We start from the raw sequence: 225,796 nt of genomic DNA, 5'->3' as shown, positions 1-225,796 counted from the left end.
TCGAACTGCGCGCCCAGCGCTTTCGCCTTGGCGACGTCCCGACCCCAGACGCCCACCAGCTCCGCCGACGGGTGGTCGGCGAGCGCGGTCGCGTGCACGGCCTGCGCCCAGTGGCCGGTGCCGAGCACCCCGAAGCGCACGGTCAGACCGCGCCGAACTGGCGGTCGCCGGCGTCGCCCAGCCCGGGGACGATGTAGGCCTTGTCGTTCAGCCCCTCGTCGATGCTGGCGGTGAACACCCGCAGCGGCAGCCCGCTCTCCTCCAGCCGGCGGATTCCGTCGGGCGCGGCCAGGGCGCAGAGCACGGTGATCGAGGTGGTGCCCCGGGCGGTGAGCAGCTCGCAGCAGTGCACCAGCGAGCCGCCGGTGGCCAGCATGGGGTCGAGCACGAAGACGTCGCGCCCGACCAGCGACTCGGGCAGCGAGGCCATGTAGGCCTCGGGCTGGAAGGTCTCCTCGTTGCGGGCCAGCCCGACGAAGCCCATCTGCGACTCAGGCAGCATCCCGTGCGCGGTGTCGGCCATGCCGAGCCCCGCCCGCAGCACCGGCACGATCAGCGGCGGCGCGGCAAGCCGGTAGCCCGTGGTCGCCGTGACCGGGGTGGTGATCGGCTCCTCGGCGACCTGCAGGTCACGGGTCGCCTCGTACACCAGCATCTGCGTGAGCTCGCGCAGGGCGGCCCGGAACATGGCGTTGTCCGTGCGCTCGTCCCGCATGCGGGACAGGCGGGCGCGGGCGAGCGGGTGGTCGACGACGGTGAGCTGCACGCCGGACACCGTATCGGCCGGGTGCACCCAGCCTACCGACGATGGCACGATGCCCGGCATGACGACGTGCTCGGGGTGGCGCCGCCCGTAGGTGGCTGCCCTGCTCGTCGTCCGGCCCACCTGTCCGCGTGGGCCCGGGCGCGACCGGTCCACCCTCCCCGAGGAGACCGTCCGTGCATCTCCGCATCGCTCCACTGCCGGCGACCGCCGTCGGTGAACTGCTCACCCTGCAACGCGCCGCGTACGTCACCGAGGCGCAGCTCTACGAGGACGTCCGGCTCCCGGCGCTCGTCCAGACCCTGGACGATCTGGTCGAGGAGCTCGGGAGGAGCCGCTGCCTGGCCGCGTGGCTAGGTCGACGGCTGGTCGGCGCCGTCCGCACCAATGAGGTCCACGACGTGCTGCACGTCGGACGGCTGGTCGTCGCGCCGGACCTGCAGGGTCGCGGGATCGGCACCCGCCTGCTGCTCGCCGCGGAGGCCGGCAGCCGGATGACCCGGGCGACCCTCTTCACCGGTTCCCGGAGCGAGGCCAACCTGCGGCTCTACCGGCGGCACGGCTATGCCGAGAGCCACCGGGAGCAGCTGCATGCCGGAGTCGAGCTGGTGCACCTCGACAAGGAGCTGCGGTGAGGCAGCCGCCCGTTCCTCCTGTCCCCCTTCCCGATCAGCCGGCGCGGGAGCGGGCGGGCTGCTCAGTGATGTGTGGGAGGACGAGGATCTCGGTGCCGTCGGGCCGGTAGGTGTGCCATCGGCCCTGGTGATCTCGTTCGATGCGGAAGCCGTGGTGGACCTTGGTGTGGTGCCGTTCGCACAGCAGAGCTGAGTTGCCCAGGGAGGTCTCGCCGCCGTCTGCCCAGTGCAGGACGTGGTGGACGTCGCACCAGTGGGCGGGGGCGTCACAACCCGCGAACACGCAGCCGCCGTCCCGTGCCTCGACGGCCCGCCGCAGGCGGGCGGGCACGACCCGGTGGGTGCGGCCGAGGTCCAGGGGCTGGCCGTCGGGGCCGATGACGATGCGGGTGACGTTGCCGTCACACGCCAGCCAGCGGGCCCGGGCGGCGGAGATCGTCGCCCCGAAGCCCAGCCGGGCCGCGCCGGGACCCGTGGACGGGTCGACCAGGTCCTCGAGGTCGATGCGCACCACCACGTGCGGCTTCACCGTCCGCAGCGTCGGCAGGCCGCCGGAGGCGAGCTGGTTGTCGCACAGCTGCACCAGCGCATCCGCCGACTGCTGGGCGCGGGTCCGGGTGTCCCCGGCGGGGCGGGAGGCCTGCACGATCGACTCCACCGCCGCCTGCAACTTCTCCCCACCCACGGCATCGAGCTCGAACCGGCCACTGATGCTGCCGTCGGCGTGCTTGGCGAAGGTCAACGACCGGCCCTCGGTCGGGTCGGGCTCGGTGCCGTCGGGGTCCAGTCGGGACAGATAGTGCTCCACCACCTGCCGCAGCTCCGCGTGCGGCCGAGCCGCGGCGACCTCGGCCAGGGCGGCGTCCACGCCGGCCAGATCGACGCCCTGCTCGGCCGCCGCCTCGAGGTTGGCCGGCGCCGCGACCGGCGCGATCGCCGCCACCGCCTCCGCGGTCACCGCACCCGATGCCGCCGCTGCGGCCACCGCGGGCAGCTCGGCCAGCGCCCGACCCGAGCGCACCACCCGCGCGGCCGCAGCCGGTGAGAACCGGGCGTGCCCGCGCAGCCACGAGGCCATCGTCTTCTGCCCGTCGTGCTCCGCGGCGCCGGTGATCTCGCACTCGCGCACCGTCCGCGAGACCCGGGCAGCCAGCCGGTTCTGCGCCACCAGCAGCACCCGCAGTTCCTCGAGCAGCTGCGGCCCGAACTTCCCACTCAGGTCCTCGGCGGCCAGCTCGTCCAGCGCAGCCGACAACCGGCTGATCGCGGGGGAACCGTTCGAACGCACGTACGAATGATATCGGCCGCAACGGGCGTCGACAACACGAATCCCCAGCTCAGCGACCTGTCCACAGATCATCGGTACGCCTTGACCACCACCGCGGACACCGGGATGCCCGAGTGACCGGCGCCCACCCCGACGGCCCGACCCGCGGCCGCCCGGCGCGACGCCGGGGCAGCCGGCGCACCGGGCGGCACGATCGCGGGTGCGCCTTCCTGCTCCCGGCGGGTGAGCGGGGTCGGGAGTCGTCGGCCCCCGGTGGAGAATGGGTGCCATGACCCACGTGCTCGACCCCGACGCGCTGCCCGGGGCGACCCCCGCGGTGCACGCGCCGTTGCCGCCCTACGACGATGTCACCCGCTCCGACTCGGCGTTCCGGGGCTTCCTGCACGGCCTGCCCGGCGTCGACCAGGTGGGCGCCGAGGCCCGGGTCGCCCAACTGGGCACCCGGTCGATCAAGACGACGTCGAAGGCGTGGGCGATCGACACCGCCATCTCGATGGTCGACCTGACCACCCTCGAGGGCGCCGACACCCCGGGCAAGGTCCGCAGCCTCGCCGCCAAGGCCAGGCAGCCCGACCCGTCGGACCCGGCCTGCCCGAAGGTCGCGGCGGTCTGCGTGTACGGCGACCTCGCCGGCGTGGCCCGCGACGCGCTGGCCGGCACCGGTATCCACGTGGCCGCCGTCGCCACCGCCTTCCCGAGCGGGCGCGCCAGCCGCGCGGTGAAGATCGCCGACGTCCGCGATGCCGTGGAGAACGGCGCGGACGAGATCGACATGGTCATCGACCGGGGCGCCTTCCTGACCGGCCGCTACCTCGACGTCTTCGAGGAGATCGTGGCGGTCAAGGAGGCCTGCGGCGACGCGCACCTCAAGGTCATCCTCGAGACCGGCGAGCTGAAGACCCTGGACAACGTGCGCCGGGCCAGCTGGATCGCGATGCTCGCCGGCGGCGACTTCATCAAGACCTCCACCGGCAAGGTGACCCCCGCCGCGACCCTGCCGGTCGGCCTGGTGATGCTCGAGGCGGTCCGCGACTTCCGCATCGCCACCGGCCGCCAGGTCGGCTTCAAGCCGGCCGGCGGCATCAAGACGACGAAGGACGCGGTCAAGCACCTGGTGCTGATCAACGAGACCGCGGGCCCGGACTGGCTGGACCCCGACTGGTTCCGGTTCGGCGCCTCCAGCCTGCTCAACGACCTCCTGCTGCAGCGGCAGAAGCTGCGCACCGGCCACTACTCCGGCCCCGACTACGTGAGCGTGGACTGATGACCAGCCTCTTCGAGTACGCACCCGCCCCCGAGTCGCGGTCCATCGTCGACATCGCCCCCTCCTACGGCCTGTTCATCGACGGCGAGTTCGTCGACGGCACCGGCGAGCCGTTCAAGACGGTGAACCCGGCCACCGAGGAGGTGCTCACCGAGGTCTCCGCCGCGAGCGAGGCCGACGTCGACCGGGCCGTCCGGGCGGCCCGCCGCGCCTTCGAGAAGACCTGGGGCCCGATGCGCCCCGCCGACCGCGGCAAGTACCTCTTCCGCATCGCCCGGCTGCTGCAGGAGCGGGCGCGGGAGTTCGCCGTCCTGGAGTCGCTGGACAACGGCAAGCCGATCCGGGAATCTCGCGACGTCGACATCCCCCTCGCGGCGGCGCACTTCTTCTACCACGCCGGCTGGGCCGACAAGCTCGAGCACGCGGGCCTCGGCCCCGCCCCCAAGCCGCTCGGCGTCGCCGGTCAGGTCATCCCGTGGAACTTCCCGCTGCTCATGCTGGCGTGGAAGGTCGCCCCGGCGCTGGCCACCGGCAACACCGTCGTCCTCAAGCCGGCCGAGACGACCCCGCTCACCGCGCTGCTGTTCGCCGAGGTCTGCCGGCAGGCCGACCTGCCCCCGGGCGTGGTCAACATCGTCACCGGCGCCGGCGGCACCGGCCGGGCGGTGGTCGAGCACGACGACGTGGACAAGGTGGCGTTCACCGGCTCGACGGAGGTCGGCCGCTCGATCGCCCGGGCCGTCGCGGGCACCCGCAAGAAGCTGACCCTGGAGCTCGGTGGCAAGGCAGCGAACATCGTCTTCGACGACGCCCCGATCGACCAGGCCGTCGAGGGCATCGTGCAGGGCATCTTCTTCAACCAGGGCCACGTCTGCTGCGCGGGCTCCCGGCTGCTGGTCCAGGAGTCGATCCACGACGAGGTGATCGCGAGCCTGCAGCGGCGCATCGGCACGCTGCGCGTCGGCGACCCGCTGGACAAGAACACCGACATCGGCGCCATCAACAGCGCCGAGCAGCTCGCCCGCATCCGCGAGCTGTCGGACATCGGCGAGGCCGAGGGCGCGCAGCGCTGGCAGCCGGCCTGCGAGCTGCCCGACCGCGGCTACTGGTTCCCGCCCACGGTGTTCACCGACGTCTCCCCCGCCCACCGCATCGCCCGCGACGAGGTGTTCGGCCCGGTCCTCAGCGTGCTGACGTTCCGCACCCCCGACGAGGCCGTCGCCAAGGCGAACAACTCCACCTACGGGCTCTCGGCCGGCATCTGGAGCGAGAAGGGGTCGCGGATCCTGAAGATCGCCGACCAGCTGCGCGCCGGGGTCGTGTGGGCCAACACGTTCAACAAGTTCGACCCGACGTCGCCCTTCGGCGGCTACAAGCAGTCCGGGTACGGGCGCGAGGGCGGCCGGCACGGCCTGGCCGCCTACCTGAAGGGTGCTGACCAGTGATCGGGAACGACCGGCTCGCCGTCCGGAAGACCTACAAGCTCTACGTGAACGGCGCCTTCCCGCGCTCGGAGTCCGGCCGCACCTACGAGGCCACCGACGCCAAGGGGCACTTCCTCGCCAACGTCGCGCAGGCCAGCCGCAAGGACGCCCGGGACGCCGTCGTGGCTGCCCGGGGCGCCTTCCCGAAGTGGTCGGCCGCGACCGCCTACAACCGCGGCCAGGTGCTGTACCGCGTCGCCGAGGTGATGGAGGGCCGGCACCTCCAGTTCTGCGAGGAGGTGGCGCACGGCGAGGGGCTCTCCGCCTCGAAGGCGCGCGCCGCCGTCGACGCCGCCATCGACCGCTGGGTCTGGTACGCCGGGTGGACCGACAAGCTGGCCGCCGTTCTCGGCAGCGCGAACCCCGTCGCCGGGCCCTACTTCGACTTCAGCCTGCCCGAGCCCACCGGCGTCGTCGCCGTGCTGGCCCCGCAGCAGTCGAGCCTCCTCGGCCTGGTCAGCGTGCTGGCGCCGGTGCTGGCGACCGGCAGCACCGCCGTCGTCGTCACCTCGAAGGACCGGCCGATCCCGGCCGTCACCCTCGCCGAGGTGCTCGCCACCAGCGACGTCCCCGGCGGAGTGGTCAACCTCCTCACCGGGGACGCCGGCGAGCTGGGCCCGTGGCTGGCCGAGCACGCCGACGTCGACGCCATCGACCTCACCGGCGCCCCCGCCGGGCGGGCGATGGAGCTCGAGCGGGAGGCCGCCGGAACGATCAAGCGGGTCATCCGGCCGCCGGCCACCGAGCCGGACTGGACCGCCGACCCGGGCCTGTCGCGCATGACCCCGTTCCTGGAGACCAAGACGGTCTGGCACCCGATGGGGGTTTGACCGCCTCGCGAGCCCCGAACTCCTGAGGGCGCGGGGGGCCACGCCGGGAACCGGGCAGCGCGCTCCCAGGGTGATCGGGCAGGATCGCGTCGTGGCCAGGCCCAGCATCGTCCCCATCGCACTCACCCTCGACGACCGCACCGGATACACCCTGTGGGCTCCGCCGTGGGAGGAGGACGGCGAGGAGTGGCAGGCGTTCCTCGGCACCACCGAGGGTGACACCGCGACCGTCCACCTCTTCCCGACGCCGGCCAAGCTCGCGGCCTTCTGCCGCACCAGCACCGACCACGACCTGTCCGACCACCCGGTGTGGCCGGTGGTCGCCGGGCTCGGCGCCGACGAGCTGACCCCCGACGACGACCACCGCTACGACCTGGACGGCGTCTACGACATCGCCGCCGAGGACCCCGACCGGTGGGCCGTGGAGGAGCTGGCCGCGACGGTGGACATCGTCAGCCGGCTCGCCGAGTGCCTGGATACCAGCGACGAGGACGACGACGACGAGTTCGAGGCCGTCGCCGAGCTGGCCGGCAAGCCGGAGATCGGCTCCCTGGGCCTCGGCCCCGAGGCCTTCGTCGGGCGCTCCGGCGAGGACGCCTGGATCGGTGTCGGCACCGTCCTCGACGACCTGTGGGAGGACGTCGTCGAGGAGCTCAACGAGCACTTCGACTGGACCGGGGCCGGCAGCGCGACGCTCGCGGAGTACCCGTCGACGTCGGAGTCCGACGACGACCCGGCCGCGCTGGACGACGACCGGGCCGACGAGGCCCCCGCGCCCGTCGCCGGCGGGGCGACCGCCGCCTCGGCCACCTCCGCCGGGGTGCGCACCATCGGCCGCAGCGGCCGGGTCACCGCCTCCCCCGCGGACGTCGCCGCCGCCGCGGAGTTCTGGGAGGCCGTCGGCATCCTGCCGGTGGAGATCGTCGTGCCCGAGGGCGCCGGGGTGACGCTGCGCTGCTACGTCGAGGACGTCGCCCGCTTCCTCGGCCGGGACGGCGAGGTGTTCGTGTTCGACACCCCCGCGGCCCTGTCCCGCTTCTGCTCGGGCAGCGAGCCGCACGACCTCACCGAGATCGCCTCCTGGCCGGAGGTGGCCGACACCGACACCCCGCCGCTGCCCGCCGAGCAGGACCGCTACGACCTCACCGAGGTCTCCGAGGTGCTCGGCGAGGTCGCCGACGGCGCCGCCGGCCTGGTGCCGCACCGGGCGCTGCTGCAGCCGGTGGAGGGGGTGCGGGACCTCGCCGAGTACGCCGGGCTGCGCCGGGCCGAGGAGCTGCTGGCGCCAACGGCGCCGCTGGGCCGGACGGTGGCGCGCGCCGACCACGAGCCGGACGCCGCGCTCCCCGCCGCCGAGGCCGCGCAGCTCCGCCCGGCCTGGGACGAGGTCGTGTCCCAGGTCAGCGGGGCACTGGTCTTCCGCGACTAGGCCGTCCGGAGACAGGCCCTCCGGAGACCAGGCCCCCTCGAACGACGAAGCGGCCGGCCCCGGGAGTTCCCGGGACCGGCCGCTTCGTCGAACAGGTGGGTCGATCAGCTGCCGTAGCGCGACGGGCGGCCGGGCCGCCCGCCGGAGCGGCTGCGGTCGCCGTACGAGCCGCCGGAGGACCGCTCGCCGTAGGAGGACCCCGACGAGCGCTCACCGGCCGGCCGCGGCTTGTCGCCGAACGAGCGGCGCGGGCCACCGCGGGAGCCACCGGTCGGGCGGTCACCGTCCCGACGGGGACGGCCACCGAAGCCACCGCCACCACGCCGCATGTCGCGCTGGGTGCGCTCCTTGGGCTCCACCGCCACACCGGAGGCGACCAGCTCGATGATCGGCTTGTCGCCGGGCCGGGTGCGGTCCAGCGGCGGGTCGACCTTCGCGGTGCGGAACCGGCGCTTGGCCTGCCCCACCTGGTCGGGCAGCAGGAGCGAGACCACGACGCCGGCGGCGCCGGCGCGGGCGGTGCGGCCCGAACGGTGCAGGTAGGTCTTGGCGTCCGTCGGCGGGTCGTAGTGCAGGACCAGCGAGACGTCGTCGACGTGGATGCCGCGCGCGGCGACGTCCGTGGCGACGAGCACCGGCGACCGGGCGTCGGTGAACTCCTCCAGCGCGCGCTTGCGCGCGGACTGGGGCAGACCGCCGTGGATGGCCTCGGCCTTGATGCCGGCGGCCTGCAGGTTCTCGGCCAGCCGGTCCACGCCCAGCTGGGTGCGGGCGAAGATGATCGTCCGCCCCGGGCGGGCGGCCAGCTCGGTGGCCACCTGCAGCTTGTCGCGGAAGGCGAGGGTGAAGGCCAGGTGCTCGGCCGGCGGGGCGTCATCGCCGGCCCGCTTGACCTCGTGCCGGGCCGGGTCCTTGAGGTAGCGGCGGACCAGCGAGTCGACCTCGCCGTCCAGCGTCGCCGAGAACAGCAGGCGCTGGGCCTTGCGGTCGGTCTGGTCGAGCAGCTCCTTGACGACCGGGAGGAAGCCCAGGTCGGCCATGAAATCGGCCTCGTCGAGGACGGTGACGACAACCTCGGCCAGGGTGCACTCACCCTGGCTGATCAGGTCCTGCAGCCGGCCCGGGGTGGCGATGACGACGTCGACGCCACGGCGCAGCTGCTGGATCTGGCGGTACATGGGCGCACCGCCGTACACGGTGGCCAGCTGCACGCCGGTCGCCTGCCCGAGCGGGGCGAGGTTGTCGTGCACCTGCTGGGCGAGCTCACGGGTGGGCACGAGCACCAGGCCGCGGGGGGCCCGCCGGCCGTGCTTGACCTCGGCGCCGATGCGGGCGAGCAGCGGCAGGCCGAAGGCGAGGGTCTTGCCCGAGCCCGTGGCGGCCTTGCCGAGCACGTCGCGCCCGGCGAGCGCGTCGGGCAGGGCGGAGGTCTGGATGGCGAAGGGGCGGTGGATGCCGCGCCGCTCGAGCGCGGTCACCAGCTGCTGGGGCAGGCCCAGCTGGCCGAAGGTGGGGCCGGCCGGCGCCTCGGCGGCGTCCGCCGCCGCAGGAGCCTCGACCGTGTTTCGGTTGATGTTTTCAGTGGTGTTCTCGACAGCGTTCTCGGTCGCGGAGGACTCGAACGCGGCAGGGTGGACCAAAGACATGCGGGGTGGGGCTCCGATACTGCTCGGAGCGCGTCCCGTGAAAGAGGAGGAGCACCGTCACGTACCGGCGTCCTCACTTGGCGATCGTGGCGCCCAGGGATGGAACGCGGGATCTGCACGGATGCGCTCGTGCCCGGACAAACCGTCCGGGAGGATGACCGGCCTTGTGCCGGTACGCCCAGGTTAGCAGCGAAGATCGCGATGCTGTTCCCGCGTCCGGGGGTGACGGCGCCCACCCGGCCCCGCCGCGGGCTTGCTCAGTCGGCCTCTTCGTCGGGGTCACCGGCGGTGACGGCCAGCACGCCGTCCAGGTCGGCGAGCCAGGCCGCGAGCCCGGTCACCGGGCCGGCGCCCTCCACCGAGAGCCGCACGGTCGCCTGCCGGGCGGCAGTGCCGTCCCCGCCGTCCCCGGCGGCGGTGGCCAGGTCGCGCACGGTGAACCCGCGCTCGGTGCACTCCGCGAGCGCCCGGCGCAGCACCCCTTCGCCGTCCCGGTAGGTCAGCGTCAGGGAGTGCACCCGGGTCGTCCGGCCGGACAGCCGGTGGGCGAGCGGGGTGAACCCGTAGGCGACGAGGAAGTGCGCCGCCGTCGCGGCGATCGCGAACAGCCACAGCCCCGCCCCCGCCGCCATGCCGACGGCGGCGGTCAGCCAGACGACGGCGGCCGTGGTCAGCCCGCGGACGGCGTCGCGGCGCACGAAGATCAGGCCGCCGCCGATGAAGCCCAGCCCGGAGACCACCTGGGCCGCCACGCGGGAGTCGCCGAACTCCGCCTGGCTGATCACCATGAACAGCGCCGCGGCGAAGCCCACGACAGTGAGGGTCCGCAGCCCCGCCGCCTTCTGCCGCAGCTCCCGCTCGAAGCCGATCAGCGCCGACAGGACGAAGGCCAGCCCGAGGTGGCCCAGCTGCGCCCAGCTCTGGCCGGCCGGAGCGTCGAGCAGCAGCAGCACCGTGTCAGCTCCCGAGCGCCGCGTACCCCGGCCAGACGACGTCGTCGAGCAGCCGCTGCCGCTCCCCCTCGTCCAGGAACGCCGCGGCGAGGGCGCGCTCGGTCACCGTCTGCACGTCCTGCCAGCTCCAGCCGAACGTCGTCGCGACGTCGGTGACCTCGCTGGTCACCGAGACCCCGCTCATCAGCCGGTTGTCGGTGTTCAGGGTGACGGTGAAGCCGAGGCGGTGCAGCCGGTCCACCGGGTGGGCGGCCAGCGACGGGTAGGCGCCGGTCTGCACGTTCGACGACGGGGCGATCTCGAGCGGCACCCGCTCGTCGCGCACCCGCTGCGCCACCGGACCCAGTGCCCCGTCCTCCCCGACCTCGTCGGCGATCCGCACGCCGTGGCCGAGCCGCTCGGCCCCGGCACCCTCCAGGGCCGCGGCGATGCTGTCGATGCCCGCGGCCTCACCGGCGTGGATCGTCCGGTGGGCGTGCCCGCGGTCGAGGATCGCCAGCGCCGAGGGGAGGCGGTCCGGCGGGAAGCCGATCTCCGGCCCGGCCAGGTCGAAGCCGACCACGCCGGCGTCGCGGTAGCGCACCACCAGCTCCGCGATCTCGTCCCAGCGGTCGGCCTGGCGCATGGCGCACAGGAGCGTGCCGACGCGGATCGGGGTGCCCGCCGCGGCGGCCTCCCGGGTGCCCTGGGCGTACCCGTCGAGCATCGCCTCGACGGCCGTCTCCAGCGGCATCCCGGCCAGCAGCTCGGGGGCCATGCGCACCTCGGCGTACACGACGCCGTCGGCGGCGAGGTCCAGCGCGCACTCGCGGGCCACCCGCTGCACCGCGTCGGGGGTCTGCATGACCCCGACGGTGTGCGCGAACGTCTCCAGGTACTGCACCAGCGACCCGGAGTCCGCGGCCTCCCGGAACCAGCGGCCCAGGCTCTCGGCGTCGGACGCGGGGAGCTCGCGGTAACCGATCTCGTCGGCCAGCTCGAGCACGGTCTGCGGCCGCAGCCCGCCGTCCAGGTGGTCGTGCAGAAGCACCTTGGGGGCGCGACGGACGTTGGCGGAGTTCAGCGGAGCAGGCACACGGGAAAGCTACCGACCCGCCGATCCGTGTCGTCCCGAGTGGGGGCCGGAGGCCTCCGCGCAGGGACGACGAAGGGGCTCATCGCAGCCGGGACGGCACCTGGCCGCGGTGCGGTCCGGAGGACCGCGGTGTCACCGTCATCGGTCCTGCCAGCGGAAGGTGGCCGCGCAGAGGAAGAGGCCCGCGACGCACCAGACGGACAGGACGACGGCGACGGTGCCCAGCTCCCAGGAGCCGGCCGGCTCGCTCGCGGCGAGGGAGTCGGGCAGGAACACCGACCGCAGGCCCTGCGCCAGCCACTTGACCGGGAAGACCGCGGCGACGTCCTGCAGCCAGCCGGGCACCTGGTCGAAGGGCATGAAGACGCCGGAGATGAACTCCAGCACGAGGGCGATCGGCGTGATCGTGGCCGACGCGGAGCGCGCGTTGCGGGCGAGCGAGGAGACCGCGATGCCGAGCAGCGTGCAGGCGGCCGCGCCCAGGACGGTGACCCAGGCGAAGGTCAGCCAGTCCGTGCCCGACGGGAGGTCGATGCCGAAGACCAGCACGCCCACCAGCAGCAGGATCGCGATCGTGGCGGCGGTGACCGCGACGACCTGCACCACCTTGCCCACGAAGTAGGCGGTCTTGGGCATGGGGCTGCCGGCCAGGGCCTTGAGCGTGCCGTCGGAGCGCTCGCCGGCGATGTGGATGGCCATGTTCTGCAGGCTGGCCCCGACGATGCCGGCGGCGATCACCCCGGCCATGAAGTACTGCGGGAAGTCGACGCCGGAGCCGAGGTCGTAGTCGAGCACCGCGCCCAGGCCCAGCAGCAGGATGACCGGGAACAGCAGGGTGAACACGACCGACTCCCGCTGCCGGAAGAACTCCTTGAGCTCGACGCCGGCCCGGGTGCGGGAGACCCGGCCCAGCGACGGCAGCGCGGTGGTCACGACCCGTCCCCGATCATCGTGAGGTAGACGTCCTCCAGGCTGGGCCGGCTCACCGCGAGGTCGGGCACCTCACCGGGGAAGTGCGCGGCGAGCTCGGCGACGAAGGCCGTGGGGGTGGCGGTCTCGGCGTGCCGCCGGACGCCGTCCTCGGTCCAGCTGACCACCGCCGGGGCGGTGCCCCGCCCACCCAGCGCCGTCGGGACGGCGACCTCGGCCAGCTGCCCGCGCGCGATGACGCCCACCCGGTCGGCCAGCTCCTCGGCCTCGTCCAGGTAGTGGGTGGTCAGCAGCATCGTGGTGCCGAGCTCCCGCAGCGAGCGGATCAGCGCCCAGAACTGGCGGCGCGCCTCCGGGTCGAACCCGGTGGTCGGCTCGTCGAGGAACAGCAGCCGGGGCCGGCCGACGATGCCCAGCGCCACGTCCAGCCGGCGGCGCTGCCCGCCCGAGAGCGTGCGCCCGCGGGCACCGGCCTTGTCGGTCAGCCCGACCAGTTCGAGCACCTCGTCGGGGTCGCGCGGGTCGGCGAAGTAGGACGCCTGCGCGGTCAGCAGCTCGCGCACCGACAGCTGGCTGTCGCCGGCGCCGGACTGGAGCACGATGCCCAGATCGGCCTTCCAGCTCCGCCCGCCCTTCGCCGGGTCCACCCCGAGCACGCGCACCTCGCCGCCGTCCCGGTCGCGGTAGCCCTCGCAGATCTCCACGGTGGTGGTCTTGCCGGCCCCGTTGGGGCCGAGCAGCGCGAAGATCTCGCCCCGGTGGATGTCCAGGTCCAGACCGTCGACGACGGCGCGGTCGCCGTATCGCTTGACCAGGCCGCGGATGGAGATGGCGGCCTCGGGATCGGGCGGGGAGGAGTGCTGCGGGGACGCCGCCGCCGTCGATCGGATCACGAGAAGACAGTCTCCCTGCCCTGTCGCGCCGAGTGGGCCCCGGAGGGGTCCGCGCAGGGGTGACGCAGCGGCTCCGCGGCGGTGGGGGACGGCTCCTGGTGGCGGTGCGGCCCGGAGGGTCGCGGTGTCATTCGATGCGGTCGAGGACCAGGGGCAGGGGCTGCTCGCCGGTGTCGATGCCGATGGCGCCCTCGAGCGCCTCCAGCGCCCGCGGGATGCGGCCGGCGTCGTCGGTCTGCAGCTCCAGCAGCGGCTGACCCGCGGTCACCCGCTCCCCCACACCGGCGGTCCAGGTGACGCCGGCGGCGGCCTGCACCGGGTCCTCCTTGCGGGCGCGCCCGGCGCCGAGGCGCCAGGCGGCCACCCCGAGGGCGTAGGAGTCCAGCCGGGTCAGGGTGCCGGTGGCCGGTGCGGTCACGACGTGCCGCTCGGCCGGCTGCGGCAGCGGCGCGTCCGGGTCGCCGCCCTGGGCGGCGATCATCCGGCGCCAGACGTCCATCGCCCGGCCGTCGCGGAGCGCGTCGGCGGGGTCGACGTCGCCCCGGCCGGCGCCGGCCAGCATCTCCCGGGCCAGCGCGAGGGTCAGCTCCACGACGTCGGCGGGGCCACCGCCGGCGAGCACCTCCACCGACTCGGCGACCTCGACGGCGTTGCCCGCGGTGCGGCCCAGCGGCCGGTCCATGGCCGTCACCAGCGCGACGGTGCGCACGCCGGCGGCCTCGCCCAGCCCGACCATCGTGCGGGCCAGGGTCCGGGCGTCGTCGGCGTTCTTCATGAACGCCCCCGAGCCGGTCTTCACGTCGAGAACCAGCGCGTCGGCGCCCTCGGCGATCTTCTTGCTCATGATCGAGCTGGCGATCAGCGGGATGGACTCCACCGTGCCGGTGACGTCGCGCAGCGCGTAGAGGAGCTTGTCGGCCGGCGCGAGGTCGTGACCGGCTGCGCAGATGACCGCCCCGACCTCGCGCAGCTGGCGGAGGTAGGCATCCTCGTGCACGTCGGCCTGCCAGCCGGGGATCGACTCGAGCTTGTCCAGCGTGCCCCCGGTGTGCCCGAGCCCCCGGCCCGACAGCTGCGGCACGGCCACCCCGCAGGCGGCGACCAGCGGCGCCAGCGGAAGGGTGATCTTGTCGCCCACTCCCCCCGTGGAGTGCTTGTCGGCGGTCGGCCGGCCCAGCGCGGAGAGGTCCTTGCGCTCGCCGGAGTCGATCATCGCCTGCGTCCAGGCGGCGAGCTCGTCCGGTGACATGCCCCGGAAGAAGATCGCCATGAGCAGGGCGCTCATCTGCTCGTCGGGGACCGCACCACCGGTGTAGGCGCCGATGACCCAGCCGATCTGGTCGGCCGTGAGCTCGGACCCGTCCCGCTTGGCCCGGATGACGTCGATCGCGTCGTGCCCGGCCATCAGCCCTGCCCCCGCTCGGCGGCAGCCGTGCCACCGGCCGACCGCGTGGCGGCAGCCGTGAGGTCGTCGGGGCCGAAGGCGTCCGGCAGCACCTCGCGCATCGGCACGATGCCGAGCGAGACCGTCTCGATGAGCATGTCCGCACCCCCGTGCTCCCACAGCAGCTGGCGGCACCGGCCGCACGGCATCAGCGGCTGCCCGTCGCCACCGACGCAGGCCACCGCGACCAGCCGGCCGCCGCCGGTGCGGGCCAGGTCGCTGACCATCCCGCACTCGGCGCACAGGCCCAGCCCGTAGGAGGCGTTCTCCACGTTGCAGCCGGTGACGACGCGGCCGTCGTCCACCAGCCCGGCGACGCCCACCGGGAACCGCGAGTAGGGCGCATAGGCGTGGGTCATCGCCTCGCGGGCCGCGGTGCGCAGGCCCTCCCAGTCGGGCTCGGGCACAGCGGTCACTAGTGCTCTCCTCGTCGGTACACCAGGCCGTCGGCCTTGGGCATGCGCAATCGCTGGGAGGCCAGCGAGAGCACCAGCAGGGTGGTCAGGTGCGGGGTGAAGGAGACCAGGCCCGGCGCCAGCTCGTCGATCGTCAGGAAGCCCGTCAACGTGATGCCGGCGAACACCGCGGCCGTCACCGCCTGGAGCAGCTTGCGCCGGGTGGCCTGCCACACGGCCACCGCCGCCAGCACGACCGCCAGCAGCAGGAACAGCGCCACCACCGCGCTGCGGCTGCGCAGCTGCAGCGCGTCGGCGAAGCCGAACAGCCCGGCGCCGGCGGCCAGGCCACCCGGGCGCCAGTTGCCGAAGATGAGCGCCGCGAGGCCGATGAAGCCGCGGCCGTTGGTCTGGCCCTCCCGGTAGATGCCGGCGATGAAGACCAGGAAGACACCGCCGAGCCCGGCCAGCGAGCCGGAGATGATCACCGCGATGTACTTCATCCGGTAGACCGCGACGCCCAGGGAGTCCGCGGCGGCCGGGTTCTCACCGCACGCGCGCAGCCGGAGGCCGAACGCCGTCCGCCACAGGATCAGGTAGGAGATCGGGATCAGCAGCACGGCCAGGATGGTCGTGGGGCCGACCCCGCTGGTGAGGCCGCGGAGCACGCCGGCGACGTCGCTGAGCAGGAACCAGTTCAGCCGCTCGAGGTCGCCGAGCAGGTCCGGCCCCGAGGAGAGCACCGGGAGCGAGACCTCCGGTGGCCGGCTGGTCAGCGCGGGCGACTGGGTGACGCCACCGCCGGCCGGGTTGTCGCTGTACAGCAGCTCGGAGAGGAAGCGCACCAGCCCGGCAGCGAGGATGTTGATCGCCACACCGGAGACGACGTGGTCCACGCCGAAGGTCACGGTGGCCACGGCGTGCAGCAGCCCGCCGAGGGCGCCGAAGAGCATGCCGCCGACGATGGCGGCCTGCCAGCCCCACTGGTAGCCGCAGAAACCGGCCCCCCAGGTGCCGAGGGTCATCATCCCGTCGAGGCCGATGTTGACCACGCCGGCCCGCTCGGCGAACAGGCCGCCGAGGGCGGCCAGGCCGATGGGGACGGCGAGCAGCAGCGCCGCGGCGATCGTGGAGGAGGCGGTGAGCGACTCCTCCCCGCTGATCACCCGCACGGCGGAGACCAGGACGAAGGCCCCGACCAGCAGCAGCGTGATCCGGCGGGCGCGGCTGCCGCCCAGGAAGAACTCGGTCAGCGGCCCACGGCCGGCCGGGGTGGCGCGCGTCGAGGCGGTGGTGCTCATGCTCCGGCTCCCCGGGTGTCGTCGGCCTGCCCGGCGCCGGCGGTGCGGCTGACCCCGGCTCCCGTGCCCTGCACGTCCGTGCCGCCCGGTCCGCCGACGTCCCCCGCCGACTGCCCGGTGCTCGTGCTCCCGTCCCCGGGGGCGGCGGCGTCGGCCGCCGCCCCGCCGCGCTCGGCGGAGCGCCGGGCGATCCGCCGGGCCACCTCGTTGGCGATGACGACCGCGAGCACGATCGTGCCCTGGATGATCGTGATGACCGACGCCGGCAGCCCCTCGATCTGCAGGGGCACCAGCGCGCGGTCGAGGAAGGAGAACAGCAGCGCGGCGAACGCGATGCCGAGCGGGTTGTTCCGGCCGAGCAGCGCCACGGCGATGCCGAGGAAGCCCAGGCCGGCGGTGAAGTCGGTGGTGTACGAGCGGGTGTCCCCGAGCAGGTCGGGCAGGCCGATGAGCCCGGCGACGGCGCCGGAGAGCAGCATCGTCTTCAGCACCATCGCCCGGGCGTTGACCCCGCTCGCGCTGGCCGCCGACGGCGAGAGCCCGCTGGCCCGCAGGTCGTAGCCGAACCGGGTGCGGTTCAGCAGCACCGCGAGCGCGACGCCGACGACGACCGCCACCAGGAGGAAGCCGTAGAGCTGGCGCGGCGGGTCCGCCAGCCCGAGTGCGCCGAAGATCCCGTTGAGGCTCGGCATCCAGCCGGACTCGGGGATGTCGGCGGTGCTGATGATCGAGGCGCCCGGCTCGCTGCCCCGGAACGGGCCGGTGAGCAGGAAGGAGGCGATCCCCAGCGCGATGAAGTTCAGCATGATCGAGCTGATCACCTCGCTCACGCCGCGGGTGACCTTGAGGACGGCGACGATGCCCGCCCAGAAGGCGCCCACCACCACCGCCACCGCCATGATCAGCAGCACGTGCAGCGGCCCGGGCAGCGCCACGGCGGCCCCGACGGCGGCGGCGACGATGGTGGCCAGCCGGTACTGACCCTCGACGCCGATGTTGAACAGGCCCATCCGGAAGGCGATCGCGACGGCGAGCCCGGCGAGGAAGAGCGGGACGGCGCGGTTGAGCACCACCACGACCGCGGTCATCTGCTGCGACGGGGTGTCGCCCAGGTCGAACATCACCCGGAAGACCTCGAACGGGTTCACCTGCAGCGCGGCCATGACCAGGCCGGAGATGACGACCGCCACCAGGACGGCGAACACCGGGACACCGACGGTGGGCCCGAGCCGTCGGAGCGCGCTCACGCCGCGCCTCCCGCGCGGGCGCCGGTCATGTGACCACCGAGCGCCTCGGGCGTGACGTCCGAAGGGTCGAGGGTGGCGACCAGCCGGCCGCGGAGCATGACCTGGAGCGTGTCGGAGAGGCCGATCAGCTCGTCGAGGTCGGCCGAGATCAGCAGGATCCCCATCCCTTCCGCGCGGGCGTCCTTGAGCAGTTCCCAGATGACCGCCTGGGCGCCGACGTCGACGCCGCGGGTCGGGTGGGCGGCCACGAGCAGCCGCGGCGCGGCGCTCATCTCGCGGCCGACGATCAGCTTCTGCTGGTTGCCGCCGGACAGGGCGACGGCGAGGGTGTCCGGGCCGGGGGCGCGGACGTCGTACTCGCGCATGATCCGCGCGGTGTCCGTGCGGGCCCCGCGGCGGTCGATGAACGGCCCCTTCACCGCCGGCGGCCGGGTCTGGTGACCGAGGATCCGGTTCTCCCAGAGCGTCGCGTCCAGGAGCATGCCCTGGCGGTGGCGGTCCTCGGGGATGAACCCGATGCCGGCCTCGCGGCGGGCCCGGGTGGTCCAGCCGGTGACGTCGTCGTCGCCGAGCAGCAGGGTGCCCCCGGCCGGCGAGCGCAGGCCCATGATCGCGTCGACGAGCTCGGCCTGGCCGTTGCCCTCGACGCCGGCGATGCCGACGACCTCGCCCTCCCGGACGGTCAGGGTGACGCCGTCGACGACCGGGCGCCCGGCGGACGAGGCGACGGTGAGGTCGCGCACCTGCAGCACCGGGCGCTCGCGCACCGTGGAGGCGCGCGTCTCCGGGGAGGGCAGCTCTGAGCCGACCATGAGCTCGGCCAGCTGGTGGCTGGTGGTGGTCTTGGGGTCGGCCTCCCCGACCGTGGTGCCCCGGCGGATCACCGTGATGGCGTCGGCGACCTTGCGGACCTCGTCCAGCTTGTGCGAGATGAAGATGACGGTGAGGCCCTCGCGGGTGAGCTCGGCGAGGTTGCCGAACAGCTCGTCGACCTCCTGCGGCACCAGGACGGCGGTCGGCTCGTCGAGGATCAGCGTGGTCGCGCCCCGGTAGAGCACCTTGGCGATCTCCACCCGCTGCCGGTCGCCGACCCCGAGCGCCTCGACGAGCACGTCGGGCTCCAGGTTGAGCGCGTAGCGCGAGGAGATCTCCCGGATCCGGCGGCGGGCCTCGGCCCGGTCCAGCCGGCCGGCCTTGGTCGGCTCGCTGCCCAGGACGATGTTCTCGAGCACGGTGAAGTTGTCGGCCAGCATGAAGTGCTGGTGCACCATGCCGATCCCGGCCTCGATGGCGTCGGCCGGGCTGCGGAAGCGGACCTCCCGCCCGCCCAGCAGGATCTGGCCCTCGTCCGGGCGGTGCATGCCGTAGAGGGTCTTCATCAGCGTGGACTTGCCGGCGCCGTTCTCGCCCACGATGGCGTGCACCTCGCCGCGGCGGACCCGGAGCTCGATGTCCTTGTTGGCGACCACGCCGGGGAAGCGCTTGGTGATGCCGCGCAGCTCCACCGCGTACGGGGCGTCCCCGGGCCCCGCGCCCGCGCCCGGCGCGGTCGCGCCGGGCGCTCCTGTTGCGGCCATGGTGGGCCTCTCCCTCGTGTGCGGCCGCGGGTGCGCGGCGCACGTCTGCTCAGTCCTCGCGGGAACGGTCGGCCCCCGCGGATCGGCGTCGTCCCCGGTGCGGCCGGTCGGAGGGCTCGCTGCGGACGACGTGCCGCATGATCTCGCACTCCCCGGCCGCCGGGGAGACCGGCCCCGCGCTCCCGGGTCCGGCACCCCCGGCGCGACGACGGCGGGCCCGGGTGGGGACCCGGACCCGCCGTCGGGGCCCACCATCGGTGCGGGTCCGCCGGAGCGGACCCGCACCGGGCGTCACGGGGTCGTCGGGACCTCGATGTCGCCGCTGATGATCTGCTCGCGGTAGGTGTCCAGGTCGTCCTGGATGTCGTCGATGAAGCCACCGCTGGTGGACAGGCCGACGCCCTCGCTCTCCAGGTCGAACCGCTGGTTCTCGCCGCCGGCGACGTCACCCTCGACGTAGTTGCCGATGAACTGCTCCACGGCGTTGTCGACGCGCTTGAGCATCGACGTCATGATCACGGCCTGGAGCGCCGGGTCGTCGACCGTCTGGTACTGGTCGGAGTCGACGCCGATGGCCCGGCCACCGGACTCGGCCGCGGCCTGGAAGACGCCGATGCCCGAGCCGCCGGCGGCGTGGTAGACGATGTCGGCGCCGGCGTCGTACATGCCCTGCGCGACGATCTTGCCGCGGGCCGGGTCGTTGAACCCGGAGAAGTCACCGGCCGGCGAGATGTACTGCGAGTCCACCTGGATGTCCGGGTTGACCGCCTCGACACCCGCCTCGAAGCCCGCCTGGAACTTCTGGATCAGCGGGGTCTCCACACCGCCGACGAAACCGACGTGGTCGGCCTCGGTCTTCGTCGCCGCGGCGACGCCGGCGAGGAAGGAGCCCTCCTCCTCGGCGAAGAGCAGACCGGTCAGGTTCTCCGGGCTGCCCGCGTCCTCCACCGCGCCGTCGACCTGGGCGAAGGTGACGTCCGGGTACTGCTCGGCGATGTCACCGATCACATCGCTGTAGGCGAAGCCCACGGCGATGATCGGGTCGTAGCCCTGGTCGGCCAGCTGGGTCAGCAGGTCGGCGCGGTTGGAGCCGTCGTCGTTGGGGCTCAGCTTGGCGACGGTGCCGCCGTTGGCCTCGATCGCCGCCTCGACACCGGCCACGGCCGAGTCGTTGAACGAGCGGTCGCCCTCGCCGCCGGTGTCGAACGCCAGGCCGATCTTCGGCGCGTCCGCCGCGGCACCGCCGCCGGTGTCGCCACCGTCAGCGGCGGGCTCCTCGTCGCTGGCACAGGCCGTGAGGGCCAGGCCGCCGGCCAGCAGCAGTGCCGCAGCCTTCGTCATCCGCGCTCGGCGCAAGACGATCTCCTCTCTGGGGGGAGAACGCGCCACACGGCGGCGCCTCCCGGGGGTGATTTCCGCGTGCCCGGGGTCCCGCGGCGAGCGGGTCGACGGTGCACGACCCCCGGACGCTAACCGCGCGCATCACGGGGGCAGCAACGTCTGCGGCGGACTGAGACCCGATCGTTGCGAAGGGTCCTCCGATCGGGGTCGCCCGCACCCGCGGGCGGTGGCGGTCGTCACTGGCCGCCTAGCCTCGGCGGCATGGGACGACCACGGCGGGCGGCGACCGCCGCGGCCGTGGCGGTGGCGCTCGCGCTCCCCGCGACGGGTGCGGCGCGGGCCGAACCGGCGGGCGCGACACCCACCGCGGCTCCCACCGCACCGGCCACCGCACCCACGCGCCCGACCGTCGACCTCGCCGCTCCGACGCCGACCGCCCCGCGCACCGGCCTGCCGCCCCGGGGCAGCGCACCCGACGGCAGCACGGTGGGCGGGGACCGGCTGCGCACCCGGGGCGTGGTCGTCGCCGAGGCCGCCCCGCCGCTGCCCGACGGCCTCGCCGCGTCCTCCTGGCTGGTCGCCGACGCCGGCACCGGCGCGGTGCTGGGCGGCCGCGATCCGCACGGCCGCCACTACCCGGCCAGCACGCTGAAGACGCTGACCTTCCTCACGCTGGTCGACCGGCTGGACCCGGCGGAGGTCGTGGTGGGCACGGTGGCCGACGAGCAGGTGGAGGGCAGCCGGGTCGGGCTGGTCGACGGCGGCCGCTACCCGGTACCGCTGCTGTTCACCGCGCTGATGCTCCAGTCGGGCAACGACGCCGCCTCCGCGCTGGCGCGGGCGGCCGGGGGTGACGCGGCCACCCTCGCCGAGATGAACCGGACCGCGGCCGACCTCGGCGCGTTCGACACCGTCGCCGGCACGCCGTCCGGGCTCGACGTCGCCGGTCAGTCGTCGTCGGCCTACGACCTGGCGCTGATCTTCCGGGCGCTGCTGGAGCACCCCGTCGCCGCCGGTGTGCTGGCCACGCCCACGGCCGACATGCCGCCGGTGGAGGGCCGCTCCCTCGGCTACCAGATCCAGAACCAGAACCCGCTGCTGCGCGCCTACCCCGGCAACCTGGGCGGCAAGACCGGGTTCACCGACGCGGCCAGGCATACCTTCGTCACCGCCGCCGAGCGCGACGGGCGGCGGCTGGTCGTCAGCGTGCTCGACACCGAGAACGTGCCGCTGCGCGCCGCCGACCAGGCCGCCCTGCTGCTGGACTGGGGCTTCGCCGTCCCCGCGGGCACCCCGGGGGTGGGCCGGCTGGTCCGCCCGGCCGACCTCGTCCGGACGCCGGCCACTCCCAGCCCGGTCCGGACGCCGGCCGCCGGGCCGGTGGCCGCCGGGCCGATGGCCGCCCCGCCGGTGGCGGCCGGACCGGCCGACGACGCGGCCCCGGGCACGGCGGTGGGCCTCGCGGGGCTGGCCGCGGCCGCCGCGGTCGGGGCGGTGGTCAGCCGGTGGCTGGTCCGGCGCCGGCGTCCTCGTCCGACCGGGCCGGCGGCTCCGCCGGGGCGGCGTCCTGCGCCGCGGCCGAGCTGGCGGTCCAGGCGGCGGTGAAGAAGGCGAACCGGAAGACGACGTTGATCCACACCAGGATGCCGACCGCGCCGCCGAAGGCCGAGGCGGTCACGCTGCCGGAGATCAGCGTCAGGTAGAGGTTCCCGATCAGCTTGAGCACCTCGAACCCGGCCGCACCGAACAGCGCCCCGGGCAGCAGCCGGCGCACCGGCAGCGACGTGGAGGGCACCACCCTGAGCAGCCAGAGGAAGACCACGACGTCGCCGGCGAAGGCCAGCGCGAGGCTGAGGACCGCCGTGACCACGGCGAGGCCGGGGGCGTCCTGCAGGCCCAGCAGGTCCAGCAGCCAGGCGGTGGCCCAGGTGGCCACCGCGGTGAGACCCAGGCTGAGCAGGCCGACCGCCCCGAGCACGATCAGCGCGACGACGTCCTGCAGGTTGTCGCGGAGGAACTCCGGCTCGTCGGCGTGGCCCTTCCAGATCCGCTCCATGCCGACGCGCAGCTTGTCGATCGCCCGGAGGCCGGCGTAGAGGAAGCCGACCAGGCCGATGACGCCGACGACCCCCGCGGAGCCGACCGCCGACCGCAGGTCGGCGACGATGTCCCGGCCGGTGGACCCGGGGAACGCCTCCCGGATGGCCGCGTAGAGCTCCTGCTGGAGCAGCTCGTTGCCCGCCAGGACCAGCGCGATGACGGAGGCGACCAGCATCAGCACCGGGAACAGGCCCAGGAAGGCGAAGTAGGTGACGCCCGCGGCCATGAGGTCGCCCTGCGTCCGCTGGTAGCGGCCGCCGGCGCGGGCCAGGTGGTCCAGCCACGGCGACCGCCGGCGGGCGGCGTCGGCGGTCGCGCCGACGCGGTCCCACATCCGGGCCGGCCAGCCCTTGGCGTCGCTCAGCGCGGCGGACCGGTCAGCGGGTACTCCCGGGCCACCGTCCACGCCCCCTCGGGGGTCTGCTCGAACTCGGTGAAGTGCTCGACGCGGAACTCCGCGGAGAGCTCCTGCAGACCGCTGTAGGCCAGCTGGAGCATGTCCGGCTCGACGTCGTGGGCCACCGTGACGTGCGGGTGGTACGGGAAGGACAGCGACCGCTCGAGCGGCCCCCGGCGGACGTCGTTGGCCAGCAGCTCGCAGTGGCCGATGCCGCGGGCCACCGCCACGAACACCACCTCGGACACCGGCGTGAACGTGCCGGTGCCGGCCAGGTGCATGTCGAACGGCGGGTGGCAAGCGGCGACCGACCGCAGGTGGGCGCTGATCGCGGCGCGGTCGCTGCACGCCACCTCGGTCGGCGGCAGCAGCGTCACGTGCGGCGGCACGATCCGCGCCTGCGGATCACCGACCTTGGCCCGCCACTCGACCAGCAGCTGCGCCCACGGCTCCGGGATCGGCACGATGACGCCGAGCACCGCGGTCTCCGGCGGCGCGGGGCGCCGGGCGACGAAGGTGTCGTCGTTCATGCCCGCGACCCGGCCGGTGGCAGGAACCCGACCCGGTCGTAGGCCTGGGCCAGCGTCGCGGCCGCGACCTCCCGGGCGCGCGTGGCACCGGCGGCGAGGATCCGTTCCAGCTCCGCCTGGTCGTCGAGCAGCTCCCGGGTCCGCTCCTGGACCGGCGTCACGAAGTCCGTGACCACCTCGGCGAGCTCCTTCTTCAGGTCGCCGTACCCCCGCCCCGCGAAGTCCTGCTCCAGCTGGGCCACGGTCCGCCCGGACAGCGCGCTGTGGATGGTCAGCAGGTTGGTGACGCCGGGCTTGCCCGCGGGGTCGGCGACGATCTCCCGGCCGGTGTCGGTGACCGCCGAGCGGATCTTCTTCGCGGTCACCTTCGGCTCGTCCAGCAGGAACACGCAGCCCGCCCCCGGGAGGCTCTTGCTCATCTGCTTCTCGGGGGTCTGCAGGTCCAGGATCTTCGCCGCGCCGGGCGGGATGAAGGCCTCGGGCACGGTGAACGTGTCGCCGAACCGGCTGTTGAACCGGACGGCGAGGTCGCGGGTCAGCTCCAGGTGCTGGCGCTGGTCCTCCCCGACCGGCACGCGCGCGGCCTGGTACAGCAGGATGTCGGCCACCTGGAGAACCGGGTAGGTGAACAGCCCGACGGTGGTGTTGGCCGAGCCCTGCCGCTGGCTCTTGTCCTTGAACTGGGTCATCCGGCTGGCCTCGCCGAAGCCGGTGAGGCACTGCATCACCCAGCCGAGCTGGGCGTGCTCGGGCACGTGGCTCTGCACGAACAGCGCGCTGCGCGACGGGTCGACGCCGAGCGCGAGCAGCTGGGCGGCCGAGGTCAGGGTGTTGCGCCGCAGCTCCGCGGGGTCCTGCGCCACCGTGATCGCGTGCAGGTCGACGACGCAGTAGAACGCCTCGGCGGAGTCCTGGAGGTCGACCCACTGCCGCAGCGCACCCAGATAGTTGCCGAGGTGGAAGGAGCCGGCCGTCGGCTGGATGCCGGACAGCACACGGGGAAGAGCCACGTCGGCCATCAAACCAGCCGCGGCGGAGGTCCGTTCCGACCTCCCCCGTCCGCTTCCCCCGTCCGGGGAAGGGGCGCCCGGTCGGGGCTGGTCACGGCGCCGCGGCGGCCAGGGCGTCGTCCAGGGCGGCGAGGAAGACGTCGTCCTCCTCGGGCGTGCCGACCGTCACCCGGATGCCCTCGCCCGCGAACGGGCGGGTGATGACCGCGCGGGCCTCCAGCGCCGCGGCCAGCTCCGCCGTCCGCTCCCCCACCGGCAGCCACACGAAGTTGGCCTGGCTGTCGGCGATCGGCAGGCCCCGGTCGCGCAGGGCGGCGGTCAGCCGGTCGCGCTCGGCGACCACCGCGGCGCACCGGACCCGCACCTCGTCCTCGCTGCCCAGCGCGGCGACCGCGGCCGCCTGCGCGACCATGCCCACGCTGAAGGGCAGGTGCGTCTTGCGGACGGCGGCGGCCACCGCCGGGTCCTCGGCCAGCAGGTAGCCCACCCGCAGGCCCGCCAGCCCCCAGGCCTTGGAGAACGTGCGCAGGACCGCGACGTTCGGCCGACCGCGCATCAGCTCCACGCCGTCGGGGACGTCGGGGTCGGTGACGAACTCGCGGTAGGCCTCGTCGAGCACCACCAGCGTCTCCGCCGGCACCGCGTCGAGGAAGCGCTCCATCTCGCGGCGGCGCACCGCCGTCCCGGTGGGGTTGTTCGGGTTGCAGACGAAGACCAGCCGGGTGGTGCCGTCGACCGCGGCGGCCAGCGCGTCGAGGTCGTGGGTGTCGGGGGCCCCGCCGTCGCGGCCCGGCACCAGCGGTACCTGCACCGCCCGCGCCCCGGCGACCCGGGCCAGCAGCGGGTACATCTCGAACGACCGCCAGGCGAAGGCGAGGCCGGTGCCCGGGTCGTTGTAGGCCTGGGCGAGCTGCTGGCAGATGGCGACCGCGCCGCACCCGGTGGCCACCTGCTCCGGCTGCACGCCGTACCGGTCGGCCAGCGCCCGGGTGAGGACGACCGCCCCGTTGTCCGGATAGCGGTTGCACTCCGTCATGGCCGAGGCGACCGCCTGCACGACGGCGGGCAGCGGCGGGAACGCCACCTCGTTGCTGGCCAGCTTGACCGCCCGTGGCACGCCGATCTCGCGCGCCAGGTCGGCCGGGTTGCGCCCGGGCCGGTAGGCCGGGAGCGACTGCACCGCAGGTCGGGCACTGACCACGAGATCCTCCACCACTCCGGCCGCCCTCATAGGGTGGGCCCATGCGCGTACTCGTCGCCGGCGGAGCCGGCTACATCGGCAGCGTAGTGACGGCGGCGCTGCTGGCCGACGGTCACGAGGTCACCGTCCTCGACGACCTCTCCACCGGGCACGCCGACGCGGTGCCCGAGGGCGCCACGCTGGCGCAGGTCGGGCTGCACGACTCGGCGCCGGTGCTCGCCGACGTCCGGCCCGAGGCGGTGCTGCACTTCGCCGCCAAGAGCCTCGTCGGGGTCTCGCAGCAGCAGCCGGAGGACTACTGGCACACCAACGTGGGCGGCAGCCTGGCCCTGCTCGAGGCGATGCGGGCGGTCGACTGCCGGCGGATCGTCTTCTCCTCCACCGCGGCCACCTACGGCGAGCCCGACGCGGTGCCGATCCGCGAGGACGCCCCGACCCGGCCGACGAACACCTACGGCGCCTCGAAGCTCGCGGTCGACCACATGCTCACGTCCTACGCCGTCGCGCACGGCTTCGCGGCGGTCAGCCTGCGGTACTTCAACGTCGCCGGGGCGGCCTACGGCCTGGGCGAGCGGCACGCCACCGAGACCCACCTCATCCCGATCGCGCTCCAGGTGGCGGCGGGGCAGCGCGAGTCGCTGACCGTCTACGGGCAGGACTACCCCACCCCCGACGGCACCTGCATCCGCGACTACGTGCACGTCGAGGACCTCTCCGACGCCCACCTGCTGGCCCTGCCGGCCCCGGCCGCCGGCGAGCACCGGATCTACAACCTGGGCAACGGCACCGGCTTCTCCGTGCAGCAGGTCGTCGAGGCCGCCCGCGAGGTCACCGGGCACCCGATCCCGGTCACCGTCGGCGAGCGGCGGGCCGGCGACCCCGCCCAGCTCGTGGCCGCCAGCGACCGGATCCGCACCGACCTGGGCTGGACGCCGAAGCACACCGACCTGGTCGGCATCGTCCGCGACGCCTGGGACGCGGCGAACGCCCGCCGCTAGACCCGCTCAGCCCGCCGTCCGGCCGTCCGGTTCGCCCTCCGGGGCCTCCGCCGGCGGCGGGCTGACCACCAGCCGGGCGATCCGCCGTCCGTCCAGCTCCAGCACCGACAGGGTGCGGCCCTGGGTCTCCACCGCGTCCCCGACCTCCGGCAGCCGGCCGAGCTCGGCCAGGACGTACCCGGCGACGGTCTCGTACGGCCCGTCGGGCAGCTCCAGGCCGGTCGCCTCGGTGAAGTCGTCCAGGTTGAGCAGGCCGTCCACCTCGCGCGGGGAGTCCGGGGACTGCCGCGCCTCCGGGGCGACCTCCTCGTCGTACTCGTCGTAGATCTCCCCGATGACCTCCTCGATGAGGTCCTCCAGGGTCACGATGCCGTCGGTGCCGCCGTACTCGTCGACGACGATGGCCAGGTGCTGGTTCTCCCGGCGCATCTCGCTCAGCACCGTGAGGACCCCGGCGGTGCCGGGCAGCCGGGTGACCTCGCGGGCGAGGTCCCCCACGGTCGCCGCCCGCCCGGCCGGGTGGTTGGGCAGGAACAGGTCGCGGACGTGCACGAAACCGACGACGTCGTCCTGGTCGCGCCCGGCGACCGGGAACCGGGACCAGTTGGACTCCGCGACCAGCTTGGCCGCCCGGCTGGCGGTCGTCGACGCCTCGAGGAACTGCACCTCGGTGCGCGGTGTCATGACCTCGCGCACCTCGCGCTCCCCCGCCCGGAACACCTCGTCGATCAGCCGGCGCTCGTCGCTGCTGAGCGACTCGTGCGCCGCCACCAGGTCGCGCAGCTCCTCCTGGCTGATCGACTCGCCGCTTGCCTTGGGGTCACCACCGAGCAGCCGGACCATGCCGTTCGTCGACTTCGACAGCAGCCAGATGACCGGGCGGGAGAGCCGGGCGATCGCGTTGAGCGGCGCGGCGACGAGCAGGGAGAAGCCCTCCGCCCGCTGCAGCGCCAGCCGCTTGGGGGTCAGCTCACCGACGACGAGGGAGACGTAGCTGATCGCGATGGTGACCAGCACCAGCGCGAGCGTGCCGGCCAGCCCCTCGCTCGTCCCGCGGGACTCCAGCCAGTCGGCCAGCGGCGCCGACAGCGTGCTGGCACCGAAGGCGGCCGAGAAGAAGCCGGCCAGGGTGACCCCGACCTGCACGGCGGCCAGGAACTGGTTCGGGTCCTTGAGCAGCTTCTGCACCGCCTGACCCCGGCGGCCGCCCTGCTCCCCCATGGCGCGCACCTGGGACTCCCGCAGGGAGACCAGGGCGATCTCGGCGCCCGCGAAGGCACCACCGATCATGATGAAGACGACGACCATGACGATGTTGAGCCAGACGTCGCTCACCGGCGGCGTGCTCCTCGGGGTTGGCGGTGCGGGCGGACGCATCCATGGTGCCCGGTCCACGCTGCCCACTGGGGCCCCGGGTTGCGGCACGGCGTCCCGCCCCGGCCCGCACGTGCGGGGAACCTGCTCCCCGGACGCCGGATCAGCGTGCACCTTCCCCGATCGTGCAGCGCCGGTACGCGGCCCGGATCCGGGCCACCAGCGCCACCGGGTCCCGGAGGTCCGCGGCGGTGACGTGGAGGACCGTCCAGCCGATGGCGACCAGCCGGTCGAGCCGGCGGCGGTCCTTCGCGAACTGCCCTGGCTCGGCGTGCCACGCCCCGTCGTACTCGACGGCCAGCCGGGCGTCGGGGAAGGCGAGGTCGACTCGTGCCACGAAGCCGCCTGCCGCGTCGCGCACGACGAACTGCGGAACGGGCGCGAGCCCGCCGAGGGCGAGGAGGACGCGCACCCGGGACTCCGGTGGCGACTCGGCCCGCAGGTCGGCCAGCTCCACCGCCCGCCCCGCGCGCCGGGAGCCTCGTGCGCCGCCGAGGTCCGCGGCCGCCTGCCGCAGCTCGGGGTGCGCCACGACCCCATCGGCGAGGAGCACGTCGAGCGCCGGCACCGCGTCGAGCAGTGGCTCGGTCCGGGCGATGTCGAGGGCGGTGCGGACGGGCGAGGTGCACCGCCGACTCCCGACGCGCACGACGTCACCGGGTGCGAGCGCGGCCTGGCGGATGCGCAGGCCGGTCACCGGCCCGAACCGCCCGGCCGGGTCGACCGTGACCTCCACCGGCATGCCGACGTCGGCCAGCGCGGTCGCGCCGAGGAGGTGCGCCGCGGTACGGCCGCTGAACACCGCCCCGGGTGGGCACAGCAGCGCGGCGCCGGTGACCCGCAGACCCACGGTCAGCGGCAGCGCCGCGTCGGCGTACACCCCGCGGAAGAGCCGCCGCCAGGCCGAGCTGCGCAGCTCCCCCGCCGTCAGCAGTCCCCGGGACAGGACGTCCCGCTTCCGGAACACCCGCCCGCGCAGCTGCTCCGGGCGGCGGGGCGGGGGCATGGCCTCAGCGTGCCCGGGAGGTGGTGCCGCGCGCGGGCGCCATCCACAGGCCGCCAGTTCCGGGAACGTGCTGCCCGGACGCCGGATCGGCGTGCACCTTCCCCGAACTCGTCGGGTACCGGGGACGGACGCACGACGGCCCCCTCACCCGGGTGGGCGAGGGGGCCGGCGCGAGGTGCTCAGGCCGGTGTCAGGCCAAGCGTCAGGCCAAGCGTCAGGCCAAGCGTCAGGCCATGGCCTTCTGCAGGTTGCTGTCGATGGCCGCCAGGAAGTCCTGGGTGTTCAGCCACGGCTGGTCCTTGGAGATGAGCAGCGCGAGGTCCTTGGTCATCTGGCCGCTCTCGACGGTCTGGACGCAGACCCGCTCCAGCGTCTCGGCGAACCGGGTCACCTCGGGGGTGCCGTCCAGCTTGCCGCGGTGGGCCAGGCCCCGGGTCCAGGCGAAGATCGAGGCGATCGGGTTGGTCGAGGTCTCCTTGCCCTGCTGGTGCTGGCGGTAGTGCCGGGTCACCGTGCCGTGGGCGGCCTCGGCCTCGACCGTGCGGCCGTCCGGGGTGGCGAGCACCGACGTCATGAGGCCGAGCGAGCCGAAGCCCTGCGCGACGGTGTCGGACTGCACGTCACCGTCGTAGTTCTTGCAGGCCCAGACGTAGCCGCCCTCCCACTTGAGCGAGGCGGCGACCATGTCGTCGATCAGCCGGTGCTCGTAGGTGATGCCGGCCTCGGCGAACTTGTCCTTGAACTCGGCCTGGAAGGTCTCCTCGAAGATGTCCTTGAACCGGCCGTCGTAGGCCTTGAGGATCGTGTTCTTCGTGGACAGGTAGACCGGGTACTTGCGGGCCAGCCCGTAGTTCAGCGAGGCGCGGGCGAAGTCGCGGATCGAGTCGTCGAGGTTGTACATCGACAGCGAGACACCGGCGCCGGGCGCCTGGAACACCTCGTGCTCGATCGGCTCCGAGCCGTCGTCCGGGGTGAAGGTGACGGTCAGCCGGCCCGCCGACGGGAACTTGAAGTCGGTGGCGCGGTACTGGTCGCCGTAGGCGTGCCGGCCGACGATGATCGGCTTGGTCCAGCCCGGCACCAGCCGCGGCACGTTCTGCATGATGATCGGCTCGCGGAAGATGACGCCGCCGAGGATGTTGCGGATCGTCCCGTTCGGGGACCGCCACATCTTCTTCAGCCCGAACTCCTCGACCCGCGCCTCGTCGGGGGTGATGGTGGCGCACTTGACGCCGACGCCGTGCTTCTTGATGGCGTTGGCGGAGTCGATCGTCACCTGGTCGTCGGTGGCGTCGCGGTGCTCCATGCCGAGGTCGTAGTACTCGAGGTTGACGTCGAGGTACGGGAGGATCAGCTGGTCCTTGATGAACTGCCAGATGATCCGGGTCATCTCGTCGCCGTCGAGTTCGACGACGGTGCCCTCGACCTTGATCTTGCTCACAGGTTCTCCTTGTGCAGTCATGGCCCCGCTGCAGGGCCCCGCCGCGGACGTGCGAACGGTGAGGGGCAGTGGGGTCCTTCTTCAGAGGTCGGCTACGTCGGCCTGCTTGGCCCGCACCGCTTCGGCCGCCTCGCGCAGGCCCGCGAGTTCGTCCTCCGAGAGGTCGCTCTCGACGACGCGCCGCACGCCTCCGCGCCCGATCTCGGCCTCCACCCCCAGGTACACCCCGGAGATGCCGTACTCGCCGTCGACCCAGGTGCACACCGGCATGACGGCGCCGGAGTCGTCGATGACCGCGCGGGCCATGCGGGCCGCCGCGGCGGACGGTGCGTAGTAGGCCGACCCGGTCTTGAGCAGCGCGACCACCTCGGCGCCGCCGTTCCGGGTGCGGGTGACCAGGTGCTCGATGCGGTCGGCGGCCAGCACGTCGGCCAGCGGCTTGCCGTCGACGGTGCAGCGCGAGGGCACCGGCACCATGGTGTCGCCGTGCGAGCCCAGCGTCAGCGTCCGCACCGAGGCGACGGGGACGCCGAGCTCCTCGGCGACGTTGTTGGTGAAGCGCGCGGTGTCGAGCATCCCGGCCTGGCCCATGACCCGCTGGTGCGGGAAGCCGGTGGCCAGCTGCGCCAGCGCGGTCATCTCGTCGAGCGGGTTGGACACGACGATGACGACGGCGTCTGGCGAGGTGCGCGCGACGTTCTCCGCGACCTGGCGGACGATGCCGGCGTTGGTCTCGATGAGGTCCATGCGGCTCATGCCCGGCTTGCGGGGGAGGCCGGCGGTGATCACGACGACGTCGGACCCCTCGGTGCCCTCGTAGGAGCCGCCGCCGACCCCGATCACCTCGGTCTCGAACCCCTCGATGGGCCGCGACTGGTTGATGTCCAGCGCGAGCCCCTCGGGCTTGCCCTCCACGATGTCGGTGAGCACGACGGTCTCGAACACGTCGTACTCCGCCAGCCGGAGCGCGGTGGTGGAGCCGTAGAAACCGGCACCGACCACGGTGACCTTGCCGTTCCTGGGCTGCTTCGCCATGGCCGTCAACCTAGCGCTGGTCGCCGGACCGCGCTGCCGGGGGTCCGCTCACCCACCGGGGATGGCCAGCGCGACGGCGGTCAGCACGACGCCGACCACGGCGAGGAGGACGACGTCGACCGGCCGGCTGCGGACGGCGAGGAAACCCACCCGCCGCACCGGCAGGAGCAGCCGCAGCAGGGCCGCGCCGACCAGCGCCAGGCCGACGACGACCAGCCCCCACCGCCAGTGCTCGAAGGTGACCAGCAGCAGCCCGACGCCGACGACCAGCAGCACGGCGAGCAGCGGCAGCTGCCGCACCAGCCCGGCGAGGAACGGGCGGCGGACGTAGAGCGGCGGACGCGTCACGCGTCCTCCTCGCCGGCGCTCGTCGGCCACGTGCCGTTGCGTGCTCTGCTCATGCGTGACCTCGCAAGCTCGGTCCCGTTCAGGCCGAGAGCGCCTCGAGCGCCGCCGCCTGCTCGGCGGCGAGCACCACGTTCTGCAGCAGCATGGCCCGGGTCATCGGCCCCACGCCGCCGGGGTTCGGCGCCACGTACCCCGCGACGTCCACGACGTCGCGGGCGACGTCCCCGGCGATCTTCCCGTCGACCCGGCTGACGCCCACGTCCAGGACGGCGGCCCCGGGCTTGACCATGTCCGCGTTGATCAGCCCGGGCACCCCGGCCGCTGCGACGACGACGTCGGCGGAACGGACGTGCGCGGCGAGGTCCCGCGTGCCGGTGTGGCAGAGGGTGACCGTGGCGTTCTCCGTCCGGCGGGTGAGCAGCAGGCCGAGCGGGCGCCCGACGGTGATCCCGCGGCCGACGACCACGACCTCCGCCCCGGCGATCGGCACGTCGAAGCGGCGGAGCAGCTCCACGATCCCCACCGGCGTGCACGGCAGCGGCCCGGGGACGTTCAGCACCAGGCGGCCGAGGTTGACCGGGTGCAGCCCGTCGGCGTCCTTGGCCGGGTCCATCGCCTCCAGGACGGCGCTCTCCTCGATGCCCGCCGGCAGCGGGAGCTGGACGATGTACCCGGTGCACGCCGGGTCGGCGTTGAGCTCGGCGACCACGGCGAGCACGTCGGCCCCGGTGGCCGTGGCCGGCAGCTCGCGCTGGATGCTCGCGATGCCGACCTGGGCGCAGTCGGAGTGCTTGGCGCCGACGTACCAGCGGCTGCCCGGGTCGTCGCCGACCAGCAGCGTGCCCAGGCCCGGGCGGTGGCCGGCCGCGGCCAGGGCGGCCACCCGCCCGGCGAGCTCGGTGCGGATCGCCGCCGCGGTGGCCTTGCCGTCCAGGATCGTCGCGGGCACGTCGACAGTGTGCCGGAGGGGATGCCGCCGGGGCTGGTGCGGCCCTAGGGTCGTGGTGGCGGGTGCCCCGACCCGGCCCGTGCGAGAGGTGCGGCATGACGCAGCGCGAACAGCCCCCGACCGGCGCCACGGCGCCGGTCTACTCCGACCGGCCGGTGGCCTTCCGCGGCCCGGAGAGCCTGGGCGGGTTGCTGCTCATCCTCGCCGGGATCGCCGCCGCCATCAGCCTGCTGCCGGAGTGGCTGCGCGACCGCGACGCCAGCGGCTGGACGCTGGTGCGCGACGAGTTCGAGGACTTCGGCAGCATGTTCGAGGCCGGCGGCTGGCGCCCGCTCGCCGTCGTCCTCGGCGGCGGCGTGCTGCTGGTGCTGGGCATCCTGCTGTGGCTGCCCGCGCGCACCCACCGCTTCCTGGGGCTCGTCGCGCTGGTGGTCAGCGGGATCGTCACCGCCGCCGTGCTGGCCCTGCTGGCCGACGCCGGCTGGGACGTCGCGGGCGTCGCGCCCGGGTTCTGGTGCGCCGTCGCCGTCGCCGCCCTCGGGCTGCTCGGCTCGCTCAAGGCGCTGCTCACCGGGCCGCGGTACCCGCGCTAGTCGCCGACCAGGGCGCCGTGGGAGCGGGTGAACTGCACGGCCTGCGCCAGGTCCAGGCGGACGCCGGTGAGGTCGAACGCCCGCCAGTTGACCTCGTCGGTCGAGGCGCCGCGCAGGTCGGTGCCCCGCAGCTTGGCGCCCTGCAGCCGCGCGCGGTCCAGGTCGGCGCCGGTGAGGTCGCACTCGCGCAGGTCGGCGTCGGTGAGGTCGGCGTCGCGGAACCGCTGCCCGGACAGGTCGAGCCCGGACAGGTCCGCCCCCCGCAGCGCGGCGTAGCTCCAGTCGCAGTCCGTCGCCGTCATCGGCCGCAGCTGCGCGCCCGGGAACTGCGAGCCGGTGAGCTTGCAGCCCGCCCAGGTGACGTCGATGAGCCGGGCCCGGTCGAAGCGGCAGGAGAGGAACGCCGAGCCCAGGTGCCGGGCGCCGGCCATCCGCACGCCGGTGAGCACGCACTGGTCGAACACGCAGCGCCGGGTGACCAGCTCCTCCAGCCCAGCGTCGTCGAACCGGCAGCGGGTGAAGGTGACCCCGTCGAGCTCGGCCCCCCACCAGTCGACCCGCGCGAAGTCCTCGTCCTCCACCACGGCGCCGGCCTCCGGCGGCCCGACGTGCGGCCGGGTGCTGATCACCGTGCCGCCGCTCAGTGGGCGAAGTGGCGGGTGCCGGTCAGGTACAGCGGCACGCCGGCCGCCGCGGCCGCGGCGACGACCTCCTCGTCGCGCACCGATCCCCCGGGCTGCACGACCGCACGCACCCCGGCGTCGAGGAGCACCTGCAGCCCGTCGGCGAACGGGAAGAACGCGTCGGAGGCGGCGACCGCCCCGGCGGCCCGCTCGCCCGCCCGGGCCACGGCCAGGCGCGCGGAGTCGACCCGGTTGACCTGGCCCATGCCGACGCCGACGGTGGCCCGGTCGTGCGCCAGCAGGATCGCGTTGCTCTTCACCGCGCGCACCGCCCGCCAGGCGAAGACGAGGTCGTCGAGGCCGGCGGCGTCCAGCGGCTCACCGGTGGCCAGCCGCCAGGTGGTCGGGTCGTCGCCCGCGGCGTCGATGCGGTCGCGGGTCTGCAGCAGCAGCCCGCCGCTGATCGGGCGGAGCTCGGGGCCGGCGTCGGGCAGGTGCGGCAGCCGGAGCAGCCGGATGTTCTTCTTGCCGGTCAGCACCCGCACCGCGTCGTCGGTGAACGACGGGGCGACCAGCACCTCGGTGAAGACCTCCGCCACCTGCTCGGCCATCGTGAGGTCGACCTCGCGGTTGGCGGCGATGACCCCGCCGAACGCCGACACCGGGTCGCAGGCGTGCGCCTTGCGGTGCGCCGCGGCGATGTCGGCGCCGACGGCGATGCCGCAGGGGTTGGCGTGCTTGATGATCGCCACGCACGCCTCGTCGTGGTCGTGGGCGGCCCGCCAGGCGGCGTCGGTGTCGACGTAGTTGTTGTAGGACATCTCCTTGCCGTGCAGCTGCTCGGCGTGCGCGAGCCCGGGCCGCTCGGCGCGGTACAGCGCCGCCGCCTGGTGCGGGTTCTCGCCGTAGCGCAGCACGTCCGCGCGCTCCCAGCTGCCGCCCACCCACGCCGGGAAGTCCGTCGTCCCCTCGGGGGCGAGCACGCTGCCCATCCACGACGCGACGGCGATGTCGTAGCTCGCGGTGTGCCGGAAGGCGGCGGCCGCGAGCCCCTGCCGCTCGGCGAGGGTGAACCCGCCGGCGGTCACCGCGGCGAGGACGTCGCCGTAGCGCGCCGGGTCGACGACGACGGCGACCGACGGGTGGTTCTTCGCCGCCGCCCGCACCATCGCCGGCCCGCCGATGTCGATCTGCTCGACGCACTCGTCGGTGCTGGCCCCGGAGGCCACCGTCTCGGTGAACGGGTACAGGTTGACGACCACGAGGTCGAAGGCCGCGATGCCGAGCTCCTCGAGCTGGGCGACGTGCGCAGGGAGGCGCCGGTCGGCGAGGATGCCGGCGTGCACGGCCGGGTGCAGCGTCTTGACCCGCCCGTCCAGGCACTCGGGGAACCCGGTGACCTGCTCGACCGGCGTGACGGGGATCCCGGCGTCGGCGATGCGGCGGGCGGTGGCGCCGGTGCTCACCAGCTCGACCCCGGCGGCGGCCAGCCCACGGGCCAGCTCCTCGATCCCGGTCTTGTCGTAGACCCCCAGCAGGGCACGGCGGATGGGGCTGCGGTCGCTCATCAGGGGCTCTTCCTGCTCTGGGACGGGCTGGTCGGGGGGTCGGTGACGAGCTGCGCCACCGTCCCCACCAGGAGCTCGCGCTCCACGGTCTTGATGCGTTCGTGCAGGCTCGTCTCGTCGTCCCCGGGGCGGACGGGCACCTCGCGCTGGGCCAGGACCGGCCCGGTGTCGACCCCGGCGTCGACCAGGTGCACGGTGGACCCGGTGACCTGCGCGCCGGCGGCGAGCGCGTCGCGCACCGCGTGGGCACCGGGGAACGCCGGCAGCAGCGCCGGGTGGGTGTTGATCAGCCGGCCCCCGAACGCCGCGAGGACGGCGGGGCCGACGATCTTCATGAAACCGGCCGAGACGACCAGATCGGGCGCGAAGCCGGCGATCCGGGCGGCGAGCGCACGGTCCCACGCGGCCCGGTCCGGGGAGTCGCCGAGGGCGCAGACGAAGGTCGGCACCCCGCGCCGGCGGGCGTGCTCGAGGCCGGCGGCGTCCCGGTCGGCGCCCACGGCCACCACGGTGGCCGGGTAGGCCGGGTCGTCGGTCGCGTCGAGGAGGGCGGCGCACAGCGATCCGGTGCCGGAGAGGAGGACGACGAGCCTGGCCCGGTGCGAGGGCTCGTCGGCTGGCACGCCCCCGACCCTATAAGGACCCCGTCGCCCGCCCGCCCCGCAGGCTCGGCGCGGACCTCTCGACGGGACCGTGGTCAGCCCCGGGCCCGCCAGCGGGTCACCGCCGCCGCCAGGGCCGCGGCGATGCCGGCCTGCGCGGCGAACGCGATGCCGGTGGCCACCGGTGGCGCGCCGACCTGCGCGAGCGCACCGTCGCCCAGCGAGCCGCCGGCGGTCCACGCCAGCACGCCCGCGGCCAGCCCGAGGAGGGAGCCGGCGAGCAGCCCGGCGAGGCCGGCCACCACCGATCCGCCGGAGCCCGGCGCGAGGCGGCGGGCCAGTGTCGTCCCGGCCACGAGCCCGGCCACGGCGGGGACCGCCTGGGAGACGAACGCGACCAGCGGCACCGCCTGGGTGTCCGGCAGCCCGGCCAGCAGCGGCAGGGCCGGCACGGATCCGAGGGTCACGCCGTGGACGGAGACGAGCGTGCCGCTGCCCACGGAGAAGCCGGGGCCGGCCGCCAGCCCCAGGACGGCGGCGGCCGCGTTCGGCAGGAGGAGGACGCCGAGGCCCAGCAGCCCGACCGCGCCCGCGCCGGCGCCGCCGAGCGACCCCGACAGCGCCGCGTAGCCGGCGGCGTCGCTGGCCACCGCGACGGCGACGACGACGAACGCCAGGGCGAGCGCGGCGAGGAGGCCGGCGAGCACACCGAGGGACACCGGTCGGACGACCTCCGGCAGCCGGTCCAGGGCGGTGTCCACCAGCCCCGACTCACGGCCCGCTCCCCAGGCCACCGCGAGCAGCGCCAGGCCGCTCGGGACCAGCACCGTGCGCAGCCAGCCGATCCCGGCCGCCTCGTCGCCGACGGCCAGCGCGAGCAGCCAGGTGAGCGCCAGGTGCGTGGCGACGACCGCCCCGGCCGCGCGGAGCACGCGCCCCCCTCCGGCGTCGTCGTCGAGCACCCGGACGGCCACCCGGCCGGCCCAGACCAGGCCGCGGGCCACCAGCAGCGTCAGCAGCAGCGGCGCGAGCACCAGCGGGCCGGACGGCAACCGCAGCTCGGCGCCCTGCGCGAGCAACCACAGCTGCCCGGCGAGCCGGCCGGACGCGCCGACCGACATGCCGCCGCCGGGGTCCAGCGTCTGGACGACGACGAGCGCGAGGCCCAGCCCGACCAGCCCGGCGACGGTGACGGCGGCCGCCGCTCCGACCGCGACGGGAGCGGACCGCACGGCTGCCCCGGCGTCCCGCCGGAGGGGCAGGCGTGCGAGCAGGGAGGCCACCCCTCCACTCTCGCAAGCGGCTCCGGCCCGTGGGCGCGCACCCGCCGGAGCCGCCCCCGGCGTGTCGGGCGCACCCGGCCGGGGTCAGGTGTCCGTGCGGGGACGCTCGCTCTCCGTAGCGCCCGGCGGGTCGGCCGGGGCGCCACCCCGACCCGCGGGCCCGCCCGGGCCGGGCCACCCCTGACCCTGCTGGCCGGCACCGTGCTGACCGGCACCGTGCTGACCGGCACCGTGCTGACCGGCACCGTGCTGACCGGCACCGTGCTGACCGGGGTGGGGCTGCCCGGGGTGAGGCTGCCCGTAGGCCGGCGGAGGCTGCGGTGACCACGGTGCAGCTCCCGGGGCTCCGTAGGGCTGCTGGCCCGGGTAGCCGTAGGGCTGTCCCGGCCCCGCCGCGCCCGGCCAGTAACCGGGCGGGGGCGGGCTGGGCCGCGCGGGACGGTCCCGGAGCTCCCGGCGCAGGGTGACGACGGCGATCGCGGTGATGCCCACCGCCGTCAGGAAGGCCAGCAGTGCCCAGAAGGAGAACGCGTAGCGCAGCGTGTCCAGCCAGGCGAACAGCGTCAGGACCAGCCCCAGGCCGGCGAGGCCCGTGGTCACCGACGAGCGCGGGAAGCTGGGGGTCGTCCGCACGAACGCGGGCAGCAGCGCCCACCCGGTGGCGAGCAGGAACAGGACGAACGCCGACACCACCGTGCCGTCGTCCAGGCCCTGGAAGGTCACGCCGAAGGTCGCGTCACCGAACCGCCACCACGGCAGCAGGCCCAGGAGCAGGAAGAGCAGGGTGCCCCCGGCCACGCCGAAGTCGCTGCGGGTGAGCCGCTTGGGGTCGAAGGAGAACTCGGCGCCACCGCCGGCCGGCCGCGGACGCGGCGGGCCGTAGGGCCCGCCGTACCCCGGGGGGCCGTAGGGCGGCTGGCCGTACTGCTGCCCGTACGGAGCCTGGCCGTACGGGGGCTGCCCGTACTGCGGCTGCCCGTACTGCGGCTGCCCGTACTGCGGCTGCCCGTACCCGGGCTGGCCGTAGGGCGGCTGGCCGTACTGCTGCCCGTAGGGCGGCTGGCCGTAGGCGCCCGGCCCGTACTGCGGCTGCCCGTACCCAGGCTGGCCGTAGGGCGGCTGGCCGTACTGCGGCGGCCCGTAGCCAGGGGGCGCGGTGTTCCCCGGCCGGCCGGCGCCCGGCTGCTGCGGCGACCCGGGTGGCTGCGACGCCCCGGCTGGCTGCGACGCCCCTGCGGATGGCTCCGGACCACCCTCGGGCGGCTGCGGGGGCTGGCTGGCGGTCACGGGGATCTCCTCGGAGAACGGGGCGGGTGCCCGACGATCGTCGCGGGTGGGGCTCCCGGGCCGCAACGGCGGGTCCTGCCCGGAGAGCACGACTGCCCGGTGACCACAGGCGTGGTCACCGGGCAGTGCGGAGGTGCGGGGAAGGAGAGCCCCTGCTCAGCCGCCGACGATCTCGCGCATGAGCTTCGCCGTCTCCGACGGGGTCTTGCCCACGCGCACACCGGCGGCCTCCAGGGCCTCCTTCTTCGCCTGGGCGGTGCCGGCCGAGCCGGACACGATCGCGCCGGCGTGGCCCATCGTCTTGCCCTCGGGGGCGGTGAAACCCGCGACGTAGCCGACGACCGGCTTGGTGACGTTGGCCTTGATGAAGTCGGCGGCGCGCTCCTCGGCGTCGCCACCGATCTCACCGATCATCACGATGGCCTCGGTCTCCGGGTCGTCCTGGAACGCCTGGAGCGCGTCGATGTGCGTGGTGCCGACGACCGGGTCGCCACCGATGCCGATCGCGGTGGAGAAACCGATGTCCCGCAGCTCGTACATCATCTGGTAGGTCAGCGTGCCCGACTTGCTGACCAGGCCGATCTTGCCCTGCTTCGTGATGGTGGCCGGGATGATGCCGACGTTGCTGCGCCCGGGGCTGATCAGGCCGGGGCAGTTCGGGCCGATCAGGCGCGTCGAGCCACCCTGGGCGTGCGCCCAGACGTAGGTCGAGTCGTGCACCGGGATGCCCTCGGTGATGGTGACGGCGAGCCCGATCTGGGCGTCGACGGCCTCGATCATGGCCGCCTTGGCGAACGGCGGCGGCACGAAGATCACGCTGACGTCGGCGCCGGTCTCCTTCATGGCGTCGGCGACGCTGCCGAAGACGGGCACGCTGGTGCCGTCGAAGTCGACGCTGGTGCCGGCCTTGCGGGGGTTGACGCCGCCGACGATCGCGGTGCCGGAGGCGAGCATGCGGGAGGTGTGCTTGCTGCCCTCGGAGCCGGTCATGCCCTGGACGATGACCTTGCTGTTCTCGTTGAGGAAGATCGACATTCTGGTGTCCTGTCGGGAGTCGGGGCGGCGATCAGGCGGCGAGTTCGGCGGCCCGGCGCGCGGCGCCGTCCATCGTGTCCTCGACGGTGACCAGCGGGTGGTTGGCGTCGGCGAGGATCTGCCGGCCCTCCTCCACGTTGTTGCCGTCGAGGCGGACCACCAGCGGCTTGGTGGCCTGGTCGCCGAGCTGCTTCAGGGCGGCGACGATGCCGTTGGCGACGGCGTCGCAGGAGGTGATCCCGCCGAAGACGTTGACGAAGACGCTCTTCACCGCAGGGTCGGAGAGGATGATCTCCAGGCCGTTGGCCATGATCTCGGCGGAGGCGCCGCCACCGATGTCGAGGAAGTTCGCCGGGCGCACGCCGCCGAACTCCTCGCCGGCGTAGGCGACGACGTCCAGGGTGCTCATGACCAGGCCGGCACCGTTGCCGATGATCCCGACCTCGCCCTCGAGCTTGACGTAGTTGAGGTCCTTCTCCTTGGCGCGCGCCTCGAGCGGGTCGGCCGCGGCGGCGTCCTCGAGGGCGGTGTGCTCGGCGTGCCGGAAGCCGGCGTTCTCGTCGAGGGTCACCTTGGCGTCGAGGGCCAGGACGGTGCCGTCCGGAGCCTTGGCCAGCGGGTTGACCTCCACCAGCGTGGCGTCCTCCTTGGCGAAGACGTCCCAGAGCTGGACGGCGATGGCGATGACCTGGTCGCGGACCTCGGGGGCGAACCCGGCGGCGTCCACGATCTCGGCGGCCTTCGCCGTGTCCACGCCGACGCTGGCGTCGATCGGGATGCGCGCCAGCGCCTCGGGGCGCTCGACGGCGAGCTGCTCGATCTCCACGCCGCCCTCGACGCTGGCCATGGCCAGGAAGGTGCGGTTGGAGCGGTCCAGCAGGTAGGAGAAGTAGTACTCCTCGGCGATGTCGCTGGCCTGGGCGACCATCACGCGCTGCGTGATGTGGCCCTTGATGTCCAGCCCGAGGATGTCCTGGGCGCGCGCCTTGGCGTCGTCGGGGTTGTCGGCGAGCTTCACACCGCCCGCCTTGCCGCGGCCGCCGGTCTTCACCTGGGCCTTGACGACGACGGTCTGCCCGATCTCGCGGGCGATCGCCTCCGCCTGCTCGGGCGTCTCGGCGACGCCACCGGGGAGCACGGGGACACCGTGCGAGGCCAACAGGTCACGGGCCTGGTACTCGAAGAGATCCACGAAAAGGCACCGTAGCCCGCTCGTCGGCACACCGCTGCCCCGGGCGCTCACCGCAGGCGTCGGTCGTGGGCCGCATCACAGCCCGACTCACCCCTCGGCGGCAGGAACCGGGGGCTACGCCTCCGCCGACTCGCCCACGTGCGCGCGCACCCAGTCGACGATGTCGGTCGTCGTGGCGCCGGGGGTGAAGACGCCGGCGACGCCGATCCGCCGGAGCTCCGGTACGTCCTCCTCGGGAATGATCCCGCCGCCGAAGACCACGACGTCGTCGACGCCCCGCTCGCGCAGCAGCTCGGTGAGGCGGGTGAACAGCGTCATGTGCGCCCCGGAGAGCACCGACAGCCCGACGGCGTCGGCATCCTCCTGCACCACCGTCTCGACGATCTGCTCCGGCGTCTGGTGGAGGCCGGTGTAGACGACCTCCATACCGGCGTCCCGCAGCGCCCGCGCGACCACCTTCGCCCCGCGGTCGTGCCCGTCGAGCCCCGGCTTGGCGATGACCACCCTGATGCGTTCGTCCACCACGGACCGAAGCTTAGGAGTGCGGCGGCCCGGAAGTGGCACCGGTCACGTCGCCGACCTCCGCGCCCGCCAGGCGGCGGCGGTCAGACCGAGCAGCGCCAGGCCCACGAGGACCAGCCCCATGCCCGGCACGGTCCAGTCCAGGTCGTCGGAGACGACGGCGTCCCGCAGGCCGCCCAGCCCGGCGCCGAACACGGTCACGGCGACCGCCAGGAGCCCGCCCACCGCGCCGAGCCGCGGCCGCAGGGACGGCGCGACGACCGAGCACAGCAGCAGCGCGCCGGCCAGCAGGAGGCCGCCCAGGAGCGCCAGCCCGGGCCGCTCCAGGAGCGCCTGCGGCCCCTCCCGCGTCACCACGGTCTGCAGCCCCGTCGCCGGGTCGGTCCGGAGCTCGTCGGGGACGTCGGCGGCGGGGAGCGCGAGGCACAGCGCGGCGGCCACCCCGAGCAGGACGGCGGTGCCGGCCAGCAGCGAGCGCACCGGGTCGAGCGCGCCGCGGTCCTCCATCACCGTCCGGCCCCAGGCGGCCATCCCCACTCCGCCGGCCAGCACCGCAAGACCGAGCGCGACGACGCCGAGCACCCAGCCGGCGCCGATCTGCACGCCGCTGGTCAGCACCCGCTCACCGGCCAGCACCTCCACGCCCGGCCGGGAGGTCGAGCTGCTCCCCCGGTAGATCTCGATGAGCAGCTGGCCGACGGCGAGCGCGCCGGTCACGGCGGCGTAGGCCAGCCCGAACTTGGGCACCGCCCGGCGCAGCAGGGTGGCGCCCACGGCCACGTGGACGGCCGGCACCAGCAGGGCCACCAGCGCGCTCCAGACGCCACGCGCCAGGCGCAGCTCCTCCCCGCCGACGACGAGGTAGGTCGGCACGACCGCCGCGGCGCCGAACACGCCGGCCAGGACCAGCAGCGCGCCGCAGACGGGCACCAGGGCCGGCACGGTACCGATGACCACGCGGTCGCTCCCGACCTCCGGCGTCGGCCGCGGAGCCGCCGGGACGGTGGTGCGGCGGGCGGTGGCCCGGGCTCGGTCGGTCCCGGCTCGGACGTCGCGGGCTGGCACCGCTCTCCCTTCGGCAGCGTGGTCACGAACAGGACTCGATCAGCGGCGGATCGGTGACGTTTCTGTGACGACCAACACACCTCGGCATTACCGTCGGGTTAACGGAGCACACACCGGACCAACGCACCGGCGGATCGACCCGAACCCGAGGTCCCGCTGGACGGATCCAGACGGGGAGACGGCCATGCGCCGATCGAGCGAGCTCGACTCTGCTCCAGGGTTGCACACCGACGCCCGGCCCGAGGCCACGCCACGAGGGCTGCGCGCGCTCTGCTCCCCCGCCACCCTCACCGGCAGCCTGACCGAGCTGGCATGGGTCGGGGCCCACGCCCTGCTGTACCCGCTGGGCACCCGCACGGAGGCGCTGCGCCCGGACGCCGGCTCCCGCCGCGGCGCGCAGCCCGCCGCCGTCCGCGCCCTCTTCGCCGCCGACCCGCTGGCCGCCCAGGTGCCGGTCGTGCTCGTGCACGGACTGATCGACAACCGCTCCGTCTTCGCGGTGATGCGCCGCAGCCTGCGCCGCCGGGGCTTCGCCTCCGTCTGCTCGTGGAACTACAGCCCGTTCCTGCGCGACGTCGCCCAGGGCGCGGCCGACCTGGGCCGGCACCTGGACCGGGTCCGCGAGCAGACCGGGCACGACCGGGTGCACGTCGTGGGGCACAGCCTGGGTGGCCTGCTCGCCCGCTACCACGTGCAGCGGCAGGGGGGCGACCGGCGGGTGGACTCGCTGGTCACCCTCGGCACACCGCACCGGGGGTCGCTCCTCGCCCACATCGGGCCCACGCCGCTCATCCGCCAGCTGCGCCCCGGGTCGCCGGTGCTGCGGGAGCTGGACGAGCCGGCGCGGAACTGCCGGACCCGCATCACCGCGGTGTACAGCGACCTGGACCAGGTGGTCCTGCCGACGACGGCCGGACGCTGCGACCACCCCGACCTCGCGGCCCGGAACGTGCTCGTGCGCGGGGTGGGGCACATGTCCCTGCCGATCCACCGGGGCGTCCTCGACGAGGTGGCCACCACCCTGGCCGGGGTGCGGGACGGCACGGCCGCACGGCACCTGGCCGCCGTCGCCTGAGGGCGCGCCCCGCGGCCGGCCGGGTCGACACGTCGCCGTGACGACGTGCCGCCATCGCGACACGCACGGTTCGGTGCTTGGTCGAGTCCTGACGCATCGTTACGGTCCGATCACGGCGCCGGTGCACACCGGCGGGCATCGCTCCGGAGCTGCCCCCGCCGTCGTCGCTCCCCCGACGGACGCCTCCCGGCGCTCGCCGGCCAGGTTTCTCGGGAAGGCTCGCCGTGTCTCTCAGCAATGCGCAGGTGCTGGAGAAGCCGGCGCCGCGCGTCGCCCGCGTGCCCCGCCCCCGGAACCCCGTCGAGGCCACCGCGGCCCCGGCGCCCGACGCCGGCCCGGCGCCCGACGCACCGGCGTCCGCGCGGCGCCTGCCGCACCCCCCCGGCCGGCGTGCGCACCTCTGGCTCGCCGCGCTCGTCGCCGGCGCCGTCCTCGCCGGCATCCCCGCCGTCACCGGCGAGAAGCCGGTCATCTCCGCTACCGCCTCCGACTACGGCCTCGGGGAGAGCACCGAGGTGAGCTTCGCCGGTGGCCTCGAGGACGCCGACGCCCGCCGGGGCATCAGCGAGGCCGAGGCGCAGGCCCGGCTCAACGAGCTCGCCGCCTCCCGCGCCGCCCGCCAGCCCAAGACCGTCGTGCCCACGCAGGGCACGCTGACCACCTGCTTCTGCCGGCGCTGGGGAACCATGCACTACGGCCTGGACCTCGCCGCCCCGCTCGGGACGCCCATCGTCGCCGCCGCGGACGGCGTGGTCGTGCGCGCCGGCCGGGCATCCGGCTACGGCAACGCCGTCTACATCCAGGACGCCGACGGCAACGTGCACATCTACGGGCACATGCGCTACTTCAGCGTCTCCGAGGGCGATCTCGTGACCGCCGGCGACCAGATCGCCAAGGTCGGCAACGAGGGCCAGTCCACCGGCCCGCACCTGCACTACGAGATCCACCGCGGCGGCATGGACGGCCGGCCGATCGACCCGGCCAAGTGGCTGGCGGAGCGCGGCGCCAGTATTTGATTGATCGGGCTCCGCCCAATCGATCGCGGCCACGTGCCGTGCCCCACTGGCATTGAGCTCTTCCCGCCCACTCGTCGGGGACCCCTCCGGGGCCCCGCTCCTCACGGGGCGCCTCGCAGGGCGTGACCGCGTTGCGATACGCGGCTTCCAGCCGTCCCCCACGCCCCTGCCGCGGCATCCTGACCTGCGGGGAGGGACCCTCCGGGCCCCGTCCCCGCAGGTCAGAGCTTGACCAGGGGGGCGTAGCGGAGGACGAGGCGCTTGGTGCCGCCGGAGCCGAAGTCGACCGTCGCCTGGGCCTTGTCGCCCACGCCGGTCAGCTCCACGACCGTGCCCAGGCCGAAGGCGTCGTGGCTCACCCGGTCACCGATCTCCACGGAGATCACCTGCCGGTTGCCGGCGCCGCCGCGCAGGCCGCCGGTGGCCAGCCCGGTGGCGGCGACCCGCGACTGCGCCGACGAGTACCCGGTGGACGGGGCCGGGGCCGGGTCGGTGCGCTCCCAGTGGATGGTCTCCGCCGGGATCTCGTCGAGGAACCGCGACGGTGGGTTGTACGCCGGCTGCCCCCAGCTGGTGCGCACCGTGGCGCGGGAGATGAACAGCCGCTGCCGGGCGCGGGTGATGCCGACGTAGGCCAGCCGGCGCTCCTCCTCCAGCTCGCGCGGATCGCCCAGCGCGCGCAGGTGGGGGAAGACGCCGTCCTCCAGCCCGGTGAGGAAGACGACCGGGAACTCCAGGCCCTTGGCGGTGTGCAGGGTCATCAGCGTGACCACCCCGGCGTCGTCGCCGGTGACCGGGATCTGGTCGGCGTCGGCCACCAGCGACACCTGCTCGAGGAAGTCGGTCACCGAGCCGCCGGGGTTGGCCGCCTCGAACTCCGCGGCCACCGAGATGAGCTCGTTGAGGTTGTCGACCCGCCCCTCGTCCTGCGGATCGGTGCTGGCCTGCAGCTCGGCCAGATACCCGGTGCGGTCGAGGATGCTCTCCAGCAGCGCCGCCGGACCCGAACCGGTCTCGACCAGCTGCTCGAACTCCTCCAGGAGGGCCACGAACTCCTGCAGCGCCTTCAGCGACCGGGTCGCGAGCTCGCCGATCTCGGCGCACCGGCGCAGCGCGCTGCCGAACGCGATCCGCTCCCGGTCGGCGAACCGCTCGACGCACGACTCGGCCTTGTCACCGATGCCGCGCTTGGGGACGTTGATGATCCGGCGCAGGCTCACCACGTCGGCCGGGTTGGCCACGAGCTTCAGGTAGGCCAGCGCGTCGCGGACCTCCTTGCGCTCGTAGAAGCGGACGCCGCCGACGACCTTGTACGGCATGCCGACGCGGATGAAGACCTCTTCGAAGACCCGCGAGGCGTTGTTGGTGCGGTAGAAGACCGCGATGTCCGCAGGTCTGACCGCGCCCTCGTCGACCAGCGCGTCGATCTGCTCGGCGACCCAGGCCGCCTCGTCGTGCTCGTTGTCGGCGACGTAGCCCTCGATCAGCTCGCCGTCGCCGGAGTCGGTCCACAGGTTCTTGGGACGGCGGCCGGTGTTCCGCTCGATCACCTGGTTGGCAGCCCGGAGGATCCGCTGCGTCGAGCGGTAGTTCTGCTCGAGCAGGATCGTGGTGGCCTGCGGGTAGTCGCGCTCGAACTCGTCGATGTTGCGGATCGTCGCGCCGCGGAAGGCGTAGATCGACTGGTCGGCGTCACCGACGACGCACAGCTCCGCCTGGGGCACCGGGCCCGCGCCGGTGCCGGTCAGCTCGCGCACCAGCATGTACTGGGCGTGGTTGGTGTCCTGGTACTCGTCGACGAGCACGTGCCGGAACCGGCGGCGGTAGTGCTCGGCGACGTCGGGGAACGCCTGCAGCAGGTGGACCGTCGTCATGATCAGATCGTCGAAGTCCATGGCGTGCGCCTCGCGCAGCCGCCGCTGGTAGAGCGTGTACGCCTCCTTGAGCACCTTCTCCGGCGGCGTCTGCGGCGTGAACGCCTCCTCGTCGACCAGTTCGTTCTTGAGGTTCGACACCTGGTTGGCCAGGCTGCGCCCGGGAAAGCGCTTGGCGTCCAGGTCGAGGTCGCGGGCGACCATGGTCATCAGCCGGATCGAGTCGCCCTGGTCGTAGATGGTGAACGACGACTTCATGCCGAGCTTGGCCGCCTCGGCCCGCAGGATGCGCACGCACATCGAGTGGAACGTCGACACCCACATCGCCCGCGCGCGCGGCCCCACGAGGGCGGCCACCCGCTCCTTCATCTCGCCGGCGGCCTTGTTCGTGAAGGTGATCGCCAGGATCTCCCCCGGCTGCACGCCACGGGCGCCCAGCAGGTAGGCGATCCGGTGGGTGAGCACCCGCGTCTTGCCCGACCCGGCGCCGGCGACGATGAGCAGCGGGCTGCCCTCGTGGACGACGGCGTCCCGCTGGGGGCCGTTCAGCCCGGCGAGCATCCGGTCCAGCTCCCGGCCGACCGAGCCGGGAGCGGAGCGCGGCAGGGCGGCGGTACCGGGGAGGGACTGCTGGAGGCTGCTGCTCATGAGGACATCACTGTAAGCCGGACGGGTGACGCTCCCGGCGGCCCCGGGACCGGCCGGACGACCCGCCGGGAGGCGCGGAACCGACCCGCTGTGGCAGACTTCTCCCGTGCTCGCCACGGTCAGCTTTTTCTACGGTCACCGGGATCCGGTGTCCGTCACCGCTGGCTGAGCACACGCCGCAACAGACGCCCCGGGCCCGAGCAGCCCGGGGCGTTTTCCGTTTCGGGGGTCTCGGACCGGACACCCCGGAAGGACTCCGATGAGCACCCTCACCACCTCCCCCGCCGGCCCGGTCGCGCCCGAGGACCCTGCCGCCCGGATCGGCGAGCTGCGCGGCGCGATCGACGCCTGCGACGCCGAGATCATCGAGCTCGTGCGGCGCCGGCTGCAGATCTCCCAGGAGATCGGCGCCCTGCGCTCGGCCTCCGGCGGCACCCGCCTCTCGCTCTCCCGGGAGCAGCAGGTGCTCGCCCGCTTCCGGACCGAGCTCGGCCCCGACGGGGCCGCGCTCGGGATGATGCTGCTGCGCCAGGGCCGCGGCCGGCTCTAGCGGCCGGCGGGACCGTCAGGGACCGGCGCGCCAGACCTGCGAGTCCTCGTCCCCCATCGCCGCCACCTCGAACACCCGGCCCGGGCAGGCCGCGTTCGCCTCGTCGGCCAGCGTCATCCCCAGGTCGAGGGCCGCGTCGAGGTCCGGCGCGGTGCACTCGGTGGCCACCCGCAGCACCGCGCGGTCGGGCTCGCGCCAGACCCGCAGCTCGGGGTCGTCGGGCCGGAGCACCGCACGGAGTGAGTCGATCGCGGCGTCGTCCAGGGGCGCCGACGAGCGCAGCGCCAGGGAGAGGGTGAAGGCGGGCACCTCCCGAGTCTGCGCGACTCCTCTCCAGGGTCCACGGCCGGCCCGTGTCACACCTGCGGGGGCTGCGTCGTCCCCATGGTCGAACTCCGACCACCGAGAGGAACCGACCATGGCCCGCATCCCGCTCGACCCGCCCCGCTCCACCTTCGTCCGGCTCGCCGAGTGGTACTCCCGCCGTCGCTTCGGCGCCGTCCTGGACCCGGGCGCCGCGATGCTCCACAACGGACGGGTGCTGCGCAGCTACGTACGGCACGAGACGTCGCTGGCCCGGTGGAACCGGCTCGACCCGACGCTGAAGTCGCTGGCCGTGATGGCGTCGGCCGCCACGATCGGCTGCTCCTGGTGCCTGGACTTCGGCTACTGGGAGTCCGCCGGGCGCGGGATCGACCCCCGGAAGCTGCGCGAGGTGCCCCGGTGGCGCGAGAGCGACGCGTACTCCGACCTCGAGCGGCAGGTGATGGCCTACGCCGAGGCGATGACGACGACCCCCCTGCAGGTCACCGACGAGATGGTGGCCGGGCTGCGCCGGCACCTCGACGACGCGCAGCTCGTCGAGCTGACGATGATGATCTCCGTGGAGAACTCGCGGTCCCGCTTCAACAGCGCGCTCGGCCTGACCAGCCAGGGCTTCCGGGACCGCTGCGAGCTCCCGGCGTGACCGGTGCCCTCGCCCCGTTCGACCACCACCGCGGGCTGCTGTTCTCCGTGGCCTACCAGATGCTGGGCAGCGTCGCCGACGCCGAGGACGTCGTGCAGGACACCTGGCTGCGCTGGTCGGCGGCCGACCGGGGCGAGGTCGCCGACGCGCGCGCCTACCTGGTGCGGATCGCCACCCACCTCGCCCTGGACCGGCTCGGCTCGGCCCGGGCGCGCCGGGAGAGCTACGTCGGGCCGTGGCTGCCCGAGCCACTGCTGACCGGCACCGACCCGGTGGCCACGGCGCCCCCGCCGGCGGACCCGGTCGCGGCGGCCGAGGTGGGTGAGCAGGTCTCGCTGGCCGTGCTCGTGGTGCTGGAGACGCTCTCCCCCGCCGAGCGGGCCGTGTTCGTGCTCCGCGAGGTCTTCGGGCTCCCGCTGGCCGAGGTGGCCACCACGCTGGGGCGCACCGAGCCGGCCGTTCGGCAGATGGCCCACCGGGCGCGCGAGCACGTGCAGGCCCGCCGGCCCCGCTTCGACACCGACCGGCGGGCCCAGCGGGAGGTCACCGATCGGTTCTTCGCCGCGTGCGCCGGGGGCGACGTCGCGGAGCTGCTGGCCGTGCTCGCCCCGGACGTCGTCCTCGTGAGCGACGGCGGCGGCAAGGCGAGGGCGGCGCTGCGGCCGATCGCCGGCGCGGACAAGGTCGCGAGGTTCGTGGTGGCGGTCGCCGCCCAGGGCCTGGAGCTCGCGGACCTGCGCATCGAGGTGGCCGAGGTCAACGGCGGGCCGGGGATCGTGGCCTGGACCGGCGGAGAGCCGCTGCTGGCCATGTCGCTCGTCGTCGTCGACGGGCGCATCGAGCAGGTGCTCCTCGTGCGCAACCCGGAGAAGCTCGCCGGTCTCCGGCACACCTCCTAGGCTCCGGCGCGTGATGCCGCTCCCCACTACCCCCGCCGCGCACGTCGAGCGGGCGCTGTGCGTCCTCGCCCACCCCGACGACGTCGACTTCGGCAGCGCCGGCACGGTCGCCACCTGGACCGACGCCGGCACCGAGGTCACCTACCTGATCGTCACCGACGGGGACGCCGGCGGGTTCGACGAGACCCCGCGCGAGCAGATGGGGCCCATGCGCCGCGCCGAGCAGACGGCGGCGGCGAAGGCGGTGGGCGTGACCGACGTCCGCTTCCTCGGCTACCCCGACGGCCGGCTCGAGCTCACCCTGGACCTGCGCCGGGACATCAGCCGGGTGATCCGGCAGGTGCGCCCGCAGCGGGTGCTCACCAGCTCCCCCGAGCGGTTCTGGGAGCGGATCGGCGCGAGCCACCCCGACCACATAACCGTCGGCGAGTCGACGCTGCGCGCGGTGTACCCCGACGCCCGGAACCCGTTCGCCTTCCCGGAGCTGCTGGCCGACGAGGGGCTGGACGCCTGGACGGTGGCGGAGGTGTGGCTGGGCGCCAGCCCGCGGGCCGACCACGCCGTCGACGTCACCGACGTGGTGGAGCGCAAGTTCGCCGCACTCCTGAGCCACGTGACCCAGGTGAGCCACCAGCCGGAGGACCGGCTCCGGGAGTTCGTCACCGCCTGGATGCGGCAGAACGCCCGCACGCACGGCCTGCCCGAGGGCCGGCTGGCCGAGACCTTCCACGTGGTGCACACCGCCTGAGGCGACGACGTCCGCGGAGGCGATGAGTTCCGCGCCGCCGGCCGGTCAGGTCCCCGTGGACGATGGCAGGGAGCGGGCGGAGCGGATCGCGGCCGCGGTGACCGGGGCGGTCGCCGCCGGGCAGGTCCCGGGCGCCGCGTGGTGGGTCGGCGTGCACGGCGAGGTGGTCTCCCGGGGCGCGGCGGGCGGGCACGTGCCCGGCACCGACGACGCCGTGCGGCCGGACACCGTCTTCCGCATCGCCTCCACCACCAAGCCGGTCGTCGCGGCGGCGGCCATGGCTCTGGTGGACGAGGGCGCCCTCGCCCTCGACGAGCCCGTCGACGCGCTCCTCCCCGAGCTCGCCGACCCACGGGTGCTCGCCGACCCCGCCGATCCGGAGGCGGGCACGGTGCCGGCCGAGCGGCCGATCACCGTCCGCGACGTCCTCACCTTCCGGCTGGGGACCGGCCTGGACTTCACCGCCCCCTGGCCGTCCCCGACGCTGGCCGCGCTCGCCGCGGCCGGGCTGCCCGTGGGCCCCCCGGCGCCCCAGGCCGCACCCGGGCCGGACGAGTGGATGCGCCGGCTGGGCACGGTGCCGCTGGCCGCCCAGCCCGGCAGCCGCTGGCTCTACCACGTGGGGGCGAGCGTGCTCGGCGTCCTGGTGTCGCGCGCCGCCGGGCGGCCGCTGCCCGCGGTCCTCGCCGAACGGGTCCTCCGGCCGGCGGGGATGGGCAGCACCGGCTTCGGGGTGCCGGCGTCGGCACGGGACCGGCTCGGCCCGCACTGGACACCGCCGGGGCCCGACGGCGCCCGCGAGGTCTACGACCCGGCCGACGGCCAGTGGGCGTCGGCGCCCGCCTTCCCCGACGCCGGTGACGGCCTGGTCTCCACGGTCGACGATCTCGCCGCGTTCGCCCGCGTGCTGCGGTCCGGCGGGTGCGCGGCGGACGGCACCCGGGTGCTGGGCGAGGCGGCCGTACGCGCCATGACGACCGAGCAGGTCGGCCCGGTCGACGACGAGGGGGGCGGCTGGGGCCTGGGCCTCGGCGTCCGCCGCACCGACGAGCCGGGTGGCCGGCACGCCGGCTCCTACGGCTGGGACGGCGGGCTGGGCAGCACCTGGTGGACCGATCCGGTCACCGGCACGACGGCCGTCCTGCTGACCAACCAGATGTGGGCCTCCCCGGAACCACCACCGCTGTTCGCCGCCTTCCGGCGCGCCGCCTTCGGCCAGGAGGAGGCGACGGCCGGCGGAACCAGTTCGTAACACGGAGTCCCGCCGGCGCCACGCGGACGCAACACCCGGCCCGTAGAACTCCCCCGACGCCCACCGACGGCACCGGGAGACCACCGTGACCACGACCGCGCACGACCAGACCACCCCCGACCCGCAGGAGGCCGCCGAGCGCCTCGAGCGCGGGATCGGCCGCCGCGGGTTCGTGCAGGCCGCCCTGGCCACCGGAGCGCTCCTCGCCGCGGGGGCGGCGACGGCGGGCCCGGCGGTCGCCGCGCCGAAGACCCGGCTGCCCCGCGAGGTGCTCCAGCCCGGCAAGGGCCCGATCGACGGCCAGGTGTACCTGCCCTCCCGGCCCGACGAGGTGCTGTGGGGCTACCTGCCCCGCACCGGCGACGCCCCGGTGGCGCGGGTGCGCTCGGGCGGCACGATCACCATCGACACCGTCAGCCACGAGGGGATCCTCGAGGACCAGGGGCGCGACCCGGCGGCCTGGTTCGGCAGCTTGGGGGTGCCCCGGGAGCAGGTGCTCGACGACGCCGTCGCCATCGCGGCGGAGTACGCCCGCCACCCGCGCAGCTTCGACGCCGACGGACCGCACGTGGTCACCGGCCCGGTGCACGTGGAGGGCGCGCGCCCCGGCGACGTCCTCAAGATCGAGCTGCTGACGGCGCTGCCGCGGGTGCCGTACGGCGTCGTCTCCAGCCGGCACGGCAAGGGCGCGCTGGCGGCCGGGTTCGCCGGCGCACCCGGCGACATCACCGCCGCCGAGGTCATGCCCACCACGCCCGACGGGCGCAGCACCGGCGACCCGCTCAAGTACGGCAACGTCTCCCTCTTCACCCCGCTGGCGGTCCGCGGCGGTGCGGTGCGGGCGTCCCTGCCCCGCGGGTCCAGGGGCACGGTCTCCTGGCCGGTGGACCCCTTCGCCGGCCTCATGGCGGTCGCGACCGTCGGCGACGCGCCGGCCCTGAACGACCCGCTGGTCAACTCGATCCCGCCCACGGTGGGCGGCGGCAACATCGACGTGAACCTGCTGGGTGTCGGGTCGGCGTTCTACGTGCCGGTCGTGGCTCCAGGCGCGCTGTTCTCGGTCGGCGACCCGCACATGTCGATGGGCAGCGGCGAGGTCGCGCTCACCGCGCTGGAGGGGTCGCTGCGGCTCACCTTCCGGCTGAGCGTCTGCCGCAAGGGCAGCTCCGACGCCCCCTCGGTGGCGTTCCGCTACCCGTTCGGCGAGACGCCGGAGTCGTGGCTGCCGATCGGGATGTCCGACCCCGACGGTGCCCGGAACGGCCAGCTCAGCGACCTCGACATCGCCAACCGGCGCGCCGTCGTCAACGCCCTGGACTTCCTCCAGAACGACCTGGGCATGGACCGCGCCGTCGCCTACGCCTACCTGTCGGCCGCCGTCGACTTCGAGGTCTCCCAGGTCGTCGACCGCACCGTCGGCGTCCACGGGGTCATCCCGAAGAGCCACTTCCGCTGACGGTGCGGGCCCGGCCGGTGCCCGCACCGGCCGGGCTCACCCGGCGCCCAGCACCAGCAGGGTGCCGCCGAAGACGAGGCCGGTGATCAGGCAGGTGATCGCGGTGAACCCGAAGATGTCGCGGACGCCGAGGCCGGCCACTGCCAGCAGCGGCAGGGCCCAGAACGGCTGGATCATGTTCGTCCACTGGTCGCCGTAGGCGATCGCCATGGTGATGACGGCGGGATCGACGCCGAGGGAGTCGGCGGCGTCGAGGAAGATCGGCGCCTGGACGGCGAACTGGCCGCCGCCGCTGGGCACGAACAGGTTGAGCAGGCCGGCCGAGAGGAAGGCGAGCAACCCGAGGGTCCCGGGGCTGGCGACGTCGGAGAACCACCCGCTGAGCTGCGCCGCCAGCCCGGAGGCGGTCATCATCCCGATGATCCCGGCGTAGAGCGGGTACTGGAGCAGCACCTCGCCGACCGTGCGGACCGCACCGCCGACGAGCTCGGCCAGCTCCGCCGGGCTGCGCACGATCAGCAGGATGGCGGCGAGGAACGACCAGTTGACGATGTCGAGGGTCAGGTCGAAGCCCTCCTGCGCGAAGTAGACCGCGAGGTAGACCAGCAGGGCGACGCCGGGGACGAGGGTGACCAGGCGCGAGGCCTCCATCCGCTCGGCCGGGGTGCCCGGGGTGGTCAGCGCGATGTCGGGCTCCTCGGTCCCCATCCGCTCGGGCAGCTCGACGATGCGGTCCGTGCCCTTGGGTGCCAGCAGCACCACCGTGCCGACGATCGCCGCGACGGCGACGAGGATCGCGATGAGGTTCCACGGCGAGTAGACCGTCTCGCTGATCGGGATGGTGCGGCCGATCGCCTCCTCCACGAAGCTGCCCGGGGTCGCCGCGGCCAGCGGCCCGGTGGCGCTGTAGCCCATGTGCCAGACGGCGAAGCCGGAGTAGGCGCTGGCGACCAGCAGCGGGTAGTGCAGCTGCGTGCCGCGGCGACGGGCCGCCCGGCCCACCTCCAGGGCGATGACCCCGCCGACCACCAGCCCGAGGCCGAAGCTGATCAGGGAGGCGACGGCGGACACGAAGGCGACGAACGCGTAGGCCGCCCGGGGGCTCTTGGGCACGTCGGCGATCCGGGTCAGCCCCGCCTTGACCGGCTTGGTCAGCGCCAGCGTGTAGCCGAGCAGGAGAACCAGGGCCACCTGCGTCATGAAGGCCAGCAGCCCGGCCAGGCCGTCGCCCCAGGCGCGCACCAGCTCGACCGGGCCGATGTCCCCGAACACCAGCGCCAGGACGGCGACGATGACGGTCAGGACGACCGCGAAGACGAATGCTCCCGGCAGGTACCTCTCCACGCCGGCGACCAGCGGACGCGCGAGCGTGCGCAGCATGGCGGGCTCCTTCCCCCGGGCCCGGCGGACGGGCTCCCCGTGGTCCCGCCCACATGCTCATACCGGGGGGCCGGAGGGGCCACTCGTCAGAGCAGCCGGTTGGTCGCCGCCCAGCGGGTGAGCTCGTTGCGGTTGGACAGCTGCAGCTTGCGCAGCACGTTCGACGCGTGCGACTCCACCGTCTTCACCGAGATGAACAGCCGGGAGCCGATCTCCCGGTAGGTGTAGCCGCGGGCCAGGAGCTGCATGACCTCGCGCTCGCGGGCGCTGAGCAGGTCCAGCCCGGGGTCGGTGGCCTGCTCCTCGGGCTGGGGGGCGGCCGCTCCCCCGGAGGCTCCCCCGGCGGCGAACGCGTCGAGCACGAAGCCGGCCAGCCGGGGGCTGAAGACGACGTCGCCGTCGGCCACCCGCCGGACGGCGTCGAGCAGGTCGGGGCCGGAGATGGTTTTGGTGACGTAGCCGCGGGCGCCGGCGCGGATGACGGCGATGACGTCCTCGGCGGCGTCCGACACCGACAGCGCCAGCCACCGCACGTCGGGCAGCTCACCGCGCAGCGCCTCGAGCACCGCCCGCCCGTCACCGCCGGGCAGGTGCACGTCGAGCAGGACGACGTCGGGCCGCGCCGCGCGAATCCCCTCGATGGCGGTGGGGACGTCGGCCGCCTCCCCGACGAAGGTGACCGCATCCCCCAGCTCCGCGCGCACCCCGGTGCGCACCATGGCGTGGTCGTCGACCACGAACACCCGCGGACTCATGCCGTGCTCCTCGGTTCGCTCCCGCGGGGCGCTCCGCTCCTCGCTCGTTCCTCGCTGCGATGCTCACGCCCCTGTCCGCTCACGGCGCCCCCCGCATCGCTCACGCGCTCGCGCCGCTGCCCGCCCACGGCCTTCATGGGCAGGCACAGCTCCACCTCGGTGCCCTCACCCGGCGTCGACCGGACGCCCGCGGTGCCCCCCAGCCGGACGAGCCGGCCGCGCACCGAGTCCCGCAGCCCGCGGCGGTCGTCGGGCACCGCGTCCAAATCGAACCCGTTCCCCCGGTCGCGGACGAAGACCGACACCTGCTCCGGGGTCACCTCGGTGTACAGGTCGGCGCTGCCCACGCCCGAGTGCTTCGCGGCGTTCACCAGCGCCTCGCGCGTGGCCGCCCCGAGGGCGGCGAGCGCGTCGTCGACCGGGGCGTCCCCGACGACGACCGGGTCGACGGTGAACGCGTGGTCGGCCTCCACCTCGGCGACCATGCCGGCCACCAGCCCCGCCCAGGTGCCGCCCTCGCGCACCGCGACCGGGTCGTAGAGCCAGGCCCGCAGTTCCCGCTCCTGACCGCGGGCGAGCCGGCTGACCGCCTGGGGCTCGTCGGCGTTGCGCTGGATGAGGGCCAGGGTCTGCAGCACCGAGTCGTGCAGGTGCGCCGCGACGGCGGCCCGCTCCTCGGAGCGGATCCGGGCCGCGCGCTCCTCGGCCCGGGAGTCCAGCAGCCGGCGCCACAGCGGCGCGGTCGCGAGCACCACCCCGGTGAGGATGAGCAGCGTGGCCGCGAAACCGTTGCGGGCGTTGGCCAGCTGCCCGGTGGTGGCCAGCAGCAGGAACAGCCCGGCGCCCACGACCAGGACGCCCCCGGCCAGGACCCAGCGCGCGGCGGGCACGGCGAGGGTGCGGTCGGTGTCCAGCTGGCGCCAGATGACGGTGAGCCCACCGGCCAGCAGGACCAGCGGCAGGACGACGTCGCTGCTGGTCCACTGCGTGAGCTGGCCGATCAGGCTGACGGCGATGCCGCCGAGCACGACCAGTGCGATCCACTGCACGGCACCGGTGGGCCGCCAGCCGCGGCTGACCGGCGCTTCTTCGCCCGGTGCGGCGACCGGCATGGTCATCCAGAGCAGGGCGTAGGCGATGATCCCCAGCCCGGTGGTGGCGAGCAGGACGACCGCCACCCGGACGACCAGCGGGTCCTGCCGCAGGTGCGCCGCCGTGCCGGCGGCCACCCCGGCGATGACCCGGCCCTCGCGCGGGCGCGCCAGCGGGGGCCGCGGCGTCGCTCCGGAGGTCGTGGTCACGGGATGATCGTCGCACCGGCGGGCCGCCGGCCGACACGGGGAATCACCCCGGAAGAGGAACCAGGGTCGGCTCCGGGGGTTCCCTGATGGTCACCGGGCCCGGCGGTCGGCAGGCTCCATGGCATGACGTCCCCCCTCCCCCCGACCACCCCCGCGGCCGAGCCGCCCGGGTGGCAGCCGCCACCGGCCCGCCCGCAGCTGCGGCGCAGCCGCACCGACAAGGTCATCGGCGGTGTCAACGGCGGCCTCGCCGAGTACACCGGCATCGACGCCCTCCTCTGGCGCGTCGGCTTCGTCGCCCTGACCATCGCCGCGGGCACCGGCCTGCTGGTGTACCTGCTGCTGTGGCTGCTCATGCCGGCCGGACCCGAGGGCGCCGCGCCGGCTCCCGGGCAGCCGGCGCCCGCCGCCCGGCGGCGCGAGCCCACCGGTCCGCGCTCCCCCATCCCCGGCCTGACGGTCGCCGGGCTGCTCATCGCGGTGGGCTTCCTCGCGCTGGTCAGCCGGCTCACCGGCTGGGACGTCGAAGCCACCGGCTACCTCGGCACCGCCGTCCTGGTGGTCGGCGCCGGGCTGGTCGCGGCGGCGTTCCTGCCGGGCCGCACCGCGCGCGGCGGCCTGGTCGCCCTGGGCGTCGTCCTGTCCCTGGCACTGGCGATCGCCTCGGCGACGCCGTCGGTCGACGGCGGCGTGGGCGACCGGACCTTCTCCCCGCGCACGGTCGCCGCCGTGCAGGAGGTCTACGAGGGCGGCGTCGGTGACCTCACCGTCGACCTCTCCGACGTGCCCATGGCGGACCTCACCGACGCGCTGGACGTCCGGATCGAGCACGGGATCGGCGACGTCGAGGTGATCCTGCCGCGCTCCGCCGACGCGCAGATCCAGGTGGACCAGGGCGTGGGCGAGACGGAGGTCTTCGGGGCGACCGGGTCCGGCTCCGACTTCCACCCGGGCAGCGGGTCGGCCGCGTGGACCGACGACGGTGAGCCCGAGTTCGAGCTCGAGATCAACAGCGGCATCGGAGACGTGGAGGTGTCCCGTGGCTGACTACAGCGAGTTCCCGACCACGCCGACGGCCTGGCAGGAGCAGCAGTGGCAGATGGTCGCGCCGCTGGAGACCGAGGACCTGCCCCGGCCGGAGCCGCGGCGGAAGGTCGACCTGGTGGCGCTGGTGCCCGGGCTGCTCTTCATCGCCCTGGCGCTGGCGACGATGACCGGCCTCGACCTCTCGCTGGGCCTGCTGGACGACGGCGGCGTGCTGTGGGTGGTGCTGATCGGCGCGGGCGTCGCCCTGCTGGTGAAGGAGCTGCGGAAGACACGTAACCGCGCCTGACCGATCACGAGGGACGGACGGCCGAGGGCCCGGGAGCAGCCGCTCCCGGGCCCTCGTCGCGTCACCCCACCACGGCGAGGGCGACGGTGCCCACGTAGACCAGCGGGATGGAGACCCCCTCGAAGCCGATCCACTTCCGGTCCCGCATGAGCAGCCCGGCGGCGAGCACCGCGGTCATGACGAGCGTGCCACCGACGAGGACCAGGCTGGTCGGGCCGGCGTCCCGGTAGATCGGCCCCTCCAGGTAGCTGACGTCGGCCACCGCGATCATCAGGATGTCGTAGACGTTCCCGCCCACGATGTTGCCGACGCCGAGGGTCAGCTGACCCATCCGCACCGCGGTCAGCAGCACGACCAGCTCGGGCAGCGAGCTGATCGCCGTGGTCAGGGTGAAGCCCACGACGCCGCTCTCCAGCCCGGTCTGCTGGATCACGCTCAGCCCGGCCCGGCCCACGACCCAGCCGGCGGCGCCGGTGACCAGCCCGAGCACCGCGAGCAGGCCCCACAACCGGGCGGTGGAGCGGTCGTCGCCGTCCCCGTCCCCGTCGCCGTCCCCGTCCCCGTCGCCGTTCCCGTTGCCGTCGCCGTCGCCGTCGCCGTCGCCGTCGCCGTTCCCGTTGCCGTTGCCGTTGCCGTCGTCGTCCGCCGTCTGGTCGGTGCGGACCGGCTGCCACATCGGCTGGCGCTGCATCCGCCGGAGCAGCGTCAGCCCGTAGGCGTAGAGCAACGGGATCAGCAGCGTCATGGGGTGGATCCAGCCGAGCCGGAGGTCCGGCGTGGCGTACGCGACCACCGGCACCGCGAGCATCGCGATGAGCAGCACCGACTGCAGCACGTTCTGCAGCGACGCCGCCGCGTGCTCCAGGTTGACCCGGCGGTAGAGCAGGTCGGCGATCGCCAGCCACACCGTCTGGAGCGCGATCCCCCCGACCGGGTTGGAGAGGGCGAACCCGGCGTCGCCCTCCAGGGCGCCGGTGAGCACGGTGACGTTCCCCGGCAGCGAGGTCACCGCCCCGAGCAGCAGCGCGCCGCCGATCGCGTCACCGAGACCGGTGCGCTCGGCGAGGGTGTCGGCGACCCTGGTCAGCCGGACCCCGGCCAGCACGATGACGACGGCCATCGCGACCAGCGCGAGCACGCTCGGCAGGAACGGCCATGCCGCGCTGGTCACTCGTTCTCCCGGGTCGTCGACGGCATGGCCGTCGTCGACCTCATCATGATCACCGGCATTCCGCGCGGCGAGCCCGGTGCCGCGCCGGTCACCCCGGAACGGTCAGTCGGACACGCGGGCGCAGAACCCGAGCACCCGCTCCCAGAGCAGCTCGGTGGCCGCCGGGTCGTGCTCCGCGGGCAGGCTCGGGTCGGTGAACAGGTGGCCGGTGCCCGGGTAGTCGTGGACCTCGATCTCGACGCCCGCGCGCCGGGCGTCCGCAACCACCGAGTCCACCCACTGCTGCTGCCGGAGCGGATCGCCCACGGTGTGGTGGAGCTGGGCGGGGACGCCGTCCGGCCAGCGCTCCACCCCCAGCACCGACAGCGGCAGCGCACCGGAGAACAGCAGCAGCCCGCCGCAGCGCCGCTGCGTCGCCACGTGCTCGGCCATGCCGGCGCCGTTGGAGAAGCCCGCGGCGAGGAAGCCGTCGGGCAGGTCGCGGACCCCCTCGACCGCGCGGGCCATGAGCGCGGGAAAGCCGACGCGCTCCACGTGCGCACCCGCCTCGCCGTAGTCGTCGAAGACCCGCCCGTCGTACTGGTCGACGACGAGCACCTCGTGCCCGGCCGCGCGCAGCCGGTCCGCGGCGTCGGTGATGCCCGGCCGCACGCCGAGCACGGAGTGGAAGATCGCGATGGAAGCCATGGGGTCACCGTGCCGGGCACCTGGTGACACCGTCCTGTCACCGTTGCTGCGACGATCTCCGGCATGAACCGGACCGACCGGATGCACGCCGTCTCGGAGGAGCTGCGCCGGGCCGGAGCGCGGGGGCGGACGGCCCAGCGGCTGGCCGACTGGCTGGAGGTCTCCCCCCGCACGATCAAGCGAGACGTGGCCGCGCTGCAGCAGGCGGGTCTGCCGATCTGGGCGACGGCCGGGCCCGGGGGTGGCTACGTGCTCGACGCCGCGGCGACCCTGCCGCCGGTCAACCTGACGCCCGGGCAGGCGGTGGCGCTGGCCGTCGCTCTCGCCGGTGCGACGGAGGCCCCGTTCGCCGCGGACGGGCGGGCCGCGCTGGAGAAGCTCCTCGACGTCATGGGGCCCGGCGCCCGGGCGACGGCCCGGGACCTCGGTGGCCGGGTCTGGGTGCGCGGCGGCGCACAGCGGCCGGGTCCGGCGTCCGTCGTCGAGGAAGCGCTGCTCCGGCAGCGCGTGGTCGCCCTCCGCTACCGGGACGACAGCGGGACCGTGTCCCGCCGGCGCGTGGAGCCGCACCTGCTGGCCCGCACCGGCGACCGCTGGTACCTGGTCGGCTGGTGCCGGCTGCGCGACGCCCCGCGGTGGTTCCGCTGGGACCGCATCGAGGCGGCGGACCTCACGACCGAGGCGGCCCCCGGGCGCCCTCCCGAGGCGTTCGGCACGCCGCCGGCCGACGCGCACGCGGTGGCCGTGCCCATGACGAGACGTGCGGGCGCTGCTGGCGTCCCAGGGCCCCCGGGAGTCAGCGAGGGCTGAGCGGCGACGGTGCCCTCATTCCCATTCGATGGTGCCCGGCGGCTTGCTCGTGACGTCGAGGGTGACCCGGTTGATCTCCTCGACCTCGTTGGTGATCCGGGTGGAGATCCTCGCCAGGACGTCGTACGGCAGCCGGGTCCAGTCGGCGGTCATGGCGTCCTCGCTGGACACCGGGCGCAGCACGACCGGGTGGCCGTAGGTGCGCCCGTCGCCCTGGACGCCGACCGAGCGGACGTCGGCCAGCAGCACGACCGGGCACTGCCAGATCTCGCGGTCGAGCTTCGCCGCGGTGAGCTCGGCCCGGACGATCGCGTCGGCCTTGCGGAGGACGTACAGCCGCTCCTGGGTCACCTCGCCGACGATGCGGATGCCGAGCCCCGGGCCCGGGAACGGCTGCCGCCAGACCATGGCCTCGGGTAGCCCGAGCTGCAGGCCGACCTCGCGGACCTCGTCCTTGAACAGGGTCCGCAGCGGCTCGACCAGGGTGAACTGCAGGTCCTCCGGCAGCCCGCCGACGTTGTGGTGGCTCTTGATGTTCGCCGTCCCGCTGCCGCCGCCGGACTCGACGACGTCGGGGTAGAGCGTGCCCTGCACGAGGAAGTCGACGGTGTCGCCGTGCTCCTTGGCATCGCCCACGACGTCGAGCGCGGCCTGCTCGAAGACGCGGATGAACTCGCGGCCGATGATCTTCCGCTTCTCCTCGGGGTCGGCGACCCCGGCCAGCGCACCGAGGAACTGGTCGCGGGCGTCGACCACCCGGAGGTCCACCCCGGTGACGGCGACGAAGTCCCGCTCGATCTGCTCGGTCTCGCCCTCGCGCATCAGCCCGTGGTCGACGTAGACGCAGGTGAGCCGGTCGCCGATCGCCCGCTGCACCAGCGCCGCGGCGACCGCGGAGTCCACGCCGCCGGACAGCGCGCACAGCGCGCGGCCCTCGCCGACCTGCTCGCGGATCCGCTCGACCTGCTCCTCGACGACGTTGGCCATCGTCCAGGTGGGCTCGAGCCCGGCGATGTCGAACAGGAAGTGCTCGAGCACCGTCTGCCCGTGCGCGGTGTGCCGCACCTCGGGGTGGAACTGGACGCCGGCCAGCCTGCGGTCCACGTCCTCGAAGGCGGCCACGGGGGCGCCGATGGAGGTGGCCGTGACGGTGAACCCGGGAGGTGCGGCGCTGACGGCGTCCCCGTGGCTCATCCAGACGTCCTGCTGGATCGGCAGGTCGCCGAACAGCCGACCCTCGGTGGTGACGGTCAGCGGGGTGCCGCCGTACTCCCGGTCACCGGTCCGGGCGACCGTGCCGCCGAGGGAGGCGGCCATTGCCTGGAAGCCGTAGCAGATGCCGAAGGCGGGGACCCCGGACTCGAACAGGGTCGGGTCGACCTTCGGGGCCTCCGGGGCGTACACGCTGGACGGGCCGCCGGACAGGACGATCGCGGCCGGCCGGCGGGCGACGATCTCCTCCGCGGGCACCTCGGAGGAGACGATCTCCGAGTACACCCCCGCCTCGCGGATGCGCCGGGCGATCAGCTGCGCGTACTGGGCACCGAAGTCGACGACGAGGACGGTCGGGAAGTCCACTCCTCAGCCCGCCCGGCCGTCGGTCGAGGGATCGCTGCTCACGGGGTGGTAGCCGCCGATGACCAGGTCGACCCGCTGGAACTCCTTGAGGTCCCGGTACCCGGTCTTGGCCATGGTGCGGGCCAGGGCGCCGAAGAGGTTGGTGCGCCCGTCGGCGGAGCGCGCCTCGCCGTGCAGGACGTCGGCCAGCGAGCCGGTCGGCTCCACGGCCGCCGAGGTGCCGCCGCGGGGCAGTCGCGGGTGCGCGGCCACCGAGTCCCACCACACCCCGCCGCCGGGCGCCTCCGCCGCCGCGCGCAGCGGCTCCCCCAGCTGCACGGCGTCGGCGCCGCAGGCCAGCGCCCGGGCGATCGCGCCGCTGGTCTCGATCCGGCCGTTGGCGATGACGTGCACGTACCGGCCGCCGGTCTCGTCGAGGTAGTCGCGGCGGGCCGCGGCGGCGTCGGCGATCGCGCTGGCCAGCGGGACCCGGATGCCCATGACCGAGTCCGTCGTCGAGTAGGTGTCCGCGCCCACGCCGACGATGACGCCGGCGGCGCCGGTGCGCATGAGGTGCAGCGCGGTGGTGTAGTTCGCCGCGCCGCCCACGATCACCGGGACGTCGAGGTCGGCGATGAACTCCTTGAGGTTGAGCGCGTCGCCCTGGGTGGTCACGTGCTCGGCGGAGACGATCGTGCCCTGGATGACCAGCAGGTCGACCCCGGCCGCCAGGGCCGCGGGGGCCAGCTGCTCGGTGTGCTGCGGGGAGATCCGGATCGCGGTGGTGACCCCGCCGCTGCTCATCTCCTTGATCCGCGCGGCGATCAGGTCGGTCTTCACCGGCTCGGCGTAGACCTCCTGCAGCACCGCCACCGGCGGGGCGCCGGCCGCGGCCGCCTCGGCGATCCGGCGGTACTGCGGTGCCGGGTCGTCGTAGCGGGTCCACAGCCCCTCGCCGTTGAGCACCCCCAGACCACCGGCCTGCCCGACGGCGATCGCCGTCGCCGGGCTGACGACGGCGTCGCTGGCGCTGGTGATCAGCGGGATGTCGAACCGGAAGGCGTCGATCTGCCAGGCGGTGGAGACGTCGTCGACGTCGCGGGTCCGGCGGGACGGGACGATCGAGATCTCGTCCAGGTCGTACCCCCGCCGCGCGAAGCGGTTGAGGCCGATCTCGACGGTGTCGCGTGCGCTCATCGGTGTCAGCGACCTCGGTAGTTGGGGGCTTCGACGGTCATCTGGATGTCGTGCGGGTGGCTCTCGACCAAGCCCGCCGAGGTGATGCGGGTGAGCTGGCCGCGCTCCTTGAGGTCGGAGATCGTCGCCGCACCGGCGTAGCCCATGGAGGCGCGCAGGCCGCCGACCAGCTGGTGGGCGACCCCGGACAGCGCCCCGCGGTAGGGCACCTGGCCCTCGATGCCCTCGGGGACGAGCTTGTCGTCGGAGAGCACGTCGTCGGCGAAGTACCGGTCGCGGCTGAACGACTGGTTGCCACGCTTCTGCATGGCGCCCAGCGAGCCCATCCCGCGGTAGGTCTTGTACTGCTTGCCGTTCATGAACACCAGCTCGCCCGGGGCCTCCTCGACCCCGGCGAACAGCCCGCCGATCATCACCGTGTCGGCGCCCGCGACCATGGCCTTGGCGATGTCACCGGAGTACTGCAGACCGCCGTCGGCGATGACCGGCACGCCGGCCGGGCCGGCCGCGAGCCAGGCCTCGTAGATGGCGCTGACCTGGGGCACGCCCACGCCCGCCACCACCCGCGTGGTGCAGATCGAGCCCGGGCCGACGCCGACCTTCACCGCGTCGACCCCGGCGTCCACGAGCGCCTGCGCGCCGTCGCGGGTGGCGACGTTGCCGCCGACCACCTCCACGCCCTGCTCCCCGCCGAAGTCCTTCTTGACGCGGGCGACCATCTCCAGCACCGCGCGCTGGTGGCCGTGCGCGGTGTCGACGACGAGCACGTCGACCCCGGCGTCGACCAGCAGCCCGGCCCGCTTGTAGGCGTCCTCGCCGACACCGAGCGCGGCGCCGACCACGAGCCGGCCGTCGGCGTCCTTGGTGGAGAGCGGGAACTGGTCGCGCTTGACGAAGTCCTTGACCGTGATCAGCCCGCGCAGCCGCCCGGCCGCGTCGACCAGCGGCAGCTTCTCGACCTTGTGCTTGGAGAGCAGCTGCAGGGCGGTGTCCGCGTCCACGCCCACGGGGGCGGTGATCAGCGGCATCGGCGTCATGACGTCGCGCACCAGCCGGTTCATGTCGGTCTCGAACCGCATGTCCCGGTTGGTGACGATGCCCAGCAGGACGCCCTCGGCGTCGACGACCGGGGCGCCGGAGATCCGGTACCGCGCCGAGAGCGCGTCGACCTCCGCGAGGGTGTTGTCCGGGGAGCAGGTGACCGGGTTGGTGACCATGCCGGCCTCCGACCGCTTCACCAGGTCGGCCTGGCCGGCCTGCTCCTCGGCGGAGAGGTTGCGGTGCAGCACCCCCATGCCACCGACCCGCGCCATGGCGATCGCCATGCGGGCCTCGGTCACGGTGTCCATCGCGCTGGACAGCAGCGGCACGGCCAGCGTGATCCGCCGGGTCACCCGGCTGCTCGTGTCGACCTCGGCCGGGACGACGTCGGACGCCCCCGGGACGAGCAGGACGTCGTCGTAGGTGAGCCCGAGGCGGGCGAACTTCGCCGGCAGCTCGGGCACGGAGTCGGGCTGCATGTGCGCGGCCACCCTTCGGGGCGAATCGGGTCGGACACCGGCCTGCGCGCACCTCGCGGACGCGCGGGACCAGCCCCGATCGTAGGCGGCGGTGCCGAGGGCTCGGTGTTCCGCCCGTCCGGCGGCTACCGTGGGCCCGTGTCTCCGTTCGACGACGCCTTCGGACCGGACTTCGGCTCGGCCGATTCCCCCGGCCCCCCACCGCTCACCATGGAGGAGCGGGCGGGGGTCCTCGACGACCTCGCCGAGCTCGAGGTCTTCCGCACGCTGCTCGAGCCCGCCGGCATCAAGGGCATCGTCGTCGACTGCCCCGACTGCGAGGAGGAGCACCACGTCGACTGGGCGCTGATGCAGGCCAACCTCCGGCAGCTGCTCGACGAGGGCCAGACCGGCCGGCACGAGCCGCCCTTCGAGCCCGACCCCGACGACTACGTCAGCTGGGACTACGCCAGCGGCTACGCCGACGGCGTCGCCGCCCTCGCGGAGCAGGACGAGCCCAGCGGCCGGCGCACCGGCCGGCACGCCCGCGACGACTGAGCTGTGCACATCGTCGTCCTCCGGACGACACCGCGGCCACGTGCCGTACCCCTCAGAGCCGAGCGCGTCCGTCGTGCCTGCGCGGACCCTCCGGGCCCACTCGGCCCGACCAGACCCCCGCAGCCACGCGCCGTACCCCTCAGAGCCGAGCGCGTCCGTCGTGCCTGCGCGGACCCTCCGGGCCCACTCGGCCCGACCAGACCCCCGCAGCCACGCGCCGTCCCCCAGGTGAGCTGAGCCCCACCGTCGTCCCTGCACGAACCCCTCCGGGGCCCACTCGGCCCGACCAGGCGGGCGGTGGGCCGCCCATATGCGCATGGTGGCGGTTATCCGGATCGGATAACCGCCACCATGCGCATCTCAGTGCCGAGTGCCAGCCTGGTCAGGCCGAGGGGGGCCCAAAGGCTCCCGCGCAGGCATGACGGACGCGCTCGCCGCCGCCGGGGAACGGCTCCTGGCCGCGGTGCGATCCGGAGGATCGCAATGTCACGGTGTCAGGTCATGATGCCGCGGCGGAAGCCGGTGGCCACCGCCTCGGCGCGGTCCTTGGCGCCCAGCTTGCGGAACAGCCGCCGGGCGTGGGTCTTGATGGTGTCCTCGGACAGGTAGAGCTCACGGCCGATCTGGGCGTTGCTCTTGCCCTGGCTCATGCCGGTGAGGACCTGCATCTCGCGCATCGACAGCGCGGGCGCCGGAGGGGCGTCGCGGACGGTCGAGCGCACCGTGGTGGGCGCCGAGCCGGCCAGCGGGGCGGCGCCGCTCCACGCGGGGGCCGGCGCGGCCGCCGCCTGCACCGGGATCCGGCCGTCGGCCCGCAGGCCCGCCCGGGACAGCCCGAGCCCCATCTCGATCGCCGTGGCGTCCCACCGCAGGTACCCGCGGGCGCCGAAGGCGACGGCGGCGCGCACGCTCTCCGCGTCGTCGGGGGCACCGAGCACCAGGACCGGCAGGCCCGGGTGGGCCCGCAGCGCCTGGGTGGCGGCCGTCAGGCCGGTGTCCACCGCCCGCTGGGTCCCGACGACGAGCACGTCGGGAGTGCGGGTCGCCAGGCGGGACAGCAGCGACTGGCCGTCCCCGATGACCTCCACCCGGCCGACGAAGGGCAGGGCGACCAACCGCGAGGCGACGTCGTCACGGACCCGTCGCCGCTCGTCGTACACCCACACGGTCGCGCCGTGCACGGGTGCACGCATCCTGTCGTCGATCACACCTGCTCCTCGCTGTTCCCGGCCGACGCCGGTCCCCCCACCGGCCGGGAGTGCCCGACCGGGTGCCGCTCGGGCGGGGAGCCCTGGTCGGGCTCCCCACCTCTGCGCAGGTCAGGCGGTGCATCCGGAGTTCTCCCCCTGCCGGACGACAGCGCGACCTGGAGCCACAGTGATCGACTGCGGAGCGGTCCGACAGACGCCCTCACCCCGGGGGGTGAGCGCCTCCGGGCGGGAGTGACCGAGTGCACAGCGGTAAAAAGTTGCGAATCGGCCGGGTTTGACCTTGGGACGGCGAGGGCACCGGCCCCTTGCAGCCGGACAGCCCCCTCCGGCTCGATCGAGTCCTGGAGGAGACATGGCCGACATCCGCAGACTCCCGACGCCCGTCGCCGAGGTCTGGGACTGGCAGCTCCACGGCGCCTGCCGTGGCGAGAACACGTCCCTCTTCTTCCACCCCGACGGCGAGCGCGGTCCGGCCCGGGCGCGGCGGCAGACCGCGGCCAAGGCCGTCTGCGCGCGTTGCCCGGTCGTCGAGGCGTGCCTGAAGCACGCGCTGGCGGTCCGTGAGCCGTACGGCGTCTGGGGCGGGATGAGCGAGGAGGAGCGGGCCCGGCTGATCGCCGCCGAGCCGGCTGCCGTCGCCGCTGGGGTCTGACCCCGAGCAACGCCGAGAGGGCCCGGTCCAGGATCTCCTGGACCGGGCCCTCTCGTCGTGCGCGGTGCGGCGTCCTGGCTCACCGTGCGGGGTCCTGGCTCACCGTCGACAGTGAGCCAGGACCCGTGATGATCAGGTCACCTGATCATCAGTGGCTGTGGCCGTGGCCGTGCGAGTGGCCGTGGGTGTGGTGCCCACCCCCGGCGTGCTCGTCGTCCTCCTCCGGCGCCTCGACGATGGCCGAGTCGGTGGTGAGCACCATCGCGGCGATCGAGACGGCGTTGCCGAGCGCGGCCTTGGTCACCTTGACCGGGTCGATGACGCCCTGCGCGGCGAGGTCACCGTACTCGCCGGTCGCGGCGTTGAAACCGTGGCCGGGGCCCAGGTCGCGCACCTTGCTGACCACGACGCGACCCTCGAAGCCGGCGTTCTCGGCGATCTGCACCGCCGGGGCGTCCAGCGCCGTGCGCACCGCGCGGGCACCGGTGAGCTCGTCGCCCTCCAGCGAGAGCGCGTCGACGGCCGCAGCGGCGTGCACCAGGGCGGCGCCGCCGCCGGGGATCACGCCCTCCTCCACCGCGGCGCGGGTGGCGGCGATGGCGTCCTCGATGCGGTGCTTGCGCTCCTTCAGCTCCACCTCGGTGGCGGCGCCGACCCGGATGACGCCGATGCCACCAGCGAGCTTCGCGAGGCGCTCCTGGAGCTTCTCGCGGTCCCAGTCGGAGTCGGTCGCCTCGATCTCGCGGCGGATCTGCGCGACGCGGTCGCCGATGCCCTCGGAGGTGCCGCCGCCGTCGACGATCGTGGTGGCGTCCTTGGTGACGGTGACCCGGCGGGCGGTGCCGAGCACCTCGGGGCCGACCTGGTCGAGCTTGAGGCCGACGTCCTCGCTGACCACCTGGCCGCCGGTGACCACGGCGAGGTCGGTCATGAAGGCGGTGCGCCGGTCACCGAAGAACGGCGACTTCACCGCGACGACCTTGATGGTCTTGCGGATGGAGTTCACGACGAGGGTGGACAGCGCCTCGCCCTCGACGTCCTCGGCGACGATCAGCAGCGGCCGGGCGCCGGTGGACAGCACCTTCTCCAGCAGCGGGAGCAGGTCGGCCAGCGCGCTGACCTTGCCGCTGACCAGCAGCACGAGGGCGTCGTCGAGGACGGCCTCCATCGCCTCCTGGTCGGTGACGAAGTACGGCGAGAGGTAGCCCTTGTCGAACTGGACCCCCTCGGTGACGTCGAGGTCGGTGCTGAGGGTGTTGCTCTCCTCGACGGTGATGACGCCGTCCTTGCCGACGCGCTCCATCGCCTCGCCGATCAGCTGACCGACCTCCGCGTCCTGCGCGGAGATCGTGGCGACCTCGGCGATGGCCTCCTGCTTCTCCACCGGGATGGCGGCCGCGTCCAGCGCCGCGTGCACGGCGTCGACGGCGGCCCGCATGCCGCGGCCCAGGGCCATCGGGTTGGCCCCGGCGGCGACGTTGCGCATGCCCTCGTGCACGAGGGCCTGGGCGAGCACCGTGGCGGTGGTGGTGCCGTCACCGGCGACGTCGTTGGTCTTGGTGGCGACGCTCTTCGCCAGCTGGGCGCCGAGGTTCTCGTACGGGTCCTGGAGGTCGACCTCGCGGGCGATGGTGACACCGTCGTTGGTGATCGTCGGCGCACCGAACTTCTTGTCGAGGACGACGTTGCGGCCACGCGGGCCGATCGTCACCTTGACCGCGTCGGCGAGCTTGTCGACGCCGCGCTCGAGGGCCCGGCGGGCGTCCTCGTTGAACTTGATGATCTTGGCCATGGGCTCTTCCGATCAGTCAGTGCAGGGCAAAAGGCGACCGCCCCGGAACCCGAGTTCGGGTCGCCCGGGGCGGTCGGTGGAGCTGCGTGGAGCTAGTGGCCCAGCAGGGTCACTTGCTCACGACGGCGAGCAGGTCGCGGGCGGAGAGCACGAGGTACTCCTCGCCGGCGTACTTGACCTCGGTGCCGCCGTACTTCGAGTAGATGACCACGTCGCCGACGTTGACGTCGAGCGGGACGCGGTTGCCGTTGTCGTCGATGCGGCCGGGGCCGACGGCGACGACGGTGCCCTCCTGGGGCTTCTCCTTGGCGGTGTCCGGGATGACCAGACCGGATGCGGTGGTGGTCTCGGCCTCGTTGGCCTGGACCACGACGCGGTCCTCCAGCGGCTTGATGCTGACCTTGGTAGCGGTCGTCACGTCGTGACGCCCCCTTCGGTGTCGGACGGGCTGTGGCAGGAACGTGCTGGTGGTGCTGATGCTGTGGCACGGGATCCGGGCACCCGCCGTCGCGGGGGTCGGGCGCCAGCCCGTGTCGCTTTGGCACTCTACCTATGAGAGTGCCAGCCGCTCAACCTGGTCCCCGGGTGGGTGACCGGAGGCCGGACCGCCCCGTGCGCCACGCTGTGCGGGTGGACGCAGAACCCGGGGAGCAGACCGCCGAGACGGTGCGCCAGCTGCGCGCGCTGGCCACCCCCGACGGAACGGCGGCGCTGTCCCGCGCGGCGGCGCTGCTGGCCGACGGGGTCGACGCGGTCGCCGCGCTGACCCGCCTGCGGGCCGAGGTCGGCACGGACCTGGCCGGGCCGGCGTGGGGCATCGCCCGCCAGCGGGAGAAGGCGCGGCCGGCCTTCGGCGCCGACGCCGACCGGCTGCTGTTCACCTCCGACGCGCTCGAGCAGGCCGGCCGCCCGGAGCTCGCCGCCCGCCGCGCGGCCCGCCTGCTGGCCGGCGGTGCCGACTCCGTCGCCGACCTCGGCTGCGCGGCGGGCACCGACACGATCGCCCTCGCCCGCGCCGGGGCCCGGGTGCTGGCGGTGGACGTCGACCCGGTGGCCCGCGAGCTCACCGCCCTGAACGTCGAGGCGCTCGGCGTCGCCGACGACGTCTGGGTGGTGGCCGGCGACGCCGTCGAGCTCGTGGCGGCCGCGCGGGGCGGCGAGGTGGCCGGGTGCGGCGCCGCCGTCCTCGACCCGGCCCGCCGCGCCGGGGGCCGCCGTCAGCTGGACCCCGACCGCTGGTCCCCGCCGTGGTCGACGGTGGTGACGCTGCTCGACCGGGTGCCGACGTCGGTGGTCAAGGTGGCGCCCGGGCTGGACCACGACCGGGTGCCCGAGGGCGTCGAGGCCGAGTGGGTCTCGGTCGGCGGCTCGATCGTCGAGGCGCTGCTGTGGGGGCCGGCGGTGGCCACCACCTGGCGGCGGGCCACGGTGGTCACCGGCGGGCAGGTGCACGAGCTGACCGCGGACGCCGATCCCGGCCCGGCCCCGGCCGGCCCGGTGCGCGCCTGGCTGCACGAGCCCGACCCCGCGGTCATCCGCTCCGGCCTGATCTCGCTGGTGGCCGCCGAGCTCGGCGCGACGCTGGTCGACCCCACCATCGCCTACCTCACCTCCGACGCCCGCGCCGACGTCCCCTGGGTCCGCTCCTACCGGGTCGACGAGGTGCTGCCGTTCAACCTCAAGAAGCTCCGGGCGCTGCTGCGCGAGCGCGGCATCGGCCGGGTCGTGGTGAAGAAGCGCGGCTCGGCGATCGAGCCGGAGACCCTCGCGCGCCAGCTCCGCACCGACGCCTCCGGGACGGCGACCGTCGTCGTCACCCGCGTCGCGGGCGCCCCCACCGCGCTGGTCTGCGACGTCACCGGCTGACGGCGGTCCAGGTCAGGTCCCGGCGCATGCACACCCGCGGCCACCGGTCCAGGCCGTGCGCCGCTTCGCGCTCGCGGATCGCCCGCAGACCCGGCGTCCAGTCCCGCTCGTCCAGGACGCGGAACCCGTAGCGGCGGTAGTAGGGCGCGTTCCACGGCACGTCCTCGAAGGTGGTCAGGGTGAGCGCCGCGAGGCCGGCCGACGCGGCGTGCGTGGCGGCGTGCTCGAGCAGCGCCCGGCCCACGCCCCGGCCGGCAGCCGCAGGGTGCACCGACACCTGCTCGACGTGCAGCGCGCCGTCCACCGGCTCGGCGAGGAGGTAGGCCACCGGCCCGCTCCCCGCGTCGACCACCACCCAGGCCAGCCCGGCCCGCCGGTAGCGGTCGAGCTCGCCGACCGGCAGCGGGTCGTCCGCGGCGATCTCCGGCATCCCGACATCGGCGAAGGCCTGCCCCGCGGCCCGCTCGATCTCCTGCGCCGCCGTCAGCTCCCCCGGCGCCAGGGGTCGGATTCCCGGAGGCGGGGGCACGTCACCGGCTGACGACGTCGATCGGCAGCGAGCTGTCCGCGCCCAGGTCCGGGGCCGAGGGTGCGACCCCGGCGGCGACCAGCCGGGAACCGAGTGCGGCGACCATCGCGCCGTTGTCGGTGCACAGCCGCGGGCTGGGCACCCGCAGCACGATGCCGGCCGCCGCGCACCGCTCCTCGGCGAGCGCCCGCAGCCGGGAGTTGGCCGCCACCCCCCCGCCGAGCACCAGGTGGTCCACGCCGTGGTCCCGGCAGGCGCGCACGGCCTTCGCGGTCAGCACGTCGGCGACCGCCTCCTGGAACGAGGCCGCCACGTCGGCCACCGGCACCGGCTCGCCGGCCCGCTCCCGGGCCTCGACCCACCGCGCGACGGCGGTCTTCAGGCCCGAGAACGAGAAGTCGTAGGCCGCGTCGCGGGGGCCGGTCAGCCCGCGTGGGAACGCGATCGCGCGGGCGTCGCCCTCGCGGGCGGCGCGGTCGACCGGTGGCCCGCCGGGGAACGGCAGGCCGAGCACCCGCGCCACCTTGTCGAACGCCTCCCCCGCCGCGTCGTCGATCGTGCGGCCGAGCGACTGCACCTCCTGCGCGAGGTCGGGCACCAGCAGCAGCGAGCTGTGGCCCCCGGAGACGAGCATCGCGATCGACGGCTCGGCCAGCGGCCCGTGCTGCAGCTCGTCGACGGCGACGTGCGCGGCCAGGTGGTTCACCCCGTACAGCGGCTTGCCCAGCGCCAGCGCGTAGGCCTTGGCCGCCGCGACGCCGACCAGGAGGGCGCCGGTGAGCCCGGGGCCGGAGGTGACGGCGACCGCGTCGACGTCGGAGGCGGCGATGCCGGCGTCGGCGAGCGCCCGGTGCACGGTCGGCACCATGGCCTCCAGGTGCGCCCGCGACGCGATCTCCGGCACCACCCCGCCGAAGCGCTCGTGCTCCGCCATGGAGGTGGCCAGGGCGTCGGCGAGCAGCGTGTGCCCCCGGACGATGCCCACGCCCGTCTCGTCGCACGACGTCTCGAACCCCAGCACGATCGGCTCGTTCACGGCCGCCCCCTCTTCATGACCACCGCATCGGTGCCGCTGGGCTGGTAGTACCTCGGCCGGCGGCCGACCTCGGCGAACCCGCGCCGCCGGTACAGCCCCTGCGCGACCTCGTTGTCCGCGCGCACCTCCAGCAGCACCACCGGGCTGCGCCGCCGGTCTGCCTCGGCCAGCAGCGCGTCGAGCAGCGCCGCCCCGACGCCCTCGCCCTGCCGCGCGGCCGCCACCCCGATGGTGGCCACGTGCGCCTCGTCGTCGTAGGCGATCAGCCCGGCGTACCCGACGACGGCGCCGCCGTCGTCGGCCACCAGGTAGTGCCGGGTGGCGGTCTGCGCCAGCTCGTCGCGGTACATCGCGGCCGTCCAGGTGTCGGGGGCGAAGAGCTCCTCCTCGAGCTCCATCACCCGCGGCAGGTCGGCCAGGACCATCGGGCGCAGCCGCGTCGCCGGGCGCGGCCGGGTCATCGCGTCACCGGCTTGATCGACGTCGGCGGGACGGCGTCGGGGCGGCGCAGGTACAGCGGCACCAGCGGTGCGGCCGAACCCGGGTCGGCCAGCTGCGGCGCGGCGGCGCGGAGCAGCCCGGCGGTGGTGACGTCGGCCGGGGTGACCGGCGCGCCGAGCCGCTCGGCGAAGGCCGGGTCGCCGGTGAACGGGCCGGGCAGCCCCAGCTCCTCCGGCCGGGCGACCGCCGGACCCTCGACCCGGGTCCCGTCGGTGGCGTAGGCGGCCCAGTAGGTCTCCTTGCGGCGCGCGTCGGTGACCACCGTTCGTGCGCCGGTGCCCACGGCATCCAGCGAGCAGACGCCGACGGCCGGGATGCCGCGGGCGTCGGCGAGCGCCGCCGCGGTGACGACGCCGACCCGCAGCCCGGTGAACGGCCCCGGCCCGAGGCCGGTGACCACCGCCTCGACCGCGCCGATCGCGAGGCCGGCGTCGGCGAGCACGCCCTCGATCGCGGGGGTGAGCAGCTCGGCGTGCTTCGTGCCCGACGGCACGGCCCGCTCGGCGAGCACGGTGACGCCGTCGCCGGCCGACCAGCGGGCCAGCCCGGCGACGAGCGTCGGGGTAGCGGTGTCGAGCGCGAGGACCAGCACGACCGGTCAGCGTAGGCGAGCGCCCGCCGGCACCTCGTGGACGATCTCCAGGCCGTCCTCCTCGTCGATCTGCTCGCCCACGACGACGAAGCCCGCACCGAGCACGAGATCCCGGGAGGCGACGTTCGCCGGGGCGACCGAGGCGCGCACGGTCGTGACCGCCGGCTCGTCGGCCGCCCACGCCAGGAGCGCCCGCAGGGCGGCCCGCGCGTACCCCTGCCGCCGGTGCGCCGGATCGATCGAGTAGCCGACCTCGACCATCCCCGAGGCGTCCGGAGGCCCGTGGAACCCGGCCCGGCCGACCGTCAGCTCCCGCTCCGGGTCGCGGACCACCCGGGTGACCCAGCGGGCGCTGGCCGGATCGGCCACGACCTGCTCGGCCCGGATGCGCCAGACCCAGCGGCACTCCGCACCGGCGAGGTAGGGGGTCAGCGGCACCGGCGCCGCCGCCTGCGCCGCGGCCAGGTCGCCGTCGGCCAGCGCCCGCAGCGCCGCCGGCGACAGCTCGACCAGCTCCACCCGTCGCTCCACGGGCGGCAGGCTAGCGGCGGCCCGTTGCTCCCGGCCCCACCGGGCGCTAGCGTCGCCGCCGTGACTGCCGGGTCGGCCTCGAGCCACGAGCGAGTCAGGGTCCCGGCTCTCCGGTGACCTCCGGGCGGCCGAGAGGGCCGCCCGTCCGAGCACCGCGCTGCCGTGCTCCCCCGCCGCGCCGCCGCGCGGCCTGCTCCCGTGCCCGCGCCCGAGCGCGATCGGCCCGCCCCTGCAGTCCCCTCTCCGGAAGGATCCCCATGCCCAGCCCCACCGCCCTGCACCACATGATCGTCCTGGTCGAGCACCGCGACGCCGCCGCCGCCTGGTTCGTCGAGCTGCTCGACCTGCGCCCCCCGTGGGAGAACGGCTTCTTCCAGTCGGTCCAGCTCGACGACGAGCTGGTGCTGAACTTCGCCGCCGCCCCGGCGCCGGTCGAGCCCCAGCACTACGCCTTCCTCGTCGCCGACGAGCGGTTCGACGCCATCCAGGCCCGCTTCGACGCCGACGGGACGCCGTACCAGGCCGATCCGCCGGGGCGCCGTCCCGGCGAGGTGGGTGCGGTCAACCCCGACGGCTCCGGCCGGCGGATGTACTTCCGCGGACCGAGCGGGCACCTGCTGGAGGTGCTGACGGCCCGGTACACCGACGTCCCCGCCGGGTCGGCGGCCGGCTGAGCCGCGGCGTCAGCCGACGTCGAGCCGGGCGGTCCAACCGGGGCCGTGCGGCACCAGCAGGGCGGTGCGGACGTCGTCGTCCCGCCGGTCCAGGCGCACCTCGAGGTGCTCCTCGGCCAGCTGCTCGACCAGCCCCTGCCCCCACTCGACCACGGTCACCGACTCCTCCGTCGAGGCGTCGAGGTCCAGGTCGTCGACGTCAGCGGCGCCGCCCAGCCGGTAGGCGTCGACGTGCACCAGCGGGATCCGCCCGCCCCGGTGCACCCGCGCGATCACGAACGTGGGCGAGGTGACCGGCTCCCGGACGCCGAGCCCCGCGCCGATCCCCTGGGTGAGGGCGGTCTTGCCCGCACCCAGGGGCCCGACGAGCACCAGGAGGTCGCCGGGGCGGGCCGCGGCGGCCAGCTCCCGGCCGAGGGCGTGCGTGTCGGCGAGCGTGGGCAGCAGGTGCTCGCGCTTCACGCCGCCGCCCCGAGCGAGGCGGCGACCGCGGTCAGGTCGGCCAGCAGCCCGGCGCGGGGGGCGCCGTTCGGGCCGAAGCGGATGGCCGCCGACGGGTGGTAGGTGGCCCAGACAGCCCGGCCGCCGACCTCGTGCGCGCGGCCCCGGACGCCGGCCAGCACGGTGCGCGGGCCGAGGAACCACTTGGCCGACGACAGGCCCAGGGCGACGACGACCGGGGCGTCGAGCAGCTCCAGCTGCCGGCGCAGCCACCCGCTGCAGCGGGCCACCTCCGGCGCCTTCGGCGTCCGGTTGGCCGGCGGGCGGCACTTGACCACGTTCAGCACGGCCGCCTCCCCGCGGTCGAGCCCGGCCTCGGCCAGCAGCTGGTCCAGCAGGGCGCCGGACCTCCCGACGAAGGGCCGGCCGGTCTCGTCCTCCGTGGCGCCCGGCGCCTCGCCGACCAGCACGAAGCGGGGGCGGCCGGTGGCCGGCACGTCGCCGACCACGACGTGCTGCCGGGCCGCCGCGAGCTCCGGGCAGGCGACGCACGGCCGCGCGGCCGCGGCGAGGGCCGGCCAGTCCGGGGCGGCCGCGGCGGCGCGGGCCACCTCCTCGGCGGCGGCGTCGAACCGGGGCGGACGGGGGGCGGCCACCCGGGCACCCTAACCGCGTCCCGCCGACGGCCGCCGGGGCCGGTCAGCCGGGCGTGCCCGCCGACCGCGCCGCGACGACCCGGCGCAGCAGCCGGCTGAGCGCGCCGCTGACCTCCTCCGGCGCCTCCAGGAGCACCATGTGCCCCGAGCCCGGGACCACGACGTACTCGACGGCGTTCTCCCCGGTCGACGGCAGCCGCTCGACGATCAGGTCGCTGTGCTCCTTGGGGATCATCGTGTCCCGGTCGCCGGTGAGGACGAGCGTGGGCACCCGGCCCAGCGGCTCCAGCCGCCCGGTCTCGTCGAGCCCGGCCAGCGCCGGGTAGAACTCGGCGATGACGTCGACCGGGGTGCCGGCGATCATCGCGTCGACGTAGCGGACGAGCGCGGGGTCGACGTCGGCCGAGCCGAACGACAGCGCCTTGGTCACCGCGGACACCAGCTCGGCGGCGACCCGCCGGGTGCGCTCGGCGAACCCCGGCCGGTGCCGCATGGTCCAGGCGGCGACGGGCAGGACCGCGGCCCGCACGCGGGTCAGCATCTCGGGCAGGCCGAAGGTCAGCTCCGCGAGGTTGCCGCTGGACGTCGACAGCAGCGCGGCGCCCACGACCCGGCCGCCGAACAGGTCCGGGTTCGTCGCGGCCAGGCCCATGATCGTCATGCCGCCCATGGAGTGGCCGACCAGGACGACCGGCCCGCGCGGCGCCCGCGCGGCGACGACGGCCGCCAGGTCCGCGGCCAGCTGCTCGATGGTGGAGTTCGCGGCCGCTCCCCGGCCCGAGGACCCGTGGCCGCGCTGGTCGTAGAAGACCAGCCGCACCTGCGGCCGGTGCCCGTTCTCCGTCGCCAGCTCCGCGGCCAGCGACCGCCGCTGGAAGGCCCACGAGGCCATCGACAGGGTGTAGCCGTGGACGAAGACGACGGTGAGCGGGGCGTCGCGCGGGCCGATCTCCTCCACCGACAGCAGCACGCCGTCGTCGGCCCGGACGAGGGCGGTCCGGTCGGCGGGCCGCCCCTCGCCGCCGAGCGGATCGGTCTGGCGCAGCTGACCGGCCGACACGGTCTCGTCGTGCTGCGCGGCCGGCCCCAGCTCGGCCGCGCGCACCCGCCGGGCGGCGATCCGGCTGACGGCCACCCCGGCGGCGGTACCGGCCGCGGCCAGCCCGACGACGGCGCCGAGCACACCGGCGGTGCGCCCGCGGGAGTGCTTGCCCGCGGCTGGGCGCTCGCGCCGCATCAGACCGCCCCCGCCGAGCCGACGTAGCGGCGGGCGAAGCGGCCGCCGATCCGGGTGACCAGCTCGTAGTGGATGGTGCCGACGGCGTCGGCCCAGTCCTGGGCGGTGGGCTCCCCGTGCTCGCCCGGGCCCCAGAGGACGACCGGGTCGCCGGGTGCCACCAGGTCGTCGCCGACGTCGAGGACGAACTGGTCCATGCACACCCGCCCGGCGATGGTCCGCACGGCTCCGGCGGCGAGCACCGGGGCGTGGTTGCCCCCGGCCCGGGGCACCCCGTCGGCGTACCCCACCGGCACCAGCGCCAGCGAAGTCTCCGCGGACGTCGCGTACGTGTGCCCGTAGGACACCCCCGCCCCCGCCGGCACCCGCTTGACCAGGGCGACGTCGGCCCGGACCGTCATCGCCGGCCGGAGGCCGTGGTCGGCGGCGTTCCCCCCGAGCGGGTCCAGCCCGTAGACGGCGACGCCCGGGCGGACCATGTCGTACCAGGTGTCCGGCAGCGCGATCGTGGCCGCCGAGTTGGCCAGGTGCCGGCGCGCGTCGGTGAGGCCGGCGGCGCGGGCCAGCGCCACCCCCTCCTCGAACACCCGGACCTGCGCGCCGATCGTGGGGTGCATCGGGGCATCGGCGTAGGCCAGGTGGCTCCACAGCCCCACGACCGTGACGTCACCGTCGGCCTGGGCCTGGGCAGCGGCGGCCACGAGGGCCGGCCACTCGGTCACCGGCGCCCCCTCGCGCGAGAGCCCGGTGTCCAGGAACAGGTGCAGCCGGGCCGGGCGGCCGGTGGCCCGCGCGGCGGCGACCACCTCGGCCAGCGCCCAGCCGGCGTTGACCGACACCTCCACGTCGGCGGCCAGCGCCCCGGCGTAGTCGGCCCCCGGCCCGTGCAGCCAGGCGAGCACCGGCGAGGTGATCCCGGCGGCGCGCAGCGCCAGCGCCTCGTGCAGGACGGCGACGCCGAGCTGGTCGGCCCCGCCCGCGAGCGCCGCGCGGGCGGCCGGCACCAGCCCGTGGCCGTAGCCGTCCGCCTTCACCACCGCGATCAGCGGCCGGCCGACCCGCCCCCGCAGCACCGCGGTGTTCGCCGCGATGGCGTCCAGGTCGACGACCACCTCGGCTCCGGTCCCGTTCGTCACGGTCCCGAGTCTGGCAGGCCGCCGGGCCGCTGCCCCCGCACCCGGCTGATCGCCTCGGGGAGGTGCCGCACCAGGTCGCCGGCGAGCAGCGGGCCCGCGGCCGCCGCGGCCTGGCCGGCGCGGCCGTGCACGTGCGCGGCCACCGCGGCGGCCTCCCCCGCCGGCAGCCCGCCGGCCAGCAGCGCGCCGGCGATGCCGGACAGCACGTCGCCGGTGCCGGCGGTGGCCAGCCACGGGGTGCCGGTGCCGTTGACGAAGGCGGTGCCCGCCGGGTCGGCGACCACGGTCGCCTCCCCCTTGAGCAGGACGACGGCGCCCAGGTCGGCCGCGAGGGCGCGCGCGGCACCGAGGCGGTCGGCCCCCACCTCGCTCCCGAACCGGGCGAACTCCCGCTCGTGCGGGGTCAGGACGGTCGGCGCGGCGCGGCGGCGGACCAGCTGCGGCTCGCGGGCGAGCATGGTCAGCGCGTCGGCGTCCACGAGCACCGGCAGGTCGGTCGCCAGGACCTCGGCGAGGACGCTGCGGGCGTCGTCGTCGGTGCCCATGCCCGGGCCCACCACCCAGGCCTGCACCCGCCCGGCGTCCCCGGGCCGGCCGTCGGTCACGATCGCCTCGGGCCAGGCCGAGCGGACGCCGTCGGCCGCCGTCCCGGCGTAGCGCACGAGCCCGGGACGGGTGCGCAGGGCCGCACCGGTGCAGAGGACGCCGGCCCCCGGGTAGATCGCCGATCCGGCGACGACGCCCACCACGCCCTGGGAGTACTTGTCGTCGTCGGCGTCGGGCAGCGGCAGGCGGGCGGCGGCGTCGGCGTCGGTGAGCTGGGAGGTCGAGGCCGCCGGGAGGTGCTCCGCGAGGCCGATGTCGACCAGGTGCAGCTCGCCGGTGTACCCCCGCCCGGCACCCACGACCAGGCCGGGCTTCACCGCGCCGAACGTGACGGTCTGGGTCGCCGGGAAGGCCGCACCCTCCACCGCCCCGGTGTCGGCGTCGACCCCGCTCGGCACGTCCACGGCCACCATGAGCGCCGGGCCGGCTGCGGCCCGCTGGACCAGCGCGGCAGCGGGCGCCCGGAGGCTCCCGGACCCGCCGATGCCCACGATCCCGTCGAGCACCAGGTCGGCCCGGTCCAGCGCCGGGCCGGCCGCCTCCGGGGCGAGGGTGCGGCCACCCGCGCGCCGGAACGCGGCGAGCCCGGCCGGGTGCGCCCGCTCCGGGTCGAGCAGGACGGCGGTGACGCGGGCCCCGCGGGACGCCAGCCGCGCGCCCGCGTGCAGGGCGTCGCCCCCGTTGCCCCCGGCGCCGACCAGCAGCACCACCCGGCTGCCGTAGGCCTGCCCGAGCAGGCGCAGGCACACGGTGGCCAGCCCGGTGGCGGCCCGCTGCATCAGGGCGCCCTCGGGGAGCGCCGCCAGGAGCGGCGCCTCAGCCGCGCGGACCTCCGCGACGGTGTGCAGCCCGATCACGATGCCCTCCTCCTGCCGGACCTCGCCGGCCCGGTCACGTGGCCTCCCGCGCCAGGCCCTCGGCGACCACGACCGCCGAGGCGATGCCGCCGTCGTGGCTCAGCGAGACGTGCCACCCGGTGACCCCCAGCTGGGCCGCCCGCCCGGCCACCGAGCCCCGCACCTCCAGGTGCGGCCGGCCGTGCTCCCCCACGGTCACCTCGGCGTCGTGCCAGTGCAGGTCACCGGGTGCGCCCAGCGCCTTGGCCAGCGCCTCCTTGGCCGCGAACCGGGCGGCCAGCGACTCGCCGGTGCGCGGGGACCCCGACGGGGTGCGCTGCTCACCGGAGGTGAACAGCCGGTCCCGCAGCCCCGGCGTCCGGTCCAGCGAGGCCGCGAAGCGGTCCACCGGCACCACGTCGATCCCGACTCCGATGATCACGGAGCCAGTTTGCCGCCCCACCGTCGTCCTGGCTCACCGTGCAGGGTCCTGGCTCACCGTCGACGGTGAGCCAGGACCCGGGATGATCAGGTCACCTGATCATCGACGGGGCTACTCGACGGTGACGGACTTCGCCAGGTTCCGCGGCTGGTCGACGTCGTACCCGCGGGTGTCGGCGATCTCGCAGGCCAGGATCTGCAGCGGCACGGTGGTGACCACCGGGGCGAGCAGCGTGGGGGTGCGCGGCACCCGGACGAGGTGGTCGGCGTAGGGCACGACGTCGTCGTCGCCCTCCTCGGCGATCACGATCGTGCGCGCGCCGCGGGCCCGGACCTCCTGGATGTTGGAGACCACCTTGCCGTGCACCGAGTTCCGGCTGCGCGGGGACGGGACCACCACGATGACCGGCGTGCCCTCCTCGATGACCGCGATGGGCCCGTGCTTGAGCTCGCCGGCCGCGAACCCCTCGGCGTGGATGTAGGCCAGCTCCTTGAGCTTCAGCGCACCTTCCAGCGCCACGGGGAAGCCGACGTGGCGGCCCAGGAACAGGATCGTGTCGGCGTCGGCCAGCGACCGGGCCAGCTCGCGCACCGGCTCCATGGTCTCCAGCACCTGCGCCACCGCGTCCGGCAGCTGCCGCAGGTCGTCGACGATCGCGGCGATCTCGTCCTCGTACTTCACGCCGCGGACCTGGGCGAGGAAGAGGCCGACCAGGTAGCAGGCCACGATCTGCGCCAGGAACGCCTTGGTCGAGGCGACCGCGATCTCCGGGCCGGCGTGGGTGTAGAGGACGGCGTCGGACTCGCGGGGGATCGTCGAGCCGTTGGCGTTGCAGATCGCCAGGACGCGGGCCTTCTGGTCCTTGGCGTGCCGGAGCGCCATCAGGGTGTCCATGGTCTCCCCGGACTGGCTGATGACCACGACGAGGGTCGAGCGGTCGAGCACCGGGTCGCGGTAGCGGAACTCGCTGGCGACCTCGACCTCGACGGGGATCCGCGTCCAGTGCTCGATCGCGTACTTGGCGATCAGCCCCGCGTGGTAGCTGGTGCCACAGGAGACGACGAAGATCTTGTCGATGTCGCGCAGCTCCTGGTCGGACAGCCGCACCTCGTCGAGGACCAGCTCGCCATCCTCGCCGAGCCGGCCCAGGAGGGTGTCGGCGATGGCCTGCGGCTGCTCGGCGATCTCCTTGAGCATGAACCAGTCGTAGCCGCCCTTCTCGGCGGCGGCGGCGTCCCAGTCGACCGTGTAGGCGGTGGGCTCGGCGGGCGCGCCGTCGAAGCCGGTCACGGTCAGGCCCCGGGTGCGGTCGAGCTCGACCACCTGGTCCTGCCCGAGCTCGCGGGCCTGGCGGGTGTGCCCGATGAAGGCCGCGACGTCGGAGCCCAGGAAGTACTCGGCCGTGCCGTCGGCGGTCTCGCCGACGCCCACGACCAGGGGGCTGCTGCGCCGGGCGGCGACCAGCGTGTCGGGCTCGGCGGTGTGCGTGGCGACGAGGGTGTAGGCGCCCTCCAGCCGCCGGCAGACCGTCCGCATCGCCTCGGCCAGTCGGCCCGGCCCCTCCGGCGTGGTCCCGTAGACGGCGGCCAGCAGGTGCGCGACCACCTCGGTGTCGGTCTCCGAGGTGAACTCGATCCCGTCGGCCTCGCACTCGGCGCGCAGGGCGGCGAAGTTCTCGATGATCCCGTTGTGGATCACCGCGACCGAGCCGTCGGCGGAGACGTGCGGGTGGGCGTTGCGATCGGTCGGGCCCCCGTGGGTGGCCCACCGGGTGTGCCCGATGCCGATGGTGGCGGGGGGCAGCGGGGAGTCGGCCAGCACCTTCTCCAGGTTGGCCAGCTTGCCGGCCTTCTTGGCCGAGCTCAGCTCCCCAGCGGCGACGACGGCGATGCCCGCCGAGTCGTAACCGCGGTACTCGAGCCGGCGGAGCCCTTCGAGGACGACGCCCACGGCGTCCTGAGGACCGACGTAACCCACGATGCCGCACATTGCACCGAGAGTACCGGGAGCCGGGCCCCGGACATGTCCGCTCGGGGCTCCGGCGGCCCCGACGAGTGAGGTCGGTCGGGGCGGGTCAGCCCACGGCCGCGACGACGGCGACCAGCCGCCGGGCGACGGTGTCGGCCTGCTCCTGCGTCGGCGCCTCGACCATCACGCGCACCAGCTGCTCGGTGCCGGAGGGACGCAGCAGCACCCGGCCGGAGTCGCCGAGCTCGGCCTCCACCTGGTTCACCGCGGCGGCCACCTCGTCGCTCGCGGCGACGGCGAGCCGGTCGGTGACGGGCACGTTGATCAGCACCTGGGGCAGCCGCTGCACGACCGCGGCCAGCTCGGCCAGCGACCTGCCGGTCTCGGCCATGCGGGACAGCAGTGCGAGCCCGGTCAGCAGGCCGTCACCGGTGGTCGCGTGCTCGAGGAACACGAGGTGGCCGCTCTGCTCGCCACCGAGGCTCAGGTCCTGGGCCCGCAGCGCCTCGAGGACGTACCGGTCGCCGACCGCCGTGGTGCGCACCGCGATGCCGGCGTCGCGCATGGTGTGGTGGAACCCGAGGTTGCTCATCACCGTCGCGACGACCGTGTCGGCCTTGAGCGCCCCGCGCTCGTGCAGCGCCAGCGCGCACACGGCGAGGATGGCGTCGCCGTCGACGACGTCCCCGGCGGCGGTCACGGCCAGGCAGCGGTCGGCGTCGCCGTCGTGCGCGATGCCGATGTCGGCCCCGCGCTCCCGGACCGCCGCGATCAGGGGCTCCAGGTGCGTGGAGCCGATCCCGTCGTTGATGTTCCACCCGTCGGGGGCGCAGCCGATGGCGTGCACGGTGGCCCCGGCGCGGCGGTAGACCTCCGGCGCCGCGACCGCGGCCGCGCCGTGGGCCGCGTCGACGACGACGGACAGGCCGGTGAGCGGCCGGTCGACGGTCGAGAGCAGGTGCCCGACGTAGCTGTCGGTGCCGTCGGCCAGCGCCCGCACCCGCCCGACCGCCGCGCCGGTGGGCCGGTGCCCGTCGGAGGAGCCGGTGGTGACGGTGTGCTCGATGGCGGCCTCGACCGCGTCGGGCAGCTTGTGGCCGCCCCGGCTGAAGAGCTTGATGCCGTTGTCGGGCATCGGGTTGTGGCTGGCCGAGATCATGATGCCGAGATCGGCATCGCTGCGGCCGGTCAGCCAGGCCAGCGCCGGCGTCGGGACCACCCCGGCGAGGAGCACCTCGGCCCCCGCGCTCGCGAGGCCTGCGACGACCGCGGCCTCGAGCATCTCCCCGCTCGCGCGGGGATCGCGGCCGACGACCGCGACGGGACGCGAGGTCCCGTCGCGGTCGGCGAGCACGCCTGCGGCGGCACGGGCCACCGAGAGGGCCAGCTCCGGCGTGAGGTCGGCGTTGGCCCGCCCCCGGACACCGTCGGTCCCGAAGAGTCTCCCCCCCATGGCCGGCGCAGCCGTGCCGGTCAGCGCTTGGAGTACTGAGGCGCCTTGCGGGCCTTCTTGAGCCCGTACTTCTTCCGCTCCTTGACCCGCGGGTCGCGGGTGAGGAAGCCGGCCTTCTTCAGCGCCGGGCGGTCCTCTGCCTCGACCTCGATGAGGGCGCGGGCGATGGCCAGGCGCAGCGCGCCGGCCTGGCCGGTCACGCCGCCACCCTTGAGCAGGCCGACGACGTCGTACTGCTCGGCCTTCTCGAGGGTCACGAACGGCTCACGGATGAGCTGCTGGTGCACCTTGTTCGGGAAGTACTCCTCGAGGGTGCGGCCGTTGAGCTTGAACTGGCCGGTGCCGGGCAGCAGCCGCACGCGGACGACGGCTTCCTTGCGCCGGCCGACGGTCTGGACCGGACGCCCCTCGGCGTCGGTCACGGTCAGTGCACTCGTCACTGGGCCACCTGCTTGATCTCGTAGGACTGGGGCTGCTGCGCAGCGTGCGGGTGCTCGGGGCCGGCGTAGACCTTGAGCTTCTTGAGCATCTGCCGACCGAGGCTGTTGTGCGGCAGCATGCCCTTGATCGCGCGCTCGATGACGCGGTCGGGGTGCGTGCGCAGCTGGTCGCCGACGTTGATGGTCTTGAGGCCACCCGGGTGACCGGAGTGGCGGTAGGCGACCTTGTCGTCCCGCTTCGACCCGGTGAGGGCGACCTTGCCGGCGTTGACGATGACGACGAAGTCGCCGACGTCCACGTGCGGGGCGTACTGGGGCTTGTGCTTGCCGCGCAGGAGCTGCGCGGTCTGGCTGGCCAGTCGACCGAGCACCACATCGGTGGCGTCGATGACGAGCCAGGCCCGGTCGACCTGACCGGGCTTGGGGGTGTACGTGCGCACGGCGCTCGTGTCCTCCGTCGTCGTCGGGATGGCTGGTGGGATCGCCTCGCCGAGCACGGGAGACGGATCTGCACGCGCGGCACCAGCCGGCACACGCGCCAACCGGACACGATACCAGCGCCCGTCAGACGACCTCGCGCAGCCGCCCGGTCCCGACGTCGTAGACGGTGCCGCGCACCTCGCGCGAGAGCAGGTACGGGCAGTCGCGGATCAGCCGCATGGACTCCCGCACGTCGGCGTCGACGTCGGTGAAGGTCCGCGCCGCCCACGGCGGCCGCCGGCCGGTGGCCTGCTCGACCGCGTCCGCGAAGCTGACGTCGTCGGTGGACTGCAGACCGCACTCGGTGTGGTGCACCAGCACGATCTCGCGGGTGCCGAGCGCGTGCTGCGACAGGGTCAGCGACCGGATGACGTCCTCGGTGATGACGCCGCCGGCGTTGCGGATGACGTGCGCGTCACCGACCTCCAGCCCCAGGACGCCGAACAGCGGGATGCGCGAGTCCATGCACGCCACGACGGCGACCTTGCGGGCCGGCCGCACCGGCCTGCTCCCCGGGAAGCGCTCCGCCCACTGCTCGTTCGCCTCGAGCATCCGGTCGATCTCGGCCATTCCGCCCTCCGTGTCCTCGTCGTGCCGGGGGGACAGTAACCGGTGGCCGGGGACGTGGCCCGGCGGCCGATCGGCCAGGATGGGCGGGTGCGCACGGTCGAGGAACACCAGGCGGTGGTGAACGCCCTGCTGCCCGCGTCGCCCGAGGAGCAGGTCCCGCTCGCGGCGGCCCACGGCCGGGTGCTGGCCCGGGACGTGGTGGCGCGGGTTCCGCTGCCCGGCTTCGACAACTCGGCGATGGACGGCTACGCCGCCCGCTGGTCGGAGGTCGGCGGGGCGGCCGGCGCGCCGGTCCGCCTGCCGGTGGCCGAGGACATCCCCGCCGGGCGCACCGACGTCGTCCCCCTCGAGGCGGGCACGGTGCACCGCATCATGACCGGCGCCCCGCTCCCACCGGGCGCCGACGTCGTCGTCCCCGTGGAGCTGACCGACGGCGGCACCGACGTGGTGGAGCTGCGCGACAGCCCGCCGGCCGGCAGCCACCTGCGGCGGGCCGGGGAGGACATCGCCGCGGGCACCGTCGCGCTCGCCGCCGGCCGGCCGCTGGGCGCCGCCCAGCTCGGCCTGGCCGCCGCCGTCGGGGTGACCGAGCTGCCGGTGCGGCGCCGTCCCCGGGTCCTGGTCCTCTCCACCGGCAGCGAGCTGGTCGCCCCCGGTGAGGAGCTGCAGCCGGGGCAGATCTACGAGTCCAACTCGGCCCTCCTCGCCGCGGCCGTCGACGAGGCCGGGGGCATCCCCCGCCGGCTGCACTTCGTCCCGGACGACGTCGACCAGTTCCTGGCCACCGTGCGCGCCGAGCTCGCGACGGCCGACCTGCTGATCACCAGCGGCGGCGTGAGCGCCGGCGCCTACGAGGTGGTGAAGGACGCCTTCCGGACGCTGGGCACCGTGGAGTTCGGCAAGGTGGCGATGCAGCCCGGCGGGCCGCAGGGCGCCGGCACGGTCGACGGCGTCCCCGTCGTCACCCTGCCCGGGAACCCGGTGAGCGCCTTCGTGTCCTTCGAGGTGTTCGTCCGGCCGGCGCTGCGCCGGGCGCTGGGGCACGCCTCCCCCGACCGGCTGCGGGTACCCGCCCGGCTCGCGGGGTCGCTGCGCTCGCCCGCCGGACGCCGCCAGTTCCTGCGCGGCCGCTACGAGAGCGGGGTGGTGTCGCAGGTCGGCGGCCCCGGCTCGCACCTGGTGGCGCACCTGGCCCGCGCCAACTGCCTGGTCGTCGTCCCGGAGGACGTCACCGAACTTCCCGCCGGCGCCGAGGTCGACGTCGTCCTGATCGAAGGAGCGCTCCAGTGAGCGAAGCCCGGCTCACCCACGTCGACGAGAGCGGCGCCGCCCGCATGGTCGACGTCAGCGCCAAGGCGGTCACCGCCCGGGAGGCCACCGCGGCCGGCCGGGTGCTGGTGAGCGCCGAGGTGGTCGACCTGCTGCGGGGGAAGGGCGTGCCCAAGGGCGACGCGGTCGCCGTGGCCCGCATCGCCGGGATCGCCGGGGCGAAGCGGACGCCGGACCTCGTGCCGCTGTGCCACCCCATCGCGCTGCACGGCGTCACCGTCGACATCGAGGTCACCGACGACGCCGTCGAGATCACCGCCACCGCACGCACCGCCGACCGCACCGGCGTGGAGATGGAGGCGCTGACCTCGGTCGCCGTCGCCGGGCTGACGATGATCGACATGGTCAAGGCCGTCGACCCGCGGGCGTCGATCACCGACGTGCGGCTGCTCCGCAAGAGCGGCGGCAAGAGCGGGGAGTGGACCCGGTGAGCGAGCTGCCTCCCGACGCCCGGGCGCTGGTGCTGACGGCCTCCAACCGGGCCTACGCCGGCGTCTACGAGGACCGCAGCGGGCAGGCGCTCGCCGCCGGCCTGCGCGACCTGGGCTTCGCCGTCGAGGGGCCGCACGTGCGCCCCGACGACGAGGCCGAGCTGGCGGCCGTCCTCCGGGCGGCGGTCGACCTCGGCGTCGACCTGGTGGTCACCACCGGCGGCACCGGCCTCTCCCCCACCGACGTCACCCCGGAGGCCACCCGCGCCGTCCTCGAGCGGGAGGCGCCCGGCCTCGCCGAGGCCGTCCGCCGCTACGGCGCCGACAACGGAGTGCCCACCGCGGTCCTCTCCCGCGGCCTCGCCGGCACCGCGGCGCGCACGCTCATCGTCAACCTGCCCGGCTCCACCGGCGGGGTGAAGGACGGGCTCGCCGTCCTGGGCCCGCTGCTCCCCCACGTGGTCAGCCAGCTGCGCGGCGGCGACCACTGACCTACTCGGGCAGGACGATCCGCTCGGTGTGCGTGTAGACGTTGCAGCCGTCGCCGCGCAGGAAGCCGACCAGCGTGATGCCGACCTCGCGCGCCAGCTCCACCGCCAGCGACGACGGCGCCGACACCGCTGCCAGCACCGGGATGCCGGCCATGGCCGCCTTCTGGGTGAGCTCGAAGCTGGCCCGGCCGCTCACCATGAGCACCTGCCCGGCGAGCGGGAGCCGGCCCTCCCGGACGCCGGCCCCCACGACCTTGTCCACGGCGTTGTGCCGGCCGACGTCCTCCCGCAGCGTGCGCAGCTCGCCGCCGGCCGAGAACAGGCCCGCCGCGTGCAGGCCCCCGGTCTTGTCGAACACCTGCTGCTCGGCCCGCAGCCGGTCGGGGAGGGCCAGCAGGACCTCCAGCGGCAGCCGGACGGCGTCGGCGGCGACGTCGTAGGCGGTCTTGGTGCGGATCGCGTCGATGCTCGCCTTGCCGCAGACCCCGCAGGAGCTGGACGTGTAGAAGTTCCGCTCCAGGCCGGTGTCGGGCACCGGCACACCCGGGGCCAGGTCGACGTCGACGACGTTGTAGGTGTTGCGCCCCTCGGCGTCCACCGAGTCGCAGTAGCGCAGCCCGGCGATGTCGTCCGGCCCCCCGATGACGCCCTCGGTGGCGAGGAACCCGTGGACCAGGTCGAAGTCGTCGCCCGGCGTCCGCATGGTGACCGCCAGGGGGGTGCCGTCCAGCCGGATCTCCAGCGGCTCCTCGGCGGCGACGGCGTCCGGACGGGTGGTGCGCTGCGCACCTCGGATGCGCAGCACCGGGGTGCGGCTGGTGACTCGTCCCACGGCGAGGACGGTACCCACCGCGCGACGCCTACGGTGCTGGCATGGACCAGCTCCCGCCCTGGGCCGCCGTGGTACTGGCCGGCGGCTCGGCCACCCGGCTGGGCGGCGCGGCCAAGCCGCAGCTGCGGGTCGGGGGCCGCACGATGCTGCAGGCCGTGCTGGACGCCGTCCGGGGCGCGACGACGAGGGTCGTGGTCGGGCCTCCGCAGGACGTGCCCGCCGACGTCCTGCTCACCCGGGAGGACCCGCCCGGCGGCGGCCCGGTGGCCGCCCTCCGGGCCGGCCTGGCCGTCGTGGACACCGACGTCGTCGCGGTCCTCGCCGGGGACCTGCCCTTCGTCACGGCGGCGCTCGTCACCGACCTGCGCCGCCGGCTGACCCGCGACGGCGTGCTCGTCGTCGACGACACCGGGCGCGACCAGCTGCTCCTCGGCGTCTGGCGGACGGCGGCGCTGCGGACGGCCGTGGCCGCACCCGGCGCTCCCCGGGCCCTGCACCGGGCAGTCTCCCCGCTGGAGGTGGACCGCCACCGGCCACCGGTGACCCCCGGCGAGGTGCCGCCCTGGCTGGACTGCGACACCCCCGAGGAGCTGGCCCGGGCACGGGAGGTAGCCGAGCGCAGCGCGGGGTAGGGCTCCCGCATGCGCATCGTCCTCGCCGGAGCCCACGGGCAGGTCGCCCGTCGCCTCGGCCGCCTGCTGTCCAGCCGTGGCGACACCGTCCTCGGCCTCGTCCGCAACCCCGACCACCGGCCGGACCTGGAGTCCGACGGCGTGACCCCGGTGCTGCTGGACCTCGAGTCGGCGACCGTCGACGAGGCGGCGGAGGTGGTCTCCGGCGCCGACGCCGTGGTCTTCGCCGCCGGCGCCGGCCCGGGCAGCGGCGCCGCGCGCAAGGACACCGTCGACCGGGGCGCCGCCGTGCTGCTCGCGGACGCCGCCGAGCAGGCCGGGGTCCGGACCTACCTGCTCGTCTCCTCCATGGGCGCCGACCTGGTGGCCGACGGCGCCTCCCCCGAGGGCGTCGACGAGACGTTCACCGCCTACCTGCGCGCCAAGCTCGCCGCCGAGCAGGACCTGCTGGCCCGCCCCGCGCTCGCGGTGACCGTGCTGCGCCCGGGCAGCCTCACCGACGAGGCGGGCACCGGCCGGGTCACCCTCGACCGGCACGTGGACCGGGGAGACGTCCCCCGTGACGACGTGGCCGCCGTGCTGGCGGCCTTCCTGGAGGCGCCGCGCGACGGCGCGGTCGTGGAGCTGGTGAGCGGCCCGACGCCGGTGGCCGACGCGGTCGCGACCGTGCCGTGAGGGTCAGGCGCGGCGGGCGCGGGTGACCTCGGCGCGGGCGGCGAGCTCCGCGTCCGGCGGGTAGTCGACCGCGACCAGCGTGAGGCCGTGCGCCGGTGCCACCGGCACCTCGCTGGAGCGCTCGGTCCGCGCGAGCAGGCCCACCGGCCAGTCCAGGGGACGGCGGCCCTCCCCGACCGCGACGAGCGCGCCGACCAGGCTGCGGACCATCGAGTGGCAGAACGCGTCGGCGGACGCCTCGATCCGGACGGTGCCCGAGCCGTCGTCGCCGTCCTCCCGGGTCACGGCGAGCCTGAGGAGGGTCCTGATCGTCGTCGCGCCCTCCCGCCGGCGGCAGTAGGCGGCGTAGTCGTGCTGGCCGAGCAGCAGCGCGGCGGCCAGGTCCATGGCGGCGGCATCGAGCCGCCGCGGCCAGGCGGCCGTGTCCGACCGGCGCAGCGGGGAGGGACCGGCCGAACCGTCGGCCAGCCGGTAGACGTAGTGCCGGGCCAGCGCCCCGAAGCGGGCGTCGAACGCCGGGTGCGCCTCCTCCACCCGCGGGACCGCGATGTCGGGCGGCAGCACCCCGCGCAACCGGCGCACCAGGCGGCTCTGCTGCTCGGCCCACAGCGGGCGCGGCACGTCGCAGTGCACCACCTGCCCGGTGGCGTGCACCCCCGCGTCGGTGCGGCCGGCCACGGTCAGCGCGACGTCCCGCCGGAGCACGGTGGCCAGGCCCTGCTCCAGCTCCGCCTGCACCGTGCGCAGCGCCGGCTGGCGGGCCCAGCCGTGGAAGTCCGTGCCGTCGTACTGGACGGCCAGACGGAGACGGGCGAGCCCGCCACCGGGACCGGTGACGGGCTCGCCCGTGTCGTGCTCGCTCAGGGTCTTACTTGGGGTCCGGCGCGGACTCCCCGCCGGGAGCGTCCTGGCTGGCGGTCGCGGCATCGCCGGTCTCGGCGGCGTTGATCTCCGCCGCGGCGGCGTCGGCCAGCTCCGGCGAGAGCGCCGGGTCCTCGACGACCACGGTGTTCTGGGCGGTCGGCTCGGGGGTCACGTCGCCGTCGTCCTGGCGCTCGCCGTCCGGGTTGTAGACGTCGGTCACGACCTCCTGCGCCTCGGCGTCGACGCTGCCGTCGGTCACGGCCGGGGAGGTGTCCCCACCGGGGCCGGTGGTCTCGCCGGTGCCGTCGGTGTCCACCACGTCGGCGGTCACCTCGCCCGCGGCGGAGGCCGCGCCAGCGCCCGCGGCGAACCGGGTGCCCCGGGCGCGCTCGGCCTCGCCGACGGCCTGCTGGCCCACGGTCAGCGCCTCGACCAGCTCGATGACCGCCATCGGGGCGTTGTCGCCCTTGCGGGGGCCGATCTTGGTGATCCGGGTGTAGCCACCGGGACGGTTCTCGTAGCGGGGACCGATCTCGGCGAAGAGCGTGTGGACGACGTCCTTGTCACGGATGGTCGTCATCACCTGACGACGGGCGTGCAGGTCACCGCGCTTGGCGAAGGTCACCAGCTTCTCGGCCAGCGGACGCAGCCGCTTGGCCTTCGCCTCGGTGGTGGTGATCCGCCCGTGCTCGAACAGCGAGGTGGCCAGGTTGGCCAGCATCAGCCGCTCGTGCGCGGGGGAGCCGCCGAGACGGGGGCCCTTGGTGGGGGTGGGCATGTCGGTCCTTCCTCAGGCGGCCGGGCGCTCGCTGCCGGCTGCATCCGTGATGCTGCTGTCGTCCTTGCTGCGGTGGTGCTGCACTGCTCGTGGCGCCAGTCTCGCAGCGCCCGGCGGCCGGGCCGGGCGGCGGGTGTCCGCCGCCCGGCCCGTGCCGCTCAGAGCTGCTCGGTCTCCTGGTAGGAGCCCTCGTCGTACTGCGCCTGGTCGTAGCCGGCGGCGTACTCGCCGGTGCCCTGGTAGGCATCGGTCTCGTAGCCCTCGTCGTAGCTCTCGACCGAGGTGGGGATGAACCCGGGCGGGCTGTCCTTGAGCGCCAGGCCCATGGCCGCCAGCTTCATCTTGACCTCGTCGATGGACTTGGCCCCGAAGTTCCGGATGTCCAGCAGGTCGGCCTCGGACCGGGTCACGAGCTCCCCGACGGTGTGCACGCCCTCGCGCTTGAGGCAGTTGTAGGACCGGACGGTGAGGTCCATGTCCTCGATCGGCATCGAGAAGTTCGCGATGTCCGCGGCCTCGGCCGGGCTGGGCCCGACCTCGATGCCCTCGGCCTCGACGTTCAGCTCGCGCAGCAGGCCGAACAGCTCCACCAGGGTCGACCCGGCGGAGGCGATGGCGTCGCGCGGGGCGATCGAGGGCTTGCTCTCGACGTCGACCACGAGGCGGTCGAAGTCGGTGCGCTGCTCGACGCGGGTCGCCTCGACGGCGTAGGTCACCTTGAGGACCGGCGAGTAGATCGAGTCCACGGGGATGCGGCCGATCTCCTGGCCGGGCTGCTTGTTCTGCGGCGCGGGCACGTAGCCGCGGCCCCGCTCGACGACCAGCTCGATCTCCAGCCGGCCCTTGCCGTTCAGGGTGGCGATGTGCAGCTCGGGGTTGTGCACCTCGACGCCGGCCGGCGGCGCGATGTCCGCGGCGGTGACCTCACCGGGGCCCTGCTTGCGCAGGTACATGGTCACCGGCTCGTCGGAGTCGGAGCTGACCACGAGACCCTTGAGGTTCAGGATGATCTCGGTGACGTCCTCCTTGACGCCCGGCACGGTGGTGAACTCGTGCAGGGTGCCCTCGATGCGGATGCTGGTGACAGCCGCGCCGGGGATCGAGGACAGCAGCGTGCGCCGCAGGGAGTTGCCGAGGGTGTAGCCGAAACCCGGCTCGAGCGGCTCGATGATGAACCGCGAGCGCTGCTCCGAGATGGTCTCCTCGGTCAGCGTGGGGCGCTGTGCGATGAGCATGTGGTTCTCCTTCAGGTCCTCCGGCACCCGCCATATGACGCCGTGAGGGGGTGGTGCCGGCGGGGCGGACATCTGTCCGCCCGCCCCGCCGTCGTGCTGCTTACTTGGAGTAGAGCTCCACGATCAGCTGCTCCTGGACCGGGGTGTCGATCACCTGGCGGGCCGGGATGCTGTGGACCAGCACGCGCAGCTGGCTGCTGATGACCTCGAGCCAGGCCGGCACGGGACGCTCGCCGGCGCGGGCCTGGGCGATCTCGAACGGCAGCATCGTGCGCGACTTCTCCGCGACCTCGACGATGTCGTTCTCGCTGACCCGGTAGGACGGGATGTCGACCTTGCGGCCGTTGACCCGGAGGTGGCCGTGGCGCACCAGCTGGCGGGCCATGTCGCGGGACTCGGCGAAGCCGGCCCGGTAGACCACGTTGTCCAGCCGCGACTCGAGGATCTGCAGCAGGACCTCACCGGTCTTGCCCGTCTTGCGGTTGGCCTCTTCGTAGTAGCCGCGGAACTGCTTCTCCAGCACGCCGTAGATGCGGCGGGCCTTCTGCTTCTCGCGCAGCTGCAGCAGGTACTCGCTGTCCTTGGTGCGGCCACGGCCGTGCTCGCCCGGCGGGTACGGCCGGATCTCGATCGGGCACTTGGCGGACTCGCACTTGCTGCCCTTGAGGAACAGCTTCATCTTCTCGCGCCGGCACAGGCGGCAGTCGGCTCCGGTGTAACGGGCCACGTCTATCTACCTCTTCGTCTCGTCAGTGACCGGTCAGACCCGGCGGCGCTTCTTGGGCCGGCAGCCGTTGTGCGGCTGCGGCGTCACGTCCTGGATCTGCCCGACCTCGAGGCCGGTGGCCTGCAGCGAGCGGATGGCCGTCTCGCGACCGGAGCCAGGACCCTTCACGAAGACGTCGACCTTGCGCATGCCGTGCTCCTGCGCCTTGCGCGCGGCGTTCTCGGCAGCCATCTGCGCCGCGAACGGCGTGGACTTGCGCGAGCCCTTGAAGCCGACGTGGCCGGCGGAGGCCCAGCTGATCACGTTGCCGTTGGGGTCGGTGATCGACACGATCGTGTTGTTGAACGTGCTCTTGATGTGCGCGGCGCCGTGGGCGACGTTCTTCTTCTCCTTGCGGCGGACCTTCTTGGCACCAGCCGCGGTGCGAGCCCTGGGAGGCATGTCTCTCCGGTCTGTGTCTGTGTTCGTGGCCTTGTGGTGCTCAGACGTGTCGTCGGTCCGGCCCTACGGACCCGCGACGGCACGCCGACGTACTGGGCTCAGCGAGCCTTCTTCTTGCCCGCGATCGTCTTGCGCGGGCCCTTGCTCGAGCGCGCGTTCGTCTTCGTGCGCTGACCGTGCACCGGGAGGCCGCGACGGTGCCGCAGGCCCTGGTAGCAACCGATCTCGATCTTCCGGCGGATGTCGCCGGCGACCTCGCGCCGCAGGTCACCCTCGACGCGGAAGTGCTCGTCGATGTAGTCGCGCAGCTTCAGCAGGTCCTCGTCGCTGAGGTCCTTGGCGCGCAGGTCCGGGCTGACGCCCGTCGCGGCCAGGGTCTCCTTGGCGTGATGCCTGCCGATGCCATAGATGTAGGTGAGCGCGATCTCCATCCGCTTCTCGCGGGGCAGGTCGACGCCGGCCAGTCGTGCCATGTTCAGGTACTCCTTCAGCCCTGGCGCTGCTTGTGCCGGGCGTTGTCGCAGATGACCATGACCCGGCCGTGCCGGCGGATCACCTTGCACTTGTCGCAGATCTTCTTCACCGACGGCTGGACCTTCACCGGTGCCGGCCCTCATTTCCTCGGATCGTGGCCCGCCGCGCTCCGCCTGACGGCATCTGCACGGTCCGAGCGATTACTTGTAGCGGTAGACGATGCGACCGCGCGTGAGGTCGTAGGGCGAGAGCTCCACGACCACGCGGTCCTCGGGCAGGATGCGGATGTAGTGCTGCCGCATCTTGCCGCTGATGTGGGCGAGCACCCGGTGCCCGTTCTGCAGCTCGACCCGGAACATCGCATTGGGCAGCGGCTCGACGACGCGACCCTCGACCTCGATGGCCCCGTCCTTCTTCGCCATGCCCTACACGCGCTCCCTGACTCGGTGGTACTGGATCCTCGTGTGCCCGCGCCGGTACCCGGCTGGACGCACTCGGAGATTGCAGAACAGGTGGTGCAGGCGCTCTCGCAGAGGGCGTTCCGGATCATGCGGCCACAGCACGACAGCGGAACGGCGCTAGCGCCACAGAAGATCGTACCCCGATGTCCCACGCGTCACCAACCCGCCCCCGGGGTGACGCCGCGCACCAGGATCCGCCCACCGAACAGGACCCCGTACCAGGGCGTACCAGGCGTGGGGACGGCGGTCCCCCCGCTCAGGTGCGGGGGGTGATCCCGAACGGGGCGAGGCCGGCCACGCCGCCGTCCTCGGCGGTGAGCACCCACGGCCCCTCGGGCGTGATGGCCACCGTGTGCTCGAAGTGGGCGGCCCGCGAGCCGTCCTTGGTGACCACGGTCCAGCCGTCCTCGAGCTCGACCGTGGCGGGGTCGCCCACCGTCACCATGGGCTCGATCGCGAGCGCCAGGCCGGGGACGAGCTTGGGCCCGCGGCCGGCGCGGCCGTAGTTCAGGACGTGCGGGTCCTGGTGCATCTCGGTGCCGATGCCGTGACCGCCGTAGTGGTCGACGATCCCGTAGTCGTGGGACTCGGCCCGGACGGTGTCCTCGACCGCGCTGCTGATGTCGGTGAGCCGCCCGCCGGCCAGGGCCTTGGCGAGGCCGGCCCACATCGACCGCTCGGTCACGGCCAGGAGAGCGGCGTCCTCCGCGGACGCCTCCCCCACCGTGACGGTCACCGCGGAGTCGCCGTGCCAGCCCTGCAGGATCGCCCCGCAGTCGATCGAGATGTTGTCGCCCAGCGCGAGCGCGCGGTCGGCGTGCGGGATGCCGTGCACGATCTCGTCGTTGATCGACGCGCAGATGCTGCCGGTGAAGCCGTGGTACCCCAGGAACGACGGCACGGCGCCCGCGCTGCGGATGTGGTCCTCGGCGATCGCGTCCAGCTCTCCGGTGGTCACGCCCGGGCGAATGGCGGCGCGCACTGCCGCGATGGCGCCGGCCACCACCAGCCCGGCACCGCGCATCAGCTCGATCTCGTGCGGCGTCTTGATCTGGATCATGCGTCCACTCCACTTCGCGAGCAGCGGGAGCCGGCTGAGGATCCCTGCCGTCATCTGTGCCGCCACTCCCCCGCACGGGACATCGCGCGGTACCTCAGGCCGGGGCGGGAACCCCTGCGGTCCCCAGGCCGTCGTCCCCGCGGAGCGCGCGCAGCGCCCGCTCGGTGACCTCCTCGACCGCACCGATCGCGTCGATGCGCGAGAGCAGCCCCTCGTCCTCGTAGAAGCCGGACAGCGGCGCGGTCTGTTCCCGGTAGACCTGGAGCCGGTGCCGCACGGTCCCCGGCTTGTCGTCGTCGCGCTGGACCTCCTGGCCGTCGACGATCATCCGCCGCCCGGAGAGCCGGCGGACCAGCTCCTCCTCGTCGACGACGAGCTCCAGGACCCGGTCGAGCTTCTGACCGAGATCGGCCAGGGAGTCCCGCAGCTGCTCGGCCTGCGGGATGCTCCGCGGGAAGCCGTCGAGCAGGAACCCGGCCTTCGCGTCCGGCTCGGCCAGCCGGTCCCGCACCATCGCGACGGTGATCTCGTCCGGGACGAGGTTGCCGGCGTCCAGGTACGTCTTGACCTGCTTGCCGAGCTCGGTCTCCCCGCTCACGTTCGCCCGGAAGATGTCCCCGGTCGAGATGGCGGGGATGCCGAGCTCCCCGGCGATGATCTGCGCCTGGGTGCCCTTGCCCGCTCCGGGGGGGCCCAGGAGGACGACGCGCACTACTTCAGGAACCCTTCGTAGTTGCGCTGGTTCAGTTGCGTCTCGATCTGCTTCACCGTCTCCAACCCCACTCCGACCATGATGAGGACGGCCACGCCGCCGAACGGGAAGTTCTGGTTCTGCCCCGGCTGCGTGACAGCGAGGAAGAAGTTCGGGAGGACGGCGACCAGGCCGAGGTAGATGGACCCCGGCAGGGTGATCCGGGACAGCACGTACTGCAGGTACTCGGCCGTCGGCCGGCCCGGGCGGATGCCGGGGATGAAGCCGCCGTAGCGCTTCATGTCGTCGGCGCGCTCCTCCGGGTTGAACGTGATCGACACGTAGAAGTACGTGAAGAAGACGATCAGGCCGAAGAAGACGGCGATGTGCACCGGGCTGCTCTGGTCGATGATGTAGCTCTCGAAGAACTGGCGCACCCCGCTCGTCTCGTCGCCCTGGAGCTGGATGACCAGCTGCGGCAGGTAGAGCAGCGACGAGGCGAAGATGACCGGGATGACGCCGGCCTGGTTCACCTTGAGCGGGAGGTAGGTCGACGTCCCGCCGTACATCCGGCGGCCGACCATGCGCTTGGCGTACTGCACCGGGATGCGGCGCTGCGCCTGCTCGACGTAGACCACCGTCCCGATGATCACGACGGCGAAGATGCAGACGACGGTGAACACGATGCCGCCGCGGGTCTGGAGGATCGAGCCACCCTCCGCGGGGATGCGGGCCGCGATCGAGGTGAAGATCAGCACGGACATGCCGTTGCCGATCCCCTTCTCGGTCAGCAGCTCGCCGAGCCACATGATCAGCGCGGTGCCCGCGGTCAGCGCGATCACGAGGACCACCGTCGTCCAGACCGAGTCCGACGGGATGATCTGGGCGGAGCAGTTCGGGAAGAGCTGGCCGCTGCGCGCCAGGGCGATGATGCCGGTGCTCTGCAGGACGGCGAGCGCGATGGTGAGGTACCGGGTGTACTGGGTCAGCTTCGCCTGACCCGACTGCCCTTCCTTCTTCAGCTGCTCGAACCGTGGGATCACCACCACCAGCAGCTGCACGATGATGCTCGCCGTGATGTACGGCATGATGCCGAGCGCGAAGACGCTCAGCCGGAGCAGCGCGCCGCCGGAGAACAGGTTGACCAGGGAGTAGATGTCCCGCTGGTCCGAGGCCTGCGCCTGCTCCAGGCAGCTGTTGATCGCCTCGACCGAGACACCGGGCCCGGGCACCGCGGCGCCCAGCCGGTACACGGCGATGATCGCCAGGGAGAACAGCAGCTTGCGCCGGAGATCTGGCGTCCGGAACGCCGCGGCGAACGCCTGCAGCACGTGCCCTCCCCTATTCGGTCGAGTGAGGTTAGCAATCGCAGAAGGACCCCCTCGCCCCCCGTCGCTCGCACGCGCGCGACGGGCCCCTGCGAGAGGGCCGTGGGGCTCGGGGGTCCTACTGCTGTCAGAGAACGGTGGTGCTGCCGCCGGCAGCGGCGACCTTCTCTGCCGCGGAGGCGGAGAAGGCGTGTGCCTGGACGTCGACCTTCACACCGCCGAGCTCGCCGGTGCCGAGCACCTTGACCGGCTGCCCGCGCCGCACGGCGCCGGCCTCGGCCAGGGTGTCCGGGTTGACCGGCCCGCCCTGCGGGAACAGGGACGCGATCCGGTCGAGGTTGACGACCTGGAAGACGACCTTGTTGTTGTTCTTGAAGCCCGAGAGCTTGGGCAGCCGCATGTTCAGCGGCGTCTGCCCGCCCTCGAACCGGGCCGAGACGGTGCCACGGGCGCCGGTGCCCTTGGTGCCTCGACCGGCCGTCTTGCCCTTGGAGCCCTCACCGCGACCCACGCGGGTCTTGCGGGTGTGGGCGCCGGGGGCCGGACGCAGGTGGTGGACCTTGAGTGTCATAGCGAGTCTTTCCTCAGACTTCTTCGACGTGCACGAGGTGCGGCACCGTCGCGACCATCCCGCGGATCTCGGGACGGTCCTCCTGAACGACCGAGTCGTTGATCTTTTTCAGGCCCAGCGAGCGCAGCGTCTGGCGCTGGTTGGGCTTGGTGCCGATCGCGGACTTGACCTGGGTGACCTTCAGCTGCGCCATCTCAGACCCCCTGACCCGCACGCGCACGCAGCATGGCGGCCGGGGCGACGTCCTCGAGCGGCAGACCGCGGCGGGCCGCGATCTCCTCTGGGCGGACGAGGTCCTTCAGCGCCTGCATCGTGGCGTGCACGATATTGATCGGGTTCGACGAGCCGAGGCTCTTCGAGAGCACGTCGTGGATGCCGGCGCACTCCAGCACGGCGCGCACCGGACCACCGGCGATGACACCGGTACCGGGGCTGGCCGGCTTCAGCAGCACGACGCCGGCGGCCGCCTCACCCTGCACGGGGTGCGGGATGGTGCTGGCGATGCGCGGAACCTTGTAGAAGTGCTTCTTGGCCTCCTCGACGCCCTTGGCGATCGCCGCGGGCACCTCCTTGGCCTTGCCGTACCCGACGCCCACGGTGCCGTCGCCGTCGCCCACGATCACCAGGGCGGTGAAGCTGAAGCGCCGACCACCCTTGACGACCTTGGACACGCGGTTGATGGCCACCACGCGCTCGATGTAGTTGCTCTTCTCGGCGGGAGCGCCTCCGGGGCCCCGCCCGCCGTCACGACGGTCGCGGCGGTCGTTGCCGCCGCCGGCGCCGCCGCCGCGTCGCTGTGGTCCTGGCATCAGAGGTCCCTCTCGATCTGCTCGCTCGTGCTGGTGGGGTGGGTGGTCATCAGAAGTCCAGCCCACCCTCGCGGGCACCGTCGGCCAGGGCGGCGATCCGCCCGGCGTAGCGGTTGCCCCCGCGGTCGAAGACGACCGCCGAGATGCCGGCGGCCTTCGCGCGCTCGGCCACCAGTCCGCCGACCTGACGGGCGAGGGCGGACTTGTCGCCCTCGGCGCCACGAAGACCCATGGTGGACGCGCTGACCAGCGTGCGGCCGACGGTGTCGTCGACGAGCTGCACGTGGATGTGGCGCGAGCTGCGCTTGACCACCAGGCGCGGACGCTCCGGCGTGCCGGAGACCCGCTTGCGCAGCCGGTTGTGACGACGGAGCCGCGAGACGCGGCGCGCCGTGCTGATGTCGGTACCGACCGGCTTGTGTCCGCCGGCGGTCTTCCCGTTCGTGGGAGTTGCTGCCTGAGCCATCACTTACCCGTCTTCCCGACCTTGCGCTTGACGACCTCGCCCTGGTACCGCACGCCCTTGCCCTTGTACGGGTCGGGCTTGCGGATCTTGCGGATCTTGGCCGCCACCTCGCCGACCAGCTGCTTGTCGATGCCGCTGACCCGCAGACGGGTCGGGGACTCGACGGCGAAGGCGATCCCCTCGGGGGCCTTCACCGGGACGGGGTGGCTGAAGCCCAGGGCGAACTCGAGGTCCGAGCCCCGCGCCTGGACGCGGTAACCGACACCCACGATCTCGAGGGTCTTGGTGTAACCCTCCGTGACGCCGGTGATCATGTTGGCGATCAGAGTCCGCGAGAGCCCGTGCAGGGCGCGGTTCTGACGCTCGTCGTTGGGGCGCTGCACCCGCAGCGTGCCGTCCTCGTCGCGCGCGACGGTGATCGGGGCCGCGACGGTGTGGGTGAGGGCGCCCTTGGGGCCCTTCACGCTGACCGTCTGGCCGTCGATGGCGACGTCCACGCCACTGGGCACGGCGATCGGGAGTCGTCCGATCCGTGACATCTTCGCTCGCTCCCTTACCAGACGTAGGCGAGGACTTCCCCACCCACGCCCTTCTTGTTCGCCTGCTTGTCGGTGAGCAGCCCGGTCGACGTGGAGATGATCGCCACGCCGAGCCCGCCGAGGACCTTGGGGAGGGCGGTGGACTTCGCGTACACCCGCAGACCGGGCTTCGAGACCCGGCGGACGCCGGCGATGCTCCGCTCACGGTTGGGGCCGTACTTCAGGTCGACGACCAGCTGCTTGAACGGCTTGCCGTCCTTGTCGGTGTCATCGACGCGCCAGCCGGCGATGTAGCCCTCCTGCTGGAGGATCTCGGCGATGTGCGTCTTGAGCTTCGACGACGGCATGACCGCGGAGTCGTGGTACGCCTGGTTGGCGTTCCGCAGACGGGTGAGCATGTCTGCGATCGGGTCGGTCATGGTCATGGGGAGTGGTGCCTCTCTCGCCGCGGTTCCTCATGCGCTGGGTCTCGGAGACTTGGCGCTGGGCCTCTCGGCGATCGGTGGTGCTACTGAAAGGGATGGAACGGCCCGGCCGCAGGGCCCCAGGGCGTGCCCTGGAGAGCGGCCGGGTCCTTCACCAGCTGGACTTGCGGACGCCGGGGAGCTCCCCGGCGTGCGCCATCTCCCGCAGGCAGATCCGGCACAGGCCGAACTTGCGGAAGACCGCGTGCGGGCGACCGCACCGCTGGCAGCGGGTGTACCCGCGAACCGCGAACTTGGGCTTGCGGGCCGCCTTGTTGATCAGCGCCTTCTTGGCCATAGCTTCTCTCCTGCCCGACTCAGCGGACGGTCGTGACGACGGGCTGACCGGCGAAGGGGAAACCGAGCTGGCGGAGCAGCTCGCGACCCTCCTCGTCGGTGGTGGCGGTGGTGACCAGCGTGATGTCCATGCCGCGCTGCCGGTCGATCTTGTCGACGTCGATCTCGCGGAACATCGACTGCTCGTTCAGCCCGAACGTGTAGTTGCCGTGCCCGTCGAACTGCTTGGCGTTCAGGCCGCGGAAGTCGCGGATACGGGGCAGCGCCAGCGACAGCAGCCGGTCGAGGAACTCCCACATGCGGTCGCCGCGGAGGGTGACCTTCGCGCCGATCGGCATGCCCTCGCGCAGCTTGAACTGCGCGATGGACTTGCGGGCCCGGACGACGGCCGGCTTCTGGCCGGTGATGGCGGTCAGGTCGCGGACCGCGCCGTCCATCAGCTTCGCGTCGCGGGTGGCCTCGCCGACGCCCATGTTGACCACGATCTTGGTCAGCCGGGGGATCTGCATGACGTTCTCGTAGCCGAACTCGCTCTGCAGCGCCGGCACGATGGTGTCGCGGTAGTTGGCGAGCATGCGGGGCAGCTCACGGGTGGGTGCGCTCATGGGGCTCAGAGGTCCTTACCGGTGCGCCGCGAGACCCGGATGCTGCGGCCTTCCTCGTCCTTGCGGTAGCCGACCCGGGTCGGCTTGTCCTCGGAGTCGATCACCATCACGTTGCTCACGTGGATGGGCGCCTCCTGCGTGACGATCCCGCCCTGCTGGGCGCCGCGCTGCGTCGAGCTGATCCGGGTGTGCTTCTTCACCCGGCCGACGCCCTCCACCAGCACCTTCTGGAGCTTGGGGTAGGCGGCGATGACACGGCCCTTCGCGCCCTTGTCCTTGCCGGACAGCACGAGGACGGTGTCGCCCTTCTTCACCTTCATCGACGGGGTCTTCCCGCTGGCTGCCTGAGCCATGATCACAGCACCTCCGGGGCGAGCGAGATGATCCGCATGAAGCGCTTGTCGCGGAGCTCCCGGCCGACCGGCCCGAAGATGCGCGTCCCGCGCGGGTCGCCGCTGTCGCGGATGATCACCGCGGCGTTCTCGTCGAAGCGGATGTAGGAACCGTCGGGACGACGGCGCTCCTTCACCGTGCGGACGACGACGGCCTTGACCACGTCGCCCTTCTTGACGCCGGCACCCGGGAGGGCGTCCTTCACGGTGCCGACGATGACGTCGCCGATGCCCGCGTAGCGTCGCCCGGAACCGCCGAGCACCCGGATGCAGAGGATCTCCTTCGCACCGGTGTTGTCGGCGACTCGCAGCCGCGACTCCTGCTGGATCACGTCCTACTCCCCATTACTTGTGGTGACAGCCGGGCCGGAACGGTGAACCGGCTGTCCGGAACCCCGCGTGCGGGCGCACCGGCGGCTGAGCCGCCGGTGCGCACCGTTGCACGAGGACCGGGATGTGGCGCCGCCCGAGGGCGCGCCAGTGGTCCAGGGTACTCCTACCCGCGCCGGCCCCGGAGGGCCGGTCACGGGCGGAGCCCCGTGGTTACTTCGCCTTCTCGATGACCTCGACCAGCCGCCACCGCTTGGTGGCCGACGTCGGCCGGGTCTCCATGATCTGCACGCGGTCACCGATGCCGGCGACGCCCTGCTCGTCGTGCGCCTTCAGCTTGCTCGTACGGCGGATGACCTTGCCGTACAGGCCGTGCTTCACGCGGTCCTCGACCTCGACGACGATGGTCTTCTCCATCTTGTCGCTGACGACCAGTCCTTCGCGGACCTTGCGGTAGCCACGGCCGGCCAGGCCGGGGCCGCTGCTCTCCTGGGTCTCGCTCATGCCACACCCTCGCTCGGGGCGACCGAGAGACCCAGCTCGCGCTCGCGCATGATCGTGTAGATCCGGGCGATGTCGCGGCGGACGGTCTGCAGTCGCCGGTTGTTGTCCAGCTGGCCGGTGGCCACCTGGAACCGCAGGTTGAACAGTTCTTCCTTCGACTCGCGCAGCCGCGCGGCCAGCTCATCGACGGAGAGCTCCCGCAGCTCGGGAGCGGTCAGACCGGCGGCCATCACACTTCTCCTTCACGCGTGATGAAGCGGCACTTCATCGGCAGCTTGTGGATCGCGCGGCGCATCGCCTCACGGGCGACGGGCTCGGCGACACCGGACAGCTCGAACAGCACGCGGCCGGGCTTGACGTTGGCCACCCACCACTCGGGCGAACCCTTACCGGAACCCATGCGGGTCTCGGCGGGCTTCTTGGTCAGCGGACGGTCCGGGTAGATCGAGATCCACACCTTGCCGCCACGCCGGATGTGCCGGGTCATCGCGATACGCGCGGACTCGATCTGCCGGTTGGTGACGTACGCCGGCTCGAGCGCCTGGATGGCGTACTCGCCGAAGTTGATCTCGGTGCCACCCTTGGCCCGGCCGGACCGGCTCGGGTGGTGCTGCTTGCGGTGCTTGACGCGCCGTGGGATCAGCACGTGTCAGCCCTCCGTCGTGGGGTTCTCGGCGGCCGTGTTCTCGGCCGCGGCGGTGGCCTCGGGGCCCGCGGACTCGGCGATCGTCTGCTCGGGCGCGACCTCGCCGGAGGTCTGCGCGACGACGGCCTCGGTCGGGTCGGTCGCGGGACCGGTCGAGGACTGGGCGGCGCGGCCGGCCTCGGTGCCACCGGCGGTGGTGCCCGAGGAGCCGGAGCGGCGCTGCGGGCGCTGGGCCCGCTCGCGACGCTGCTGGCGGTCGGCGAGCGCCTCGAGGGCGGCACGCTCGGCCCGCGAGCCGCTGACGTCGCCCTTGTAGATCCAGACCTTCACGCCGATGCGGCCGAAGGTCGTCCGGGCCTCGTAGATGCCGTAGTCGATGTTCGCGCGAAGCGTGTGCAGCGGCACCCGGCCCTCGCGGTAGAACTCCGACCGGCTCATCTCCGTGCCGCCGAGGCGACCCGAGCACTGCACCCGGATGCCCTTGACCTGCGGGCTGCGCTGGGCCGACTGCATGGCCTTGCGCATGGCACGGCGGAAGCTGACCCGGCTGGAGAGCTGCTCGGCGACGCCCTGGGCGACCAGCTGCGCGTCGGACTCGGGGTTCTTGACCTCGAGGATGTTCAGCTGCACCTGCTTGCCGGTGAGCTTCTCGAGCTCGCCGCGGATGCGGTCGGCCTCGGCGCCGCGGCGGCCGATGACGATGCCCGGACGGGCGGTGTGGATGTCGACGCGGACCCGGTCACGGGTGCGCTCGATCTCCACCTTGGAGATGCCGGCCCGCTCCATGCCCTTGGACATGAGCTTGCGGATCGCGACGTCTTCCTTGACGTAGTCCTTGTACAGCTTGTCCGCGTACCACCGGGACTTGTAGTCGGTGGTGATCCCGAGTCGGAACCCGTGCGGGTTGACCTTCTGACCCACTAGCGGGTCCCTCCCCTCGTGTTGTTCGTCTGCTGCGTCGCCGGGCCGGACTGACCGGTGTCCCGACGCGCCTTGCGCGACTTCTGCGCGAGCTCGGCGCTGGTGGCGACCTCGCTCACCTCGACGGTGATGTGGCTGGTCCGCTTGTTGATGCGGAACGCTCGGCCCTGCGCGCGCGGACGGATCCGCTTGAGCGTGGGGCCCTCGTCGACGTAGGCGGCGCTGACCACGAGCGCAGCCGGGTCCAGCTGCAGGTTGTGCTCGGCGTTGGCCACCGCACTGGCGACGACCTTCGCGACCGGCTCGCTGGCCGACTGCGGAGCGAACCGCAGCAGCGCCAGGGCCTCGTCGGTCGGCAGGTAGCGGATGAGATCCACCACCCGGCGGGCCTTCATGGGGGTCACGCGGACGAACCGGGCCGTAGCCCGGGCGACCGGCGCCTCCTGTCCCAACTGGGAAGTCATCTGAATCTCTCTCTACCTGGTCAGCCCCGCCGCGAGCGGCGGTCGTCCTTGATGTGCCCGCGGAAGGTGCGCGTGGGCGCGAACTCCCCGAGCTTGTGCCCGACCATCGCCTCGGTGACGAACACCGGGACGTGCTTGCGGCCGTCGTGCACCGCGAGGGTGTGACCCAGCATGTCCGGGATGATCGTCGAGCGGCGTGACCAGGTGCGGATCACGTTCTTGGTGCCCTTTTCGTTCTGGGCGTCCACCTTCTTGAGCAGGTGGTCGTCGACGAACGGGCCCTTCTTCAGGCTGCGTGGCATGTCTGTCGGACTCCTCTACCCGCTCAGCGCTTCTTGTTGGTGCGCCGGCGGCGCACGATCAGGGCGTCACTGGCCTTCCGCTTGCGCGTCCGGCCCTCCGGCTTGCCCTTCGGGTTCACCGGGTGGCGCCCACCGGAGGTCTTGCCCTCACCACCACCGTGCGGGTGGTCGACCGGGTTCATGGCCACACCGCGGACGGTCGGGCGCTTGCCCTTCCACCGCATCCGACCGGCCTTGCCCCAGTTGATGTTCGACTGCTCGGCATTGCCCACCTCGCCGACGGTCGCGCGACAGCGCACGTCGACGTTGCGGATCTCGCCCGACGGCATGCGCAGCTGGGCGAACCGGCCCTCACGAGCGACGAGCTGGACGCTCGTGCCCGCGGACCGGGCGATCTTGGCGCCGCCACCGGGGCGGAGCTCAATGGCGTGAACCACCGTGCCGACCGGGATGTTCCGGAGCGGCAGGTTGTTGCCCGGCTTGATGTCGGCGGCGGGGCCGCACTCGATCGTGTCGCCCTGCTTCAGGCGGGCCGGCGCGATGATGTACCGCTTCTCGCCGTCCGCGAAGTGCAGGAGGGCGATCCGCGACGTGCGGTTCGGGTCGTACTCGATGTGCGCGACCTTGGCCGGCACACCGTCCTTGTCGGCGCGACGGAAGTCGATCACCCGGTACGCGCGCTTGTGCCCGCCGCCCTGGTGACGAGCGGTGACCTTCCCGTGCACGTTGCGCCCGCCACGACCGTGCAGCGGCCGGACCAGCGACTTCTCGGGGTGGTCGCGGGTGACCTCGGCGAAGTCGGCGACGCTGGAGCCGCGGCGGCCCGGCGTCGTCGGCTTGTACTTGCGGATAGCCATTGCTGACTCAGTCCCTGTCTTCTATCTCTGGTCCGTGAGGTCCGGGTGGTGGGGTGGGCTCGCGCCCGCCTCAGGTGCCCGGGCCCCCGAAGATCTCGATGCGGTCGCCGGCAGCCAGGGAGACGATGGCGCGCTTGGTGTCCTTGCGCTTGCCCATCTGCGTGCCCCGGCTGCGCTTGCGCTTGCCCTGGCGGTTGATCGTGTTCACGCCGAGGACCTTCACGTTGAAGATCTGCTCGACCGCGATCTTGATCTGCGTCTTGTTGGCCTCGGGCAGCACGATGAAGGTGTACTGGTTGCTGTCGAGCAGCCCGTAGCTCTTCTCGGAGATGACCGGGGCGAGCAGGACGTCCCGGGGGTCGCGGACGCTCATGCCTTCTCCTCGGTGGTCTCTTCGACGGTGCCCTCGCCGACGGCGGGGGCGATGGACGGGATGCCACCGGGGATCTCCGAGGTGGCGAGGTCCGGCAGCTCGGCGCCCGAGCGCTTGCCCTTGGCCGGGCCGGCGACGAACTCGGCGAGCGCCGTCTCGGTGAAGACGACCTCGTCGGACACCAGCACGTCGTAGGTGTTCAGCTGGCCGGCCTCGATGAGGTGGACCTCGGGCACGTTGCGCAGGCTGACCCAGTTCAGGACGTCGTCCCGGTCCAGGACGACCAGCACCCGCTTGGCCTGGGTCACCGCGTTGAGGGTGGCCAGCGCCGACTTGGTCTTCGGGGCGTCGCCGTCCACGAACGCCGAGACGACGTGCACGCGACCCTCGCGGGCCCGGTCGGAGAGGGCACCGCGCAGGGCGGCGGCCTTCATCTTCTTCGGGGTCCGCTGGCTGTAGTCGCGCGGCTGCGGACCGTGCACCGTGCCACCGCCGGTGAACTGCGGCGCGCGGATCGAGCCCTGACGGGCGCGGCCGGTGCCCTTCTGCCGGTACGGCTTGACGCCACCACCGCTGACCTGCGCCCGCGTCTTCGTCGCGTGCGTGCCCTGGCGGGCCGCGGCGAGCTGCGCCACGACCACCTGGTGCATGAGCGAGACGTTGGCGTTGGCGTCGAAGAGCTCGCCGGGCAGCGTGACGCTGCCGGTGGTCTCCCCGGCCGGGGTGCGGACCTCGACCTCGCGGTCGGTGCGCGCTCCGACGGTGCCTTCACTCGTTGATGCGGTCACTTGTCGTCACTCCCCACGGGGCCACCCTTGACGGCCGAACGGACGAGCACGAGGCCGCCCTTCGGGCCGGGGATGGCGCCCTTGATCAGCAGCAGGCCGCGCTCCGCGTCCACCTTGTGGACGTTGAGCGACAGGGTCGTGGTCTTCACCGCGCCCATGCGGCCGGCCATGCGCAGGCCCTTGAAGACGCGGCCGGGGGTGGACGCGCCACCGATGGAGCCGGGCGCACGGTGCTTGCGGTGGGTGCCGTGGCCGGCGCCCAGACCCTTGAACCCGTGCCGCTTCATGACACCGGCGGTGCCCTTGCCCTTGCTGGTGCCGATGACGTCGACCTTGGCCACGCCGTCGAAGACCTCGGTGGTCAGCTCCTGGCCGACCGTGTAGTTGCCGGCGTCCGAGGTGCGCAGTTCCACCAGGTGGCGCCGCGGCGTCACGCCCGCCTTGGTGAAGTGCCCGCCCTCGGGACGGTTCACCTTGCGCGGGTCGATCTCACCGAACCCGAGCTGGACGGCGGAGTAGCCGTCGACCTCGGGGGTGCGCACCTGGGTCACCACACACGGACCCGCCTTGACGACGGTCACCGGCACGAGGCGGTTGTTCTCGTCGAAAACCTGGGTCATCCCCAGCTTCTCGCCGAGGAGCCCGCGAAATGTGCTCGCCATGTCTGCTGACTGCCCTTACTGAATGTTGACGTCGACCGAAGCCGGCAGGTCGATGCGCATGAGCGCGTCGACCGTCTTCGGCGTCGGGTCGAGGATGTCGATGAGCCGCTTGTGGGTCCGCATCTCGAAGTGCTCGAAGGAGTCCTTGTACTTGTGCGGAGACCGGATCACGGCATAGACGTTCTTCTCCGTCGGCAGCGGCACCGGGCCGACGACGCGCGCTCCGGTCTTCGTCACCGTCTCGACGATGCGCCGCGCCGAGGCGTCGATCGCTTCGTGGTCGTAGGCCTTCAGCCGGATGCGGATCTTCTGTCCCGCCATCGCCTGTTCTCGCTCCTGCCGATCGGTTGTGAAAGATCAAGTGGGTCTGCTGACCCCGGGTGGGCGTCCGGGCTCGTGCCCGGACACCCGGCGACGGGCGGCGGCCGGTCCCCGGCCGCCGCCCGTCAGGGTGTTACTTGAGGATCTTCGTGACGCGCCCGGCGCCGACGGTGCGGCCACCCTCGCGGATGGCGAAGCGCAGGCCCTCCTCCATGGCGATGGGCTGGATGAGCTCCACCGTCATCTCGGTGTTGTCGCCCGGCATGACCATCTCGGTGCCGGCCGGCAGGGTCACCACGCCGGTCACGTCCGTCGTCCGGAAGTAGAACTGGGGACGGTAGTTGTTGAAGAACGGCGTGTGACGGCCACCCTCGTCCTTCGAGAGGATGTAGACCGAGCCCTCGAAGTTGGTGTGCGGGGTGATCGAGCCGGGCTTCACGACGACCTGGCCGCGCTCCACGTCCTCGCGCTTGATGCCGCGGAGGAGCAGGCCCACGTTGTCGCCGGCCTGGCCCTGGTCGAGCAGCTTGCGGAACATCTCGACGCCGGTGACGGTCGTCTTCGTCGAACCCTCGCGGATACCGACGATCTCGATCTCCTCGGAGACCTTGACGATGCCACGCTCGACGCGGCCGGTCACGACCGTGCCACGACCGGTGATGGTGAAGACGTCCTCGACGGGCATGAGGAACGGCTTGTCGATCTCGCGCTCCGGCTCCGGGATCGCGGTGTCGACGGCGTTCATCAGCTCCATGAGCTTGTCGCCCCACTCGGCGTCGCCCTCGAGGGCCTTGAGCGCCGAGACGCGGACCACGGGGACGTCGTCGCCCGGGAACTCGTACTCGCTGAGCAGCTCGCGGACCTCCAGCTCGACGAGCTCGAGGATCTCCTCGTCGTCGACCATGTCGGCCTTGTTGAGCGCCACGACGATGTAGGGGACGCCGACCTGGCGGGCCAGGAGGACGTGCTCCTTCGTCTGCGGCATGGGACCGTCGGTGGCGGCGACCACGAGGATCGCGCCGTCCATCTGCGCGGCACCGGTGATCATGTTCTTGATGTAGTCGGCGTGCCCGGGGCAGTCGACGTGCGCGTAGTGCCGGTTCTCCGTCTGGTACTCGACGTGCGCGATCGAGATCGTGATGCCGCGAGCCTTCTCCTCGGGCGCCTTGTCGATCTGGTCGAACGCGGACGCCTCGTTGAGGTTCGGGTACTTGTCGTGCAGGACCTTGGTGATCGCCGCGGTCAGCGTCGTCTTGCCGTGGTCGATGTGCCCGATGGTGCCGATGTTGACGTGCGGCTTGGTCCGCTCGAACTTGGCCTTGGCCACTGGGTTCCTCTCCTCGTGGTTACGCAGGTGGTGCGTGCTCTGGGGTGGGGGCTCTGCTCTGAGAACGCGGGCGATCGGCCCGCATTCCGCTTGCTCGACCTACTCGCCGGTCACCTTGGCGATGATCTCCTTGGCGACGTTGGCCGGGACCTCGGCGTACGAGTCGAACACCATCGAGTAGCTCGCCCGTCCCTGGGTGCGGCTGCGCAGGTCGCCCACGTAGCCGAACATCTCCGACAGCGGCACCAGGGCCCGGACGACGCGGGCGCCGGAGCGCTCCTCCATCGCCTGGATGATCCCGCGGCGGGAGTTCAGGTCGCCGATGACGTCGCCCATGTTGTCCTCGGGCGTCGTGACCTCGACCGCCATCAGCGGCTCGAGCAGGGCCGGGCTGGCCTTGCGCGCCGCCTCCTTGAAGGCGATCGAACCGGCGATCTTGAAGGCCATCTCCGAGGAGTCGACCTCGTGGTACTGACCGTCGAGCAGGCTGGCCTTGACACCCACCATGGGGTAGCCGGCCAGGACGCCGTACTGCATGGCGTCCTGCATGCCCTGGTCCACCGAAGGGATGTACTCCTTCGGGATCCGACCACCGGTGACCTTGTTCTCGAACTCGTAGGTCGCCGAGTCGGCGCTCATCTCGAGCGGCTCGATCGCGATCTGGACCTTCGCGAACTGCCCGGAGCCACCCGTCTGCTTCTTGTGCGTGTAGTCGTAGCGCTCGACGGCCTTGCGGATCGTCTCGCGGTAGGCGACCTGCGGCTTGCCGACGTTGGCCTCGACGTTGAACTCACGCCGCATGCGGTCGACCAGGATCTCCAGGTGCAGCTCGCCCATGCCGGAGATGACCGTCTGGCCGGTCTCCTCGTCGAGCTTCACCTGGAAGGTCGGGTCCTCCTCGGCGAGCTTCTGGATCGCGGTGCCGAGCTTCTCCTGGTCGCTCTTGGTCTTCGGCTCGATGGCGACCGAGATGACCGGCGCCGGGAAGCTCATCGACTCCAGGATGACCGGCTTCTGCGGGTCGCAGAGCGTGTCACCCGTCGTCGTCTGCTTCATGCCGTTGACCGCGACGATCTGGCCGGCGCCCACACCCGCGCGCTCTTCGCGCTTGTTGGCGTGCATCTGGTAGATCTTGCCGACCCGCTCCTTGCGGTCCTTGGTGCTGTTCAGCACCGGGGACCCGGCGTCGAGCCGGCCGGAGTAGACCCGGATGTAGGTCAGCTTGCCGAGGTGCTGGTCGGTCTGGATCTTGAACGCCAGCGCGGAGAACGGCTCGTCCTCGTCGGCGTGCCGGAGGACCTCGGTCTCGCCGTCCAGCGCGGTGCCGACGATCGCCTCGATGTCCAGCGGGCTGGGGAGGTAGTCGACGACCGCGTCGAGCAACGGCTGCACGCCCTTGTTCTTGAACGCGGTGCCGGTCAGGACCGGGTTCACCTGGCCGCCGATGGTGGCCTTGCGGATGGCCGCCTTGAGGCGGTCGACAGCGATCTCCTCGCCGCCGAGGTAGTCCTCCATCAGCGAGTCGTCGAAGTCCGCGATGTTCTCGAGCAGCTTCTCGCGGTACTCGGCGGCCTGGTCGGCGAGCTCGGCCGGGATCTCCTCGATGGCGTAGTCCTCGCCCATCTTGGTCTCGCCGCGCCAGGTGAGGGCGCGCATCTGCACCAGGTCGACGACGCCGATGAAGTCCGCCTCGGCACCGATGGGCAGCTGCAGCACCAGCGGGTTGGCGGCCAGTCGCTCGACCATCATGTCGACGCAGCGGAAGAAGTTCGCACCGGTGCGGTCGAGCTTGTTGACGAAGCACATCCGCGGGACGCCGTACTTCTCGGCCTGCCGCCACACCTGCTCGGTCTGCGGCTCCACGCCGGCGACGCCGTCGTAGACCGCGACCGCGCCGTCGAGCACGCGGAGCGAGCGCTCCACCTCGACCGTGAAGTCGACGTGCCCGGGGGTGTCGATGATGTTGATGTCGTGGTCGTTCCACGAGCACTTCGTCGCGGCGGACGTGATGGTGATGCCGCGCTCCTGCTCCTGCTCCATCCAGTCCATCGTGGCCGCGCCGTCGTGGACCTCACCGATCTTGTACGTGATACCGGTGTAGAAGAGGATGCGCTCGGTCGTGGTCGTCTTGCCGGCGTCGATGTGCGCCATGATCCCGATGTTGCGGGTCTTGCGCAGCTGGGCCTCGTTGCTGGCCATTACTTCTCCTCTTTGTTCTGGTCCGCGAGCGGGGTCCGGGGGTGGCCCGGACTACCCGCCGGCCGCGGGTGCCGGTGGACGGACGTCACCAGCGGTAGTGCGCGAAGGCCTTGTTCGACTCGGCCATCTTGTGGGTGTCCTCGCGCCGCTTGACGGCGGCACCCAGACCATTGCTCGCGTCGAGCAGCTCGTTCATCAGGCGCTCGGTCATCGTCTTCTCACGACGGGCCCGGCTGTACTGGATCAGCCAGCGCAGGCCCAGCGTGGTGCTGCGGGAGGCGCGCACCTCGACCGGGACCTGGTAGGTCGCACCACCGACGCGGCGGCTGCGGACCTCGAGGGCGGGCTTCACGTTGTCCAGCGCACGCTTCAGCGTGACGACCGGGTCGGTGTCGCTCTTGGCGCGGGCACCCTCGAGGGCGCCGTAGACGATCGCCTCGGCGACCGAGCGCTTGCCGTCGACGAGCACCTTGTTCACCAGCTGGGTGACCAGCGGCGACTGGTACACCGGGTCGGCGATGAGCGGACGCTTCGGCGCGGGGCCCTTGCGCGGCATTAGCTCTTCTCCTTCTTGGCGCCGTACTTGCTGCGAGCCTGCTTGCGGTTGCGGACACCCTGGGTGTCCAGCGAGCCGCGGATGATCTTGTACCGGACGCCCGGCAGGTCCTTCACGCGGCCCCCGCGCACGAGCACCATCGAGTGCTCCTGCAGGTTGTGGCCGACACCGGGGATGTAGGCGGTGACCTCGATGCCACTGGTGAGGCGGACGCGGGCGACCTTGCGCAGCGCCGAGTTCGGCTTCTTCGGCGTCGTCGTGTACACGCGGGTGCACACGCCGCGGCGCTGGGGGGAACCCTTCAACGCCGGCGTCGTGGTCTTGACGACCTTGTCCTCGCGGCCCTTGCGGACCAGCTGGTTGATCGTGGGCATGGGTGGCCTGGATCTCCTACCTGCGCTGGGGTGGTGCTCGTCTGTGTGGTGCTCTGCGGGTGGTGCTCGGGTGCCGGTCCCTGGTGGAACCTTCCCGAGCCCGGCCGTGTTCCTCCGTCCGGTCCACGGGGTCGGGCGTGTCGCCCTTCCCGGGACCGGTCCCGGTGTCGGACCGAACTCGGTTGCCCCTCGCGACTCCGGCGCCGCCACCCCCCGGCCGGGCCGGAGAGGTGGTCCCCGGCGGCCTGGAGGACATGTCCTCCGACCACCCAGGCGCACCGCGAACGGGAGCAGGCCCAGGGCACCCTGGGCACGGCTGACCACGATACGCGTGCCTGCGGAGCCGGTCAAAGCCGGGTCCCTCACACCGCGGTCGACAGGTCGACCGGCGGGGGCGGGGCAGGCGCACGGGTCCCGGGGACAGTACCGCCGGAGACCGCCCGGGGACAGCTCCGCCGCTCCCCCGTGCGGCGCCCGTTACGGTGCGATCGGCGCCACCGTGGTGCCGGGAGACGACAGGAGTGCGACGTGCGCATCGGCATCCAGGCCAGCTACAGCGGAGGCTTCCAGGAGACCGCGGCGGAGATCCGCGACCTGGAGGCCGCCGGCCTCGACCTCGCCATGGTGGCCGAGGTGTACACGTTCGACGCGGTGAGCCAGCTGGGGTACCTCGCGGCCGTCACCGAGCGCGTGGAGCTGCTCAGCGGCATCCTGCCCATCTACAGCCGCACCCCGGCCCTCACCGCCATGACCGCCGCCGGCCTGGACTTCGTCTCCGGCGGCCGGTTCACGCTCGGGCTGGGCGCCTCGGGCCCGCAGGTGATCGAGGGCTGGCACGGACTCCCCTACGACGCACCGTTGCAGCGCACCCGCGAGATCGTGGAGATCTGCCGTCAGGTGTGGCGCCGCGAGCGGCTGCAGCACGAGGGCAAGAAGTACACCGTCCCGCTGCCGGCCGAGCAGGGCACGGGCCTGGGCAAGCCGCTGAAGCTGATCAACACGCCGGTGCGGGACCGCGTCCCGGTCATGCTGGCCGCGCTCGGGCCGAAGAACGTCGAGCTCGCCGCCGAGATCGCCGAGGCCTGGGAGCCGATCTTCTTCGTGCCCGAGAAGGCCGCCTCCGTCTGGGGCGACTCGCTCGCCGCCGGCAGGGCCAAGCGCGACCCGTCGCTCGGGGAGCTGCAGGTCATCACCGGTGTCCCGGTGGCCATCGGCGACGACGTCGAGTCGATGCTGGACCTCGTCCGGCCGTCGCTGGCCCTCTACATCGGCGGCATGGGGGCCCGCGGGAAGAACTTCTACAACGACCTCGCCGTCCGGTACGGCTACGAGGCGGAGGCCAAGGAGGTCCAGGACCTCTACCTCGACGGCAAGAAGGACGAGGCCGCGGCGGCGGTGCCCGACGAGCTGGTGCGCGCGGCCTCGCTGATCGGACCGGAGGGGCACGTCGCCGAGCGGATCGCGGCGTTCGCCGAGGCCGGCGTCACGACGCTGATGCTCCAGCCCCTCGACGGGACCCGCGAGGGCCGGCTCGAGACCGTGGAGACCATGAAGCGCCTGAGCTCCTGACCGGCGACGGGTCCGCGGCGGCCGGGGACGGCAGACAGCCGGGGTGGACCCGTCGCGGGGCCCGGAGGGCTCCCGACGGGGACACGGGCAGCGGCTCAGCGGCGCTGGGGACGGTAGTTGGTCGCGGTGTCGTCCGGAGGACGACAGACAGAAGGGCCCCCGGATCAGTTGCCTGATCCGGGGGCCCTTTCGTCACTGCGTGGCTAGGGCATCAGCCCCGCCAGTCGTACTCCTCGAGACGCACGGCCTCGCCGGTGCCCTGACCGAAGACGTCCGGGCTGTAGTACTGCCCGTCCTCGTAGCCGGCCATCGTGTAGACGGCGGCCCGCGCCTCCTCGGTCGGCTCGACCGTGATGTTCCGGTAGCGGCTGATGCCCGTACCCGCCGGGATCAGCTTTCCGATGATCACGTTCTCCTTGAGCCCGAGCAGGCTGTCGCTCTTGCCCTGGATCGCGGCGTCGGTGAGCACCTTGGTCGTCTCCTGGAAGGAGGCGGCCGACAGCCACGACTCGGTCGCGAGCGAGGCCTTGGTGATGCCCATGAGGACCGGACGGGCCGAGGCGGGCTCGCCGCCCTCGGCGACGACGCGACGGTTCTCCGTCTCGAAGATCGTCCGCTCGACCAGCGCACCGGGGAGGAACTCCGTCGCCCCCGAGTCGATGATGGTCACCCGCTTCAGCATCTGGCGGATGATCACCTCGATGTGCTTGTCGTGGATCGACACACCCTGGCTGCGGTAGACCTCCTGGACCTCCCGGACCAGGTGCAGCTGCACCTCGCGCGGGCCCATGATCCGCAGCACCTCGTGCGGGTCGACCGCACCCTCGGTCAGCTGCTCGCCGACCTCGACGTGCGCGCCGTCCTCGACCCGCAGGCGCGACCGGCGCGACAGCTTGTCGTAGACGACCTCGTCGGAGCCGTCGTCCGGGGTGATGGTGAGCTTCCGGAACTGCTCGCCGTCCTCGATCCGGACGGAGCCGGCCAGCTCGGCGATCGGGGCCTTGCCCTTGGGGACACGGGCCTCGAAGAGCTCCACCACACGCGGCAGACCGTGGGTGATGTCCTCACCCGCGACACCACCGGTGTGGAAGGTGCGCATCGTCAGCTGGGTGCCGGGCTCACCGATCGACTGGGCGGCGATGATGCCGACCGCCTCGCCGACGTCCACCAGCTTGCCGGTCGCCAGCGACCGGCCGTAGCAGGTGGCGCAGGTGCCCAGCAGCGACTCGCAGGTCAGGACGCAGCGGACCTTGACCTCGGAGACGCCGGCGTCGATGAGCGCCTGGATGAGCACGTCGCCCAGGTCGGAGTTCGCCTGCGCGATGACGGTCCCGTCCTCGGCCACCACGTCGGCGGCCAGGGCGCGGGCGTACACGCCGGTCTCCACGTGCGGGTCACGCGTCACCACGCCGTCGAGGACGGTGCCGATCGGCATGATCACGCCGCGGTCCGTGCCGCAGTCCTCCTCGCGGATGATGACGTCCTGCGAGACGTCGACCAGCCGGCGGGTGAGGTAGCCGGAGTCGGCGGTCCGCAGCGCGGTGTCCGCCAGACCCTTGCGGGCGCCGTGCGTGGCGATGAAGTACTCCAGCACCGACAGACCCTCCCGGAAGTTGGCCTTGATCGGCCGCGGGATGATCTCGCCCTTCGGGTTGGCCACCAGACCGCGCATACCGGCGATCTGGCTGATCTGCATCATGTTGCCTCGGGCACCCGAGTTGACCATGACCCAGACCGGGTTGGTGGTCGGGAAGTTGTCCACCATCGCCTGGCTGACCTCGGCCCGCGCACGGGTCCAGATCTCGATGAGCTCACCACGACGCTCGGCATCGGTGATGACACCGCGCTCGTACTGGCGCTCGATCTTGGCGGCCTCGGCCTCGTGCCGGTCGAGGATCTCGCGCTTGGCCGGCGGGGTCACCACGTCGTCGATGGCGATCGTGATGCCGGAGCGGGTGGCCCACCGGAAACCGGCGGACTTCAGCGCGTCCAGCGTCGCCGCGACCTGCACCTTGGGGTAGCGCTCGGCGAGGTCGTTGACGATCGCCCCGAGCTCCTTCTTCGGCACCTGGTAGTTGACGAAGCGGTAGTCCTCGGGCAGGGCCTCGTTGAACAGCACCCGGCCCAGGCTGGTGACGACGCGCGCGGGGGCGCCCGGCGTCCAGTCCTCCGGCTGCTCCCACGGCTCGTTGACCGCACCGTTGTCGACGCCGTAGACCTCGTCGAGACGGATCCAGGCCCGCTCCTGCAGCCCCAGGTCGCCCTTGTCGTAGGCCATGACGGCCTCGGCGGCCGAGGAGAAGGCGCGCGGCCGGCCACCGTCGGCCTCCAGCGGCGAGGCCACCAGGGTCGTGAGGTGGTACAGGCCCAGCACCATGTCCTGGGTCGGGGCGGTGATCGGACGACCGTCGGCCGGGCTCAGGATGTTGTTCGAGCTCAGCATCAGGATGCGGGCCTCGGCCTGGGCCTCGGCCGACAGCGGCAGGTGCACCGCCATCTGGTCACCGTCGAAGTCCGCGTTGAACGCGGTGCAGACCAGCGGGTGGATCTGGATGGCCTTGCCCTCGACCAGCTGCGGCTCGAAGGCCTGGATGCCCAGGCGGTGCAGGGTCGGTGCGCGGTTGAGCAGCACCGGGTGCTCGGTGATGACCTCCTCGAGCACGTCCCACACGACCGGCCGCGCGCGCTCCACCATCCGCTTGGCGGACTTGATGTTCTGCGCGTGGTTGAGGTCGACCAGCCGCTTCATGACGAAGGGCTTGAACAGCTCCAGCGCCATCTGCTTGGGCAGGCCGCACTGGTGCAGCTTCAGCTGCGGGCCGACGACGATGACCGAACGGCCGGAGTAGTCGACGCGCTTGCCGAGCAGGTTCTGGCGGAACCGGCCCTGCTTGCCCTTGAGCAGATCGCTCAGGGACTTCAGGGGCCGGTTGCCCGGGCCGGTGACCGGCCGGCCGCGACGGCCGTTGTCGAACAGCGCGTCCACGGACTCCTGGAGCATCCGCTTCTCGTTGTTCACGATGATCTCGGGAGCGCCGAGGTCGAGCAGACGCTTCAGCCGGTTGTTCCGGTTGATCACGCGGCGGTACAGGTCGTTCATGTCGCTGGTCGCGAAGCGGCCACCGTCGAGCTGCACCATCGGGCGCAGGTCCGGCGGGATGACCGGGACGCAGTCGAGCACCATGCCCATGGGCGAGTTGCGGGTCTGCTGGAAGGCAGCCACGACCTTCAGCCGCTTGAGGGCCCGCAGCTTGCGCTGGCCCTTGCCGCTGCGGATGGTCTCGCGCAGCGAGGCGGCCTCGGCGTCGAGGTCGAAGCCGGCGAGCAGCTTCTGCAGCGCCGCGGCGCCCATGCCGCCCTCGAAGTACTCACCGAAGCGGTCGCGCAGCTCGCGGTACAGGCCCTCGTCGGCGATGAGCTGCTTGACCTCGAGCTTGCGGAAGGTGTCGATCACCTCGTCGAGGCGGTCGATCTCCCGCTGCGCGCGGTCGCGGAGCTGGCGCATCTCGCGCTCGCCGCCCTCGCGCACCTTGCGGCGCACGTCGGACTTGGCGCCCTCGGCCTCGAGCTCGGCGAGATCGGCCTCCAGCTTCTGCTGGCGGGCCTCCACGTCGGCGTCGCGGCGGGACTCCAGGTTGTGCTTCTCCGCGCTGATCTCGGCCTCGATGGTCGGGAGGTCGCGGTGGCGCGCCTCGTCGTCGACCGAGGTGATCATGTAGGCGGCGAAGTAGATGATCTTCTCGAGGTCCTTGGGCGCCAGGTCGAGCAGGTAGCCCAGGCGCGAGGGGACGCCCTTGAAGAACCAGATGTGCGTGACCGGCGCGGCCAGCTCGATGTGGCCCATCCGCTCGCGGCGGACCTTGGCCCGGGTCACCTCGACGCCACAGCGCTCGCAGATGATGCCCTTGAACCGGACGCGCTTGTACTTACCGCAGTAGCACTCCCAGTCCCGGGTGGGACCGAAGATCTTCTCGCAGAAGAGACCGTCCTTCTCCGGACGCAGGGTCCGGTAGTTGATGGTCTCGGGCTTCTTCACCTCACCGTGGCTCCACTGGCGGATGTCGTCGCCGGTGGCCAGCCCGATGCGGAGCTCGTCGAAGAAGTTGACGTCGAGCAAGGTGTGACCCCTTCCAGGGGCTCGTTACTGCACTCTTATCGAAAAGGTGTGGTGCCGGCCGGCCCCGGCTGTGCAGGGCCGGCCGGCAGGCACGATCAGACGTCTTCCACCGAAGACGGCTCACGGCGGGACAGGTCGATGCCCAGCTCCTCCGCGGCCCGGAAGACCTCGTCGTCGGTGTCGCGCAGCTCGATGGCGTTGCCGTCGCTGGAGAGCACCTCGACGTTGAGGCAGAGCGACTGCAGCTCCTTGAGCAACACCTTGAACGACTCCGGGATGCCCGGCTCGGGGATGTTCTCGCCCTTGACGATCGCCTCGTACACCTTGACGCGGCCGAGGATGTCGTCGGACTTGATGGTGAGCAGCTCCTGCAGCGCGTAGGCCGCGCCGTAGGCCTGCATCGCCCAGCACTCCATCTCGCCGAAGCGCTGGCCACCGAATTGCGCCTTACCACCCAGCGGCTGCTGCGTGATCATCGAGTACGGGCCGGTCGAGCGGGCGTGGATCTTGTCGTCGACCAGGTGCAGCAGCTTCAGGATGTAGACGTAGCCGACCGAGATCGGCTCGGGGAAGGGCTCCCCCGACCGGCCGTCGAACAGCCGCGCCTTGCCGGTCTCCTTGACCATCCGGTTGCCGTCCCGGTTCGGGATCGTCGAGCCCAGCAGGCCGACGATCTCGTCCTCCTTGGCCCCGTCGAACACCGGGGTCGCGGTGCGGGTGCCGGCGGCCGCGGCCTTCGCCTTCTCGGGCAGGTTCTTCGCCCAGTCCGGGTCGCCGTTGACCTCCCAGCCCTGCTTGGCGACCCACCCGAGGTGGGTCTCCAGCACCTGGCCGACGTTCATCCGGCCGGGGACGCCGAGCGGGTTGAGCACGATGTCCACGGGGGTGCCGTCCTCGAGGAACGGCATGTCCTCCTGCGGCAGGATCTTCGAGATGACGCCCTTGTTGCCGTGGCGTCCGGCGAGCTTGTCGCCGTCGGAGATCTTGCGCATCTGGGCGACGTAGACCCGGATCAGCTCGTTGACGCCGGCGGGCAGCTCGTCGCCGTCCTCGCGCGAGAACACGCGGACGCCGATGACCTTGCCGGACTCACCGTGCTTGACCTTGAGCGACGTGTCGCGGACCTCGCGGGCCTTCTCGCCGAAGATCGCGCGGAGCAGGCGCTCCTCGGGGGTCAGCTCGGTCTCGCCCTTGGGCGTGACCTTCCCGACGAGGATGTCGCCCGGGACGACCTCGGCACCGATGCGGATGATGCCGCGCTCGTCCAGGTCGGCCAGCACGTCCTCGGAGACGTTCGGGATGTCCCGGGTGATCTCCTCGGCGCCGAGCTTGGTGTCGCGGGCGTCGACCTCGAACTCCTCGATGTGGATCGAGGACAGGACGTCGTCCTGCACGAGGCGCTGCGACAGGATGATCGCGTCCTCGTAGTTGTGGCCCTCCCACGGCATGAAGGCGACGAGCAGGTTCTTGCCCAGCGCCATCTCGCCCTGGTCGGTGCACGGGCCGTCGGCGATGACCTGGCCGACCTCGACGCGCTGACCCTCGTCCACGACGGGGGTCTGGTTGATCGAGGTGCCCTGGTTCGAGCGGCGGAACTTCAGCAGCCGGTAGGTCTGCCGGGTGCCGTCGTCGGCCATGACCGTCACGTAGTCGGCGGTGGAGTCCTCGACCACACCGGCCTTCTCCGCCACGACGACGTCGCCGGCGTCGACGGCGGCCCGCAGCTCCATGCCGGTACCGACCAGCGGGGCCTCGCTGCGCAGCAGCGGCACCGCCTGCCGCTGCATGTTGGCGCCCATGAGCGCGCGGTTGGCGTCGTCGTGCTCGAGGAACGGGATCATCGCCGTCGCGACCGAGGTCATCTGCCGCGGCGAGACGTCCATGTAGTCCACGTTCTCGGGGGCGACGTAGTCGACCTCGCCGCCCTTGGTGCGGACCAGGACCCGCTCCTCGGTGAGCCGGTTGCCGTCGAGGACGGAGTTGGCCTGCGCGACGACGAAGCGGTCCTCCTCGTCGGCGGTCAGGTAGTCGATCCGGTCGGTGACCTGGCCGAACTCGACCTTGCGGTACGGCGTCTCGATGAAGCCGAAGGCGTTGACCCGGCCGAACGAGGACAGCGAGCCGATCAGGCCGATGTTCGGGCCTTCCGGCGTCTCGATCGGGCACATCCGGCCGTAGTGGCTCGGGTGCACGTCGCGGACCTCCATGCCGGCCCGCTCACGGGACAGACCACCCGGGCCCAGCGCCGACAGGCGGCGCTTGTGGGTCAGGCCCGCGAGCGGGTTGGTCTGGTCCATGAACTGGGACAGCTGGCTGGTGCCGAAGAACTCCTTGATGGAGGCGACGACCGGCCGGATGTTGATCAGGGTCTGCGGCGTGATCGCCTCGACGTCCTGCGTCGTCATCCGCTCGCGGACCACGCGCTCCATGCGGGAGAGGCCGACCCGGATCTGGTTCTGGATCAGCTCGCCGACGGTGCGCAGGCGGCGGTTGCCGAAGTGGTCGATGTCGTCGACGCCGTGGTCGGGCTCGTCGGCGTGGAGGCGCACGACGTACTCGATCGTGGCGACGATGTCGTCCTCGGTGAGCGTGGAGGTGCTCTGCGGGACGTCGACACCGAGCTTCTTGTTGACCTTGTACCGGCCGACCTTGGCCAGGTCGTAGCGCTTGGGGTTGAAGAACAGGTTCTCCAGCAGCGCCTGCGCCGACTCACGCGTCGGCGGCTCGCCCGGCCGCAGCTTGCGGTAGATGTCGAGCAGGGCCTCGTCCTGCCCGGCGATGTGGTCCTTCTCCAGCGTCGCGAGGACGGTGGGCGACCACTGGAAGTGCTCGCGGATCCGGTCCTCGGCCCAGCCCAGCGCCTTGAGCAGCACGGTGACCGGCTGGCGGCGCTTGCGGTCGATGCGGACGCCGACGGTGTCGCGCTTGTCGACGTCGAACTCCAGCCACGCACCGCGGCTGGGGATGACCTTGGCGCTGAAGACGTCCTTGTCCGAGGTCTTGTCCAGCGTCTTGTCGAAGTAGACGCCGGGCGAGCGGACCAGCTGCGAGACGACGACGCGCTCGGTCCCGTTGATGACGAAGGTGCCCTTGTTCGTCATGATCGGGAAGTCGCCCATGAACACGGTCTGGCTCTTGATCTCGCCGGTCGTGTTGTTCATGAACTCGGCGGTGACGAACAGCGGCGCCGCGTAGGTCATGTCCTTGTCCTTGCACTCCTCGAGGGACGCCTTGACGTCCTCGAAGCGCGGGTTGGAGAAGGACAGCGACATCGAGCCGCTGAAGTCCTCGATCGGGGAGATCTCCTCGAGGATCTCGGCGAGGCCGCCGACGGCGTCGGCCTGCTCCTCGGGCGAGAGCGTGGCGCGCCACTCGGGGCTGCCGACCAGCCAGTCGAACGAGGCGGTCTGCAGGGCGAGCAGGTCCGGGACCTCGAGGGGCTCGGAGATCTTGGCGAACGAGACGCGCAACGGCGCGCCGGGGATCTTCTGCTGGTCGGCCTCGCCGGTGCGGGGGCCGTCCTGTGTAACCGGGGTGGTCTGGTTGCTACCCGACTCGGTGGTGCCGGGGGTGATGCTGGTGGGGCGAGAGCCTGCCAAGATGCGTCCTTCCAAGGACCTCACGACGTGCGGGCGGTGGGTGCTGGTCGTCCTGGGTCGTCGTCGGTAATGGCGAGGCTGTCCGCGACGGCCGGGAACGCCCGTTACGACGGTCAGCGCGGAAGGCACCCGGAGGATTCCCGGACATCCGTCGTGACCCGTCTCGGCGGGCAGGCAGTCAGAGGGCAGCGCAACAGGAGACCCTACCCCTGATAGTGCGCGATGTCCACGCGGGGGGTACCGGTGCGACCGGCACCACACCCGGGACGCGCGGGCCGGGTCGACCGGGCCGGCGGGGCGTGCCGCACGCCCATGATGCCAGCCGCCTCCCGGCGGTGGGACCGCCACGCCGACGGAGGTCGGACGCCGTGCGCCGCCACCACGACCGCTCGGCGGGGCCTCCGGTCCGGAGCGGCCGTCCGCCGGCCGAGCGATGGCGGCCGGAGCACCGGATGCGACAGGGGCCGCCCTCCGGTGGAGGACGGCCCCTGTGCGGGGTGCTGCGGCTCCCCGGCGGACCGGGGAGGGGGTGTCACCTGGCGGTGACGTGCCCGGCGGGGACCGCCGGGCGGAGGGTCACTTGACGGTGACCGAGGCGCCGGCGCCCTCGAGAGCGGCCTTGGCCTTCTCGGCGGCGTCCTTGGCGACCTTCTCCAGGACGGGCTTCGGCGCGTTGTCGACCAGGTCCTTGGCCTCCTTGAGGCCGAGCGAGGTCAGACCGCGCACCTCCTTGATGACCTGGATCTTCTTGTCACCGGCAGCCTCGAGGATGACGTCGAACTCGTCCTGCTCCGCAGCGGCCTCGTCGCCACCGCCGCCGCCACCGGCGGCCGGGGCGGCCGCGACGGCCACGGGGGCAGCCGCGGTGACGTCGAACGTCTCCTCGAACTGCTTCACGAAGTCGGACAGCTCGAGGAGGGTCATCTCCTTGAACGCGTCGAGCAGATCGGCGCTGGAAAGCTTGGCCATGGTGTCTCCTTCTGGGTTCAGGCGTCGCTGGCCGCGGCGTCCGCGGCAGCGTCGTTGTCGGGGGTGGTGTCAGCAGCAGCGGTGTCGGCGGCAGCGTCGGCGGCGGGAGCCTCGGCGGCCGATGCGTCGGCCGCCTTCTTCTCCTGCAGCGCGGCAGCCAGGCGGGCGACCTGCGACAGCGGGGCCTGGAAGAGCCCGGCGGCCTTGGTGAGGTTGCCCTTCATCGCGCCGGCCAGCTTGGCCAGCAGCACCTCGCGCGGCTCGACGTCGGCCAGGGCGGTGACCTCGGCAGGGCTGACGGTGCGACCCTCGACGACACCTCCCTTGACGACGAGCAGCGGGTTGGCGCGCGCGAAGTCGCGGATGGCCTTGGCGGCCTCGACGACGTCGCCCTCGATGAAGGCGATCGCGGTGGGGCCGTTGAGCAGCGGGGCCAGGTCGGAGTGACCGACCGAGTCCGCGGCCCGCTTCGTCAGGGTGTTCTTGACGACGGCGTAGCTGCTGCCCTCACCGAGGGAACGACGCAGCTGGGTCAGCTGCGCCACGGTCAGCCCGCGGTACTCGGTGAGCACCGCTGCGCTGGACGACTGGAACCGCTCGGTGATTTCGTCGATCACCGCGGCCTTCGCCTGCGTGGGCATGGGCCTCCTCTCGTCTGTCGGGCGACCACTGGACGCTGCACGACGACGGGCGATCGACGCCCCGGAGACGACGAACGCCCCGGCGCAGGGCGCACGGGGCGAGAGGCGGGCGCGGATGAGCGCCCGGCTACCGAACCGTCCTCCTGCGCGGGTCGCCCGGAATCCGGGACCTTCGATCGCACGCGGACGTGCGACGACCAGCGGTCTTGGGGGGAACGGGAGCAAGAGTACGCGACGGATCCGCGGAGGGGGCGGGCACCCCCTCGGGCGGCCCCGTGCCCGGGACCGGATGCGACGGAGGCCCCGTCACGCGGTGCGTGACGGGGCCTCCGGGGAACCGGCGTGGTTACGCGGTGGGCTCGTCCACCGTGAGGTTGCGGGTGCGGTTCGGGTCGACCGGGATGCCGGGGCCCATCGTGGTGGAGATGGTGACCTTCCGGACGTACCGGCCCTTGGCCGACGACGGCTTGGCCCGGAGGACCTCGTCCAGCGCGGCGGCGTAGTTCTCGACCAGCTTGGTCTGGTCGAACGACGTCTTGCCGATGACCAGGTGCAGGTTGGCCTGCTTGTCGACGCGGAAGTTGATCTTCCCGCCCTTGATGTCGTTGACGGCCTTGGTGACGTCGGGGGTCACCGTGCCGGTCTTCGGGTTCGGCATCAGGCCACGGGGGCCGAGGATGCGGGCGATCCGGCCCACCTTGGCCATCTGGTCCGGCGTCGCGATCGCGGCGTCGAAGTCCAGGAAGCCGCCCTGGATCCGCTCGATCAGGTCGTCGGAGCCCACGACGTCGGCGCCGGCGGCCTCGGCCTCGGCGGCCTTGTCACCGGTCGCGAAGACGATGACGCGGGCGGTCTTGCCGGTGCCGTGCGGCAGGTTGACCGTGCCGCGGACCATCTGGTCGGCCTTGCGCGGGTCGACGCCCAGGCGCATGGCCACCTCGACGGTCGCGTCGTAGGCGGTCGTCGACGTCTCCTTGGCCAGCGAGGTGGCCTGGAGCGGGGTGTACAGGTTGTCCCGGTCGACCTTGTCGGCCGCGGCCCGGAACTTCTTGCCGTGCTTCGCCATGGTGGTTCCTCTCCCCCGGACGGAGCCGGGGATCGCGTGGTTAGCGGGCCAGGCGTGGCCCTCCCACGACATGCGGGTGGTGCTGGAGCCGATCAGCCCTGGACGGTGATGCCCATCGACCGGGCGGTGCCGGCGATGATGCGCTCGGCCTGGTCCAGGTCGTTGGCGTTGAGGTCGGCCATCTTGGTGGTGGCGATCTCGCGGACCTGGTCACGGGTGACCGTGGCGACCTTGGTCTTGTGCGGCTCGCCCGAGCCCTTCTCGACACCAGCCGCCTTGAGCAGCATGCGCGCGGCCGGCGGGGTCTTGGTGACGAACGTGAAGGTCCGGTCCTCGAAGACCGAGATCTCCACGGGGACGACGTTCCCGCGCTGCGACTCGGTCGCGGCGTTGTAGGCCTTGCAGAACTCCATGATGTTGACGCCGTGCTGGCCGAGCGCCGGACCCACGGGCGGCGCGGGGGTGGCCGCACCGGCGTTGATCTGGAGCTTGATGACCGCGGTCAACCGCTTCCTGGGGGGCATGACTTCCTTCTATCTCTGGTGGATCAGCTGGTGCTCGGAACGCCGTCGAGCGCTCAGATCTTGCTGACCTGGTTGAACGACAGCTCGACGGGCGTCTCGCGGCCGAAGATGGAGACCAGCACCTGCAGCTTCTGCTGCTCGGCGTTGATCTCGTTGATGGTGGCGGGCAGCGTGGCGAACGGCCCGTCCATGACGGTGACCGACTCGCCGACCTCGAAGTCGACGACGGCGGCCGGCGTGGCGGCCACGCCACCGCCGGTCGAGGCCGCGGCCTCGGCGGCCCGGGGGGCCTGCGGTGCCGTGGCGGGCACCAGGATCTTGACGACCTCGTCGAGGGTCAGCGGCGAGGGCTTGGAGGTCGCGCCGACGAAGCCGGTGACGCCGGGGGTGTTGCGCACCGCACCCCACGACTCGTCGTTGAGCTCCATGCGGACCAGCAGGTACCCGGGCAGCACCTTGCGGTTGACCTGCGAGCGCTTGCCGTTCTTGATCTCGGTGACCTCCTCGGTGGGCACCTCGATCTGGTAGATGTAGTCCTCGACGTCCAGCGACTGGATGCGCGCCTCGAGGTTGGTCTTCACCTTGTTCTCGTAGCCCGCGTAGGAGTGCACGACGTACCAGTCGCCCGGGGCCAGCCGCAGCGCCTTCTTCATCGCCTCGGCCGGGTCCTCGTCCTCCTCCGGCTCGACGTCGGAGTCGGGAGCCGCCGCCGCCAGCGGGTCGGTGGCGAGGGTGTCCGGGTCGCCGGTCTCGATCTCCGGGGTCGCGTCCGAGACACCGGTGTCGGTGTCGAGGTCGGCGGTGTCGCTGGACCCCTCGGCCGAGCCGGTCTCACCGGCGCCGGTCTCGACGTCGGCGGTGCCGCGCTCGTCGAAGCGGGCGTCGTCCAGGTCGATGCCTTCGACCGCGCTGTCGGTCTCGAAGGGCTCGCGGGGGTCGGTCACTAGGAGATCTCGTCTCTTCCTTGTCAGGGGGCGTGCAGGCGCGGGCGGGTGGTCAGCCGAAGACGGCGATCACGCCTTGGGCGAAGAGCAGGTCCAGCCCGGCCACGAGCGCGACGATGAACGCCACGAAGACGATCACCACGGTGGTGTAGGTGATCAGCTCGCGGCGGCCCGGCCAGATGACCTTGCGCAGCTCGGCGACGACCTCGCGCAGGAAGCGCATGATCGACCGGCGCGGCCGCATCTCCTCCGCGCGCGCCCGCTCCGCCGCGGCCCGCGAGCGGGTCCCGGCGCCCTCGCGGGTGGCCGGGGTGGCCGAGCGGGCGGCCCGGCGGCTGCCGGCGACCTGCTCGTCGTCGTCCTCGTCGTCGGCGGTGATCCGGCCGCGCCGGCCCCGGCGGTCACCCGTCCGGCCGGCCACGACCTTGTCCTCCTCGGTCGTGGCCTCGCCGGCGACCTCGTCCTCGGCCGCCTCGAGCGCGCTGGCGTCGTCGACGCCCGGGGCCTCGCGGTCGAGCTGCTCGTCGGTGAGGTCGGCGTCGGAGGCGCGAGCGTCGTCCTCGCGGTCCGGCTTCTCGTCGCTCACTGCGCCTCGCTCGCCTCGTGGTGGTGGCCGCTCGCGTGCGGGCCGTCGGTCGGTGGTGCCGGGTCGTGCGGGTGGTGCCGGTCGTGCAGGTGCGCACTGGTCGTGCTGGCAGGGGTGACAGGACTTGAACCTGCAGCCTGCGGTTTTGGAGACCGCTGCTCTGCCAATTGAGCTACACCCCTATGCCCTGGGTGGGCCCCGGTACGGCCGACCGCCCACGGCAGCGCCGCGCCCGGATGGGGCTCCGGGGCACGCCGGTGGCGGGGTCAGCTGCCCCGGTGGTGCCAGTGTACGGGACCGGCGCGCCGGTCAGCCAACGTCCCACCGGCACCACCCCCGCGGCACGAGCGGGCCGGCGAGCCGGGTCAGCGCAGCTGGACCGTGGCCCGGGCGAGCGAGAGCACCTTCTCGCCGCCGCTGGTGACGGTGAGGTCGACGCGCACGCGCCCGTTCTCGAGCACCGCCCCCACCTTGCCGCGGACGGTCACCTCGGCCCCCTCGTCGTCGTCGGGGACGACGACCGGTCGGCCGAACCGGACCTGGTACTCGACCAGGCCGGCCGGGTCACCGGTCCACGCGGTCACCGCACGGGCGGCGACGGCCATGGTGAACATGCCGTGGGCGATGACCCCGGGCAGGCCGACGGAGGTGGCCACCCGGTCGCTCCAGTGGATCGGGTTGAAGTCGCCGCTGGCGCCCGCGTAGCGGACCAGGTCGGCCCGGGTGACCCGGACGACGAACTCGGGCAGCTCGGTGCCGACGACGACGTCGGCGGGCGAGGCGGTCATGCCGCTCCCCCGCCCTCGCCACGGGCGACGAGCATCGACACCGTCGTGCAGACGGCCTCGCCGCCCTCGGTGGTCAGCTCGACCCGGGCGGTCAGCAGGTCGTTGCCGGCGACGCTGCGGACGGCGTCGATCGTGGTCGTCGCCACCAGCCGGTCACCGGCGTGGATCGGGCGGTGGTGGGCGAACTTCTGCTCGCCGTGCACGACGCGGCTGTAGTCGAGCCCGACCTCCGGGTCGCCCAGCACGACGAACGCCGCCTCCAGGCTGACCACGATCGCGAAGGTCGGCGGCGCGATGACGTGGGGATGCCCCGCGGCGCGGGCGGCGTCCGGGTCGCGGTGCACCGCGTCGGTGGCACCGACGGCGGCGGCGAACTCGGCGATCTTCGCCCGCCCGACCTCGTAGACGGCAGAGGGCGGGTAGCTGCGCCCGACCAGTTCCCGGTCCAGCACCATGCTCCCGCCCTCGCTCGGCTGTTCGGAGACCGTCAGCGGGTCTCGCGGTGCAGCGTGTGCTTGCGCTCGCGCGGGCAGTACTTCATCAGCTCGAGCCGGTCCGGGTCGTTCCGCCGGTTCTTGCGGGTGATGTAGTTGCGGTTCTTGCACTCCTGGCAGGCCAGGGTGATCTTCGGACGGACGTCGGTGGCTGCCATGGGGCGCTCCTAGCCTTGTGGGACAGGACCCGGAACCGGGCCCTGCTGCCGTGCCGGCGAGGCCGACACGGCGACGGACCCCGGAGTACGGGGTCCGTCGGGAGTAGCGGTGACCGGACTTGAACCGGTGACACAGCGATTATGAGCCGCTTGCTCTACCAGGCTGAGCTACACCGCCGGGACGACCATGCGGCCCGGTCTCGCGACTGGACCGGACGGTCGGCTTGCTGCCAGAGCCCCTTTACGGAATCGAACCGTAGACCTTCTCCTTACCATGGAGACGCTCTGCCGACTGAGCTAAAGGGGCCGTGCTCCGAGGAGCCATCGAAGACTGTACCCGACGCCTTCACCCTCTCTGCAGGGGCCCGCCAGGGGGCCCGACGGGCTCCCTCAGGTCCGGACGAACAGCCGGCGGTGGGTGGCCCCGGGTGCGGCCGACCGCACCCCGGTGCGGGCGAGCAACCACCGCTCCAGCCGGTCCTCCGGCAGCGGACGGCTGATCAGGAACCCCTGCAGCTTGTCGCAGCCCATCGTGGCCAGCTGGTTGCGCGTCATCTCGTCCTCGACGCCCTCGGCCACCACGCACAGCCCCAGGTTGTGGGCCAGCTCGATGATCGACCGCGCGATGAACGATTCCCCCTGGCTGGTGGCCATCATGAGGACGAAGGACTTGTCGATCTTCAGCTCGTCGATCGGCAGCTGCCGCAGCTGCGACAGCGACGAGTACCCGGTGCCGAAGTCGTCCATGGACAGCCGCAGGCCGAGCGCGTGCAGGTTCTCCAGGACGGAGCTCTCGCGGACCGAGTCGTCCACGACGCTGCTCTCGGTCAGCTCCAGGACCAGCAGCTCGCCGGGCACCCGGTGCCGCTCGAGGGCCCCGCGGACCCGGGCGACGAGGTCGGGCTCGCTCAGGGAGCGGGCGGAGATGTTGACCGCGACCGACAGGGCGATGCCCTGGTCGAGCCAGCGGCGGCAGCGCGCCAGCGCCAGGTCGAGGACGTGGTCGGTCACCTCGCTGATCCGGCCGATCTGCTCGGCCAGCCCGATGACGTCCTCGGGCGGGATGCTGCCGTAGCGCGGATGGGTCCAGCGCACGAGCGTCTCCACCGAGACGATGTCGGAGGTGTGCGCGTCGATCACCGGCTGGAACACGACGCCGATCTGCCCCTCGGCCATCGCCTGCGCCAGCTCGGTGCCCAGCTGCAGCCGGCGCAGGCTCTGCTGGTCCAGCACCGGGTGGTAGCTCGCGACGCCACCGGAGCTGCCCGCGGCCAGCAGCGCGACGTCGGCCCGCTGCATCAGGCTGCCGGCGGCGGTCCCGTGCACCGGCGCGGCGGCGACGCCGATCGTCAGCGAGACCTCCAGGTCCAGGCCGGCGACCCGGACGCGGGTCGCGGCGGCCTCGCGCAGCCGCCGCGCGGCCTGCTCGGTGTCCTCGAGCGAGAGCCCCGGCAGCAGCACGGCGAACTGCTCGCGCTCCATGCGCGCGAGCAGGGCGCGCGGTGGGGCGTGCTCCCGCAGCAGGCCGGCGGTGACCAGCAGCAGCTCGTCGCTCGCCGCGTGCCCGAGGGTGTCGGTGACGTCGGCGTAGGTGCCGAGGGAGGCGAGGATCAGCCCCGCCCCGGCCGCGGCGGGCCCTGCGGCCAGGAGGGCGTCGATCTCCGCGGCGAGCCGCTGCCGGTTGGGCAGGCCGGTCAGCCGGTCGTGGTCGGCGTCGTAGCGGATCCGGGTGAGCAGCTGCTGCTGCCGGATCGCCGCGTTGACGTGGGTCAGCATCGACTCCAGGGCGCCCCGCTCGCGGCTGCCGAAGGAGACGGCGTCGCTGCGCCGGTCGCACACCTCGAGATACCCGGGCTCACCGGCTGCCGTGGTCACCGGCGCCCCGAGCACCTCGGCGACCCCGCGACGGGCGAGCGCGGCGGACTCCGCCTCGTCGGCGCGGCCGGCAGAGACGTGGACCGCCCCCGCCGAGGCGACCGCACGGCGGCGCAGCACGTCGTCGGGGTCCCCCGGGCCGTCGTACCAGGCGGCGCCGCCCTCGGTGACGACGACCAGCCGTGGCTCCTCGTCCAGGTAGGGCGGCAGCCACAGCGCGACGCGCTCGGCGTTGAGGAGTTCCTGCACCGCCTGCACGATGTGCCGGGTGCCGACCTCGTCGGGCTGCACCTGCTCGACGCGGCGGGCGAACTCGTAGACCCGCTCCAGCGACTGGCTCTCCCTGGTCACCTCGGCGAACCGGCGGTAGAGCAGGACCAGCGCCAGCGTGAGCGGCGCGAGGATGACCCAGGTCCAGAGGGTGGCCTGCAGGAGCAGCAGGATGGCCAGGCCGACGAGGACGGCGACCGGCGACACGACGACGACCGGCACGAAGAGGCTGGTCCACACCGCGCGCCCGGGATAGCCCTGGGTCAGGGAGATCGCCCCGGCGACCATGCCCGCGGCCACGGCGTTGGCCACGAAGATGGCGAGCAGGCACGACACCCACGTGACCGGTTCGCGGACGTCACCGGCGGGGAGCAGCTCCAGGACGAAGACCGCGACGGCGCTGTCGATCACGGCGACGGCGACGTTGAAGACGATCTTCGGGCGCGGGAAGTGCTGCACGGCGAGCACGACGCCCACGGCGAGCGCACGGACGACCGCCGTCCACACACCACCCACCACCAGCAGGGCGATGACGAAGGCTGCCTCGCTGGCCGAGTTGACGAAGGTGTGGCGCCGGAACTCCACGTGGACGTTGACCCACTCGGCGAGCATCGCGGCCAGCAGGACGGCGACCAGGACCCGCCAGTCGACGGCCCGCGGGGCATCGGACGCGACCGCGACGCCCGCGGGGACGGCGATGGTGAGACTCAGGAGGGAGACCGCCCAGGGGCTGCGGGCAGTACGCGAGCGACTACGCTCGTGTGCGTCCTGCTCAGCCACGTGCACGGCACACTCCCGGGTCGATGGGCGGGCGAAGGCTAGCAGCGATGTCGATCACCGCTGCTCGCTGTCCGCCTGCGCGGAAGACGCCCGTCCGCGGAGGTCGTCGGCACGTGCCCCCACGGACACGAGAAGGGGCAGCCGGCCCACCGGGCCGACCGCCCCCACGAGTGTGTTCCCCGCGTGGGGCGAGGCCGTCAGCCCTCGCTGCGGCCCCACTTCACGCCACGGCCCCACTTCACGCCGCGACCCCACTTCACTCCGCGGTTACCGGTCTCACGCTGCATGGTGCTGTTCATGGCGCCTCCCTGTGGGCATGACGAATCGGCTGTTGCGGCAGCCGTCACGCGCGGGGGCAGAGCGTCGTCAATACGGACCGCGCGTAGGACACTCCTTCCCGTCACGACTGGCGACAAGCATCGGGGTGGCGACACGCCGCCTCCGACGCCGAGTCGTGACCGCCCGCCACTCCAGGCGCACGACCGGTCACCCCCGGCCGCGGAGCGGCGCCCGCACGGACCTACGACCCTTGCGCTGGCGCCGCCACGCCGCCGCCCGTGCGCAGGCGCCCGTCCGCCGTCGTCCACAGGTCACTGCGCACACCACGGGGACGGGTGAACCGCCGTCCACCGCCGTCCACAGATCGTGTCCACAGGTGGTGGACGACCTGCCCGCCGTGCTTACCTGCCCGGCGTGCGACCGGGCCAGGACGACCGCGAGCGTGGGTCGACGCTGCCGTTCGTGCTGGTCTGCTGGCTGGTGGCCGCGCTGATGGTGTTCGGCGCCATCGCCGCCTCCGATGCGTTCCTGGAGCAGCAGGAGGTGCAGTCGGTCTGCGACAGCGCCGCGCTCGCCGCCGCGAACCAGGCCGACGAGGCCGTCGTCTACTCCCGGGGGGTGGGCACCGAGCTGCCGCTCACCCGGGCGGCCGCCCAGTCCGCCGTCGCCGACCAGCTGGCCGACGGCGGGATCCGGCTGGACAGCTGGGCGGCGGAGACCGACGGCGCCGAGGTGACCGTGCGATGCACCCGGCACGTGCCGATCGCGTTCGGCTGGCTCTTCCTCGGCGGGCAGCCGCTCGAGCGGACCGCCGTCTCCAGCGCCCGGGCGCCGACGCTGCCCTGAGCCTGCCCGGAGAGACGCGACGGCCCCCGACCTGAGGTCGGGGGCCGTCGTACCAGGTGTGGCGGGTGAAGGATTCGAACCTTCGTAGGCTAAGCCGACGGATTTACAGTCCGCTCCCATTGGCCACTCGGGCAACCCGCCGCGTGGTACCGGGAGAGAGTAACAAGACCACGGACCCACGCGTGACGGGTCCCCGGCGACGCCCCGCGCGCCGGGTCCACCGCGCAGGAGAGGACAGACATGGCCGACGCATCCTTCGACGTCGTGAGCAAGGTGGACCGCCAGGAGGTCGACAACGCCCTCAACCAGGCGGCCAAGGAGCTCTCCCAGCGCTTCGACTTCCGCGGCACCAACGCCACCATCTCCTGGGCCGGCGAGGAGGGGGTCACCCTCTCCGCCGACACCGAGGAGCGGGTCGCCGCGGCGCTCGAGGTGTTCAAGGAGAAGCTGGTCAAGCGGAACATCTCGCTGAAGGTGCTCGACGCCGGCGAGCCGCAGTCCTCGGGCAAGAGCTACAAGATCGGCGCCACGATCAAGCAGGGCATCGAGTCCGACGTGGCGAAGAAGATCGCCAAGCTGATCCGCGACGAGGGCCCCAAGGGCGTCCAGGCGCAGATCCAGGGCGACCAGCTCCGGGTCAGCGGCAAGAAGCGCGACGACCTGCAGGCGGTGCAACAGCTCCTGCGCGGGGCCGACCTCGACGTCGCCCTGCAGTTCGACAACTACCGCTGACCCGAAGGCCCCCTCGCGCGGAACCGCCCCGGCGAGGGGGTCCTTCCTCAGCGCTGGCCGAGCTCGCGGGCCATCTGCTCCAGCCGGGCGATCCGCTCGGGCATCGGCGGGTGGCTGGCGAACATCGACGCCATGCCCTGGCCCCGGAACGGGTTGGCGATCATCAGGTGGCTCTGGGTGACCAGCCGCTCCTCCTGCGGGAGGGGGCGGGCGGCGGTCCCCCGCTCGATGATCCGCAGCGCGTCGGCCAGGGCCTGCGGGTCCTGGGAGAGCTGCGCGCCCGACGCGTCGGCCTGGAACTCCCGGCTGCGGCTGACCGCCATCTGCACCAGCCCGGCGGCCAGCGGCCCCAGCAGCATGAGCAGCAGGCCGCCGATCACGTTGCCGCCGCCGCGGTCCTCGTCGGACCGGCCGCCGAACAGCGACGCGAACATCGCCATGTGCGCCAGGTAGGTGATCACGGTCGCCATGGCCGCGGCGACCGAGCTGATCAGGATGTCGCGGTTGTAGACGTGCGACAGCTCGTGGGCCAGCACCCCCCGCAGCTGGCGGCGGTCGAGCAGCTCGAGGATGCCCTGGGTGACGCAGACGGCGGCGTTGCGCGGGTTGCGGCCGGTGGCGAACGCGTTCGGCTGCCCCGTCGGGCTGACGTAGAGCCGGGGCATCGGCTGCCGGGCCTCGGTCGCCAGCTCGCGCACGATGGCGTACAGCTGCGGCGCCTGGGTCTGGGTCACCGGGAAGGCCCGCATCGACCGGAGCGCGAGCTTGTCGGAGTTGAAGTAGGCGAACCCGTTCACGCCGAGCGCGATCACGAGCGCGATGACCAGGCCGCCGCGCCCGCCGATGAGCGCGCCGGCCATGAGGATCAGCCCGCCCATGAGTCCCAGGAGGACGGCGGTCTTCAGTCCGTTGTTCCAGCGCTGCACGTCCGGTCCAACGCCCGCCCCCGGACCGCCGTTCCCGGCGCCGTCCCCGGCCCTCCCCCGGTGGAATGAGCCGGCGCGCACCGGGGTTTCCCCACTGAACGCGGTGGATCCCCGCCGCTCCAGCGTGTCCGGTTGCACAGTCCGGGCGCGGACACACGCACGTAACCTCGCCCGGTGGAGGTAGACCGCTGATGACTGGCACCAACCCGACCGTCGCGCCCGTGACCGGCGCCCCGGCCACCACGGTGCCCGGCTCGGCGCCCGGTGGGCTCGTGAAGAGCGTGGTCGAGCTCGACCGCGTCGTGATCCGGCTGGCCGGTGACTCCGGCGACGGCATGCAGCTGACCGGCAACCGGTTCACCAGCGAGACGGCGTCCTTCGGCAACGACCTGAAGACGCTGCCGAACTTCCCCGCCGAGATCCGGGCGCCGACGGGGACCCTGCCGGGGGTCAGCTCCTTCCAGCTGCAGTTCGCCGACCACGACGTCATGACCCCGGGCGACGCCCCGGACGTGCTCGTGGCGATGAACCCCGCCGCGCTGAAGGCCAACCTGGGCGAGCTGCCCGGCGGTGGGCTGCTGATCGTCGACTCCGACGAGTTCACCCCGCGCAACCTGGCGAAGGTCGGCTACGCCACCAACCCGCTGGAGGACGGCTCGCTCGAGGGGTGGCAGACCGTCAGCGTGCCGCTGACCTCGATGACCACGGATGCGCTCAAGGACTCCGGTCTCGGCAAGAAGGAGGCGGAGCGGAGCAAGAACATGTTCACCCTCGGCCTGCTCTCCTGGATGTACCACCGGCCGACCGAGGGCACGATCCGCTTCCTCGAGCGCCAGTTCCGGCGCAAGCCGGAGATCGCCGCGGCGAACATCGCCGCGTTCCGGGCCGGCTACAACTACGGCGACACCACCGAGGCCTTCACCGTCTCCTACGAGATCAAGCCGGCCCCGATGAAGCCGGGCCGCTACCGGAACATCTCCGGCAACCAGGCGCTCGCGCTCGGGCTCGTGGCCGCCGGCCGGCTCTCCGGGCTCCCGGTGTTCCTCGGGGCCTACCCGATCACCCCGGCGTCGGACATCCTGCACGAGCTGTCCCGGCACAAGTCCTTCGGCGTGCGGACCTTCCAGGCCGAGGACGAGATCGCCGGCATCGGCGCGGCCCTGGGTGCCTCGTTCGGCGGGGCGCTCGGCATCACCACCACCTCCGGGCCCGGAGTGGCGCTGAAGGGCGAGACGATCGGCCTGGCCGTCATGACCGAGCTGCCGCTGGTCATCGTGGACGTGCAGCGCGGTGGCCCCTCGACCGGCCTGCCGACGAAGACCGAGCAGAGCGACCTGCTGCAGGCGATGTTCGGCCGCAACGGCGAGGCCCCCGTGCCGGTGATCGCCCCCCGCTCCCCCGGCGACTGCTTCGCCGCCGCCGTCGAGGCGGCGCGGATCGCGCTGGCCTACCGGACGCCGGTCATGCTGCTGTCCGACGGCTACCTCGCCAACGGCGCCGAGCCGTGGGCGATCCCCGACACCGACTCGCTGCCCGACCTGCGCCCGGCGGTGGGCTTCGCCACCGAGCCCAACGGCAGCACCGCCGACGGGACGCCGGAGTTCCTCCCCTACCTGCGCGACCCGGAGACCCTGGCCCGCGCGTGGGCCATCCCGGGCACCGCGGGCATGCAGCACCGGATCGGCGGGCTGGAGAAGGCCGACAAGACCGGCAACATCTCCTACGACCCGGCCAACCACGACTTCATGACCCGCACCCGGCAGGCCAAGATCGACGGCATCGCCGCGTCGATCCCGCCCACCGACGTCGAGGACCCGGACGGGGACTCCCGCGTCGCCGTCATCGGGTGGGGCTCCACCTACGGCCCGATCGGCGCCGCCTGCCGGCGGATCCGGAGCTCCGGCCGGAAGGTCGCCCAGATCCACCTGCGGCACATCAACCCGTTCCCGGCCGACCTCGGCGAGGTCCTGGCCCGGTACGACCGGGTGATCTGCCCGGAGATGAACCTCGGGCAGCTGGCCCTGCTGCTCCGGGCGAAGTACCTGGTGGACGTCCAGAGCCACACCCAGGTGCGCGGGATGCCGTTCCGCTCCGCCGAGCTGGCCGCGGTCATCCAGGACGCCATCGACAGCACCTCCGCCTCGCTGAACGGAGCACCGCAGTGACCACCGTCGAACTCGGCATGCCGGACGCGCCGACCCCGATCGACGCCGCGATCGCCCGCTCGCTCGAGCAGCACGGTCCCAAGCAGACCGAGCTCAAGGGCAAGGACTTCAAGACCGACCAGGAAGTGCGCTGGTGCCCTGGCTGCGGTGACTACGTCATCCTCAACGCGGTCCAGAGCTTCCTGCCCAGCCTCGGCATCGCCCGCGAGGACATGGTCATCGTGTCCGGCATCGGGTGCTCCTCGCGCTTCCCGTACTACCTGAACACCTACGGGATGCACTCGATCCACGGCCGCGCCCCGGCGATCGCCACCGGCCTGGCCGCGTCCCGCCCCGACCTGTCGGTCTGGGTCGTCACCGGTGACGGCGACGCCCTCTCCATCGGCGGCAACCACCTGATCCACGCGCTCCGCCGGAACGTGAACATGACGATCCTGCTGTTCAACAACCGGATCTACGGGCTCACCAAGGGCCAGTACTCGCCCACCTCGGAGGTCGGCAAGGTCACCAAGTCCACCCCGATGGGCTCGCTTGACCACCCGTTCAACCCGGTCTCGCTGGCCATCGGCGCCGACGCCACCTTCGTGGGCCGGGCGATGGACTCCGACCGCAAGGGGCTCACCGAGGTGCTGCGGCAGGCCGCCGAGCACCAGGGCACCGCGCTGGTCGAGATCTACCAGAACTGCAACATCTTCAACGACGGGGCCTTCGACCTGCTGAAGGACCCGGCCACGGGCCCGATGTGGACCATCCCGCTCGAGCACGGCAAGCCGCTGGTGTTCGGGCCGGACGGCGCCTCGTGCGTGGTCCGCGACGAGTTCGGGGGTCTGCGGATCGCCGAGACCAACCAGGTCGACGCGAGCGAGATCGTGGTGCACGACGCCACCCGCGAGGACCCGTCCTACGCGTTCGCCCTGTCGCGGCTGTCCTCGCAGGACCTGCGCTACACCCCCATGGGCGTCTTCCGGTCGGTCCGCAAGCCGTCCTACGAGCAGATGATGGCCGAGCAGCTGCACGAGGCGCGCCTGCAGGGCGCCGGCGACCTCGGCGAGCTCCTCGCCGGTGGCGACACGTGGGAGGTCGGGGCGTAGCCGCCCGATCAGGCCGTTCCGGGCCCGTCTCCCTCCCGGGAGGCGGGCCCGTCGCCGTCGGAGGACCCCGAGTCAGGGCCGCGCCGGAACCGGCGCGGCGGGCGCCGCGTCGCCCTGCTCGCCTGATCCCCGCCCGCCGTACCGGGCCAGAACAGCGGTCAGCAGGGGCAGCACCCGGTCCAGCTCGGCCCGGGGCGGTGCGGCGAAGCCGAGCACCAGGCCCGCCCGGCGGTCCGCGCCGTCCAGGTGGTGCCGGCCCAGCCCGTCCAGGGCGATCCCCTGCCGCGCGGCGGCGACCAGCACGGCCTCCTCGGCCGGGACGTCGGGCACGGGCACCAGCACGTGGGCGCCGGCCGGGTCCCCCTCGGCGACGGACCCGGCCGCGGCCACCGCCGCCCGCACCGCCTCCCGCCGGTCCGCCAGTTCCCGGCGCAGCCGGCGGAGGTGGCGGGCCAGGTCACCGGAGGAGGCGAGCGCCGCCAGCACCCGCTGGCCGGCCCGCGGCGGCCGGGAGCCGGTCGCGGTGCGGCGGGCGAGCAGGTCCGCGCGCAGCGCCGCCGGGGCGACCAGCCAGCCGACGCCGAGCGTGGGGCTGAGGATCTTGCTCGCGGTGCCCAGGTGCACGACGACATCGGGCCCGAGCGCGCCCAGCAGGGGCAGCGGCGCGACGTCGTAGCGCAGCTCGCCGTCGTAGTCGTCCTCGAGCACCCACCACCTCCCGGCGCGCGCCCGGGCGACGAGCGCGAGCCGCCGGGCCGCCGACATCCGGCGGCCGAGCGGGTACTGGTGGGCCGGCGTGCAGTACACCGCGGCCAGGTCGGTGGGCAGGGCGTCGACCACCAGGCCGTCGTCGTCGACCGGCACGGGCACGACGGAGATCCCCGCATCGACCAGTGCGCCCACCACCCGCTGGTAGCCCGGGTCCTCGACGGCCACCCGGCTGCCCCGCGGCAGCGTGCGGACCACCTCCCCGACCGCCGCCGACGTGCCGGTGGTCGCCAGCACGTCGTCGGGGCCGGCGGGCAGGCCACGGTGCCGCAGCAGGTGCTCGGCGACCGCCGTCCGGAACGCCGGGTCCCCGGCGGCGTCCGGGTGCCCGTCGGGTGGGACGTCGCCCGCGGCACGCCAGGCCCGCCGCCAGACCGCCCGGTCCAGCACCTCCAGGCACGGCGACCCGGCCCGCAGGTCGACCAGCGCCGGCGGAGCCGCGCGGACGGTCGTCGCCGCGCTCCGGAGCACCGGGGACGAGGACGCCGCACCGAGGACGAACGTGCCCACGCCCCGCCGGCTCCCGGCCCAGCCCTCGGCGAGCAGCTGGTCGTAGGCGGCCGCGGTGACCGTCCGGCTGACCCGCAGCGCCGTCGCCAGCTCGCGGGTCGAGGGCAGCCGGTCACCGGGCCGCAGCGTGCCGGAGGCCGCACCGGCCCGGAGCGCGTCGGCGAGCTGCACCGCCAGCGGGGTGCGCGCGGCGCGGTCGAGCACGACGGGCGGGATCCCGGTCACGTGCCCCCCTCCCAGCGGTGGACTGCTGGAAAGCTAGCGGATTGGCCGTTCCGCACGGCCACCGGTCATCGCAGGATCAACGCATGGACGATCCGGCTCCCCTCTCGCCCACCGACCGCAGCACCGTGCGCCGCGGCAGCAAGCGGGCGCGCACCGACCGCGCCGACCTGCACGCCGTGCTCGACGCCGGGCTGATCGGCCACCTCGGCATCGAGCTCGGCGGGGCGCCCGTCGTGCTGCCGACCGGGTACGGCCGGCACGGCGACACCCTCTACCTGCACGGCTCCACGGGTGCCGCGACGCTCCGGGCCGCCGCCGGGGGCGCCCCGGTGTGCTTCACGGTGACCCATCTGGACGGCATCGTGTACGCGCGCTCGGCGTTCCACCACTCGGTCAACTACCGGTGCGCCGTCGTGCACGGCACGGCGCGGGTGGTGGACGACCCCGCGGAGGTGCTGCTCGGCCTCGAGGTCCTCACCGAGCACCTGGCACCCGGCTCGTGGACCGCGACCCGCCGTCCCGACCGCAAGGAGCTGGCCGCCACCGCGGTGCTCGCCCTGGACCTCACCGAGGCCAGCGTGAAGATCCGCACCGGGCCGCCCGGTGACGACGAGCGCGACGTCGAGGGCGCCGACGTGCCCGACGCGGTGTGGGCCGGCGTGCTGCCGCTGCGGACGGTCGCCGGGGAGCCGGTACCCTGCCCGCTGCTGCCGCCCGGCGTCCCGGTGCCCGCGCGGGTCGCGGACCGCGGGCTCAGCCCCGCGGGGTGATGCGCAGCAGCCGGTCGCCGTCGCCGTTGTCGGTGAGGGCGTACAGCGCGCCGTCGTCGCCCTGCTGGACCGTGCGGATGCGGCCGTAGGCGTCGTCCAGCTCCGGGACCTGGAACTGCTCGACCACGGCGCCGGCGTCGTCCAGGCGCAGGGCCAGCACGCCCTGGTCCTTGAGCAGGGCCACCAGCAGCAGCCCGTCGTAGCCCCGCCACTGCTCCCCGGTCACGAAGGTGGCGCCGCTGGTGGCCAGCGTGGGCTGCCCGGAGGACCAGACGGCCGGCACGGCGCCGGGGATCGACGGGTCGGTCATCGGCACGCTCTCGTCGTAGGAGCCGCCGCCGTCGGGGTCCCAGCCGTAGTTGGCGCCGTCGGCCAGCAGGTTGACCTCGTCGTCGCGGTCGGGGCCGTGCTCGACGGAGAACACCTGCCCGCTGCCCGGGCGCACCGCCAGCCCCTGCACGTTGCGGTGGCCGCTGGTCCAGACGGTGACCTCGCCGGTGACCGGGTCGGCGCGCAGCACCTTGCCGCCGAGGGAGCCGGGGTCCTGCGGCGCGCTCCCGGTGGCGGTGTCCCCGGTGCCGATCAGCAGCGCGCCGTCGGGAGCGAACTCCAGCCGGCAGCCGCCGTGCCGGCCGCTGCGCTCGTTGAGGGGGAGCCCGCCGACCAGCGGGTCGTCGGTCCGGGTGAGGCCGGACCAGTCGTCGGCCACGGTCCAGGCGATCACCTGGACCTCGCCGGAGGTGGCGCCCTGGCAGCTGTAGAGCCGGCGGTCGTCGGCGAACGCCGGGTCCAGCGCCAGCCCCATGAGGCCGGTCTCCCCCTCGGCGAACAGGTCGCCGAGGTCGGCCGCCACCTCGCGCACCGCGCCGTCGGGGAGCACGGCGGTGAAGCCGCCGCCGCGCTCGTCGACCAGCAGGGTGCCGTCCGGCGCCTGGACGACGTCCCACGGGTGCTCGAACCCCTCGGCGAGCACCTCGACGGCGAGCTCCGGGGCGCCCGTGGGGGTGGCCACCGGGACCGACGGCGCCGCCGCACCCGGTCCGGGCTCGCTCGCGGCGCCGGAGCAGCCGGCGGTCAGGAGGATCGCGGCCACCAGGCCGGGGAGGAGACGCACTCCCCCAGCATGACGCCGGCCGCCGCGAGCCGTGTCGAGCGGCCAGGAGCGGGCCCCGAGCACGTCAGCTGGTGCGGGTGACCACGTAGTCGCAGAGCGCCGACAGCGCGTCCCGGACGTCGCCGGCCGGCACGGCGTCCAGCCGGGAGCGGGCCCGGTCGGCGTACTCGCGCAGCACCCCGGTGGCCCGCACCAGCGACCGGGAGGACCGCAGCAGCGCCAGCGCCTCGGCGTGCTGGGCGTCGTCGGTGACCGGGGCCGCCACCAGCTCGCGCAGCCGCGCCTCGGCGGGGTCGTCCCCGGCGAGGGCGAACAGCACCGGCAGCGTGGCGATGCCCTCGCGCAGGTCGGTGCCGGGCGACTTCCCGGAGACCCCGTCCGTGCTCACGATGTCGATCAGGTCGTCGGAGATCTGGAAGGCCACCCCGACCTCCTCGCCGAACTCCGTCAGCGCGGCGACCAGGGCCGGGTCCACCCCGGCGAAGGCGGCGCCGAAGCGGGCCGAGGTCGCCACGAGCGAGCCGGTCTTGTCGGCCAGCACGTCCAGGTAGTGGGCGATCGGGTCGTCGCCGGGCTGGGCGCCGACGGTCTCCTTGATCTGGCCGGTGACCAGCCGCTCGAAGGTGCGGGCCTGGATCCGCACCGCCTCGGGGCCGAGGTCGGCGAGGATGTCCGACGCCCGCGCGAACAGCAGGTCGCCGGTCAGGATGGCGATGCTGTTGCTCCACCGGCTGTTGGCGCTGGGCGCCCCCCGGCGCACGGCGGCCTCGTCCATGACGTCGTCGTGGTACAGCGTCGCGAGGTGGGTGAGCTCGCAGACGACGGCGCCCTGCGTCACCTCGGGGGCGGCCGCGTTCCCGAGCTGGGCGGCGAGCAGGGCCAGCATCGGCCGGAACCGCTTGCCGCCCGCGGCCATCAGGTGCCCGGCCGCCTCGCGCACGAACGGGTGCTCGCTGCCGACGGCGACGGCGAGCGCGGACTCGACCGTGGCCAGCCCGTCGGCCAGCGCCTCCCCGAGGTCGCCCTCGGGGAGCCAGGGGCCGATCGTCGACGCCGGGGTGGAGATCCGGTGCCAGGTGTCGGCCACGGTGTCAGCCACAGCGTCTGCCCCAGCCTCGGGCGCGGCCGCGGTGGGAGTGCCGTCGACTGCGGCACGGGCTCCGGTCATCAACCGACGAAGATAGCCGCCCGCCCGGCCAGGTCGAGCACCGCCCCGGGCAGGATGCCCAGCGCCAGCGTGGCGGTCGCGGTCACGGCCAGCACGATGGTGGTGGGCAGGCCGGGCACGCCGACGGTCGGCCCGTCGGCGACCGGGTCGGAGAAGTACATGAGCACGATGACCCGCAGGTAGAAGAACGCCGCGACCGCGCTGGCCAGGAGCGCCACGACGGCCAGCGGCCAGGCGCCCTGCTCGATGGCCGCCCGGAAGACGGCGAACTTCCCGGTGAACCCGGCGGTGAGCGGGATGCCGGCCAGCGCGAGCAGGAACAGGCTCATCACCGCGGCGGTGAGCGGCGACCGGGCACCGAGGCCCGCCCACTGGGAGAGGTGCCCCGCCTCGCCGTCCCCGTCGCGGACCAGCGTGAGGACGGCGAAGGCGCCGAGCGTGGTGAGCCCGTAGGTGACCAGGTAGAACATCGTGGCCGCCAGGCCCGAGCCGTCGCCGCCGGCCCCGAAGCCGATGACCCCGGTGAGCAGGAAGCCGGCGTGGGCCACCGAGGAGTAGGCGAGCATCCGCTTGAGGTCGGTCTGGGTGAGCCCCAGCACGGCGCCCACGATCATCGAGATGATCGCCGCGGCGTAGATCAGCGGCCGCCAGGTCCACTCCGCGGCGCCGAACGCCACGTACAGCAGCCGCAGGATCGCGCCGAACGCGGCGACCTTGGTGCAGGCGGCCATGAACGCGGTGACCGGGGTGGGGGCGCCCTGGTAGACGTCGGGGGTCCAGGAGTGGAACGGCGCGACGCTGGCCTTGAACAGCAGGCCGACGACCAGCAGGCCCAGCCCGAGGACCATCAGCACGCCGCCGGACTCGGCGGTGACCGCCTCGCGGATGTCGCGCAGCCGGACGCTGCCGGTGGCGCCGTAGACCAGCGCCAGCCCGTAGAGGAAGAACGCCGAGGCGAAGGCGCCGAGGAGGAAGTACTTGACCGCCGCCTCCTGCGACAGCAGCCGGCGCCGCCGGGCCATGCCGCTGATCAGGTACAGCGGGAGGCTCAGCACCTCGAGGGCGACGAACATGACCAGCAGGTCGTTGGCGGCGACGAACAGCAGCATCCCGCCGATCGCGAAGAGGGCGAGCGGGTAGACCTCGGTCTGCACCCGCTGCGTGGTGACCAGCTCCCGGTCGCGCGGGCTGCCGGCGGGCACGGCGGCGCTCACCACGAACGCCGACCGCGCCGGGTCCAGCGACCGCTCGGCGAAGAGCAGGATCGACAGCGCACCCAGGCCGGCGATCGTCGCCTGGAGGAAGAGCGTGGGGCCGTCGACGGCCAGCGCCCCTCCCGCGGTGACCTCGCGCGTGCCGGCCAGGAGGAGCGTGGCCACGAAGGCCCCGACGGTGCCGGTCAGCGCCAGGCCCACCTGGACCGGGTGCCGGACGTCGCGCGGCGCGAAGGCCTCCACGAGGACGCCGATGCAGGCGGCACCGAGGACGAGCAGCAGCGGGGACAGCGCCGCGAACGAGAAGTCAGGCGCGTCGATCATCGGTCGGTCCCTCCGGGGGCACCCAGGTCGTCGACGGTGGCCACGACGGCCGGTTCGATCAGGTCCAGCAGCGGCTGCGGGTAGACCCCGAGGCCGATGATCAGCGCGATCAGCGGCGCGACGACGGCGAGCTCGCGCCGGCTCAGGTCGGCGAACCGGACGCCGCCGCGCGCCGGGGCCGGCGCGGTCACGGTGGCGGTGGCGGCCGAGGCGCCGCCCCGGGCCGGGTGGGTGCCCTGGGCCGGCTCGGTGCTCCGGGCCGGCTCGGTGCCCGGGGTCGGGTCGCCGCCGTGCACGTCGGCGAGCAGCATCCCGCGGGGCGGCCCGTGCATCGTCCGCTGGTACATCAGCAGCACGTAGAGGGCGGCCAGGATGATGCCCGCGGTCGCCAGCACCGTGAAGACCGGGCGGGTGGGGAACGAGCCGATCAGCACGAGGAACTCGCTGACGAAGCTGTTGGTGCCCGGCAGCGCCAGCGAGGCGAGCCCGGCGACGAGGAAGGCGCCGGCCAGCTTCGGGGCCTGCGCCGCGACGCCGCCGTAGTCGCCGATCTGCCGGGACCCGCCCCGGCTGATCAGCATGCCCACCACGAGGAACAGCAGGCCGGTCGCGATGCCGTGGTTGACCATGTACAGCACCGCGCCGGTGGCGGCCTCGGTCGTGAAGGCGAAGATGCCGAGCGCGATGAAGCCGAAGTGCGAGATCGAGGTGTAGGACACCAGCCGCTTCATGTCGCTCTGGCCCATGGCCAGCAGCGCGGCGTAGAGGATGCCGACGACCGCAAGGACGAGCACGAACGGCGCGAAGTAGCGGGACGCGTCGGGGAACAGCGGCAGGCAGTAGCGCAGGAAGCCGAAGGTGCCCACCTTGTCCAGCACCCCGACGAGCAGCACCGCGCCGCCGATCGGCGCCTCGGCACCGGAGTCGGGCAGCCAGGTGTGGAAGGGCACCAGCGGGGCCTTGATGGCGAAGGCGACGAAGAAGCCGAGGAACAGCAGCTTCTGGACGTCGGGGTCGATCTCCAGCTGCCGGAGCGCGTCGAAGGCGAAGGTGCCCTCCCCCAGCTGGCTGGTGCTCACCACGTACAGCCCGATCACCGAGGCGAGCATCACCAGCCCGCCGACCAGGCTGTAGACGAAGAACTTGACCGCCGCGTACTGGCGCCGCGGCCCGCCGAAGCTGCCGATGAGGAAGTACATCGGGACGAGCATCGCCTCGAAGAAGACGTAGAACAGCAGGATGTCCGTGGCGGCGAAGACGCCGACCATCATCGCCTCGAGCAGCAGCAGCCAGGCGAAGAAGACCCGGGCCGGCCGGGGCCCCGCGTCCGCCTCGTGCCAGGACGCGGCCACCACGAGCGGCACCAGCACGCCGATCAGCAGCAGCATGACCAGGGCGATGCCGTCGACGCCGAGCGCGAAGTCGGCGCCGAAGTCGGGGATCCAGGCCACCGAGGTGGTCAGCTGGAACCGGTCGCCGTCGGGATCGAAGGCCATTGTCGAGAGGACGGCGAGCAGCAGCACGACGAGGCTGACGCCGAGCGCCACCTGCTTGGCCAGCAGGCCGCGCTCCTTCGGCAGCGCGGCGACCGCCGCGGCCCCGATCGCGGGCACCGCGATCATCGCCACCAGGTAGAGGGACGCGCTCACGGTCGGGGCACCACCGTCTCGGGGGTCGGGAGGATCGCGGAGGTCGCGGGGAGGGGAGCCGTCGGGCTGCGAGGAACGGTCGCGGTCATCCGGCCGTCACCGCCAGCAGCGCACCGGCCACCATCACCACGCCGCCGAGCATCCCCAGGGCGTAGGTGCGGACGAAGCCGGTCTGGGCGCGGCCCAGCCGGGAGGAGGAGCCGCCCAGCCCGGCGGCCAGGCCGTTGACCGCGCCGTCGACGCCGCGGTTGTCGAACCAGACCAGCGCACGGGTCAGCCACTGGCCCGGGCGCATGAACAGCGACTCGTTCACCGTGTCGGCGTAGAGCGCGTTCCGGGCCGCCCGGGTGACCGGGGAGACCCGCACCGGCGCGGTCACCGGCACCTCCCGGCGGCCGACGAACAGCCAGGCCGTCAGCACGCCGAGCACCATCACCACGGTGACGACCAGGCCGACCAGCGCCGGGGCCACCACGTGCGCGGCCTCCGCCGGCTCGCCGAACACCGGCGCCAGCCAGTCGGCCAGCGGGAACACCGACACCAGCAGCGCGCCGGCCGCGACCGAGCCGACGGCCAGCACGATCATCGGCGCGGTCATCACGGTCGGCGCCTCGTGCGGGTGGACGCCGTCGTCCCACCGGGGCCGGCCGAAGAAGGTCATCAGCATCAGCCGGGTCATGTAGAAGGCGGTCAGCCCCGCGCCGAGGACGGCGACCCCGCCGAGCACCCAGCCCCAGACGTCACCGCGGTCCAGCGCCGCCTCGATGATCGCGTCCTTGGTGAAGTAGCCCGACAGGAAGGGGAAGCCGATCAGCGCCAGGTAGCCCAGGCCGAACGTCACGAAGGTGATCGGCAGCTTCTTCGCCAGGCCGCCGAAGCGGCGCATGTCCACCGAGTCGTCCATCGCGTGCATGACCGACCCGGCGCCGAGGAAGAGCCCGGCCTTGAAGAAGCCGTGGGCGAGCAGGTGCGCGAGGCCGGCGACGTAGCCGGCCGGGCCGAGGCCGACAGCCAGGAACATGTAGCCGATCTGGCTGACCGTCGAGTACGCCAGCACCTTCTTGATGTCGTCGAACGCGCAGCCGGCGATGGCGCCGATCAGCAGGGTCACCGCGCCGACGGCCAGGATCACCGCGCGGGCGGTGGGCGTCAGGTCGTAGATCGGGGCGGACCGGGCGATGAGGTAGACGCCCGCGGTGACCATGGTCGCGGCGTGGATGAGGGCCGAGACGGGGGTCGGGCCCTCCATCGCGTCCGGCAGCCACGCCTGCAGCGGGAACTGGCCGGACTTGCCGCACGCGCCGAGCAGGAGCAGCAGCCCGATGGCGGTGATCGTCCCGCCGGCCAGGGTGCCGACCGACCCGAAGACGCCGGCGTAGGACGTCGTCCCGAGCTGGGCGAACATCACGAAGATCGCGAGCGCCAGGCCGACGTCGCCGATCCGGTTCATGATGAAGGCCTTCTTGGCCGCCGTGGCCGCCGCCGGGCGGGTGTACCAGAAGGCGATGAGCAGGTAGGACGCCAGGCCCACGCCCTCCCAGCCCACGTAGAGGGCCACGAAGCTGTTGCCGAGGACCAGCAGCAGCATCGCCGCGACGAAGAGGTTCAGGTAGGCGAAGAACCGCCGCCGCGCCGGGTCGTGGGCCATGTAGCCGATCGAGAAGACGTGGATCAGCGAGCCCACGCCGGTGATCAGCAGCACGAACACCGCCGACAGCGGGTCGTAGAGCAGGCCGGCGGTCACGTCCAGCTCGCCGGTGGCGATGAAGGTGAACAGCTCCACGTCGGCGGCGCGGCCGTCGAGACCGGCCAGCTGCACGGTGCACGCCACGGCGAGGAGGAAGGCGGCCACCACGGTCGCCGTCCCCAGGAGATGACCCCAGCGGTCGGTGCGCCGGCCACCCAGCAGCAGCACCGCGGCGCCGGCCAGCGGCAGCGCGATCAGCAGCCAGGAGGCGGCCAGGAGCCCTTCAGCAGGCACTGCAACCCCGTCCCGGTCAGTACTTCAGGAGATTGGCGTCGTCGACCGAGGCGGACCGTCGGGTCCGGTAGATCGACATGATGATGGCGAGCCCGACGACCACCTCGGCGGCGGCGACGACCATGACGAACAGCGCGATGATCTGGCCGTCGACGGTGCCGGTGGACCGGGCGAAGGTGATCAGCGTCAGGTTCACCGCGTTGAGCATCAGCTCGATGCACATGAAGACGACGATCGCGTTGCGCCGCACCAGGACGCCGACCGCGCCGATGGTGAAGAGGATCGCCGCCAGCACCAGGTAGTAGGACAGGTTCACCGGTGCTCCCCTCCCGTCCGGCCGCCCGGGGTGTCGCTGAGCGTGGGATCGAGGGACCCCAGCGCGGCGTCCGGGGAGCCGAGCTGCTCCCGGCCGGTCGGCCGGGGCATCTGCTCCACCTGCTCCGGCTCGATGCCGGTGGCGAAGCTGTCCTCGGCGAGGCGGCCGTCGGGCAGCAGCGCCGGTGCGGCCACGGAGGTGGCGCGGGCGTGCACGCCGGGCCCGGGCAGCGTCTGCGGGCGGTCGGTGAGGAAGCGGGCGCGGGACAGCTCCTTCTGCGTCTGCCGGCTGCCCGGTTCGCGCTCCACGTGGGTGAGCAGCAGGGCGCCCACCGCGGCCACGATGAGCAGCGCGCCGGTGACCTCGAAGGCCAGCAGGTAGCGGGTGTAGAGCAGCCCGGCGACCGCCTCCACGTTGCCGGACGAGGGGCCGCCCACCCCGCCCTGCACCTGCTCGAGGCCCAGCACCGGCAGGTCCTGGGTGGCGCGGGCGATGCCGGCGCCGACCAGCGCGGCGAAGCCGGCGCCCAGCGCGAGCGCCGCCACCCGCTGGCCGCGGAGCGTCTCGACCACGGAGTCCGAGGAGTCGCGGCCGACCAGCATCAGCACGAAGAGGAACAGGATCATGATCGCGCCGGTGTAGACGATCACCTGCACGGCGCCGAGGAAGGGCGCCTCCTGCACGACGTAGAAGACGCCGAGGGACAGCATCGTCAGCACCAGCCACAGCGCGGAGTGCACCGCGTTGCGGCTGAGCACCATGCCCAGCGCCCCGGCCAGGGCCACCGGGCCGAGGATCCAGAAGATGACGGCCTCGCCGGTGCCGATGACCACGCCGGCGGTCTCCGGCGTCACGGGCGGGGCTCCGGCTCGCGCACGTAGTAGTCCTTCTCGTCGTCGCCGAGCCGCATCGGGTGCGGCGTGGCCTCCATGCCGGGCAGCAGCGGGGCCATGAGCTGCTCCTTGGTGTAGATCAGGTCCTGCCGGTTGTCGTCGGCCAGCTCGAAGTCGTTGCTCATCGTCAGCGACCGCGTGGGGCAGGCCTCGATGCACAGCCCGCAGAAGATGCAGCGCAGGTAGTTGATCTGGTAGACCGCGCCGTACCGCTCACCGGGCGAGAACCGGGCGTCCTCGGTGTTGTCGCCGCCCTCCACGTAGATGGCGTCGGCCGGGCAGGCCCAGGCGCACAGCTCGCAGCCGACGCACTTCTCCAGGCCGTCGGGGTGCCGGTTGAGCACGTGCCGGCCGTGGTACCGCGGCTTGGTCACCTTCGGCTCGAAGGGGTACTGCTCGGTGGTCACCGTCCGGAACATCTGGGCGAAGGTGACGCCGAAGCCCTGGACGGCGGCGGGCAGCAGCCCGTCGCGGACCGCCTTGCGGTTCCGGCCGCCCCCGGGAGAGCGCTCGAGCTCCCCCGAGGTGCGCCGCACCAGGTCCTGCTCGCCGGGCTTGTTCTGCTCAGACATCGCCGTCCTCCTGGGACGTGCTCGTGGCGCCGCGCCGGCCGGTGCCGACGACCGCGCCGGGCACCGGTTCACCGGCGGTGCTCACCGGCTCCCGCCGCAGCCGCGGCGACGGCGGCACCCTCAGGTCCATCGGCGGGACCGGGAAGCCGCCCTCGGCCCGGATCGGGCCGCCGGCCGGCCGGCGGCGGGCGCCGGCCGGGGGCAGGACCTCGGGCTCGGTGCTGGTCGGGTGGTTGGAGCCGGCGGCCGCCTCGGCCGCGGCCTGCCGGGTGTCGCTCTGCCCGGCGCGGCCGGCGAGCCAGAGCCCGACCAGCAGGACCAGCGCGATGGGCAGCCCCACGAAGACCGCGACCTCTCCGGCGGTGAGGTCGGTCTCGCGGGAGACCGTCCGCATCGTGGCGACGACGAGGATCCACACCAGCGAGACCGGGACCAGCACCTTCCAGCCGAACCGCATGAACTGGTCGTACCGGAGCCGGGGCAGCGTGCCGCGCAGCCAGATGAAGACGAACAGCGCGGCGACGACCTTGAGGAAGAACCACAGCAGCGGCCACCAGCCGCTGTTGGCGCCGTCCCAGATCGAGAGCGGCCACGGCGCCCGCCAGCCACCGAGGAACAGCGTCGCGGCCAGCGCCGAGACGGTGACCATGTTGATGTACTCGGCCAGGAAGAACAGCGCGAACTTCAGCGACGAGTACTCGGTGTGGAACCCGCCGACCAGCTCGCTCTCGGCCTCCGGCAGGTCGAACGGCGCCCGGTTGGTCTCCCCGACGACGGCGATCGCGTAGATGATGAAGGAGACCGGGAGCAGCACGACGTACCAGCTGGGCCCGGTGAACTCCCAGCCGAAGAACGACAGCTCCGACCCGTCGGCCTGGGCGGCGACGATCCCCGACGTGGACATCGTCCCGGCGTAGAGGAACACCGCGACCAGCGACAGGCCCATCGCGATCTCGTAGCTGATCATCTGGGCGGCGCTGCGCAGGCTGCCCAGCAGCGGGTACGTCGACCCGGAGGCCCAGCCGCCGAGCACGATGCCGTAGATGCCCATGGCCGACATCGCCAGGATGATCAGCACGCCGATCGGGGCATCGGTGAGCTGGAGCGGCGTCCGCTCGCCGAAGATGCTCACGACCGGGCCCATCGGGATGACCGAGAAGGCGACGAACGCCGGGATGGTGGCGATCACCGGGGCCAGGAAGTAGACCGGCTTGTCGGCGAGCGCCGGAATGATGTCTTCCTTGAACGCCAGCTTCAGCCCGTCGGCGAGGCTCTGCAGGTAGCCGCGCGGGCCGACCCGGTTGGGCCCGATCCGCTGCTGCATCCGCGCGACGACCTTGCGCTCGAACACGATCGCGAACAGCGTCATCAGCACGAGCACCGCGAAGACGCCGACGACCTTGATCAGGACGATCCACCAGACGTCGTTGCCGAAGTCCGCCAGCGTGGGCTGGTCGGCCTCCAGGGCCCAGACGGTCATCGCACGCCCTCCACACCCGAGCGGGCCAGCCGCACGACGCTCCCGGGTCCGGCGCCCAGCGCCGTCCGGATCTCGCTGCCGGGCGAGCGCATCGGCAGCCACACCACCTGGTCGGGCATCGGGGTGATCCGCACCGGCAGGGTGACCGAGCCGGTGGACCCGCTCACGGTGAGCCGGTCGCCGTCGGCGAGCCCCAGCCGGGCGGCGGCCTCGGCGCCGAGGCGGGCCACCGGGCGCCGCGCGGTGCCGGCGAGCTCGGGCTCGTCCCGCTGCAGCGTGCCGACGTCCAGCAGCTGGCGCCACGACGCGAGGACGGCCTCGTCCTCGCGCAGCACCGGCGCCGCCGGCGGCGCGACGGCCGGCGCCGGCCCCTCGGCGGCGGACCGGCGAGCGCCCAGGGCCGCGAGGGCGGCGCGGGCGACCTCGGGGGTGGGCAGCCGCAGGTCGACGTCCAGCTCATCGGCCAGGCCCTGCAGCACCCGCCCGTCGGGCAGCCGCCCGGTGCCGTGCAGGGTGGCGTCGAAGGACCGCAGCCGGCCCTCCCAGTCGAGGTAGCTGCCGGCCTTCTCCGAGGCGGCGGCCACCGGCAGGACCACGTCGGCGCGCTCGGTCACCTCGCTCGGGAACATCTCCAGGCTGACGACGAACGCCGCGGCGTCCAGCGCCGCCAGCGCCAGCGCGGGGTCGGGCAGGTCGGCCGGGTCGACGCCGCCGACCAGGAGCCCGGGCAGCCGCCCGGCGCGGGCGGCGGTCAGGATCGCGGTGACGTCGCGGCCGGGCGCGGCGGGCACCGCCGCCGGGTCGATGCCCCACAGCGCGGCCACCTCGGCCCGGGCCGCGGGGTCGTCGACGGCGCGGCCACCGGGCAGCAGGGTCGGCAGCGCGCCGGCCTCCAGCGCCCCGCGCTCGCCGGCGCGGCGCGGCACCCAGGCCAGCCGGGCGCCGGTGGCGCGGGCGAGCTCGAGCAGCGCCGTGAACGCGCCGGGCACCTCGGCCAGCCGCTCGCCCGCGAGGACGACGGCGCCGGGCCGGCGCAGCGCCTCGACGGCGGGGCCACCCCAGCTGCCCTCGGCGAGGGCGGCGAGCGAGCGGGCCTCGGCGCCGGGGACCGTGGTGAGCACGGTGGCCTGCAGCTTCTCGGCCGCGCGGGTGGCGAAGGGCGCCAGGTCGAACACCGCGAGGCCGCCGGTGCGCACCGCCCGGCGCAGCCGCAGGAACAGGATCGGCGACTCCTCCTCCGGCTCCAGACCGGCGAGCAGGACCGCCGGGGCGGAGCCGACGTCCTCGTAGGTGACGGCGCCGGTGGCCGGGCCGGTGCCCGCGACCGTCGTCGCCAGGAAGGCCAGCTCCTCCGCCGAGTGGGCGCGGGCGCGGGCGTCGACGTCGTTGGTGCCCAGGGCGACCCGGGCGAAGGCGGCCCAGGCGTAGGCGTCCTCCAGGGTGAGCCGGCCACCGGGGAGCACGCCCACGCCGCCCTCGGCCCGCGCCTGCCGCAGGCCGGCGGCGGCCGCGGCCCAGGCCTCCGGCCAGGACGCGGGGTGCAGCAGGCCGTCGGCCCCCCGCACCATCGGGGTGGTCAGCCGCTCGTTGGAGGTGGCGTAGCGGAACGCGTAGCGGCCCTTGTCGCAGGTCCACTCCTCGTTGACCGCCGGGTCGTCCCCCGCCAGCCGCCGGGTGACCTTGCCCCGCCGGTAGTCGGTGCGCATCGAGCAGCCCGACGCGCAGTGCTCGCAGACGCTGTCCTCGCTGCGCAGGTCGAACGGCCGGGCGCGGAACCGGTACTGCGCGCTGGTGAGCGCACCGACCGGGCAGATCTGGGTGGTGTTGCCGGAGAAGTAGGACTCGAAGGGCTCGTCCTCGTAGATCGCCACCTGCTCCAGCGCGCCGCGCTCGAACAGCTCGATGAACGGGTCGCCGGCGACCTGCTGGGAGAACCGGGTGCAGCGCGCGCAGAGGACGCACCGCTCCCGGTCGAGCAGGATCTCGCTGCTGATCGGCAGCGGCTTGGGGTAGGTGCGCTTCTCGTCGACGAACCGGCTCTCGGTGCGGCCGTTGCTCATCGCCTGGTTCTGCAGCGGGCACTCGCCGCCCTTGTCGCAGACCGGGCAGTCCAGCGGGTGGTTGATGAGCAGCAGCTCCATCGTGCCCTGCTGCGCCTTGTCGGCGACCGGGCTGGACAGCTGGGTCTGCACCACCATGCCCTCGGTCACCGGCATGGTGCAGGAGGCCACCGGCTTGCGCTGCCCCTCGACCTCGACCAGGCACTGGCGGCAGGCGCCGACCGGCTCGAGCAGCGGGTGGTCGCAGAACCGCGGGATCTGGACGCCGATCTGCTCCGCGGCGCGGATGATCAGCGTCCCCTTGGGGACGGCGACGTCGAAGCCGTCGATCGTGCAGCGGACGGCGTCCGGCGGGGTGTGCGGGCCGGGGGCGCCAGGGGGCACCGCGGCGGCGGGGGGCGGGTTGGTGGGCGTGAGCGTCATGACGCGGCTCCGACCGGCTCGAGGCGGAGGGAGCGGCCGAGCCGGGCCTGCTCCTCGGGCGGCAGCAGGGCGACGTAGTCGTCCCTGAAGTACTTCAGCGAGCTGGTGATGCAGCTGGTGGCGCCGTCACCGAGGGCGCAGAACGAGCGGCCCAGGATGTTGTCGCAGGTGTCGACGAGGATGTCGAGGTCCTGTGCGGTGCCCCGGCCGTGCGCGATCCGTTCGAGGACCTGCACCAGCCAGTAGGTGCCCTCGCGGCAGGGCGTGCACTTGCCGCAGCTCTCGTGGGCGTAGAACTCGGTGAACCGCAGGGTGGCCTCGACGATCGAGTCGGTCTCGTCGAACACCATCAGCGCCGTCGTGCCGAGCATGGAGCCCGCCGCGGCGACCGAGTCGAAGTCCAGCGGGACGTCGAGGTGCTCGGCGGTGAAGTACGGCGTCGAGGAGCCCCCCGGCGTCCAGAACTTGAGCTCGTGGCCGGGACGGACCCCGCCGGCCATCTCCAGCAGCTCGCGCATCGTCGTGCCCATCGGGGCCTCGTACTGCCCCGGGCGGACGACGCGGCCCGACAGCGAGTAGATCTTCGGGCCGGGCGACTTCTCAGGGCCGAACGCCTTGAACCACTCGGCCCCGCCGCGGACCACGAACGGCACGCTGGCCAGGGTCTCCACGTTGTTGATCACCGTCGGAGCGCCGTAGAGGCCGGCGACGGCGGGGAACGGCGGCTTGAGCCGGGGCTGGCCGCGGTAGCCCTCCAGCGAGTCCAGCAGCGCCGTCTCCTCGCCGCAGATGTAGGCGCCGGCGCCCGCGTGCACGATCAGCTCCAGGTCGTAGCCCGAGCCCAGGATGTCCGTGCCGAGGTAACCCGCGGCGTAGGCCTCCCCCACGGCGTTGAGCAGCCGCCGGTGGGCGTGCACCGCCTCACCGCGCACGTAGATCACGGCCAGCTTCGACCGGATGGCGTAGGAGGAGATGATCACGCCCTCGATCAGCGAGTGCGGGTCGGCCATCATCAGCGGCAGGTCCTTGCAGGTGCCCGGCTCGCCCTCGTCGGCGTTGACCACGAGGTACTTCGGCATCGCCGCCGGGCCGGTGGGCTCCTCCCCCGGCTTCGGCTGCGGGATGAAGCTCCACTTCATGCCGGTGGGGAAGCCGGCGCCGCCACGGCCGCGGAGGCCGGAGTCCTTGACGAGGGTGACCAGCTCGTCGGGCTGCATGGACAGCGCGGTCCGCAGGGCTGCGTAGCCCTCCATGGACTCGTAGGTGGACAGCCGCCACGACTGGTCGGCGCCCCAGCGGGTGGTGAGGACGGGGGTGAGTGGCATGGCTCATCGCCTCCGCGAAGGGCCGCGGCCCTCGATCGTGCGGGAGGGCCCGTCCGGGCCCTGACCGGCTGTTCCGGGTTCCTGGCCCGCGGGGGTGTCGGTGCCCTCCCGGCCGTCGGGCAGCCGGCGCCCGGCCGGCTCGGGCGCGTCGGGGTGCGAGCCGGCCGCGCCGGCCTTCTCCGCCGGGGTGTCGGCCGCGGCGACGCGCGCGTCGGCGGCCTCCTTGCCCGGCGTCTCCCCGGTGCGCCCCGACGGCCGCACGGTCTCCCGCGGCTCGCCGGCGTCGGCCGGCGGCTGCTCCGGGCCCGCGGGCATCGGCGGGGCGGCCTCGCCGCGCTCGGCGGCCAGCCGCAGCCCGCGCAGGGTGGGCCCGTAGTCGCCGGGGGCGTCGACGGCCGCGGCCGCGGCCGCGGCGTCCGGGTGCTGGGAGAAGCCCGCCAGCTGGCGGGAGATCCCGCGGAAGTCGGTGAGCGGGGCGCCGCGGGTGGGCAGCGGCTTCTCGCCCCGGCGCAGCGCCGCCACCAGCTCGCGGGCGCTGTCGACGTCCTGCTGGTCGTAGAACTCGTAGTCGACGGTGACCACCGGCGCGTAGTCGCAGGCGGCCAGGCACTCGGCGTGCTCGAGGGTGATCGAGCCGTCGGCGGCGGTCTCGTCGTGGTGCACGCCGAGGTCCGCGGAGAGGGCGTCCATGATCCGCTGCCCGCCGAGGACGGCGCACAGCGTGTTGGTGCAGACGCTGACCAGGTGCCGACCGGTCGGCCGGCGCTTGTACATCGTGTAGAAGGTCGCGACCGCGCCCACCTCGGCCTTGGTCAGCCGCAGCTCCTCCGCGCACAGCGCGACCCCCTCGGGGGTCACGTAGCCCTGGTAGCTCTGCACCAGGTGCAGCATCGGCAGCAGCGCCGACCGGGCCACCGGGTAGCGGGCGATGATCTCCCGCGCCTCGAGGCGGGTCTGCTCGGTCAGCGGCGGGACCTCGGCGAGGGCCGCGGCGTCGACCGGGCTGGAGTCCAGCCCGGTCACCGCCGTCGCCTCCGGGGAGCCGGGAAGGGCACTCATCGGTCAACTCCCCCCATGACGGGGTCGATCGAGGCGATCGCGGCGATGACGTCGGCGATCATGCCGCCCTCGCTCATCGCCGCGGTGGCCTGCAGGTTCACGAAGCTGGGGTCGCGCACGTGGACGCGCCACGGGCGGGTGCTGCCGTCGCTGACCACGTGGTAGCCGAGCTCCCCGCGGGGGGACTCGATCGGCACGTACACCTGGCCGGCGGGGACCCGGAAGCCCTCGGTGACCAGCTTGAAGTGGTGGATCAGGGCCTCCATCGACTGGCCCATGATGTGCGCCACGTGCGCGTGGGAGTTGCCCATGCCGTCGGGGCCGAGGGAGAGCTGGGCGGGCCAGGCGATCTTCCGGTCCTCGACCATGACCGGGCCCGGCTCCAGCCGGTCCAGTGCCTGGGCGATGAGCTTGAGCGACTCGTTCACCTCGGCCATGCGGACCAGGTAGCGGCCCCAGGCGTCGCAGGTGTCGGCGGTCGGCACCTCGAAGTCGTAGGTGTCGTAGCCGAGGTAGGGCTCGACCTTGCGCAGGTCCCAGGCCAGCCCGGTGGCGCGCAGGATCGGCCCGGTGATGCCCAGCGCCACGCAGCCGGTCAGGTCCAGGTAGCCGGCGTCCTTGAGCCGGGCCTGCCAGATCGGCTGGCCGGTGAGCAGCCGGTGGAAGTCGGCCACCCGCTTCGGCATGACCTCCAGGAACTCGCGGATGTGCTCGACCGCCCCCTCCGGGAGGTCCTGCGCCAGGCCGCCGGGGCGGATGTAGGCGTGGTTCATCCGGAGGCCGGTGATCTCCTCGAGCAGGTCGAGGACCATCTCCCGCTCGCGGAACCCGTTGGTCATGCCCGTGAGGGCACCCATCTCCATGCCGAAGGTGGCCAGCGCGACCAGGTGCGAGGCGATCCGGTTGAGCTCCATGACCAGCACCCGGATCGTCGCCGCCCGTTGCGGGATCTCCACGCCGAGCAGCTTCTCGACCGCCATGCAGTAGCCGGCCTCGTTGAACAGCGGGGCCAGGTAGTCCATCCGCGTCACGAAGGTGGTGCCCTGCACCCAGTTGCGGTACTCGGTGTTCTTCTCGATGCCGGTGTGCAGGTAGCCGATGACCACCCGCGCCTTGGTCACCGTCTCGCCCTCGAGGTCGAGCACCAGCCGCAGCACGCCGTGCGTGGAGGGGTGCTGCGGCCCCATGTTGACGACGAGGCGCTCCTCGCCGTGCGGATCGGCCCCCAGCGTGAGGTCCCAGTCCCCGCCGGTGACGGTGTAGACCCGACCCTCGGTGGTCTCGCGCGACCCGGCGTAGGGGTCGGCCGGGTTGTAGGTGGTGCTCATCGGTAGGCCCCTCTCACCGGTAGGCCCGGCGCGTGTCCGGCGGCGGGATCGTCGCGTCGTGGTACTCCACCGGGATCCCGCCGAGCGGGTAGTCCTTGCGCTGTGGGTGGCCGTCCCAGTCGTCGGGCATGAGGATCCGGGTCAGCGCCGGGTGGCCGTCGAAGACGATGCCGAACATGTCCCATGTCTCGCGCTCGTGCCAGTCCGCCGTCGGGTAGATGCCGGTGACCGACGGGACGTGCGGATCCTCGGCGCTCACCGCCACCTCGAGGCGGATCCGCCGCCGGTAGGTCATCGACGTCAGGTGGTAGACGACGTGCAGCCGCGGCCGGCCGGGGGCGACGGCGGGGCCGCCGCTGTCGAGGTAGTCGACGCCGGAGACGCTGCTGCACAGCTCGAAGCGCAGCGCTTCGTCGTCGCGCAGCGGCTGCACGAGGGTCAGCAGGTGCTCGCGGGCGACGAAGTAGGTGATCTCGCCGCGGTCGACCAGCACCCGCTGCACCGCGGCGGCGTACGTGGCCTCCCCGACGGCCTCGATCAGCGCATCGGTGACCTCGTCGAACCAGCCGCCGTAGGGGCGGTCGGTGGAGTGCAACGCGACCGCGCCACCGGGCTCGACGCGGACCAGCCCGCCGAAACCGGAGGTGTCGCCGCTGCCGGTGACGCCGAAGGAGCCCTTCCGGAAGCCGCCGGAGGGGGCGGTGCTGTCGTCGTACCCGGCCTCCTCGCGGCCGGGGACGACGTCCGACCCGCCGTCGTTGCTCATTGCTCGACTCCGGACTCGTTCCGCTCCTCGGTCGCTGTCCCCCGCAAGCGGGAGGTGCCCCCAGCCTGGAGCGATGCTCGCTCGACCGTCGTTCTCGCGTTGCTCATCGCCGATCACCGGCCCCCGGCAGCAGGACGGCGTTCCCGCCGCGCTGCTCGATGCCGAACTGGCCGGTACGGCCCTCGGCGGCGGCAGCCTCGTAGGCGCGGCGGGCGGCCTTGTCGACGCGCACCGTCGACGGCATCTCGACGTGCAGGTCCGGGGCCGTCCCGTCGGCGCGCGCCTCCGCCAGCTGCCGCGCGCGCTTGGGCCCCAGCGGCTCGTGCTGGATCTTGTGGTGCAGCTTGAGGATCGCGTCCATGAGCATCTCCGGCCGCGGCGGGCAGCCGGGCAGGTACATGTCCACCGGGACGACGTGGTCGACGCCCTGCACGATCGCGTAGTTGTTGAACATGCCGCCGGAGCTGGCGCACACGCCCATGGCCAGCACCCAGCGCGGCTCGGGCATCTGGTCGTAGATCTGCCGCAGGACCGGCGCCATCTTCTGGCTGACCCGCCCGGCGACGATCATCAGGTCGGCCTGGCGCGGCGAGGCCCGGAAGACCTCCATGCCGAACCGGGCGAGGTCGTAGCGGCCGGCCCCGGAGGCCATCATCTCGATGGCGCAGCAGGCCAGGCCGAACGTGGCGGGCCACAGCGACGACTTGCGCGTCCAGTTGACCAGCTTCTCCACGCTGGTCAGCAGCACGCCGCTGGGGATCTTCTCCTCGAGTCCCATGGTCAGACTCCCCTCAGTCCCACTCGAGCCCGCCGCGCCGCCACTCGTAGGCGAAGGCGAGGAAGACGGTGCCGATGAAGACGACCATCGCGACCAGCCCCCAGACCCCCAGGGCGTCGTTGGCGACGGCCCAGGGGTAGAGGAAGACGATCTCGATGTCGAAGACGATGAACAACATCGCGGTCAGGTAGTACTTGACCGGGAACCGGCCGCCGGTGAGCGGCTGGTCGACCGGCTCGATCCCGCACTCGTACGCGTCGAGCTTGGCCCGGTTGTAGCGGCGGGGGCCCACGAAGGGCGCGACGGCGACCGAGAACAGCGCGAACGCCGCGGCCAGCGCGAAGAGCCCGACGATCGGGACGTAGGTCGAGAGCATCAGCAGCACCCTAGGGTGATGAGGGTCACGCAGCGGTCACGATGCGGACACGGAGCGTCCGTGTCGGGTCGATCTGTCGTCATGGCAGCTCCCTCACGTCGCCGGGGTCAGCCGGAGCAGGACCGCGAGGGCGCGGTCGAGCGCGTCGCCGTCCCGGCCGTCGGTCAGGTTGCCCATCAGCCGCAGCGCGGCGTCGGCGAGCGCGGGACGGCGCAGGCCGCGCGCCGCCGCCAGCCGGACGACGGCGGGGCGGGCCAGCAGCGCCAGGAACCCCAGCCCGAGCCGGTGGTGCCGGCCCAGCTGGTCGCGCAGCAGCACCGGGTAGCGCTGGAGGACCGCCTCCCGGCGCTCTCCGGCGGGCTCGGTCAGCGCGTCGGCGACCACCTCGGCGGCCATGCGGCCGCTCTCCAGGGCGTAGCTGATCCCCTCGCCGTTGCAGGGGTTCACCGTGCCGGCGGCGTCGCCGGCCAGCAGCAGGCCGCGGGTGTAGGCCGGGCCGCGGCTGAGCGCCATGGGCAGGCCCGCGCCGCGGAGCGGGCTGACCGCGTCGTCCTCACCGAGCCCGTCCTCGGCCGGGAAGGTGTCCAGCCAGCGCCGGAGGATCGCCTTGCGGTCGGCCCCCGTGCCGCGGCGGGTGTCGAGCAGGCCGTAGCCGACGTTCGCCGTGCCGTCGCCCATGCCGAAGATCCAGCCGTAGCCGGGCATCGCGTCGCGCGTCGGGCCCTGTGCCGTGAGGTCGAAGGCGATGTCGAGGTAGTTGTCGTCGCTGCGCCGGCTGCGCACGTAGCGGCGCACGGCCACCCCGAGCGGCCGGTCGGTCCGGCGCAGCAGGCCCAGGCTCTTGGCCAGCCGGCCGGAGAGGCCCTCCGCGGAGACGACCAGCGGCGCCCGCCAGGTCACCGGCTCGCGGTCCTCACCGGCGACCGCGCGGACGCCGGCCACCCGCCCGGCGTCGTCCAGCAGCGGTTCGCCGACGGTCGTGCCGGTGACCAGCCGCGCGCCCGCGGCGGCGGCGTGCCCGGCGAGCTGCGCGTCGAGATCGCGGCGGGTGCGCACCAGCCCGTGGTCGGGCCAGCTGGACAGCCGCGGCCAGTCGACCTCGGCCACCCGGCCGCCGCCGTGCACCCGCAGGCCGCGGCGGCGCGGCCAGTCCGCGGAGGACGTGTCCACACCCATGTCCTGCAGCGCCTTCACCCCGCGCGGGGTCAGGCCGTCACCGCAGACCTTCTCCCGCGGGAACTCGGCCTTCTCGAGGACGGCGACGTCGAGGCCGGCCTGCGCGAGGTGCCACGCGGCGCTCGACCCGGCCGGGCCCGCGCCGACCACGACGACGTCGGCGCGGTGGTCTGCGCCGTTGCCCACCATGCCCGCCACCTCCGGTCGGCCGTCGGCTCCGATCGCTTGTGAAAAGCTTCACAAACTGTGTCGGTCCGAGTCTAGGCCGCCTTGTGATCTAGCCGACAGTCCCCCCTCCGGAGAGGGCGGCGGTCACCTCGGCGTCGGAGGTGTCGGGGAAGGCGGCGTAGGCCTGGCCCACCGAGCGGAAGGCGGGTGGCACCAGGGGGCACACGACCTCGTCGACGGCGGCGGCCAGCTCGGCGACCACCGCCGCCGGCCCGACCGGGACGGCGACGGTCAGCCGCGCCGGGGCGCCCGCCCGGACGGCGGCGACGGCGACCCGGACGGTGGCCCCGGTGGCGAGCCCGTCGTCGACCACGACGACGTGCCGGCCGGTGACGGGGGGCGCCGGCCGGTCCCCGCGGTAGGCCGCCGACCGGCGGCTCAGCTCGGCGGCCTCGCGCTCCTGGACGGCGGCGACGGCCTCGGGCGACGGGGCGACCCGGTCGAGGACGCCGGGCACCCACACGGTCTCGACGCCGTCGCCCACGGCGGCGATGGCGCCCATGGCGAGTTCCGGCTGTCCCGGCACGCCGAGCTTGCGGACGACGAGCACGTCCAGCTCCGCCCCGAGCGCGCGGGCCACCTCCGCGGCGACGACGACACCACCGCGGGGCAGCCCCAGCACCAGTGCGCCGGCGTCCGCCCGCCCGGCCAGCGCGCCCGCGAGCGCCCTGCCGGCGTCGCGCCGGTCGGCGTACGGGGCGCGCGGCACGGCGCGACTAGACCACCGGGACCGGGTCCGGTCCCGGGGTCTGGGGGTTGCCCGGCTCGTCCGGATCGGGCTTCGGGATCGGGTCGGGGAGCGGCTCCACCGGATCGGCCGGCGTGCGGTCGGGGTCCTGGGGCTGGGGCGTGGCTGGCGTCGTCATGCACTCACGCTTGCCCCTGGGACCCGGCGGGAAACCCGTTCAGAAGGGTGGCGGCTCCACGGTCGACACCTCGGCCCGGCGTGGTCCGGGCAGCGCCGGTTGAGAGCCCGGATCGCGCAGACCCGGGAGGCCGGGTGGTGCGGGTGATCCCGCTCGGGGTGGTCACCCGCAGCGTGCCGTCGGGCAGCAGTACGAAGCGCCAGCCGCGGGCGAAGGTCTTCAGCCGGTGGTGCGTGCGGTACAGGCAGCAGAGGTTCTCGCAGGCGGTTCGACCACCGCAGTCGTACGGCACGACGTGGTCGGCGTCGGTGCGCCCGGCCGGCCGCAGCCCGGATGCCGGCAGGTGCGGTCGCGGAGCCGGAGGAAGCGCTCCTGCGCGGCGGACGGGTCGTGCCCGGGCACCGCCGCCGGGGGCCCCACGATCGCGCAGGCGCAGTCGGCCGCGCCTCCGTGCGCCGGGCACCCGCGGGTGGCCAGCCGGCGCAGCTCAGCGGCGGTCACGGCGGCGAGGAGCTCGCCGTCCTCGCCGGTGATCGCGACCGCCAGGCTGCCACCCGATGGGGGCTGGACGCCCAGCGCGCCGAGCTGCGCCACGAGCTCCCGGAGGTGGGCGGCGGTGATCGGGGCGCCGTTCACGCTCGGCCCCGCCTCGCCGCCGACGGCGCCCGCGCTCCTGGCCGCCCCGCCCGGCGCCGCGAGCGGGGCCACCACCGTGACGTGCCCGGTCATCGCCGGGCGGGAGGTGTCCCACGGCCGGAGGACCAGAGCGGCGTGCGCCTCGGCTCGGAGCACGCCGATCGGCCGGTCGTCACCCCCGGTGCGGGCGAGCTGGGCGGCCTGGTCGATCGCCGACCACATCGCCGCCGCCACCGGCGAGGGCAGCTCCGTGGTCAGGGCCGACAGGCCATCGGCTGTCGGGTGCACCCGCACGCCGGCCCGGGCGGGGGCCTCGGTGCGCTGGCGCTCCGCGGACTCCGCGTCCGCGGCGATGGCCGCCGCCATCAGCCGCCGGCGCAGCCGGCCCGACGACAGCCCGGCCGCCGCGGGCAGCACGGCCGGCACGACCGCGGCGATCACCTCGCCCGAGGCATGACCCAGCACGTCGGCGAACACCCGCGCCCGGAACCAGTCCAGCTCGCCGGCCGCGCAGGCGGCAAGGACCGCGGGCATGCGCTCCACCAGCACGTAGGCGTCGGAGAGCACGCCGGTGGCGAACGACCGGGAGCAGTTGAGCACCGCCGCCAGCTCATCGGGCAGGAACTCGCTCGTCCCGGGAACCGGGGACCCCGGCCCGCGCCGGCGCGCCCCGGGATGCCCGGGAGGTGGGTCGTCGGTGTCGGGCCGGTCGGCGGCCAGCCCCATGACCAGCTCGGCCTCGTAGGCGGCGTCCATGGCGCGCCGCGCCTGCACCCGCCGCAGCTCGGCGGCCTTCTCCCCCGCGGACAGCACCTCGACCGGCAGCCGTTCCACCGTCGGCCGCTGGTCGAGCAGCCACCCCACGAGCGCACCCTCGAACGGGCTGCGGGTCAGCTCGGCCGTCGTCACGGGTCGAACATACGTACGGGGTACGACAGTTCCCGTCGCCTCCGGGCCGCGATGCGCGCTACGGCTTGCGGCCCCGGTGCAGCGCGACGATCCCGCCGGTCAGGTCCTGCCAGGCCACGTCGGCCCAGCCGGCGTCCTGCAGCCGGCTGGCCAGCGCGGCCTGGTCGGGCCAGGCCCGGATCGACTCGGCGAGGTAGACGTAGGCCTCCGGGTTGCTGCTCACCGCGCGCGCGATCCGGGGCAGCGCCTTCATCAGGTACTCGGTGTAGACGGTTCGGAACGGCGACCAGGTCGGGCTGGAGAACTCGCACACCACCAGCGTGCCGCCCGGCCGGGTGACCCGCGCGAACTCGCGCAGCGCGGCGTCGGGGTCGGCGACGTTGCGCAGCCCGAAGGAGATGACGACGCCGTCGACGCTCTCGTCGGCCAGGGGCAGGGCCATCGCGTCGCCGGCGACCTTGGGCACCGGGCGGGCCGCCCCGGCCCGCAGCATCCCCTGCGAGAAGTCGCAGGCGATCGCCGTCACCCCGCCGGCTGCGAGCTCGACGGTGGACACCGCCGTGCCGGCGGCGACGTCGAGCACCGTCTGCCCCGGCCGGGCGCCGAGCGCCTCGCGGGTGGCCCGCCGCCAGGAGGCGTCCAGCCCCGCGGAGAGCACCGTGTTGGTGACGTCGTAGCGCTTCGCCACGCGGTCGAACATGGCCGCGACCTCGGCCGGTCGCTTGTCCAGCCCGGCCCGCAGGCCGGCGGTGTGCGCGGTCTCTCGCCGGTCTGCCACGGCGTCGACGCTACAAGGCCTCCTACTCTGATCACGTGACCGCGGCCGCCCTGACCTCCCCGGCAGCGGCGTCGCGCGCCGTCACCACGGTCCGGTCGGAGCAGGCGGCCGCGCTCCTCGACCTGCTCCCGGTCCGCGGCGGGCTGTCCTGGGTGCGCCACGGCGAGGGCCTGGTCGGATGGGGCGAGGCGGCCCGCCTGGAGGTCTCCGGCCCCCGTGCACTGGCCGAGGCCGCCGAGTGGTGGGACCGGTTCACCACCGGCCTGGACGTCGCCGACGAGGTGCGCGTGCCCGGCTCCGGCCCGGTCCTGTTCGCCAGCATCGCCTTCGACCCGGTCGCCGGGACGTCGGTCTTCGTCGTCCCCGAGGTCGTCGTCGGGCGGCGGGACGGCGTCGGCTGGATCACCGCCGTCGGGGCCGCGCCGGAATTGCCGGAGGCCGCACCCGCGGACGACGGGCCGGCGCCGCGGCTGCGCTACGCCGACGGCGCGCTGGACCCGGCGAGCTGGTGCGCCGCGGTCGCCGCCGCCGTCACCAGCATCGACGCCGGCGAGCTGGAGAAGGTGGTGCTCGCCCGCGACCTCCTGGTCTCCTCCGACGTCCCCCTCGACCCCCGGCGGATCCTGCGCCGGCTGGCCGCCCGGTTCCCGGGCTGCTGGACCTTCGCCGTCGACGGGCTGCTCGGTGCCACGCCGGAGCTGCTCCTCCGGCGCACCGGCCGGCAGCTGTCCTCCCGCGTGCTGGCCGGAACCGCCCCGCGCGGGGCCGGCGCCGAGGACGAGCGGCTGGCCGCGGCGCTGCTGGACTCGGCCAAGGACCGCGCCGAGCACGGCCTGGCCGTCGACTCCCTGGTCCGCGCGCTGGAGCCCTACTGCCGGGAGCTGACCGCACCGGCCGAGCCGGAGCTGCTCACGCTGGCCAACGTGCGACACCTGGCCACCGACGTGATCGGCACCCAGCGAGACTCGGCCGGCCTGCTGGAGCTGGTCGGCGCCGTGCACCCCACCGCGGCGGTCTGCGGCACCCCCACCCCGGACGCCGCCGCGCTCATCGGGGAGCTCGAGGGCATGGACCGGGGCCGGTACGCCGGGCCGGTGGGCTGGCTGGACGCGACCGGCGACGGCGAGTTCGGCCTGGCGCTGCGCTGCGCGGAGCTGGTCGGCGACGACGGGGCGCGGCTGTTCGCCGGCTGCGGCATCGTCGCCGGCTCGCACCCGGCCGCGGAGCTCGCCGAGACCCAGTCGAAGTTCGCCGCCTTCCAGGCCGCGCTCGAGGGCTGACCCCGGCTCAGGGCCGTGGCGGGGCCGACTCGGCCCGCCGGCCGCCGGCCGCGCCGATCGCGATCCCGGCGACCAGCGGCAGCACGCCCAGGACCGCGACGCCGAAGGCGGCACTCGCCAGGTGGTCGGTCCACCCGTCGTCGGACGCCACCAGCAGTGCCCAGCCCAGCGCGAACAGCGGCAGGGACACGACGCCCGTGCCCAGGGCCCCCGCGGCGCGCTCGGCGCGGCCGGCCCGCCGGAAGGCCAGCGCCCCGAGGACGGCGGGCACGAAGGTGAACAGCCAGTGCAGCACCGGGATCAGCGCGTCGACCACGGTGGTCGAGTAGGCCGCGGAGTACAGCGCGTTCCAGGCCAGGACGGCCGCCGTCAGAACCACGACGACCAGCCACAGCGCCGCTGCGGGGCCGCGGAACCGTGCACCGACCGCGCGGCGGGTCCCCACCACCGCCACGGCGACGCAGACCGCGGTCAGCCCGAGGACGAGCACCCAGAGGGGCCCGGGCACCCGGTCGACCATCAGCCCGCCGACCGTCAGGCGCGGGAGCGGCCAGTCCACCAGGCCGAGGGCCAGCGCGGCGACCGTGAGGACGACGGCCGTCGGCCACGGCCGCGCGGGGGAATTCACGGAGCGCAGCCCGGCACGACTCAGGACGACACCAGTGCCTGCGCCGCCGCGGCGCGCAGATCGGCCGCCAGTGCCGCCTCGGCGCGCTGGTCGGTGCCGACGACGACCACTCGCGGGCCGCCGAGCGCCAGCGCCGACGGCAGCTCCGCGGCCGACCCGATCCGCGTGGCGGCCCAGCCCAGCGACTCCGCCACCGCTTCCAGGTCGCGGCCGTGCGGCGTCCCGAACACCCGGGCGTAGTCGCCGGCGTAGCGCTCCTGCCCCGGTTCGAGCTGGGCGAAGATGCCCCCGCCGTCATTGTCGGGCACGACCACCGTGAGGTCCGGCCGCGCCTCCCCGTCGCCGGGCAGCAGTCCGGTGAGGTCGTGCAGGAAGGTCAGGTCGCCCATCAGCGCGAACGCCGGGCCCCCACCGGCCCGCTGGTGCACCAGGGCGGCGCCGACGGCGGTCGAGACGGTGCCGTCGATGCCCGCCACCCCGCGGTTGGCCAGCACGGTGAGGTCGGCGCGCGGAACGGCCAGCCGGTCGACGTCGCGGATCGGCGTGGAGGAGCCGACCACGAGCAGCGCACCGGACAGCAGGGTGGCGACCAGGTCGCGGGCGAGCCGGGCGGCGGTCAGCTCCGGAGCCGCGTCGAGCGCCGCGTCGACGGCGGCGCCGATCCGTGCGGCGGCGGCGTGCCAGGCGGCTCCCCACGGCTGGTCGGCCGCCGCGTCGGGCTCCGCGCCGGCGAACAGCCGCGACACCGCGCTGCTGGACCGGCCGGCGTCGGCCCACCGCGGGGAGGCGCTGACCGTCTGCACCGTGACGGCGGGGTCGGCCAGCAGCGCGCCGACCGGCCGGGAGAGCGTCGGCCGGCCCACGACCAGCACGTGCTCCGGCCGGTGCGCGGCCAGCCAGTCGCGCGCGCCGAGCGCCAGGACACCACCGCGCACGCTGCCCGGCAGACCCCAGAACCCGCTGCTCGGCTCGGCGACGACGGGCCACGCGGAGCCCTCCGACAGCGCGGGCGCGGCGTGCAGCGGGCCGTCGCCGGCGATGACCAGCGTCCGCGGCGGCAGCCGGTGCGCCCGCGCCGCCCAGCCGGCGGACGGCTCCGCCGCGGTCCACGGCGCGCCGCCGGGCCGCCCGGTCCACGGGGCGGCGAGCTCCCCGGCCTCGTCGTCGGGCAGCAGCGGCTCGCGCAGCGCCAGGTTCAGCTGCACCGGCCCCGGGTCGGCCGACAGGGTGCCCGCCGCGATCGCGAGCGCCTTCGCGACCACCGACCGCCAGTAGCGGTTCTGCTCGGCGTCCCGCCCGACCTCGGGGACGCCGACGTCGGCGGCCCACCGCACCGCACCGCCGTAGAGGCCGGCCTGCTCGATCGTCTGGTTGGCGCCGGTCGCCCGCAGCTCCGGCGGCCGGTCCGCGGTGAGCGCGATCAGCGGCACCCCGCTCGCGTCGGCCTCCAGGACGGCGGCGTGCAGGTGGGCGGTCGCGGTTCCCGAGGTGGTGAGCACCGGCACCGGCCGGCCCGCGGCCTTGGCCAGCCCGAGCGCCAGGAAGGCGGCGGTGCGCTCGTCGATCCGCACGTGCAGCCGCAGCCGGCCGGACCGCTCGGCGGCGGCCAGCGCCAGCGCGACCGGCGCCGAGCGGGAGCCGGGCGACAGCACGGCGTCGGTCACGCCGCCGCGCACCAGCTCGTCGACCAGCACCCGGGCGAACGCGGTCGAGGGGTTCATCCGGCGCGCACCTGGTCCACGCGGGCCCGCCAGCGGGCCGACGTCCCCTCGCCGGCGGCGACCTCGGCCAGCCGGTCGGGCTCCCGCGGGCCGACCGGGAGCGCGCCGTCGACCGGCAGCAGCGGTGCGCTGCTCACATCCGCGGTGAACAGCGCCACGGTGGCCAGCCCGCAGGCGAAGGGCAGCTCGGGCAGCGCCGCGGCCAGCGCCACACCGGCCGCGATGCCGACCGAGGACTCCAGCGCCGAGGAGACCACGCACGGCAGCCCGTGCGCCTCGGCGACCCGCAGCGCCGCGCGCACCCCGCCCAGCGGCTGCACCTTGAGGACGACGACGTCGCAGGCCTCGCGCAGGTCCACCCGCAGCGGGTCGTCGGCGCGGCGCACGACCTCGTCCGCGGCGATCCGCACGTCCACCCGGCGGCGCAGCGCGGCCAGCTCGTCCAGCCCGGCGCACGGCTGCTCGGCGTACTCGAGCCCGAACCGGTCCAGCTCCCGGAGGTGGGCGACGGCGGTGTCGACGTCCCAGGCGGCGTTGGCGTCCACGCGGATGGCGCCGGCGGGGCCGAGCGCGTCGCGGACCGCCTCCACCCGCGCCATGTCGTCCCCGGCCGGCTGCCCGGGCTCGGCCACCTTCACCTTCGCCGTCCGGCAGCCCGACGCCGCGACGAGCGCGTGCGCCCGCTCGGGGCCGACGGCGGGCACCGTCACGTTCACCGGCACCGAGCCGCGCACCGGCGCCGGCCAGCCCTCGACGGCGGACTCCACGGCCGAGGCCCACCAGCGGCGGCTCTCGGCGGCGTCGTAGTCCCAGAACGGGGAGAACTCGCCCCACCCGGCCGGGCCGCGCAGCAGCACCCCGTCGCGGACGTCGATGCCCCGGAAGCGGGTGCGCAGCGGCACCTCGTAGACCGCGAGCTCGGTGATCCCCGCCGGCAGGGCGGCAGCGGGGAGGGCGGTCATGGTGGTCAGCCTAATTCGGCCGGGTCGTAGGCTCGTTCCTCGTGGCTCGGCAGCTGACCCTCGTGCCCGCGGCCGAGCTGTCCGGCGACGACGTCCGGGCCGCGCTCGACGGCGCCCGCCCGCTCGCCGTCCTCCCGGCCGGCCCCGCCGCGGTGGTCGACGCCGCCCGCGCCGTCCTGCGTCCCGACGAGCCGCTGGAGGCCGGCGCCGACCTCGTCGTCGTCACCTCCGGGTCCACCGGGGGCGGCCGGGCCGTGCTGCTGCCCGCCGCGGCGCTGCGCGCGTCGGCGACCGCGACCTCCGCCCGGCTCGGCGGGCCCGGCAGCTGGCTGCTCGCGCTCCCGGTGTCGGCGATCGCCGGCCTCCAGGTGCTCTGCCGCAGCGCGGTCGCCGGCCGGCCGGTGACCCGGCTGGCGGCCGACGGCACGCTGGCCGACGCGCTCGCCCGCATGCCGGCCGGCGACCGCCGGTACACCGCGCTGGTCCCGACCCAGCTGCGCCGCTTCCTCGACGCGGAGCCGGCCGCGCTGGCCGCCTTCGACGCGGTCCTGGTGGGCGGGGCGGCGACCGACCCGGCGCTGCTGGCCCGTGCCCGCGCCGCGGGGATCGCCGTCGTGACGACGTACGGCATGACCGAGACCGCCGGCGGCTGCGTCTACGACGGGATCCCGCTGGACGGCGTCGGGGTACGGGTCACGGACGGGGGCATCGAGCTCTCGGGGCCCACGCTGGCCCTGGGCTACCGCGGCGACCTCGCCGCCACCGCGGCCGCGTTCGCCGGCGGGTGGTTCCGCACCCGCGACGCCGGCACCCTCGACGCCGGCCGGCTCACCGTGCACGGCCGGCTCGACGACGTGGTGATCAGCGGCGGGGTGAACGTCGCGCCCGCCGCCGTCGAGGCGGCGCTGCGCGAGCACCCCGACGTGGCCGACGCGGTGGTGTTCGGCCGCCCGGACCCGGAGTGGGGGCAGCGGGTCGTCGCCGCCGTCGTCCCGGCCGCCGGCGCGACGCCGGACCTCGGCACCCTGCGCCCCTGGGTCACCGCCCGGCTGGGCGCCCCCGCCGCCCCCCGGGAACTGCACACGGTCCCCGGCGTCCCGACGCTGCACACCGGCAAGCCCGACCGCCGCGCGGTCGCCGCCTCGATCCTCCAGGGAGCGCACTGACCATGGCCACCCCCGCGCAGTGGCTGGCCGGCGCCCGCCCGCGCACCCTGCCGGCGGCGCTCGCGCCGGTGCTCGTCGGCACCGGCGCCGCCGCCGCGCTCGACGGCTTCCGGCTCGTGCCGGCGCTGCTGGCCCTGCTCGTCGCCCTGGCGCTGCAGGTGGCGGTGAACTACGCCAACGACTACTCCGACGGCCGCCGCGGCACCGACGCCGACCGGGTCGGGCCGATGCGGCTGGTCGGCTCCGGCGCCGCCACCCCGCGGCAGGTGCTCGTCGCCGCCCTGGCGTCGTTCGCGGTCGCGGGAGTGGCCGGGCTGGCGCTGGCGGCCCTGTCCAGCTGGTGGCTGGTCGCCGTCGGGGCGGTCTGCATCGCCGCGGCCTGGACCTACACCGGCGGGCCACTGCCCTACGGCTACCGGGCGCTGGGCGAGGTGTTCGTCTTCGTCTTCTTCGGCCTGGTCGCCGTCGTCGGGACGACGTACGCGCAGACCGGCACGCTGCCGGGGCTGGCCTTCGCGGTCTCGGTGCCGATCGGCCTGCTGATCGTGGCGATCCTGGTCGTGAACAACCTGCGCGACATCGAGGGCGACGGCCGGGTGGGCAAGCGGACGCTCGCGGTGCTGCTGGGCGACCGCGCCACCCGGGTGGCCTTCGCGGCGCTCCTCGTCGTGCCGTTCGTGGTGATCGCCGCGGTCGGGCTCGCCCGGCCGTGGGCCCTGCTGGGGCTGGCCGCCGCGCCGCTGGCCCTCGGGCCGGTGCGCACCGTGCTCTCCGGTGGCCGCGGTCCGGCGCTGATCGGGGCGCTGGCCGGCACCGGGCTGCTCACCCTGGTCACCGGCGTGCTGCTCGCCGCCGGGCTGGCGCTGAGCTGAGGGAGGGCGGCTAGGCCGTCTCGCCGCTGAGCCGGTTGCGCAGGTCCTCCTTGGCCGCGCGGCGGGCGACGCTGCGGGCCGCGAGCGCCTCGGTGAGCCGGTCGCGCGAGGGCCGCAGCAGCAGGTAGGACGCCGGCATCGACAGCAGCAGACCGAGCAGCAGGCCGGTGACACTGTCCAGCCCGGCCCACCACAGGATGAGCACCAGCGCGGCCGCGATCGCGAACCGGCCGACGGTGTACAGCACCAGCCAGGGCAGGATCTTCGGCGGCGTCGCCGCGCCACCCGCCGGGCCCACTGGCGTTCCGCCGGCGGTCTGGTCCTGATCAGCCATGACGGCCCTCCCACTTGGTCGAGAGAACGACCGTCGTCCTCGTCCGTGCGACCCCTCTGATCCGGTTCAACGCGTCGATGGTGCGTTCGAGTGCCGGGATGTCGGTCACGCGCACCTTGAGCACGTACCCCTCGCTCCCGGCCACCCGCCAGCAGTCCTCCACCGCGGGCAGCGCCCGCAGCTCCTCCTGCACGCCGGGGTCGTCGACCGCGTCGCTCTCGATGACGCTCACCAGCGCGGTGACCAGCAGCCCCACCGCCGCGGGGTCGACGACGGCGCGGTAGCCGGTGATGACCCCGGCCGCCTCCAGCTTGCCCACCCGCTCGTGCACGGCGGGGGACGACAGGCCGACCTGCCGGGCGAGTTCGGCGTAGCTGGCCCGCCCGTTGGCGCGCAGCAGGTCGATCAGCTGCCGGTCCACGGCGTCGATGGTCGTTCTCCGTCCTGCCCCGGGACGCCGGGGAGATCCGATCGTCGGCACCGAGTATCGCTGCGGACGTACGCTGGTCGGTGACGAGGGGGTGGGACCATGGTGTTCCTGGTGGTGCTCGTGATGGCGGTCGTGGTCGTGGCCCTGGTGGTGCGCGCCGCGGCGAACTCGGGGCCGGACGGGCGGGCGCAGCGTGCGCCGCGCCCGCAGCGGCCGCGCGGCCCGGTGCAGTTCGTGGCGCCCGACGACGATCCGGAGTTCCTGCGGGAGCTCGAGCGCCGGGCGCGCCGGGACGACGGCTCGCCCGCGTAGCGGCGCGGGAAGCCCGCCGCCGCCCCGCCCAGGGGCGGTGGACGGGCGCTCCCGATCAGGCGGCGGGCGCCGACCCGAACAGCCGGCGCCAGCCCCGTCGTGGCTGCGCCGGCTCGTCATCGGCGGTGTCCTGCTCCCCGCCCGGCCGGCGGTCCTGCTCCCCGCCCGGCCAGCCCAGGCCGCCGCCCTCCCGGTCGGGCTCGCCCGGCCAGCCGAGGTCGCCCTTCTCCCCCGCTGCCCGCGGGCTCTCGCGGTGGGTGCCGGCGGCCTCCGCCGTGCGAGCGGCGAGCGCCTCCGCGACGAGGGGGTGCGACGCGGCTCCGTCGACCGCCGTGTGCCTACCCACGCCGCGCCTCCCGGCGGGCGCACGCCCTGATCGTCAGCTCCATGGGGGCATGGAAGCACGCCCCTCCGACATCCGTCAGCGCACCTGGCCCGGACGGGGGATCCCCGGCGGCGGCGCCGTCGGACGGCTCAGACCCCGCCGTAGCTGTGCAGGCCGGTGGACACCATGTTGACGTAGAGCAGGTTGAACAGGACCACCGCGAAGCCGACCACGTTGACCCACGCGGCCGGGCGGCCGCGCCAGCCGGCCGTCGTCCGGGCGTGCAGGTAGCCGGCGTAGACGACCCAGGAGATGAACATCCAGGTCTCCTTGGGGTCCCAGCCCCAGAAGCGGCCCCACGCGCTCTCCGCCCAGATCGCCCCCGCGATCATGGCGAAGGTGTAGATCGGGAAGCCGAACACCGCGGTGCGGTGGGCCAGCCGGTCCAGGCTCTCGCCGGAGGGCAGCCGGGAGAGGATCCCGGTGTCGGCTCCCGGCGCCGAGGCGCTCCGGCGGGTCCGGGCCAGGTACAGCGCGCTGGCGATCCCGCTGACCAGGAAGATCCCCGACCCCAGGATGGCACTGGTGACGTGCACCGCGAGCCAGCTCGAGCGCAGCGCGGCGACCAGGGGGCCGGCCTCGGCGTACAGGAACAGGCCGATGCCGACCATGGCGAGGATGACCGGCCCGAGGACGAACACCCCGATGTGGCGCAGCCCGGGTGCGCGCACCGCCAGCACGACGTAGGCGACGACGGCGACCAGCACGACCGCGGTCGCGAACTCGTACATGTTGCCCCACGGCAGCCGGCCGGTGGCCATCCCGCGGGCGACGAGCACTCCGGCGTGGGCGAGCACGCCGAGGACCGTCAGCCCCATGCCGAGGAGGCCCCAGCGGTTGCCGCCGGAGGGCGCGGCCTCCAGCGGCGGCTCGACGACCGGTCCGCCGGCACCGACGAGCTCGCGGTCCCGGGCCCGGCGCCGGCCGAACGCCAGCTGTGCGCAGAACGCGAGCAGCGCCACCGAGTAGAGCGCGACGCTGACGGAGAACAGGGTGTCCGACAGCTCGGCCAGGGCGGAGTCAGTCACGCGGGGGGACCTCCGGATCGGATGCGGTGCGGGCGGGAGCCGCGCTGGCGAGCGCGGTGCGCAGGTCGTCGGTCAGGAGGGCGAACCGCGAGCCGCTCTCGCCGCCGCCCCGCGTGAGCGAGGCCAGCGAGAGCACGGTACCGCCGTCGCCGGCCCCGGGGTCGGCCCGGGCGAAGACCCGCTCGCGGCGGAGCAGGAGCATGCCCAGCAGGCCGGCGAGCAGGGTGATCGCCGCGGCGAGCACCCACACCTGACCGGGGTCGTGCGAGAGCTGCATGGCGGCGAACTCCTTGACCCCGCTGAAGGTGATGCGGGTGCCGTCGGGCAGGTCCATCGTCTCGCCCACCGCGAGGTTCGCCGAGCCCACCTCGGTGAGCCGGCCACGCTCGATCTGGCTGGCGTCCAGGGAGTACACCGACTGCGGCAGCCCGGAGTCCAGGCCGAGGTAGCCCGAGAACGCCTGGAGGGCCACCTGCGGGGCCAGCGGTCGCGGATCGACCGAGGTCAGCAGGCCGCCCTGCATCGACCCGGTCGGTGCGAAGAACCCGCGGAGGGCGAGCTGCTCCTCCCGGCCGGGGATGTCGGGCAGCTTGAGCGCGCCCTCGCTGGCCAGCGTCTGCTGGTCGCTGGGCAGGAAGGGGGCGCAGACCTCCTCGAACGACGTCCCGCCCGGGACCTCCACGGTGAAGCACGGGGTGAAGCCGTGGCCGGTGACGTAGACGCGGTCGCCGTCGAGCCGCAGCGGGTCGTTGACCCCGATGGTCGTCGGTCGGCCCTCGGCCGACGGCTCCCCGTAGCGGATGTCGGCGGTGAACGAGGCAGCGGTCAGGTTCTCCTCGTACTCGGCGGTGAACTGCTCGAGGTCGACGCACAGCGGGCTGAGGTCACCGCTGTCGACCAGCGGCCCGGCCGAGTAGGTGTCGTACTGCTGGAACGAGTTGCAGAAGCCCTGGCCCTCGGTGACCAGGATGCTCCCCTCGTAGCCCCAGAGCTTGCCGCCGGCCAGGGCCAGCAGCAGGGCGAGCAGGGAGAGGTGGAAGACCAGGTTCCCGGTCTCCTTGAGGTGGCCCTTCTCGGCGGACAGCTCCGGCCCGCGCACGCCCTCGCGGCGCTCGACGCGGTACCGGCGCACCCGCAGCTCCTCCTCGACGACGTCGAGGGCGGCGGCCGGAGCCGCCGGCACCCGCAGCTCGGTGGAGTCGGGCAGCCGGAGCAGGTTCCGCGGCGCGGGCGGCGGCGGGGTGCGCAGCGCACGGGCGTGCTCCAGCGCCCGCGGCACGACGCAGCCGATCAGGGAGATGAACAGCAGCAGGTAGACGGCGGCGAACCACGGGGAGCTGAAGACGTCGAAGAGGTACAGCCGGTCCAGCCACGGCCCCAGGTCGGGGTGGTCGGCGAGGTACTGCCGCACGTTGTTCTGCGACAGCGACCGCTGCGGCAGCAGCGAGCCGGGCACGGCGGCCAGGGCCAGCAGGAACAGCAGCACGATCGCGGTGCGCATCGCGGTGAGCCGCCGCCACTGGCGCAGGAGCAGCGCGCGCAGGCGGCGGCCGGCCGACGGGCCGGCGGGCGGGGGCGGTGGGGCGGCGGCCGCCTGGCGCGGGGCCGTGGTCGTCACAGCGCGGACTCCCCGAACCCGGTGGCGGCCAGCCACGAGCGCAGCCAGCCCATCATCTCGGTCCACGCGCCGGTGACCAGGAGCAGCCCGACGACGACCAGCACCGCACCACCGAAGCGGGTGACCGCCTGCGCGTGCCGGCGCAGGAAGGTCGTCGCCCCCACGGCCCAGCGGGCACCCAGCGCGACCAGGACGAACGGCACCCCCAGGCCGAGGCAGTAGGCGACCGACAGCAGCGCCCCCCGCCCGGCAGTGGCCTCGACGAAGGCCAGGCCCTGGACGGCGCCGAGGGTCGGCCCCATGCACGGTGTCCACCCCAGGGCGAACACCATGCCGAGCAGGGGCGCGCCGGCCAGCCCGACCGCCGGCCGCGCCGACAGCCGCGCCGTGCGCTGCAGGAACGGCACCCGGCCCAGGAACGCCAGGCCGATCACGATCGTCACCACGCCCATGAGCCGGGTGATCAGGTCGTTGTGCACGAGCAGGAGCCGGCCCAGCCCGCCGAACAGTGCGCCGAAGGCCACGAAGACGGCCGTGAAGCCCAGCACGAACAGGACGGCGCCCAGGACCATGCGCCCCCGCGGCGGACGTTCGTCGACGACCGGCGGCGCGACCGTGGTGGCGCCACCGCCGCCGTCCGCGGAGCGGGCCGGCGGGGGCGCCGGCGTACGCGTCCCGCTGCCCACGAGGCCGGTGACGTAGGACAGGTAGCCGGGCACCAGGGGCAGCACGCACGGCGAGGCGAAGCTGATCAGCCCGACCAGCGCCGACACCGCAGCCGCCACGAGCAGCGGCCCGTCGGTGACCAGGTCGGCGAAGGTCTCCCCCACGTCAGGCCCCCTCGGCCAGCAGGAGGTCCAGCGTGGCGCGCAGGTCCTCCTGGGACACCTCGGCGGTGTAGACGGCCGCCACCCGGCCCTGCCGGTCCAGCATGATCGTGGACGGGATGGCGTTGGCCGGGTAGTCGCGGAACGCCAGGGCCACCTCGCCACGAGGGTCGTGCAGCGAGGGGAACTCGATGCCGAAGTTGTCGACGAACGCCTGCGCGAACTGCTCGTCGGTCTCCTTGACGTTGATGCCGAGGAACTGCACGCCCTGGTCCCGCACGTCGGCGTAGACCTCCTGGAACTCCGGCGTCTCCACCCGGCAGGGCGGGCACCAGGAGCCCCAGAAGTTGATCACCGAGACGTCGCCGTCGAGCGCGGTCGAGGAGAACGGCTCCCCGTCCAGCAGGTTCCCGGAGAACTCCGGGGCCGACGCACGCTCCTCCGGGGGGATGACCTCGCCGCGCGGGGTGCCCGCGACGTAGCGGAACTCGCCGCCGTTGTTGACGTCGACGGCGTCGGACCCGGTCGAGCACCCGGTCAGCAGGGCCCCGGCCAGCAGGGCGAGCGCGGCCCTCCTCATGCCCCGGGCACCGCGTCGGGATCGGTCGCACCGGCCGGCTCCGCGTAGCCGACGCCCGCGAACCGGTCGCCCTCGTAGGTCAGCGAGGTCACGCTGGCCAGCGAGCACTGCCGGCGGCGGGGGTCGTGCACGAAGCGGCGCCCCTCGACGTGCAGCCGGGTGGTCCAGATGGGCAGCTGGTGGCTCACCAGCACCGCCTCGTGCCCGCGGGCGGCGTCCCGCGCGGCCTCGACGGCGGCGATCATCCGCGCGGCGATCTCCACGTACGGCTCGCCCCAGGACGGCTGGAACGGGTTGCGCAGCCGCCACCAGTTCCGGGGCGCCCGGAACACCCCGCCGGAGCCGCCGACGACCCGGCCCTCGAACGCGTTGCCCGCCTCGATGATCCGGTCGTCGATGGTCACCTCGAGGCCGGTCGCCTCGGCGAGGGGGCGCATGGTCTGCTGCGCCCGCTCCAGGGGGCTGGACACCAGGTGGGTGACGTCGTGCCCGGCGAACCACTCCGCGGCGCGGTGGGCCATGGCCTCACCGGCCTCGGACAGCCGGTAGCCGGGCAGCCGGCCGTAGAGGACGCCCTGCGGGTTGTGCACCTCGCCGTGGCGGAGCAGGTGGACGACGGTCGTCTCGGTCATGAGGACCGCTCGCTCTCCAGGGCGCCGGTGCGGTGGGTCTCGACCTCCGCGGCGGCCCGGGCCGCGGCGGGGAGCGCCTCCAGCACCAGGTCGAGCGCCGGGCCGGAGAGCGCGGCGTTGACGAACCAGGACTCGAACGCCGACGGCGGCAGGTAGACCCCGCGGGCGAGCAGCGCGTGGAAGAACGCGGTGTAGCGGGCGACGTCCTGGGTGCGGGCGTCGTCGAAGTCGCGCACCTGCCGCTCGTCGGGCACGAAGAAGATGGAGAACATGCTGCCGGCCTGCTGCACCCGGTGCGGCACCCCGGCGGCGAACAGCGCCGCGCTGGCCGCACCGCGCAGGACGGCGGACGCCTCGTCGCAGCGGGCGTAGACCTCGTCGGTGCACTGGCGCAGCGTCGCGAGCCCCGCCGCGACCGCCACCGGGTTCCCCGACAGCGTGCCGGCCTGGTACACCGGCCCGCTCGGGGCGAGGTGCTCCATCAGGTCGGCCCGGCCGCCGAACGCCGCGGCGGGCAGCCCGCCGCCCATGACCTTGCCGAAGGTGAACAGGTCGGCGTCGACCGGGTCCAGGCCGTACCAGCCCGACGGAGAGACGCGGAAGCCGGTCATCACCTCGTCGAGCACCAGCAGCGCGCCGTGCTCGGCGGTGATCCGCCGCAGCTGCGCGTTGAACCCGTCCAGCGGCGGGACGACGCCCATGTTGCCCGGCGCCGCCTCGCTGATGACCGCGGCGATCTGCGCGCCGCGCTCGGCGAAGACCGCCTCGACGGCGGCGACGTCGTTGTAGGGCAGCACGATCGTGTCCGCGGCGGCACCGGTGGTCACGCCGGGGGTGTCGGGGAGCCCGAGGGTGGCGACGCCGGAGCCGGCCGCGGCGAGCAGCGCGTCGACGTGGCCGTGGTAGCAGCCGGCGAACTTGACCAGCAGCGGGCGGCCGGTGACGCCGCGGGCCAGCCGGACCGCCGACAGCACCGCCTCGGTGCCCGAGTTGACCAGCCGCACCCGCTCCACCGGCGCGACCCGGCGTCGGATCTCCTCGGCGAGGTCGAGCTCGCCCTCCGTGGGCGCCCCGAAGGAGAGCCCGCGGCGGGCGGCGGTCGCGACCGCCTCGACGACGGCGGGGTGCGCGTGGCCGAGGATCATCGGGCCCCACGAGCTGACCAGGTCGACGTAGCGACGGCCGTCGGCGTCGGTGAGCCACGGGCCGGACCCCTCCACCATGAAGCGCGGGGTGCCACCGACGGCGCGGAACGCGCGGACCGGCGAGTTCACCCCGCCCGGGGTGATCCCCCGGCCACGGTCGAAGAGGCCGGCCGACACCGGCGCCTCGTAGGGGTAGGGCGGGCGGTCCGACGAGGTCACGGCTCCAGTGTCCCTCGCGGATCGAGCAGAGCGGCCCGCAGGGCCGAGGGATCGCGTGTGGGAACCAGCACGGTGCGCCCGTCGGCCAGCCGCAGGGGCAGTCCGGTGCGGCCGCGCGGCAGCGACCAGCCGCCGCCCAGGACCGGCGCTCCGGCGTCGGCACCGGAGCGCACGGCCCGCAGGTGGTCCAGGTCCACGTCGGCGAGCGGCACCCGCTCCCGGCCGACGGTCAGCGCTCCCTCGTCGACCCGGACGGTCCACACCCGGCGCGCCGACAGGCAGCCGATCGCGACGACGCCGAGCACCCCGACGAGGGCGACGGCCCAGACCACGGGCGGCACGTCCGGGCCCGGCAGCAGCAGGTCCCAGACGCCAAAGAGCCCGAGGACCCCGGCGACCGTCCAGAACGGCCGCCAGGAGCCCCCGGGCTCGACGTACGGGTCCACGACCTCGCTGCCCGTCTAGCGGGAGAGCAGCCGCGCGGCCTCGACCGCCCAGTAGGTGAGCACCTGGCCGGCGCCGGCCCGGCGGATGGCGGTCAGCGTCTCCAGGATGGCCCGCTCGCGGTCGATCCAGCCGTTGGCGGCGGCCGCTTCGACCATCGCGTACTCGCCGCTGACCTGGTACGCGCTCACCGGCACCTGCACGGCCGCGGCGACCTTCGCGACGATGTCCAGGTAGGGCAGGGCGGGCTTCACCATGACGGCGTCCGCACCCTCGGCGAGGTCCTGGGCGACCTCGCGCAGCGCCTCGTCGGCGTTCGGCGGGTCCATCTGGTAGGTCGAGCGGTCGCCGAACTGCGGGGCGCCCTCGGCGGCCTCGCGGAACGGGCCGTAGAAACCCGAGGCGTACTTGGCCGCGTAGGCCAGGATCGGCACCTCGGTGAACGCGGTGCTGTCCAGCCCGGCGCGGATTGCCGCGACCTGGCCGTCCATCATCCCGCTGGGGGCGATGACGTGGGCGCCGGCCTGCGCCTGCGCGATCGCGACCGCGGCGTAGCGGTCCAGCGTGGGGTCGTTGTCGACGACGCCTGCAGGGGTCACCACCCCGCAGTGCCCGTGGTCGGTGTACTCGCACAGGCAGAGGTCGGCCATGAGCACCAGCTCGTCGCCCAGGTCGCTCCGCAGCTGCTGCAGCGCCACGTTGACGATGCCGTCGGCGGCGTCGGCCTGGGAGCCGACGGCGTCCTTCTCCGCGGGGATGCCGAAGAGCATCAGCCCGCCGATGCCCGCCTCGGCCGCCTCGTGCGCGGCCTTCCGGAGCGAGTCCGGCGAGTGCTGGACGACGCCGGGCATCGAGCCGATCGGCACCGGCTCGGCGATGCCCTCCTTGACGAAGACCGGCAGCACCAGGTCGGCCGGGGCCACCCGGGTCTGCGCGGTCAGCCGCCGCAGCGCGGGCGTCGACCGCAGCCGGCGCCCGCGCGCGAAGCCGGGGTTCGCGCCCTGCGCCTGACCCGCCCCGCCACCCCGACCGATAGAGGTCACTTGCCCTCGCCGTCCTCCGCCTCGCGCAGCGACAGCGCGTACTCGGCCAGCGCGTCGACCAGCGGCGCGACGGCGGCCGTCTCCGGCTGCACGTCGACGCGCAGGCCGAACTCCTGGGCGCTGGCCGCCGTCGCCGGGCCGATCACCGCGACCACGGTCTTGGCGTGCGGCTTGCCCGCGATGCCGACCAGGTTCCGCACGGTGCTGGAGGAGGTGAAGCAGACGGCGTCGAAGCCACCGCCCTTGATCGCCTCGCGCACCGACGCGGCCGGCGGCGCGGCGCGCACGGTCCGGTAGGCGGTGACGTCGTCGATCTCCCAGCCCCGCTCGACCAGGCCGGCGGCCAGGGTCTCGGTGGCGATGTCCGCCCGCGGCAGGAGCACCCGGTCGATCGGGTCGAAGACGTCGTCGTAGGGCGGGAAGTCGGCCAGCAGCCCCTGGCTGGACTGCTCACCGGTCGGCACGAGCTCCGGCTGGATGCCGAAGTCGCGCACGGCCTCGGCGGTCTGCTCGCCGACGCAGGCGACCTTGACCCCGGCGAAGGCGCGGGCGTCCAGGCCCAGCTCGACGAACTTCTCGCGGACCGCCTTCACCGCGTTGACGGAGGTGAACACGATCCAGCCGTAGCGGCCGGTGACCAGGCCCTTGACCGCGCGGTCCATCTGGGCCGGGCTGCGCGGCGGCTCGACCGCGATCGTCGGCACCTCGACCGGCACGGCACCGTAGGCCCGCAGCCGGTCGCTCATCTCGCCGGCCTGGTCCTTGGTGCGCGGCACCAGGACCCGCCAGCCGAACAGCGGGCGGCTCTCCCACCACGACATGCGGGCCCGCTTGTCGACGGCGGCACCGACGGTGGCCACCACCGCCCCGCTCAGCGGGTCCAGCCCGGCGGTCTTCTCCGCGATCGCCGACAGCTTGGCGACGATGCTCTTCTGCCCGGTGCCCGAGCCCCCGGTCGTCACGACCACCGGAGTGCTGCCCGACAGGCCGCCCTCGACCAGCCGGACCGCCGCGTCGGGGAGCTCCTCGGCGGTGCCCTGGAGCACCAGGGTGCCGCCGGCGCTGCTGACGACGCCGGCCAGCGCGGTGACGTCCACGCCGCTGCGCAGGTCCGTCGTCACCGAGGTGCTGCCCATGGCGACACCGGCGAACGCCGGGACGGCGGTGGCGGTGGCGACGCCGGGCACCACGTCGAAGGGCACCGAGGTGCGGCCGACGGCGAGCACCTCCTTGACCACCGCGTCGGCGGTGTAGGGGTCACCGCTGACCAGCCGCACGACGACCGCGCCGTTCTTCGCGGCGGCGACGGCGCCCTTGGCGACGTCGGCGGGCTCGCCGGACACGGGGGTCAGCTCGGCCGCGGGGTTGGCCTCGCGGACGGCCTCCTGCACGGCGGGCGGGACGTCGGCGTCGACGAGGACCACCGCCGCCTCGGCCAGCGCCGCGGTGGCCCGGGCGGTCAGCATGCCGGGGTCACCGGGACCGGCGCCCACGAACACGACCCGGCCGGACTGGCCTGCGGTCTTGCGGAAGCGCGTCATCGCGTGCTCCTGATCCTGGCCCGACTGCGTCGGGCATCTGGTCTGGCCCGAAGTGCTCGGGCGTCTGATGGGGTCTGGGGGGAGGCGGGGCTCATCGACCGGCTGCCATGAGCGCGGCCGCGCCCCGGTCGAGCAGGTCGGCGGCCAGGGCCCGGCCGAGCGCCGCGGCGTCGGCCGGCGGGCCGGTGAGCGAGCCGCGGACGGAGTCGCTGCCGTCGAGGGCGGTCACCGACGCGCGCAGGAACAGCTCGGGGCCGGCCTCGCCCTCGGCCACCTCCGCGTAGGCGGCGACCGGTGCGCTGCAGCCGGCCTCCAGGGTGGCCAGCGTGCTGCGCTCGGCCACCACGCAGGCGCGGGTCGGGGTGTCCTCGAGCCGGCCGAGCAGCTCCCGGGTGCGGGCGTCGCTGCTCCGGCACTCCACGGCCAGGGCGCCCTGGGCGGGAGCGGGGAGCACCTGGAGCGGATCGAGGGTCTCGGTGATCCGGTCGGTGTGCCCGATCCGGCTCAGCCCGGCGCGCGCCAGCACGACGGCGTCGAGGTCACCGGGGCCCTCCAGGCCGGCCAGCCCGCGCACCCGGCCCAGCCGGGTGTCGACGTTGCCCCGGATCGGCACGATGTCCAGCCCGAGGCCGAGCGCCCGCAGCTGGGCCACCCGGCGGGGCGCGCCGGTCCCGATCCGCGAGCCGGGCGGCAGCTCCCCGAGGGTGAGCCCGTCGCGGGCCACGAGGGCGTCGCGCGGGTCCTCGCGCACCGGCACCGCCGCGAGGCTGAGCCCCGGCGCCGGTGCGGTCGGGAGGTCCTTGTAGCTGTGCACCGCGAGGTCCACCTCGCCGTCGGTCAGGGCCCGGCGGATGGCGGTCACGAACACCCCGGTGCTGCCCATCTGCGCGATGGTGGCCGACGACCGGTCGCCCTCGGTGCTGATGAGGACGAGCTCGACCGGCACTCCGGTCGCGGCGGTCAGCGCGTCGGCGACGGCCTGCGACTGGGTGCGGGCCAGCACGCTGGCGCGGGTGCCCAGCCGCAGCGGGACCGGGCTCCCCGCGGTGCCGGCCGGGGTGGCCGCCGCGTGGATGGCGGTCATGACGCACCTCCGTGCCGGTCGGGGTCGACGGTCACCGCATCGGCCAGCCGGCCGGCCCCGGGGGTGACGTCGGCGTCGATGCCCAGGCCGAACAGCGCCCGGAGGGCACCGGCGTAGTCGGTGCCGCCCGGGGTGGCCGCCAGCTCCTTCACCCGCACCGTCGGCTCGTGCAGCAGCTTGTCGACGACCCGGCGCACGGTCCGGGCGATCTCCGCGCGGGCGCGGACGTCCAGGTCGGGCAGCCGGCCGGCCAGCCGGAGGAGCTCGGCGTCGACCACCTCGGCGGCCTGGCTGCGCAGCGCGGAGACCGTCGGCCCGACCTCGGCGGCCTGGCGCTCGGCACGCAGCAGCGCCGTCTCGGCCTCGATCATGGCGCGCGCGGCGGAGATGTCGTCGGCGGCGACCGGACCGGCCGGGGAGTCCGCGTCGGTGCGCTCGCCCTGCAGCAGCGCCAGGTCGACGACGTGCACGCCCGGCAGGCCGGCCACCCCGGGGTCGACGTCGCGGGGCAGCGCCAGGTCGATGACCACCAGCGGCCGGTCGGCGCGGCCGGCCATCGCGGCGGAGACCACGTCGGTGCCCACGACCAGCCCGGTGGCGCCGGTGCAGGTCAGCAGCACGTCGGCGCCGGCCAGCTCGCGGCCCATGTCGGCCATCGGTGCCGGCCGGCCGCCGACCGCGGTGGCGAGCCGCTGCGCCGAGGCCTCGGTGCGGCTGCTGACGACGACGTCGGCGCCGCGGCGGGCCAGCGTGGTCGCGGCCAGCGCACCCATCGAGCCCGCGCCGACGACCAGCACCGGGCGGCCGGCGAGGGCACCGATCCGCGCCTCGGCGCGGTCGAGGGCGACCGAGACGAGCGAGGCACCGGCCCGGTCGATCCCGGTCTCGGAGTGCACCCGCTTGCCCACCCGCAGGGCGCGCTGGGCGACCGGGTGGAGCGCGCGGCCGACCGTGCCCTGCTCGCGGGCGAGGGCGTAGGCCGCCCGCAGCTGACCGAGCACCTGGGTCTCGCCGACGACCATCGAGTCGAGCCCGGCGGCCACGGTGAACAGGTGGGCGACGGCCTGGTCCTCGTAGTGGACGGTGACGTAGGGCGAGAGCTCCTCCACCGTGGCGCCGGCCTGGCGGGCCAGCACCCGGCTCACGTCGGTGACGCCGCCGTGGAACCGCTCCACCTCGGCGAACACCTCGACCCGGTTGCACGTCGCCAGCACGAGGGCCTCGGTGACGTGGTCGCTGTCGAGCAGCTCGTGCAGCGCCTTGACCCGGTCGTCGGCGTCCATCGCGAACTGCTCGAGCAGCGCGACCGGTGCGGTCTGGTGGCTCACGCCCACCGCGAGGAGGGTCACGCCGACACCTCCCCGGCGGGCACGGCCCGCTGCTGCCCGAGGAAGGCCAGCACCTGCAGCTCCACGGACAGGTCGACCTGGCGGACGTCGACCCCCGGGGGCGGCGTGAGCGTCACGGGGGCGAAGTTGAGGATGCTGCGCACCCCGGCGGCGCACAGCCGGTCGCAGACCTGCTGCGCGACCTCGGCCGGGGTGGCGATGACGCCGATGGCGACCGCCGTCCCGGCGACGGTCTCCTCCAGCTCGGCCATGGGCTGCACGGCGAGGCCGCCGATGCGCTGGCCGATCCGCTCCGGGGCGGCGTCGAACAGGCCGGTGAACCGGAACCCGCGGCTGCCGAAGCCGGCGTAGTCGGCCAGCGCGGTGCCGAGGTTGCCGATCCCCACCAGGACGCACGCGCGGGACCGCTCGGCGCCGAGGACGCGGGCGATCCGCTCGCGCAGCGCACGCACCTCGTAGCCGACGCCGCGCACCCCGCAGGAGCCCAGGTGGGAGAGGTCCTTGCGCAGGCCGGCGGGGTTGACTCCGGCGGCCGAGGCGAGCTCACCGGAGGAGACGGTGGTCCGGCCGCCGTCGGCGAAGCTGGTGAGCACCCGCAGGTACACGGCCAGACGAGCGACGGTGGCCTCCGGGATGGTCCGGGGCCGCGGCTGGATCACGGGGCACTCCACTGCGGTCGCGCCCGGGGCCCGGCGGGCGCCGGGGCGGAGCTGCGACATCGGGACGCGGGCGACGATCGCCCGCGAACGCCACGGTAACCGCTTGTGAACGCAGGAACAAAGTCGCCGACGGGCCGACGGGCCGCTGACCGGCCCCCTTCGGGTGGCGCTGTGGTGGACACCACGGTAACCACCGGCTCCCGGCCCCTCCGCAGGGCCCCCGCGGGGGGCGGTGCCGGCGCGGCCCGGGTCAGCGGAGGCCGAGGTCCCGCCGGAGCCGGGGCACGTCGAGGGTGAAGTAGGAGTGCTCCTGCCCGTCGAGCAGCAGCACCGGCACGCGGTCGCCGTACTCGGCCTGCAGCTCGGGATCGGTGTCGACGTCGACCTCCCGCACCTCCAGGCCGGCCTCCGCGGCGATCGGTGCCAGCTGCTCGGCGGCGGTCAGGCAGAGGTGGCAGCCGGCCCGGCCGAGCAGCTGCAGCCGCGGCTCAGCCATCCGCCGGCCCACCCGCCCCGGCCGGCACCGGGTCCTCGACCCCGGTCAGCCCGAGCTCGCGCAGCCGGGCCCGGCTCACCTTGCCGGTGAGCGAGTGCGGCAGCGACGGCAGGAAGTGCACCGACGTCGGCACCTTGTACCGGGCCAGCGACGCCGCGGCGTGCTCCTGCAGCTCCGCCACCGGGAGCTGCGCCCCCGGCGCCACGACGACGACTGCCCGCACCGCCGCACCGGTGCGCGGATCCGGCACCCCGATCACCGCGCTCTCCAGGACGGCCGGGTGCTGGTCGAGGACCCGCTCCACCTCCGCCGGGTAGACGTTGAAGCCGCTCACCAGGATCAGGTCGCTGCGCCGGTCGACCAGGTGGAGGTCGCCGTCGGCGTCGCGGTAGGCCAGGTCGCCGGTGCGCAGCCAGCCGTCGGCCCCCGGCCCGTCGGCGCCGTCGGGCCAGTAGCCGGAGAAGAGGTTCGGGCCGCGCACCCAGATCTCGCCCGGCCCCTCGTCCGAGCCGTCGTGGGAGTCGTCGTCGTGGGTGTCGTCGGTGGCCTGCTCGGAGGCCCGGTCCGGGGCGTCGCCGTCGGCCGGTTCCGAGCCGGCGGGCCGCTCGTCGCCCGGACCGTCCGAGGCGGGCGCCCCGACGGTGGCGGTGTCCCGGAGCACCAGCTCCAGCCCCGGCACCGGGCCGCCGATGCACGCCGGCTTGGCGCGCCCGGTGGCGAGCGTGCTGGCCACCACCGGCGCGGCCTCGGTCAGGCCGTAGCCCTCCCAGACGGTCACGGCCGCCCGCTCGCGCATCGCCGTCCAGACGTCCTCGGGGAGCGGGGCGGCGCCGGCCGAGGCCACCCGGACGGCGGCGAAGCCGCGGCGCAGCTCGGCGTCGCTGCCGGCGGCGTCCGCGGCGGCCAGCCACGCCTGGTACATCGGCGGCGCGCCCGGCACGGCGGTGACGTGCTCCTCGGCCATGACCGCCAGCGAGCCGCGGGGGTCGAAGCTCTCCTGCAGCACCGCGCACGCGCCGGTGGCGGCCACCAGCCCGAAGCCGGCGTTGAGCCCGTAGACGTGGAACAGCGGCAGCACCAGCAGCACCCGGTCGTCGCGGCGCACCGGCAGCGGCGTCATCGCCAGGCACTGCTCCTGGTTCGCGCGCAAGGCTCCGGAGGTGAGCATGGCGCCGCGCGGCCGGCCGGTGGTGCCGCTGGTGTAGCAGAGGAAGGCCAGGGCGTCGTCGTCGTCGGGCACCCCGGCCGCGGGGCCGTCCCCCTCCGGTGGTCCCGGGCAGACCGGCACGCCGGCCAGCTCCGCCCGCGGCGACGGGGCCACGAGGAGGACCGCCCCGGAGTCGGTGAGCACGTGCTCCAGCTCGGGATCGGTGTAGGCGGTGTTGACCGGGACGACGACGAGGCCCGCCCGCAGCCCACCGAGCACCGCCCGCAGCCACGCCAGCCCGTTCGGCAGCTGGACGGCGACCCGCTCCCCCGGGGTCAGCCCCCGCTCGGCGTACCCGGCGGCGACCCGGTCGGCCTCGGCGTCCAGCTCCCCCCAGGTCAGCCGGCGGTCGGCGGTCACCACCGCCGCGGAGTCCGGGTCGCGCTGCGCGGCCGCGCGGACCAGCGCGGCCAGCGAGAGGCCTGCCTCGGACACTGACATCTCCTGTCGTCGGAAGCGGCGCCAGCCGCCCCGACGCGCGCGCAGGGGCGCACCCGGGCAGGCTGCCGTGGACGGGCTGGAGCGATGTTGTCACCATGGGGCCAGCGCCGCAGCCGCGCGCGCCGCTCCGGCGTGCGCGGCGTTCGAGCACGGTCCAGGCACGGCGGGCCGACGAGGAGGTCGATCGCCCGCATGCCGCACCCGCTGGATGCCGAGCGGTCCACCGGCGCGCCCGCCCGGCCCACCCCGTTCCCGCGCGCGAGCGCGGAGGCGCTGCGGGCGCCCGCTGCCGCCGCCGTCCCGCTGCCCGGGGCGGCCCGGCCGGAGCCGGACGAGCTGCCCGCCGGGCTGGTCGCCGAGCTGGCCGCGGCCCGCCCCGCCCACGTGGACGTCTGGCAGCTGGTCCGGCGCGCCCAGGCCGGCGACGCGGAGGCGTTCGGCCACCTCTACGACCACTACGTGACGCTGGTGCACCGGTACGTCTACCACCGGGTGGGCGACCGGGCCACGGCCGAGGACGTGACCAGCGAGACCTTCGTGCGCGCGCTGCGCCGGATCGACTCGCTGTCCTTCCAGGGCCGGGACGTCGGCGCCTGGCTGGTCACGATCGCGCGCAACATCGTCCGCGACCAGGTCAAGAGCAGCCGGTTCCGCCTCGAGATCAGCACGGCCGACATGCGGGACGCCGACCGAGCCACCGACGGGCCCGAGGACGCCGTCCTCCAGCACCTCACCAACGAGCAGCTGCTGGCCTGCGTCCGGCAGCTGGGGAGCGAGCAGCAGGAGTGCATCGTGCTGCGCTTCCTGCAGGGTCTGTCCGTCGCCGAGACTGCCGAGATCATGGGCAAGAAGGAAGGCGCGATCAAGGCGCTGCAGCACCGGGCGATCCGGCGGCTGGCCGGGCTGCTGCCCGACGGGCTGCGGTGAGCCGGGCGGGCGCACGCGTAACCGGCCGACCGGTCGGTCGTTGATCAGGTACGGGCCGTCCGGCACGGACGGACACGGCGCGAGGACGGGAGGGCACGGGTGACCGGGCACGGCGACGCGTCCCCCTCCGGTCCGCTGGCCGTCCGCGATCGCGAGGACTCGGTCGTCACGCGCCTCCAGCTGCTCGGCGACCAACTCGACGGCGCCCCCGACCCGGCCTACCACGCGCGGGCCCGTGCCCGCCTGGTCGCCATGGCCGCCGTGCGCACCCCCGGGCCGGCCCGCGCCCCGCTGCGCGAGCGGCTGCTCGCCGTCCGGGCCGTCGACCGGGCGCCGTCGCGCTGGCGGGGCCGGCTGACCGCCGCGCTGGCCGGCGCGGCCGTCGGCGTCACCGGTCTGGCGGCGCTGGTCGCCGTGGCCGCGGGCGCCCAGCCCGGTGACCCGCTCTACGACCTCAAGCGCGGCACGGAGCAGACCCAGCTCGCCCTCGCCGGCGACAGCCGCGGCCGGACGCTGCTCGAGCTCGCCAGCACCCGCCTGGACGAGCTGGAGGAGCTCGCCGCCGACGGCCCGGTGGCGCTGGTCGCCCAGACGCTGCGGACGATGGACGAGCACACGGCCGAGGGCGCCGCGCTGCTCACCGGGCTCGCCGTCCGGACCGGGGACGCGATGGTCCTCGACGCGCTCGCCCGGTGGACCGGCGGGCAGTCCGCCCAGCTGGACGCGCTGGGGCCCGGGGTCCCGGTCGACGCCGCGGCCGCCTACGCCGACTCGACCGGCCTGCTGCGGGCGCTGACCGTGCGCGCCTCGGGCCTGCGGATCGCGCTGCAGTGCTCCTCGGGCCCGGCCACGGTCGGCGACGACGACCTCGGGCCGGTGCCCGGCCTCTGCCTCGCCGACCTCCCGCCGGCCGCACCGTCACCGGCTCCGGCTCCGGCTCCGGCACCGGCACCGGTCGCCCCGGAGGTGACCCCGGCCCCCGACCCGGCGACGCCGCCGTCCGCGGGCCCCGGGACGCCTGCTCCCCCGGTCGCCGTGCCCGACGGGCCGGCCGATCCCGGGCAGGGTGCTGCGCCCACCGAGGCCGCCACGCCGCCGTCCGTGGTCCCCCCGGCGCCGGACGGCAGGCTCGTGCCGACCCTCCCGCCGGTGCCGCAGCCCGGCGGTCCGGGAGCGTCCACGGGCACGCCCCCGCGCCCACCGGTCATCACCGTGCCGCTGCCCGGCCCCGTCCGGATCTGCCTGCCACCGCTGGCCATCGGACGGTGCTGACCACGACCTGACCCGGCCCGTGGCTGCGGCTAGGGTCGGGAGCGCCGCTGCCCGGCCGCCTCGCGGCGGACCGGGACGGCGGATCGATACCGAGCGAGGGCAGGGAGGTCGCCGTGCCGCGACTGTCGGTGCGCGGCCGCCGGGGCGCAGGAGCCCAGGCGGGTCCCGACGAGGAGACGCGGGCGCACGTCGCCGGCGCCGCGTCGGCCGCCGCCGCCGAGGTGGCCGCGCCGGCGATCGCCGAACCCGACCTCGCCGCGGCGGCGTTCTTCGACGTCGACAACACGATGATGATGGGCGCCTCGCTCTTCTGGTTCGCCCGCGGACTGGCGGCACGCAAGTACCTCTCCAGCCGCGACATCGCCCGCTTCGCCTGGCAGCAGGCCAAGTTCCGCATCGCCGGCAACGAGAGCGCCGACGACATGCACACCATCCGCGAGAACGCGCTGGCGTTCGTCGCCGGGCGGGAGGTGTCGGAGATCGCGCAGGCCGGCGAGGAGATCTACGACGAGCTGATGGCCGACCGGATCTGGTCGGGCACCCGCGCGCTGGCCCAGAAGCACCTCGACGCCGGGCAGCGGGTGTGGCTGGTCACCGCGACGCCGGTGGAGCTGGCCTCGATCATCGCGCAGCGGCTCGGGCTGACCGGCGCCCTGGGCACGGTCTCCGAGATCGTCGACGGCCGGTACACCGGGCGGCTGGTCGGTGAGCTCATGCACGGCCCGGCCAAGGCCGAGGCGGTGCTGGCCCTCGCCGAGCGCGAGGGCCTGGACCTGTCCCGCTGCACGGCCTACAGCGACTCCGCGAACGACCTGCCGATGCTCTCGCTGACCGGGACGGCGGTGGCGGTCAATCCCGACACCGAGCTGCGCGCCGTCGCCCGGGCCCGCGGCTGGACCATTCGCGACTACCGCATCGGCCGGAAGGCGGCGCGGGTCGGCGTCCCGACGGTCGCGGCCGCGGCGCTGTCGGGCGGGCTCGTCGGCGGGGCCGTGGCCCTGCGCCGGCGCAACAAGCTCCCCTTCTACAGCTGAGCGGGGAGCCGGGAGCGGAAGACCGCGTCGTGCGGACCCACCGGCGCATCGCGCAGGTCGGCGACGAAGAAGGCGAGGAACCCGCTGTCCGGCCCGGCCGACCGGAGCAGCTCCCGCCACGACTCCAGGTTCGGGTGCGCCAGGTGCGCGGCCGCCTCGGCGGGGGCCAGCAGGTCGACCGCCCGCTGGAGCTCCGCCGCGGTCAGCCGGAAGGTCGCCGTCCGGCCCCGGTAGCCGCAGACGTGCCCCAGGACGGCGGCGGACAGCAGCGCGGCGTGGCCGGGGCCGTTCAGCCGGCCGAAGGCCAGGTCGGCGCCGTCGAGCCGGGCGACGGCGAAGGCGGCGGGTACCGCGTAGCCCGGCGTTCGCCGGGCGAAGTCCGCCGTGGCGGCCGCCAGCTCCTCGCGGGTCCGCCACTGCGCGGCCGGTTCGCCCCCAGCCACCGCGCTACTTCCCGAAGACGCTGCTGCGCCGCAGGAGCAGCTGGTAGATCGAGTGCTGGATGGTCTCGCGCACCTGGTCGGTGAGGTTGAAGACGAGCATCGGATCCTCGGCGGCGGCGGGCCCGTAGGACGCCGTCTCGATCGGCTCCCCGAAGGCGATCAGCCACTTCGAGGGCAGCGGCACCAGCCCCAGCGGCCCGAGCAGCGGGAACGTGGGCGTGATCGGGAAGTACGGCAGGCCCAGCAGCCGGGCGGCCGTCCGCGCGTTGCCGATCATCGGGTAGATCTCCTCGGCGCCCACGATGGCGCACGGCACGATCGGCGCCCCGGTGCGCAGCGCGGCCGAGACGAACCCGCCGCGGCCGAAGCGCTGGAGGGTGTACCGCTCGCGGAACGGCTTGCCGATGCCCTTGAACCCCTCGGGGAAGACGCCGACCAGCTCGCCCTCGGTGAGCAGCCGCTCGGCGTCCTCGTTGCAGGCCAGGGTGGCGCCGAGCTTGCGCGCCATCGCGCCGATCACCGGGATCTCGAACACCAGGTCCGCACCGAGCAGGCGGAACCGGCGGGCGGCGGGGTGCTCGTCGTGCAGCGCGACGGTGGTCATCAGGGCGTCGATCGGCACGGTGCCGGAGTGGTTGGCCACCACCAGGGCGCCGCTGTCGGCCGGCACGTTCTCCAGACCGACGGTCTCCACCCGGAACCACTTCTGGAACAGCGGGCGCAGCGCGGGCAGCAGCACGTGGTCGGCCAGGTCCGGGTCGAACCCGAACTCGTCGGTGTCGTACCCGCCGGTGAGCCGGCGCTGCAGGAACTCCAGCCCGCCGGCGACCTGACCTTCCCAGCCGGGCGAGGACGGCGGCGGGACGTAGGGGTCGTCGTCGTCCGGGCGCAGCGGGATCACGCGCGCCTCAGGCATCGCGCACCGCCCGGAGCCCGGGCGCCGGCGGCGCCGGACGCAGCCGCTGCTCGACCGCTGTCGCCGCGCCCCCGACCCGGCCCAGGAGCGACCGGAGACCGTCCGTGACGGAATGCACGGTGCCCGGATCGACCACCGGGGGCACCGTCCGGGCGTAGTCCGCGAGCGCCGCCGCCGTGGTGAAGCGCGGCGAGTAACCGAAGTCGGTGCGCAGCACGGAGGTGTCGACGACCCGGCCGAAGTTCAGGAAGCGCATCTGCTCGGGTGAGTAGTCGACGAAGCCGAACCGGCGGGAGAGCCGCCCCACCGAGCCCAGGGCCGGCGAGGGCAGCGGCAGCTCGATGCGGCCGAGCCGGCGGATGGCCTGGGAGAGCAGCAGGGTGCCGGCGCCGCCGACGTTGACCGTGCCGGTGAAGCTGCCGGTGGTCGCGCGGCGGAGGACCGCCAGCGCGTCGTCCTCGTGCAGCAGCTGGACCCGGGCGTCGTAGCCGAGCGCGGTCGGGACCAGGGGCATGCGGAGGAAGCCGGTCAGCAGCGAGTCGATCCGCGGGCCGATGAAGTTGGTGAAGCGCAGCACTGCGACCTCGACGTCGGGGCGGCGGCGGGCGAAGGAGCGCACGTACCCCTCGATGTCCACGCTGTCGCGGGCGAAGCCACCGGAGGGCACCTGCCGCGCCTGCATGGTCTCGGTGAAGACCGCGGGGTCACGCGAGGAGGCGCCGTAGACAGCGCTGGTGGACTTCAGCACGAACCGGCGCACCGACGGCGCCCGCTGGCACGCCGCGAGCAGCTGCATCGTGCCGATGACGTTGAGCTCCTTCATCGGCACCCGGCCACCCGAACCCGCCGGCGTCGAGCTGATGTTCATGTGCACGACCGTGTCGACCGACGCCGCCGCGATGACCTTGCCGATCAGCGGGTTGCGGATGTCGGCCCGCACGAACTCCGTGCGCCCGAGCCGGCGCAGCATCTCCGGCGACGGCGGGACGGTGTCCACGCCGATGACCCGGGTGATGGCCGGGTCGGCTGCGAGCTCGGCCGCCAGCGCGCCTCCCAGCCACCGGCTCACGCCGGTGACGAGGACGACCGCGGGCGGCACGAGCGTCAGCTCACTTCTTGTTGCGGCGCTGAACGCGCGTCTTCTTCAGCAGCTTGCGGTGCTTCTTCTTCGCCATCCGCTTGCGCCGCTTCTTGATGACCGAACCCACGTGTTGCTCCCGACGTCGACACTCAGATGATCAGCTCGCATGCGGCACCGGTTCTCCCGGCTGCCGCCCGGCGACCGAGCGTACCCGAGCCACCCCACGGCGGTGCCGTGACATCGCGGTCCTCCGGACCGCACCGCGGGCCGTGACACCGTCACCCTCCGGGCGACACCGCGGCCACGAGCCCACTTCCGTCGGGCGGAGCGAGCCCGTCACGCCTGCGCGGACCCTGACCCGGTCACCCTCCGGGCGACACCGCGGCCACGTGCCCGCTGCTGTCGGGTGGAGCCGCTTCGTCGCGCCTGCGCGGACCCTGACCCGGTCACCCTCCGGGCGACACCGCGGCCACGTGCCCGCTGCTGTCGGGTGGAGCCGCTTCGTCGCGCCTGCGCGGACCCCTCCGGGGTCCACTCGGCGCGCACAGCAATCGGGCGACGACGCTGTCGCCGTCGTCTTCTCTCAGGCGATGTCGGTGTAGGCGTCGCGGAGGTAGTCCTGCACGGCGCGCTCCGGCACGCGGAACGAGCGGCCGACGCGGACGGCGGCGAGCTCACCGGCGTGCACGAGGCGGTACACGGTCATCTTGGAGACGCGCATCATCGAGGCGACCTCGGCGACGGTCAGGAAGGTGACGGCGGCGCGCGGGGCCGGGACGGCCGGGCGGCCGAGGGGCATGGCGGCGGGGTGCGCGGCCGGCACGGGGCGGGCGACGGCGGCGGCGCTCATGGGGCGACCCATCTGGCGGGGCATGGGCATCCCCGGACGGACGACGGTGGCGGCAGCGTGGCGCTGGGGCATGGTCATGTCTTCGTCTCCGGAACCTAGCTCGTGTCGTGGCGCCGGCTTCCCCACCGGCAACTGAACACGCACGCGCTGGTACTGAGAGTAAGGGGACGGGCGTGACTGATGCGATGGTTGAAACGAACAGGCGGACCGGTCCGTCCTAGGCAGAACTACACCTATGCAACACGGTGCACACCCGCATCGGCGCGTTTCGCGACACGGTGAAAAGCTGATGACGCTGAGTGCGCGGTTTCCACTCGCTCGTGCACTACCGTGTTCGCCCGCTCACGCCGCGTCGCCAGCGCCGGTGTCGACGTCAGGACTTGTCGACACCGAGCTCGACGGAGCGCGCGTGCGCCGCCTCGATGGCGGCGATGAGCGCCGCGCGCACCCCGTGCCGCTCGAGCTCGCGGATCGCGGCGATCGTCGTCCCGCCCGGACTGGTCACCGCCTCGCGCAGCTGGACCGGGTGCTCCCCGGAGTCGCGCATCATCACCGCCGCGCCCAGCGCCGTCTGCACGATGAGGTCGGCGGCCAGCGCCCGGGGCAGCCCCAGCAGGATGCCGGCGTCGACCATGGCCTCGACCAGGAAGAAGAAGTACGCCGGGCCGCTGCCGGAGAGGGCGGTGACCGCGTCCTGCTGCGACTCGGGCACCCGGCGCACCTGCCCGACGGCGGCCAGCAGCGCCTCCGCCTCGTCGAGGTGCTCCTCCCCCGCGTGCGCCCCGGCCGAGAGGACGCTCATCCCCTCGTCCACCAGGGCCGGGGTGTTGGGCATGACCCGCACGACGGGCACGCCGGCCGGCAGCGCCGCCTCGATCCGCTGGGTCGGCACCCCCGCGGCCACCGAGACGACCAGGTGCCCCTCGTCGACGTGCCCGGCCACCAGACCCAGCAGCGTGTCGATGTCCTGCGGCTTCACCGCCAGCAGGAGGACGCGGGCGCGGGCGGCCGCGTCGGCCAGGCCGACCGCCGGGACGCCGTAGCGCGCGGTCAGCTCCGCGCCGCGCTCCGGGCTGCGCTCCACGACCAGGATCCCGTCGGCACCGGCACGGCGCACCAGGCCCGACAGCAGCGCCTCGCCGATCTTCCCGCCGCCGATGATGGCCAGCCCCCGCCGGCCGGCGGCGGTCATGCCCGGTCCCCCGCGACGGGCACGAGCACCCGCACGGCGTAGCCGGCGGCCAGCACGCGGTGCTGGTCCTCGGTCGGTTCTCCCCAGGGCATGACGTGCTCCCAGCTGTCAGGCGTGCGGCCGTTCCAGGCCGCCCGCTCACCGGTGATGGCGATCAGTCGCGGATCGACGGTCGCGACGGCCGGCTCGCCGGCGCCGGCCATCAGGACGTTGAGGCAGCGCACGAACGCGAGCTCGGCCCCGGTGCCGCGGCCGGCCACCAGGCGCACCCGCCGCCCGGCGAGAGCACGGCAGCGGTCCTCGGCCGCCGGCGAACCCGCCGCGACGACCACCCGCGCCCCGGGCAGCGCGCGGGCCACCGGGTCGACCACCGCGGCCGGGCCGGCCAGCGCCAGGTCCACCGTCAGGCCGGCGAGCCGGGCGACCGGCACACCGGACGACCCCCCTGGAAGGGCCCCCGACGACAGCGTCACCTCGCACCGGTCGGCCAGCCCGGCGTCGACCACGCCGGCCGCCACCACCGCGACCGCCGCGGGGTCGGCGACCTCCAGGGAGACCCGGCGACCCGCGGCGACCAGCGTCCCGGCGGCCTCCACCGCCTGCTGCGGGGAGAGCTCCGGGTGTGCGCGCCGGGCGAGCAGCCGGCGGGGACGCGGTCGTGCGGGCACATCCGAAACCGTAGTGCCGCGGCGTGTGCCCGCTCCGGCGGCCGGGTAGCGCCGCCGCATGGCAGGAGAACTGGACGGGATGAGGGTGGCCGTGCTGGCCACCGACGGTGTGGAGCAGGTCGAGCTGGACCGACCGTGGCAGGCCCTCGAGGACGCCGGCGCCGAGCCGGAGCTGGTGTCCTTCAGCACGGGGACCATCACCGCCTACGAGCACATCGACAAGGGCGAGCAGCGGACGGTCGACACCGACCTGGGGTCCGCGGATCCCGACGGCTACGCGGCGCTGGTGCTGCCGGGAGGCGTGATCAACGGCGACTTCGTGCGCGCCGACGCCGACGCGGTCACCTTCGTCAAGGCGTTCTTCGACGCCGGCAAGCCGGTGGCCGCCATCTGCCACGCCCCGTGGGTGCTCATCGAGGCGGGCGTCGTCCGCGGCCGGCGCATGACGTCGTGGCCCTCGCTGCAGACCGACCTGCGGAACGCGGGCGCGAACTGGGTGGACGAGGAGGTCGTCGTCGACGGCAACCTGGTCACCAGCCGCAAGCCCGACGACCTGGACGCCTTCAGCGCGACGATCGTCGAGGAGTTCGCCGGGTCCCGCGAGGAGGAGCCGGCCGAGGCCTGAACCGAGCGCCGGCGGTCAGGACGTGGCGAGCAGCCCGGCCGCCGGCGCGATGGTCAGCAGGGTCCCGGCGAAGACGAGCACGGCGAGCAGCCTGGCCCCCACGGGTTCGGCCCCCTGCCGCTGGCGCCACAGGTTGACCCCGCCCACCAGCCCGGTCACCGCGAGCGGGGCGAGGAGGAGTGCCAGGTGGGGCACCATCTCCCAGAGCACGGTGGCGGCGAAGTAGATGCCCACCCCGGCGGCGAGGGCGATCACCAGCTCACCGGCGAAGCGCAGCCAGGCCAGCGCGCTCTCGCGGGGCGTGGCGTCGAGGTCGGTGTCGGCGACGTCGTCGGCCCGGACGACCGGGATCGGCCCGGTGGACGGGTCTCCGGCGCGCGCGGCCGGGCGGGCTGGTTCGGGTGCACGGGCGGCGGAGCGCTGGGGTCCGGCCGCCTCGGTCGCCCGCCGCAGCGGGGGGACCGGCGCCGACGGCTGCGGGACGCCTGGCTTGCGATCGGGGCGCAGCCCCGGGATCGCGGCGGTCTGCGGGCCGGCGGGGGTGCGCCGGGGCGGGCGCGGCTCGCGCGCCGGCGCCGCCGGGGGCTCGGCGGACTGCAGGTCGCTGCGGCGCCGGCCGTACCCGGCGCGGTCGGCCTCGGCCGCCGCGTCGGCCCGGCGCTGGCGGATCCCGGTGTCGTCGTCGTCGATACGGCGGCGGCGGGCCGTGCGGGCGGCGGACTCGATGCCGGCCTCGCGCAGGATCTCGGCGAGGGAGCGACCTCCCGTGTCCGGGTTCCAGTCCGGCTCGGCCATCACACCCCTCCCAACGAGTCCAGCCTGCGGAGGATGACTCCCTCGCGCAGCGCCCACGGACAGATCCGCACGCACCGTACGTCGAGCGCACGCAGAGTTGCGGCAGCCACCACGGCACCGGCCGGAACCTGGTGCGCGCGATCGGGCGAGACCCCCCGGAGCTCGGCCAGCGCCGAGCTCTCGATCCGCGAGATGAAGCCGACCAGCTGCTCCAGGCCGTCGGCGTTGAGCTCGCGCGGCACCTGCAGCCCGGCCGAGTACGGAGCGGCCCCGGTCAGGCGGGCCAGCGTGCGGAAGGTCTTGCTGGTGGCGGCCACGAGGTCCGGCTCGCCGGCTCCGCGAAGCTTGGTCGCGGCAGGCTCGAGCAGGCCGCCGGCGTAGGCATCGAGCCGGTCCAGCGCCGCCAGGTCCGGCCGGCCACCGCGCTCGGCGTCGGGGAGGTACCGCCGGGTCATGCGACCGGCGCCGAGCGGGAGCGACAGCGCGACGTCGGGATCCTCGTCGATGCCGCTGGCCAGCTCGAGGGAGCCGCCGCCGATGTCGAGGATGAGCAGCCGCCCGGCGCTCCAGCCGAACCACCGGCGGACCGCGAGGAAGGTCAGCCGGGCCTCGTCCTCCCCCGACAGCACCTGCAGGTCGACACCGGTCCGCTCACGGACGCGGTCCAGCACCTCGAGGCCGTTGACGGCGTCCCGGATGGCGGAGGTGACCATGGCCAGCAGCTCTCCACAGCCCTGCTTCTCGGCCTGGTCGCAGGCCTCCTGCACGGCGCGCAGGAGCGCCTTCTCCCCCGCCTTCGACAGCAGCCCGTCGTCCCCGATCTGCTCGGCGAGACGCAGGAGCCAGCGGTCGTCGTGCATCGGGGTGGGGTGCGCGCCGCGATGGGCGTCGACCACCAGGAGGTGCACGGTGTTCGATCCGACGTCCAGCACCCCGAGTCGCATGGCGGCGATTCTGCCGGTCGCCGACGACCTAGGCTGGGCCGGTGCGCAGCGACCCCCCCGAGGAGGTCGGACCGGACTTCGCCCGGGAGTGGGTGGAGTTCCCCGACCCCGCCGACCCCGAGCACGTCGTCCGGGCCGATCTGACCTGGCTGACCTCGGCGTGGACCTGCGTCTTCGGCCGGGGCTGCGCCGGCGTCGTCGAGGGCCGGCCGGACGACGGGTGCTGCAGCCACGGCGCCTTCTTCACCGACGAGGACGACCTGCACCGGGTGACCGCGGCGGTCGCCGACCTGACCGACCAGGACTGGCAGCTGGCCCCCGTCGGGCGCGGCGCGTGGACCGAGGAGGACACCGCGGACGACGGCGACGGGGACGCGGCAGCCGTGCGGTCGCTGCGGACCCGGGTCGTCGACGGCGCCTGCGTCTTCCTCAACCGCCCGGGCTTCGCCCGCGGCACCGGCTGCGCCCTGCACGGCATGGCGCTGCGCACCGGGCTGCACCCGCTCACCACCAAGCCCGACGTGTGCTGGCAGCTGCCGGTCCGCCGCGAGCAGGAGCACGTGGACCGACCCGACGGCAGCCGGGTGCTGGTGTCGAGCATCGGGGAGTTCGACCGGCGCGGCTGGGGGCCGGGAGGCGCCGACCTGCACTGGTGGTGCACCGGGTCCCCGACGGCGCACGTCTCCCCCGAGCCGCTGGTGCTGACCTACGCCGCGGAGCTGACGGCGCTGCTCGGCGAGCCCGCGTACGCGGAGCTACGCCGGCTGACCGAGGCCCGCCTCGACCTGGGTCTCGTCGCGCCGCACCCGGCCAGCCCCGACCTGGCTCCCCGCCGTGCGGTGCCCGTCGAGCTGCACCGGCACCGGCCCGCTCCCTGACCCGGTGGCGCGGAAGGTCTGCCGGTAGGCGCGCGGGGAGACCCCGCGCCGGCGGCCGAACTGCTCGCGCAGCCCCGCCGCGGTGCCGAACCCGACCAGCCGGGCGATCTCCTCGATCGAGGCGTCGCTGTTCTCCAGCAGCTCCTCCGCCGCGGCGAGCCGCTGCGCGAGCAGCCAGGCGTGCGGGGTCGTCCCGGTGGTGGCCTTGAACCGCCGAGCGAAGGTGCGCGGGCTCATGAGCGCGCGGCGGGCCAGGTCCTCGACGCCGATGTCCTCGGCGAGGTGGGCCGCGGCCCAGCCGAGGACGATGCCCAGCAGGTCGTCCTGGCAGGCGGGCACGGGGGCGTCGATGAACTGTGCCTGCCCGCCGTCCCGGTGCGGGGGCACGACCATCTCGCGCGCGAGGGCGTTCGCAGCGCCGGCCCCCCACTCGCGCCGCACGAAGTGCAGCAGGGTGTCGACACCGGCGGCCGTCCCCGCACCGGTGATGACCTGCCCGTTGTCGACGTAGAGCACCGACGGGTCGACGTCGAGAGCGGGATAGCGCGCGGCCAGCTCGCCGGCGTACTTCCAGTGCGTGGTGACCCGCCTGCCGTCGAGCAGCCCGGCGGCGGCGAGCACGAAGGCACCGGTGCAGTGGCTGATGATCGTGGCGCCGCGGGCGTGCGCCGCCCGGAACGCGTCGAGCAGCGCGGGCGAGGGGACGCGGTCGAACAGGTCCCACGCGGTGATCGAGACGATGTCGGAGTGCGCCAGGCGCTCCAGCCCGTGCTCGACGGTGATCGGGATGCCGGTGTCGGTGCGCAGTGCGCCCGGCGCCTCCGTCACCAGGCCGAAGTCGAACGACGGCAGGCCCATGGACCGGCGGTCGTAGCCGAACACCTCGCAGGAGACGCCGAGGCCGAAGCTGCCGACGAGGCCGTCGGCGACGACGACGCTGACCACGAGCGGACGGTCGGGGAGAGCCATGCCGTCATCATGGCAGGAACCATGCGGTAGTGGTCACTCCTGCCACTCGTGCGGACGGGTGGGCGGCGCCAGGCTCCTCCCATGTTGCTGATCACCTGCCCCGTCACCGGGACCGACGAACTCGTGGCCGACCGGCGCATCCGTTCGGTCACCAACCACCCGACGCACATCGCGCTGCACGTCGAGTGCCCCACCTGCGGCGCGGTCCACGCCTACCCCACCGGCCGCCGGTGGGCGGCGACGCGGGCCGCCCGCGCCGCCGCCCCCGTCCGGCAGGCGCCGGAGCTGCACCCGGCCTAGCATCGAACACATGAGCGAACCGACCGCTGCCGACCAGACCACCGAGAAGGACCCGGACACCTGGGTGACCGGTGACGAGCCCGCCACCGGAGCGCAGAAGAGCTACCTCGAGACGCTCGCCCGGGGCACCGACGAGGAGATCCCCGAGGACATCTCGAAGGCCGACGCATCCAAGAAGATCGACGACCTCAAGAGCTGAGCAAGGCGAACCCCGGCCCCGTCCCGGGTCCCACCCCGAGCGTGTGCGAGGGGTGGGGAGGACGGGGTCCTTCGTCAGGTCTCGAGCTTGTAGCCCAGGCCCCGCACCGTCAGCAGGTATTTCGGGTTCGCGGGGTCGGGCTCGAGCTTGGCCCGCAGCCGCTTGACGTGGACGTCGAGGGTCTTGGTGTCGCCGACGTAGTCAGAGCCCCAGACGCGGTCGATCAGCTGCGCCCGGGTGAGCACCCGGCCGGCGTTGCGGAGCAGGAACTCGAGCAGGTCGAACTCCTTGAGCGGCAGCGCCACCTGCTCGCCGTCGACCGCGACCACGTGCCGCTCCACGTCCATCCGGACCGGCCCGGCCGTCAGCACGCCGCCCTCGCCGGCGGCCGGCGCGTCGGCGACCTCGCCGCGCCGGCGCAGCACCGCGCGGATGCGGGCCACCAGCTCCCGCGCCGAGTACGGCTTGGTCACGTAGTCGTCGGCGCCGAGCTCCAGCCCGACCACCTTGTCGATCTCGCCGTCCTTGGCGGTGAGCATGATGATCGGCACGTTCCCCCGGGACCGCAGCGCGCGGCACACCTCGGTCCCCGGCAACCCGGGGAGCATCAGGTCCAGCAGGACGATGTCCGCCCCGCCGCGGTCGTACTCGGCGAGGGCGTCGGGGCCGGTCGCGGCCACAACCGTCTCGAACCCCTCCCGGCGCAGCATGTAGGACAACGCGTCGGAGAAGGACTCCTCGTCCTCGACGACCAGCACTCGGCTCATGAACGCTCGATCTCCATCTTCTGGGAGGGGGGAACGGAAGGCGGCTCGGCCGCCGGCTGGTCGACCGCGCCGGCCAGCGGGATGCGCAGGGTGAACGTGGACCCCAGCCCCTCCTCGCTCCAGACGGCGACGGATCCACCGTGGTTGCTCGCGACGTGCTTGACGATGGCCAGACCCAGCCCGGTACCTCCGGTGCTGCTGGCCCGGGACTGGTCGACCCGGTAGAACCGCTCGAAGACCCGGTGCCGGTCGGCCCGCGGGATGCCGATCCCGCTGTCGGTGACGGCGATCTCGGCGAACCCCGACCGCGCGCGGGCGCCCACCGCGACCCGGCTGTTCCCGGTGCTGTACGCCACCGCGTTGGCCAGCAGGTTGGTGACGGCGGTGACCAGTTGGCTCTCCACGCCGCGCACCACCAGGTCGGGCTGCCCGCCGAGCACGATCTCCAGGTTCTTGGCGCGGGCCGCGGTGCGGGTGCGGTCGACCGCCTCGCCGAGCACCCGGTCGACCTCGACCGGCACCAGCTCCGGGAGGGGCTCACCGCCCTGCAGCCGGGAGAGGTCGATGAGCTCGCGCACCAGGCGGGCCAGCCGGTCGGCCTCGTGGGCGATCCGGGCGGCGAACCGCTGCACCGCCTCCGGGTCGTCGGCGGCGCCCTCGATGGCCTCGGCCAGCAGGGCGAGGGCGCCCACCGGCGTCTTGAGCTCGTGCCCGACGTTGGCCACGAAGTCGCGGCGCACCGCCTCCACCCGCCGGGCCTCGGTGACGTCCTGCAGGACGAGGGCCACCGGCCCGGGCGGCCGCCCGGAGCCGCTCTCCAGCCGGACGGCGTGCACCCCGACCAGGCGGGGCCCGGCGCCGACCAGGTCACCGGGCAGGCGGATGTCCCCGCGCCGGCTGGCCCCGGTCCGGGCGGCGTGCGCCAGCTCGAGCAGCTCGGGCACGAGCAGCCGGGTGCCCCGCACGATGCCCAGGGCACGCGCCGCCGGGTTGGCCAGGACCACGGCGTCGTCCACACCCACCACGACGATCGCGGGGTCCATCAGGTCCACCAGCCGCCGGACCAGAGCGCTCTCGGGCACGGGGACGGTCGCTCCGTCGGGGGCCTGCCCGAAATCGGAACGAGAGCGGATGATGACGGTGGCGGCCACCACCCCACCCAGGAGGAGGCCGACCACCAGGGCGACCAGTGGACTCACAGCTCAGATGCTAGGTCCGTTACGCCGGGTGAACAGCAATCCGGCCCGGGTTCACCGCTCGGACGGGTCACTGTTCACCGTGGGGTGGACCGACGTTCACCGGGCGGCGACCGGGCCGGTTCCTGGCCCGCCTACTGTCGCCAGGGAATCACGACGAGAGGACGACCCGTGCGGGACAGCTACCGCGAGGAACTCGACGACATCAACGGCTGCCTGGTCGCCATGGCCAACGCCGTCGGGTCGGCGATGAGTACCGCGACGACCGCGCTGCTGGACGCCGACGTCGCGCTGGCGGATCTGGTGATCGCCGGCGACCAGGAGATCGACGCCACGCGCGAGAGCATCGAGCAGCGCTGCTTCACGTTGCTGGCCCGGCAGCAGCCGGTCGCCGGCGACCTGCGGGTCATCACCACCGCCATGCGGATCGTCAGCGACCTGGAGCGGATGGGCGATCTCGCCGAGCACATCGCCAAGGTGGCTCGCATGCGCTTCCCGGATCACGCCGTGCCGCAGGACGTCCGCCCGGCGTTCCTGGAGGCCGGGCAGGTCGCCGAGCTGCTCATCACCAAGGCGGCCACGGTCATCGCCAAGCGCGACCTCGAGGCCGCCCGGGAGCTCGAGACCGACGACGACGCCATGGACACCCTGCACCGGGGGCTGTTCCGGCAGCTGCTCAGCGAGGACTGGCCGCACGGCGTCGAGACGGCCATCGACATCACCCTGCTCGGCCGCTACTACGAGCGCTTCGCCGACCACGCGGTCAGCGTCGCCCGCCGCGTGGACTACCTGGTGACCGGGGAGCGCTACGCGGTCTGAGCCGTGACATCGCGGTCCTCCGGACCGCACCGCGGCCAGCAGCCGTCCCCGGCGCGAGCTGAGCCGCTGCGTCGCGCCTGCCCGGACCGTGACATCGCGGTCCTCCGGACCGCACCGCGGCCAGCAGCCGTCCCCGGCGCGAGCTGAGCCGCTGCGTCGCGCCTGCCCGGACCGTGACATCGCGGTCCTCCGGACCGCACCGCGGCCAGCAGCCGTCCCCGGCGCGAGCTGAGCCGCTGCGTCGCGCCTGCCCGGACCCCCTACGGGGGTCCACTCGGCGCGACAACGCGTGGTTGCGCAGAGTGAGCCCTCGCAGGGCGGCTCCAGCACCTCCTCACCGACCCCTCCGGGGTCGGTTCATCAGTGCTTGCCCTGGTTCTTGACCGCCTCGATCGCGGCGGCGGCGGCGTCGGGGTCGAGGTACTGGCCACCGGGCTTCACCGGTCGCAGGTCGTCGTCGAGGTCGTAGCGCAGCGGGATGCCGGTGGGGATGTTCAGCCCCACGACCTCGTCCTCGCCCATGCCGTCGAGGTGCTTCACCAGGGCACGCAGGCTGTTGCCGTGCGCCGCGACGAGCACGGTCCGGCCCATCCGCAGGTCGGGCACGATCGCGTCGTACCAGTAGGGCAGCATCCGGACGACCACGTCGGCCAGGCACTCCGTCGTCGGCCGGGCCTCCGGCGGCAGGAAGGCGTAGCGGGCGTCGCCGTCCTGGGAGTACTCGCTGCCCGGCTCGATCGGCGGGGGCGGGGTGTCGTAGGAGCGGCGCCAGGTCATGAACTGCTCCTCGCCGTACTCGGCGAGCGTCGCGGCCTTGTCCTTGCCCTGCAGCGCGCCGTAGTGCCGCTCGTTGAGCCGCCACGACCGCTGCACCGGGATCCACTGCCGGTCGGCCTCGTGCAGGGCGAGCTCGGCGGTCATGATCGCCCGCCGGAGCAGCGAGGTGTGTGAGACGTCGGGGAGCACCCCGTGCTCGACCATCAGCCGGCCCCCGCGGGCGGCCTCCTGCCGGCCCTTGTCCGTCAGCGGGACGTCCACCCACCCGGTGAAGAGGTTGGCCTTGTTCCACTCGCTCTCGCCGTGGCGGAGCAGCACCAGCGTTCCGGGGGAGGTCGTCACGGGCGCCATCCTGCCCGACGCCGTGCGGCCGGGCAGCCCCGGCCACCGACATCTCCGCTGCACCGGGGGCCGATCAGCCGCGCGGGTCCGCTTCCCGCTCGCGCCGGCCCGGGAGCCACAGGAGGACGACGACCGCCGCGACGGAGGTGGCCGCGGCGGTGCCGATCGCCGTGGTGTGCATGGCCGAGACGAACGCCTCCCGGGCCGGCGCCACCAGCTCGCCCGCGGCCCGGGCCGCCTCCGGCGTCCCCTCGGCCGTCACGCGCCGCACCACGTCCAGGGTCGCGACGATCGACTGGCTGGCCCCGTCGCGGGCGCCGGCGGGCAACCGGTCGACGTCGTCCCCCAGCTGGGCCGCGTAGGACGCGGCGAGCAGCGACCCCAGGATGGCGACGCCGAGGGCACCGCCGACCTGGCGGACCGAGTTGTTCACCGCCGCGCCCGCGCCGGCCTTCTCCCGGGGGACGACGGACATGATCGACTCCGTCGCCGGCGCCATCACCGCGCCCATGCCCAGGCCCTGCACCGAGAGCACCGCGAGGAGCAGCCACACCGGCGAGGTGAGGTCCAGCAGCTGCACGCCCAGGAACGACAGCGTGATCAGCACGAAGCCCGTCGCGCAGACGGCCTTGGCCCCGAACCGCTCGGCCAGCCCGGAGCTCCGGGGCGCCATGAGCGCCATGCCGAGGGCCACCGGGATCAGCGCCGCACCGCTCTGCAGCGGCGAGTACCCGCGCACGCCCTGCAGGTAGAAGACCAGGTAGAAGGTGGCGCCCAGGAGCGCGAAGAAGTTGAGCCCGAGCGCCGCCGCGGCCGCGGAGAACGCCGGGTTGCGGAACAGCGAGACGTCCAGCGCCGGGTGGGCCGACCGCCGCTGCAGCCAGACGAAGAGCGCCAGCAGGACGACGCCGCCCACCAGCGGCACCAGGACGCCGGCCGTGCCCCAGCCGGCGCCGCTGCCGCCGTGGATGATCCCGTAGACCAGGCCGGCGAGCGCGACGATGGACAGCAGCACGCCGGGCAGGTCGAGCCGGCCCGGGGAGGGGTCCTTCGACTCCGGGACGAAGGCGAGCACGGCGACGACGCCGAGCAGCGCCACGGGGACGCCGACGAGGAAGACCGCCCCCCACCAGAAGTGCTCCAGCACCGCGCCGCCGGCCAGCGGGCCACCCGCGACGGCGATCCCCGCCGTCCCGGCCCACACCCCGATCGCCCGCCCGCGCTCGCGGGCCGGGAAGACGTTGGTGATGACCGCCAGCGTCGTCGGCTGGACCGCCGCACCGCCGAGGCCCATCACCGCGCGCCAGCCGATGAGCTCCAGCGGGCTGTCGCTCAGCGCGGCGAACACCGAGCCCACGGCGAAGATGCCGAGCCCGATCAGCAGCACCCGGCGGCGGCCGATCCGGTCGCCGATGACGCCCCAGGTGAACAGCAGCCCGGCGAACACCAGGATGTAGGCGTCCACCACCCACTGGAGCTCGCCCTGGGTGGCGTCCAGCTCCCGCTGCAGCGTGGGCAGGGCGACGTTGAGGATCGTGTTCCCCATGATCACGACGAGCAGGCAGACCGTCATGGTGGCCAGCACCCACCAGCGCCGCGCGTAGCCGGGTGGCAGCTCGTCCCCGGGCGCCACCGCGCCCGGCTGCGACTTGTCCGTCGCGGTCACGCCCCCGAGGCGGGGTCGGCGCCGGTGGGATGCCCGCCGGTGCGCTGCGCGGACTCGACGAAGGCGGTGAACGCCTCGAGGTTGCGCAGGGACTCCCCCCGCTTCACCCGCCACTCCCACTCGCGGCGGATCGAGGTGCCGAACCCGATCTCGAGCATGGTGTTGAAGTGGTCGTCGGCGTAGCTGAGCACCGCGCCCAGGACCCGGTCGAGCTCCTCGGGCGTGACGGCGGCGTGCGGCAGCCGGCCGGTCAGGTAGATGTCGCCCACCGCGTCGACCGAGTAGGCCACGCCGTACATGCGGGCGTTGTGCTGGAGCAGGTAGGTCCACAGCTGCTCGCGGTTCTCGTCGGGCTGGCGGCAGACGAACGCCTCGACCCGGAGCGAGTGCTCCCCCACGATCAGCCCGCAGACGGTCTTGAGCTTCTTGCTGCCGGGGAGGTCCACCAGCCAGGTGCCCGGGCGCGGGTGGTCGTGCACCAGCTCGCTGTCCCGCAGCGTCTGCTCGATCACGGCGTCAAGCTCGGCGACGCCGCGGGCTCCCGACGACCGGCTCACCGGGCCACCCCCATCCCCGGCAGCGCCCGCAGTGCCCCGCCGCGCCGCTCCCGGGCCGGGCGCACCGGCCCGGCGGCCATGTCCACGGCGGCCGATGCGTACGCCTCGACGAGGGCGTCCGCGGTGCGGTCCCAGGAGAACCGGGCGGCGTGCCGGCGGGCGCCGGCGGCCAGCAGCTCGCGGCGGGCCAGCACCGCCCGGACCGCGGCGGCGTAGTCGCCGGGGTCGTGCCCGTCGACGAGGACACCGGAGACGCCGTCCCGGACCGCCGTCGGCAGCCCGCCGACCGCTGCGGCCACGACGGGGGTGCCGCAGGCCTGGGACTCCAGCGCGACCAGCCCGAAGGACTCGTTGTGGCTGGGCACCACGGTGACGTCGGCGGCGCGGTAGAAGTCGGCCAGCCGCTCGGGCGGCTGCGGCGGGTGGAACCGGACGAGGCGGGCGATGCCGAGGGCGGCGGCCAGCTCCTCGAGCTGGCGCGGGGCCTCCAGGCCCGAGCCGCTCGGCGCCCCGACCACGTGCACCTCAAGCCGGGACCGCAGCGCGGGGTCCGCGGCCAGCATCCGGGCGGCGGTGGTCAGCAGCACGTCCGGCGCCTTGAGCGGCTGGATCCGGCCCACGAACAGCAGGACGACGGCGTCCTCGGCCATGCCGGTCGCCCGGCGGGCCGCCGGCCGGCTGCCCGGGGTGAACCGGTCCAGGTCGACCCCGGGCGGCACGACCAGCGTGCGGGCGGGGTCGGCGCCGTAGAGCCGCACCAGCTGGCGGGCCTCCTCGTCGGTGTTGGCGACCAGCCGGTCGGCCTCGGCCACCACCTGCTCCTCGCCGATCACGCGGGCGCGGGGCTCGGGGCGGTCGCCGTCGGCCAGCGCCTCGTTCTTGACCTTGGCCAGGGTGTGCGCGGTGTGGATCAGCGGCACGCTCCACCGGTCGCGCGCCAGCCAGCCCACCTGGCCGGAGAGCCAGTAGTGCGAGTGCACGACGTCGTAGTACCCGGGCTCGTGCTGGGCCTCCTCGCGCAGCACCGCCGCGGTGAACGCGCACAGCTGCGCGGGCAGCTCCTCCTTGCCCAGGCCCTCGAACGGGCCCGCGCTGACGTGCCGCACGGTGACCCCGGGGCACATCTGGACCACCGGCGGAAGGTCGCTGGAGGTCGCCCGCGTGAAGACGTCGACGGCGATGCCGCGGGCGGCCAGCCGGCGGGAGGCCTCGACGATGTAGACGTTCATGCCCCCGGCGTCACCGGCCCCGGGCTGGTCCAGCGGGCTGGTGTGCACCGAGAGGGTGGCCACCCGGGACGGCATGCGGGAGCCGGGGTAGCGGCGAGCGGGCACGTGGACCTCCGCTCTGCTCTGTGCGAGGGTCCCCGACCAGCACCCCTGTCGGTCCTCCATCTTGCAACAGGGTCAGGATGGGGGCATGTCAGGTACCTCACCCTCGACCCCTGCGGGGGACGGCTCCCTGCCCGGCACCGGTCGCACCGCCGTCGTCACCGGGGCCTCGAGCGGGATCGGCGCGGCCACGGCCACCCGCCTCGCCGCCGAGGGCTTCGACGTCGTGATCGGCGCCCGCCGGGTGGACCGGCTCGAGGCCCTCGCCAGCTCGATCGGCGCCCGCGCCCTCCCCCTCGACGTCACCGACCCCGGCTCGGTCGACGCCTTCACCGCCGCCCTCGACCGGGTGGACGTGCTGGTCAACAACGCCGGCGGCGCCTTCGACTCCGCCCCCGTGGCCGACGCCGACCTGGACTCGTGGGCCCGGACCTACGACGTGAACGTGCTCGGCACCGTCCGGCTGACGAAGGCGCTGCTGCCGAAGCTGCGCGCGTCCGGCGCCGGCGACGTGCTGTTCGTGGGCTCCACCGCCGGGCTGATCTCCTACGAGGGCGGGGCGTCGTACACGGCGGCCAAGCACGGGGTGCACACGCTGGCCGAGACGCTGCGGCTGGAGCTGTGCGGTGAGCCTGTCCGGGTGATCGAGATCGCCCCCGGGATGGTGAAGACGGAGGAGTTCTCGCTCAACCGGACCGGCGACCAGGGCAAGGCCGACGCCGTCTACCGGGGCGTGCGCGAGCCCCTGGTGGCCGACGACGTCGCCGACTGCATCGCGTGGGCGCTCACCCGGCCGCACCACGTGAACGTCGACCTGCTCGTGCTGCGCCCGCGCGCCCAGGCCGCGCAGCACAAGGTCGCCCGGGAGGACTGAGGCGTGCAGATCCGGGAGGCGACCGAGGACGACTGGCCCGCGATCCACCCGATCTTCCGGGCGGTGGTCGACGCCGGGGAGACCTACGCCTACCCCGCCGGGCTGTCGATGGAGGCGGCCCGTCCGCTGTGGATGGAGCCGTCACCGGGGCGCACGTTCGTCGCCGTGGACGGCGACCGCGTGCTCGGCAGCGCGAAGACCGGCCCGAACCGCCCGGGGCGGGGCTCCCACGTCGCGACGGCGAGCTTCATGGTCGACCCGGCCGCGCAGGGCCGCGGGGCGGGCCGGGCGCTCGGCGAGCACGTGGTCGCCGCGGCGCGTGCGGACGGCTACCGGGCGATGCAGTTCAACGCCGTGGTCGAGACGAACACGGCCGCCGTCGCGCTGTGGCGCTCGCTGGGCTTCCGCGTCGTCGGCACCGTGCCCGAGGCCTTCGAGCACCCCGAGCACGGGTTCGTCGGGCTGCACGTGATGCACCTGGACCTGCGCGCCGGCTGAGCGTGGTCGCGCCGAGGAGGGCCCGGAGGGTCCCGGGCAGGCGCGACTCAGCGGCTCAGCGCACGGGGGGAACGGCAGCTGGATGCGGTGTCGCCCGGTAGGGCGACGGTGTGGTCGGCTCCCGCTCCAGGGTGACGCCGAACCGCTCCCGCACGGTGTCGACGATCCGCCCGGCGAAGGCGAGCAGCTCCGCGGCGGTGGCGCCGTCGGAGGTGGTGAGCGCGAGGCTGTGCCGGGACGACGTCCCCACGCGCCCCTCCCTCGTGCCGCGGCCGAACCCGGCGTGCTGCACCAGCCAGGCGGCGCTCAGCTTGACCAGCCCGTCGCCGGCCGGCCAGCTGGGGCACGCCTCGACGGCCGAGCCGGCGGGCACGATCGGGTTGGTGAAGAACGACCCGGCGCTGCGGGAGTCGGGGTCGGCGGGGTCCCAGACCATCCCCTTGCCGCGGCGCAGCGCGAGCACCGCCTCCCGGACGTCGGCCAGCGGCGCGCGCTCCCCGATCGCGACGCCGAGGCTGCGGGCCAGCTCCGCGTAGCCCACCGGCCGGGACAGGTCGCCGGCGTCGAGGGCGAAGGTCACGTCGAGGACGACGAACCGGCCCGGCTCCCGCTTGAGCCGGCTGTCGCGGTAGGCGAAGCCGCAGTCGGCCGGGGACAGGGTGCGTTCGGCCTTCTCGGCGCGGTCGTACACGCGGACGGCGGTGATGGTCTGCGCCACCTCCTGGCCGTAGGCGCCGACGTTCTGCACCGGGGTGGCCCCGGTCGAGCCGGGGATGCCCGAGAGCGCCTCCATGCCGGCCAGCCGGTCCGCCACCGTGTGCGCGACGAGGGCGTCCCAGTCCTCCCCCGCCTGCACGGTCAGCGCGTCGCCCCGCCGCTCGATGCCCCGGCTGCGGACGGCGACCACGTCACCGGGCCAGCCCTCGTCCGGGGCGATCAGGTTCGACCCACCGCCGATGAGCAGCAGCGGCCGGCCGGCCTCGTCGGCGTCGCGCACCGCCGCCACCAGCTCGTCGGCGGTCTCGGCCTCCACCAGCCGCTCGGCCGGGCCACCCACCGCGAGGGTGGTGAGCTCCGCGAGCGGGACGTCGGATCGCAGCTGCACGGGTCGACGGTAGCCGGGACTAGGCTGCCTCCCGGTGAGCGAGGCGGGCGACGAGCACAAGCGCCGGGCCTCGCTGTCCCCTCAGCCCCGGCGCCGGGCCCCGCGGCTGGCCGCGGGACGCGCCCGCGCACTCGGCCTCCCGACCCGCGGCACCACCAACGCCAACCGGCTGCGGCGGGTGGACCGGTGGATCGTGGCGACCCAGGTGCCACGGCTGCGCGACTCCGCCCGGCCGCTGGTCGTCGACCTGGGCTACGGCGCGTCGGCGGTGACCACGCTGGAGCTGGTCGAGCGCCTCGGCCCCGAGGTGGCCGGGCTGGAGGTCGTGGGGCTGGAGATCGACCCGGAGCGGGTGGCGGCGGTGGCCGCGGACCGGGATCCGCCGCGGGTGGACTTCCGGGTGGGCGGCTTCGAGCTGGCCGGCCTGCGACCGGTGCTCGTGCGGGCGTTCAACGTGCTGCGCCAGTACGACGAGGAGTCGGCCGCCCGGGCCTGGGACACCATGTGCGCCGCCCTGGCCCCCGGCGGGCTGGTGGTCGAGGGCACCTGCGACGAGTGGGGACGCCGCTCCACGTGGGTGGCGCTGGACGCCGACGGCCCGCTCACCCTCACGCTGGCCACCCGGGTCTCGGACATCGCGACGCCCTCGGACCTCGCCGAGCGGCTGCCCAAGGCGCTGATCCACCACAACGTGCCCGGGCAGCCGGTGCACGAGTTCCTCCGCGCCTTCGACGCGACGTGGGCCGCGGCGGCCGGGATGAGCGCCTTCGGCCCGCGGCAGCGCTGGACCGCGGCGGTGGAGGCGCTCGGCGAGCAGGGCTGGCCGCTGGTGGGCTCGAGCCGGAGGTGGCGGCACGGTGAGGTGACCGTGCGCTGGTCGGCGGTCGCGCCGGTCTGAGCGCCCCCCTGGGCTCCGGGGCGGCTCAGCCGGGGTGCCGGCGGATCCGGTCGAGGATCGCGTCGAGCATGGCGACCTGCTCCTTCTTGGGGGCGCTGTGCGGGTAGAGCGCCGCCTGGATGCTCAGCCCGTCCATCAGCACGTGCAGCTCGCGGACGACGGCCTCGACGTCGACCTCGGGCTTGAGCTCCCCCTGCTCCTGGGCCTCGACCAGGCGGATGCGCAGCTTCCGGCGGAAGCTGTCCATCTCGTTGGCGTTCACCTCGACCAGCCGGGGGTTGCCGACCGCCTGCCCCCAGAAGCTGACCTCGATGACGGCCAGGAAGCGGCGGCGCTCGTCGAGCGGCAGGCACTCCAGCATGTACTGGCGCACCGACGCCACGCCGGTCAGCCGCGGGTCGAGGCGGACGTGCACCTCGGCGTGCGCGGCCAGCATGGCCGAGGCCATGATGTCGGCCTTGTCCTTGAAGTAGTGCGCCAGGATCCCGCTGGAGCAGTTGGCCTCGCGGGCGATCTCCCGCGTGGTCGCGTTGGCGATGCCCTCCCGGGCGATCACCCGCCAGGTCGCCTCGATGACGGACTGACGGCGTTCGTTGTGGTCGACGATCTTCGGCAAGCTGTGCCCCCCTGGGCCTATCCCGCGCCGGTCGGTGAGAACTGGGGGCGCACCCGTGAGTCGCACCCGATTCTGCCGGTTCCGCCCGGGGTCACTCGCAGAGGTCCGGCTGCATCCCCACCATGCTCCCGCACAGCGGCCGGAAACTGAACCACCCGGGCTCGAACCGTCCGGGGAACTGCCGCTGCACGGCGGGCTCTCCCGGCGGGACGCGGCGGTCGGGCGGGTGCCCGGAGCGGGCGGTCACGGCAGCGCCGGCCACCGGTCGGTGAGCGCCAGGTGCTGCTCCAGCACGTGCGCGAACTCCAGCACGTCGATGTCGGAGTTCCGGCGGCCGACGATCTGCACACCCACCGGTAGCCCCGCCTCGGTCCAGCCGCACGGGACGGTGATGGCCGGCTGCCCGGTCAGGTTGAACGGGTTGACCGCGTAGGACCGCCCCATGTGCGGCGGCAGCGGCGTCCCGTCGATCTCCCGGAGGCCCGGCCCCGGTTCCGCCGGCCACGCCACCAGCGGCATCGCGGGGGTGACGAGGAAGTCGATCTCCTCGAAGAGGCTCCGGGCGGCGTTGTAGAGCGCACCCCGCTGGATCTCCGCCGTCTTGAGCTCGACCGCCGAGAACGACCGGCCGACCGAGATCAGCTGCATCAGCGTGTCCTCGATCCACTCCGGGTGGCGGTCGGCGAGCGGGCCGATCCCGGCGGCGATCTGGCTGGTGTAGATGACCCGGTGGAAGGAGCTGGGGTCCTCCCACCCGGGGACCTTCTCCTCGACCTCGCAGCCCAGCTCCGCCAGCCCCTGCACCGCACCGGCGACGACGCGGGCCACCTCCGCGCTCACGAGCCCGTACCCGAGGTCCGGGCTCCAGCGGACCTTCCGCCCGGCCAGCGGGTGCGCCGACGGCGGCGGCGGCAGGAACTCCCCGAGCTCGGAGGTCAGCGACAGGGCGTCGCGGTCGTCGTCGCCGGCCATCACCGCGGTCATGAGCGCGGCGTCCGCGACGGTGCGGGTCAGCGGGCCGTTGTGGGTGCGGTGGGACCAGTACTCCCGGCCCGGGTGCACCGGGATGCGACCGAACGAGGGCTTGAAGCCGACGACCCCGCACAGCGCCGCCGGGATCCGGATCGACCCCGCCCCGTCGGATCCCTGCGCCAGCGGGCCGAGCCCCGCGGCCACGGCGGCCGCGGCACCGCCGGAGGAGCCACCGACCGTGCGCGTCGGGTCCCACGGGTTGACGGTGGTCTCGGCGACGAGATTGTCGGCCATGTCCTTGTAGCCGAAGTGCGGGGTGTTCGTCTTGCCGAGCAGGACGCCACCGCTGGACCGCAGCCGGCCGGCCACCACGCTGTCGGTGTCGGGGACGTTGTCGGTGAAGAACATCGACCCGAGCGTGGTGCGGATGCCCGCGGTGTTCTCCAGGTCCTTGATCGAGTACGGGATGCCGTCCATCGGCCCGATCAGCTCACCGCGCCGCGCCCGCTCGGCCGCCGCGGCCGCCTCTGCCCGCGCCAGGTCGTCGGTGACGGTGATGAACGCGTGGACCGTCGGTTCGACGGCGTCCAACCGGTCGAGCACCGAGTCGAGGATCTCGACCGGTGAGACCGACTTCTCCCGGATCAGCTCCGCCAGCTCCGTGGCCGGTCGCGCCCACAGCTCCGTGTCGCTCACGTGCACTCCTCTGGTCGTGCCGCGCGGCGGCCCGGCGGCGATTGCGGCTGCTGGACGCGGTCAGTCGACGGCGGGAGCCGCCGGGGAGCGACGGCGGCGCTGCTCCTTGCCCTGCTTCTTCCGCACCCGCTCGAGCTCGAGCACCGCGCGCGCACGCTGGTCGATCAGGCCGCGCGCCCCGTCACCGACCAGGTTGAGCGCCATCACGCTGATCACGATGGCGAGGCCGGGGAAGATCATGAAGCCTGGCGCCAGGGTGATGAAGGTGCGCGCCTCGCCGATCATGTTCCCCCAGGTCGGCGTGGGCGGCTGGACGCCCAGGCCGAGGAAGCTCAGCGCGGCGTCGGCCAGCAGCGCCGACGCGTAGACGAACACCGCCTGCACCAGGATCGCCGGGGCCGCGTTGGGCAGGATGTGGGTCAGCAGGATCCGCGGCCCGGAGACACCCGCCGCGCGGGCAGCGGTGACGTACCCGCGCTCCCGCAGCGTCAGGACGCGGCTGCGCACGACGCGGGCGACGTAGGGGATGAAGACGACGCCCAGGGCGATGATCTCGCTCCAGATCCCCGACCGCAGCGAGATGACCAGGGCGATCGCGAGCACGATCGCCGGGAAGGCCATCAGCGCGTCCATCAGCCGCATCAGCACGCCGGAGGAGCGCTCGTAGAAGCCGGCGACCGAGCCGACGAGCGTGCCCATCACCACGGCGACGACGGTGATCAGGATGCCCAGGCCGAGCGACACCCGGCCCGCGGAGACGACCCGGGAGAGCAGGTCACGGCCGTACTCGTCGGTGCCGAACGGGTGGTCCGCCGAGGGCGGCATCAGCCGGTTGGCCGGCTCGATGGCGTCGGGTGAGGTCAGGAAGAACGGCCCGAGGGCCGACACCAGCACCATGAGCAGCAGCACGACCGCCCAGATGACGGCCGGGGCGTCCCGCTGCCACAGCCCCGACAGCCCCCGCCGCCAGCCGCTGAACCGCCCGCGCCGCGGAGGGCGCTGGTCGCCGACTACCCCGGGCTCCTCGTTCTTGATGAGGACCGCTTCGACGCTCATCGGACACGCACCCGCGGGTCGGCGACCAGGTAGAGCAGGTCGGCGATGAGGTTCACGACGACGTAGACCACGGCGATCATCAGGGTGACCCCGATGATCAACTGGTAGTCGCGCGAGGTGATCCCGTTGTAGAGGAGCTGCCCCCACCCCGGGATGGAGAACACGGTCTCGATCACGACCACCCCGCCCAGGACGTTGCCGAAGCTGCTGCCGATGACGGTGATCGCGGGCAGCAGCGCGTTGGGGAGCGCGTGCCGGTAGAGCACCCCCCGTTCCCTGACGCCCTTGGCCCGTGCCGAGCGCAGGTAGAGGCTCAGCAGCTCGCCGGACATGCTCTCGCGCAGGGTCGCGACGAACAGCGCGGCCTGGTGCGCGACGAGGACGACGATCGGGAGGACGAGGTACTTGACCGCCTCCCCCGGGTCGGACCCGAAGTCCACGTACCCGCTGGTGGGCAGCACCTGGAAGATGACGCCGAAGACCAGGACCAGCACCAGCGCCAGCCAGAACGAGGGCATGGCCAGGCCGAACGCGGTCACCGGCGTCACCATCCGGGCCCACAGCGACCGCGGTTTGGCGGCCGCGTGGATCGCCAGGGGAACAGCGATCACGGCGCTGATGATCGTGCTGCCCAGCGCGAGCAGGATCGTCGGCGTGACGTGATCGAGGATCACCGGCAGCACGGGCTGGGCGAAGATGAGCGAGCTCCCCATGTCGCCCTGCACGAGATTGCCGAGCCAGGTGACGTACTGGGTGAACAGCGGCTGGTCCAGCCCCAGCGAAGCCGTGAGGTCCGCGATCTGCTCCTGGGTCGCGTACGGGCCCAGCAGCGCGATCGCCGGGTTCCCGGGGATCAGGTGGATGATGAAGAACATCGCCGTGCCCACGAGGAACAGGACGATCACGAGATCCCGGATCCGTCTGAGGACCAGACCAGCCATCTGCCGCTCCTTTCCACTCCTCCGTCGAGGGCCTAGCCGGCCAGCCAGGTGTTCCAGAAGACCCCGGGCCGGAACGTGGACAGGTTCTGCAGCTTCGAGCTGGAGACCTGCAGGCTCTTGTTCGGGGAGATCGGGATGACCGGGATCTCGTCCCACACGGTCTGCTGGATCTGGTCGACGATGTCGTGGGCCTCGTCAGCGCTGGTGGCCTGGTTGTACTCGGCCAGCAGTGCGTCCATCTTCGGCGACTTGTACCCACCGGGCCAGGTCGGCGTCAGGTAGTTGACCTGGCTGGGCGCCCCGGGGATGCCGCTGAAGCCGGTCATGCTGATGTCCCACGAGGTCGGGGCGGTGGTCAGCCGGTCGATCATGGTGGGGAAGTCGAAGACGTCCACCTGAGCGGTCAGGCCGATCTCCTCCAGCTGGGCCTGCATGACGACGGCCATCTGGTAGTACTTCTCGTAGGTCTGGGTGGTCGCGATGCGGATCGGGGTGTCCGCGGTGACCCCGGCCTCGGTGAACAGCTCCTTGGCCTGGTCCGGGTCGTACGTCTCGTAGACGTCCTGCCCGGCGTCGGAGTACATCGGCTCGTTGATCTCGAAGGCGAACGATCCGCTCAGCGGCGTCCACAGGATGTCGGGACCGAAGGCCGCCCGGGACATGGCCTCCTTGTCGATCAGCATGTTCATGGCCTGCCGCGCCTTGAGGTCGCTGAACGGGGACGCCGGGTCGTGGTTCAGCAGCACCGTGCTGACCAGGCCGGTGTCGGTGACCTCCACGGTGAGGGCGGGGTTGTCCTTGATGGCCTCGTACTGGTCGGGGCTGACCGACTGCGCCCAGTGGAACTGCCCGGTCTGCAGGCCGTTCAGCTGCTGGGTCGGGTCGGCGACGAAGCGGAACTCGAGCTCGTCCGCGTACGCCCGCTTCGCGCCGGCGAAACCGCCCCAGTCCTCCTCGATCGCCGTGTACTCCGGGTTCTTCTCGAGCACGATCCGCTGGCCGTGGGTGTACTCCCCCAGCTTGAACGGGCCGGTCCCGATGATCTGGTCGTCGGCCATCGGCTGGTCACCGGCCGCCTGGGCGATCTCGGCGGGGACGATGATGGCGGCCTGGACGTAGGCGGCCAGGTCGCTGATCAGCGAGTACCGGGGCTTGTTCAGGACGATCTCCACCGTGGCGTCGTCCGTGGCGGTGATGGACTCGACGTCCTCCGCGACGAGCTTGCCGGGGCCGGACACGACCATCCACCGCTCGAGGCTGGCGACCACGTCCTCGGCGGTCATCGGCTCACCGTTGTGGAAGGTGATCCCCTCGCGCAGCGGGATCGTGTAGGTCAGCCCGTCGTCGGACATCGTGTAGTCCTCGGCGAGCATCGGGCGCGGGGTCAGGGTCTCGTCGAACTGGAACAGCTGCTCGAAGACGTTCTGGCCGACGTAGATGGTCAGCGCCCCGCTGTTCTGGGCCACGTCGAGGGTCTGCGGGTCACCCGCCAGGGCGGCGACGATGGTGCCGCCCTCGACCGGCGTCCCGGATTCCTCGGCCGCGGGGGTCGCCCCCTCCCCACCCGATCCGCAGGCCGCGAGCCCCATCGCCAGGGCCGTCCCCACGGCGGCCAGTCGCAGTCGGGACAACCGGAACGAGCGCTTTCCCTGGAACGAGCTACGAGTTCTCATGTCATTCCTTGTCTCGGGTACCTGCGGACATCGGTGGTGGCGGGCGGGAACGGGTGCTGGATCAGTTGAGCGGGAAGTGGCAGGCCGCGAACTGGCCCGGCTGCCGCTCGGTGAGCTCGGGGGACTCGACGTCGCACCGCTCCTGGCGCCGGGGGCACCGGTCCCGGAAGCGGCAGCCCTGCGTCCGGTCGACGAGGGCGGTCTCGGAGTCCAGGCCGAGGGCCTGCGGGTGCGCCGTGTCCGGCGTCCGGCGCCGGGGGTTGTGCGGATCGGGGTTCGCCTGCAGCAGCACCTGCGTGTACGGGTGCGCGGGCGCACGGACGAGCGTCGCGGCGTCGGCGATCTCCACCAGCGCGCCCAGGTACATGACCCCGATCCGGTCGGCGACCGACAGCACCAGGCTCAGGTTGTGGGTGATGAACACGTAGGTGAGGCCCAGCTCGCGCTGCAGCCGGCGCAGGACGTTGACGATCTGGCCCTGCACCGACACGTCGAGCGCGGACGTCGGCTCGTCCGCCACCACGAGCCGCGGGTCGCAGGCGATCGCCCGCGCGATGGCGACGCGCTGGCGCTGCCCGCCGGAGAGCTCCGAGGGCATCTTGGAGAAGTAGGCCAGGGGCAGGCCGACGGTCTCGAGCAGCTCCTTGGCGCGGGCCTCGAGCGCCTCGCCGCGGACGTCGGTCAGGGACCGGAGCGGCTCGCTCACCGAGCGGCCGATGGTCTGCCGGGGGTCCAGCGAGCCGGTGGTGTCCTGGAACACGATCTGCACGTCCCGCCGGAAGCTGCGGACCCGCTTGCGGCCCTTGAGCTGCTCCACCGAGACGTCACCGACGCTGATCGATCCGCTGGTCGGCGCCTCGAGCTTGGCGATGAGCCGGCCGAGGGTGCTCTTCCCGGACCCGCTCTCGCCCACCAGGCCGAAGAACTCGCCCTTGGCGATCGACACCGACGCGTTGTCGACGGCGAGCACGCCACCGCTCGCGCGGCGGGATCCCAGCGACTCGCTACGGGCGCTGGCGGCGTAGCGCTTGGACACCGCGTCGAGGACCAGGTAGGGCTCCGCTCCCCCCGAGGGCGCCACCAGGGCGTCGGCGAAGCGCGCGGACTCCCCGGCATCCTGCGGCTGGAGCGCGGGCTCGGGGTGCCAGCAGGCGGCCAGTCGCTCGCCGGGCGGGAAGGCGGCGGCCGGAGGGGCGGCCGCGGCGCCGACGCCGACCGCCACCGGCACGGGGGTGAGCGCGGGCTCGACCGACGTGCACCGGTCGGAGGCGTTGTGGCACCGGGGGGCGAACCGGCAGCCCGGCAGGTGCATGCCCGGGTGCGGCACCGAGCCGGGGATGGTCTTCAGTTCCTTCTGCGCGATCAGGCCGACCCGCGGTACGCACTCCAGCAGGGCCCGGGTGTAGGGGTGGCGCGGGCTCGCCAGGATTTCCTGCACGGGGCCGATCTCCACGAGCCGCCCGGAGTACATGACCGCCACCCGGTCGGCGATCTCGGCCGCGACGCCCATGTCGTGGGTGATCAGGATGCAGGCCATCCCGCGCTCGCGCTGCAGCCGCACCAGCAGCGTGAGGATCTCGGCCTGGATGGTGACGTCGAGCGCGGTCGTCGGCTCGTCCGCGATCAGGAGCTCGGGGTCGCACATGAGGGCCATGGCGATCATGGCCCGCTGCTGCATGCCGCCGGAGAGCTGGTGCGGGTACTTCCCCATGCAGCCGACGGGGTCGGGGATGCCGACCTGCCGCAGGAGGTCGACCGCCTTTGCGCGGGCGGCCTCGACGAGGCCCCGCCGGCCGGACCCGGCGGACTCGCCGAGTTCCCCGGGGTGCTGCTGGACGGCCTCGATCAGCTGGGCGCCGATCACCTTCGTCGGGTTCAGCGCCTCCATCGCCTCCTGGAAGATCATGGCGATCTTGCGGCCGCGGAGCCCCGCCATGGTCTCCTGGCTGGCCGCGACGAGGTCCTCGCCGTCCAGGAGCGCCTCCCCGGTCTGGGAGGCCGGCGCGGTGAACTCCAGCAGCCGCATCAGCGAGAGCGCGGCCACCGTCTTGCCGCTTCCGGACTCCCCGACGATGCACAGGAACTCCCCCCGCTCCACGGAGAAGGAGAGCTCGCGGACGAGCGAGATCGGGGCTTCCTCGCCGTCGAGGTCGACGGTGAAGTCGGCAACGTCTAGCAGCGACACGGTGGTCCTTCCTCGCGGGGGACAGCACCCCGCCTGCTGTGAGGAAGTTCATCTCCAGCAGGTGTGGGATGTCGGTCATCTTGTAGCGAGCGGCCGAAATAAGGAAGAGCGTCGGCCAAGAAATCTGCGGGCACCACGACGCCCCGACCAGCACTCGGAGCGGCGGACGAGTCGGCTGGTTGCCTTTAGGGCACGGGGCGAAGCGAGCCCTTCTCGCCGGTGCCGCGCCCTGCTAGTCTCGCCGCCACGGGGCCGCCGTCGGCGGTTTGTTTTAGTACGAACGTCCGATCTGCGCCTCGTGTCAGCGATCCCGCCAGAACGCGGTCGCCCCTCCGGTCCGCAGGCCTGGCCCCAACCACCTGTGCCCTCCGAGAAGGACGTGGACCTGCGCATGAGCCACAACGACCTGCTCTTCGTCCCGGCGACGCGGGCCGCGGCCCTGATCCGGGCCAAGGAACTCTCCCCCGTCGAGTACGTGGACGCCGTCCTCGACGCGATCGACACCGGCGACGCGGACGTCAACGCGTTCGCGACCGTCACCGCCGAGTCGGCCCGGGCGGCGGCCCGCCGCGCCGAGCAGGCGGTGATCGACGGGGCCGAGCTCGGCCCGCTGCACGGCGTGCCGGTCAACATCAAGGACCTGTTCGCCACGGCGGGGGTCCGGACCGCCTACGGGTCCGTGGTCTACGCCGACAACGTGCCCGACCACGACGACGTCCTGGTGCAGCGGCTGGACTCCGCCGGGGCGATCATGGTCGGGAAGTCGACGACTCCCGAGTTCGGCCACAAGGGCGTGACCGACAGTCCCGTGTTCGGGGTGACCCGCAACCCCTGGGACCTCTCGCGCGCGGCCGGCGGCTCCAGCGGCGGAGCCGCGGCGGCGGTGGCCGCCGGGTTCGGCCCGCTCGGCCTGGGCACGGACGGCGCCGGCTCGATCAGGATCCCGGCGGGCGCGTGCGGCGTGGTCGGGCTGAAGCCGACCACGGGCGCGGTGCCCTACGAGCAGGCCAGCGACGTGTTCGCCAACTACGCGGCGGCGGGCCCGCTGACCCGCACGGTCGCCGACGCGGCGCTGATGATGGAGTGCCTGACCGGCCCGACGCCGATCGACCCGTGGACGCTCGGCGGCGGCCGGCCGCGCCGCCTGCCCCAGCTCACCGGGAACGACCTCTCGGGGGTCCGCATCGGCTACGTCCCCCGGATGGCGAACACCTCGGTCGCCGAGGACGTGCAGGACCGGACCGCCGCGACGCTCGCCGCGCTGGCGGACCTGGGCGCGCAGGTCGACGAGGTCGGGAGCGGCCTGGACTGGAGCCCCGAGGCCGCCCGCGTCCTCTACTTCGCCCACCAGTTCGTCGCCTACGGCCCTTTCCGGGACGAGTACGGCGACCGGCTGGACCCCACGCTGATCGACTTCATCGAGAAGGGCAGCGTGTACACGGTGCGCGACTACCGGCTGGCGGGGCTGGCGCGCAGCGCCCTGTACCGGAGCGTGCAGGCGCTGTTCGAGCAGGTGGACTTCCTCGTCACGCCGACCCTGCCGACCACCGCGCCGGCGGCGGTGGACAGCGCGGACAGCCGGGAACCGCGGCTGATGAACGGCTGGAACGCCTACCTCTACCCGTTCAACCTGACCGGGCACCCCGCGGCGTCGGTGCCCTCCGGGTTCGGCGACGACGGCCTCCCGACCGGCCTGCAGATCGTCGGGCCGTGGTGGGCGGACGCCGACGTGCTCCGACTCGGCGCCGTGGTGGAGAGCGTCCGGCCGTGGGCGCAGCACCGCCCACCGGCGCGCTGACCCGCTGCCTCCGGCGTCCCGACCACCGCCCCCGGTCGGGACGCCGGGGCGCCGGCCTCCCACGGCGCGACGGCCGGGCTAACCCGCCGCCGGCCGCTCGTCGGCCGCCGGGCGGAGCAGGCGGAGCTCGCCGACCGCCGCGATGGTCGTCCAGTCGTACCGCATGGGGACCAGCTCCCCGGCCGCCCAGGTGCGGTGCTGGTCGAGGTAGTGGGCGTCGTCCGGATCGCCGGAGGCCCCGGTGAGCACCACCCACGCGCTGTTGTCCCAGGCGCCCACGTCGAAGACGTACCGCGCCACGGCCCCGTAGACCGCGCGCGTGCCGGACGCCGACAGGCAGCCGTTGGCCAGCACGGTGTCGTTGTCGCCGCCCACCGGCGCTCCGGCCGGGGCGAGCCGGTCGGCGGCGCCGGGGAGCACGCCGGACAGCGGGTGGACCATCGTGGCCCGGTGCCGCTCCGCCCAGGGCCCGGCGTCCCCGGCGTCCGCCGTGCGCCGCAGCGCCTCGCCGACCGCCTGGTCCCAGGTCCACCCGCCCAGGAGCGTGGTGTCGTCCGCGCGCAGGAGCCCGGGCAGCGCCCACCAGAGCTGGTTGCGGACGTCCACCCCGGGCGGCAGCGCGACCACCAGCGGATCGGCCGCCGCCGGACCCAGCCCCGACCGCTCGGTCAGCACCTCGGCCAGGGCCCAGCGGAACGACGTGTAGGCGGCCGCGGCGACGGAATCCGGGTCCAGCCGCGCGTCCCAGCCGACGACGAGGTCGCGGAGCCCGGCGCACCGGTCGTCCGGCGCGTCGGCGGCCGCGAGCGCCCGCTGGAACACCGGAGCGCTCAGGCTGAGCACGTCGCCGTGGATGGCCCGCATGTCCTCGGTGGTGGCCGCGGGGAGGTCGGCCAGCCGCTGCTCGACCCGGCGGGCGCGGTAGGGGGGATGGCAGTCGGTCATCAGGTAGTGCCCGTCGGCCGAGTCGGCGACCACCCGGTTGTTGGCCGTGACGAGGTAGCCCCGGGCGGGGTCCGCGGTCCGCGGCATGGCCTCGAACGGGATCATCCCGTCCCACTCGTGCTCGCCGGTCCAGCCCGGGACGGGGAGCCAGCCGTTGAGCCGCGGCCGGGCGGGGACGACGGCGCGCACGAGGTGGCCGATGCCGCCGGAGGTGTCCGCCGCGACGAGGTTGTGGTCGATCAGCCCCCAGCCCCGGCACGCGTCGAAGAGCTCGTCACAGGTGCGCGACCGGAGCATCGGCAGCAGGCAGTCGAACGACCGGTCGGTCTCGGCGAACTGCATCGACCGCAGCGTGAGGGCGGTGCCGCTCGCGGGATCGCCGGCGACGACCGGCCCGTGGTGGGTCTCCACCACCTGCACGTCCACCGGGTCGCCCCCCTCGACGAGGATCCGCTCGGAGCGGGTGCTGGTCGGCTGCCAGCCGTCCCGGAACCGGTACCGGGAGGCGTCGGGGGAGAACTGCTCGACGAACAGGTCGTGGATGTCGGCGAAGGCGTGGGTCACCGACCAGGCCACGGAGCCGTTGTGCGCGAAGTGCGGAAAGGCCGGCACTCCCGGGACGGTCAGGCCGATGGCGTCGAACCGGTCGCACGCCAGGTGGGCCTGGGTGTACATCCCCGGCATCTCGAACGCGCGGTGCGGGTCGCCGGCGAGCAGCGGCCGGCCGGTCGCCGTCCGTGTCCCGGACACCGCCCAGTTGTTGCTCCCGCCGCCGGTGGCGTCCGCGCCCGCCAGCCCGGCCAGGGCCTCGAGGGCGGGGGCCAGCTCCTTGAGCGTGGCGACCCAGCGCTGCGCGTCCGCGCCGGGCGGGATGCACAGCCGGTCGGTGCCGCCGTCGTCGTACCGGAGCAGGCCGACGCGGTCGGGCCCGATCGCCCGCACGGCCGCGGCCCGCCACAGCTTGAACCAGACCGACCCCATGAGGTAGCCCCGCTGGCGCATCGCGGCGATGCTGTGCCACGGCTCCCATGGCTCGGGCTCGACCCCCAGCAGCCCGTATTCCTCCGGCAGCCGGTCCAGGCCGGCGAGGTGGGCGTTCACCCCGGCCGCGTAGGCGCCGAGCATCGCCTGCGTCTCGTCGTTCGCGACGTCGAGATCTCGCCGGCAGGCCGCCGTCACCCCCAGCCGGCGCGCCAGGGCATCGGCCGGCACCCCCGCCGGCCCCACCCACTCGGCCCAGCGCCCCTCCATCCGCCGCCGGGCGGCGTCCATCTGGAACAGCCGGTCCTGGGCGTGGACGTAGCCCTGGGCGAAGAAGAGGTCGTCCGACGACCGCGCGCGCAGGTGCGGGATCCCCCACTCGTCGCGGAAGACTTCGACGGCGTCGGCCAGGCCGGCCAGGTGGACCGCGCTCCCGGGACCGCTGCTCATGACTGCTCCGCTTCTCGTGCGGGCCGGTGGTCGGCGAGGAAGGCGAGGGTGGAGTCCAGGTCCCGCAGGCCGGCGTCGGAGCCCAGGCCACCCGCGGTGAGCGTGCCCGAGGCGATGCCGAGCCCCGCGGCCTCGCGCAGCGGCCAGCCGAGGGAGAGCCCGCGGATGACGCCGGCGCAGAAGGCGTCGCCGCAGCCGGTGGAGTCCACGACCTCGCCGGGGATCGCCGGCAGGGCGAACTCGCCGTCCGCGCTGACCGCGAAGCACCCCTCGGCGTCCATCTTGACGATCACCGCGCCCGGCCCGAGGTCGAGGATGGCCCGGGCGCCGTCGTAGGGCGAGGAGAGGCCGGTCAGCAGCGCGACCTCGTCGCGGTTGGGCATGAACACGTCGACGTGCCGCAGGGACGCGGCGAACAGCTGCAGCGCGTCGGGGCGCTTGACGCCCAGGCAGTCGGCCGTCGTGATCGCACCGTGCGACCGGGCGAAGGCGAGCAGCTCGCAGGACGGCTCGCCGTCGAGCCCGGGCAGCGCGGACACCCCGCCGTAGTGCAGGACGTCGACGCGGGCGAGGGCGTCCCACGGCAGGTCGTCCCGGCACAGCTCGGCGTTCGCGCCGCGCACGTGCCAGGCGGGACGCACCCCCGCGCTGCTGATCGGCAGCATCGTGGCCGAGGTCGGCACCCCGGGCTTGACCACCAGGCCGCTGACGTCGACGCCCTCCTGCCGCAGCAGGGTCTGCACGAAGGCCCCCACGTTGTCCTGCCCGACGGCCCCCACCGCGAGCACGTCGGCGCCGAGCCGGGCGAGGTCGACCGCCGTCCCGCCGGCCGTGCCGGCCACGGTCATCCGGATCTCGTCGATGATCAGCGACCGCTGGGTCGTGGGCAGCTCGTCGATCGTCCGGCCCAGCACGTCCAGGATGTAGATCCCGACGCAGGCGACCCGCGGCGGCGCGCCACCCGGGTCCGGCGTCGGGCTCACGGCGTCAGCGGGCATGCCCGCCCCCTCACTTGGTCGCCAGTCACTTGGTCGCCGGCTACGTGATCCGCCGGTCACTTGATCGCCAGGGCGTTCGCCGGGGAGCCGATGCCGCCGGGCACGTTGACCGGCGCGCTGCACAGCAGGAACTCGTACCGCCCGTCCGCGGCACAGTCCTCGGCGAGGTCGTCCAGCTGCCAGAGCTCGCCGATCGCCAGGCCGAACTGGCCGATGAGGATGCGGTGCAGGTAACCGAACGGAGCGGCCTCGGGGCGGGGGTCCGGCGGCCACACCTCCAGCCCCGGCGCATCGCCGGCGACCGCGGCCGCGCCGCTGTCCCACACGTAGCGCGCCATCGCCTCGGTGTGCTCGATGCCCGCGGCGCGGAGCCCTCCGGGCCGCGACATCGCCAGCCGCGCGGCCTCGTCCTGGCGCTGGTACCACTCGACGAAGCCGGTGCGGATCAGCACGACGTCACCCGGGTGGAACTCCAGTCCCGCCTCGCGGCGGGCCAGCTCGAGGTCCGCCACCGTCACCGCGGTGCTGGACCCGGGGTCGAGCGGCCGCCCGGCCGCCGCGAGCGCCCGCGAGACGTCGAGGAGGATCCCCCGGCCGGCGATGCCGCGCTCAGCCCACGCCTCGATGCCGTTGCGCTCCCCCCGGGCGATCTCCGCCCCGGAGACCCCCTGGTAGAAGACGTCGGGCCGGTACCCCTCGTGCGACAGCGCGTCCCACTGGCTCGACGCCTGGGGGTAGTAGTTGTCGTAGACGTCGTCGAAGGCCGCGCCACCGGCGATCGGGAGCCGGGTGTGGCGGAGCCGGCCCCGGCCGAACAGCGGCGGGGTGAACAGGTCGTGCGGCGCGTTCAGCGGGAAGACCGCGCCCCTCACCACCGCCCGGGCCGCCGCCGCGACGGCCTCGGCCGACTGCAGGTTGACCCGCCCCACGGCGTCCCCCGGGCCGAACACCCCCCACCCGACCGGTGCGCCGGCGGCGTCCCGGGGCAGGTCGTCGTACGCGGGGGTCCCGCGCGCGCCGGGGCCGCTCATCGGCCGGCGGCCTGCGCCGCGCCGTACCGGCGGCGGGCGGACTCCGAGGCCACCTCGCCGAGCTCCTCCGCGCTGAGGATCCGTGGCGGGCCGAGCCCGAGCGCGGCGAGGTAGACGTCGGCCAGCCACTCGACGAGCTGGGCCCGCTCGTAGGCCTCGGCGAGGTCGGGGCCGTACGCGATGGCGCCGTGGTTCTGCAGGATCACCGCCGTGCGGTCGGCGAGCCCCTCCAGGGCGACCCGCGCCAGCGCGTCGGAGCCGAAGCGCTCGTAGGGCGCGACCCGGATGGTCGGGCCGCCACCGGCGCGCAGCACGCAGTAGTGCACCGCCGGCACCTCGTCCACCACCGTCGACGCCGCGACGGCCCGCGGTGAGTGCGTGTGCACGATCGCGGCCGCGTCCGTGTCCCGGTAGACGGACAGGTGCATCGGCGTCTCCGCCGAGAGCCTCCCCTGCCCGCCGACCTGCTCCCCGTCGAGGGTCACGAAGCAGATCGACTCGGGGGTGATCTCCTCGTAGCGGATCTGCGACGGCGTCACCGCGACGACGTCGCCCAGGCGCACGCTCAGGTTGCCGGCCGGGCCCACCGCCAGCCCGTCCGGGGCCAGCCGCCGCCCGTACTCGATCAGGTCGGCGGCGGCCGCACGTCGTTCGGAGTCGGGGATCATCGCTGCTCGCCATCCTCGTGCCGGGGCTCTCGGGCACCCGGGGATCGGGACGCCCGCCTGCATCTCGGTTCGGTCGCGCCGGAGCCGGGCGGCCCGTTCCCGCCCGGCCTCCCCCGCCGGGTCAGCCCACGAGGCGGCTGAGCTCGGCGAAGGCGTCGTCGGTCCGCTCCAGCGCCTGGTCGACGTCCTCCGGGGTGTGGGCGGCGCTGACGAACCAGTTGTGCACCGGGTGCAGGTACACGCCCCGCTTGACCGCCTCGTTCGTCCAGATCCGGGCCAGCGTGGAGTCCGCGGTGTCGTCCGCGAAGCGCATCAGCGGCATCTGGACCGGCCCGGTCTGCCGCACGGCGAAGCCGTGGGCCGCCGCCTGGATGGCCAGCCCGTCGCGCAGCCGCCGGCCCGCGTCGGCCATCCGCGCCAGCGCGTCGGTGTCCCGCAGCTGGGTCAGCGTGGCGATCGACGCCGCCATGGACACCGCCGAGTACCAGAACGACCCGGTGATGTAGATGCCCGTCGCGCCCTGGCGCAGGCTGTCCCGGCCGGTGATCGCCGCGAGCGAGTACCCGTTGGCGATGGCCTTGGACCAGGCGGCGAGGTCCGGCTGGACGCCGAGCGGCTCCCAGCTCCCGCCGAGGTCCAGGCGGAAGCCGCACCGCACGTCGTCGAGGATCATGACCGCGCCGGTGCGGTCGCAGATCGTCCGGATGGCGCGGGCGAACTCGACGGTGGCCATCTCCTGGTCGCGCGCGAGCTCCTGGCGCACCGGCGCGATGATGATGCCGGCCAGGTCGTTCCCGGCCTCGGCGACGGCGGCCTCCAGCGACGCGACGTCGTTGTACTCGAAGTACCCCAGGTGCGCCCGGTCCTCGGGCAGCACCCCGCCGGCCCGGGGCGTGCACCACGGGATCGCGCCGTGGTAGCCGCCGGTGGCGATGAGGATCTTCCGCCGCCCGGTCGAGGCCCGGGCGATCGTGACGCAGGCGGTCGTGGCGTCGGTGCCGTTCTTCGCCAGCATGGCCCAGTCCGCGTGCGGGACCACCTCGACCAGCAGCTCCGCCAGGTCGACCATCACCGGCGAGGGGCCGTCGAGAAGGTCCCCGGTGTCCAGCTGGGCGCGGACCGCGGCCTCGACGGCCGGGTCCTTCCGCCCGAGGACGACCGGCCCCCAGCCGCACATGAAGTCGATGTACTCGTTCCCGTCGGCGTCCCACAGCCGGCTGCCCTCGCCGGCCGTGAAGAACTGCGGGAAGGCGTCGGGCATGCCCGCCACGTTCATGTGCCCGTACATGCCACCGGGGATCACCGAGCCGGCCCGTGCGCGGAGGGCGGCATCCGCCGTGCGGGCGGCGAGGACCTGCGTCATCTCATCAACTCTTTCGCTTGGGTGGCGATGCCGGTCGCATCGAGCTGGTAGTGCGCGTAGAGGGCTGCGGGTGGGCCGAGGATCACGTGCTCGTCGGGTACTCCCAGGCGCTTGAACCGGGACCCGGAGACGCCGGCTTCGAAGAGCGTCTCCGCGACCGCCGTCCCGAGGCCGTTGGTGACGTTGTGCTCCTCCACGGTGAGCACCGCGCCGGTCGCCGCCGCGGAGGCGACGACCTCGTCCTTGTCCAGCGGGCTGACCGTGAACATGTCGACGACGCGGGTGGAGTAGCCGTCGTCGGCCAGCAGGGCGGCGGCGTCGAGCGCCGGGCGGACGGTCGAGCCCGTGGCGAGGATCGTGAGGTCGCTGCCCTCGCGCAGCCGGATCGAGCGGCCGAAGACGATCTCCGGGACGGTGGGGTAGACCTCCGGATCGCGTCCGCGCCCGAGCCGGATGTACATCGCGCCGGGGTGGTCCATCGACGCGCGCAGCACGGCCCGCAGGTGGTTCTCGTCCGTGGCGCACACGACGGTGAGGTCGGCGATCGTCCGCATGATGCCGAGGTCCTCGAGGCTGTGGTGACTGGTGCCGTAGAAGCCCATCGACATGCCGGAGTGGTGTCCGACGACGCGGACCGGCATCCGCGGGTACGCGCAGTCGGTGCGGATCTGCTCGCAGCCCAGCAGCGCGGCGAACGAGGCGAAGGTCGCCGCGAAGGGGACGTACCCGCACGA

232 protein-coding genes, 4 tRNA genes and 1 pseudogene (2 of these 237 cut by a window edge) are annotated in these 225,796 nt (G+C 73.9%); 51 read left to right on the top strand and 186 right to left on the bottom strand.

Translation table 11 applies throughout. The features are described 5' to 3' along the window. Positions 1–140, bottom strand: partial view of a Gfo/Idh/MocA family protein gene (locus BD833_RS04275; protein ID WP_166531877.1) — the 5' end (the start) only. 751 nt of this gene lie to the left of the window's left edge; 140 of the gene's 891 nt are visible here — the first part of the coding sequence; the start codon lies at positions 138–140; its stop codon lies off the left edge, out of view. 2 nt (positions 141–142) lie between these two features. Beyond that, a complete protein-coding gene (gene upp / locus BD833_RS04270) occupies positions 143–766 on the bottom strand; it encodes a uracil phosphoribosyltransferase (RefSeq protein WP_166531876.1) in 624 nt (207 codons plus the stop codon). A gap of 173 nt (positions 767–939) precedes the next feature. On the opposite strand from upp, the gene BD833_RS04265 reads away from it, so the two are divergent. Further along, positions 940–1,398 (top strand): GNAT family N-acetyltransferase, encoded by a 459-nt coding sequence (locus tag BD833_RS04265; RefSeq protein WP_166531875.1) that lies wholly within the window; start codon positions 940–942, stop codon positions 1,396–1,398. 34 nt (positions 1,399–1,432) lie between these two features. Here BD833_RS04265 and BD833_RS04260 read toward each other — a convergent pair whose 3' ends face one another. Continuing rightward, positions 1,433–2,662: an HNH endonuclease signature motif containing protein gene (locus BD833_RS04260; RefSeq protein WP_166532056.1), complete on the bottom strand. Its 1,230-nt coding sequence runs from the start codon at positions 2,660–2,662 to the stop codon at positions 1,433–1,435. Between the two features lie 292 nt (positions 2,663–2,954). Between BD833_RS04260 and deoC the strand changes: the two genes are divergently transcribed. The 4 genes from deoC to BD833_RS04240 all read left to right on the top strand — a co-directional run bounded on the left by deoC (position 2,955) and on the right by BD833_RS04240 (position 7,693). After that, the gene (gene deoC, locus BD833_RS04255; RefSeq protein WP_166531874.1) at positions 2,955–3,950 is read left to right on the top strand and encodes a deoxyribose-phosphate aldolase; all 996 of its coding nucleotides are present in this window, start codon (positions 2,955–2,957) and stop codon (positions 3,948–3,950) included. Then, positions 3,950–5,395 carry an aldehyde dehydrogenase family protein gene (locus BD833_RS04250; protein WP_166531873.1) on the top strand — a complete coding sequence of 482 codons (1,446 nt, stop codon included), beginning with the start codon at positions 3,950–3,952 and terminating at the stop codon, positions 5,393–5,395. Before deoC ends, BD833_RS04250 begins: the two co-directional genes overlap by 1 nt. Then, entirely contained in the window at positions 5,392–6,264 is an 873-nt protein-coding gene (locus BD833_RS04245) for an aldehyde dehydrogenase family protein (protein WP_243737436.1), read from the top strand. Before BD833_RS04250 ends, BD833_RS04245 begins: the two co-directional genes overlap by 4 nt. A 91-nt stretch (positions 6,265–6,355) precedes the next feature. Then, positions 6,356–7,693, top strand: a complete 1,338-nt coding sequence (locus BD833_RS04240) for a hypothetical protein (protein WP_166531872.1) — start codon at positions 6,356–6,358, stop codon at positions 7,691–7,693. 104 nt (positions 7,694–7,797) lie between these two features. On the opposite strand, the gene BD833_RS04235 is transcribed toward BD833_RS04240, so the two are convergent. The 11 genes from BD833_RS04235 to BD833_RS04185 all read right to left on the bottom strand — a co-directional run bounded on the left by BD833_RS04235 (position 7,798) and on the right by BD833_RS04185 (position 20,495). Further along, positions 7,798–9,339, bottom strand: coding sequence for a DEAD/DEAH box helicase (locus BD833_RS04235; protein ID WP_166531871.1), 1,542 nt, complete (start codon positions 9,337–9,339; stop codon positions 7,798–7,800). Positions 9,340–9,596: 257 nt separating this feature from the next. Further along, positions 9,597–10,292, bottom strand: a complete 696-nt coding sequence (locus BD833_RS04230; protein WP_243737435.1) for an MgtC/SapB family protein — start codon at positions 10,290–10,292, stop codon at positions 9,597–9,599. Positions 10,293–10,296: 4 nt separating this feature from the next. Then, a complete protein-coding gene (locus tag BD833_RS04225; RefSeq protein ID WP_166531870.1) occupies positions 10,297–11,367 on the bottom strand; it encodes an adenosine deaminase in 1,071 nt (356 codons plus the stop codon). A gap of 138 nt (positions 11,368–11,505) precedes the next feature. Continuing rightward, positions 11,506–12,300: an ABC transporter permease gene (locus BD833_RS04220; protein WP_166531869.1), complete on the bottom strand. Its 795-nt coding sequence runs from the start codon at positions 12,298–12,300 to the stop codon at positions 11,506–11,508. Further along, positions 12,297–13,190, bottom strand: a complete 894-nt coding sequence (locus BD833_RS04215) for an ABC transporter ATP-binding protein (protein ID WP_208092321.1) — start codon at positions 13,188–13,190, stop codon at positions 12,297–12,299. Before BD833_RS04215 ends, BD833_RS04220 begins: the two co-directional genes overlap by 4 nt. A gap of 127 nt (positions 13,191–13,317) precedes the next feature. Beyond that, positions 13,318–14,595, bottom strand: a complete 1,278-nt coding sequence (locus BD833_RS04210; protein WP_166531868.1) for a thymidine phosphorylase — start codon at positions 14,593–14,595, stop codon at positions 13,318–13,320. After that, positions 14,595–15,050: a cytidine deaminase gene (locus BD833_RS04205; protein ID WP_279535990.1), complete on the bottom strand. Its 456-nt coding sequence runs from the start codon at positions 15,048–15,050 to the stop codon at positions 14,595–14,597. The genes BD833_RS04210 and BD833_RS04205 overlap by 1 nt, the downstream gene beginning before the upstream one ends. Beyond that, positions 15,050–16,330 (bottom strand): ABC transporter permease, encoded by a 1,281-nt coding sequence (locus BD833_RS04200; protein ID WP_166531867.1) that lies wholly within the window; start codon positions 16,328–16,330, stop codon positions 15,050–15,052. Before BD833_RS04200 ends, BD833_RS04205 begins: the two co-directional genes overlap by 1 nt. Further along, a complete protein-coding gene (locus tag BD833_RS04195) occupies positions 16,327–17,577 on the bottom strand; it encodes an ABC transporter permease (protein WP_166531866.1) in 1,251 nt (416 codons plus the stop codon). The genes BD833_RS04200 and BD833_RS04195 overlap by 4 nt, the downstream gene beginning before the upstream one ends. Then, the gene (locus BD833_RS04190; protein WP_166531865.1) at positions 17,574–19,154 is read right to left on the bottom strand and encodes an ABC transporter ATP-binding protein; all 1,581 of its coding nucleotides are present in this window, start codon (positions 19,152–19,154) and stop codon (positions 17,574–17,576) included. The genes BD833_RS04195 and BD833_RS04190 overlap by 4 nt, the downstream gene beginning before the upstream one ends. A 291-nt stretch (positions 19,155–19,445) precedes the next feature. Beyond that, positions 19,446–20,495: a BMP family lipoprotein gene (locus BD833_RS04185; protein WP_166531864.1), complete on the bottom strand. Its 1,050-nt coding sequence runs from the start codon at positions 20,493–20,495 to the stop codon at positions 19,446–19,448. A gap of 261 nt (positions 20,496–20,756) precedes the next feature. Here BD833_RS04185 and BD833_RS04180 point away from each other — a divergent pair, with 261 nt between their 5' ends. Then, entirely contained in the window at positions 20,757–22,100 is a 1,344-nt protein-coding gene (locus BD833_RS04180; protein WP_166531863.1) for a D-alanyl-D-alanine carboxypeptidase family protein, read from the top strand. Here BD833_RS04180 and BD833_RS04175 read toward each other — a convergent pair. The 4 genes from BD833_RS04175 to hisC all read right to left on the bottom strand — a co-directional run bounded on the left by BD833_RS04175 (position 21,994) and on the right by hisC (position 25,733). Next, positions 21,994–23,001, bottom strand: coding sequence for a YihY/virulence factor BrkB family protein (locus BD833_RS04175; protein WP_243737434.1), 1,008 nt, complete (start codon positions 22,999–23,001; stop codon positions 21,994–21,996). The genes BD833_RS04180 and BD833_RS04175 overlap by 107 nt on opposite strands. Further along, positions 22,956–23,522: a 2'-5' RNA ligase family protein gene (locus BD833_RS04170; RefSeq protein ID WP_166531862.1), complete on the bottom strand. Its 567-nt coding sequence runs from the start codon at positions 23,520–23,522 to the stop codon at positions 22,956–22,958. The genes BD833_RS04175 and BD833_RS04170 overlap by 46 nt, the downstream gene beginning before the upstream one ends. Next, on the bottom strand, positions 23,519–24,541 hold the full coding sequence (gene trpS, locus BD833_RS04165) for a tryptophan--tRNA ligase (RefSeq protein WP_166531861.1): 1,023 nt from the start codon (positions 24,539–24,541) through the stop codon (positions 23,519–23,521). Before trpS ends, BD833_RS04170 begins: the two co-directional genes overlap by 4 nt. A gap of 82 nt (positions 24,542–24,623) precedes the next feature. Further along, entirely contained in the window at positions 24,624–25,733 is a 1,110-nt protein-coding gene (gene hisC, locus BD833_RS04160) for a histidinol-phosphate transaminase (protein ID WP_243737433.1), read from the bottom strand. A gap of 41 nt (positions 25,734–25,774) precedes the next feature. On the opposite strand from hisC, the gene galE reads away from it, so the two are divergent. Next, complete coding sequence (gene galE, locus BD833_RS04155; RefSeq protein WP_166531859.1) at positions 25,775–26,731, top strand: UDP-glucose 4-epimerase GalE; 957 nt, start codon at positions 25,775–25,777, stop codon at positions 26,729–26,731. A 6-nt stretch (positions 26,732–26,737) separates the two neighbouring features. Here galE and BD833_RS04150 read toward each other — a convergent pair whose 3' ends face one another. From BD833_RS04150 to BD833_RS04125, 6 genes are all read right to left on the bottom strand, one after another. Next, positions 26,738–28,066: a hemolysin family protein gene (locus BD833_RS04150; RefSeq protein ID WP_166531858.1), complete on the bottom strand. Its 1,329-nt coding sequence runs from the start codon at positions 28,064–28,066 to the stop codon at positions 26,738–26,740. A gap of 142 nt (positions 28,067–28,208) precedes the next feature. Continuing rightward, on the bottom strand, positions 28,209–29,111 hold the full coding sequence (locus BD833_RS04145) for a DUF559 domain-containing protein (RefSeq protein ID WP_166531857.1): 903 nt from the start codon (positions 29,109–29,111) through the stop codon (positions 28,209–28,211). 226 nt (positions 29,112–29,337) lie between these two features. After that, on the bottom strand, positions 29,338–30,552 hold the full coding sequence (locus tag BD833_RS04140) for an NADP-dependent isocitrate dehydrogenase (protein WP_166531856.1): 1,215 nt from the start codon (positions 30,550–30,552) through the stop codon (positions 29,338–29,340). Positions 30,553–30,633: 81 nt separating this feature from the next. Continuing rightward, on the bottom strand, positions 30,634–31,587 hold the full coding sequence (mdh, locus tag BD833_RS04135) for a malate dehydrogenase (RefSeq protein ID WP_166531855.1): 954 nt from the start codon (positions 31,585–31,587) through the stop codon (positions 30,634–30,636). 48 nt (positions 31,588–31,635) lie between these two features. Further along, positions 31,636–31,935 (bottom strand): DUF3017 domain-containing protein, encoded by a 300-nt coding sequence (locus tag BD833_RS04130; protein WP_166531854.1) that lies wholly within the window; start codon positions 31,933–31,935, stop codon positions 31,636–31,638. Between the two features lie 79 nt (positions 31,936–32,014). Beyond that, positions 32,015–32,884 carry a bifunctional methylenetetrahydrofolate dehydrogenase/methenyltetrahydrofolate cyclohydrolase gene (locus BD833_RS04125; protein WP_166531853.1) on the bottom strand — a complete coding sequence of 290 codons (870 nt, stop codon included), beginning with the start codon at positions 32,882–32,884 and terminating at the stop codon, positions 32,015–32,017. Positions 32,885–32,979: 95 nt separating this feature from the next. Between BD833_RS04125 and BD833_RS04120 the strand changes: the two genes are divergently transcribed. Beyond that, the gene (locus tag BD833_RS04120; protein WP_166531852.1) at positions 32,980–33,477 is read left to right on the top strand and encodes a hypothetical protein; all 498 of its coding nucleotides are present in this window, start codon (positions 32,980–32,982) and stop codon (positions 33,475–33,477) included. Here the strand turns inward: BD833_RS04120 and BD833_RS04115 are convergent. The 4 genes from BD833_RS04115 to BD833_RS04100 form a co-directional block, all read right to left on the bottom strand. Further along, entirely contained in the window at positions 33,474–34,106 is a 633-nt protein-coding gene (locus BD833_RS04115; protein WP_166531851.1) for a pentapeptide repeat-containing protein, read from the bottom strand. The genes BD833_RS04120 and BD833_RS04115 overlap by 4 nt on opposite strands. An 11-nt stretch (positions 34,107–34,117) precedes the next feature. Further along, the gene (gene purH / locus BD833_RS04110; RefSeq protein WP_166531850.1) at positions 34,118–35,668 is read right to left on the bottom strand and encodes a bifunctional phosphoribosylaminoimidazolecarboxamide formyltransferase/IMP cyclohydrolase; all 1,551 of its coding nucleotides are present in this window, start codon (positions 35,666–35,668) and stop codon (positions 34,118–34,120) included. Next, the gene (purN, locus tag BD833_RS04105; protein ID WP_166531849.1) at positions 35,668–36,291 is read right to left on the bottom strand and encodes a phosphoribosylglycinamide formyltransferase; all 624 of its coding nucleotides are present in this window, start codon (positions 36,289–36,291) and stop codon (positions 35,668–35,670) included. Before purN ends, purH begins: the two co-directional genes overlap by 1 nt. Before the next feature lie 74 nt (positions 36,292–36,365). Then, positions 36,366–37,553, bottom strand: coding sequence for a cell division protein PerM (locus BD833_RS04100; protein WP_166531848.1), 1,188 nt, complete (start codon positions 37,551–37,553; stop codon positions 36,366–36,368). Between the two features lie 201 nt (positions 37,554–37,754). Between BD833_RS04100 and BD833_RS23440 the strand changes: the two genes are divergently transcribed. Then, positions 37,755–37,877, top strand: coding sequence for a pentapeptide repeat-containing protein (locus BD833_RS23440; RefSeq protein WP_424945165.1), 123 nt, complete (start codon positions 37,755–37,757; stop codon positions 37,875–37,877). A gap of 1,119 nt (positions 37,878–38,996) precedes the next feature. Here the strand turns inward: BD833_RS23440 and sucD are convergent. The 4 genes from sucD to BD833_RS04075 all read right to left on the bottom strand — a co-directional run bounded on the left by sucD (position 38,997) and on the right by BD833_RS04075 (position 42,546). After that, on the bottom strand, positions 38,997–39,875 hold the full coding sequence (gene sucD / locus BD833_RS04090) for a succinate--CoA ligase subunit alpha (RefSeq protein WP_166531847.1): 879 nt from the start codon (positions 39,873–39,875) through the stop codon (positions 38,997–38,999). A 31-nt stretch (positions 39,876–39,906) separates the two neighbouring features. Continuing rightward, complete coding sequence (gene sucC / locus BD833_RS04085; RefSeq protein ID WP_166531846.1) at positions 39,907–41,067, bottom strand: ADP-forming succinate--CoA ligase subunit beta; 1,161 nt, start codon at positions 41,065–41,067, stop codon at positions 39,907–39,909. 114 nt (positions 41,068–41,181) lie between these two features. Next, complete coding sequence (gene icmB / locus BD833_RS04080) at positions 41,182–41,592, bottom strand: coenzyme B12-dependent isobutyryl CoA mutase small subunit (protein WP_208092319.1); 411 nt, start codon at positions 41,590–41,592, stop codon at positions 41,182–41,184. 42 nt (positions 41,593–41,634) lie between these two features. After that, positions 41,635–42,546, bottom strand: a complete 912-nt coding sequence (locus BD833_RS04075; RefSeq protein WP_166531845.1) for a hypothetical protein — start codon at positions 42,544–42,546, stop codon at positions 41,635–41,637. Between the two features lie 292 nt (positions 42,547–42,838). Between BD833_RS04075 and BD833_RS04070 the strand changes: the two genes are divergently transcribed. Further along, the gene (locus tag BD833_RS04070; protein WP_166531844.1) at positions 42,839–43,729 is read left to right on the top strand and encodes an esterase/lipase family protein; all 891 of its coding nucleotides are present in this window, start codon (positions 42,839–42,841) and stop codon (positions 43,727–43,729) included. 224 nt (positions 43,730–43,953) lie between these two features. Further along, positions 43,954–44,745: a M23 family metallopeptidase gene (locus tag BD833_RS04065; RefSeq protein WP_243737432.1), complete on the top strand. Its 792-nt coding sequence runs from the start codon at positions 43,954–43,956 to the stop codon at positions 44,743–44,745. 221 nt (positions 44,746–44,966) lie between these two features. Here BD833_RS04065 and pcrA read toward each other — a convergent pair whose 3' ends face one another. Continuing rightward, positions 44,967–47,267, bottom strand: a complete 2,301-nt coding sequence (gene pcrA / locus BD833_RS04060) for a DNA helicase PcrA (protein ID WP_166531843.1) — start codon at positions 47,265–47,267, stop codon at positions 44,967–44,969. A gap of 259 nt (positions 47,268–47,526) precedes the next feature. Between pcrA and BD833_RS04055 the strand changes: the two genes are divergently transcribed. Beyond that, on the top strand, positions 47,527–47,817 hold the full coding sequence (locus tag BD833_RS04055; protein ID WP_166531842.1) for a chorismate mutase: 291 nt from the start codon (positions 47,527–47,529) through the stop codon (positions 47,815–47,817). Positions 47,818–47,832: 15 nt separating this feature from the next. On the opposite strand, the gene BD833_RS04050 is transcribed toward BD833_RS04055, so the two are convergent. After that, the gene (locus tag BD833_RS04050; protein WP_166531841.1) at positions 47,833–48,126 is read right to left on the bottom strand and encodes a hypothetical protein; all 294 of its coding nucleotides are present in this window, start codon (positions 48,124–48,126) and stop codon (positions 47,833–47,835) included. Positions 48,127–48,235: 109 nt separating this feature from the next. Here BD833_RS04050 and BD833_RS04045 point away from each other — a divergent pair, with 109 nt between their 5' ends. From BD833_RS04045 to BD833_RS04025, 5 genes are all read left to right on the top strand, one after another. Continuing rightward, positions 48,236–48,784, top strand: a complete 549-nt coding sequence (locus BD833_RS04045; protein ID WP_166531840.1) for a carboxymuconolactone decarboxylase family protein — start codon at positions 48,236–48,238, stop codon at positions 48,782–48,784. After that, on the top strand, positions 48,781–49,683 hold the full coding sequence (sigJ, locus tag BD833_RS04040) for an RNA polymerase sigma factor SigJ (RefSeq protein WP_166531839.1): 903 nt from the start codon (positions 48,781–48,783) through the stop codon (positions 49,681–49,683). Before BD833_RS04045 ends, sigJ begins: the two co-directional genes overlap by 4 nt. 13 nt (positions 49,684–49,696) lie before the next feature. Next, complete coding sequence (locus BD833_RS04035) at positions 49,697–50,431, top strand: PIG-L deacetylase family protein (RefSeq protein ID WP_166531838.1); 735 nt, start codon at positions 49,697–49,699, stop codon at positions 50,429–50,431. Positions 50,432–50,486: 55 nt separating this feature from the next. Then, positions 50,487–51,683, top strand: coding sequence for a serine hydrolase domain-containing protein (locus BD833_RS04030; protein WP_166531837.1), 1,197 nt, complete (start codon positions 50,487–50,489; stop codon positions 51,681–51,683). An 85-nt stretch (positions 51,684–51,768) separates the two neighbouring features. After that, positions 51,769–53,139, top strand: coding sequence for an acetamidase/formamidase family protein (locus tag BD833_RS04025; protein ID WP_166531836.1), 1,371 nt, complete (start codon positions 51,769–51,771; stop codon positions 53,137–53,139). A gap of 36 nt (positions 53,140–53,175) precedes the next feature. Here BD833_RS04025 and BD833_RS04020 read toward each other — a convergent pair whose 3' ends face one another. From BD833_RS04020 to BD833_RS04010, 3 genes are all read right to left on the bottom strand, one after another. Further along, positions 53,176–54,519, bottom strand: a complete 1,344-nt coding sequence (locus BD833_RS04020) for a short-chain fatty acid transporter (RefSeq protein WP_166531835.1) — start codon at positions 54,517–54,519, stop codon at positions 53,176–53,178. Between the two features lie 86 nt (positions 54,520–54,605). Continuing rightward, the gene (locus tag BD833_RS04015) at positions 54,606–55,274 is read right to left on the bottom strand and encodes a response regulator (protein WP_166531834.1); all 669 of its coding nucleotides are present in this window, start codon (positions 55,272–55,274) and stop codon (positions 54,606–54,608) included. Further along, the gene (locus BD833_RS04010; protein ID WP_166531833.1) at positions 55,271–56,575 is read right to left on the bottom strand and encodes an ATP-binding protein; all 1,305 of its coding nucleotides are present in this window, start codon (positions 56,573–56,575) and stop codon (positions 55,271–55,273) included. Before BD833_RS04010 ends, BD833_RS04015 begins: the two co-directional genes overlap by 4 nt. A 123-nt stretch (positions 56,576–56,698) precedes the next feature. On the opposite strand from BD833_RS04010, the gene BD833_RS04005 reads away from it, so the two are divergent. Both BD833_RS04005 and BD833_RS04000 read left to right on the top strand, forming a co-directional pair. After that, positions 56,699–57,622 carry a PspC domain-containing protein gene (locus BD833_RS04005; protein ID WP_166531832.1) on the top strand — a complete coding sequence of 308 codons (924 nt, stop codon included), beginning with the start codon at positions 56,699–56,701 and terminating at the stop codon, positions 57,620–57,622. Further along, positions 57,615–57,908: a hypothetical protein gene (locus tag BD833_RS04000; protein ID WP_166531831.1), complete on the top strand. Its 294-nt coding sequence runs from the start codon at positions 57,615–57,617 to the stop codon at positions 57,906–57,908. Before BD833_RS04005 ends, BD833_RS04000 begins: the two co-directional genes overlap by 8 nt. Before the next feature lie 61 nt (positions 57,909–57,969). On the opposite strand, the gene BD833_RS03995 is transcribed toward BD833_RS04000, so the two are convergent. Together BD833_RS03995 and BD833_RS03990 are read right to left on the bottom strand one after the other, a co-directional pair. Then, positions 57,970–59,079 carry a sodium:calcium antiporter gene (locus BD833_RS03995; RefSeq protein ID WP_243737431.1) on the bottom strand — a complete coding sequence of 370 codons (1,110 nt, stop codon included), beginning with the start codon at positions 59,077–59,079 and terminating at the stop codon, positions 57,970–57,972. A 102-nt stretch (positions 59,080–59,181) separates the two neighbouring features. Then, entirely contained in the window at positions 59,182–59,766 is a 585-nt protein-coding gene (locus BD833_RS03990; protein ID WP_166531830.1) for a dienelactone hydrolase family protein, read from the bottom strand. Between the two features lie 63 nt (positions 59,767–59,829). Here BD833_RS03990 and BD833_RS03985 point away from each other — a divergent pair, with 63 nt between their 5' ends. After that, positions 59,830–60,576: a helix-turn-helix transcriptional regulator gene (locus tag BD833_RS03985; RefSeq protein WP_166531829.1), complete on the top strand. Its 747-nt coding sequence runs from the start codon at positions 59,830–59,832 to the stop codon at positions 60,574–60,576. 15 nt (positions 60,577–60,591) lie between these two features. Here the strand turns inward: BD833_RS03985 and guaA are convergent, their stop codons facing one another. From guaA to guaB, 3 genes are read right to left on the bottom strand one after another with little or no spacing between them, the layout of a single operon-like run. Continuing rightward, a complete protein-coding gene (gene guaA, locus BD833_RS03980) occupies positions 60,592–62,154 on the bottom strand; it encodes a glutamine-hydrolyzing GMP synthase (RefSeq protein ID WP_166531828.1) in 1,563 nt (520 codons plus the stop codon). A gap of 3 nt (positions 62,155–62,157) precedes the next feature. Next, positions 62,158–63,330, bottom strand: a complete 1,173-nt coding sequence (locus tag BD833_RS03975) for a GuaB3 family IMP dehydrogenase-related protein (protein ID WP_166531827.1) — start codon at positions 63,328–63,330, stop codon at positions 62,158–62,160. Positions 63,331–63,335: 5 nt separating this feature from the next. After that, positions 63,336–64,850: an IMP dehydrogenase gene (gene guaB / locus BD833_RS03970; RefSeq protein ID WP_166531826.1), complete on the bottom strand. Its 1,515-nt coding sequence runs from the start codon at positions 64,848–64,850 to the stop codon at positions 63,336–63,338. Between the two features lie 138 nt (positions 64,851–64,988). Here guaB and BD833_RS03965 point away from each other — a divergent pair, with 138 nt between their 5' ends. After that, positions 64,989–65,387, top strand: a complete 399-nt coding sequence (locus BD833_RS03965) for a DUF5319 family protein (RefSeq protein WP_166531825.1) — start codon at positions 64,989–64,991, stop codon at positions 65,385–65,387. 494 nt (positions 65,388–65,881) lie between these two features. On the opposite strand, the gene BD833_RS03960 is transcribed toward BD833_RS03965, so the two are convergent. Then, positions 65,882–66,595 (bottom strand): response regulator transcription factor, encoded by a 714-nt coding sequence (locus BD833_RS03960; protein WP_243737430.1) that lies wholly within the window; start codon positions 66,593–66,595, stop codon positions 65,882–65,884. 355 nt (positions 66,596–66,950) lie between these two features. Here BD833_RS03960 and BD833_RS03955 point away from each other — a divergent pair, with 355 nt between their 5' ends. Then, positions 66,951–67,250, top strand: coding sequence for a WhiB family transcriptional regulator (locus tag BD833_RS03955; RefSeq protein WP_104527703.1), 300 nt, complete (start codon positions 66,951–66,953; stop codon positions 67,248–67,250). 148 nt (positions 67,251–67,398) lie between these two features. Here BD833_RS03955 and groL read toward each other — a convergent pair whose 3' ends face one another. Further along, positions 67,399–69,042, bottom strand: coding sequence for a chaperonin GroEL (gene groL, locus BD833_RS03950; RefSeq protein WP_166531824.1), 1,644 nt, complete (start codon positions 69,040–69,042; stop codon positions 67,399–67,401). 109 nt (positions 69,043–69,151) lie between these two features. After that, positions 69,152–69,460, bottom strand: coding sequence for a co-chaperone GroES (groES, locus tag BD833_RS03945; RefSeq protein WP_166531823.1), 309 nt, complete (start codon positions 69,458–69,460; stop codon positions 69,152–69,154). A gap of 212 nt (positions 69,461–69,672) precedes the next feature. Between groES and BD833_RS03940 the strand changes: the two genes are divergently transcribed. After that, entirely contained in the window at positions 69,673–70,908 is a 1,236-nt protein-coding gene (locus BD833_RS03940; protein ID WP_243737429.1) for a class I SAM-dependent methyltransferase, read from the top strand. Here BD833_RS03940 and BD833_RS03935 read toward each other — a convergent pair. Genes BD833_RS03935 through BD833_RS03915 form a run of 5 tightly spaced genes read right to left on the bottom strand, consistent with a single transcriptional unit; the run spans position 70,898 to position 74,097 of the window. Beyond that, positions 70,898–71,437 (bottom strand): GNAT family N-acetyltransferase, encoded by a 540-nt coding sequence (locus tag BD833_RS03935; RefSeq protein ID WP_208092318.1) that lies wholly within the window; start codon positions 71,435–71,437, stop codon positions 70,898–70,900. The two genes, BD833_RS03940 and BD833_RS03935, sit on opposite strands and share 11 nt — an antisense overlap. Before the next feature lies 1 nt (position 71,438). Continuing rightward, positions 71,439–72,473, bottom strand: coding sequence for a tRNA (adenosine(37)-N6)-threonylcarbamoyltransferase complex transferase subunit TsaD (gene tsaD, locus BD833_RS03930; RefSeq protein ID WP_166531821.1), 1,035 nt, complete (start codon positions 72,471–72,473; stop codon positions 71,439–71,441). Beyond that, positions 72,470–72,934, bottom strand: a complete 465-nt coding sequence (rimI, locus tag BD833_RS03925) for a ribosomal protein S18-alanine N-acetyltransferase (protein WP_243737428.1) — start codon at positions 72,932–72,934, stop codon at positions 72,470–72,472. The genes tsaD and rimI overlap by 4 nt, the downstream gene beginning before the upstream one ends. Beyond that, positions 72,931–73,566, bottom strand: coding sequence for a tRNA (adenosine(37)-N6)-threonylcarbamoyltransferase complex dimerization subunit type 1 TsaB (gene tsaB, locus BD833_RS03920; RefSeq protein ID WP_166531820.1), 636 nt, complete (start codon positions 73,564–73,566; stop codon positions 72,931–72,933). The genes rimI and tsaB overlap by 4 nt, the downstream gene beginning before the upstream one ends. A 6-nt stretch (positions 73,567–73,572) precedes the next feature. Continuing rightward, the gene (locus BD833_RS03915; protein WP_208092317.1) at positions 73,573–74,097 is read right to left on the bottom strand and encodes a GNAT family N-acetyltransferase; all 525 of its coding nucleotides are present in this window, start codon (positions 74,095–74,097) and stop codon (positions 73,573–73,575) included. Between the two features lie 257 nt (positions 74,098–74,354). Between BD833_RS03915 and BD833_RS03910 the strand changes: the two genes are divergently transcribed. After that, the gene (locus BD833_RS03910) at positions 74,355–74,771 is read left to right on the top strand and encodes a VOC family protein (protein WP_166531819.1); all 417 of its coding nucleotides are present in this window, start codon (positions 74,355–74,357) and stop codon (positions 74,769–74,771) included. A 9-nt stretch (positions 74,772–74,780) separates the two neighbouring features. On the opposite strand, the gene tsaE is transcribed toward BD833_RS03910, so the two are convergent. From tsaE to BD833_RS03855, 11 genes are all read right to left on the bottom strand, one after another. Continuing rightward, positions 74,781–75,233 carry a tRNA (adenosine(37)-N6)-threonylcarbamoyltransferase complex ATPase subunit type 1 TsaE gene (tsaE, locus tag BD833_RS03905; protein ID WP_166531818.1) on the bottom strand — a complete coding sequence of 151 codons (453 nt, stop codon included), beginning with the start codon at positions 75,231–75,233 and terminating at the stop codon, positions 74,781–74,783. After that, positions 75,230–75,868 (bottom strand): uracil-DNA glycosylase, encoded by a 639-nt coding sequence (locus BD833_RS03900; RefSeq protein ID WP_166531817.1) that lies wholly within the window; start codon positions 75,866–75,868, stop codon positions 75,230–75,232. The genes tsaE and BD833_RS03900 overlap by 4 nt, the downstream gene beginning before the upstream one ends. A gap of 43 nt (positions 75,869–75,911) precedes the next feature. After that, complete coding sequence (locus tag BD833_RS03895) at positions 75,912–77,105, bottom strand: alpha/beta fold hydrolase (protein WP_166531816.1); 1,194 nt, start codon at positions 77,103–77,105, stop codon at positions 75,912–75,914. Next, a complete protein-coding gene (gene alr / locus BD833_RS03890) occupies positions 77,105–78,241 on the bottom strand; it encodes an alanine racemase (protein ID WP_166531815.1) in 1,137 nt (378 codons plus the stop codon). Before alr ends, BD833_RS03895 begins: the two co-directional genes overlap by 1 nt. Beyond that, the gene (locus BD833_RS03885) at positions 78,238–79,704 is read right to left on the bottom strand and encodes an NAD(P)H-hydrate dehydratase (RefSeq protein ID WP_166531814.1); all 1,467 of its coding nucleotides are present in this window, start codon (positions 79,702–79,704) and stop codon (positions 78,238–78,240) included. Before BD833_RS03885 ends, alr begins: the two co-directional genes overlap by 4 nt. A 34-nt stretch (positions 79,705–79,738) precedes the next feature. Beyond that, complete coding sequence (locus tag BD833_RS03880; RefSeq protein WP_166531813.1) at positions 79,739–80,125, bottom strand: holo-ACP synthase; 387 nt, start codon at positions 80,123–80,125, stop codon at positions 79,739–79,741. 111 nt (positions 80,126–80,236) lie between these two features. Beyond that, positions 80,237–82,114 (bottom strand): glutamine--fructose-6-phosphate transaminase (isomerizing), encoded by a 1,878-nt coding sequence (glmS, locus tag BD833_RS03875; RefSeq protein ID WP_166531812.1) that lies wholly within the window; start codon positions 82,112–82,114, stop codon positions 80,237–80,239. An 85-nt stretch (positions 82,115–82,199) separates the two neighbouring features. Next, positions 82,200–83,546: a phosphoglucosamine mutase gene (gene glmM, locus BD833_RS03870; protein WP_166531811.1), complete on the bottom strand. Its 1,347-nt coding sequence runs from the start codon at positions 83,544–83,546 to the stop codon at positions 82,200–82,202. A gap of 20 nt (positions 83,547–83,566) precedes the next feature. Beyond that, a complete protein-coding gene (rpsI, locus tag BD833_RS03865) occupies positions 83,567–83,986 on the bottom strand; it encodes a 30S ribosomal protein S9 (protein ID WP_166531810.1) in 420 nt (139 codons plus the stop codon). After that, positions 83,983–84,426, bottom strand: a complete 444-nt coding sequence (gene rplM, locus BD833_RS03860) for a 50S ribosomal protein L13 (RefSeq protein ID WP_166531809.1) — start codon at positions 84,424–84,426, stop codon at positions 83,983–83,985. The genes rpsI and rplM overlap by 4 nt, the downstream gene beginning before the upstream one ends. Positions 84,427–84,550: 124 nt before the next feature. Further along, positions 84,551–85,036: a beta-class carbonic anhydrase gene (locus tag BD833_RS03855; RefSeq protein ID WP_166531808.1), complete on the bottom strand. Its 486-nt coding sequence runs from the start codon at positions 85,034–85,036 to the stop codon at positions 84,551–84,553. Positions 85,037–85,123: 87 nt separating this feature from the next. Here BD833_RS03855 and moeA point away from each other — a divergent pair, with 87 nt between their 5' ends. Genes moeA through BD833_RS03840 form a run of 3 tightly spaced genes read left to right on the top strand, consistent with a single transcriptional unit; the run spans position 85,124 to position 87,287 of the window. Beyond that, positions 85,124–86,326, top strand: a complete 1,203-nt coding sequence (moeA, locus tag BD833_RS03850) for a molybdopterin molybdotransferase MoeA (protein WP_166531807.1) — start codon at positions 85,124–85,126, stop codon at positions 86,324–86,326. Beyond that, positions 86,323–86,796 carry a cyclic pyranopterin monophosphate synthase MoaC gene (gene moaC / locus BD833_RS03845; protein ID WP_166531806.1) on the top strand — a complete coding sequence of 158 codons (474 nt, stop codon included), beginning with the start codon at positions 86,323–86,325 and terminating at the stop codon, positions 86,794–86,796. Before moeA ends, moaC begins: the two co-directional genes overlap by 4 nt. Further along, positions 86,793–87,287 carry a MogA/MoaB family molybdenum cofactor biosynthesis protein gene (locus BD833_RS03840; protein ID WP_208092316.1) on the top strand — a complete coding sequence of 165 codons (495 nt, stop codon included), beginning with the start codon at positions 86,793–86,795 and terminating at the stop codon, positions 87,285–87,287. The genes moaC and BD833_RS03840 overlap by 4 nt, the downstream gene beginning before the upstream one ends. A 1-nt stretch (position 87,288) precedes the next feature. Here the strand turns inward: BD833_RS03840 and fdhD are convergent, their stop codons facing one another. Further along, positions 87,289–88,119: a formate dehydrogenase accessory sulfurtransferase FdhD gene (gene fdhD, locus BD833_RS03835; protein ID WP_166531804.1), complete on the bottom strand. Its 831-nt coding sequence runs from the start codon at positions 88,117–88,119 to the stop codon at positions 87,289–87,291. Between the two features lie 41 nt (positions 88,120–88,160). Between fdhD and mobA the strand changes: the two genes are divergently transcribed. Continuing rightward, a complete protein-coding gene (gene mobA / locus BD833_RS03830) occupies positions 88,161–88,751 on the top strand; it encodes a molybdenum cofactor guanylyltransferase (protein ID WP_166531803.1) in 591 nt (196 codons plus the stop codon). A 9-nt stretch (positions 88,752–88,760) separates the two neighbouring features. After that, complete coding sequence (locus BD833_RS03825) at positions 88,761–89,426, top strand: NAD(P)H-binding protein (protein ID WP_166531802.1); 666 nt, start codon at positions 88,761–88,763, stop codon at positions 89,424–89,426. Between the two features lie 3 nt (positions 89,427–89,429). Here BD833_RS03825 and truA read toward each other — a convergent pair whose 3' ends face one another. The 36 genes from truA to rpsL all read right to left on the bottom strand — a co-directional run bounded on the left by truA (position 89,430) and on the right by rpsL (position 112,252). Next, the gene (truA, locus tag BD833_RS03820; protein ID WP_166531801.1) at positions 89,430–90,353 is read right to left on the bottom strand and encodes a tRNA pseudouridine(38-40) synthase TruA; all 924 of its coding nucleotides are present in this window, start codon (positions 90,351–90,353) and stop codon (positions 89,430–89,432) included. Beyond that, complete coding sequence (gene rplQ, locus BD833_RS23510) at positions 90,295–91,068, bottom strand: 50S ribosomal protein L17 (protein ID WP_166531800.1); 774 nt, start codon at positions 91,066–91,068, stop codon at positions 90,295–90,297. The genes truA and rplQ overlap by 59 nt, the downstream gene beginning before the upstream one ends. A gap of 158 nt (positions 91,069–91,226) precedes the next feature. Beyond that, positions 91,227–92,303, bottom strand: a complete 1,077-nt coding sequence (locus BD833_RS03810; protein ID WP_166531799.1) for a DNA-directed RNA polymerase subunit alpha — start codon at positions 92,301–92,303, stop codon at positions 91,227–91,229. 100 nt (positions 92,304–92,403) lie between these two features. Beyond that, positions 92,404–93,030 carry a 30S ribosomal protein S4 gene (gene rpsD / locus BD833_RS03805; RefSeq protein WP_166531798.1) on the bottom strand — a complete coding sequence of 209 codons (627 nt, stop codon included), beginning with the start codon at positions 93,028–93,030 and terminating at the stop codon, positions 92,404–92,406. Between the two features lie 33 nt (positions 93,031–93,063). Next, positions 93,064–93,471, bottom strand: a complete 408-nt coding sequence (gene rpsK, locus BD833_RS03800) for a 30S ribosomal protein S11 (RefSeq protein WP_026857037.1) — start codon at positions 93,469–93,471, stop codon at positions 93,064–93,066. 98 nt (positions 93,472–93,569) lie between these two features. Continuing rightward, positions 93,570–93,944, bottom strand: a complete 375-nt coding sequence (rpsM, locus tag BD833_RS03795) for a 30S ribosomal protein S13 (RefSeq protein WP_166531797.1) — start codon at positions 93,942–93,944, stop codon at positions 93,570–93,572. Between the two features lie 14 nt (positions 93,945–93,958). Next, the gene (rpmJ, locus tag BD833_RS03790; RefSeq protein WP_012950458.1) at positions 93,959–94,072 is read right to left on the bottom strand and encodes a 50S ribosomal protein L36; all 114 of its coding nucleotides are present in this window, start codon (positions 94,070–94,072) and stop codon (positions 93,959–93,961) included. A 73-nt stretch (positions 94,073–94,145) separates the two neighbouring features. Then, positions 94,146–94,367, bottom strand: coding sequence for a translation initiation factor IF-1 (gene infA / locus BD833_RS03785; protein WP_012950459.1), 222 nt, complete (start codon positions 94,365–94,367; stop codon positions 94,146–94,148). Between the two features lie 295 nt (positions 94,368–94,662). Continuing rightward, complete coding sequence (map, locus tag BD833_RS03780) at positions 94,663–95,466, bottom strand: type I methionyl aminopeptidase (RefSeq protein ID WP_166531796.1); 804 nt, start codon at positions 95,464–95,466, stop codon at positions 94,663–94,665. Positions 95,467–95,560: 94 nt separating this feature from the next. Beyond that, the gene (locus BD833_RS03775) at positions 95,561–96,178 is read right to left on the bottom strand and encodes an adenylate kinase (protein WP_166531795.1); all 618 of its coding nucleotides are present in this window, start codon (positions 96,176–96,178) and stop codon (positions 95,561–95,563) included. Further along, positions 96,178–97,488: a preprotein translocase subunit SecY gene (secY, locus tag BD833_RS03770; RefSeq protein ID WP_166531794.1), complete on the bottom strand. Its 1,311-nt coding sequence runs from the start codon at positions 97,486–97,488 to the stop codon at positions 96,178–96,180. Before secY ends, BD833_RS03775 begins: the two co-directional genes overlap by 1 nt. A 124-nt stretch (positions 97,489–97,612) precedes the next feature. Then, positions 97,613–98,056: a 50S ribosomal protein L15 gene (rplO, locus tag BD833_RS03765; protein ID WP_166531793.1), complete on the bottom strand. Its 444-nt coding sequence runs from the start codon at positions 98,054–98,056 to the stop codon at positions 97,613–97,615. Positions 98,057–98,069: 13 nt separating this feature from the next. Then, a complete protein-coding gene (rpmD, locus tag BD833_RS03760) occupies positions 98,070–98,249 on the bottom strand; it encodes a 50S ribosomal protein L30 (protein ID WP_166531792.1) in 180 nt (59 codons plus the stop codon). 1 nt (position 98,250) lies between these two features. Beyond that, positions 98,251–98,865 (bottom strand): 30S ribosomal protein S5, encoded by a 615-nt coding sequence (gene rpsE / locus BD833_RS03755; RefSeq protein ID WP_026857030.1) that lies wholly within the window; start codon positions 98,863–98,865, stop codon positions 98,251–98,253. Positions 98,866–98,914: 49 nt separating this feature from the next. Further along, a complete protein-coding gene (rplR, locus tag BD833_RS03750) occupies positions 98,915–99,331 on the bottom strand; it encodes a 50S ribosomal protein L18 (protein WP_166531791.1) in 417 nt (138 codons plus the stop codon). Continuing rightward, on the bottom strand, positions 99,331–99,870 hold the full coding sequence (gene rplF / locus BD833_RS03745; protein ID WP_166531790.1) for a 50S ribosomal protein L6: 540 nt from the start codon (positions 99,868–99,870) through the stop codon (positions 99,331–99,333). The genes rplR and rplF overlap by 1 nt, the downstream gene beginning before the upstream one ends. A gap of 14 nt (positions 99,871–99,884) precedes the next feature. Further along, positions 99,885–100,289: a 30S ribosomal protein S8 gene (gene rpsH, locus BD833_RS03740; protein ID WP_481748693.1), complete on the bottom strand. Its 405-nt coding sequence runs from the start codon at positions 100,287–100,289 to the stop codon at positions 99,885–99,887. A gap of 157 nt (positions 100,290–100,446) precedes the next feature. Further along, positions 100,447–100,632, bottom strand: a complete 186-nt coding sequence (locus tag BD833_RS03735; RefSeq protein ID WP_014377980.1) for a type Z 30S ribosomal protein S14 — start codon at positions 100,630–100,632, stop codon at positions 100,447–100,449. A 19-nt stretch (positions 100,633–100,651) separates the two neighbouring features. After that, entirely contained in the window at positions 100,652–101,236 is a 585-nt protein-coding gene (rplE, locus tag BD833_RS03730; protein ID WP_166531788.1) for a 50S ribosomal protein L5, read from the bottom strand. Between the two features lie 5 nt (positions 101,237–101,241). Next, entirely contained in the window at positions 101,242–101,589 is a 348-nt protein-coding gene (gene rplX / locus BD833_RS03725) for a 50S ribosomal protein L24 (RefSeq protein WP_481748692.1), read from the bottom strand. Positions 101,590–101,591: 2 nt separating this feature from the next. Further along, entirely contained in the window at positions 101,592–101,960 is a 369-nt protein-coding gene (rplN, locus tag BD833_RS03720; protein WP_091929103.1) for a 50S ribosomal protein L14, read from the bottom strand. A 211-nt stretch (positions 101,961–102,171) separates the two neighbouring features. After that, positions 102,172–102,462, bottom strand: a complete 291-nt coding sequence (rpsQ, locus tag BD833_RS03715; RefSeq protein ID WP_166531787.1) for a 30S ribosomal protein S17 — start codon at positions 102,460–102,462, stop codon at positions 102,172–102,174. Beyond that, positions 102,459–102,692 carry a 50S ribosomal protein L29 gene (rpmC, locus tag BD833_RS03710; protein WP_166531786.1) on the bottom strand — a complete coding sequence of 78 codons (234 nt, stop codon included), beginning with the start codon at positions 102,690–102,692 and terminating at the stop codon, positions 102,459–102,461. The genes rpsQ and rpmC overlap by 4 nt, the downstream gene beginning before the upstream one ends. Then, entirely contained in the window at positions 102,692–103,108 is a 417-nt protein-coding gene (rplP, locus tag BD833_RS03705) for a 50S ribosomal protein L16 (protein ID WP_014377986.1), read from the bottom strand. Before rplP ends, rpmC begins: the two co-directional genes overlap by 1 nt. A 3-nt stretch (positions 103,109–103,111) precedes the next feature. Continuing rightward, a complete protein-coding gene (gene rpsC / locus BD833_RS03700) occupies positions 103,112–104,029 on the bottom strand; it encodes a 30S ribosomal protein S3 (RefSeq protein WP_166531785.1) in 918 nt (305 codons plus the stop codon). After that, a complete protein-coding gene (rplV, locus tag BD833_RS03695; protein WP_014377988.1) occupies positions 104,029–104,493 on the bottom strand; it encodes a 50S ribosomal protein L22 in 465 nt (154 codons plus the stop codon). The genes rpsC and rplV overlap by 1 nt, the downstream gene beginning before the upstream one ends. Before the next feature lie 20 nt (positions 104,494–104,513). Continuing rightward, a complete protein-coding gene (gene rpsS, locus BD833_RS03690) occupies positions 104,514–104,795 on the bottom strand; it encodes a 30S ribosomal protein S19 (RefSeq protein ID WP_029340037.1) in 282 nt (93 codons plus the stop codon). A 23-nt stretch (positions 104,796–104,818) separates the two neighbouring features. Beyond that, positions 104,819–105,652, bottom strand: coding sequence for a 50S ribosomal protein L2 (gene rplB, locus BD833_RS03685; protein WP_166531784.1), 834 nt, complete (start codon positions 105,650–105,652; stop codon positions 104,819–104,821). 70 nt (positions 105,653–105,722) lie between these two features. Further along, the gene (rplW, locus tag BD833_RS03680; protein WP_166531783.1) at positions 105,723–106,025 is read right to left on the bottom strand and encodes a 50S ribosomal protein L23; all 303 of its coding nucleotides are present in this window, start codon (positions 106,023–106,025) and stop codon (positions 105,723–105,725) included. Continuing rightward, complete coding sequence (rplD, locus tag BD833_RS03675) at positions 106,022–106,813, bottom strand: 50S ribosomal protein L4 (RefSeq protein WP_166531782.1); 792 nt, start codon at positions 106,811–106,813, stop codon at positions 106,022–106,024. Before rplD ends, rplW begins: the two co-directional genes overlap by 4 nt. Next, entirely contained in the window at positions 106,810–107,475 is a 666-nt protein-coding gene (gene rplC / locus BD833_RS03670; RefSeq protein WP_166531781.1) for a 50S ribosomal protein L3, read from the bottom strand. Before rplC ends, rplD begins: the two co-directional genes overlap by 4 nt. 15 nt (positions 107,476–107,490) lie before the next feature. Then, positions 107,491–107,796, bottom strand: a complete 306-nt coding sequence (gene rpsJ / locus BD833_RS03665) for a 30S ribosomal protein S10 (protein WP_014377994.1) — start codon at positions 107,794–107,796, stop codon at positions 107,491–107,493. 133 nt (positions 107,797–107,929) lie between these two features. After that, the gene (gene tuf, locus BD833_RS03660) at positions 107,930–109,123 is read right to left on the bottom strand and encodes an elongation factor Tu (RefSeq protein WP_166531780.1); all 1,194 of its coding nucleotides are present in this window, start codon (positions 109,121–109,123) and stop codon (positions 107,930–107,932) included. Positions 109,124–109,222: 99 nt separating this feature from the next. Continuing rightward, positions 109,223–111,322: an elongation factor G gene (gene fusA / locus BD833_RS03655; protein ID WP_166531779.1), complete on the bottom strand. Its 2,100-nt coding sequence runs from the start codon at positions 111,320–111,322 to the stop codon at positions 109,223–109,225. An 85-nt stretch (positions 111,323–111,407) separates the two neighbouring features. Continuing rightward, positions 111,408–111,878 carry a 30S ribosomal protein S7 gene (rpsG, locus tag BD833_RS03650; protein ID WP_104523791.1) on the bottom strand — a complete coding sequence of 157 codons (471 nt, stop codon included), beginning with the start codon at positions 111,876–111,878 and terminating at the stop codon, positions 111,408–111,410. Continuing rightward, complete coding sequence (gene rpsL / locus BD833_RS03645; protein WP_014377998.1) at positions 111,878–112,252, bottom strand: 30S ribosomal protein S12; 375 nt, start codon at positions 112,250–112,252, stop codon at positions 111,878–111,880. Before rpsL ends, rpsG begins: the two co-directional genes overlap by 1 nt. 528 nt (positions 112,253–112,780) lie before the next feature. Between rpsL and BD833_RS03640 the strand changes: the two genes are divergently transcribed. Further along, positions 112,781–113,821 carry an LLM class F420-dependent oxidoreductase gene (locus tag BD833_RS03640; RefSeq protein WP_166531778.1) on the top strand — a complete coding sequence of 347 codons (1,041 nt, stop codon included), beginning with the start codon at positions 112,781–112,783 and terminating at the stop codon, positions 113,819–113,821. A gap of 211 nt (positions 113,822–114,032) precedes the next feature. Here the strand turns inward: BD833_RS03640 and BD833_RS03635 are convergent, their stop codons facing one another. The 15 genes from BD833_RS03635 to BD833_RS03565 form a co-directional block, all read right to left on the bottom strand. Next, positions 114,033–117,938 carry a DNA-directed RNA polymerase subunit beta' gene (locus tag BD833_RS03635; protein WP_166531777.1) on the bottom strand — a complete coding sequence of 1,302 codons (3,906 nt, stop codon included), beginning with the start codon at positions 117,936–117,938 and terminating at the stop codon, positions 114,033–114,035. A gap of 95 nt (positions 117,939–118,033) precedes the next feature. Further along, positions 118,034–121,537: a DNA-directed RNA polymerase subunit beta gene (gene rpoB / locus BD833_RS03630; RefSeq protein ID WP_243737427.1), complete on the bottom strand. Its 3,504-nt coding sequence runs from the start codon at positions 121,535–121,537 to the stop codon at positions 118,034–118,036. 576 nt (positions 121,538–122,113) lie between these two features. Next, on the bottom strand, positions 122,114–122,506 hold the full coding sequence (gene rplL, locus BD833_RS03625) for a 50S ribosomal protein L7/L12 (protein WP_166531776.1): 393 nt from the start codon (positions 122,504–122,506) through the stop codon (positions 122,114–122,116). A 17-nt stretch (positions 122,507–122,523) separates the two neighbouring features. Further along, positions 122,524–123,147, bottom strand: a complete 624-nt coding sequence (gene rplJ / locus BD833_RS03620) for a 50S ribosomal protein L10 (RefSeq protein WP_166531775.1) — start codon at positions 123,145–123,147, stop codon at positions 122,524–122,526. A 346-nt stretch (positions 123,148–123,493) separates the two neighbouring features. Continuing rightward, a complete protein-coding gene (rplA, locus tag BD833_RS03615) occupies positions 123,494–124,213 on the bottom strand; it encodes a 50S ribosomal protein L1 (protein ID WP_166531774.1) in 720 nt (239 codons plus the stop codon). A gap of 92 nt (positions 124,214–124,305) precedes the next feature. Continuing rightward, positions 124,306–124,737: a 50S ribosomal protein L11 gene (gene rplK / locus BD833_RS03610; protein ID WP_166531773.1), complete on the bottom strand. Its 432-nt coding sequence runs from the start codon at positions 124,735–124,737 to the stop codon at positions 124,306–124,308. 53 nt (positions 124,738–124,790) lie between these two features. Beyond that, a complete protein-coding gene (gene nusG / locus BD833_RS03605) occupies positions 124,791–125,681 on the bottom strand; it encodes a transcription termination/antitermination protein NusG (RefSeq protein ID WP_208092315.1) in 891 nt (296 codons plus the stop codon). A 52-nt stretch (positions 125,682–125,733) separates the two neighbouring features. Next, on the bottom strand, positions 125,734–126,267 hold the full coding sequence (secE, locus tag BD833_RS03600; RefSeq protein ID WP_208092314.1) for a preprotein translocase subunit SecE: 534 nt from the start codon (positions 126,265–126,267) through the stop codon (positions 125,734–125,736). Between the two features lie 106 nt (positions 126,268–126,373). Then, a tRNA-Trp gene (locus tag BD833_RS03595) sits at positions 126,374–126,449 on the bottom strand. Positions 126,450–126,632: 183 nt separating this feature from the next. After that, entirely contained in the window at positions 126,633–127,055 is a 423-nt protein-coding gene (locus BD833_RS03590; RefSeq protein WP_166531772.1) for a MaoC/PaaZ C-terminal domain-containing protein, read from the bottom strand. Beyond that, a complete protein-coding gene (locus BD833_RS03585) occupies positions 127,052–127,510 on the bottom strand; it encodes an FAS1-like dehydratase domain-containing protein (RefSeq protein WP_166531771.1) in 459 nt (152 codons plus the stop codon). The genes BD833_RS03590 and BD833_RS03585 overlap by 4 nt, the downstream gene beginning before the upstream one ends. A 32-nt stretch (positions 127,511–127,542) precedes the next feature. Then, the gene (gene rpmG / locus BD833_RS03580; RefSeq protein WP_091770212.1) at positions 127,543–127,707 is read right to left on the bottom strand and encodes a 50S ribosomal protein L33; all 165 of its coding nucleotides are present in this window, start codon (positions 127,705–127,707) and stop codon (positions 127,543–127,545) included. A 104-nt stretch (positions 127,708–127,811) separates the two neighbouring features. Beyond that, positions 127,812–127,885 (bottom strand) — tRNA-Met (locus BD833_RS03575). Positions 127,886–127,941: 56 nt separating this feature from the next. Next, positions 127,942–128,014 (bottom strand) — tRNA-Thr (locus tag BD833_RS03570). Between the two features lie 83 nt (positions 128,015–128,097). Continuing rightward, positions 128,098–130,632 (bottom strand): putative bifunctional diguanylate cyclase/phosphodiesterase, encoded by a 2,535-nt coding sequence (locus tag BD833_RS03565; protein WP_243737426.1) that lies wholly within the window; start codon positions 130,630–130,632, stop codon positions 128,098–128,100. A 693-nt stretch (positions 130,633–131,325) separates the two neighbouring features. Here BD833_RS03565 and BD833_RS03560 point away from each other — a divergent pair. Next, entirely contained in the window at positions 131,326–131,757 is a 432-nt protein-coding gene (locus BD833_RS03560) for a pilus assembly protein TadG-related protein (RefSeq protein ID WP_166531769.1), read from the top strand. Between the two features lie 59 nt (positions 131,758–131,816). On the opposite strand, the gene BD833_RS03555 is transcribed toward BD833_RS03560, so the two are convergent. Beyond that, positions 131,817–131,898: transfer RNA gene (locus tag BD833_RS03555), tRNA-Tyr, on the bottom strand. Between the two features lie 99 nt (positions 131,899–131,997). Between BD833_RS03555 and BD833_RS03550 the strand changes: the two genes are divergently transcribed. Beyond that, positions 131,998–132,489 carry a YajQ family cyclic di-GMP-binding protein gene (locus tag BD833_RS03550; RefSeq protein ID WP_166531768.1) on the top strand — a complete coding sequence of 164 codons (492 nt, stop codon included), beginning with the start codon at positions 131,998–132,000 and terminating at the stop codon, positions 132,487–132,489. 47 nt (positions 132,490–132,536) lie between these two features. On the opposite strand, the gene htpX is transcribed toward BD833_RS03550, so the two are convergent. Then, positions 132,537–133,415, bottom strand: coding sequence for a zinc metalloprotease HtpX (htpX, locus tag BD833_RS03545; RefSeq protein ID WP_166531767.1), 879 nt, complete (start codon positions 133,413–133,415; stop codon positions 132,537–132,539). A gap of 191 nt (positions 133,416–133,606) precedes the next feature. On the opposite strand from htpX, the gene BD833_RS03540 reads away from it, so the two are divergent. Both BD833_RS03540 and BD833_RS03535 read left to right on the top strand, forming a co-directional pair. Next, positions 133,607–135,580 carry a 2-oxoacid:acceptor oxidoreductase subunit alpha gene (locus BD833_RS03540; RefSeq protein ID WP_166531766.1) on the top strand — a complete coding sequence of 658 codons (1,974 nt, stop codon included), beginning with the start codon at positions 133,607–133,609 and terminating at the stop codon, positions 135,578–135,580. After that, complete coding sequence (locus tag BD833_RS03535; protein ID WP_166531765.1) at positions 135,577–136,671, top strand: 2-oxoacid:ferredoxin oxidoreductase subunit beta; 1,095 nt, start codon at positions 135,577–135,579, stop codon at positions 136,669–136,671. Before BD833_RS03540 ends, BD833_RS03535 begins: the two co-directional genes overlap by 4 nt. A gap of 72 nt (positions 136,672–136,743) precedes the next feature. Here BD833_RS03535 and pdxR read toward each other — a convergent pair whose 3' ends face one another. Next, positions 136,744–138,174 carry a MocR-like pyridoxine biosynthesis transcription factor PdxR gene (pdxR, locus tag BD833_RS03530; RefSeq protein ID WP_166531764.1) on the bottom strand — a complete coding sequence of 477 codons (1,431 nt, stop codon included), beginning with the start codon at positions 138,172–138,174 and terminating at the stop codon, positions 136,744–136,746. An 83-nt stretch (positions 138,175–138,257) separates the two neighbouring features. Between pdxR and BD833_RS03525 the strand changes: the two genes are divergently transcribed. Continuing rightward, positions 138,258–138,944 carry a pyridoxamine 5'-phosphate oxidase family protein gene (locus BD833_RS03525; protein WP_166531763.1) on the top strand — a complete coding sequence of 229 codons (687 nt, stop codon included), beginning with the start codon at positions 138,258–138,260 and terminating at the stop codon, positions 138,942–138,944. Here the strand turns inward: BD833_RS03525 and BD833_RS03520 are convergent. The 21 genes from BD833_RS03520 to BD833_RS03420 all read right to left on the bottom strand — a co-directional run bounded on the left by BD833_RS03520 (position 138,928) and on the right by BD833_RS03420 (position 162,363). After that, complete coding sequence (locus tag BD833_RS03520) at positions 138,928–140,058, bottom strand: PQQ-dependent sugar dehydrogenase (protein WP_166531762.1); 1,131 nt, start codon at positions 140,056–140,058, stop codon at positions 138,928–138,930. The genes BD833_RS03525 and BD833_RS03520 overlap by 17 nt on opposite strands. 64 nt (positions 140,059–140,122) lie before the next feature. Next, a complete protein-coding gene (locus BD833_RS03515) occupies positions 140,123–141,157 on the bottom strand; it encodes a polyprenyl synthetase family protein (RefSeq protein ID WP_243737425.1) in 1,035 nt (344 codons plus the stop codon). 68 nt (positions 141,158–141,225) lie between these two features. Further along, entirely contained in the window at positions 141,226–142,764 is a 1,539-nt protein-coding gene (nuoN, locus tag BD833_RS03510) for an NADH-quinone oxidoreductase subunit NuoN (protein ID WP_166531761.1), read from the bottom strand. Then, the gene (locus BD833_RS03505; protein WP_166531760.1) at positions 142,761–144,413 is read right to left on the bottom strand and encodes an NADH-quinone oxidoreductase subunit M; all 1,653 of its coding nucleotides are present in this window, start codon (positions 144,411–144,413) and stop codon (positions 142,761–142,763) included. The genes nuoN and BD833_RS03505 overlap by 4 nt, the downstream gene beginning before the upstream one ends. Before the next feature lie 85 nt (positions 144,414–144,498). Beyond that, the gene (gene nuoL / locus BD833_RS03500; RefSeq protein WP_166531759.1) at positions 144,499–146,394 is read right to left on the bottom strand and encodes an NADH-quinone oxidoreductase subunit L; all 1,896 of its coding nucleotides are present in this window, start codon (positions 146,392–146,394) and stop codon (positions 144,499–144,501) included. Between the two features lie 16 nt (positions 146,395–146,410). Next, on the bottom strand, positions 146,411–146,710 hold the full coding sequence (gene nuoK, locus BD833_RS03495; protein ID WP_166531758.1) for an NADH-quinone oxidoreductase subunit NuoK: 300 nt from the start codon (positions 146,708–146,710) through the stop codon (positions 146,411–146,413). Next, complete coding sequence (locus tag BD833_RS03490; protein WP_166531757.1) at positions 146,707–147,564, bottom strand: NADH-quinone oxidoreductase subunit J; 858 nt, start codon at positions 147,562–147,564, stop codon at positions 146,707–146,709. Before BD833_RS03490 ends, nuoK begins: the two co-directional genes overlap by 4 nt. Next, entirely contained in the window at positions 147,561–148,175 is a 615-nt protein-coding gene (gene nuoI, locus BD833_RS03485) for an NADH-quinone oxidoreductase subunit NuoI (protein WP_208092312.1), read from the bottom strand. The genes BD833_RS03490 and nuoI overlap by 4 nt, the downstream gene beginning before the upstream one ends. Continuing rightward, entirely contained in the window at positions 148,168–149,655 is a 1,488-nt protein-coding gene (gene nuoH, locus BD833_RS03480; RefSeq protein WP_166531756.1) for an NADH-quinone oxidoreductase subunit NuoH, read from the bottom strand. The genes nuoI and nuoH overlap by 8 nt, the downstream gene beginning before the upstream one ends. Continuing rightward, entirely contained in the window at positions 149,652–152,138 is a 2,487-nt protein-coding gene (locus BD833_RS03475) for an NADH-quinone oxidoreductase subunit G (RefSeq protein ID WP_166531755.1), read from the bottom strand. Before BD833_RS03475 ends, nuoH begins: the two co-directional genes overlap by 4 nt. After that, complete coding sequence (nuoF, locus tag BD833_RS03470) at positions 152,135–153,463, bottom strand: NADH-quinone oxidoreductase subunit NuoF (RefSeq protein WP_166531754.1); 1,329 nt, start codon at positions 153,461–153,463, stop codon at positions 152,135–152,137. Before nuoF ends, BD833_RS03475 begins: the two co-directional genes overlap by 4 nt. A gap of 3 nt (positions 153,464–153,466) precedes the next feature. Beyond that, positions 153,467–154,522, bottom strand: coding sequence for an NADH-quinone oxidoreductase subunit NuoE (gene nuoE / locus BD833_RS03465; protein WP_166531753.1), 1,056 nt, complete (start codon positions 154,520–154,522; stop codon positions 153,467–153,469). Continuing rightward, positions 154,519–155,850 carry an NADH-quinone oxidoreductase subunit D gene (locus tag BD833_RS03460; RefSeq protein ID WP_166531752.1) on the bottom strand — a complete coding sequence of 444 codons (1,332 nt, stop codon included), beginning with the start codon at positions 155,848–155,850 and terminating at the stop codon, positions 154,519–154,521. Before BD833_RS03460 ends, nuoE begins: the two co-directional genes overlap by 4 nt. A 13-nt stretch (positions 155,851–155,863) precedes the next feature. Then, the gene (locus BD833_RS03455) at positions 155,864–156,616 is read right to left on the bottom strand and encodes an NADH-quinone oxidoreductase subunit C (protein ID WP_166531751.1); all 753 of its coding nucleotides are present in this window, start codon (positions 156,614–156,616) and stop codon (positions 155,864–155,866) included. Positions 156,617–156,719: 103 nt separating this feature from the next. Continuing rightward, positions 156,720–157,394 (bottom strand): NuoB/complex I 20 kDa subunit family protein, encoded by a 675-nt coding sequence (locus BD833_RS03450; protein ID WP_166531750.1) that lies wholly within the window; start codon positions 157,392–157,394, stop codon positions 156,720–156,722. A gap of 13 nt (positions 157,395–157,407) precedes the next feature. Further along, positions 157,408–157,770, bottom strand: a complete 363-nt coding sequence (locus tag BD833_RS03445; protein ID WP_166531749.1) for an NADH-quinone oxidoreductase subunit A — start codon at positions 157,768–157,770, stop codon at positions 157,408–157,410. Between the two features lie 93 nt (positions 157,771–157,863). Continuing rightward, the gene (locus BD833_RS03440; protein ID WP_166531748.1) at positions 157,864–159,135 is read right to left on the bottom strand and encodes a geranylgeranyl reductase family protein; all 1,272 of its coding nucleotides are present in this window, start codon (positions 159,133–159,135) and stop codon (positions 157,864–157,866) included. An 88-nt stretch (positions 159,136–159,223) separates the two neighbouring features. Further along, positions 159,224–159,883, bottom strand: coding sequence for a phosphoribosyltransferase (locus tag BD833_RS03435; RefSeq protein ID WP_166531747.1), 660 nt, complete (start codon positions 159,881–159,883; stop codon positions 159,224–159,226). A 7-nt stretch (positions 159,884–159,890) separates the two neighbouring features. Further along, positions 159,891–160,040 carry a hypothetical protein gene (locus BD833_RS03430; RefSeq protein ID WP_166531746.1) on the bottom strand — a complete coding sequence of 50 codons (150 nt, stop codon included), beginning with the start codon at positions 160,038–160,040 and terminating at the stop codon, positions 159,891–159,893. Between the two features lie 219 nt (positions 160,041–160,259). Further along, positions 160,260–161,585 carry a DUF222 domain-containing protein gene (locus tag BD833_RS03425; RefSeq protein ID WP_166531745.1) on the bottom strand — a complete coding sequence of 442 codons (1,326 nt, stop codon included), beginning with the start codon at positions 161,583–161,585 and terminating at the stop codon, positions 160,260–160,262. 58 nt (positions 161,586–161,643) lie between these two features. Continuing rightward, on the bottom strand, positions 161,644–162,363 hold the full coding sequence (locus BD833_RS03420) for a demethylmenaquinone methyltransferase (protein ID WP_166531744.1): 720 nt from the start codon (positions 162,361–162,363) through the stop codon (positions 161,644–161,646). Positions 162,364–162,398: 35 nt separating this feature from the next. On the opposite strand from BD833_RS03420, the gene BD833_RS03415 reads away from it, so the two are divergent. Then, positions 162,399–163,643, top strand: a complete 1,245-nt coding sequence (locus tag BD833_RS03415) for an isochorismate synthase (protein ID WP_166531743.1) — start codon at positions 162,399–162,401, stop codon at positions 163,641–163,643. 7 nt (positions 163,644–163,650) lie between these two features. On the opposite strand, the gene BD833_RS03410 is transcribed toward BD833_RS03415, so the two are convergent. The 3 genes from BD833_RS03410 to BD833_RS03400 are packed head-to-tail and all read right to left on the bottom strand — an operon-like array spanning position 163,651 to position 166,954. Next, a complete protein-coding gene (locus BD833_RS03410) occupies positions 163,651–164,271 on the bottom strand; it encodes a hypothetical protein (protein ID WP_166531742.1) in 621 nt (206 codons plus the stop codon). A gap of 20 nt (positions 164,272–164,291) precedes the next feature. Beyond that, entirely contained in the window at positions 164,292–165,992 is a 1,701-nt protein-coding gene (gene menD / locus BD833_RS03405; RefSeq protein WP_166531741.1) for a 2-succinyl-5-enolpyruvyl-6-hydroxy-3-cyclohexene-1-carboxylic-acid synthase, read from the bottom strand. Next, a complete protein-coding gene (locus BD833_RS03400; protein WP_166531740.1) occupies positions 165,989–166,954 on the bottom strand; it encodes an o-succinylbenzoate synthase in 966 nt (321 codons plus the stop codon). Before BD833_RS03400 ends, menD begins: the two co-directional genes overlap by 4 nt. A 41-nt stretch (positions 166,955–166,995) precedes the next feature. On the opposite strand from BD833_RS03400, the gene menE reads away from it, so the two are divergent. Beyond that, positions 166,996–168,120 (top strand): o-succinylbenzoate--CoA ligase, encoded by a 1,125-nt coding sequence (menE, locus tag BD833_RS03395; protein WP_166531739.1) that lies wholly within the window; start codon positions 166,996–166,998, stop codon positions 168,118–168,120. Between the two features lie 2 nt (positions 168,121–168,122). Beyond that, positions 168,123–168,992 (top strand): 1,4-dihydroxy-2-naphthoate polyprenyltransferase, encoded by an 870-nt coding sequence (locus BD833_RS03390; protein ID WP_166531738.1) that lies wholly within the window; start codon positions 168,123–168,125, stop codon positions 168,990–168,992. A 10-nt stretch (positions 168,993–169,002) separates the two neighbouring features. Here BD833_RS03390 and BD833_RS03385 read toward each other — a convergent pair whose 3' ends face one another. Together BD833_RS03385 and BD833_RS03380 are read right to left on the bottom strand one after the other, a co-directional pair. Then, complete coding sequence (locus BD833_RS03385) at positions 169,003–169,326, bottom strand: DUF4229 domain-containing protein (protein WP_166531737.1); 324 nt, start codon at positions 169,324–169,326, stop codon at positions 169,003–169,005. Then, positions 169,319–169,747: an Lrp/AsnC family transcriptional regulator gene (locus tag BD833_RS03380; RefSeq protein ID WP_243737424.1), complete on the bottom strand. Its 429-nt coding sequence runs from the start codon at positions 169,745–169,747 to the stop codon at positions 169,319–169,321. Before BD833_RS03380 ends, BD833_RS03385 begins: the two co-directional genes overlap by 8 nt. 108 nt (positions 169,748–169,855) lie before the next feature. On the opposite strand from BD833_RS03380, the gene BD833_RS03375 reads away from it, so the two are divergent. Next, positions 169,856–170,068: a hypothetical protein gene (locus BD833_RS03375; RefSeq protein ID WP_166531736.1), complete on the top strand. Its 213-nt coding sequence runs from the start codon at positions 169,856–169,858 to the stop codon at positions 170,066–170,068. A 55-nt stretch (positions 170,069–170,123) separates the two neighbouring features. On the opposite strand, the gene BD833_RS03370 is transcribed toward BD833_RS03375, so the two are convergent. The 15 genes from BD833_RS03370 to BD833_RS03300 form a co-directional block, all read right to left on the bottom strand. Next, positions 170,124–170,414 carry a hypothetical protein gene (locus tag BD833_RS03370; RefSeq protein WP_166531735.1) on the bottom strand — a complete coding sequence of 97 codons (291 nt, stop codon included), beginning with the start codon at positions 170,412–170,414 and terminating at the stop codon, positions 170,124–170,126. 128 nt (positions 170,415–170,542) lie between these two features. Next, positions 170,543–171,481, bottom strand: a complete 939-nt coding sequence (gene ccsB, locus BD833_RS03365; RefSeq protein ID WP_166531734.1) for a c-type cytochrome biogenesis protein CcsB — start codon at positions 171,479–171,481, stop codon at positions 170,543–170,545. Further along, complete coding sequence (gene resB, locus BD833_RS03360) at positions 171,474–173,099, bottom strand: cytochrome c biogenesis protein ResB (protein WP_166531733.1); 1,626 nt, start codon at positions 173,097–173,099, stop codon at positions 171,474–171,476. Before resB ends, ccsB begins: the two co-directional genes overlap by 8 nt. Then, a complete protein-coding gene (locus tag BD833_RS03355; RefSeq protein WP_166531732.1) occupies positions 173,096–173,929 on the bottom strand; it encodes a cytochrome c biogenesis CcdA family protein in 834 nt (277 codons plus the stop codon). Before BD833_RS03355 ends, resB begins: the two co-directional genes overlap by 4 nt. A 1-nt stretch (position 173,930) precedes the next feature. Then, complete coding sequence (locus BD833_RS03350; RefSeq protein ID WP_166531731.1) at positions 173,931–174,506, bottom strand: TlpA family protein disulfide reductase; 576 nt, start codon at positions 174,504–174,506, stop codon at positions 173,931–173,933. After that, positions 174,503–175,138, bottom strand: a complete 636-nt coding sequence (locus BD833_RS03345; protein ID WP_166531730.1) for a histidine phosphatase family protein — start codon at positions 175,136–175,138, stop codon at positions 174,503–174,505. The genes BD833_RS03350 and BD833_RS03345 overlap by 4 nt, the downstream gene beginning before the upstream one ends. After that, the gene (hemL, locus tag BD833_RS03340) at positions 175,135–176,502 is read right to left on the bottom strand and encodes a glutamate-1-semialdehyde 2,1-aminomutase (protein ID WP_166531729.1); all 1,368 of its coding nucleotides are present in this window, start codon (positions 176,500–176,502) and stop codon (positions 175,135–175,137) included. The genes BD833_RS03345 and hemL overlap by 4 nt, the downstream gene beginning before the upstream one ends. Further along, positions 176,499–176,948 carry a hypothetical protein gene (locus BD833_RS03335; RefSeq protein ID WP_166531728.1) on the bottom strand — a complete coding sequence of 150 codons (450 nt, stop codon included), beginning with the start codon at positions 176,946–176,948 and terminating at the stop codon, positions 176,499–176,501. Before BD833_RS03335 ends, hemL begins: the two co-directional genes overlap by 4 nt. 15 nt (positions 176,949–176,963) lie before the next feature. Then, complete coding sequence (gene hemB, locus BD833_RS03330; protein WP_243737423.1) at positions 176,964–177,989, bottom strand: porphobilinogen synthase; 1,026 nt, start codon at positions 177,987–177,989, stop codon at positions 176,964–176,966. After that, positions 177,986–179,530, bottom strand: a complete 1,545-nt coding sequence (locus BD833_RS03325; RefSeq protein WP_166531727.1) for a uroporphyrinogen-III synthase — start codon at positions 179,528–179,530, stop codon at positions 177,986–177,988. The genes hemB and BD833_RS03325 overlap by 4 nt, the downstream gene beginning before the upstream one ends. 91 nt (positions 179,531–179,621) lie before the next feature. Then, the gene (hemC, locus tag BD833_RS03320) at positions 179,622–180,614 is read right to left on the bottom strand and encodes a hydroxymethylbilane synthase (protein ID WP_166531726.1); all 993 of its coding nucleotides are present in this window, start codon (positions 180,612–180,614) and stop codon (positions 179,622–179,624) included. Further along, positions 180,611–181,963 carry a glutamyl-tRNA reductase gene (locus BD833_RS03315; RefSeq protein WP_166531725.1) on the bottom strand — a complete coding sequence of 451 codons (1,353 nt, stop codon included), beginning with the start codon at positions 181,961–181,963 and terminating at the stop codon, positions 180,611–180,613. The genes hemC and BD833_RS03315 overlap by 4 nt, the downstream gene beginning before the upstream one ends. Then, positions 181,960–182,622: a redox-sensing transcriptional repressor Rex gene (locus BD833_RS03310; RefSeq protein ID WP_166531724.1), complete on the bottom strand. Its 663-nt coding sequence runs from the start codon at positions 182,620–182,622 to the stop codon at positions 181,960–181,962. The genes BD833_RS03315 and BD833_RS03310 overlap by 4 nt, the downstream gene beginning before the upstream one ends. A 250-nt stretch (positions 182,623–182,872) precedes the next feature. Next, positions 182,873–183,118 carry a glutaredoxin family protein gene (locus BD833_RS03305; RefSeq protein WP_166531723.1) on the bottom strand — a complete coding sequence of 82 codons (246 nt, stop codon included), beginning with the start codon at positions 183,116–183,118 and terminating at the stop codon, positions 182,873–182,875. Continuing rightward, positions 183,111–184,766, bottom strand: a complete 1,656-nt coding sequence (locus tag BD833_RS03300) for an AMP-binding protein (protein WP_243737422.1) — start codon at positions 184,764–184,766, stop codon at positions 183,111–183,113. Before BD833_RS03300 ends, BD833_RS03305 begins: the two co-directional genes overlap by 8 nt. A gap of 192 nt (positions 184,767–184,958) precedes the next feature. Between BD833_RS03300 and BD833_RS03295 the strand changes: the two genes are divergently transcribed. The 3 genes from BD833_RS03295 (at position 184,959) to BD833_RS03285 (ending at position 187,999) form a co-directional block, all read left to right on the top strand. Further along, entirely contained in the window at positions 184,959–185,693 is a 735-nt protein-coding gene (locus BD833_RS03295; protein ID WP_166531721.1) for a sigma-70 family RNA polymerase sigma factor, read from the top strand. Positions 185,694–185,792: 99 nt separating this feature from the next. Further along, positions 185,793–186,965 (top strand): DUF5667 domain-containing protein, encoded by a 1,173-nt coding sequence (locus BD833_RS03290; RefSeq protein WP_166531720.1) that lies wholly within the window; start codon positions 185,793–185,795, stop codon positions 186,963–186,965. Between the two features lie 113 nt (positions 186,966–187,078). Continuing rightward, on the top strand, positions 187,079–187,999 hold the full coding sequence (locus tag BD833_RS03285; protein WP_208092311.1) for an HAD family hydrolase: 921 nt from the start codon (positions 187,079–187,081) through the stop codon (positions 187,997–187,999). Here the strand turns inward: BD833_RS03285 and BD833_RS03280 are convergent. From BD833_RS03280 to BD833_RS03250, 7 genes are all read right to left on the bottom strand, one after another. Next, positions 187,990–188,442 (bottom strand): hypothetical protein, encoded by a 453-nt coding sequence (locus tag BD833_RS03280; RefSeq protein WP_166531719.1) that lies wholly within the window; start codon positions 188,440–188,442, stop codon positions 187,990–187,992. The genes BD833_RS03285 and BD833_RS03280 overlap by 10 nt on opposite strands. A 4-nt stretch (positions 188,443–188,446) precedes the next feature. Beyond that, positions 188,447–189,358, bottom strand: a complete 912-nt coding sequence (locus tag BD833_RS03275; RefSeq protein WP_166531718.1) for a lysophospholipid acyltransferase family protein — start codon at positions 189,356–189,358, stop codon at positions 188,447–188,449. Then, positions 189,351–190,457, bottom strand: coding sequence for an NAD-dependent epimerase/dehydratase family protein (locus BD833_RS03270; protein WP_166531717.1), 1,107 nt, complete (start codon positions 190,455–190,457; stop codon positions 189,351–189,353). Before BD833_RS03270 ends, BD833_RS03275 begins: the two co-directional genes overlap by 8 nt. A 10-nt stretch (positions 190,458–190,467) precedes the next feature. Beyond that, a complete protein-coding gene (locus BD833_RS03265) occupies positions 190,468–190,566 on the bottom strand; it encodes a 30S ribosomal protein bS22 (RefSeq protein ID WP_012854759.1) in 99 nt (32 codons plus the stop codon). Between the two features lie 456 nt (positions 190,567–191,022). After that, positions 191,023–191,367 (bottom strand): helix-turn-helix domain-containing protein, encoded by a 345-nt coding sequence (locus BD833_RS23505; protein ID WP_243737421.1) that lies wholly within the window; start codon positions 191,365–191,367, stop codon positions 191,023–191,025. Positions 191,368–191,662: 295 nt separating this feature from the next. Continuing rightward, complete coding sequence (gene proC, locus BD833_RS03255) at positions 191,663–192,481, bottom strand: pyrroline-5-carboxylate reductase (RefSeq protein ID WP_166531716.1); 819 nt, start codon at positions 192,479–192,481, stop codon at positions 191,663–191,665. Next, the gene (locus BD833_RS03250) at positions 192,478–193,149 is read right to left on the bottom strand and encodes a hypothetical protein (protein WP_166531715.1); all 672 of its coding nucleotides are present in this window, start codon (positions 193,147–193,149) and stop codon (positions 192,478–192,480) included. The genes proC and BD833_RS03250 overlap by 4 nt, the downstream gene beginning before the upstream one ends. A 58-nt stretch (positions 193,150–193,207) precedes the next feature. On the opposite strand from BD833_RS03250, the gene BD833_RS03245 reads away from it, so the two are divergent. Next, positions 193,208–193,774: a type 1 glutamine amidotransferase domain-containing protein gene (locus tag BD833_RS03245; RefSeq protein ID WP_166531714.1), complete on the top strand. Its 567-nt coding sequence runs from the start codon at positions 193,208–193,210 to the stop codon at positions 193,772–193,774. A gap of 15 nt (positions 193,775–193,789) precedes the next feature. Here the strand turns inward: BD833_RS03245 and BD833_RS03240 are convergent, their stop codons facing one another. After that, entirely contained in the window at positions 193,790–194,569 is a 780-nt protein-coding gene (locus BD833_RS03240) for a hypothetical protein (RefSeq protein WP_166531713.1), read from the bottom strand. Beyond that, positions 194,569–195,513, bottom strand: a complete 945-nt coding sequence (locus tag BD833_RS03235; protein WP_166531712.1) for a Ppx/GppA family phosphatase — start codon at positions 195,511–195,513, stop codon at positions 194,569–194,571. Before BD833_RS03235 ends, BD833_RS03240 begins: the two co-directional genes overlap by 1 nt. Before the next feature lie 41 nt (positions 195,514–195,554). Between BD833_RS03235 and BD833_RS03230 the strand changes: the two genes are divergently transcribed. Further along, on the top strand, positions 195,555–196,391 hold the full coding sequence (locus BD833_RS03230; RefSeq protein WP_243737420.1) for a DUF3109 family protein: 837 nt from the start codon (positions 195,555–195,557) through the stop codon (positions 196,389–196,391). Positions 196,392–196,421: 30 nt separating this feature from the next. Here the strand turns inward: BD833_RS03230 and BD833_RS03225 are convergent. Beyond that, positions 196,422–197,249, bottom strand: a pseudogene (locus tag BD833_RS03225) (helix-turn-helix domain-containing protein); the annotation flags it as partial. Between the two features lie 192 nt (positions 197,250–197,441). On the opposite strand from BD833_RS03225, the gene BD833_RS03220 reads away from it, so the two are divergent. Then, positions 197,442–197,660, top strand: coding sequence for a hypothetical protein (locus BD833_RS03220; protein ID WP_166531710.1), 219 nt, complete (start codon positions 197,442–197,444; stop codon positions 197,658–197,660). Between the two features lie 10 nt (positions 197,661–197,670). Next, positions 197,671–197,859 carry a DUF3072 domain-containing protein gene (locus BD833_RS03215; RefSeq protein WP_166531709.1) on the top strand — a complete coding sequence of 63 codons (189 nt, stop codon included), beginning with the start codon at positions 197,671–197,673 and terminating at the stop codon, positions 197,857–197,859. Positions 197,860–197,933: 74 nt separating this feature from the next. On the opposite strand, the gene BD833_RS03210 is transcribed toward BD833_RS03215, so the two are convergent. Both BD833_RS03210 and BD833_RS03205 read right to left on the bottom strand, forming a co-directional pair. Next, positions 197,934–198,626 carry a response regulator transcription factor gene (locus BD833_RS03210; protein ID WP_166531708.1) on the bottom strand — a complete coding sequence of 231 codons (693 nt, stop codon included), beginning with the start codon at positions 198,624–198,626 and terminating at the stop codon, positions 197,934–197,936. Continuing rightward, positions 198,623–199,825 carry a sensor histidine kinase gene (locus BD833_RS03205; protein ID WP_166531707.1) on the bottom strand — a complete coding sequence of 401 codons (1,203 nt, stop codon included), beginning with the start codon at positions 199,823–199,825 and terminating at the stop codon, positions 198,623–198,625. The genes BD833_RS03210 and BD833_RS03205 overlap by 4 nt, the downstream gene beginning before the upstream one ends. A gap of 168 nt (positions 199,826–199,993) precedes the next feature. On the opposite strand from BD833_RS03205, the gene phoU reads away from it, so the two are divergent. Further along, a complete protein-coding gene (phoU, locus tag BD833_RS03200; protein ID WP_166531706.1) occupies positions 199,994–200,641 on the top strand; it encodes a phosphate signaling complex protein PhoU in 648 nt (215 codons plus the stop codon). A gap of 360 nt (positions 200,642–201,001) precedes the next feature. On the opposite strand, the gene BD833_RS03195 is transcribed toward phoU, so the two are convergent. The 4 genes from BD833_RS03195 to mshA all read right to left on the bottom strand — a co-directional run bounded on the left by BD833_RS03195 (position 201,002) and on the right by mshA (position 205,317). Beyond that, the gene (locus BD833_RS03195; protein ID WP_166531705.1) at positions 201,002–201,760 is read right to left on the bottom strand and encodes a phosphoglyceromutase; all 759 of its coding nucleotides are present in this window, start codon (positions 201,758–201,760) and stop codon (positions 201,002–201,004) included. A 73-nt stretch (positions 201,761–201,833) separates the two neighbouring features. Then, positions 201,834–203,426, bottom strand: a complete 1,593-nt coding sequence (locus tag BD833_RS03190; protein WP_166531704.1) for an MFS transporter — start codon at positions 203,424–203,426, stop codon at positions 201,834–201,836. After that, complete coding sequence (locus BD833_RS03185) at positions 203,423–203,983, bottom strand: YbjN domain-containing protein (protein ID WP_166531703.1); 561 nt, start codon at positions 203,981–203,983, stop codon at positions 203,423–203,425. Before BD833_RS03185 ends, BD833_RS03190 begins: the two co-directional genes overlap by 4 nt. Next, positions 203,980–205,317 (bottom strand): D-inositol-3-phosphate glycosyltransferase, encoded by a 1,338-nt coding sequence (gene mshA / locus BD833_RS03180; protein WP_243737419.1) that lies wholly within the window; start codon positions 205,315–205,317, stop codon positions 203,980–203,982. The genes BD833_RS03185 and mshA overlap by 4 nt, the downstream gene beginning before the upstream one ends. A gap of 85 nt (positions 205,318–205,402) precedes the next feature. Here mshA and BD833_RS03175 point away from each other — a divergent pair, with 85 nt between their 5' ends. Together BD833_RS03175 and BD833_RS03170 are read left to right on the top strand one after the other, a co-directional pair. Further along, positions 205,403–206,188 (top strand): SDR family oxidoreductase, encoded by a 786-nt coding sequence (locus BD833_RS03175; RefSeq protein WP_166531702.1) that lies wholly within the window; start codon positions 205,403–205,405, stop codon positions 206,186–206,188. 3 nt (positions 206,189–206,191) lie between these two features. Continuing rightward, positions 206,192–206,686 (top strand): GNAT family N-acetyltransferase, encoded by a 495-nt coding sequence (locus BD833_RS03170; protein ID WP_166531701.1) that lies wholly within the window; start codon positions 206,192–206,194, stop codon positions 206,684–206,686. A gap of 55 nt (positions 206,687–206,741) precedes the next feature. On the opposite strand, the gene BD833_RS03165 is transcribed toward BD833_RS03170, so the two are convergent. Next, entirely contained in the window at positions 206,742–207,791 is a 1,050-nt protein-coding gene (locus BD833_RS03165; RefSeq protein WP_166531700.1) for a UDP-N-acetylmuramate dehydrogenase, read from the bottom strand. Between the two features lie 34 nt (positions 207,792–207,825). Between BD833_RS03165 and BD833_RS03160 the strand changes: the two genes are divergently transcribed. Then, complete coding sequence (locus BD833_RS03160; RefSeq protein ID WP_166531699.1) at positions 207,826–208,689, top strand: class I SAM-dependent methyltransferase; 864 nt, start codon at positions 207,826–207,828, stop codon at positions 208,687–208,689. Between the two features lie 25 nt (positions 208,690–208,714). On the opposite strand, the gene BD833_RS03155 is transcribed toward BD833_RS03160, so the two are convergent. The 6 genes from BD833_RS03155 to BD833_RS03130 form a co-directional block, all read right to left on the bottom strand. Further along, positions 208,715–209,305 (bottom strand): TetR/AcrR family transcriptional regulator, encoded by a 591-nt coding sequence (locus BD833_RS03155; protein ID WP_166531698.1) that lies wholly within the window; start codon positions 209,303–209,305, stop codon positions 208,715–208,717. Between the two features lie 243 nt (positions 209,306–209,548). Next, positions 209,549–210,973: an amidase gene (locus BD833_RS03150; RefSeq protein WP_166531697.1), complete on the bottom strand. Its 1,425-nt coding sequence runs from the start codon at positions 210,971–210,973 to the stop codon at positions 209,549–209,551. A gap of 60 nt (positions 210,974–211,033) precedes the next feature. Further along, positions 211,034–212,029, bottom strand: a complete 996-nt coding sequence (locus tag BD833_RS03145) for an ABC transporter permease (protein ID WP_166531696.1) — start codon at positions 212,027–212,029, stop codon at positions 211,034–211,036. Beyond that, positions 212,026–212,970 (bottom strand): ABC transporter permease, encoded by a 945-nt coding sequence (locus tag BD833_RS03140; RefSeq protein ID WP_166531695.1) that lies wholly within the window; start codon positions 212,968–212,970, stop codon positions 212,026–212,028. The genes BD833_RS03145 and BD833_RS03140 overlap by 4 nt, the downstream gene beginning before the upstream one ends. A 32-nt stretch (positions 212,971–213,002) precedes the next feature. Continuing rightward, the gene (locus BD833_RS03135) at positions 213,003–214,643 is read right to left on the bottom strand and encodes an ABC transporter substrate-binding protein (RefSeq protein ID WP_166531694.1); all 1,641 of its coding nucleotides are present in this window, start codon (positions 214,641–214,643) and stop codon (positions 213,003–213,005) included. Between the two features lie 61 nt (positions 214,644–214,704). Continuing rightward, positions 214,705–216,828 carry a dipeptide ABC transporter ATP-binding protein gene (locus tag BD833_RS03130; RefSeq protein ID WP_166531693.1) on the bottom strand — a complete coding sequence of 708 codons (2,124 nt, stop codon included), beginning with the start codon at positions 216,826–216,828 and terminating at the stop codon, positions 214,705–214,707. 391 nt (positions 216,829–217,219) lie between these two features. On the opposite strand from BD833_RS03130, the gene BD833_RS03125 reads away from it, so the two are divergent. After that, entirely contained in the window at positions 217,220–218,626 is a 1,407-nt protein-coding gene (locus BD833_RS03125; protein ID WP_166531692.1) for an amidase, read from the top strand. A 78-nt stretch (positions 218,627–218,704) separates the two neighbouring features. Here BD833_RS03125 and BD833_RS03120 read toward each other — a convergent pair whose 3' ends face one another. The 6 genes from BD833_RS03120 to BD833_RS03095 all read right to left on the bottom strand — a co-directional run. Further along, complete coding sequence (locus BD833_RS03120; protein WP_166531691.1) at positions 218,705–221,002, bottom strand: penicillin acylase family protein; 2,298 nt, start codon at positions 221,000–221,002, stop codon at positions 218,705–218,707. Further along, positions 220,999–222,000 (bottom strand): carbohydrate kinase family protein, encoded by a 1,002-nt coding sequence (locus BD833_RS03115; RefSeq protein ID WP_166531690.1) that lies wholly within the window; start codon positions 221,998–222,000, stop codon positions 220,999–221,001. Before BD833_RS03115 ends, BD833_RS03120 begins: the two co-directional genes overlap by 4 nt. A gap of 56 nt (positions 222,001–222,056) precedes the next feature. Further along, on the bottom strand, positions 222,057–223,031 hold the full coding sequence (locus BD833_RS03110) for a cyclase family protein (protein WP_166531689.1): 975 nt from the start codon (positions 223,029–223,031) through the stop codon (positions 222,057–222,059). Then, entirely contained in the window at positions 223,028–223,699 is a 672-nt protein-coding gene (locus BD833_RS03105; protein ID WP_166531688.1) for a class II aldolase/adducin family protein, read from the bottom strand. Before BD833_RS03105 ends, BD833_RS03110 begins: the two co-directional genes overlap by 4 nt. A gap of 121 nt (positions 223,700–223,820) precedes the next feature. After that, entirely contained in the window at positions 223,821–225,062 is a 1,242-nt protein-coding gene (locus BD833_RS03100; protein WP_166531687.1) for an aminotransferase class III-fold pyridoxal phosphate-dependent enzyme, read from the bottom strand. Continuing rightward, positions 225,059–225,796: the 3' portion of a transketolase family protein gene (locus tag BD833_RS03095; RefSeq protein ID WP_166531686.1), read on the bottom strand. It continues 282 nt past the right edge of the window; 738 of the gene's 1,020 nt are visible here — the last part of the coding sequence; its start codon lies beyond the right edge, outside the window — the gene reads right to left on this strand; its stop codon occupies positions 225,059–225,061. Before BD833_RS03095 ends, BD833_RS03100 begins: the two co-directional genes overlap by 4 nt.

This window comes from Blastococcus xanthinilyticus, assembly GCF_008124835.1.
GTDB classification, from domain to species: domain Bacteria; phylum Actinomycetota; class Actinomycetes; order Mycobacteriales; family Geodermatophilaceae; genus Blastococcus; species Blastococcus xanthinilyticus.
This window is presented reverse-complemented; position numbering and strand designations above follow the sequence as displayed.

Bases quoted from the DNA above. Each gene is read 5' to 3' on its own strand.
- deoC (WP_166531874.1), top strand. From the start codon at position 2,955: ATGACCCACGTGCTCGACCCCGACGCGCTGCCCGGGGCGACCCCCGCG.
- BD833_RS04250 (WP_166531873.1), top strand. From the start codon at position 3,950: ATGACCAGCCTCTTCGAGTACGCACCCGCCCCCGAGTCGCGGTCCATC.
- BD833_RS04235 (WP_166531871.1), bottom strand. From the start codon at position 9,339: ATGTCTTTGGTCCACCCTGCCGCGTTCGAGTCCTCCGCGACCGAGAAC.
- BD833_RS04210 (WP_166531868.1), bottom strand. From the start codon at position 14,595: ATGGCCGGGCACGACGCGATCGACGTCATCCGGGCCAAGCGGGACGGG.
- BD833_RS04200 (WP_166531867.1), bottom strand. From the start codon at position 16,330: ATGAGCACCACCGCCTCGACGCGCGCCACCCCGGCCGGCCGTGGGCCG.
- BD833_RS04190 (WP_166531865.1), bottom strand. From the start codon at position 19,154: ATGGCCGCAACAGGAGCGCCCGGCGCGACCGCGCCGGGCGCGGGCGCG.
- BD833_RS04185 (WP_166531864.1), bottom strand. From the start codon at position 20,495: ATGACGAAGGCTGCGGCACTGCTGCTGGCCGGCGGCCTGGCCCTCACG.
- BD833_RS04180 (WP_166531863.1), top strand. From the start codon at position 20,757: ATGGGACGACCACGGCGGGCGGCGACCGCCGCGGCCGTGGCGGTGGCG.
- BD833_RS04170 (WP_166531862.1), bottom strand. From the start codon at position 23,522: ATGAACGACGACACCTTCGTCGCCCGGCGCCCCGCGCCGCCGGAGACC.
- trpS (WP_166531861.1), bottom strand. From the start codon at position 24,541: ATGGCCGACGTGGCTCTTCCCCGTGTGCTGTCCGGCATCCAGCCGACG.
- galE (WP_166531859.1), top strand. From the start codon at position 25,775: ATGCGCGTACTCGTCGCCGGCGGAGCCGGCTACATCGGCAGCGTAGTG.
- BD833_RS04145 (WP_166531857.1), bottom strand. From the start codon at position 29,111: ATGCCCCCGCCCCGCCGCCCGGAGCAGCTGCGCGGGCGGGTGTTCCGG.
- mdh (WP_166531855.1), bottom strand. From the start codon at position 31,587: ATGGCGAAGCAGCCCAGGAACGGCAAGGTCACCGTGGTCGGTGCCGGT.
- BD833_RS04120 (WP_166531852.1), top strand. From the start codon at position 32,980: ATGACGCAGCGCGAACAGCCCCCGACCGGCGCCACGGCGCCGGTCTAC.
- purH (WP_166531850.1), bottom strand. From the start codon at position 35,668: ATGAGCGACCGCAGCCCCATCCGCCGTGCCCTGCTGGGGGTCTACGAC.
- sucD (WP_166531847.1), bottom strand. From the start codon at position 39,875: ATGTCGATCTTCCTCAACGAGAACAGCAAGGTCATCGTCCAGGGCATG.
- BD833_RS04070 (WP_166531844.1), top strand. From the start codon at position 42,839: ATGCGCCGATCGAGCGAGCTCGACTCTGCTCCAGGGTTGCACACCGAC.
- pcrA (WP_166531843.1), bottom strand. From the start codon at position 47,267: ATGAGCAGCAGCCTCCAGCAGTCCCTCCCCGGTACCGCCGCCCTGCCG.
- BD833_RS04055 (WP_166531842.1), top strand. From the start codon at position 47,527: ATGAGCACCCTCACCACCTCCCCCGCCGGCCCGGTCGCGCCCGAGGAC.
- BD833_RS04045 (WP_166531840.1), top strand. From the start codon at position 48,236: ATGGCCCGCATCCCGCTCGACCCGCCCCGCTCCACCTTCGTCCGGCTC.
- BD833_RS04035 (WP_166531838.1), top strand. From the start codon at position 49,697: ATGCCGCTCCCCACTACCCCCGCCGCGCACGTCGAGCGGGCGCTGTGC.
- BD833_RS04020 (WP_166531835.1), bottom strand. From the start codon at position 54,519: ATGCTGCGCACGCTCGCGCGTCCGCTGGTCGCCGGCGTGGAGAGGTAC.
- BD833_RS04015 (WP_166531834.1), bottom strand. From the start codon at position 55,274: ATGAGTCCGCGGGTGTTCGTGGTCGACGACCACGCCATGGTGCGCACC.
- BD833_RS04005 (WP_166531832.1), top strand. From the start codon at position 56,699: ATGACGTCCCCCCTCCCCCCGACCACCCCCGCGGCCGAGCCGCCCGGG.
- BD833_RS03990 (WP_166531830.1), bottom strand. From the start codon at position 59,766: ATGGCTTCCATCGCGATCTTCCACTCCGTGCTCGGCGTGCGGCCGGGC.
- BD833_RS03985 (WP_166531829.1), top strand. From the start codon at position 59,830: ATGAACCGGACCGACCGGATGCACGCCGTCTCGGAGGAGCTGCGCCGG.
- BD833_RS03975 (WP_166531827.1), bottom strand. From the start codon at position 63,330: ATGAGCGCACGCGACACCGTCGAGATCGGCCTCAACCGCTTCGCGCGG.
- guaB (WP_166531826.1), bottom strand. From the start codon at position 64,850: ATGCAGCCCGACTCCGTGCCCGAGCTGCCGGCGAAGTTCGCCCGCCTC.
- BD833_RS03955 (WP_104527703.1), top strand. From the start codon at position 66,951: ATGGCCGACATCCGCAGACTCCCGACGCCCGTCGCCGAGGTCTGGGAC.
- groL (WP_166531824.1), bottom strand. From the start codon at position 69,042: ATGGCCAAGATCATCAAGTTCAACGAGGACGCCCGCCGGGCCCTCGAG.
- rimI (WP_243737428.1), bottom strand. From the start codon at position 72,934: ATGACCCGGCCGCGCCCGGCGACGCGGCTGCGCCCGATGGTCCTGGCC.
- BD833_RS03910 (WP_166531819.1), top strand. From the start codon at position 74,355: ATGCCCAGCCCCACCGCCCTGCACCACATGATCGTCCTGGTCGAGCAC.
- BD833_RS03895 (WP_166531816.1), bottom strand. From the start codon at position 77,105: ATGCGGCGCGAGCGCCCAGCCGCGGGCAAGCACTCCCGCGGGCGCACC.
- glmS (WP_166531812.1), bottom strand. From the start codon at position 82,114: ATGTGCGGCATCGTGGGTTACGTCGGTCCTCAGGACGCCGTGGGCGTC.
- glmM (WP_166531811.1), bottom strand. From the start codon at position 83,546: ATGGGGGGGAGACTCTTCGGGACCGACGGTGTCCGGGGGCGGGCCAAC.
- BD833_RS03855 (WP_166531808.1), bottom strand. From the start codon at position 85,036: ATGGCCGAGATCGACCGGATGCTCGAGGCGAACGAGCAGTGGGCGGAG.
- mobA (WP_166531803.1), top strand. From the start codon at position 88,161: ATGGACCAGCTCCCGCCCTGGGCCGCCGTGGTACTGGCCGGCGGCTCG.
- BD833_RS03825 (WP_166531802.1), top strand. From the start codon at position 88,761: ATGCGCATCGTCCTCGCCGGAGCCCACGGGCAGGTCGCCCGTCGCCTC.
- truA (WP_166531801.1), bottom strand. From the start codon at position 90,353: ATGCCGCGACCGCCAGCCAGGACGCTCCCGGCGGGGAGTCCGCGCCGG.
- rplQ (WP_166531800.1), bottom strand. From the start codon at position 91,068: ATGCCCACCCCCACCAAGGGCCCCCGTCTCGGCGGCTCCCCCGCGCAC.
- BD833_RS03810 (WP_166531799.1), bottom strand. From the start codon at position 92,303: ATGCTCATCGCACAGCGCCCCACGCTGACCGAGGAGACCATCTCGGAG.
- rpsK (WP_026857037.1), bottom strand. From the start codon at position 93,471: ATGCCTCCCAGGGCTCGCACCGCGGCTGGTGCCAAGAAGGTCCGCCGC.
- rpsM (WP_166531797.1), bottom strand. From the start codon at position 93,944: ATGGCACGACTGGCCGGCGTCGACCTGCCCCGCGAGAAGCGGATGGAG.
- infA (WP_012950459.1), bottom strand. From the start codon at position 94,367: ATGGCGAAGAAGGACGGGGCCATCGAGGTCGAGGGTCGCGTCGTCGAG.
- map (WP_166531796.1), bottom strand. From the start codon at position 95,466: ATGATCCAGATCAAGACGCCGCACGAGATCGAGCTGATGCGCGGTGCC.
- rplO (WP_166531793.1), bottom strand. From the start codon at position 98,056: ATGACACTCAAGGTCCACCACCTGCGTCCGGCCCCCGGCGCCCACACC.
- rpmD (WP_166531792.1), bottom strand. From the start codon at position 98,249: ATGGCGCAGCTGAAGGTCACCCAGGTCAAGTCCGCGATCGGCACCAAG.
- rpsE (WP_026857030.1), bottom strand. From the start codon at position 98,865: ATGCCAGGACCACAGCGACGCGGCGGCGGCGCCGGCGGCGGCAACGAC.
- rplR (WP_166531791.1), bottom strand. From the start codon at position 99,331: ATGGCTCAGGCAGCAACTCCCACGAACGGGAAGACCGCCGGCGGACAC.
- rplF (WP_166531790.1), bottom strand. From the start codon at position 99,870: ATGTCACGGATCGGACGACTCCCGATCGCCGTGCCCAGTGGCGTGGAC.
- rpsH (WP_481748693.1), bottom strand. From the start codon at position 100,289: ATGACCGACCCGATCGCAGACATGCTCACCCGTCTGCGGAACGCCAAC.
- BD833_RS03735 (WP_014377980.1), bottom strand. From the start codon at position 100,632: ATGGCCAAGAAGGCGCTGATCAACAAGGCGGCCCGCAAGCCCAAGTTC.
- rplE (WP_166531788.1), bottom strand. From the start codon at position 101,236: ATGAGCGCACCCACCCGTGAGCTGCCCCGCATGCTCGCCAACTACCGC.
- rplX (WP_481748692.1), bottom strand. From the start codon at position 101,589: ATGGCTCAGGCAGCCAGCGGGAAGACCCCGTCGATGAAGGTGAAGAAG.
- rpsQ (WP_166531787.1), bottom strand. From the start codon at position 102,462: ATGAGCGAGACCCAGGAGAGCAGCGGCCCCGGCCTGGCCGGCCGTGGC.
- rpmC (WP_166531786.1), bottom strand. From the start codon at position 102,692: ATGGCCGCCGGTCTGACCGCTCCCGAGCTGCGGGAGCTCTCCGTCGAT.
- rplV (WP_014377988.1), bottom strand. From the start codon at position 104,493: ATGACTTCCCAGTTGGGACAGGAGGCGCCGGTCGCCCGGGCTACGGCC.
- rpsS (WP_029340037.1), bottom strand. From the start codon at position 104,795: ATGCCACGCAGCCTGAAGAAGGGCCCGTTCGTCGACGACCACCTGCTC.
- rplB (WP_166531784.1), bottom strand. From the start codon at position 105,652: ATGGCTATCCGCAAGTACAAGCCGACGACGCCGGGCCGCCGCGGCTCC.
- rplW (WP_166531783.1), bottom strand. From the start codon at position 106,025: ATGAGCGTCCGCGACCCCCGGGACGTCCTGCTCGCCCCGGTCATCTCC.
- rplC (WP_166531781.1), bottom strand. From the start codon at position 107,475: ATGGCGAGCACATTTCGCGGGCTCCTCGGCGAGAAGCTGGGGATGACC.
- rpsJ (WP_014377994.1), bottom strand. From the start codon at position 107,796: ATGGCGGGACAGAAGATCCGCATCCGGCTGAAGGCCTACGACCACGAA.
- fusA (WP_166531779.1), bottom strand. From the start codon at position 111,322: ATGGCCAGCAACGAGGCCCAGCTGCGCAAGACCCGCAACATCGGGATC.
- rpsG (WP_104523791.1), bottom strand. From the start codon at position 111,878: ATGCCGCGCAAGGGCCCCGCGCCGAAGCGTCCGCTCATCGCCGACCCG.
- rpsL (WP_014377998.1), bottom strand. From the start codon at position 112,252: ATGCCCACGATCAACCAGCTGGTCCGCAAGGGCCGCGAGGACAAGGTC.
- rplL (WP_166531776.1), bottom strand. From the start codon at position 122,506: ATGGCCAAGCTTTCCAGCGCCGATCTGCTCGACGCGTTCAAGGAGATG.
- rplJ (WP_166531775.1), bottom strand. From the start codon at position 123,147: ATGCCCACGCAGGCGAAGGCCGCGGTGATCGACGAAATCACCGAGCGG.
- rplA (WP_166531774.1), bottom strand. From the start codon at position 124,213: ATGGCGAAGCACGGCAAGAAGTTCCGGGCCGCGGCCGACAAGGTCGAC.
- rplK (WP_166531773.1), bottom strand. From the start codon at position 124,737: ATGCCCCCCAGGAAGCGGTTGACCGCGGTCATCAAGCTCCAGATCAAC.
- BD833_RS03590 (WP_166531772.1), bottom strand. From the start codon at position 127,055: ATGACCGCCTCGCCCGCCGACGTCGTCGTCGGCACCGAGCTGCCCGAG.
- BD833_RS03585 (WP_166531771.1), bottom strand. From the start codon at position 127,510: ATGGTGCTGGACCGGGAACTGGTCGGGCGCAGCTACCCGCCCTCTGCC.
- rpmG (WP_091770212.1), bottom strand. From the start codon at position 127,707: ATGGCAGCCACCGACGTCCGTCCGAAGATCACCCTGGCCTGCCAGGAG.
- BD833_RS03550 (WP_166531768.1), top strand. From the start codon at position 131,998: ATGGCCGACGCATCCTTCGACGTCGTGAGCAAGGTGGACCGCCAGGAG.
- BD833_RS03540 (WP_166531766.1), top strand. From the start codon at position 133,607: ATGACTGGCACCAACCCGACCGTCGCGCCCGTGACCGGCGCCCCGGCC.
- BD833_RS03525 (WP_166531763.1), top strand. From the start codon at position 138,258: ATGGACGATCCGGCTCCCCTCTCGCCCACCGACCGCAGCACCGTGCGC.
- nuoN (WP_166531761.1), bottom strand. From the start codon at position 142,764: ATGATCGACGCGCCTGACTTCTCGTTCGCGGCGCTGTCCCCGCTGCTG.
- nuoI (WP_208092312.1), bottom strand. From the start codon at position 148,175: ATGTCTGAGCAGAACAAGCCCGGCGAGCAGGACCTGGTGCGGCGCACC.
- nuoH (WP_166531756.1), bottom strand. From the start codon at position 149,655: ATGACCGTCTGGGCCCTGGAGGCCGACCAGCCCACGCTGGCGGACTTC.
- BD833_RS03475 (WP_166531755.1), bottom strand. From the start codon at position 152,138: ATGACGCTCACGCCCACCAACCCGCCCCCCGCCGCCGCGGTGCCCCCT.
- nuoF (WP_166531754.1), bottom strand. From the start codon at position 153,463: ATGCCACTCACCCCCGTCCTCACCACCCGCTGGGGCGCCGACCAGTCG.
- nuoE (WP_166531753.1), bottom strand. From the start codon at position 154,522: ATGAGTGCCCTTCCCGGCTCCCCGGAGGCGACGGCGGTGACCGGGCTG.
- BD833_RS03460 (WP_166531752.1), bottom strand. From the start codon at position 155,850: ATGAGCACCACCTACAACCCGGCCGACCCCTACGCCGGGTCGCGCGAG.
- BD833_RS03455 (WP_166531751.1), bottom strand. From the start codon at position 156,616: ATGAGCAACGACGGCGGGTCGGACGTCGTCCCCGGCCGCGAGGAGGCC.
- BD833_RS03450 (WP_166531750.1), bottom strand. From the start codon at position 157,394: ATGGGACTCGAGGAGAAGATCCCCAGCGGCGTGCTGCTGACCAGCGTG.
- BD833_RS03445 (WP_166531749.1), bottom strand. From the start codon at position 157,770: ATGCTCTCGACCTACGTCCCGATCGTCGGGCTCTTCGCGCTGGCCGCG.
- BD833_RS03440 (WP_166531748.1), bottom strand. From the start codon at position 159,135: ATGGTGGGCAACGGCGCAGACCACCGCGCCGACGTCGTCGTGGTCGGC.
- BD833_RS03430 (WP_166531746.1), bottom strand. From the start codon at position 160,040: ATGACGACGCCAGCCACGCCCCAGCCCCAGGACCCCGACCGCACGCCG.
- menD (WP_166531741.1), bottom strand. From the start codon at position 165,992: ATGAACCCCTCGACCGCGTTCGCCCGGGTGCTGGTCGACGAGCTGGTG.
- BD833_RS03400 (WP_166531740.1), bottom strand. From the start codon at position 166,954: ATGACCGCCCTCCCCGCTGCCGCCCTGCCGGCGGGGATCACCGAGCTC.
- BD833_RS03390 (WP_166531738.1), top strand. From the start codon at position 168,123: ATGGCCACCCCCGCGCAGTGGCTGGCCGGCGCCCGCCCGCGCACCCTG.
- BD833_RS03385 (WP_166531737.1), bottom strand. From the start codon at position 169,326: ATGGCTGATCAGGACCAGACCGCCGGCGGAACGCCAGTGGGCCCGGCG.
- BD833_RS03375 (WP_166531736.1), top strand. From the start codon at position 169,856: ATGGTGTTCCTGGTGGTGCTCGTGATGGCGGTCGTGGTCGTGGCCCTG.
- BD833_RS03350 (WP_166531731.1), bottom strand. From the start codon at position 174,506: ATGAGGAGGGCCGCGCTCGCCCTGCTGGCCGGGGCCCTGCTGACCGGG.
- BD833_RS03345 (WP_166531730.1), bottom strand. From the start codon at position 175,138: ATGACCGAGACGACCGTCGTCCACCTGCTCCGCCACGGCGAGGTGCAC.
- BD833_RS03325 (WP_166531727.1), bottom strand. From the start codon at position 179,530: ATGACGCGCTTCCGCAAGACCGCAGGCCAGTCCGGCCGGGTCGTGTTC.
- hemC (WP_166531726.1), bottom strand. From the start codon at position 180,614: ATGACCGCCATCCACGCGGCGGCCACCCCGGCCGGCACCGCGGGGAGC.
- BD833_RS03305 (WP_166531723.1), bottom strand. From the start codon at position 183,118: ATGGCTGAGCCGCGGCTGCAGCTGCTCGGCCGGGCCGGCTGCCACCTC.
- BD833_RS03300 (WP_243737422.1), bottom strand. From the start codon at position 184,766: ATGTCAGTGTCCGAGGCAGGCCTCTCGCTGGCCGCGCTGGTCCGCGCG.
- BD833_RS03295 (WP_166531721.1), top strand. From the start codon at position 184,959: ATGCCGCACCCGCTGGATGCCGAGCGGTCCACCGGCGCGCCCGCCCGG.
- BD833_RS03275 (WP_166531718.1), bottom strand. From the start codon at position 189,358: ATGCCTGAGGCGCGCGTGATCCCGCTGCGCCCGGACGACGACGACCCC.
- BD833_RS23505 (WP_243737421.1), bottom strand. From the start codon at position 191,367: ATGACCATGCCCCAGCGCCACGCTGCCGCCACCGTCGTCCGTCCGGGG.
- proC (WP_166531716.1), bottom strand. From the start codon at position 192,481: ATGACCGCCGCCGGCCGGCGGGGGCTGGCCATCATCGGCGGCGGGAAG.
- BD833_RS03245 (WP_166531714.1), top strand. From the start codon at position 193,208: ATGGCAGGAGAACTGGACGGGATGAGGGTGGCCGTGCTGGCCACCGAC.
- BD833_RS03240 (WP_166531713.1), bottom strand. From the start codon at position 194,569: ATGGCCGAGCCGGACTGGAACCCGGACACGGGAGGTCGCTCCCTCGCC.
- BD833_RS03235 (WP_166531712.1), bottom strand. From the start codon at position 195,513: ATGCGACTCGGGGTGCTGGACGTCGGATCGAACACCGTGCACCTCCTG.
- BD833_RS03220 (WP_166531710.1), top strand. From the start codon at position 197,442: ATGTTGCTGATCACCTGCCCCGTCACCGGGACCGACGAACTCGTGGCC.
- BD833_RS03215 (WP_166531709.1), top strand. From the start codon at position 197,671: ATGAGCGAACCGACCGCTGCCGACCAGACCACCGAGAAGGACCCGGAC.
- BD833_RS03210 (WP_166531708.1), bottom strand. From the start codon at position 198,626: ATGAGCCGAGTGCTGGTCGTCGAGGACGAGGAGTCCTTCTCCGACGCG.
- BD833_RS03175 (WP_166531702.1), top strand. From the start codon at position 205,403: ATGTCAGGTACCTCACCCTCGACCCCTGCGGGGGACGGCTCCCTGCCC.
- BD833_RS03145 (WP_166531696.1), bottom strand. From the start codon at position 212,029: ATGAGCGTCGAAGCGGTCCTCATCAAGAACGAGGAGCCCGGGGTAGTC.
- BD833_RS03140 (WP_166531695.1), bottom strand. From the start codon at position 212,970: ATGGCTGGTCTGGTCCTCAGACGGATCCGGGATCTCGTGATCGTCCTG.
- BD833_RS03135 (WP_166531694.1), bottom strand. From the start codon at position 214,643: ATGAGAACTCGTAGCTCGTTCCAGGGAAAGCGCTCGTTCCGGTTGTCC.
- BD833_RS03125 (WP_166531692.1), top strand. From the start codon at position 217,220: ATGAGCCACAACGACCTGCTCTTCGTCCCGGCGACGCGGGCCGCGGCC.
- BD833_RS03120 (WP_166531691.1), bottom strand. From the start codon at position 221,002: ATGAGCAGCGGTCCCGGGAGCGCGGTCCACCTGGCCGGCCTGGCCGAC.
- BD833_RS03115 (WP_166531690.1), bottom strand. From the start codon at position 222,000: ATGCCCGCTGACGCCGTGAGCCCGACGCCGGACCCGGGTGGCGCGCCG.
- BD833_RS03110 (WP_166531689.1), bottom strand. From the start codon at position 223,031: ATGAGCGGCCCCGGCGCGCGCGGGACCCCCGCGTACGACGACCTGCCC.
- BD833_RS03105 (WP_166531688.1), bottom strand. From the start codon at position 223,699: ATGATCCCCGACTCCGAACGACGTGCGGCCGCCGCCGACCTGATCGAG.
- BD833_RS03100 (WP_166531687.1), bottom strand. From the start codon at position 225,062: ATGACGCAGGTCCTCGCCGCCCGCACGGCGGATGCCGCCCTCCGCGCA.